This window comes from Arthrobacter sp. Hor0625, assembly GCF_052567525.1.
The window spans coordinates 1,080,479-1,304,549 of sequence record NZ_CP199586.1 but is presented as its reverse complement, the minus strand read 5'-3'; the positions used below and the strand labels follow the sequence as shown (position 1 = coordinate 1,304,549).

General features: G+C 69.1%; 212 protein-coding genes, 4 tRNA genes and 1 pseudogene (2 of these 217 cut by a window edge). 121 read left to right on the top strand and 96 right to left on the bottom strand.

Translation table 11 applies throughout. From position 1 onward, the window contains the following. Positions 1–39: the 5' end (the start) of a 50S ribosomal protein L34 gene (gene rpmH / locus ACTWLI_RS05935; RefSeq protein ID WP_003800212.1), read on the bottom strand. Its footprint begins 99 nt before the window's first position; 39 of the gene's 138 nt are visible here — the first part of the coding sequence; the start codon lies at positions 37–39; the stop codon falls past the left edge of the window. Between the two features lie 466 nt (positions 40–505). Between rpmH and dnaA the strand changes: the two genes are divergently transcribed. From dnaA to ACTWLI_RS05875, 12 genes are all read left to right on the top strand, one after another. After that, positions 506–1,927: a chromosomal replication initiator protein DnaA gene (dnaA, locus tag ACTWLI_RS05930; protein WP_056736768.1), complete on the top strand. Its 1,422-nt coding sequence runs from the start codon at positions 506–508 to the stop codon at positions 1,925–1,927. Positions 1,928–2,512: 585 nt separating this feature from the next. After that, on the top strand, positions 2,513–3,637 hold the full coding sequence (gene dnaN, locus ACTWLI_RS05925; RefSeq protein WP_445155729.1) for a DNA polymerase III subunit beta: 1,125 nt from the start codon (positions 2,513–2,515) through the stop codon (positions 3,635–3,637). Positions 3,638–3,666: 29 nt separating this feature from the next. Beyond that, positions 3,667–4,551, top strand: a complete 885-nt coding sequence (gnd, locus tag ACTWLI_RS05920) for a phosphogluconate dehydrogenase (NAD(+)-dependent, decarboxylating) (protein ID WP_445155728.1) — start codon at positions 3,667–3,669, stop codon at positions 4,549–4,551. A 22-nt stretch (positions 4,552–4,573) separates the two neighbouring features. Next, positions 4,574–5,764, top strand: coding sequence for a DNA replication/repair protein RecF (gene recF, locus ACTWLI_RS05915; protein WP_445155727.1), 1,191 nt, complete (start codon positions 4,574–4,576; stop codon positions 5,762–5,764). Continuing rightward, positions 5,761–6,318, top strand: a complete 558-nt coding sequence (locus ACTWLI_RS05910; protein ID WP_445155726.1) for a DUF721 domain-containing protein — start codon at positions 5,761–5,763, stop codon at positions 6,316–6,318. Before recF ends, ACTWLI_RS05910 begins: the two co-directional genes overlap by 4 nt. Before the next feature lie 396 nt (positions 6,319–6,714). Next, positions 6,715–8,787 carry a DNA topoisomerase (ATP-hydrolyzing) subunit B gene (gene gyrB / locus ACTWLI_RS05905; protein WP_445155725.1) on the top strand — a complete coding sequence of 691 codons (2,073 nt, stop codon included), beginning with the start codon at positions 6,715–6,717 and terminating at the stop codon, positions 8,785–8,787. A gap of 55 nt (positions 8,788–8,842) precedes the next feature. After that, on the top strand, positions 8,843–11,548 hold the full coding sequence (gyrA, locus tag ACTWLI_RS05900; protein WP_445155724.1) for a DNA gyrase subunit A: 2,706 nt from the start codon (positions 8,843–8,845) through the stop codon (positions 11,546–11,548). After that, entirely contained in the window at positions 11,545–12,171 is a 627-nt protein-coding gene (locus ACTWLI_RS05895) for a DUF3566 domain-containing protein (RefSeq protein ID WP_445155723.1), read from the top strand. The genes gyrA and ACTWLI_RS05895 overlap by 4 nt, the downstream gene beginning before the upstream one ends. A 98-nt stretch (positions 12,172–12,269) precedes the next feature. Further along, positions 12,270–12,343 (top strand) — tRNA-Ile (locus tag ACTWLI_RS05890). Positions 12,344–12,396: 53 nt separating this feature from the next. Continuing rightward, positions 12,397–12,519: a DLW-39 family protein gene (locus tag ACTWLI_RS05885; protein ID WP_414826639.1), complete on the top strand. Its 123-nt coding sequence runs from the start codon at positions 12,397–12,399 to the stop codon at positions 12,517–12,519. A 28-nt stretch (positions 12,520–12,547) separates the two neighbouring features. After that, a tRNA-Ala gene (locus ACTWLI_RS05880) sits at positions 12,548–12,623 on the top strand. A gap of 157 nt (positions 12,624–12,780) precedes the next feature. Beyond that, positions 12,781–13,695, top strand: a complete 915-nt coding sequence (locus ACTWLI_RS05875) for a DMT family transporter (RefSeq protein ID WP_445155722.1) — start codon at positions 12,781–12,783, stop codon at positions 13,693–13,695. A 73-nt stretch (positions 13,696–13,768) separates the two neighbouring features. On the opposite strand, the gene ACTWLI_RS05870 is transcribed toward ACTWLI_RS05875, so the two are convergent. Both ACTWLI_RS05870 and ACTWLI_RS05865 read right to left on the bottom strand, forming a co-directional pair. Then, positions 13,769–14,644 (bottom strand): glycosyltransferase, encoded by an 876-nt coding sequence (locus ACTWLI_RS05870; RefSeq protein ID WP_445155721.1) that lies wholly within the window; start codon positions 14,642–14,644, stop codon positions 13,769–13,771. A 148-nt stretch (positions 14,645–14,792) separates the two neighbouring features. Continuing rightward, positions 14,793–15,737: a hypothetical protein gene (locus ACTWLI_RS05865; protein ID WP_445155720.1), complete on the bottom strand. Its 945-nt coding sequence runs from the start codon at positions 15,735–15,737 to the stop codon at positions 14,793–14,795. Positions 15,738–15,891: 154 nt separating this feature from the next. Between ACTWLI_RS05865 and ACTWLI_RS05860 the strand changes: the two genes are divergently transcribed. Both ACTWLI_RS05860 and ACTWLI_RS05855 read left to right on the top strand, forming a co-directional pair. Next, entirely contained in the window at positions 15,892–16,437 is a 546-nt protein-coding gene (locus tag ACTWLI_RS05860; protein WP_056736748.1) for a peptidylprolyl isomerase, read from the top strand. A gap of 7 nt (positions 16,438–16,444) precedes the next feature. After that, complete coding sequence (locus ACTWLI_RS05855; protein ID WP_445155719.1) at positions 16,445–17,338, top strand: rhomboid family intramembrane serine protease; 894 nt, start codon at positions 16,445–16,447, stop codon at positions 17,336–17,338. 1,130 nt (positions 17,339–18,468) lie between these two features. Here ACTWLI_RS05855 and ACTWLI_RS05850 read toward each other — a convergent pair. Further along, a complete protein-coding gene (locus ACTWLI_RS05850) occupies positions 18,469–19,074 on the bottom strand; it encodes a DNA-3-methyladenine glycosylase I (protein ID WP_445155718.1) in 606 nt (201 codons plus the stop codon). Positions 19,075–19,220: 146 nt separating this feature from the next. Then, positions 19,221–19,475 carry a cell division protein CrgA gene (locus tag ACTWLI_RS05845; RefSeq protein WP_445155717.1) on the bottom strand — a complete coding sequence of 85 codons (255 nt, stop codon included), beginning with the start codon at positions 19,473–19,475 and terminating at the stop codon, positions 19,221–19,223. Between the two features lie 229 nt (positions 19,476–19,704). Between ACTWLI_RS05845 and ACTWLI_RS05840 the strand changes: the two genes are divergently transcribed. Beyond that, a complete protein-coding gene (locus ACTWLI_RS05840) occupies positions 19,705–20,346 on the top strand; it encodes an aminodeoxychorismate/anthranilate synthase component II (RefSeq protein ID WP_445155716.1) in 642 nt (213 codons plus the stop codon). 13 nt (positions 20,347–20,359) lie between these two features. On the opposite strand, the gene pknB is transcribed toward ACTWLI_RS05840, so the two are convergent. From pknB to ACTWLI_RS05805, 7 genes are read right to left on the bottom strand one after another with little or no spacing between them, the layout of a single operon-like run. Continuing rightward, on the bottom strand, positions 20,360–22,342 hold the full coding sequence (gene pknB / locus ACTWLI_RS05835; RefSeq protein WP_445155715.1) for a Stk1 family PASTA domain-containing Ser/Thr kinase: 1,983 nt from the start codon (positions 22,340–22,342) through the stop codon (positions 20,360–20,362). Between the two features lie 6 nt (positions 22,343–22,348). Next, positions 22,349–24,163: a protein kinase domain-containing protein gene (locus ACTWLI_RS05830; protein ID WP_445155714.1), complete on the bottom strand. Its 1,815-nt coding sequence runs from the start codon at positions 24,161–24,163 to the stop codon at positions 22,349–22,351. Next, the gene (locus ACTWLI_RS05825) at positions 24,160–25,617 is read right to left on the bottom strand and encodes a peptidoglycan D,D-transpeptidase FtsI family protein (protein ID WP_445155713.1); all 1,458 of its coding nucleotides are present in this window, start codon (positions 25,615–25,617) and stop codon (positions 24,160–24,162) included. The genes ACTWLI_RS05830 and ACTWLI_RS05825 overlap by 4 nt, the downstream gene beginning before the upstream one ends. Continuing rightward, the gene (locus tag ACTWLI_RS05820; protein WP_445155712.1) at positions 25,614–27,068 is read right to left on the bottom strand and encodes an FtsW/RodA/SpoVE family cell cycle protein; all 1,455 of its coding nucleotides are present in this window, start codon (positions 27,066–27,068) and stop codon (positions 25,614–25,616) included. Before ACTWLI_RS05820 ends, ACTWLI_RS05825 begins: the two co-directional genes overlap by 4 nt. Then, entirely contained in the window at positions 27,065–28,726 is a 1,662-nt protein-coding gene (locus tag ACTWLI_RS05815; RefSeq protein WP_445155711.1) for a protein phosphatase 2C domain-containing protein, read from the bottom strand. Before ACTWLI_RS05815 ends, ACTWLI_RS05820 begins: the two co-directional genes overlap by 4 nt. 2 nt (positions 28,727–28,728) lie before the next feature. Next, positions 28,729–29,211 (bottom strand): FHA domain-containing protein FhaB/FipA, encoded by a 483-nt coding sequence (locus tag ACTWLI_RS05810; protein ID WP_445155710.1) that lies wholly within the window; start codon positions 29,209–29,211, stop codon positions 28,729–28,731. Further along, entirely contained in the window at positions 29,208–29,951 is a 744-nt protein-coding gene (locus ACTWLI_RS05805; protein ID WP_445155709.1) for an FhaA domain-containing protein, read from the bottom strand. The genes ACTWLI_RS05810 and ACTWLI_RS05805 overlap by 4 nt, the downstream gene beginning before the upstream one ends. A 384-nt stretch (positions 29,952–30,335) precedes the next feature. Here ACTWLI_RS05805 and ACTWLI_RS05800 point away from each other — a divergent pair. Further along, a tRNA-Leu gene (locus ACTWLI_RS05800) sits at positions 30,336–30,418 on the top strand. 112 nt (positions 30,419–30,530) lie between these two features. Here ACTWLI_RS05800 and ACTWLI_RS05795 read toward each other — a convergent pair. Beyond that, positions 30,531–31,220 carry a TetR/AcrR family transcriptional regulator gene (locus tag ACTWLI_RS05795; protein ID WP_445155708.1) on the bottom strand — a complete coding sequence of 230 codons (690 nt, stop codon included), beginning with the start codon at positions 31,218–31,220 and terminating at the stop codon, positions 30,531–30,533. Between the two features lie 156 nt (positions 31,221–31,376). On the opposite strand from ACTWLI_RS05795, the gene ACTWLI_RS05790 reads away from it, so the two are divergent. The 4 genes from ACTWLI_RS05790 (at position 31,377) to ACTWLI_RS05775 (ending at position 35,864) form a co-directional block, all read left to right on the top strand. Beyond that, positions 31,377–32,768 (top strand): flavin monoamine oxidase family protein, encoded by a 1,392-nt coding sequence (locus tag ACTWLI_RS05790; protein ID WP_445155707.1) that lies wholly within the window; start codon positions 31,377–31,379, stop codon positions 32,766–32,768. 59 nt (positions 32,769–32,827) lie between these two features. Continuing rightward, positions 32,828–33,742: a universal stress protein gene (locus tag ACTWLI_RS05785; RefSeq protein ID WP_445155706.1), complete on the top strand. Its 915-nt coding sequence runs from the start codon at positions 32,828–32,830 to the stop codon at positions 33,740–33,742. Next, entirely contained in the window at positions 33,739–35,265 is a 1,527-nt protein-coding gene (locus ACTWLI_RS05780) for an APC family permease (protein WP_445155705.1), read from the top strand. The genes ACTWLI_RS05785 and ACTWLI_RS05780 overlap by 4 nt, the downstream gene beginning before the upstream one ends. Before the next feature lie 116 nt (positions 35,266–35,381). Then, entirely contained in the window at positions 35,382–35,864 is a 483-nt protein-coding gene (locus ACTWLI_RS05775; RefSeq protein WP_445155704.1) for a pyridoxamine 5'-phosphate oxidase family protein, read from the top strand. A 31-nt stretch (positions 35,865–35,895) separates the two neighbouring features. On the opposite strand, the gene ACTWLI_RS05770 is transcribed toward ACTWLI_RS05775, so the two are convergent. Then, entirely contained in the window at positions 35,896–36,534 is a 639-nt protein-coding gene (locus ACTWLI_RS05770; protein ID WP_445155703.1) for an NADPH-dependent F420 reductase, read from the bottom strand. Beyond that, positions 36,531–37,154 carry a hypothetical protein gene (locus ACTWLI_RS05765; RefSeq protein ID WP_445155702.1) on the bottom strand — a complete coding sequence of 208 codons (624 nt, stop codon included), beginning with the start codon at positions 37,152–37,154 and terminating at the stop codon, positions 36,531–36,533. Before ACTWLI_RS05765 ends, ACTWLI_RS05770 begins: the two co-directional genes overlap by 4 nt. A 123-nt stretch (positions 37,155–37,277) precedes the next feature. Here ACTWLI_RS05765 and ACTWLI_RS05760 point away from each other — a divergent pair, with 123 nt between their 5' ends. Next, positions 37,278–37,655 carry a VOC family protein gene (locus ACTWLI_RS05760; RefSeq protein ID WP_445155701.1) on the top strand — a complete coding sequence of 126 codons (378 nt, stop codon included), beginning with the start codon at positions 37,278–37,280 and terminating at the stop codon, positions 37,653–37,655. 24 nt (positions 37,656–37,679) lie between these two features. Here the strand turns inward: ACTWLI_RS05760 and ACTWLI_RS05755 are convergent, their stop codons facing one another. Then, positions 37,680–38,084, bottom strand: coding sequence for a DUF5997 family protein (locus ACTWLI_RS05755; protein WP_445155700.1), 405 nt, complete (start codon positions 38,082–38,084; stop codon positions 37,680–37,682). Between the two features lie 89 nt (positions 38,085–38,173). Here ACTWLI_RS05755 and ACTWLI_RS05750 point away from each other — a divergent pair, with 89 nt between their 5' ends. Next, positions 38,174–38,911, top strand: a complete 738-nt coding sequence (locus ACTWLI_RS05750) for a LysR family substrate-binding domain-containing protein (RefSeq protein ID WP_445155699.1) — start codon at positions 38,174–38,176, stop codon at positions 38,909–38,911. Positions 38,912–38,956: 45 nt separating this feature from the next. Here ACTWLI_RS05750 and ACTWLI_RS05745 read toward each other — a convergent pair whose 3' ends face one another. Both ACTWLI_RS05745 and ACTWLI_RS05740 read right to left on the bottom strand, forming a co-directional pair. Next, complete coding sequence (locus ACTWLI_RS05745) at positions 38,957–39,292, bottom strand: hypothetical protein (protein WP_445155698.1); 336 nt, start codon at positions 39,290–39,292, stop codon at positions 38,957–38,959. Positions 39,293–39,331: 39 nt separating this feature from the next. Continuing rightward, a complete protein-coding gene (locus tag ACTWLI_RS05740; RefSeq protein ID WP_445155697.1) occupies positions 39,332–40,015 on the bottom strand; it encodes a GntR family transcriptional regulator in 684 nt (227 codons plus the stop codon). Positions 40,016–40,122: 107 nt separating this feature from the next. On the opposite strand from ACTWLI_RS05740, the gene ACTWLI_RS05735 reads away from it, so the two are divergent. From ACTWLI_RS05735 to ACTWLI_RS05715, 5 genes are all read left to right on the top strand, one after another. Next, positions 40,123–40,896, top strand: a complete 774-nt coding sequence (locus ACTWLI_RS05735; RefSeq protein ID WP_445155696.1) for a LamB/YcsF family protein — start codon at positions 40,123–40,125, stop codon at positions 40,894–40,896. 54 nt (positions 40,897–40,950) lie between these two features. Then, positions 40,951–42,300 (top strand): MFS transporter, encoded by a 1,350-nt coding sequence (locus ACTWLI_RS05730; protein WP_445155695.1) that lies wholly within the window; start codon positions 40,951–40,953, stop codon positions 42,298–42,300. Between the two features lie 42 nt (positions 42,301–42,342). Further along, the gene (locus ACTWLI_RS05725; protein ID WP_445155694.1) at positions 42,343–44,001 is read left to right on the top strand and encodes a 5-oxoprolinase/urea amidolyase family protein; all 1,659 of its coding nucleotides are present in this window, start codon (positions 42,343–42,345) and stop codon (positions 43,999–44,001) included. Then, positions 44,001–45,785, top strand: coding sequence for an ATP-binding protein (locus ACTWLI_RS05720; protein WP_445155693.1), 1,785 nt, complete (start codon positions 44,001–44,003; stop codon positions 45,783–45,785). Before ACTWLI_RS05725 ends, ACTWLI_RS05720 begins: the two co-directional genes overlap by 1 nt. 90 nt (positions 45,786–45,875) lie before the next feature. Continuing rightward, positions 45,876–46,172: a putative quinol monooxygenase gene (locus ACTWLI_RS05715; RefSeq protein ID WP_445155692.1), complete on the top strand. Its 297-nt coding sequence runs from the start codon at positions 45,876–45,878 to the stop codon at positions 46,170–46,172. A 61-nt stretch (positions 46,173–46,233) separates the two neighbouring features. Here ACTWLI_RS05715 and ACTWLI_RS05710 read toward each other — a convergent pair whose 3' ends face one another. The 7 genes from ACTWLI_RS05710 to ACTWLI_RS05680 all read right to left on the bottom strand — a co-directional run bounded on the left by ACTWLI_RS05710 (position 46,234) and on the right by ACTWLI_RS05680 (position 52,979). Continuing rightward, entirely contained in the window at positions 46,234–47,505 is a 1,272-nt protein-coding gene (locus ACTWLI_RS05710; RefSeq protein WP_445155691.1) for a Dyp-type peroxidase, read from the bottom strand. Beyond that, positions 47,502–48,125: a copper chaperone PCu(A)C gene (locus tag ACTWLI_RS05705; RefSeq protein ID WP_445155690.1), complete on the bottom strand. Its 624-nt coding sequence runs from the start codon at positions 48,123–48,125 to the stop codon at positions 47,502–47,504. The genes ACTWLI_RS05710 and ACTWLI_RS05705 overlap by 4 nt, the downstream gene beginning before the upstream one ends. Positions 48,126–48,450: 325 nt before the next feature. Further along, entirely contained in the window at positions 48,451–49,059 is a 609-nt protein-coding gene (locus ACTWLI_RS05700) for a hypothetical protein (protein ID WP_445155689.1), read from the bottom strand. 102 nt (positions 49,060–49,161) lie between these two features. Further along, positions 49,162–49,695 (bottom strand): hypothetical protein, encoded by a 534-nt coding sequence (locus tag ACTWLI_RS05695; protein ID WP_445155688.1) that lies wholly within the window; start codon positions 49,693–49,695, stop codon positions 49,162–49,164. Then, a complete protein-coding gene (locus ACTWLI_RS05690; RefSeq protein ID WP_445155687.1) occupies positions 49,695–51,074 on the bottom strand; it encodes an MFS transporter in 1,380 nt (459 codons plus the stop codon). The genes ACTWLI_RS05695 and ACTWLI_RS05690 overlap by 1 nt, the downstream gene beginning before the upstream one ends. A gap of 329 nt (positions 51,075–51,403) precedes the next feature. Next, positions 51,404–52,414 carry a bile acid:sodium symporter family protein gene (locus ACTWLI_RS05685; protein ID WP_445155686.1) on the bottom strand — a complete coding sequence of 337 codons (1,011 nt, stop codon included), beginning with the start codon at positions 52,412–52,414 and terminating at the stop codon, positions 51,404–51,406. A gap of 136 nt (positions 52,415–52,550) precedes the next feature. Beyond that, positions 52,551–52,979 (bottom strand): MerR family transcriptional regulator, encoded by a 429-nt coding sequence (locus tag ACTWLI_RS05680; RefSeq protein WP_445155685.1) that lies wholly within the window; start codon positions 52,977–52,979, stop codon positions 52,551–52,553. Between the two features lie 139 nt (positions 52,980–53,118). On the opposite strand from ACTWLI_RS05680, the gene ACTWLI_RS05675 reads away from it, so the two are divergent. Next, complete coding sequence (locus ACTWLI_RS05675) at positions 53,119–54,642, top strand: SulP family inorganic anion transporter (protein ID WP_445155684.1); 1,524 nt, start codon at positions 53,119–53,121, stop codon at positions 54,640–54,642. Positions 54,643–54,663: 21 nt separating this feature from the next. On the opposite strand, the gene ACTWLI_RS05670 is transcribed toward ACTWLI_RS05675, so the two are convergent. Then, positions 54,664–54,957, bottom strand: coding sequence for a DUF4287 domain-containing protein (locus tag ACTWLI_RS05670; RefSeq protein WP_445155683.1), 294 nt, complete (start codon positions 54,955–54,957; stop codon positions 54,664–54,666). 120 nt (positions 54,958–55,077) lie between these two features. Between ACTWLI_RS05670 and ACTWLI_RS05665 the strand changes: the two genes are divergently transcribed. Next, positions 55,078–55,518 carry a protein-tyrosine phosphatase family protein gene (locus ACTWLI_RS05665; RefSeq protein WP_445155682.1) on the top strand — a complete coding sequence of 147 codons (441 nt, stop codon included), beginning with the start codon at positions 55,078–55,080 and terminating at the stop codon, positions 55,516–55,518. Positions 55,519–55,525: 7 nt separating this feature from the next. Here the strand turns inward: ACTWLI_RS05665 and ACTWLI_RS05660 are convergent, their stop codons facing one another. Further along, entirely contained in the window at positions 55,526–56,632 is a 1,107-nt protein-coding gene (locus ACTWLI_RS05660) for a GTP pyrophosphokinase (RefSeq protein ID WP_445155681.1), read from the bottom strand. A 229-nt stretch (positions 56,633–56,861) separates the two neighbouring features. Here ACTWLI_RS05660 and ACTWLI_RS05655 point away from each other — a divergent pair, with 229 nt between their 5' ends. Both ACTWLI_RS05655 and nhaA read left to right on the top strand, forming a co-directional pair. Next, positions 56,862–57,656 carry an alpha/beta hydrolase gene (locus ACTWLI_RS05655; protein ID WP_445155680.1) on the top strand — a complete coding sequence of 265 codons (795 nt, stop codon included), beginning with the start codon at positions 56,862–56,864 and terminating at the stop codon, positions 57,654–57,656. 90 nt (positions 57,657–57,746) lie between these two features. Further along, positions 57,747–59,108: a Na+/H+ antiporter NhaA gene (nhaA, locus tag ACTWLI_RS05650; protein WP_445155679.1), complete on the top strand. Its 1,362-nt coding sequence runs from the start codon at positions 57,747–57,749 to the stop codon at positions 59,106–59,108. Between the two features lie 41 nt (positions 59,109–59,149). Here nhaA and ACTWLI_RS05645 read toward each other — a convergent pair whose 3' ends face one another. Both ACTWLI_RS05645 and trxA read right to left on the bottom strand, forming a co-directional pair. Then, positions 59,150–60,343 (bottom strand): MFS transporter, encoded by a 1,194-nt coding sequence (locus tag ACTWLI_RS05645; protein ID WP_445156130.1) that lies wholly within the window; start codon positions 60,341–60,343, stop codon positions 59,150–59,152. 104 nt (positions 60,344–60,447) lie between these two features. Further along, complete coding sequence (gene trxA, locus ACTWLI_RS05640; protein WP_445155678.1) at positions 60,448–60,813, bottom strand: thioredoxin; 366 nt, start codon at positions 60,811–60,813, stop codon at positions 60,448–60,450. Between the two features lie 179 nt (positions 60,814–60,992). On the opposite strand from trxA, the gene ACTWLI_RS05635 reads away from it, so the two are divergent. The 6 genes from ACTWLI_RS05635 to ACTWLI_RS05610 all read left to right on the top strand — a co-directional run bounded on the left by ACTWLI_RS05635 (position 60,993) and on the right by ACTWLI_RS05610 (position 66,000). Next, positions 60,993–62,360, top strand: coding sequence for an MBL fold metallo-hydrolase (locus ACTWLI_RS05635; protein WP_445156129.1), 1,368 nt, complete (start codon positions 60,993–60,995; stop codon positions 62,358–62,360). A 60-nt stretch (positions 62,361–62,420) separates the two neighbouring features. Then, the gene (locus tag ACTWLI_RS05630) at positions 62,421–63,416 is read left to right on the top strand and encodes a carbohydrate kinase family protein (protein WP_445155677.1); all 996 of its coding nucleotides are present in this window, start codon (positions 62,421–62,423) and stop codon (positions 63,414–63,416) included. A gap of 10 nt (positions 63,417–63,426) precedes the next feature. Then, positions 63,427–63,921 carry a YbhB/YbcL family Raf kinase inhibitor-like protein gene (locus ACTWLI_RS05625; RefSeq protein ID WP_445155676.1) on the top strand — a complete coding sequence of 165 codons (495 nt, stop codon included), beginning with the start codon at positions 63,427–63,429 and terminating at the stop codon, positions 63,919–63,921. A gap of 55 nt (positions 63,922–63,976) precedes the next feature. Then, a complete protein-coding gene (locus ACTWLI_RS05620; RefSeq protein WP_445155675.1) occupies positions 63,977–64,795 on the top strand; it encodes an HAD family hydrolase in 819 nt (272 codons plus the stop codon). Positions 64,796–64,936: 141 nt separating this feature from the next. Continuing rightward, entirely contained in the window at positions 64,937–65,182 is a 246-nt protein-coding gene (locus ACTWLI_RS05615) for a hypothetical protein (RefSeq protein WP_445155674.1), read from the top strand. Positions 65,183–65,199: 17 nt separating this feature from the next. After that, a complete protein-coding gene (locus ACTWLI_RS05610; protein ID WP_445155673.1) occupies positions 65,200–66,000 on the top strand; it encodes a glycerophosphodiester phosphodiesterase in 801 nt (266 codons plus the stop codon). 50 nt (positions 66,001–66,050) lie between these two features. Here ACTWLI_RS05610 and ACTWLI_RS05605 read toward each other — a convergent pair whose 3' ends face one another. The 3 genes from ACTWLI_RS05605 to ACTWLI_RS05595 all read right to left on the bottom strand — a co-directional run bounded on the left by ACTWLI_RS05605 (position 66,051) and on the right by ACTWLI_RS05595 (position 68,271). Further along, positions 66,051–66,518, bottom strand: coding sequence for a hypothetical protein (locus ACTWLI_RS05605; RefSeq protein WP_445155672.1), 468 nt, complete (start codon positions 66,516–66,518; stop codon positions 66,051–66,053). A 111-nt stretch (positions 66,519–66,629) separates the two neighbouring features. Next, complete coding sequence (locus ACTWLI_RS05600) at positions 66,630–67,523, bottom strand: NAD(P)H-hydrate dehydratase (RefSeq protein ID WP_445155671.1); 894 nt, start codon at positions 67,521–67,523, stop codon at positions 66,630–66,632. Further along, the gene (locus ACTWLI_RS05595; RefSeq protein WP_445155670.1) at positions 67,507–68,271 is read right to left on the bottom strand and encodes a histidine phosphatase family protein; all 765 of its coding nucleotides are present in this window, start codon (positions 68,269–68,271) and stop codon (positions 67,507–67,509) included. The genes ACTWLI_RS05600 and ACTWLI_RS05595 overlap by 17 nt, the downstream gene beginning before the upstream one ends. Before the next feature lie 204 nt (positions 68,272–68,475). On the opposite strand from ACTWLI_RS05595, the gene ACTWLI_RS05590 reads away from it, so the two are divergent. Beyond that, on the top strand, positions 68,476–69,600 hold the full coding sequence (locus ACTWLI_RS05590; protein WP_445155669.1) for a glycerate kinase: 1,125 nt from the start codon (positions 68,476–68,478) through the stop codon (positions 69,598–69,600). A gap of 148 nt (positions 69,601–69,748) precedes the next feature. Beyond that, positions 69,749–71,287 carry an MFS transporter gene (locus ACTWLI_RS05585; protein WP_445155668.1) on the top strand — a complete coding sequence of 513 codons (1,539 nt, stop codon included), beginning with the start codon at positions 69,749–69,751 and terminating at the stop codon, positions 71,285–71,287. On the opposite strand, the gene ACTWLI_RS05580 is transcribed toward ACTWLI_RS05585, so the two are convergent. Together ACTWLI_RS05580 and ACTWLI_RS05575 are read right to left on the bottom strand one after the other, a co-directional pair. Next, complete coding sequence (locus ACTWLI_RS05580) at positions 71,284–71,946, bottom strand: DUF6766 family protein (RefSeq protein ID WP_445155667.1); 663 nt, start codon at positions 71,944–71,946, stop codon at positions 71,284–71,286. The two genes, ACTWLI_RS05585 and ACTWLI_RS05580, sit on opposite strands and share 4 nt — an antisense overlap. Before the next feature lie 45 nt (positions 71,947–71,991). Next, positions 71,992–72,480, bottom strand: a complete 489-nt coding sequence (locus ACTWLI_RS05575) for a DUF6328 family protein (protein WP_445155666.1) — start codon at positions 72,478–72,480, stop codon at positions 71,992–71,994. A gap of 100 nt (positions 72,481–72,580) precedes the next feature. Here ACTWLI_RS05575 and ACTWLI_RS05570 point away from each other — a divergent pair, with 100 nt between their 5' ends. Further along, the gene (locus tag ACTWLI_RS05570; RefSeq protein ID WP_445155665.1) at positions 72,581–73,477 is read left to right on the top strand and encodes an SDR family oxidoreductase; all 897 of its coding nucleotides are present in this window, start codon (positions 72,581–72,583) and stop codon (positions 73,475–73,477) included. A gap of 70 nt (positions 73,478–73,547) precedes the next feature. Beyond that, a complete protein-coding gene (locus tag ACTWLI_RS05565) occupies positions 73,548–74,081 on the top strand; it encodes a hypothetical protein (protein WP_445155664.1) in 534 nt (177 codons plus the stop codon). A 118-nt stretch (positions 74,082–74,199) separates the two neighbouring features. Here the strand turns inward: ACTWLI_RS05565 and ACTWLI_RS05560 are convergent, their stop codons facing one another. The 5 genes from ACTWLI_RS05560 to ACTWLI_RS05540 form a co-directional block, all read right to left on the bottom strand. Next, on the bottom strand, positions 74,200–75,555 hold the full coding sequence (locus tag ACTWLI_RS05560) for a uracil-xanthine permease family protein (RefSeq protein ID WP_445155663.1): 1,356 nt from the start codon (positions 75,553–75,555) through the stop codon (positions 74,200–74,202). A gap of 105 nt (positions 75,556–75,660) precedes the next feature. After that, complete coding sequence (arfB, locus tag ACTWLI_RS05555) at positions 75,661–76,083, bottom strand: alternative ribosome rescue aminoacyl-tRNA hydrolase ArfB (RefSeq protein WP_445155662.1); 423 nt, start codon at positions 76,081–76,083, stop codon at positions 75,661–75,663. Between the two features lie 89 nt (positions 76,084–76,172). Next, positions 76,173–76,376, bottom strand: coding sequence for a hypothetical protein (locus tag ACTWLI_RS05550; protein WP_445155661.1), 204 nt, complete (start codon positions 76,374–76,376; stop codon positions 76,173–76,175). Positions 76,377–76,468: 92 nt separating this feature from the next. Next, complete coding sequence (locus ACTWLI_RS05545; protein WP_445155660.1) at positions 76,469–77,728, bottom strand: NAD(P)/FAD-dependent oxidoreductase; 1,260 nt, start codon at positions 77,726–77,728, stop codon at positions 76,469–76,471. Positions 77,729–77,776: 48 nt separating this feature from the next. Further along, positions 77,777–78,679, bottom strand: coding sequence for a LysR family transcriptional regulator (locus tag ACTWLI_RS05540; RefSeq protein ID WP_445155659.1), 903 nt, complete (start codon positions 78,677–78,679; stop codon positions 77,777–77,779). Between the two features lie 153 nt (positions 78,680–78,832). Between ACTWLI_RS05540 and ACTWLI_RS05535 the strand changes: the two genes are divergently transcribed. The 7 genes from ACTWLI_RS05535 (at position 78,833) to ACTWLI_RS05505 (ending at position 85,852) form a co-directional block, all read left to right on the top strand. After that, positions 78,833–80,458 carry an amidohydrolase gene (locus ACTWLI_RS05535; protein ID WP_445155658.1) on the top strand — a complete coding sequence of 542 codons (1,626 nt, stop codon included), beginning with the start codon at positions 78,833–78,835 and terminating at the stop codon, positions 80,456–80,458. 45 nt (positions 80,459–80,503) lie between these two features. Beyond that, on the top strand, positions 80,504–81,481 hold the full coding sequence (locus ACTWLI_RS05530) for an ABC transporter substrate-binding protein (protein ID WP_445155657.1): 978 nt from the start codon (positions 80,504–80,506) through the stop codon (positions 81,479–81,481). Positions 81,482–81,490: 9 nt separating this feature from the next. Then, positions 81,491–82,480: an amino acid ABC transporter permease gene (locus tag ACTWLI_RS05525; protein ID WP_445155656.1), complete on the top strand. Its 990-nt coding sequence runs from the start codon at positions 81,491–81,493 to the stop codon at positions 82,478–82,480. Continuing rightward, positions 82,477–83,253 carry an amino acid ABC transporter ATP-binding protein gene (locus tag ACTWLI_RS05520; RefSeq protein ID WP_445155655.1) on the top strand — a complete coding sequence of 259 codons (777 nt, stop codon included), beginning with the start codon at positions 82,477–82,479 and terminating at the stop codon, positions 83,251–83,253. Before ACTWLI_RS05525 ends, ACTWLI_RS05520 begins: the two co-directional genes overlap by 4 nt. 142 nt (positions 83,254–83,395) lie before the next feature. After that, positions 83,396–84,001, top strand: coding sequence for a malonic semialdehyde reductase (locus tag ACTWLI_RS05515; protein WP_445155654.1), 606 nt, complete (start codon positions 83,396–83,398; stop codon positions 83,999–84,001). A gap of 61 nt (positions 84,002–84,062) precedes the next feature. Beyond that, positions 84,063–84,581 (top strand): 2'-5' RNA ligase family protein, encoded by a 519-nt coding sequence (locus tag ACTWLI_RS05510; protein WP_445155653.1) that lies wholly within the window; start codon positions 84,063–84,065, stop codon positions 84,579–84,581. Positions 84,582–84,685: 104 nt separating this feature from the next. Continuing rightward, positions 84,686–85,852, top strand: a complete 1,167-nt coding sequence (locus ACTWLI_RS05505) for a GGDEF domain-containing protein (protein ID WP_445155652.1) — start codon at positions 84,686–84,688, stop codon at positions 85,850–85,852. 45 nt (positions 85,853–85,897) lie between these two features. Here the strand turns inward: ACTWLI_RS05505 and pgm are convergent, their stop codons facing one another. Then, entirely contained in the window at positions 85,898–87,571 is a 1,674-nt protein-coding gene (gene pgm / locus ACTWLI_RS05500; RefSeq protein ID WP_445155651.1) for a phosphoglucomutase (alpha-D-glucose-1,6-bisphosphate-dependent), read from the bottom strand. Positions 87,572–87,703: 132 nt separating this feature from the next. Between pgm and ACTWLI_RS05495 the strand changes: the two genes are divergently transcribed. After that, positions 87,704–88,237 (top strand): DUF4190 domain-containing protein, encoded by a 534-nt coding sequence (locus ACTWLI_RS05495; protein ID WP_445155650.1) that lies wholly within the window; start codon positions 87,704–87,706, stop codon positions 88,235–88,237. Here ACTWLI_RS05495 and ACTWLI_RS05490 read toward each other — a convergent pair. The 4 genes from ACTWLI_RS05490 to ACTWLI_RS05475 all read right to left on the bottom strand — a co-directional run bounded on the left by ACTWLI_RS05490 (position 88,227) and on the right by ACTWLI_RS05475 (position 93,462). After that, a complete protein-coding gene (locus tag ACTWLI_RS05490) occupies positions 88,227–89,114 on the bottom strand; it encodes a phosphotransferase (protein ID WP_445155649.1) in 888 nt (295 codons plus the stop codon). The genes ACTWLI_RS05495 and ACTWLI_RS05490 overlap by 11 nt on opposite strands. A 5-nt stretch (positions 89,115–89,119) precedes the next feature. Next, complete coding sequence (locus tag ACTWLI_RS05485) at positions 89,120–90,589, bottom strand: peptide MFS transporter (protein ID WP_445155648.1); 1,470 nt, start codon at positions 90,587–90,589, stop codon at positions 89,120–89,122. A gap of 168 nt (positions 90,590–90,757) precedes the next feature. Further along, positions 90,758–91,870, bottom strand: coding sequence for an alcohol dehydrogenase catalytic domain-containing protein (locus tag ACTWLI_RS05480; protein WP_445155647.1), 1,113 nt, complete (start codon positions 91,868–91,870; stop codon positions 90,758–90,760). 86 nt (positions 91,871–91,956) lie between these two features. Beyond that, a complete protein-coding gene (locus ACTWLI_RS05475) occupies positions 91,957–93,462 on the bottom strand; it encodes an amidase (RefSeq protein WP_445155646.1) in 1,506 nt (501 codons plus the stop codon). A gap of 167 nt (positions 93,463–93,629) precedes the next feature. Here ACTWLI_RS05475 and ACTWLI_RS05470 point away from each other — a divergent pair, with 167 nt between their 5' ends. From ACTWLI_RS05470 to ACTWLI_RS05460, 3 genes are all read left to right on the top strand, one after another. Then, positions 93,630–93,956: a rhodanese-like domain-containing protein gene (locus ACTWLI_RS05470; RefSeq protein WP_445155645.1), complete on the top strand. Its 327-nt coding sequence runs from the start codon at positions 93,630–93,632 to the stop codon at positions 93,954–93,956. Positions 93,957–93,971: 15 nt separating this feature from the next. Continuing rightward, on the top strand, positions 93,972–94,952 hold the full coding sequence (pheA, locus tag ACTWLI_RS05465) for a prephenate dehydratase (RefSeq protein WP_445155644.1): 981 nt from the start codon (positions 93,972–93,974) through the stop codon (positions 94,950–94,952). Between the two features lie 94 nt (positions 94,953–95,046). Beyond that, positions 95,047–95,262 (top strand): hypothetical protein, encoded by a 216-nt coding sequence (locus ACTWLI_RS05460; RefSeq protein ID WP_445155643.1) that lies wholly within the window; start codon positions 95,047–95,049, stop codon positions 95,260–95,262. On the opposite strand, the gene ACTWLI_RS05455 is transcribed toward ACTWLI_RS05460, so the two are convergent. Continuing rightward, positions 95,259–96,356 carry a diacylglycerol/lipid kinase family protein gene (locus tag ACTWLI_RS05455; RefSeq protein ID WP_445155642.1) on the bottom strand — a complete coding sequence of 366 codons (1,098 nt, stop codon included), beginning with the start codon at positions 96,354–96,356 and terminating at the stop codon, positions 95,259–95,261. The genes ACTWLI_RS05460 and ACTWLI_RS05455 overlap by 4 nt on opposite strands. 78 nt (positions 96,357–96,434) lie before the next feature. Here ACTWLI_RS05455 and serS point away from each other — a divergent pair, with 78 nt between their 5' ends. Continuing rightward, positions 96,435–97,715, top strand: a complete 1,281-nt coding sequence (serS, locus tag ACTWLI_RS05450) for a serine--tRNA ligase (protein WP_445155641.1) — start codon at positions 96,435–96,437, stop codon at positions 97,713–97,715. A 92-nt stretch (positions 97,716–97,807) separates the two neighbouring features. After that, the gene (locus ACTWLI_RS05445) at positions 97,808–98,656 is read left to right on the top strand and encodes an HAD family hydrolase (RefSeq protein ID WP_445155640.1); all 849 of its coding nucleotides are present in this window, start codon (positions 97,808–97,810) and stop codon (positions 98,654–98,656) included. Here ACTWLI_RS05445 and ACTWLI_RS05440 read toward each other — a convergent pair. Further along, positions 98,653–99,252, bottom strand: coding sequence for a hypothetical protein (locus tag ACTWLI_RS05440; protein WP_445156128.1), 600 nt, complete (start codon positions 99,250–99,252; stop codon positions 98,653–98,655). The genes ACTWLI_RS05445 and ACTWLI_RS05440 overlap by 4 nt on opposite strands. A 182-nt stretch (positions 99,253–99,434) precedes the next feature. On the opposite strand from ACTWLI_RS05440, the gene ACTWLI_RS05435 reads away from it, so the two are divergent. Beyond that, positions 99,435–101,894 carry a phosphoketolase family protein gene (locus ACTWLI_RS05435; protein WP_445155639.1) on the top strand — a complete coding sequence of 820 codons (2,460 nt, stop codon included), beginning with the start codon at positions 99,435–99,437 and terminating at the stop codon, positions 101,892–101,894. A gap of 132 nt (positions 101,895–102,026) precedes the next feature. On the opposite strand, the pseudogene ACTWLI_RS05430 reads toward ACTWLI_RS05435, so the two are convergent. The 3 genes and pseudogenes from ACTWLI_RS05430 to ACTWLI_RS05420 all read right to left on the bottom strand — a co-directional run. Next, positions 102,027–102,638: pseudogene (locus ACTWLI_RS05430) on the bottom strand (DUF429 domain-containing protein); the annotation flags it as partial. 2 nt (positions 102,639–102,640) lie between these two features. After that, on the bottom strand, positions 102,641–103,966 hold the full coding sequence (locus ACTWLI_RS05425) for a carboxylesterase family protein (RefSeq protein ID WP_445155638.1): 1,326 nt from the start codon (positions 103,964–103,966) through the stop codon (positions 102,641–102,643). A 114-nt stretch (positions 103,967–104,080) separates the two neighbouring features. Continuing rightward, complete coding sequence (locus tag ACTWLI_RS05420) at positions 104,081–104,572, bottom strand: inorganic diphosphatase (RefSeq protein ID WP_056736593.1); 492 nt, start codon at positions 104,570–104,572, stop codon at positions 104,081–104,083. A 151-nt stretch (positions 104,573–104,723) separates the two neighbouring features. On the opposite strand from ACTWLI_RS05420, the gene dacB reads away from it, so the two are divergent. From dacB to ACTWLI_RS05345, 15 genes are all read left to right on the top strand, one after another. After that, complete coding sequence (gene dacB, locus ACTWLI_RS05415; protein WP_445155637.1) at positions 104,724–106,289, top strand: D-alanyl-D-alanine carboxypeptidase/D-alanyl-D-alanine endopeptidase; 1,566 nt, start codon at positions 104,724–104,726, stop codon at positions 106,287–106,289. Between the two features lie 90 nt (positions 106,290–106,379). Further along, positions 106,380–107,510 carry a zinc-dependent metalloprotease gene (locus ACTWLI_RS05410; protein ID WP_445155636.1) on the top strand — a complete coding sequence of 377 codons (1,131 nt, stop codon included), beginning with the start codon at positions 106,380–106,382 and terminating at the stop codon, positions 107,508–107,510. Positions 107,511–107,606: 96 nt separating this feature from the next. Next, positions 107,607–108,644, top strand: coding sequence for a tRNA lysidine(34) synthetase TilS (gene tilS / locus ACTWLI_RS05405; protein ID WP_445156127.1), 1,038 nt, complete (start codon positions 107,607–107,609; stop codon positions 108,642–108,644). A gap of 29 nt (positions 108,645–108,673) precedes the next feature. Next, positions 108,674–109,225, top strand: a complete 552-nt coding sequence (hpt, locus tag ACTWLI_RS05400; protein WP_445155635.1) for a hypoxanthine phosphoribosyltransferase — start codon at positions 108,674–108,676, stop codon at positions 109,223–109,225. 263 nt (positions 109,226–109,488) lie between these two features. Then, positions 109,489–111,552 (top strand): ATP-dependent zinc metalloprotease FtsH, encoded by a 2,064-nt coding sequence (gene ftsH / locus ACTWLI_RS05395; RefSeq protein ID WP_445155634.1) that lies wholly within the window; start codon positions 109,489–109,491, stop codon positions 111,550–111,552. 9 nt (positions 111,553–111,561) lie between these two features. Further along, complete coding sequence (gene folE, locus ACTWLI_RS05390) at positions 111,562–112,215, top strand: GTP cyclohydrolase I FolE (RefSeq protein WP_445155633.1); 654 nt, start codon at positions 111,562–111,564, stop codon at positions 112,213–112,215. Positions 112,216–112,227: 12 nt separating this feature from the next. Beyond that, positions 112,228–113,169 (top strand): dihydropteroate synthase, encoded by a 942-nt coding sequence (folP, locus tag ACTWLI_RS05385; RefSeq protein WP_445155632.1) that lies wholly within the window; start codon positions 112,228–112,230, stop codon positions 113,167–113,169. Positions 113,170–113,179: 10 nt separating this feature from the next. Further along, a complete protein-coding gene (folB, locus tag ACTWLI_RS05380; protein WP_056736576.1) occupies positions 113,180–113,539 on the top strand; it encodes a dihydroneopterin aldolase in 360 nt (119 codons plus the stop codon). Further along, a complete protein-coding gene (gene folK / locus ACTWLI_RS05375) occupies positions 113,536–114,081 on the top strand; it encodes a 2-amino-4-hydroxy-6-hydroxymethyldihydropteridine diphosphokinase (protein WP_445155631.1) in 546 nt (181 codons plus the stop codon). Before folB ends, folK begins: the two co-directional genes overlap by 4 nt. Further along, entirely contained in the window at positions 114,078–114,602 is a 525-nt protein-coding gene (locus ACTWLI_RS05370; protein ID WP_445155630.1) for a DUF3180 domain-containing protein, read from the top strand. Before folK ends, ACTWLI_RS05370 begins: the two co-directional genes overlap by 4 nt. Beyond that, on the top strand, positions 114,583–115,095 hold the full coding sequence (locus ACTWLI_RS05365; RefSeq protein WP_445155629.1) for a PH domain-containing protein: 513 nt from the start codon (positions 114,583–114,585) through the stop codon (positions 115,093–115,095). The genes ACTWLI_RS05370 and ACTWLI_RS05365 overlap by 20 nt, the downstream gene beginning before the upstream one ends. A 24-nt stretch (positions 115,096–115,119) precedes the next feature. After that, a complete protein-coding gene (locus ACTWLI_RS05360) occupies positions 115,120–116,736 on the top strand; it encodes a PH domain-containing protein (RefSeq protein WP_445155628.1) in 1,617 nt (538 codons plus the stop codon). After that, on the top strand, positions 116,729–117,649 hold the full coding sequence (locus ACTWLI_RS05355) for a Rossmann-like and DUF2520 domain-containing protein (RefSeq protein ID WP_445155627.1): 921 nt from the start codon (positions 116,729–116,731) through the stop codon (positions 117,647–117,649). The genes ACTWLI_RS05360 and ACTWLI_RS05355 overlap by 8 nt, the downstream gene beginning before the upstream one ends. 1 nt (position 117,650) lies before the next feature. Continuing rightward, a complete protein-coding gene (gene panC / locus ACTWLI_RS05350; protein WP_445155626.1) occupies positions 117,651–118,538 on the top strand; it encodes a pantoate--beta-alanine ligase in 888 nt (295 codons plus the stop codon). A 214-nt stretch (positions 118,539–118,752) separates the two neighbouring features. Next, on the top strand, positions 118,753–120,240 hold the full coding sequence (locus ACTWLI_RS05345) for an MDR family MFS transporter (RefSeq protein WP_445155625.1): 1,488 nt from the start codon (positions 118,753–118,755) through the stop codon (positions 120,238–120,240). A gap of 68 nt (positions 120,241–120,308) precedes the next feature. Here ACTWLI_RS05345 and ACTWLI_RS05340 read toward each other — a convergent pair whose 3' ends face one another. The 3 genes from ACTWLI_RS05340 to ACTWLI_RS05330 all read right to left on the bottom strand — a co-directional run bounded on the left by ACTWLI_RS05340 (position 120,309) and on the right by ACTWLI_RS05330 (position 122,853). Beyond that, entirely contained in the window at positions 120,309–121,142 is an 834-nt protein-coding gene (locus ACTWLI_RS05340) for an alpha/beta fold hydrolase (RefSeq protein ID WP_445155624.1), read from the bottom strand. Positions 121,143–121,209: 67 nt separating this feature from the next. Further along, entirely contained in the window at positions 121,210–121,836 is a 627-nt protein-coding gene (locus ACTWLI_RS05335) for a thymidine kinase (RefSeq protein ID WP_445155623.1), read from the bottom strand. 45 nt (positions 121,837–121,881) lie between these two features. Then, on the bottom strand, positions 121,882–122,853 hold the full coding sequence (locus tag ACTWLI_RS05330) for an alpha/beta fold hydrolase (protein ID WP_445155622.1): 972 nt from the start codon (positions 122,851–122,853) through the stop codon (positions 121,882–121,884). A gap of 77 nt (positions 122,854–122,930) precedes the next feature. Between ACTWLI_RS05330 and lysS the strand changes: the two genes are divergently transcribed. The 4 genes from lysS to ACTWLI_RS05310 all read left to right on the top strand — a co-directional run bounded on the left by lysS (position 122,931) and on the right by ACTWLI_RS05310 (position 127,921). Further along, on the top strand, positions 122,931–124,460 hold the full coding sequence (gene lysS, locus ACTWLI_RS05325; protein WP_445155621.1) for a lysine--tRNA ligase: 1,530 nt from the start codon (positions 122,931–122,933) through the stop codon (positions 124,458–124,460). A 2-nt stretch (positions 124,461–124,462) separates the two neighbouring features. Beyond that, complete coding sequence (locus tag ACTWLI_RS05320; protein ID WP_445155620.1) at positions 124,463–124,651, top strand: hypothetical protein; 189 nt, start codon at positions 124,463–124,465, stop codon at positions 124,649–124,651. Between the two features lie 134 nt (positions 124,652–124,785). Continuing rightward, positions 124,786–125,112: a histone-like nucleoid-structuring protein Lsr2 gene (locus ACTWLI_RS05315; protein ID WP_445155619.1), complete on the top strand. Its 327-nt coding sequence runs from the start codon at positions 124,786–124,788 to the stop codon at positions 125,110–125,112. A 316-nt stretch (positions 125,113–125,428) separates the two neighbouring features. Then, on the top strand, positions 125,429–127,921 hold the full coding sequence (locus ACTWLI_RS05310) for an ATP-dependent Clp protease ATP-binding subunit (RefSeq protein WP_445155618.1): 2,493 nt from the start codon (positions 125,429–125,431) through the stop codon (positions 127,919–127,921). Between the two features lie 90 nt (positions 127,922–128,011). On the opposite strand, the gene ACTWLI_RS05305 is transcribed toward ACTWLI_RS05310, so the two are convergent. Then, entirely contained in the window at positions 128,012–128,455 is a 444-nt protein-coding gene (locus ACTWLI_RS05305; protein ID WP_445155617.1) for a Rieske (2Fe-2S) protein, read from the bottom strand. Between the two features lie 124 nt (positions 128,456–128,579). Here ACTWLI_RS05305 and ACTWLI_RS05300 point away from each other — a divergent pair, with 124 nt between their 5' ends. The 5 genes from ACTWLI_RS05300 (at position 128,580) to dhaM (ending at position 134,053) form a co-directional block, all read left to right on the top strand. Beyond that, on the top strand, positions 128,580–130,715 hold the full coding sequence (locus tag ACTWLI_RS05300) for a S9 family peptidase (protein WP_445155616.1): 2,136 nt from the start codon (positions 128,580–128,582) through the stop codon (positions 130,713–130,715). Positions 130,716–130,827: 112 nt separating this feature from the next. After that, positions 130,828–131,337: an amino-acid N-acetyltransferase gene (locus ACTWLI_RS05295; RefSeq protein WP_445155615.1), complete on the top strand. Its 510-nt coding sequence runs from the start codon at positions 130,828–130,830 to the stop codon at positions 131,335–131,337. Between the two features lie 414 nt (positions 131,338–131,751). After that, on the top strand, positions 131,752–132,753 hold the full coding sequence (dhaK, locus tag ACTWLI_RS05290; protein WP_445155614.1) for a dihydroxyacetone kinase subunit DhaK: 1,002 nt from the start codon (positions 131,752–131,754) through the stop codon (positions 132,751–132,753). A gap of 2 nt (positions 132,754–132,755) precedes the next feature. Beyond that, on the top strand, positions 132,756–133,382 hold the full coding sequence (gene dhaL, locus ACTWLI_RS05285; RefSeq protein WP_445155613.1) for a dihydroxyacetone kinase subunit DhaL: 627 nt from the start codon (positions 132,756–132,758) through the stop codon (positions 133,380–133,382). Then, positions 133,379–134,053: a dihydroxyacetone kinase phosphoryl donor subunit DhaM gene (gene dhaM / locus ACTWLI_RS05280; protein WP_445155612.1), complete on the top strand. Its 675-nt coding sequence runs from the start codon at positions 133,379–133,381 to the stop codon at positions 134,051–134,053. Before dhaL ends, dhaM begins: the two co-directional genes overlap by 4 nt. An 8-nt stretch (positions 134,054–134,061) precedes the next feature. Here dhaM and ACTWLI_RS05275 read toward each other — a convergent pair whose 3' ends face one another. Beyond that, the gene (locus ACTWLI_RS05275; protein ID WP_445155611.1) at positions 134,062–134,892 is read right to left on the bottom strand and encodes an A/G-specific adenine glycosylase; all 831 of its coding nucleotides are present in this window, start codon (positions 134,890–134,892) and stop codon (positions 134,062–134,064) included. Between the two features lie 288 nt (positions 134,893–135,180). On the opposite strand from ACTWLI_RS05275, the gene ACTWLI_RS05270 reads away from it, so the two are divergent. After that, positions 135,181–135,882 carry a hypothetical protein gene (locus tag ACTWLI_RS05270; protein WP_445155610.1) on the top strand — a complete coding sequence of 234 codons (702 nt, stop codon included), beginning with the start codon at positions 135,181–135,183 and terminating at the stop codon, positions 135,880–135,882. A gap of 29 nt (positions 135,883–135,911) precedes the next feature. Here the strand turns inward: ACTWLI_RS05270 and disA are convergent, their stop codons facing one another. Beyond that, positions 135,912–136,988, bottom strand: a complete 1,077-nt coding sequence (gene disA / locus ACTWLI_RS05265; protein WP_445155609.1) for a DNA integrity scanning diadenylate cyclase DisA — start codon at positions 136,986–136,988, stop codon at positions 135,912–135,914. Positions 136,989–137,321: 333 nt separating this feature from the next. On the opposite strand from disA, the gene ACTWLI_RS05260 reads away from it, so the two are divergent. Continuing rightward, positions 137,322–138,935 carry a peptide chain release factor 3 gene (locus ACTWLI_RS05260; protein ID WP_445155608.1) on the top strand — a complete coding sequence of 538 codons (1,614 nt, stop codon included), beginning with the start codon at positions 137,322–137,324 and terminating at the stop codon, positions 138,933–138,935. Between the two features lie 167 nt (positions 138,936–139,102). Further along, positions 139,103–140,473, top strand: coding sequence for a protein kinase domain-containing protein (locus tag ACTWLI_RS05255; protein WP_445155607.1), 1,371 nt, complete (start codon positions 139,103–139,105; stop codon positions 140,471–140,473). On the opposite strand, the gene ACTWLI_RS05250 is transcribed toward ACTWLI_RS05255, so the two are convergent. After that, entirely contained in the window at positions 140,470–141,672 is a 1,203-nt protein-coding gene (locus ACTWLI_RS05250; RefSeq protein ID WP_445155606.1) for a PucR family transcriptional regulator, read from the bottom strand. The two genes, ACTWLI_RS05255 and ACTWLI_RS05250, sit on opposite strands and share 4 nt — an antisense overlap. 96 nt (positions 141,673–141,768) lie before the next feature. Between ACTWLI_RS05250 and ACTWLI_RS05245 the strand changes: the two genes are divergently transcribed. From ACTWLI_RS05245 to ACTWLI_RS05235, 3 genes are all read left to right on the top strand, one after another. Then, complete coding sequence (locus ACTWLI_RS05245) at positions 141,769–142,842, top strand: ferredoxin reductase (protein WP_445155605.1); 1,074 nt, start codon at positions 141,769–141,771, stop codon at positions 142,840–142,842. 13 nt (positions 142,843–142,855) lie between these two features. Then, a complete protein-coding gene (locus tag ACTWLI_RS05240; protein ID WP_445155604.1) occupies positions 142,856–144,010 on the top strand; it encodes a fatty acid desaturase family protein in 1,155 nt (384 codons plus the stop codon). A gap of 171 nt (positions 144,011–144,181) precedes the next feature. Continuing rightward, positions 144,182–144,895 carry an EAL domain-containing protein gene (locus tag ACTWLI_RS05235; RefSeq protein ID WP_445155603.1) on the top strand — a complete coding sequence of 238 codons (714 nt, stop codon included), beginning with the start codon at positions 144,182–144,184 and terminating at the stop codon, positions 144,893–144,895. 40 nt (positions 144,896–144,935) lie between these two features. On the opposite strand, the gene ACTWLI_RS05230 is transcribed toward ACTWLI_RS05235, so the two are convergent. The 6 genes from ACTWLI_RS05230 to ACTWLI_RS05205 form a co-directional block, all read right to left on the bottom strand. Further along, positions 144,936–145,568 (bottom strand): class I SAM-dependent methyltransferase, encoded by a 633-nt coding sequence (locus ACTWLI_RS05230; protein WP_445155602.1) that lies wholly within the window; start codon positions 145,566–145,568, stop codon positions 144,936–144,938. A 26-nt stretch (positions 145,569–145,594) separates the two neighbouring features. Then, positions 145,595–147,685 (bottom strand): heavy metal translocating P-type ATPase, encoded by a 2,091-nt coding sequence (locus ACTWLI_RS05225; RefSeq protein ID WP_445155601.1) that lies wholly within the window; start codon positions 147,683–147,685, stop codon positions 145,595–145,597. 81 nt (positions 147,686–147,766) lie between these two features. Beyond that, entirely contained in the window at positions 147,767–149,254 is a 1,488-nt protein-coding gene (locus ACTWLI_RS05220; RefSeq protein ID WP_445155600.1) for a multicopper oxidase family protein, read from the bottom strand. After that, positions 149,254–149,559 carry an SHOCT domain-containing protein gene (locus ACTWLI_RS05215; RefSeq protein WP_445155599.1) on the bottom strand — a complete coding sequence of 102 codons (306 nt, stop codon included), beginning with the start codon at positions 149,557–149,559 and terminating at the stop codon, positions 149,254–149,256. The genes ACTWLI_RS05220 and ACTWLI_RS05215 overlap by 1 nt, the downstream gene beginning before the upstream one ends. A 90-nt stretch (positions 149,560–149,649) precedes the next feature. Next, entirely contained in the window at positions 149,650–151,023 is a 1,374-nt protein-coding gene (gene radA / locus ACTWLI_RS05210; RefSeq protein ID WP_445155598.1) for a DNA repair protein RadA, read from the bottom strand. A 53-nt stretch (positions 151,024–151,076) separates the two neighbouring features. Then, positions 151,077–152,204 carry an FUSC family protein gene (locus ACTWLI_RS05205; protein WP_445155597.1) on the bottom strand — a complete coding sequence of 376 codons (1,128 nt, stop codon included), beginning with the start codon at positions 152,202–152,204 and terminating at the stop codon, positions 151,077–151,079. Between the two features lie 259 nt (positions 152,205–152,463). Between ACTWLI_RS05205 and pstS the strand changes: the two genes are divergently transcribed. From pstS to pstB, 4 genes are all read left to right on the top strand, one after another. Then, positions 152,464–153,582, top strand: coding sequence for a phosphate ABC transporter substrate-binding protein PstS (gene pstS / locus ACTWLI_RS05200; protein ID WP_445155596.1), 1,119 nt, complete (start codon positions 152,464–152,466; stop codon positions 153,580–153,582). A gap of 145 nt (positions 153,583–153,727) precedes the next feature. Beyond that, the gene (pstC, locus tag ACTWLI_RS05195) at positions 153,728–154,660 is read left to right on the top strand and encodes a phosphate ABC transporter permease subunit PstC (RefSeq protein WP_445155595.1); all 933 of its coding nucleotides are present in this window, start codon (positions 153,728–153,730) and stop codon (positions 154,658–154,660) included. After that, positions 154,661–155,770, top strand: coding sequence for a phosphate ABC transporter permease PstA (gene pstA / locus ACTWLI_RS05190; protein WP_445155594.1), 1,110 nt, complete (start codon positions 154,661–154,663; stop codon positions 155,768–155,770). Between the two features lie 43 nt (positions 155,771–155,813). Next, complete coding sequence (gene pstB, locus ACTWLI_RS05185) at positions 155,814–156,593, top strand: phosphate ABC transporter ATP-binding protein PstB (protein WP_445155593.1); 780 nt, start codon at positions 155,814–155,816, stop codon at positions 156,591–156,593. Positions 156,594–156,613: 20 nt separating this feature from the next. On the opposite strand, the gene ACTWLI_RS05180 is transcribed toward pstB, so the two are convergent. The 3 genes from ACTWLI_RS05180 to ACTWLI_RS05170 form a co-directional block, all read right to left on the bottom strand. After that, positions 156,614–157,630 carry an anion permease gene (locus ACTWLI_RS05180; RefSeq protein ID WP_445155592.1) on the bottom strand — a complete coding sequence of 339 codons (1,017 nt, stop codon included), beginning with the start codon at positions 157,628–157,630 and terminating at the stop codon, positions 156,614–156,616. A 1-nt stretch (position 157,631) separates the two neighbouring features. Then, positions 157,632–158,249: a DUF47 domain-containing protein gene (locus ACTWLI_RS05175; RefSeq protein WP_445155591.1), complete on the bottom strand. Its 618-nt coding sequence runs from the start codon at positions 158,247–158,249 to the stop codon at positions 157,632–157,634. Between the two features lie 304 nt (positions 158,250–158,553). Continuing rightward, positions 158,554–159,210 carry a hypothetical protein gene (locus tag ACTWLI_RS05170; RefSeq protein WP_445155590.1) on the bottom strand — a complete coding sequence of 219 codons (657 nt, stop codon included), beginning with the start codon at positions 159,208–159,210 and terminating at the stop codon, positions 158,554–158,556. A gap of 200 nt (positions 159,211–159,410) precedes the next feature. Between ACTWLI_RS05170 and ACTWLI_RS05165 the strand changes: the two genes are divergently transcribed. The 4 genes from ACTWLI_RS05165 (at position 159,411) to ACTWLI_RS05150 (ending at position 161,440) form a co-directional block, all read left to right on the top strand. Then, positions 159,411–159,483 (top strand) — tRNA-Lys (locus ACTWLI_RS05165). A gap of 148 nt (positions 159,484–159,631) precedes the next feature. Continuing rightward, positions 159,632–160,135 (top strand): MarR family winged helix-turn-helix transcriptional regulator, encoded by a 504-nt coding sequence (locus ACTWLI_RS05160; RefSeq protein ID WP_445155589.1) that lies wholly within the window; start codon positions 159,632–159,634, stop codon positions 160,133–160,135. 109 nt (positions 160,136–160,244) lie between these two features. Next, a complete protein-coding gene (locus ACTWLI_RS05155) occupies positions 160,245–160,538 on the top strand; it encodes a hypothetical protein (RefSeq protein ID WP_445155588.1) in 294 nt (97 codons plus the stop codon). Beyond that, positions 160,535–161,440 (top strand): serine/threonine-protein kinase, encoded by a 906-nt coding sequence (locus tag ACTWLI_RS05150; RefSeq protein ID WP_445155587.1) that lies wholly within the window; start codon positions 160,535–160,537, stop codon positions 161,438–161,440. The genes ACTWLI_RS05155 and ACTWLI_RS05150 overlap by 4 nt, the downstream gene beginning before the upstream one ends. 99 nt (positions 161,441–161,539) lie before the next feature. Here the strand turns inward: ACTWLI_RS05150 and ACTWLI_RS05145 are convergent, their stop codons facing one another. After that, on the bottom strand, positions 161,540–164,548 hold the full coding sequence (locus ACTWLI_RS05145) for an alpha-amylase family glycosyl hydrolase (RefSeq protein WP_445156126.1): 3,009 nt from the start codon (positions 164,546–164,548) through the stop codon (positions 161,540–161,542). 212 nt (positions 164,549–164,760) lie between these two features. Between ACTWLI_RS05145 and ACTWLI_RS05140 the strand changes: the two genes are divergently transcribed. Beyond that, positions 164,761–165,669, top strand: a complete 909-nt coding sequence (locus ACTWLI_RS05140; RefSeq protein ID WP_445155586.1) for a putative protein N(5)-glutamine methyltransferase — start codon at positions 164,761–164,763, stop codon at positions 165,667–165,669. A gap of 17 nt (positions 165,670–165,686) precedes the next feature. Here the strand turns inward: ACTWLI_RS05140 and ACTWLI_RS05135 are convergent, their stop codons facing one another. The 4 genes from ACTWLI_RS05135 to ACTWLI_RS05120 form a co-directional block, all read right to left on the bottom strand. Continuing rightward, the gene (locus ACTWLI_RS05135) at positions 165,687–166,088 is read right to left on the bottom strand and encodes a YtxH domain-containing protein (protein ID WP_445155585.1); all 402 of its coding nucleotides are present in this window, start codon (positions 166,086–166,088) and stop codon (positions 165,687–165,689) included. A gap of 103 nt (positions 166,089–166,191) precedes the next feature. Further along, complete coding sequence (locus ACTWLI_RS05130) at positions 166,192–166,455, bottom strand: GlsB/YeaQ/YmgE family stress response membrane protein (RefSeq protein WP_445155584.1); 264 nt, start codon at positions 166,453–166,455, stop codon at positions 166,192–166,194. A gap of 171 nt (positions 166,456–166,626) precedes the next feature. Beyond that, positions 166,627–166,836 carry a dodecin gene (locus tag ACTWLI_RS05125; RefSeq protein ID WP_011690139.1) on the bottom strand — a complete coding sequence of 70 codons (210 nt, stop codon included), beginning with the start codon at positions 166,834–166,836 and terminating at the stop codon, positions 166,627–166,629. Between the two features lie 78 nt (positions 166,837–166,914). Then, positions 166,915–167,736 (bottom strand): SGNH/GDSL hydrolase family protein, encoded by an 822-nt coding sequence (locus ACTWLI_RS05120; RefSeq protein WP_445156125.1) that lies wholly within the window; start codon positions 167,734–167,736, stop codon positions 166,915–166,917. Positions 167,737–167,914: 178 nt separating this feature from the next. On the opposite strand from ACTWLI_RS05120, the gene ACTWLI_RS05115 reads away from it, so the two are divergent. The 5 genes from ACTWLI_RS05115 (at position 167,915) to ACTWLI_RS05095 (ending at position 171,690) form a co-directional block, all read left to right on the top strand. Then, positions 167,915–168,172: a metal-sensitive transcriptional regulator gene (locus tag ACTWLI_RS05115; RefSeq protein ID WP_056736480.1), complete on the top strand. Its 258-nt coding sequence runs from the start codon at positions 167,915–167,917 to the stop codon at positions 168,170–168,172. A gap of 150 nt (positions 168,173–168,322) precedes the next feature. Beyond that, positions 168,323–169,654 carry an acyltransferase family protein gene (locus ACTWLI_RS05110; RefSeq protein WP_445155583.1) on the top strand — a complete coding sequence of 444 codons (1,332 nt, stop codon included), beginning with the start codon at positions 168,323–168,325 and terminating at the stop codon, positions 169,652–169,654. Next, the gene (locus ACTWLI_RS05105) at positions 169,651–169,995 is read left to right on the top strand and encodes a GNAT family N-acetyltransferase (RefSeq protein WP_445155582.1); all 345 of its coding nucleotides are present in this window, start codon (positions 169,651–169,653) and stop codon (positions 169,993–169,995) included. Before ACTWLI_RS05110 ends, ACTWLI_RS05105 begins: the two co-directional genes overlap by 4 nt. Positions 169,996–170,078: 83 nt before the next feature. Beyond that, positions 170,079–170,855 carry a hypothetical protein gene (locus tag ACTWLI_RS05100; protein WP_445155581.1) on the top strand — a complete coding sequence of 259 codons (777 nt, stop codon included), beginning with the start codon at positions 170,079–170,081 and terminating at the stop codon, positions 170,853–170,855. Positions 170,856–170,886: 31 nt separating this feature from the next. After that, positions 170,887–171,690, top strand: a complete 804-nt coding sequence (locus tag ACTWLI_RS05095) for an SDR family NAD(P)-dependent oxidoreductase (RefSeq protein ID WP_445155580.1) — start codon at positions 170,887–170,889, stop codon at positions 171,688–171,690. On the opposite strand, the gene ACTWLI_RS05090 is transcribed toward ACTWLI_RS05095, so the two are convergent. From ACTWLI_RS05090 to ACTWLI_RS05080, 3 genes are all read right to left on the bottom strand, one after another. Further along, positions 171,687–172,748 carry an FUSC family protein gene (locus ACTWLI_RS05090; protein WP_445155579.1) on the bottom strand — a complete coding sequence of 354 codons (1,062 nt, stop codon included), beginning with the start codon at positions 172,746–172,748 and terminating at the stop codon, positions 171,687–171,689. The genes ACTWLI_RS05095 and ACTWLI_RS05090 overlap by 4 nt on opposite strands. 182 nt (positions 172,749–172,930) lie before the next feature. Beyond that, entirely contained in the window at positions 172,931–174,520 is a 1,590-nt protein-coding gene (locus tag ACTWLI_RS05085; RefSeq protein WP_445155578.1) for an MFS transporter, read from the bottom strand. 199 nt (positions 174,521–174,719) lie between these two features. Beyond that, complete coding sequence (locus ACTWLI_RS05080; protein ID WP_445155577.1) at positions 174,720–175,319, bottom strand: GNAT family N-acetyltransferase; 600 nt, start codon at positions 175,317–175,319, stop codon at positions 174,720–174,722. Positions 175,320–175,413: 94 nt separating this feature from the next. Between ACTWLI_RS05080 and ACTWLI_RS05075 the strand changes: the two genes are divergently transcribed. Further along, positions 175,414–175,671 carry a hypothetical protein gene (locus tag ACTWLI_RS05075; protein WP_445155576.1) on the top strand — a complete coding sequence of 86 codons (258 nt, stop codon included), beginning with the start codon at positions 175,414–175,416 and terminating at the stop codon, positions 175,669–175,671. Positions 175,672–175,710: 39 nt separating this feature from the next. On the opposite strand, the gene ACTWLI_RS05070 is transcribed toward ACTWLI_RS05075, so the two are convergent. Then, the gene (locus ACTWLI_RS05070; protein WP_445155575.1) at positions 175,711–178,248 is read right to left on the bottom strand and encodes an ATP-dependent DNA ligase; all 2,538 of its coding nucleotides are present in this window, start codon (positions 178,246–178,248) and stop codon (positions 175,711–175,713) included. 40 nt (positions 178,249–178,288) lie between these two features. Between ACTWLI_RS05070 and ku the strand changes: the two genes are divergently transcribed. After that, entirely contained in the window at positions 178,289–179,434 is a 1,146-nt protein-coding gene (ku, locus tag ACTWLI_RS05065; protein WP_445155574.1) for a non-homologous end joining protein Ku, read from the top strand. A 36-nt stretch (positions 179,435–179,470) separates the two neighbouring features. On the opposite strand, the gene ACTWLI_RS05060 is transcribed toward ku, so the two are convergent. Further along, entirely contained in the window at positions 179,471–179,758 is a 288-nt protein-coding gene (locus ACTWLI_RS05060; protein WP_445155573.1) for a DUF7218 family protein, read from the bottom strand. Positions 179,759–179,941: 183 nt separating this feature from the next. Here ACTWLI_RS05060 and ACTWLI_RS05055 point away from each other — a divergent pair, with 183 nt between their 5' ends. Then, the gene (locus tag ACTWLI_RS05055) at positions 179,942–180,586 is read left to right on the top strand and encodes a DNA alkylation repair protein (protein ID WP_445156124.1); all 645 of its coding nucleotides are present in this window, start codon (positions 179,942–179,944) and stop codon (positions 180,584–180,586) included. A 73-nt stretch (positions 180,587–180,659) separates the two neighbouring features. Beyond that, a complete protein-coding gene (locus ACTWLI_RS05050; protein ID WP_445155572.1) occupies positions 180,660–181,058 on the top strand; it encodes a VOC family protein in 399 nt (132 codons plus the stop codon). A gap of 119 nt (positions 181,059–181,177) precedes the next feature. Here the strand turns inward: ACTWLI_RS05050 and ACTWLI_RS05045 are convergent, their stop codons facing one another. From ACTWLI_RS05045 to ACTWLI_RS05025, 5 genes are all read right to left on the bottom strand, one after another. Next, entirely contained in the window at positions 181,178–181,456 is a 279-nt protein-coding gene (locus ACTWLI_RS05045; protein ID WP_056736454.1) for an HPr family phosphocarrier protein, read from the bottom strand. 58 nt (positions 181,457–181,514) lie between these two features. Continuing rightward, complete coding sequence (locus ACTWLI_RS05040) at positions 181,515–183,578, bottom strand: PTS fructose transporter subunit IIABC (RefSeq protein WP_445155571.1); 2,064 nt, start codon at positions 183,576–183,578, stop codon at positions 181,515–181,517. Between the two features lie 2 nt (positions 183,579–183,580). Continuing rightward, positions 183,581–184,567 (bottom strand): 1-phosphofructokinase family hexose kinase, encoded by a 987-nt coding sequence (locus ACTWLI_RS05035; protein ID WP_445155570.1) that lies wholly within the window; start codon positions 184,565–184,567, stop codon positions 183,581–183,583. Beyond that, positions 184,564–185,361 (bottom strand): DeoR/GlpR family DNA-binding transcription regulator, encoded by a 798-nt coding sequence (locus ACTWLI_RS05030; protein WP_445155569.1) that lies wholly within the window; start codon positions 185,359–185,361, stop codon positions 184,564–184,566. The genes ACTWLI_RS05035 and ACTWLI_RS05030 overlap by 4 nt, the downstream gene beginning before the upstream one ends. 338 nt (positions 185,362–185,699) lie before the next feature. Continuing rightward, the gene (locus ACTWLI_RS05025) at positions 185,700–185,963 is read right to left on the bottom strand and encodes a DUF6458 family protein (protein ID WP_056736445.1); all 264 of its coding nucleotides are present in this window, start codon (positions 185,961–185,963) and stop codon (positions 185,700–185,702) included. Positions 185,964–186,419: 456 nt separating this feature from the next. Here ACTWLI_RS05025 and ACTWLI_RS05020 point away from each other — a divergent pair, with 456 nt between their 5' ends. The 5 genes from ACTWLI_RS05020 (at position 186,420) to ACTWLI_RS05000 (ending at position 191,825) form a co-directional block, all read left to right on the top strand. Continuing rightward, on the top strand, positions 186,420–187,037 hold the full coding sequence (locus ACTWLI_RS05020) for an alpha/beta hydrolase (protein ID WP_445155568.1): 618 nt from the start codon (positions 186,420–186,422) through the stop codon (positions 187,035–187,037). A 163-nt stretch (positions 187,038–187,200) separates the two neighbouring features. Further along, positions 187,201–188,211 carry a LacI family DNA-binding transcriptional regulator gene (locus ACTWLI_RS05015; protein ID WP_445155567.1) on the top strand — a complete coding sequence of 337 codons (1,011 nt, stop codon included), beginning with the start codon at positions 187,201–187,203 and terminating at the stop codon, positions 188,209–188,211. A 98-nt stretch (positions 188,212–188,309) separates the two neighbouring features. After that, a complete protein-coding gene (locus tag ACTWLI_RS05010) occupies positions 188,310–189,056 on the top strand; it encodes an HAD family hydrolase (protein ID WP_445155566.1) in 747 nt (248 codons plus the stop codon). 45 nt (positions 189,057–189,101) lie between these two features. Then, positions 189,102–191,435 carry a glycoside hydrolase family 65 protein gene (locus tag ACTWLI_RS05005; protein ID WP_445155565.1) on the top strand — a complete coding sequence of 778 codons (2,334 nt, stop codon included), beginning with the start codon at positions 189,102–189,104 and terminating at the stop codon, positions 191,433–191,435. A gap of 69 nt (positions 191,436–191,504) precedes the next feature. After that, positions 191,505–191,825 carry a putative quinol monooxygenase gene (locus tag ACTWLI_RS05000; protein WP_445155564.1) on the top strand — a complete coding sequence of 107 codons (321 nt, stop codon included), beginning with the start codon at positions 191,505–191,507 and terminating at the stop codon, positions 191,823–191,825. A 10-nt stretch (positions 191,826–191,835) separates the two neighbouring features. Here the strand turns inward: ACTWLI_RS05000 and ACTWLI_RS04995 are convergent, their stop codons facing one another. Beyond that, positions 191,836–192,585: an HAD family hydrolase gene (locus ACTWLI_RS04995; protein WP_445155563.1), complete on the bottom strand. Its 750-nt coding sequence runs from the start codon at positions 192,583–192,585 to the stop codon at positions 191,836–191,838. A gap of 68 nt (positions 192,586–192,653) precedes the next feature. Between ACTWLI_RS04995 and ACTWLI_RS04990 the strand changes: the two genes are divergently transcribed. After that, entirely contained in the window at positions 192,654–193,349 is a 696-nt protein-coding gene (locus tag ACTWLI_RS04990) for a FadR/GntR family transcriptional regulator (protein ID WP_445155562.1), read from the top strand. On the opposite strand, the gene ACTWLI_RS04985 is transcribed toward ACTWLI_RS04990, so the two are convergent. Genes ACTWLI_RS04985 through ACTWLI_RS04970 form a run of 4 tightly spaced genes read right to left on the bottom strand, consistent with a single transcriptional unit; the run spans position 193,346 to position 196,291 of the window. Further along, positions 193,346–194,005 (bottom strand): transaldolase family protein, encoded by a 660-nt coding sequence (locus ACTWLI_RS04985; protein ID WP_445155561.1) that lies wholly within the window; start codon positions 194,003–194,005, stop codon positions 193,346–193,348. The genes ACTWLI_RS04990 and ACTWLI_RS04985 overlap by 4 nt on opposite strands. An 8-nt stretch (positions 194,006–194,013) precedes the next feature. Beyond that, positions 194,014–194,433, bottom strand: coding sequence for a D-ribose pyranase (rbsD, locus tag ACTWLI_RS04980; protein ID WP_056736428.1), 420 nt, complete (start codon positions 194,431–194,433; stop codon positions 194,014–194,016). A gap of 9 nt (positions 194,434–194,442) precedes the next feature. Continuing rightward, positions 194,443–195,396, bottom strand: a complete 954-nt coding sequence (locus tag ACTWLI_RS04975; protein ID WP_445155560.1) for a ribokinase — start codon at positions 195,394–195,396, stop codon at positions 194,443–194,445. A 25-nt stretch (positions 195,397–195,421) separates the two neighbouring features. Next, entirely contained in the window at positions 195,422–196,291 is an 870-nt protein-coding gene (locus ACTWLI_RS04970) for a sugar phosphate isomerase/epimerase family protein (RefSeq protein ID WP_445155559.1), read from the bottom strand. A 186-nt stretch (positions 196,292–196,477) separates the two neighbouring features. Between ACTWLI_RS04970 and ACTWLI_RS04965 the strand changes: the two genes are divergently transcribed. The 3 genes from ACTWLI_RS04965 (at position 196,478) to ACTWLI_RS04955 (ending at position 200,154) form a co-directional block, all read left to right on the top strand. After that, positions 196,478–198,004 (top strand): sugar ABC transporter ATP-binding protein, encoded by a 1,527-nt coding sequence (locus tag ACTWLI_RS04965; RefSeq protein WP_445155558.1) that lies wholly within the window; start codon positions 196,478–196,480, stop codon positions 198,002–198,004. Beyond that, positions 198,001–199,017, top strand: a complete 1,017-nt coding sequence (locus ACTWLI_RS04960; protein WP_445155557.1) for an ABC transporter permease — start codon at positions 198,001–198,003, stop codon at positions 199,015–199,017. Before ACTWLI_RS04965 ends, ACTWLI_RS04960 begins: the two co-directional genes overlap by 4 nt. A gap of 153 nt (positions 199,018–199,170) precedes the next feature. Then, the gene (locus ACTWLI_RS04955) at positions 199,171–200,154 is read left to right on the top strand and encodes an ABC transporter substrate-binding protein (protein WP_445155556.1); all 984 of its coding nucleotides are present in this window, start codon (positions 199,171–199,173) and stop codon (positions 200,152–200,154) included. Between the two features lie 124 nt (positions 200,155–200,278). On the opposite strand, the gene ACTWLI_RS04950 is transcribed toward ACTWLI_RS04955, so the two are convergent. From ACTWLI_RS04950 to ACTWLI_RS04900, 11 genes are all read right to left on the bottom strand, one after another. Next, positions 200,279–201,235: a phosphotriesterase family protein gene (locus ACTWLI_RS04950; protein ID WP_445155555.1), complete on the bottom strand. Its 957-nt coding sequence runs from the start codon at positions 201,233–201,235 to the stop codon at positions 200,279–200,281. Next, positions 201,232–202,146 (bottom strand): shikimate dehydrogenase family protein, encoded by a 915-nt coding sequence (locus ACTWLI_RS04945; RefSeq protein ID WP_445155554.1) that lies wholly within the window; start codon positions 202,144–202,146, stop codon positions 201,232–201,234. The genes ACTWLI_RS04950 and ACTWLI_RS04945 overlap by 4 nt, the downstream gene beginning before the upstream one ends. Further along, positions 202,143–202,778 (bottom strand): bifunctional 4-hydroxy-2-oxoglutarate aldolase/2-dehydro-3-deoxy-phosphogluconate aldolase, encoded by a 636-nt coding sequence (locus ACTWLI_RS04940; protein ID WP_445155553.1) that lies wholly within the window; start codon positions 202,776–202,778, stop codon positions 202,143–202,145. Before ACTWLI_RS04940 ends, ACTWLI_RS04945 begins: the two co-directional genes overlap by 4 nt. Continuing rightward, on the bottom strand, positions 202,778–203,746 hold the full coding sequence (locus ACTWLI_RS04935) for an NAD(P)-dependent oxidoreductase (RefSeq protein ID WP_445155552.1): 969 nt from the start codon (positions 203,744–203,746) through the stop codon (positions 202,778–202,780). Before ACTWLI_RS04935 ends, ACTWLI_RS04940 begins: the two co-directional genes overlap by 1 nt. Continuing rightward, positions 203,746–205,248 carry a xylulokinase gene (xylB, locus tag ACTWLI_RS04930; protein ID WP_445155551.1) on the bottom strand — a complete coding sequence of 501 codons (1,503 nt, stop codon included), beginning with the start codon at positions 205,246–205,248 and terminating at the stop codon, positions 203,746–203,748. The genes ACTWLI_RS04935 and xylB overlap by 1 nt, the downstream gene beginning before the upstream one ends. Before the next feature lie 18 nt (positions 205,249–205,266). After that, positions 205,267–205,851 (bottom strand): glucose-6-phosphate isomerase family protein, encoded by a 585-nt coding sequence (locus tag ACTWLI_RS04925; protein ID WP_445155550.1) that lies wholly within the window; start codon positions 205,849–205,851, stop codon positions 205,267–205,269. Between the two features lie 124 nt (positions 205,852–205,975). After that, positions 205,976–206,803, bottom strand: coding sequence for a GntR family transcriptional regulator (locus tag ACTWLI_RS04920; RefSeq protein ID WP_445155549.1), 828 nt, complete (start codon positions 206,801–206,803; stop codon positions 205,976–205,978). Positions 206,804–206,892: 89 nt separating this feature from the next. Beyond that, a complete protein-coding gene (locus ACTWLI_RS04915; protein WP_445155548.1) occupies positions 206,893–207,741 on the bottom strand; it encodes an amidohydrolase family protein in 849 nt (282 codons plus the stop codon). Next, on the bottom strand, positions 207,738–208,694 hold the full coding sequence (locus tag ACTWLI_RS04910) for an aldo/keto reductase (protein WP_445155547.1): 957 nt from the start codon (positions 208,692–208,694) through the stop codon (positions 207,738–207,740). The genes ACTWLI_RS04915 and ACTWLI_RS04910 overlap by 4 nt, the downstream gene beginning before the upstream one ends. Next, positions 208,691–209,020, bottom strand: a complete 330-nt coding sequence (locus ACTWLI_RS04905; RefSeq protein WP_056736400.1) for an L-rhamnose mutarotase — start codon at positions 209,018–209,020, stop codon at positions 208,691–208,693. Before ACTWLI_RS04905 ends, ACTWLI_RS04910 begins: the two co-directional genes overlap by 4 nt. 4 nt (positions 209,021–209,024) lie before the next feature. Beyond that, positions 209,025–210,344 (bottom strand): enolase C-terminal domain-like protein, encoded by a 1,320-nt coding sequence (locus ACTWLI_RS04900; RefSeq protein WP_445155546.1) that lies wholly within the window; start codon positions 210,342–210,344, stop codon positions 209,025–209,027. Positions 210,345–210,532: 188 nt separating this feature from the next. Between ACTWLI_RS04900 and ACTWLI_RS04895 the strand changes: the two genes are divergently transcribed. The 9 genes from ACTWLI_RS04895 to narH all read left to right on the top strand — a co-directional run. After that, positions 210,533–211,393 (top strand): fumarylacetoacetate hydrolase family protein, encoded by an 861-nt coding sequence (locus tag ACTWLI_RS04895; protein WP_445155545.1) that lies wholly within the window; start codon positions 210,533–210,535, stop codon positions 211,391–211,393. A 34-nt stretch (positions 211,394–211,427) separates the two neighbouring features. After that, the gene (locus ACTWLI_RS04890) at positions 211,428–212,183 is read left to right on the top strand and encodes an SDR family NAD(P)-dependent oxidoreductase (RefSeq protein ID WP_445155544.1); all 756 of its coding nucleotides are present in this window, start codon (positions 211,428–211,430) and stop codon (positions 212,181–212,183) included. After that, entirely contained in the window at positions 212,180–213,712 is a 1,533-nt protein-coding gene (locus ACTWLI_RS04885; RefSeq protein WP_445155543.1) for an FGGY-family carbohydrate kinase, read from the top strand. The genes ACTWLI_RS04890 and ACTWLI_RS04885 overlap by 4 nt, the downstream gene beginning before the upstream one ends. Further along, the gene (locus ACTWLI_RS04880; protein ID WP_445155542.1) at positions 213,709–215,343 is read left to right on the top strand and encodes a fucose isomerase; all 1,635 of its coding nucleotides are present in this window, start codon (positions 213,709–213,711) and stop codon (positions 215,341–215,343) included. Before ACTWLI_RS04885 ends, ACTWLI_RS04880 begins: the two co-directional genes overlap by 4 nt. A 172-nt stretch (positions 215,344–215,515) precedes the next feature. Further along, complete coding sequence (locus ACTWLI_RS04875) at positions 215,516–216,889, top strand: NAD-dependent succinate-semialdehyde dehydrogenase (RefSeq protein WP_445155541.1); 1,374 nt, start codon at positions 215,516–215,518, stop codon at positions 216,887–216,889. Between the two features lie 126 nt (positions 216,890–217,015). After that, positions 217,016–217,822 (top strand): hypothetical protein, encoded by an 807-nt coding sequence (locus ACTWLI_RS04870; RefSeq protein ID WP_445156123.1) that lies wholly within the window; start codon positions 217,016–217,018, stop codon positions 217,820–217,822. A gap of 10 nt (positions 217,823–217,832) precedes the next feature. Then, positions 217,833–218,582 carry a LamB/YcsF family protein gene (locus ACTWLI_RS04865; RefSeq protein ID WP_445155540.1) on the top strand — a complete coding sequence of 250 codons (750 nt, stop codon included), beginning with the start codon at positions 217,833–217,835 and terminating at the stop codon, positions 218,580–218,582. A 211-nt stretch (positions 218,583–218,793) separates the two neighbouring features. Next, positions 218,794–222,504, top strand: a complete 3,711-nt coding sequence (locus tag ACTWLI_RS04860) for a nitrate reductase subunit alpha (RefSeq protein ID WP_445155539.1) — start codon at positions 218,794–218,796, stop codon at positions 222,502–222,504. Next, positions 222,504–224,071: the 5' portion of a nitrate reductase subunit beta gene (gene narH, locus ACTWLI_RS04855; protein WP_445155538.1), read on the top strand. 127 nt of this gene lie beyond the right edge of the window; the window shows 1,568 of its 1,695 coding nt (coding positions 1–1,568); its start codon is at positions 222,504–222,506; its stop codon lies off the right edge, out of view. The genes ACTWLI_RS04860 and narH overlap by 1 nt, the downstream gene beginning before the upstream one ends.

Genomic DNA, 224,071 nt, shown 5'->3' with positions numbered 1-224,071 from the left:
TCGACGGCGGTTATTCGGCTGAAAAGTCCGCTTGCTCACGTTAGTTACTCCAGTGGATCAAAGGTGCGTCCACCCGATCAAAAAGGGGAAGAACTGGCCGACGCTAAGTTTTGTATGTGCCGCCACCCTCAACTCGCAAGACGCAGGCGTCGGGGAGGGATTCAAATGAGGCGAAAAGCGGACACAAAGGACTTCACAACGTTAGGGGAAAAACGGTCCCGGAGTCAAACCGGAAGCCCCTCCGGTCCCTGTCCCCAGCTGTGGTTAACCGCCGCCGGAGCCTGTGGATGAAGTGGGTCACGCCTGCCGATTGGGAACCACAACCGTGTAATTATCCACAGGGCTGATCCCAGCTATCTTCTATGCATTTCATCCCCTAGAGTGTCCCAGTAGCCGATTATCCACGGACTGTGCACAACCCTGTGGATTACGCCGGGGCCGGGAGTCCGGTCCGGGGCCTGCGGCTGCACGTAACGCAGGCAAGCAATGTTTGAGGAACTGATTGATGACGGTAGACGAAGCCAACCACGCCAACACCGTCGGAAGTTCCTGGCGCCGGGTTGTCAGCCTTCTCGAGAACGACCACCGGGTTTCACCGCGGCAGCGCGGCTTTGTGATCCTCGCCCAGGCGCAGGGGCTCATCGGTTCGACCCTGCTGGTGGCCGTTCCCAACGAGCTCACCCGCGAGGTGCTGCAGACGCAGGTCAAGGAAGCCCTCGATGACGCCCTCCGGGATGTCTTCTCCGACGAGATCCGCTGCGCAATTGACGTCGACACCGACCTGGTGCCGCTCCATGTGGAACCGGAACCGGCCGTCGAACTCAGCCTGGCCCCCGACGCCGCCGTGGAACTCAAGCCGCAGCCCATGCTCCCCAGCACCTCCCACGAATTTGGCCGGCTCAACCCGAAGTACGTTTTCGACACCTTCGTGATCGGCTCCTCCAACCGCTTTGCGCACGCGGCCGCCGTCGCCGTCGCCGAAGCCCCCGCGAAGGCCTACAACCCGCTGTTCATCTACGGCGACTCCGGGCTGGGCAAGACGCACCTGCTCCATGCGATCGGCCACTACGCGCGACGGCTCTACAGCGGAATCCGCGTCCGGTACGTCAACTCCGAGGAATTCACCAACGACTTCATCAACTCCATCCGGGATGACGAAGGCACGAGTTTCAAGACGACCTACCGCAACGTCGACGTGCTGCTGATCGACGACATCCAGTTCCTTGCCGGCAAGGACCGGACCCTGGAGGAGTTCTTCCACACTTTCAACGCCCTGCACAACAACAACAAGCAGGTCGTCATCACCTCAGACCAGCCGCCCAAACTGCTGGCCGGCTTCGAGGACCGCATGAAATCCCGCTTCGAATGGGGCCTGCTGACGGACATCCAGCCGCCGGAACTGGAAACGCGCATCGCGATCCTGCGCAAGAAGGCGCTCAGTGAAGGCCTCTCCGCCCCGGACGATGCCCTGGAATACATCGCCTCCAAGATCTCGAGCAACATCCGCGAACTTGAAGGCGCCCTGATCCGCGTCACCGCGTTCGCGAGCCTCAACCGCCAGCCGGTGGATGTTGCCCTGGCGGAGATGGTCCTCAAAGACCTGATTACCGACGACGGCGCCCAGGAAATCACCTCGGCGCAGATCCTCACCCAGACGGCCGACTACTTCAAGCTCAGCATGGAGGAGCTCTGCAGCAAGTCCCGCACCCGGACCCTGGTCACGGCGCGACAGATCGCGATGTACCTCTGCCGTGAGCTGACGGACATGTCGCTGCCCAAGATCGGACAGGAACTCGGCGGACGTGACCACACCACGGTCATCCACGCCGACCGGAAGATCCGCGAGCTGATGGCCGAGCGCCGCGTGATCTACAACCAGGTGACCGAACTGACCAACCGGATCAAGCAGCAGCAGCGTAATTCCTGAACCGCGCGCCGCGCACTCATACCTTATTAACAGGGGCCTGTGGACAAGCCTGTGGATAGTTAAGGGGACAACCGCGGTTAATGGGCTTAAAACCCTTAAGCCGCCTGTGGATCGGCAAAACGGCCGAAAATCTTGTCCCCATCCACACCCTGTTTAAAACCAGGGCCGCCCACAGTCCATGAACAGGGCTTAACCGCGGAACCACGCCGCCAGACCGAGTTATCCACAGTTTCCACAGCAGTTATTAACACTACTAATCCCAAGAAAATGAAAATCCCTCAAACAACAGTTTCCTGACGACCCACCCGCCGGCCCGCCGAACATGTCCCGGCAGCAGCCGGGAAGCCCCGGCTGAACCACAAGCGTGTAAGCCGGGGATGGGAGAACCTTGGTCTTGGGGCTAAGCTGTCTGCAGTGTGTCGGTCCCGGCCACTCGTTCTCGGTCGGTTCCCGAAAGGTTCCGTCCGGTCCAGCGCACCGGGACGCGGGCACAACCCTTCTGGCGGATCCGGACCCATCCGGGCCCGCCCGTCGGTTCTGGGATTTTTAGCTCATGTCAGCAGCAATGAAAGGCGGCACCCTTCCGTGAAGTTCAGAGTCGAGCGGGACGTCCTGGCCGAAGCCGTGACTTGGACCGCCCGGTCGTTGTCTCCGCGGCCGCCTGTCCCCGTGCTTTCCGGCCTGCTGCTCAAGGCAGAGGCCGGCACGGTCAGCCTTTCCAGCTTTGATTACGAGACTTCCGCGCGGCTGGAAATCCCGGCCGATATCACCACCGAGGGCACCATCCTGGTCTCCGGCCGCCTGCTCGCGGACATCTGCCGCAGCCTGCCCTCCGCGCCGGTCGACATCGAAACCGACGGCAACAAAGTCACCCTGAGCTGCCGTCGAAGCAGCTTCCACCTGGCCACGATGCCGGAAGCGGAGTACCCGCCGCTGCCCGCCCTGCCCCCGATCAGCGGCACGGTCCCGGGCGATTCCTTCGCCCAGGCGGTCTCCCAGGTGATCATCGCCGCCAGCAAGGACGACACCCTGCCCATCCTTACCGGGGTGCGGATGGAAATCGAAGACGACCTCATCACGTTGCTGGCCACGGACCGCTACCGCCTGGCGATGCGCGAAGTGCCGTGGAAGCCTGCCACTCCCGGCATTTCCACCAGCGCCCTGGTCAAAGCCAAGACCCTGAACGAGGTGGCCAAGACCCTCGGCGGCAGCGGTGAGATCCACCTTGCCCTCGCCGATGACGACAGCCGCCTGATCGGCTTCGAAAGCGGCGGCCGCACCACGACGTCGCTGCTCGTCGACGGCGACTACCCGAAGATCCGTTCGCTGTTCCCCGACTCCACGCCGATCCACGCCACGGTCCAGACCCAGGAACTGGTCGAGGCCGTCCGCCGAGTTTCCCTTGTGGCCGAGCGCAACACCCCCGTACGGCTGGCCTTCACCGAGGGGCAGCTGCACCTCGACGCCGGAACGGGTGAGGACGCCCAGGCATCCGAAGAACTCGAGGCCCAGCTGACCGGTGAGGAGATCACCGTAGCCTTCAACCCGCACTACCTGATCGAGGGCCTGAGTGTCATCGAAACCAAGTTCGTGCGGTTCTCCTTCACCACGGCTCCGAAGCCGGCGATGGTCACCGCCCAGCAGGACGCCGACGGCGAGGACCAGGACGACTACCGTTACCTGGTCATGCCCGTCCGCCTGCCCAACTAGCCCCACCCGGCGCAGAAAAGAGTTCTTCCGTGCACATCGGACTAATCGGCCTTGGCAAAATGGGTTTCAACATGCGCGAACGCCTGCGCAAGGGCGGGATTGAAGTCACCGGCTTCGACCGCAACCCGGACATCACCGACGTCTCCAGTGTCGAGGAGCTGGTCGCCGCCCTCCCGGCTCCGCGGCTGGTGTGGGTCATGGTTCCGTCGGGCGAGATCACCGATGCGGTCATCGCCGAACTCGGCACCAAGCTCGACGCGGGCGACCTGGTGATCGACGGCGGGAATTCCCGGTTCACCGAAGACCAGAAGCACGCGGCCGCGCTGGCCGAAAAGGGCATCCGCTTCGCCGACTGCGGTGTTTCCGGCGGGGTCTGGGGCCTGCAGAACGGCTACGGGCTGATGGCCGGCGGCGACGTTGCCGACATTGAGCGCGCCCTTCCGGTCTTCGACGCGCTGCGTCCCGAAGGCGACCGGGCGGACAGCTTCGTCCACGTCGGCGGCGTGGGGGCCGGCCACTACGCCAAGATGGTCCACAACGGCATCGAGTACGGCCTGATGCAGGCGTACGCGGAAGGCTACGAACTCCTCGCAGCGAAGGACATCGTGACCGACCTGCCGGGCACGTTCCGCGCCTGGCAAAAGGGAACGGTGGTCCGGTCCTGGCTGCTGGACCTGATGGTCAAGGCCCTCGAAGAAGATCCGGGCCTGGAATCCATCGACGACTACGTCGAAGATTCCGGCGAAGGCCGCTGGACCGTGGAGGAAGCAATCGCCAATGCGGTGCCCGCCCCGGCCATCACCGCGGCACTGTTCGCCCGCTTTGCTTCCCGGGAGGACAGCTCGCCGGCCATGAAGATGGTCTCCGCCCTGCGCCACCAGTTCGGCGGACACGCCACCCGTCCCGCCAAGTGAGCCTTGGGATCCTGAACCCGGCGTGTACCTAGAACAACTTTCGCTGACGGATTTCCGCAGTTACGCCCAGGTGGACCTGAGCCTGGAACCCGGCGTGACGGTGCTGGTCGGTTCCAACGGGATCGGTAAGACCAACCTGATGGAAGCAATCGGCTATCTGGCCACGCTCAGCTCCCACCGGGTCAGCAGCGACGGGCCGCTGCTGCGCTTCGGCACCGATCGGGCGATGATCCGGGCGAGGCTGGTCCGGGGCGAACAGGCCACCGTACTCGAGCTGGAACTCAATGCCGGCCGCGCCAACCGGGCGCGGATCAACCGCAGCAACCCGGTCCGGGCCAGGGATATCCTGGGCATCTGCCAGACGGTGCTCTTCGCCCCGGAAGACCTGGCCCTGGTCAAGGGCGACCCGTCCAACCGGCGCCGGTTCCTCGACGAACTGCTGGTCAGCCTGGTTCCCCGGCACGCAGCCACGCGCGCCGACTATGACCGGGTACTCAAACAGCGCAATGCCCTGCTCAAATCCGGCCGCGCCGGCAAATTCACCGCCGGGCACGAGGCAACGCTCGATGTTTGGGACCAGCACATGGCACGGGCGGGAGCGGAACTGCTGCACGCCCGGCTCGAGCTGGTGGAACGGCTGCAGCCCCACCTGCAGCACGCGTACGCGCAGCTCACGGACGGGTCCAAGACTGCCGGCGCCATCTACCGCTCCACGCTGCAGGGCGTGCTCGACGACGACGGTGAAAGTTCGGGCGGTCCCGCGGCGGGAGCCGAGGACCTGAGGCAGCTGAGCGTCGAGGAGCTGGCCGACCGGTACGTACAGGCGTTCGCGGCGTCGCGGCGCAAGGAACTGGAACGCGGGATTTCCCTGGTGGGCCCGCACCGCGACGAACTGCAGCTGATCCTGGGCCAGGCACCCGCCAAGGGCTACGCCTCCCACGGGGAAACCTGGTCCATGTGCCTGTCGCTGCGGCTCGCCTCGTACTACGTGATGCTGGACGATGCACGCACCGGCGGGTCCGCACCGATCCTGATCCTGGACGATGTCTTTGCCGAACTCGATGTCCAGCGGCGGCGTAAACTGGCGGCAATAGTCTCCGGCGCGGAACAGGTCCTGGTGACCGCCGCCGTCGAGGATGACATTCCGGCGGAACTTGCCGGACGGCGGATGAAAGTCATTCCGGGAGGAATCGATGATCCGGACAAACGATGAATAAGGACACCGACGGCGCCCTCCAGCCCGGCCGCGACCCCGACGACATCGACGCCGCCCAGGCCGCCCTGAACCGGATGCGCGACGCGGCGGCGGCCCGTGGAGAAATCCGCCGCAAGGCCCCGCCCCGCCCGGGCACCGGCCAGAAGCCGTCCCGTGCCGCGGGAGGCCGCGGGTTCAGCCAGTTCCACACCAACGGCCGGGACCCGCTGGGGCTCGGCAAAGTCGTCGGACGCCTGGTGGCAGAACGCGGCTGGAGTTCGCCGGTGGCGGTGGGCTCCGTGATGGCGCAGTGGCCTGCCCTGGTGGGGCCGGAGATCTCTGCGCACTGCACCCCGGAGAGTTTCACCGACACCACCCTGCACGTACGCTGCGACTCAACCGCCTGGGCCACACAGCTCCGGCTGCTCAGCCACAGCCTGCTGGAAAAGTTCCGCGTCGAACTCGGCGACGGCGTGGTCACGAGCATCCAGGTCCTCGGCCCGGCCGCGCCGAGCTGGCGCAAGGGCGCCCGCACGGTGCACGGCCGCGGGCCCCGTGACACCTACGGGTAGGCGCCGCCGGTCCGGGTGTGAAGCACTTCTTCCAAAACTCTTGAAAAAACCGCAAGCGCCGTGTAGGGCGCCTGGGCGCCCCGCGGGCATATAGACCCCCGGCGGCGGCACTGCTGGAGCCGTGAAGGGCGGCCCAGCGGCCTCCCAGCGGCATATTGGTTCCCGTTTAGCCCCGCAGAATGCGAGATTCCGCACTGTAACACGGTAGAATCAGAGTCGATAACTGGGCGCCGGTGAAACGTCGACTGAGTCCGTTTCCGACGCGGTTTTTCTGTGCGGAGATCGGTTCCTCGATGCTGCCGGCGCCGTCAGTGACGTGCCTGTTGGCGGTAGCCGTTCCTTTCCGGACGCGGCCACGGCCGGCCTTCAACGAACGTAGAGGAGTCGAAAGCGCCTGTGGCTAACGACAATACAGAATTCCCGGCGGACCCAGCGGCGGAGGGCGCCCCGGCCGAAGCTGTGACACCCCGCGAGTACGGCGCCAGCGACATCACCGTCCTTGAGGGCCTGGAGGCTGTCCGGAAGCGCCCGGGCATGTACATCGGATCCACCGGTCCCCGCGGCCTGCACCACCTGGTCTACGAGGTCGTGGACAACTCGGTCGACGAGGCACTGGCCGGCTACTGCACCCACATCGAGATCGTCCTGCAGGCCGATGGCGGGGTGAAGGTCGTCGACAACGGCCGCGGCATCCCGGTCGACCTGCACCCCACAGAGCAGAAGCCTACGGTGGAAGTGGTCATGACCATCCTGCACGCCGGCGGCAAGTTCGGCGGCGGCGGCTACGCCGTGTCCGGCGGCCTGCACGGCGTCGGCATTTCCGTCGTCAACGCGCTCTCGAGCCGCGTCGACACCGAGGTGCGGCGCCAGGGCCACGTGTGGCGGATGTCCTTCGCCGACGGCGGCAAGCCGCAGGGCAGCCTGGTCAAGGGTGAGGAAACCACCGAGACCGGCACCACCCAGACGTTCTACCCGGACGCCAGCATCTTTGAAACCACGGAATTCGATTTCGAGACCCTCCGGGCCCGCTTCCAGCAGATGGCGTTCCTGAACAAGGGCCTGCGGATCACCCTGACGGATGAGCGGCAGACCGCCGTTGAGCCGTCCGGCGAGGAAGACCTCGACCTGGACGCCGTCGAGACCGAGGGCGAGGTCCCCGCGGAATTCCACACCGTCGTCTACCAGTACGACAACGGCCTGCTGGACTACGTGAAGCACCTGAACTCGGGCAAGAAGGTCGACGTCGTCCACGAGGACGTCATCTCCTTCGAAACCGAGGACACCGAGCGGCACATCGCCCTGGAAATGGCGATGCAGTGGACCAACGCCTACTCCGAGAGCGTCCACACCTACGCCAACACCATCAACACCCACGAAGGCGGAACGCACGAAGAAGGTTTCCGTGCCGCGATGACCTCGCTGATCAACCGTTACGCGCGGGAGAAAAGCATCATCAAGGAAAAGGACGACAACCTCACGGGCGACGACATTCGCGAAGGCCTGACCGCGGTCATCTCGGTCAAGCTCTCCGAGCCCCAGTTCGAGGGCCAGACCAAGACCAAGCTCGGCAACTCCGAGGTCCGCGGCTTCGTCCAGCGCGTCGTCACGGACGGCCTGGGCGACTGGCTGGAGCGCAACCCCGGCCCGGCACGCGATGTGATCCGCAAGGCCATCTCCGCCGCGCAGGCCCGCATGGCCGCCCGCAAGGCCCGCGACAATGCCCGACGGAAGAGCCCGCTGGAATCCTTCGGCATGCCCGGCAAACTCTCCGACTGCTCCTCCAAGGACCCGCAGAAGTGCGAGGTCTACATCGTGGAGGGCGACTCCGCCGGCGGTTCGGCCAAGCGCGGCCGCAACCCCGAGACGCAGGCCATCCTGCCGCTGCGCGGCAAGATCCTCAACGTCGAGCGGGCCAGGCTCGACAAGGCCCTGGGCAACGCCGAGGTCCAGTCGATGATTACGGCGTTTGGCACCGGCATCGGCGAGGACTTCGACCTGGCCAAGCTGCGGTACCACAAGATCGTCCTGATGGCCGACGCCGACGTCGACGGCCAGCACATCACCACGCTGCTGATGACCCTGCTGTTCCGGTACATGCGCCCGCTGATCGAAAACGGCTACGTCTATCTGGCCCAGCCGCCGCTGTACCGGATCAAGTGGTCCAATGCGCCGCACGACTACGTCTACAGCGACCGGGAACGTGACGCGAAGCTGGTCTCCGGCCAGGCTGCGGGCCGCCGTATCCCCAAGGACAACGGCATCCAGCGCTACAAGGGCCTCGGCGAGATGGACTACACGGAACTCTGGGACACCACCATGGACCCCGAGCACCGCACCCTCCTGCAGGTGACCATGGACGACGCCCTGGCTGCGGATCAGACCTTCTCCGTCCTGATGGGCGAGGACGTCGAATCGCGACGGAACTTCATCCAGCAGAACGCCAAGGACGTCCGGTTCCTCGATATCTAGCGCACCCCGCTTATATCCCTGAGCCGATATATACCTGAAACGGAAAATACTGACTATGAGTGACGAAACACCCGAGGTTCCCGCCGACGGCGCGGACTCCGTGCTCGAAGGCACCGTCCTGGACGCCGAGGTGCTGGGCGACCGCGTCGAGCAGGTCGACCTGCAGACCGAGATGCAGCGCTCCTACCTCGACTACGCGATGGCCGTCATTGTGGGCCGCGCTTTGCCGGATGTCCGTGACGGCCTGAAGCCCGTCCACCGCCGCGTGCTCTACGCCATGTTCGACGGCGGCTACCGCCCGGACCGTTCCTTCAACAAGTGCGCCCGCGTTGTCGGCGAGGTCATGGGCCAGTACCATCCGCACGGCGACACCGCGATCTACGATGCCCTGGTCCGCCTGATCCAGGACTGGACCATGCGCTACCCGCTGGCCCTGGGCCAGGGCAACTTCGGCTCCCCGGGCAACGACGGCGCCGCCGCCCCGCGGTACACCGAAACGAAGATGGCGCCGCTGGCGATGGAAATGGTCCGGGATATCGACGAGGAGACCGTCGACTTCCAGGACAACTACGACGGCAAGAACCAGGAACCCACGATCCTGCCGGCCCGTTTCCCGAACCTTTTGGTCAATGGGTCCTCCGGCATCGCCGTCGGCATGGCCACCAACATTCCGCCGCACAACCTCCGCGAGGTTGCCGACGGCGTGCAGTGGTACCTGGCCAACCCGACCGCTAGCCGCGAGGAGTTGCTCGAGGAACTGATCCAGCGGATCAAGGGACCCGACTTCCCGACCGGCGCCACGATCCTGGGCCACAAGGGCATCGAGGATGCCTACCGGACCGGGCGCGGCTCCATCACGATGCGCGCCGTCGTCAACGTCGAGGAACTCCAGGGCCGCACCTGCCTGGTGGTCACCGAGCTGCCGTACCAGGCCAACCCGGACAACCTGGCGATCAAGATTGCCGAGCTGGTCAAGGACGGCAAGATTTCCGGCATCGCCGACCTTCGCGACGAGACCTCGGGCCGCACCGGCCAGCGCCTGGTGATCGTGCTCAAGCGCGACGCCGTCGCCAAGGTGGTGCTGAACAACCTCTACAAGCACACCCAGCTGCAGGACAACTTCGCGGCCAACATGCTCGCGATCGTCGACGGGGTGCCGCGCACCCTGAGCCTCGATGCGTTTATCCGCCACTGGGTCACGCACCAGATGGACGTCATCGCCCGGCGCACCAGGTACCGCCTGCGGAAGGCGGAGGAGGAAGCGCACATCCTGCGCGCCCTGCTCAAGGCGCTGGATGCCCTCGACGAGGTCATCGCCCTGATCCGCGCCTCCACCACCACCGAAGCCGCGCGCGACGGGCTGATGGAACTGCTGGAGATCGACGAACTGCAGGCCCGGGCCATCCTGGACATGCAGCTGCGCCGGCTCGCGGCCCTGGAACGCCAGAAGATCCAGGACCGGCACGCCGAACTCGAGGCCCTGATCGCGGAGTACAACGCCATCCTGGCCTCGGAAGAGCGGCAGCGCGAGATCATCAGCACCGAGCTCGCGGAGATCGTGGCCAAGCACGGCGACGACCGCAAGACCAAAGTCCTGATGGGCTTCGACGGCGACATGTCGATCGAGGACCTGATCCCCGAAGAGGAAATGGTCGTCACGATCACCCGCGGCGGCTACGTCAAGCGCACCCGCAGCGACAACTACCGCTCGCAGCAGCGCGGCGGCAAGGGCATCCGGGGCGCGCAGCTGCGCGGCGACGACGTCGTCGAGCACTTCTTCGTGACCACCACGCACCACTGGCTGCTGTTCTTCACGAACCTGGGCCGGGTCTACCGGGCGAAGGCCTACGAGCTGGTGGAAGCGGCCCGTGACGCGAAGGGCCAGCATGTGGCCAACCTGCTGGCCTTCCAGCCGGACGAGCACATTGCCCAGGTGCTGGACCTGCGCGACTACCAGCACGCCCCGTACCTGGTGCTCGCCACCAAACGCGGCCTGGTCAAGAAGACGCGGCTGGAGGATTACGACACCAACCGCTCCGCCGGCGTGATCGCGATCAACCTGCGCGACGGCGACGAACTGGTCTCCGCGCAGCTGGTCTCCGAGACGGATGACCTCATGCTGGTGTCCCGGAAGGGCCAGTCAATCCGCTTCACCGCCACCGACGAGGCGCTGCGCCCGATGGGCCGGGCCACATCCGGTGTCACCGGAATGAAGTTCCGCGAGGATGACGAACTGCTGGCGGCCGACGTCGTGCGCGACGGGTCCTTCGTATTCATCGTCACCGAGGGCGGCTTCGCGAAGCGGACGGCGGTGGAGGAATACCGCCTCCAGGGCCGCGGCGGGCTCGGCATCAAGGTCGGCAAGTACCAGGAAGAACGCGGACACCTCGTCGGCGCCCTGATCGTCCAGGAAGAGGATGAGGTCCTGGTGGTCATGGAGGGCGGCAAGGTGGTCCGCTCCTCGGTCGCCGGTGTGCCGGCCAAGGGACGCGACACCATGGGCGTCATTTTCGCCAAGCCGGACAAGAACGACCGCATCATCGCCGTCGCCCGCAACAGCGAACGCGGCCTCGAGACGGAGGAAACCGCCCCCGAGGACGGCGCCGAAAGTCCGGCCGCGGGGCAGGATGACGTAACGTTGGCTGAAGCAACTGGACCGATCGAAGGGTCCGCAGAGGCAGAATCAGTACCGGCCCCGGAGTCAGATGAGTCATCAGGCCATGCCGAACTGGACGAAGACAACACCGGAGGTAACGCGTGAGTAATTCCGACTCATATCCCAAGTCCAGCAGCGGCGCCGGCGGCATGCGGCAGCCGGCTGCAGCCCCCCGGGTCGCCGCCCCGTCACGGCCGCAGCAGCGCCCGGGCGCGGCCGGCTCGGGCCAGCGCCCCGCGGGAGCGCCGCAGCGCCCTGCCGCCCCGGGCCAGCGCCCCGCTGTTCCGGGCCAGCGGCCCGACGCCGCGGGCCAGCGCCCCGGCCAGGGAGCTCCGGGCCTGGTCAAGCCGGCTCCGAAGGCCAAGGTCCGCCGCGCCCGCCTGCTGATCAGCAAGGTCGACCCGTGGTCCGTACTCAAGATGGCGTTCCTGCTCTCGGTGGCCCTCGGCATCGTCGCGGTGGTCGCCGCGATCGTGCTCTGGACCGTCCTGGACCTGACCGGCATCTTCGACCAGGTCGACGGCCTCCTCGGTACCCTCGCCGGGTCGGAAAGCGGCGGCTTCGAGCTGAAGAAGGTCGCCTCGCTCGGCCAGGTGGCCTCCTTCGCAGTCATCATCGCCGTGATCAACGTGGTGCTGCTGACGGCCCTGTCGATGCTCTCTGCGGTGCTGTACAACATCGCCGCGACGCTCGTCGGCGGCATCGGCGTCACCCTGACGGACGACTAAAACCCGTGAATTTCCGGGACGAACTGTTCCGGAATGCCTCGATTTGAGATCGGGCCGGGATGTGCTGTAAAGTCATATCTCGGCCCGATGAGGCATCGGGGCGTATAGCTCAGGCGGTTAGAGCGCTTCGCTGATAACGAAGAGGTCCCAGGTTCAAGTCCTGGTACGCCCACGGAACCTGTACAGGTTCCTGGAAAGGTCCGTTGCAAAGCGGACCGGGATGAGGTGCATGTGAAGAAGTTGCTGGTTGTAGCAGCCACGATCGCAAGCGTTCTTGTCTACAGGAAAGTGCAGGAGTCCGAAGCCCGGAAGACAGTCTGGAGCGAAGCGACCGACACGGTCGACTAGCTCCCGGAAGATACCGGGTAGTTCCTATGGGGGCATGGCGCAATTGGTAGCGCACCTGCTTTGCAAGCAGGGGGTTCGGGGTTCGAGTCCCCGTGCCTCCACCATAGAAAAGGTCCCGGCCAGCGGAAACGCTGGCCGGGACCTTTTGCGTTCCGGGCTGTGCGCCCACCTGCCGATGCCTTGTCCTCCCGGGGAACCCCGTTTCCGTCACCGTCCGGAACGGAGCACGGCCCGGCCTCGCCGGACCACTACTGTGGGAGCGTGAACTTCTTCCTTGCCGCCTTGGGCGTGCTGGGCGTGGCCTCTTCCGGCCCGCTGATCGCGGCTACCCTGGGCGCTACGTCGGTCAGTGCCCTCGCAATCGCCTTCTGGCGCAATGCGATCGGCTCCGCGGTGATGGCCGGGCCTGTGCTCGTCCGGCAGCCCCGGCAGTTCGGCCGGGTCACGGGCAGTGAATTCCGCTGGTCCCTAGCCGCTGCCGTATCGCTGGCCCTCCATTTCGCCTGCTTCATCACCTCGCTGCAGCTGACCTCGGTGGCGGCGGCAACTGCGCTGGTCTGTCTCCAGTCCGGCTGGATCGCCGTCTTCCAGCTCTTCCGCGGCGTGCGCCACCGGTGGGAGGTCCTCGCCGGGTTTGGACTGGCGTTCGGCGGCGTCGTGGCCATCACCGGCTTCGACATGGGCACCTCGCCGCAGGCCCTCATCGGCGACCTGCTCGCCGTGGCCGGCGGCATCCTTGCGGGCGCCTACACGCTGGCCGGCGGCCGCGCCCGGCGGACGATGGGTACGGGCGTATACACGACCCTCTGCTACGGCATGTGTGCCGCGGTGGTGGCGGTCCTGGCCCTGGCGTCCGGCCAACCGCTGGCGGGCTTCGATGCTGCCGGCTGGCTGGGGATCCTGGCTATCACCGTCTGCGCGCAGCTGGTGGGCCATACGGCCTTCAACCACCTGCTGGCGACGTGGAGCCCGCTGCTTGTGTCGATGATCATCCTGCTGGAGATCCCCGGCGCGGCGCTGCTCGCGGCCGGCTGCCTGGGCGAAACGCTGCCCGGCGGCACCTACGCCGGCCTCGGCATGATCCTAGTGGGGCTCGCCGTCGTGGTCGCGGGCCAGCGGCGCTCCCTCAGGGTGCGCCGCGCAGCGGACCGGATCGCGGAACTCGGCACCGATTAGGCGGCACGTCGGCGGTAGCGCCCGGCGGCGGAAGCCCTGCGGTAACGCCCGGCCACCGTGGCGGCCGGAAGCGCTACTGCCCGCCGCGCCGGACCGGCTGGGCGGTGTTGACCGTGTGGATGGCGCGCAGCAGCTTGGCCGGGAAGTACACCGAGAAAAACACGACCATGGGGGCCTTCAACGCCATTTTCTTGACGTTGTGCGCCTTGTAGGTCCGGTCGAACCGGGTGACGTAGTAGCGGTAGTCCCGCGGGGAGTCCTCGAGCCGCCGGGCAGACATTCCGGAGACCATCTGCGGCCAGTACTGGATCCTCAAGTCGTGGTCGGCGAGGTGAAGGGAGAGATCGATGTCCTCGTGCATCTCGTCCTTCTCGTCCCGGCAGGTTTCCAACCGGATAACGTCCCAGGCCGAGCGGCGCAGCGCCATGTTGGATCCGAAGAGAAAGTGATACTGGTGCTTGGCCAGTTTGAGCATGAGCTGGCGCATCTTGTCGTCGGCCTTGAGGCCGAAGCGCCTCATGGGCATGTCGTAATACACCACCGGGCCGGTGGCTGCCGCAACGGACGGGTCGGCGAAGGCCTTCTGGACCTGCTCCACCCAGTCAGGCTCCAGCACCGAGTCGGCATCGATCCGGCCGAGCACCTCGCCGGTCGCGTGGTCCAGTCCGAAATTCCGGGTGGGGATGAGGCCCTGGTCCTTGTCCTGGCTGAGCAGGATGATCGGGCTCTCCGGGTACTCCTGCTGCATCTGCCGGACGATCGTGGCGGTGCGGTCCTTGGACATGTTGTCCACCACGATGATCTCGTGGGCCGGGACTGACTGGTAGACCGCGGCAATCAGGCACTGCCGGATGACGCTTTCCTCGTTGTACGCCGGGATGACGATAGAGACCGCCGGAGGCTGCACGGCGGCGTCACTGGCGTCCACGGAGGATTTTTCGGCTGACATCCCCCCAAATTTAGCACCCGGACCCGACGCCGCGGCCGTGTGCGGGCTACGGATACGGGAAAACAAAAGAGGGACACCGCCACGGCGGTATCCCTCTTCTGCGTCAATCCCTCAGTTCCCCCGCGCGGCGAGCCGGCGGAGGAAGGGACTACTTGGTCTTGTCGTCGTTGTTCAGGCTGGCGGCGATGTTGCGCACCGCAGTCTTGGCATCGGTAGCGACCTTGGCGGAGGCATCCTCCGTCGTGGCCTTCTCTGCGGCCTCGTGCGAAGCTTCCGCTGCCTTGTCGGCGGCGGCCACGGTGGCCGAACCCGCGGAGTCGGCAGCATCGCTGATGTTCTGCTTCGCCTCCTCCTTGACCTCGGTTACGGTGGTGGCGGGAACCGGAGCCGGCGTGGCCGGCGTAACCGGAGCGGGCGTCTTCCACGGGTCCTCGATCGGCTTGGAGGCCTTCCAGGCGGCGACGCCGGCGGCAACAGCAGCCGCGATGACGCCGAAAATCAGGAAGCCGCGGTGCTTGGGCTTATCTTTCTTGGCCAGTTCCGCCGGGGCCATCAGGCCGGCGCCGGCGGCAGCGGCCTTCAGCTGCTTGCCCGCAGACTGTGCCTGCTCCTGGACCGAGTGCACGACGCCGGAGTCGGCCAGCCGCTGCGCCACGGCGTCCACATGGGCCGGCGCGCCCTCAAGCGTGCGGTGCACGGCGTCGGAGGCGTGGCCGATCTGGTCCGAAAGCCGGGGCAGGTACTCCACGACCACCCGGTCGCGGGCGTTGGCGATCACCGGGGTGGCCTTGTCGAGGGCTTCGTGCAGCCGCGGCGTGGCACCTTCGACGGCGTCGTGGATTTTCGGCGCGAGCTGCGCGAGCCCGTCCTGGATGCGGGGGGTGACGGTGGCGACGCCGCCGGCCAGGTTGTGGGCCGCTGACTTCAGGCCCTCCTGGATCTTCGGAGAGGCGGTGTCCAGACCCTGCTGCAGGCGCGGAACGGCCCAGTCGACGGCGGCCTCAACCCGGGGTGCTGCCCAGTCCTTGGCGTTCTCCACTGCGCTGCTGACCGAGTGCTCCAGCTCGCGGGCAATACGATCCGTTTTCTTCACAACTACCTCCCGATTAATGTGACGGTTCTGCTGTTAGCCTACGTGTCCGGGACCCGACGGGCTATTCTCCCGCCGCTTTTCGGCCGGATTTCACCCAGCGCGGAACTGGCTGCGCGGCCCTGTAGCCAAACCCCTGCCGTGGAAGAATAGGGCCATGACTGCCATCGCAACCGCAAAAGCAACCATCCACACGAGCCTGGGCGACATCGTCGTCAACCTCTTCGGCAACCACGCGCCCAAGACCGTCAAGAACTTCGTCGGCCTGGCCACCGGAGAGCAGGCCTGGACCCACCCGGAAAGCGGCGAGGACAAGACCGGCACTCCGCTGTACAACGGCACCATCTTCCACCGCATCATCAAGGACTTCATGATCCAGGCCGGCGACCCGCTGGGCCGCGGCACCGGCGGCCCGGGCTACAAGTTCGACGACGAAATCCACCCTGAGCTGACCTTCAACGAGCCCTACAAGCTCGCCATGGCCAACGCCGGCATCCAGATGGGCCGGGGCACCAACGGCTCGCAGTTCTTCATCACCACGATCCCGACCGGCTGGCTGCAGGGCAAGCACAGCATCTTCGGTGAGGTGGCCGACGAGGAATCCAAGAAGGTCGTCGACGCCATCGAAGGCGTGCGCACGGGCATGGGCGACCGCCCCGTCGAGGACGTAGTCATCAACAGCATCGACATCGAACAGCTCTAGTCCAGCCATGAGCTATGGAATTCCGGCGGCAGAGCCGTCCGCGCAGATCCCGGTGTGCCCCCGGCACCCGGACCGCCCGGCCTATGTCCGGTGCCAGCGCTGCGGGCGCCCCGCGTGCCCCGACTGCCAGCGGGCGGCCGCCGTCGGATTCCAGTGCGTTGACTGCGTCAACGAAACCAAAAGGACGACGCCGGCCGTGAAGTCCGTGTACGGCGGCGCCGCCGCCGTGGGCCGGCCCTTGGTCACCTTTGGCATCATCGCCGCCTGCGCGCTCGTGTACGTGCTGCAGTGGCTCGTCCCCAACGACTGGATCTACCAGAACTTCGCCTTCGCCACTGTCTATGCCGATCCCAGTTTCGGGGCGTTCGAGCCCTGGCGGATGCTGACATCCGCCTTCCTGCACTCCCAGGGCTTCATCCTGCACATTGTGCTGAACATGTACATGTTGTGGATGTTTGGCCAGGCGCTGGAACCCCTGCTGGGGCGTGCGCGCTTCCTCGCCGTGTACCTGCTCTCCGCCATAGGCGGATCGGTCGGCTACCTGCTGCTGACCCCGGCCTACACCCCGGGCCAGGCCCTGGCCGGCGTCGTGGGTGCTTCGGGCGCGATCTTCGGGCTCTTCGGCGCCATGCTGGTGGTCCAACGCCACCGCGGCGGCGACACGCGCCAACTCTGGGTCCTCATCGCGATCAACGGTGTCATCGGATTTGTCGTCCCCCAGATCGCCTGGCAGGCCCACCTCGGCGGCCTGATCACCGGTGCGCTCTGCGCCGCTGCCATTGCCTACGCTCCGCGGGGCCGCCGCCAGGGAGCGCTCCAGGTGGCCGGTCTAACCGCGGTGCTATTCCTGCTGGTCGCGGCGACCGCACTCCACGCCTCGGCCACCGCGCTCCCGGCCTAGCGGCCCCCGCGCTTCCGTGGCCCGGCCTGTTGGCCTGTCCAGCGCTTCCGCACACTCTCCCGTCCGCTTTCCGCCTGCCGGACGGTCCACGCTCCCTGCTCGTGTGCCGGATTCTCGCGCCCCGGCCCGATATCCCATTCCAGGCCACGGCCCGGCGCCGAGCCGCCGCAGGCCCCTTGCCCGAGCCCCCGTGCCGTTTTCCCCGCCCGCCTGCCGCCCAAGGGGGGTCTCTCACCCTTGCGGTGATCCCCCTACCAAGCCAGCGTCAGAAGTTGTCCACAACCGTTATCCACACTGTTGGTAACTTACAACCCTGTAGTTCAGTCGGCCGCGGCGGTTCTGAAGGCCATGACAAGCGGGACGGCGCCTTCGGCCAAAACATTCCTCCACAGCTGTGGATAACTCTGTGGGCATGGCCTGTGGTTAAGTGGACAACCCCGCCGGGGTTGTCAGTCCCGGCCGGGCGCCGGACCGCGGTGAGGAAGAGGGGAGAGAATCTTGCCCCGCTGTCCCGCTCCGCATCGTCGCGCGGGCCCCAGGCATGGCCTGCCTGGGAGCACATGTAGGAAGGGCTCCACGCACCGCCTCAAGGGCCGCCACCGTTCGTACGTCGTATTTATTGGCGGTTATTCACAGGCTTGTTCACAGTGTTAATAACTTGACGGTCTTAGTTTCCCACCGAAAACTCGCGCCATGGCGCTCCTGTCCGCAGCCCCGCGCCCGCTCGCGGCCCGGATTATCCCCACCTGTGGATAACGTGTGGGTAGCTTCATGTTGTTAAGTGGATAACCTCGGGATCCGGACGCCGGAGCCCGAAAAGAGCCCCCGGAAATGGCCGGGCCGGCCGGAAATGGCCACCCGGCGGGGGTCGGTTACGGGAGGCTGGGGACCGGTCCGCAGCCTCCGGGGTTTATCCACAGGTATTCCACATTGTTAATAACTACACGGCTGTAGTTATTAACAGCCTCGGGGGTTGAGGCACACTGTCTGACGGAGTTGTGGGGCCAAACTCGGGGCGGCCTCACCGGCGGGACGCGGTGGCCGGTCAACAGGCTGTGGATAACGCGGCACCGGATTGTGCACAGCTGTGGACGCGCCAGCGCGCGGATGGTTAGGCAGGTTGGGCGGGGTTAGCGGGCCCAGACGCCGGAGCTGCCCCGGCGGTGGCTGCCGACCAGATGTGTGTCTACCATCCCGATCGCTTCCATGAGCGCAAACATGGTGGTGGGTCCTACGAACACAAAGCCCCGTTTGCGCAACGCCTTGGAAAGCGCCACCGACTCGGGCGAGGTCGTCGGGATCTGCGCCAGCGTCGTGGGTTCGGGTGTGGCGGCGGGGCGGAATCCCCAGACGAAGTCGACCAGGCCGCCGTCGTTCCTCAACTCCAAGGTCGCCCGGGCGTTGGTAACGGTCGCGCGGATCTTCAGCCGATTGCGCACAATGCCGGCGTCCTGCAGCAGGCGCTCGACGTCGTCCTCGGTAAAAGCGGCCACGGTTTCCGGGTGAAAATCCGCAAAGGCGGCCCGGAACGCCGGCCGCTTGCGCAGGATTGTCGCCCAGGACAGGCCGGCCTGGAACGCCTCGAGGCTGATGCGCTCATAGAGTCCCTGCTCGTCCCGGACGGGCAGGCCCCACTCGGTGTCGTAGTAGTTCCGCAGCAGCGGGTCGGTGGCTGCCCAGGCCGGCCGTGCGAGCCCGTCTTCACCGATGATGCAGCCACTGGGTTCGGGATTCATGGGATTCCTTTGCGGAAGGCGCCGTGCGTCCCGCCGTGCGGGGGCGGCGGGGCCACGGGGGCCGGGATGATTAAAGCCGCAGGCCGGCACACGGGGTGTGCCGGCCTGCGAGGGGTCTTCAGTCCTGTGTCGGGACGACGGCAGGGTCAGGAACGCCAGCGCGTGGTCATCAGGAAGCCCACGATCGCGATGCCGAAGCCGGCGACGATGTTCCAGGACTCCCAAGCCTGGACGGGGAGGGTGCCTTCGCTAATGTAAAACGTAATGATCCACAGCAGTCCGAGGATCATCAGGCCGAACATAACCGGCTTGAACCAGACAGGGTTGGGCTTGTAGGTCTGCGTGGCGGAGGCCTGCGGCGCCACGCGCGCAGTCCTCTTCCGCGGCTTCGACTCGGGCACGGGTCCTCCTTGGCGGGATGAGAGGGCGTCGCCGGGCTTGATATCCTGCAAGGAGGAACAGCCGGCGGCCACGCGCTCTTGGTCAAGTTTGAAATCCTAATTGCAGCCAATTCTAGCTGGAGTCCGGGCAGCTGTGGTTTGGGCGCGTCCGGACGCCGGGGCAGGTTCCTTCCCGGACGGCGCAGCGCGGGCCGTTCACTGATTCGACGATTGGTTCAGCAAGGCACCCATGAGTACAACCAAGATCCTCGTCGTAGACAACTACGACAGCTTCGTCTACACCCTGGTCGGCTACCTGCAGGAGCTCGGGGCGGAAACCACTGTGGTCCGCAACGATGACGTGACCCTGGCCGAGGCGGTCGAAATGGCGGAGGCGCGCGACGGCGTGCTCATCTCGCCCGGCCCCGGGGCCCCGGCCGACGCCGGCGTCTGCATCGAACTGATTAAGTGGTGCGGCAGCCACGGCAAGCCCATGCTCGGTGTCTGTCTGGGGCACCAGGCGCTGGCCGAAGCCTTTGGCGGCCGTGTAACCCATGCCCCGGAACTCATGCACGGCAAAACCTCGCTCGTGGAACACCACGGGGGCAGCGTATTCACCGGTCTGCCCTCGCCCTTCACGGCCACGCGCTACCACTCCCTCGCAGCGGTCCGCGACAGCATCCCCGCGGAACTTGAGGTGACGGCGGAGACCGCCACCGGCGTCGTGATGGGATTGCAGCACCGCACCGCGCCGCTGTGCGGAGTCCAGTTCCACCCGGAGTCGGTCCTGACCGAGGGTGGCTACCTGATGCTGGGCAACTGGCTCGAGTCGCTGGGCATGGCCGGAGCTGCCGCACGGGCCGCCGCGCTAAGTCCGCTCATCCGGCACTGACGACGGCGGGGCGCTAGGCTCCCGGGCCCAGCAGCTGGCCGAGGCCCTCGGTCGTGTTGTTGTCGTTTCCAGAGTCGGAAGGCGTCGGCGTGGGCGTGGGCGTGGGCTCCGGAGCCGGGGCCTTCGCCACCGTGATGGTCACGGTCTTGCCCTGTTCAACGGCCGCATTCGCGGCATCACTTTGGGCCGTCACCCTGCCCGGCCGGACCTGCGAGTTTTCGACTTCCTTGATGGCCGCGCCCAGGCCGGCCTTCTTCAGGGCTGCCTGCGCCTCGGCCCGGGTCAGCCCGATGAGTTGCGGCACGGCTGCCTTGCCGGTGGAGACAATGATTTCGACAGTGCTGTCCACCGCGACGGACTGGCCCGGAGCGGGGTTGGTGGTGATCACAATCCCGGCCGGCACGCTGGGGCTGTTGTTCAGCGTCGTTTTGGGCGCTCCGCTCAGCCCGGTCCGACGCAGTTCGTCCCTCGCGTCAGCTTCTGTCCGGCCCGGCAGATCGGTGGGGATGGTGACGACGCTCGGCCCTTCGGAGATGGTGAGGGTGATATCCGCGTTCGGCTCCAGGGCGGTGCCCGCCACAGGTTCGGTCCCGACGGCGATGCCCTTCGGTATCGACTCGTGCTGGACGCGCTGCAGCTGAGGCTTGAGTCCAACGTTGTAGAGCTTCTGCAGCGCCTCGGATTCGGTCAGCGCCGTCACGGCGGGAACATCCACCTTGGCAACGGGCGCCGGCCGCTGGTTGACCATGTTGTAGAGCCACAGACCGCCGCCGGCCAGGACGAGCAGGGTGAAGATCACCAGCGTGGCGATCCACATCCGCCGTCGGGACTTCTGCCGGGGACTGGGCTCGCGTTCGGCCGGGAGGCTCAGGCCGAGGCTGCCCGTGTCCGGCGGCGCGGCCGCCGTCGCTCCGTCCCCGGCCCGGGCGGTGTCCCCGGCGTCGGCTGGGACGGCCGGGAGACGGCCGGACGGGGCGTCGTCGAGGAACTTGGCGCCGGTCAGGGCGAAGGCCGCTGTCGGGGGCAGCTGACCGGTGCCCTCGACCGTATTGTTCGGGTCTGTCGGGGCTTCGCCGGGCGGCAGGGCAGCGACGGCGACGCCGCTGCGGGCCGCGCGCAGGGCACGGCGGAATGCCGCAGCGTCCTGGAACCGGTCCGCCCGGTTCTTTTGCAGGGCCTTGGCCAGCACGCTGTCGAGGGCTGGGGAAACATCTGGGTTCAGACTGCTCGCGGGGTCCGGGATCTCCCGCACATGCTGGTACGCGACGGAGACCGGGCTGTCGCCGACGAAGGGCGGGCGTCCGGTCAGCATCTCGTACAGCAAGCAACCGGCGGAATACAGGTCGCTGCGCGCGTCGACGGTTTCGCCCCGGGCCTGCTCGGGCGAGAGGTACTGCGCCGTTCCCACGACGGCCTGGGTCTGTGTCATGGTCGCCGACGCATCGGCCATGGCGCGGGCGATCCCGAAGTCCATCACCTTGACGGCGTTGGCGCCCGGACACATCACGTTCGCTGGCTTGATGTCGCGGTGCACGATCCCGGCGCGGTGGCTGTAGTCCAGCGCCGACAGCACGCCCAGGGTGAAGTCGATCGCCTGGTCGATGGTGACCTCGTTGGCCTTGATCAGGTCGCGGATGGTCTTGCCGGAGACGTACTCCATGACGATGTACGGCACCCGGACACTGTCGTCGTGACCGCCCGGGACGGCGTGGTCCCCTGTGTCAAAGACCGCCACGATCGACGGGTGGTTCAGCGCCGCGACAGCCTGGGCCTCGCGCTTGAAGCGGGATTGGAACTGGGGGTCACGGGCCAGATCCGGCCGGAGCAGCTTAATCGCCACGGTCCGGCCAAGCCTGGTGTCCACCCCCCGGTAGACGTCGGCCATGCCGCCGCGGCCGATCAGCTCACCCAGCTCGTAGCGTCCGCTGAGGACGCGCCGGGCCGACGCCGGGCTGCTGTCCTCCCGGTGCGCTGGAGTGCGGGGTGAAGTCGACATGGAAGGCTACTTTGTGGAGGTGGCGCTCGGGGAGGGCGAGGCGGCGTCCGACGCCGGCGGGGCGGCGAGGTGGTAGGTCACGACCGAACCCGCGGGAACCTCATCGCCGGAGGCCGGCTCGGAGCTGACGAACGTGCCCTCCTCTTGGGTTCCGTCGCCCTCCACCGGCTCGCCCTTCTGCCAGCGCAGTCCGGCGTTTTCAATCGCACGCTGGACCTGCTTTTCACTCGCGCCCGGTTCCAGCGACGGGACCGCCACCTTCTCCGGACCCTTGGAGTAGCTCACCGTGATGGTCTCGCCGGGCTGGACCGGGCCCGAAGGATCGATGTCCAGCACCGTGCCCGGCGCGGCGGGGTCGGCGACCCCGTTGCCCTTGACCTGCAGACCGAGTCCGATCAGTTCGGCCCTGACCTCTTCATAGGGACGTCCCTTGTAGGCATCCGGGATCAGGTTGATCGCCGGGGGCGTCGATTCGGTGGGCGTGGCTGAGCTGCTGGTCGGGCTGGGGGACTTCGAGGTCGGCGCCGCGCTCGTCGTGCTCGCCTTGGCGCTGGAACTCGTGACGGCGGGCGAGGACGGGAACAGGACCCCGGCCTGGGACAGGACGATCCCCACCAGGGCGAACAGAACCAGCAGGATCAGGGCAATCAGCGGCCAGGTCCACGGGCTGCGGCCACGGCGGCGAGGCTCCTCAGCAGGCTCGTAGCCGTCGTAGTCCTCTTCCTCCTGGTCCCAGGTCCGCTCCGCGGCCAGGGCATCGGCGCGGTTGAGCGCGTTGCGGGCGCCGTGGCCGCTGGCGGCGGCGGCACCCGCCGCGAGACCGGCGGCAGCGCCGGCGCCGGCTGCCCCGAGCACCGGCAGCGCCGACGTCGACTTGTCTTCCGCCGCGGACGCACCGATCACGCCGGTCGCCGCCGTGGGCACGTTTACCGGCGCGGTGATCGGCCCGGTGGCGGCTTCGAACAGCAGCATGCCCGGGACGGCGGCGTGGGCCGCCGCGATGTCACCGTTGCGGATGGCATCGGCCGCTTCGGCGAGCTTGATCGCGTCGGCCGGGCGGTTTTTCGGATCCTTGGCCAGCATTGACATCAGCAGCGCACGCACCGGACGGGGCAGGGTGTCCGGCAGTGGCGGCGGCGCGTCGTTGACCTGGGCCAGGGCGATCGCGATCTGGGATTCTCCGGAGAACGGGCGGTGGCCGGTAAGGCACTCGTACCCGATGACGCCGAGCGAATAGATGTCGGAGGCGCCGGTGGCGGTCTGGCCGGTGGCCTGTTCCGGGGCCAGGTACTGGGCGGTGCCCATCACCTGGCCGGTCTGGGTCAGCGGCACCTGGTCGGCCAGCCGGGCGATCCCGAAGTCGGTGACCTTGACCCGGCCGTCCGGGGTGATCAGCAGGTTGCCCGGCTTGATGTCGCGGTGCACCAGGCCCTGGGCGTGCGCGACGGACAGGGCCCGCGCCGTCTGCGAGATCATCGACAGGGTGCGGTCCGGGGAGAGGACCTGTTCGTGCTCGATGATGCTGCTCAGCGGCTGGCCCGGGACGAGTTCCATCACGAGGTAGGCCGAGCCCTCTTCCTCGCCGTAGTCAAAGACGTTCGCGATGCCGACGTGGTTCAGCAGGGCGGTGTGCCGCGCCTCGGCACGGAAACGCTGCAGGAAGCCGGGATCGCCGGTGTACTCCTCCTTGAGGACCTTGATCGCAACGATCCGGCCCAGGATGAGGTCCTTGGCCTTCCACACTTCCCCCATGCCGCCGATGGCAATGCGTGTGGTCAGCTGGAACCTGCCGCCGAGGGTGATTCCCGATGTAGGCCTCACTTATTCAACACCGCCTCAAAAATCTTCTTCGCGTTCGGACTGGTTAGGTTTGCGCCGGTGGTGATGTCCACGCCTTGCATGACGATGGTGACGGCCACTTGCGGGTCGTTCGCCGGGGCAAACCCGGTAAACCATGAATTGTTCAAGCCGGTGCCGAGCTCGGCCGTGCCGGTCTTGCCTGCGACCTCAAAACCGGGCACCGCGGCGCCCCGGGCGATGCCGTCGCTGACCACGCTGGCCATCCATTCGGAGATCTGGCGCGCGATTTCGGGACTGGTCGAGGTCCGCAGGACCTCCGGCTTGGGTTCGTTGATGATCCGCAGGTCCGGCGACCGCACGGCCTTGACCAGGCTGGGCTTCATCTGCACCCCGCCGTTGGCGATCGCGGCGGTCATCGTGTTGATCTGCAGCGGCGTCGCGCGGACGTCGCGCTGGCCGATGGCGGACTGGGCCAGTCCGGCGTCGTCCAGCGGTTCACTCGGGAAGAAGCTCTTGGCGCTTTCGAGCTTGAGCTGGTCGCCGAAGTCCTGTCCGAAACCGAACTTGGAGGCCTGCTCCTCAATGGCCTTCTGGCCCAGGTCGATCGCGATGCGGGCGAACGGCGTGTTGCAGGACTGCTGCAGGGCGAACGCGAACGTCGCGGTGTTCCGGGTGTAGCAGTTTCCGCCGGCGTAGTTCGGCAGCTTGTACTGGATGCCCGGGAACGGCATTTCCGCCGGGTTCGGCAGCACGCTGTCCTTGTTGTACTTGCCGGAGTTCAGCGCGGCGGCGGTATCGATCAGCTTGAACACCGAACCGGGAGCCAGCAGCGCCCCGGTGGGGCCGCTCACGGACTGGTTGAGGTTGATCCCGGGGATCTTGTTCAACGCCGTGATGTTTGCCGCTTCGGCGTCCGCGTCCTGCGTGGCGATCAGGTTCGGATCGTAGGAAGGCTTGGACACCATCGCCAGGATCGCGCCGGTCCTGGGGTTGGTGACCACGATCGAGCCGCGCTGGCCCTCCGGGATCAGGTCATAGGCCAGCTTCTGGATTTTCGGATCCAGCGTCAGCTCCACCGAGGCGCCCTTGGGCTGGTTGCCGAGGAACAGCTGCCCGACCCGGTCGAGGAAGAGCTGGTCAGAGCTGCCGGCGAGCTGCTCGTTCATTGCCAGTTCCATGCCGGTCAGGCCGTAGTTCTTGGAGAAATACCCGGTAATCCCGGCGTACAGCTCCGGCTGCGGGTAGCTGCGCTGGAACTGGCAGGTCTCCGACCCCGCCACCGACTGCGCGATGGGGGTGCCGCCGACAATGATTGCGCCGCGGTCGTTGCAGTAGTTCTGCAGCAGGGTGCGCTTGTTCCATGCGTTGGTCTTGAGCTCGTCGGCGCCAACCACCTGCACGTAGCTGAGCGCCCCGAAGATGAGGGCGAACATGGCGATCGCGGCGATCCAGGAGTTGCGAATGGCCTGATTCACAGGTGTTTCACCGCCTCGGTGGGAGCGTCTGGACTGGTACGGGGTGACGACGGCGCCGCTGCCGGCCTGGGCGGCACAGCCGCCGCCCCCGTCTCGGCGTCGGGCGCTTGTCCCGGCGGGAGCGGGGTGGTGTCCACCGGCCCGCGCGCGGTGTGCGAGATCATCAGCAGCAGGCCGACGATGATCCAGTTGGCGAGCAGCGAGGAACCGCCGGCTGCCAGAAACGGCGTGGTCAGGCCGGTCAGCGGGATCAGGCGGGTGACGCCGCCGATGACGACGAAGCACTGCAGCGCGACGGCAAAAGACAATCCCGTGGCGAGCAGCTTGCCGAAGGCGTCCCGGGTGCCGAGCGCCGCCCGGAATCCGCGGGTGAAAAGCAACAGGTACATCAGCACGATCGCGAAGACGCCGATCAGCCCGAGTTCCTCACCGAAGGAAGCGATGATCATGTCGCTGTTGGCGAAGGGAACCAGGTTCGGGCGGCCCTGGCCCAGCCCGGTGCCGACCAGGCCGCCGTTGGCCATGCCGAAGAGGCCTTCGACGATCTGCCGGCTGCCGCCGAACTCGCGGTCGTAAACCTCGGGGGTGAAGGCGTTGAGCCAGCCGTCGATGCGGAGCGCGACGTGCGAGAAGACCTTGGATGCCACGAACCCGCCGGCTGCCATCAGGACCACGCCGATGATGACCCAGCTGATCCGGCTGGTGGCGACATAGATCATGACGAGGAACAGGCCGAAGAAGAGGATCGAGGTGCCCAGGTCGCGCTGGAAGATCAGCACCCCGATGCTGACCAGCCAGGCCGTGATCATCGGGCCCATGTCCTTGAACCGGGGGAACTGCACCGGCCCGATCTTCCGGCCCGCGAGCAGGATCAGGTCCCGGTTGGAGGACAGATACCCGGCGAAGAAGATCGCCAGGGTGATCTTGGCGATTTCACCCGGCTGGAAGGTCATGGACCCGAGCTTGATCCAGACGCTGGCGCCCAGGACCTCGCCGGCGGAGATACCCGGCACCAGCGGCAGGATCAGCAACACCGCACTCACGGCGAGTGAGATATAGGTGAAGCGCCGCAGGAGACGGTGGTCCTTGAGGAAGAAAATCACCGCGATCGCGACGGCCATGGCCACGAGGGTCCAGCGGAGCTGGTTGTTGCCGGTGTCCTCACCGACGCGGTCCAGACGGTGGATCATCGCCAGACCGAGCCCGTTCAGGGCCACGACCAAGGGAAGTATTACCGGATCGGCATATTTCGCCCGGAGTCGCAGCACCACGTGGAATGCCAGCGCCGCCGCCGCGAGGAGCCCGGACTGGAACCAGAAATCGGTGTCGAAGGCCTTCTGGCGGTCCACCCCGACGAGGGCGTTCGCGCCGATCCCGACCACGAGGGCCAGGATCAGCAGGATCAGCTCGGCGTTGCGGCGCGGCTTGGGCGTGGGATCGATCGGTGTCATTTGTCCCCCTCGCAGTAGGTCGGAGTCGGGGACGGGGTGGGGCTGGGCGACTTCGTGCCGGCGGCGCCCGCCGACGCGGAGCTGCGCGGGGACGCCGAGGCGCTGGGAGTGGCCGTGGGCGAGGGGGGCAGGCATTCGTCGGCGGGGGCCGTCGTGCCGGTGCGCTCAAGGTTCTTCACGATCCGCTGGGCATCGTAGAGATCCCGAGCCGGGACCGTCTGGCGGACCCGCTGCTGCGAGAATTCGGGCAGGTCGGACATGCGGATATCTGTCACCGTTTCGAGGGTGGAAAGCGGGATGGGGCCAAGCCGCTGGGAGACGCCGTTGAAGATCGCGACGCGCTGGTCGTATTCGCCGACGTAGTAGCGCGTCTGCGTCCATGCGTACCCGAGCCACAGGCCGATCCCCAGGACGGCAACAATCGCCGCGGCGATGGACGCGGTCAGCCAGCGCCGGCGACGGACGGGCGGCTTGAATTCCTCGGGTTCGTCCTTGTCCTGATCGGCCTTGTGGGTCAGGACCGTAGCGGCCCGGCGGGCCACGGTGCGGCCGGCGATGGACGGGATGGAGCCCGAGGCCGCCGCGGACGCTGCGGCTCCGACCAGTTCGTGCGGGCGCGTGGAGAGTTCCTCACGCAGCACCTCGGCGGACAGGTGCTCGCCAAGGTGCGGGTCGGTGGACGGCTGCGGCTCTTTGTGGCCCTCGCCGGAACCCTCCGGCGGCTTTCCCGGGACGCCGGCGGCGTCGGGGGCCTTGGCGGCGAACACGCTGCCGCTGCCGGGCGCGGACGGGGCCGCAGACACGGCGGGCGGCTGCGGGGCCGGCTCCGCCACGGGTGTGGGGATGACCTCGACGGCGGCGGTGCTGACGTCGTCGGGGGTTTGCTCCGCGATGTCGACCATCACGACGGTCACGTTGTCCGGAGCGCCGGCCTCCAGGGTGAGCTCGACGAGGGTGTCGGCGCATTCGCGCAGGCTCTTCGTTTCGCGCACCGTGCGTTCCACGACATGCCCGGCCACGTAGTTCAGGCCGTCGGAGCAGAGCAGCCAGCGTTCACCCGGCTGGACCTCCAGTACGTCGAGGTCCAGTTCGGGGCTGGCGTCGACGTCGCCCAGGACGCGCATGAGGACGTTCTTGTGCGGGTGGGTTTCCGCCTCCTCCGGGCGCAGCCGGCCTTCGTCAATCAGGCGCTGGACGAAGGTGTGGTCGACGCTGACCTGCTCGAACTCGCCGTTGCGCAGCCGGTAGGCGCGGGAATCACCGATGTGGGCGAAATGAAGCCGTCCCCCCGCGAGCAGCAGGGCCGTGACCGTGGTGCCCATGCCGGCCAGCTTGGGGTTTATGTGGACCAGCTCGGAGAGCAGCGAGTTGGCGGTTTGGATCTCGTCGGCCAGCACGGTGTCCGCTTCGCCGGTCTCGGCGTCGTAGTCGTCCCGGTCCAGGTGGATCATGTCCAGGACGGTGGCAGCTGATGCCACGTCACCGCCGGCGTGCCCGCCCATGCCGTCCGCGACCACGGCAAGGTGGCGGCCGACGTAGGCGGAGTCATCGTTTTTCGCCCGGACGCGTCCGACGTCGGAACGCGCGGCGTAGCGCATGATGAGCGGCCGCTTGGGGGCAGTTGCTGCCTCTTCTGCGGGGGGTTCGGGGGCAGCCATGGCTACGGCCTCAATTCAATGACCGTCTTGCCGATTCTCACGGGGACACCCAGCTCCACCGGGAGGGCCCGGGTCAGCTGCTGGTCTGCCAGATACGTGCCGTTGGTGGACCCGAGGTCCTCGATGAACCAGCGGCTGCCTTGCGGAAAGAGGCGCGCATGCCGGCCGGAGGCATAGTCGTCCTCCAGGACCAGGGTGGCTTCCTGCGCGCGGCCGAGCAGGATGGGGCTCGCTGCCAGCGGCAGGGTGGTGCCCTTCAGCGGGCCCTCGGTCACGACGAGCTGCCGCGCCTGCTGCTTGACGGGGGCCGGGGCGGGCTCGGCCAGGGCCGGGTTCCGGCGCAACTGCCGCGCCGTGGGCGCCCCGGCGGCTGCCTTGCGACCGATCATGAGGTCCCGGCGCATGGCCGAGACAATGCTGAAGATCAGCACCCAGAGGAGAATCAGGAAACCAAAGCGCAGGGCGGTGATGGTCAGTTCGCTCACGGGCGGCCGCCCGGGTTCGCGGGCATCAGGCGGAAAGTGATTTTGGTCCGTCCCATCGTGATCGTTGCGCCGTCGGTGAGTTCGGAGCTGCCCACGACCTTGTGGCCGTTGACGTAACTGCCGTTCGTGGAGCCCAGGTCGATCGCCTGCGCGGTGCCTTGGCCGCTGCGGATTTCCAGGTGCCGGCGCGACACCCCGGTGTCGTCGATCAGGATGTCCGCCTCGGAGGAGCGGCCCAGCACGACAGAGGGCGCGTTCAGCGAGTAGCGCTGGCCGTCGATGTCCAGCACGGGCTGGAGGCGGCCCGGTTGCCGGGTCGGGGCGGCGGGCATGGCCGGCTGTCCGGCGGCCTGCGGTGCTGCGCCCGCGGCTTTTTCAGTCCGTGACGCGATCTCGAAGTCTCCGGCGCGCCGGTCCTCATCGCGCCGGAAGCTGATCCGGACCGGGCCCTGCAGCGTGTAGCCCTGGCTGCGGACGTGGTTGATCACGACGTCGCACAGCTCCTCTGCCAGCGGCGTGCCCCATTCCTGGGCGCGCTGGAAATCGTCTCCGCTGAGCAGGACGTCGAAAACATTCGGAGCTAGGGTGCGGCCGGCGGCGATGGTGAGGGCCTTGTTATCGACCTCGCGGCGGAGGTGGCTGGCGATCTCGACCGGCTCAACCTGCGCGCGGGAACCGGTGGAGAAGACTCCGCGGACGGCCTTTTCGATGCCGCGCTCGACTTTGTCCAGCAAGCCCATGGTCCTTCTCCTTTCCTGGCAACTGCGGGGCAGTGTTTGTTCCGGAACTCGGTTTCCAACAATCGCAGGTGTCCCCGGGAATCGGGCACTCCTAGATCAGATACTACTGGGCGAGGCTGGGAATGGCCTTAATGAGGCCCGCCGCAGCAGCCGGGAAATTTGTCCCGCCGCGGCGCTGACATGCGCCGATGCCCGTCCCGCCGCTTGGCCCGCCGCCCTCCCGCCGGGGGCTTCGCAGGGGGCGGGGAGCAGCCCGCCGGACCCGGTTCGGGACCTTCCCGGAGGCCGATTAGTGTTTTCCGCCGATTGTCCGTTATGCTTGATCTCGCTGCTTTTACGAGGTTGGAAACGGATTCCGGTTCCCTCCGATGTGGAAGAAGTTGCGCGCGAGTGGCGGAACGGCAGACGCGCTGGCTTCAGGTGCCAGTGTCCGAAAGGGCGTGGGGGTTCAAATCCCCCCTCGCGCACGCAAATGAAAGAACCCCGGTCTTCGGACCGGGGTTCTTTTTTTGTTTACCGCCGGTCCGCCCCCTGCTTGGGCGCGCCCGAAGGCCATCCGGGACCCGTCCGGGCCGCGGGTCAGCTCCGCAGGGCGCCGAAGCCCGCCACCAGCGCCTCCAGCCCGAGGCTAAAGGCCACGTCCGCTTGGTTGGTGTAGCCCTGGTCGCCCAGGCTGGCGACGGCGGCGGAGAAGTTCGGCGTCGCGGCCCCGAGGCTGCCGGAATCAAAGATGTCCGCCGGTGCCGTGACGTCATAGGCCGAGCCGAAGATAAAGGACTCCAGGGCGACGATGGCGGGGATGATGCTCTCCTGCGGGAAACCGGCACGGCGGAACCCCGCGCTGACCGCTTCATACATGGCCAGGGTCTTGGGGGCATCGGCCACCGGCAACACGGCGATCACCGGGATCAGGGGAGTGTGCCGGGCAAAGACGTCGCGGTAGCTCCACGCCCAGTCCCGCACGGCCTGATCCCAGGGCTGGGTCTCAAACGCCGACACGTCCACGAACGACGTCAGGTGGTCCTGGACCAGGACCAGGACGTCGCGCTTGGACGAGACGTGGTTGTAGAGGGCAGAGGGCGCGACGTTCAGGGTCCGCGCCAGGGCCGCCATGGTGAAGCCGTCGTATCCGCTCTTACGGACCAGCCGCAGCGCCGCAGCGGTGATGCCCTCCTGGTCAAGCACCGCGGAGGCGGGCCGGCCCACGCGGCGGCGCGGCTTGGCGTCCGGGCGGTGCGGATCCGCGGTGGCGCTGGGCGTTGCCGGCATTTGGGGCCTTTCTCCTGGACTGTCCTCTGGATTATTCCATCGGAAACGATTTTGCGCGGGGTCTTCCCTCTTTCCCCGGGGAGGACTATAGTCGTCACAAATGAATGGCATTCATTTAGTGGGCCGCATCACTTCAGCGGCCGCAGAGAGGACATCATGCTGGAACTTGACCGCGACGTCGCCATTGTCGGAGCCGGGCCCGCAGGCCTGACCGCAGCCCGCGAACTGCGGAAGGCGGGACTGACCGTCGCCGTCCTGGAGGCACGCGACCGGGTGGGCGGCCGGACGTGGACCGACACCGTCGACGGGGCGATGCTGGAGATCGGCGGACAGTGGGTTTCGCCGGACCAGACCGCGCTGCTGGGCCTCCTGGACGAACTCGGGCTGCAGACCTACGACCGCTACCGCGACGGCCAGTCGGTCTACATCGGCGCCGACGGCAAGCGGACCCTCTACACCGGCGACACCTTCCCGGTGAGCGAGGGCACCGCCGCGGAGATGGACAAGCTGACCGCCCTGCTGGATTCCCTGGCCGAGGAAATCGGTGCCGAAGAACCCTGGGCACACCCCAAGGCCCGCGAACTGGATACGATCTCCTTCCACCACTGGCTGCGCGCGAACTCCCCGGACGAGGAGGCCTGCAACAACATCGGCCTGTTCATCGCCGGCGGCATGCTCACCAAGCCCGCACACGCGTTCTCGGCCCTGCAGGCGGTCCTGATGGCCGCCTCCGCCGGTTCCTTCACCAACCTCACCGACGAGGACTTCATCCTGGACAAGCGCGTCGTCGGCGGCATGCAGCAGGTCTCGCTGCTGCAGGCAGCGGAACTGGGCGACGACGTCGTCCTCTCCAGCCCCGTGCGCACGATCCTTTGGGAGGAAGGCCGCGAAGGTGGCTCCCAACGGGCCACCGTGGTTTCCGACCGCGCCACCGTTAACGCCCGCTTCGTCATCATGGCGGTGCCGCCGAACCTTTATTCGCGCGTCTCCTACGACCCGCCGCTGCCGCGCCGCCAGCACCAGATGCACCAGCACCAGTCGCTCGGCCTGGTCATCAAGGTGCACGCCGTCTACAGCACCCCGTTCTGGCGGGAGGACGGTCTGTCCGGCACCTGCTTCGGGGCCGATGCGCTGGTCCAGGAGGTGTACGACAACACCAACCACGGCGATGCCCGGGGCACCCTGGTGGGCTTCGTCTCCGACGAGAAGGCCGATGCCATGTTCGAGCTCAGCGCCGACGAACGCCGCCGCGCCATCCTCGAATCGATCGCCGGCTTCCTGGGCGAGAAGGCCCTCACCCCTGAGGTCTACTACGAGTCCGACTGGGGCTCGGAGGAATGGACCCGCGGCGCCTACGCGGCCAGCTACGACCTGGGCGGCCTGCACCGCTACGGCAAGGACCAGCACGCCCCGGTGGGCCCGATCTACTGGGCCTCCTCCGACCTTGCGGCCGAGGGATACCAGCACGTGGACGGCGCGGTGCGGATGGGACGCCAGGTTGCGGCCCGGATCGTGGCCGCCGCCGACCGGACGCCGGCTGCACGCTAGCCGCGCGGCATCAACTTTCATCCACAACCCCTAACCCAAAAACCAGAGAGGTCGGCCAGATGCGTTACGTAGTGGGGTACTCAGCGAATGCCAGGGGCCGCGACGCCGTCAACCTGGCCGTCTCACTGGCCCGCGGCCGCGGCGCGGCCCTGGACCTGGTGGTGGCGATCCCGGAACCCGGGCCGTTCAACGCCGCGCACGCCCCGGCCGCCGGCTACGACAGCTACCTGCACCAGCAGGCCGCCGAGTGGCTGGACGAGGCCCTGGCCCTGGTGCCGGCCGACGTTCCGGCGAAGGCGCACATCCGCAGCGGCGAATCCGACGCGCAGACCCTGATCGATGCCTGCGATGAGTTCGGCGCGGACATGCTCATCATCGGCGCCACCAGCAACGGTCTGTTCAAGCGCTTCACCGTCGGATCGGTGGCAGGCGCCCTGCTCCATGCCGCCACCGTCCCGGTGGCGCTGGCCCCGCACGGGTACCACCGCCGGGAGGCGCTGACCCGCGTCAGCTGCGGCCTGGGCGACCGGCCCGGTGCCGAGGAACTGCTGGAGTTCGCCGTCTCCATGGCGGTGAACCGTCAGGTGCCGCTCCGGGTCGTTTCACTGCTGACCCTGGACGACGGCGGTGCGGCCGACGCCGTGGAAACCGCCCGCGAGTACGCCGGAAAACACCTGGCTGCGGCGCTCCCCGCGGACGCTTCCGGCGCCGCGCCAGCGGCGAAGGCCGACGTCGTGGTCGCCCAGGGCCGCAGCGTGGAGGAGGCGGTCGACCGGCTGGACTGGGAAGACGGCGAGATCCTGCTGATCGGATCCAGCCGCCTGGCCCGGAGCCGCTCCATCTTCCTGGGCAGCACCGCCAACCGCATCCTGCGCGCCCTGCCGGTGCCGATGATCGTGGTCCCCAGCGACTACGAACTGAAGCACCTGACCCATTCAACGTCGAATGACACCTCCCGAGAGGCACAAGCATGAGCACCGAACACGCGACCGCCAAGGCCGCAGCACACATCCAGGGCCACGGCCTGAGCGAGAAGGGGCTGAAGGCCGGATCCGTGGGGCTGATCGGCGCCGTCGTCATCGGCGTCTCCTGCATCGCCCCGGCCTACACCCTGACCGCCGCCCTGGGTCCGACCGTTTCCGAGGTCGGCGTCCACCTGCCGGCCATCTTCCTGGTCGGTTTTATCCCGATGCTGCTCGTGGCCTTCGGCTACCGGGAGCTGAACAACGCCATGCCCGATGCGGGCACCTCGTTCACCTGGGCCTCGCGGGCATTCGGTCCGTGGCTCGGCTGGATGGGTGGCTGGGGGCTCATCGCGGCGACCATCATCGTGCTGTCCAACCTCGCCGCCGTCGCCGTCGACTTCTTCTATCTGATGCTGGCGCAGCTCTTCGGCAACCCCGAACTGGCCGACCTGACCACCAACTTGCCGCTGAACATCGCCACGACGCTGGTCTTCATCGCCCTGGCCTGCTGGGTCTCCTACCGGGGCATGGAAACCACCAAGACCGTCCAGTACGTCCTGGTCGCCTTCCAGCTGCTGGTGCTGGGCTGGTTCGCCGTCGCGGCCTTCAGCCACGTGGCGAACGGCACCGCCTTCGATGCCACCGCCATCGCCCCGGACTGGTTCAACCCGTTCGCCGTCGAGTCCTTCTCCGCCTTCGCCGCCGGCGTCTCGCTGTCGATCTTCATCTACTGGGGCTGGGACGTCACCCTGACGATGAATGAGGAGACCCGCAACCCGGAGAAGACCCCGGGCCGCGCCGCCACGGTCACCGTCCTGGTCATCGTGATCATCTACATGACCGTAGCCCTCGCCACCCTGGCCTTCGCCGGCATCGGCACCGAAGGCCTCGGCGCCGGAAACCCGGAGAACCAGGGCAGCATCTTCGCCGTCCTCGCCGGACCCGTCATGGGCCCGTTCGCCATCCTCATGTCGCTGGCCATCCTGAGCAGCTCGGCCGCGTCGCTGCAGTCCACCTTCGTCTCCCCGGCCCGCACCCTGCTCTCGATGGGCCACTACAAGGCGCTGCCGGAGAAGTTCGGCCGGATCAGCCCCAGCTACAAGTCCCCGAGCTACGCCACGATTGCCGCGGCCGTCGCCGCCGCCGCGTTCTACGTCATCACCCGGACCCTGTCCGAGAACGCGCTGTGGGACACCATCACGGCACTGGGCATGATGATCTGCTTCTACTACGGCATCACCGCCCTGGCCTGCGTCTGGTTCTTCCGGGCCGAGGCCTTCAGCGGGGCGCGTGCGTTCTTCTTCAAGTTCCTCGCACCCCTGCTGGGCGGCGTCATCCTGCTGGTGATGTTCGTCAAGACCGCCTACGACTCGATGGATCCGGAATACGGTTCGGGCTCGTCGGTCGGCGGGCTAGGCCTGGTCTTCATCCTGGGCATCGGCGTCATCCTGCTCGGCGCGGTGCTCATGCTCATCATGGCCAAGCTGCGCCCCGAGTTCTTCAAGGGCCAGGTCCTGACCCGCGGCCAGTAGCACCGCACCCCCCGGGGTCCTCCCGCCGCCAGCCAGGCGCTTGAAAAGTAAGTACGCTTATTATTAGGCTGGCGGCAGGAGGACCTTCCTCCGTTAATCAAGGATGAGGTGGGCATATGTCGGACGCACAGGACATCAGCAAGGTCACAGACATCATCAACGACTCGCGGATCGGGATGTTCACAACCATCAATGAAGAGGGCGCCCTGGTCAGCCGGCCGCTGGCGGTCCAGGACGTCCAGGACGACGGCGACATGTGGTTCTTCACGTCGCAGGACACGTCCCAGGTCGCGCACATCACCGCCAAGCCGGCGGTCAATGTCTCCTTCGGGAAGGGCACCGAATGGGTGTCCGTGGCGGGGACGGCCCGGGTTGTCACTGACCGACAGGCCATCCACGACCGGTGGAACCAGGCCGTCGAGGCATGGTTCCCGGACGGTCCGGACACCCCCGGCGTCGTCCTGCTCCACGTTGAATCGGACTCCGCCGAATACTGGACCAGCCCGGGCGGCACCGCGGCAACGGTCCTGCAGTGGGTGAAATCAAAGGTCACCAACAGCCGGATGAGCGTCGGCGAAAGCGGCACGGTCGAACTCTAGGCTGCCACGAGGCCCGGGGATCCGGCGGCGTTCAGTCCAGGATCTTCAGGGCCGTGGTCCAGTCGAAGGACTCGTAGGCCGGGTTCAGCTGCAATCCGATCACCAGCAGCTGCATCCCCTCCAGCTCGCGGGCATGGCGCAAAGCCCCGACTTGGAGGGGCCGCAGACCCGCAGCCGCGGCGAAGGCGGCCACCTCGTTGCTTGCCGCTTCCGAGTCCGAGGCGATGAACACGTCCAGGGCCATGCCATGGGCGGACCCGGCCGCCAACGGCCCGGCGAAGGTGGTGTTGAACGCCTTGACCACCCGGGCCCCGGGCAGCAACCTGGCCACCTCCTCGGCCGCGGACGTGCCCGGTGCGACCACCAGCGAGTCGCCGGTCTCCATGTTGACCGGGTTGCTGATCTCCACGACTGTCTTCCCGCTCAGGGTGTCCCCGTAATGCATGGCGACTTCCTTAGCCGGCTCGAAATACAGCGCCAGCACCACAAGGTCGCCCTCGGGCACGTCCCCAAGCCCTCCGGAGGTCGTACCGCCGGCCAGCTCCGCAGCGAGACCGGCTGCGTTGTCGGGGCTTCGGTCCAGGACCTGCACGGAACGGCCCGCAGCGATGGCCCGCAGGCCGATTGCGCGGGCCATGTTGCCCGCCCCAATGATGGTGATGTCAGTCATCGGATCCCCCCGGCAGCGGCGTCCATGACGCCCGCTGCCCGTTCGGCCTCTGCCAGGGACACTTCCAGCCGCTCCACCGCCGCGGCGTAGCCGCCGGCCTGTCCCCGGCGCGCGGGCCCGCCGCCAGGATCCCCGGCCGCCCTCATAGCCCTGATCATCGCGGCGGTCTCCGGCCGGCCGGGGTCACTCATGGCCGGGTAGTCGATGCAGAGGGCGGGATCGAGCTCATAGCGCTGCCAGCGCTCCAGCACCGCGCGGTGCTTGGGCGCTGCGGCGGCATCACGGGCCGCCGCTTCCCGGCGGGAGCGCCGCTGCTCCGCCCGGCGCAGCAGGGCCGGCGTCCAGCGGTAGCCCGCGGCGCCCGCCGAGACGGCGACGGCGGCGAGGACGGGGCCGGTCCAGGGCGCTGCCAGCGAGGGCAGCAGCACGGCGGGGCCGACGACGGCGATCCCCGCGAAACCGTCCCAGAACGCGGCGTCGGGCAAGCCGCCGTCGGGCAGGCCATTGTCGGACAGCTGGTGTTTACGGACACGGTAGACGGTCCCGGCCGCGGCGGCGGCGACCAGGAGGGCCAGCACCAGGAACTGCCACGGCCCGAACGGGCCGGATTCAGTTGGCATTTCGAACCTCCCGCGGAACCCGTCACGGGCGGGCAAGGCTCCGCTGATTCCATTGGAATCCATGGGCGGCACCGCGTCAATGGCCGGTTCCCGGGCGCGGTCCCCTCGCGTAGCCTAGGGCGCATGCGACTAAAAATGTGCAGCATCCACGTCAAGGACCCCGCCGCGGCCCACGAGTTCTACACCGGGATCCTGGGGTTCGACACCCTCATGGCAATGCCCGAACACAACCTCTTCATCATCAAGGATCCCGGCGGGGGCGAATCCGCGGGGCTGCTCCTGGAGCCCAGCGACAACCCGATCGGCGCCACCTACATGAACGCGGTCCACGACGCCGGGCTGCCCGCGATCGTGTTCGGCGTCCCGGACGTCCGGGCCGAGTATGAGCGGCTGACGGCCAAGGGCGTCATCTTCCAGGCCGAACCGGCCGACGGCCCCTGGGGCACCACCGCGGTGCTCGACGATGGCTGCGGGAACTACGTCCAGCTGCACCAGGACTGAACACCGCGCCTGGCGGCCGGGGAACTACTCGGCCTGGGCGCGGGCCTTCTTGGCGGTCTTCTTCGCCGTTTCTTCCTTGACGCGCTGGGCTTCGGCCCGGACCGCGGCGTGGGTGGCGCGCTCGGCGACCAGCCACGCCGGGGGAGCCTGCAGCAGCGCGGTGATTTCCGCCGTCGTCAGCGCTTCCTCGACGCCGCCACGGGCCAAGCCGCTGATGGAGACATTGAGCTTCTGTGCCACCACCGGGCGCGGGTGCGGGCCGGTGCGGCGCAGCTCGGCCAGCCACTCCGGCGGGTTGGCCTGGAGCTCGGCGAACTCGGACCGGGTGATGACCGAATCCTGGAACTCCTGCGGTGTCGCGGGCAGGTAGATACCAAGCTTCTTGGCAACGGTGGCCGGCTTCATGGACTGGGAGTTTGCAGAGGTCATGGTTAAAGGGTATCCGGCGCGCCACCGGCAGGGGACCACCGGGCCCGCGCGGCAGGGCCCTCCCGGCATCCGGGCGGTACTGTGAACGTGTGTCCGCAGAAGAAGAGAACGCACAGCCGTACGACGAGTCCGCCCCCGCCCCCCGGGAGCTGCGCTTCGCGTACGTCGCCGGCGTGACCCCGGGCAAGTGGATCCGCCGGTGGGAAGAGCGGATGCCCGGGATCCCGCTCCACGCCTTCCTTTCCGACGACGGCGCGCAGCTCGCGGTGCTGCGCGACGGGTCCGCGGACCTGAGCTTCGTCCGGCTCCCGGTGGAGCGCGAGGGCCTGAGCGTCATCCCGCTCTACGAGGAGCAGCCCGTGGTGGTGGCGCCCAAGGGCCACGAAATTTCCGTCTTCGAAGAGGTGGACCTGGCCGACCTGGCTAAGGAAACCTTCCTGGACGTGGCTTCCCTGGGCGGTGCCGAACCGGCGCTGCAGGTGGTCGCCTCCGGAGCCGGGCTGGTGGTGCTGCCGATGTCGGTCGCCCGGCACTTCAACGTCAAGGACACCGTGGCCCGGCGGCTCACCGGTGCTCCGCCCACCGGCATCGCCCTGGCCTGGCCGACGGACGCCACGGATGAGGTGATTGAGGAGTTCATCGGCATTGTCCGGGGCCGCACCGCGTCGAGTTCCCGGCAGCCGTCCGCGCAGCAGGAGAAGCCCAAGCGCGAACCCAAACCGGACCGGCGCGGCCCGGCGGTCAAGAAACCCAAGGTGGCGCAGCGGTATGCGCCTAACCCGGACAAGGGCCGCGGCAAGGGATCGCGGAAAAAGGGAAAGCGCTAACCCCGCCGGGCCGCCGGGAGCCGGAGGCGCGGCGCTGTTGGCGGTTTAGCCGGCGCAGGCGTCCCGAAGGGCCTTGACGGAGTCGGCCGGGACCTGGTCGCCGGAGTCCGCGATCTGCTTCAGCGGTGTGGTGATCTCCGCGGGCACGCCCGCAGTCTGCGCCCCAGCGACCAGCCCGCCCAGGGCCCTCTTGTCCTGCACACTGACCAGCCCGTCCTCGACCAGGGAACAAGCCTGCTTCTTGATCTCGCTGCCGGCCGCGGAGGCGACCTGGGATGCGCCGTCGCTGACGGCGTTTTCGGCTGCCTGCTGCACCTGACCGCAGCCGGAGAGTGCGATCGCCAGGGCGGCAAGGGACACGGCTGCGAAGGTGCGTTTCATCATTCCAGCCTAGCAAGCCGCCCGTCCGGCCCGAGCGGCTTACTTCCCGTGGACCGCGGCCTGCTTCTCTTCGGAGCGGTCGAGGTAGGCCAGTAGTAAATCCGCCGCCCGCTCCGTTTCCCCGGCCTCGAGCGCGGAGCATATCTGGTCGTTGTCGCCGAGGTAGCCCCGGTAGAAATGGGCGTCCACCGTGGCCCGGTGGAAGAACAACCGCATCTCGGCGAGGACCTGGGCCATGATCGTGTCCAGCCGGCGACTGCCGGCCAACGCCACGATGGCGCGGTGGAAATGCTGGTTGGCGGTGCCGAGGGCCTCCTCGTCGTCGGCGGCGGCAGCGGCTTTGCCCTCTTCGACGGCGGCGCGGACCGCCGCGATCCGTTCGGCGCTGCCGCCGCCGCGCAGCGCTGCGACCTCAATGGCGCGCCGCACCGTGTAGACGTCATGGATGTCGCCCGGGGCCAGGCTGGCCACGAAGACGCCCCGGTTGGGTTGCCGCACCACCAGGCGTTCGGCGGCCAGCTCGGCGAACGCCTCCCGGACGGTGTTGCGGGACACGCCCAGATCCTCGGCGATGGTTGATTCGGTCAGCCGGGTCCCCGGCAGGAGCTCGCCCTCGGCCAGCATCCGGCGGAGTTCGGCCGCGACGCGGTCCGCCACCGAGGGCACCGCGATGCGGAGCCGGGCGGCGGCGGCCGCCCGGGGGCGGGCGTCGGAAGTCGTCATGAAGCCGAATCTACACGATCGCCCCTCAAGAGGATTGCCGGATTGTTGAACAATCCGGCAATGTGGTGCATCCTTGAAGAAGCCAAGCTTTGAGACGAGGATCACACATGGCACACTCCGGACCTTCCACCATCGACCTGAACAGCGACGTCGGCGAATCCTATGGACGCTGGAACCTGGGCGACGATTCGGCCATGTTCCGTTCCGTCTCCAGCGCCAACGTCGCCTGCGGATTCCACGCCGGGGACCCCAGCGTGATCCGGCGGACCTGCCGCGAAGCCGTCGCGGCGGGTGTCCGGATCGGCGCGCACGTCGGCTACCGCGACCTCGCCGGCTTCGGCCGCCGGTTCCTCGATATCGACCCGATCGAACTGGCGGACGACGTCGTCTACCAGATCGGAGCGCTGCAGGCGCTGGCCGCGGCGGAGGGCGGCACCGTCACGTACGTGAAGCCGCACGGCGGTCTCTACAACGCGATAGTCGCGCACACCGCCCAGGCGAAGGCCGTCGTCGACGCCGTCAAGTCCGTCGATCCGGGCCTGCCCATCCTGGGCCTGCCCGGCTCCGAGGTGCTGCGCCTGGCCGAAGCGGCCGGACTGCGCGCGGTCAGCGAGGCGTTCGCGGACCGGGCCTACAACCCGGACGGCACCCTCGTTTCCCGCACCCTCCCCGGCGCCGTGCTGCACGACCACGCGGAGGTCACCGAACACGTCCTCCGGATGGCTGCCGACTCCGCCGTCCGCACCATCGACGGTTCCATCCTGAAAATCCGGGCGGAAAGCATCTGCGTCCACGGCGACTCCCCGGGGGCAGTAGCCATGGCCGCCGCCGTCCGCGAGGCGCTGAACGCCGCCGGCATCGGCACCGCCGCCTTCGTCTAGGCGACCCCGCACATCCTCACCCCCTCCCGGCAGCACCCCACCCGAAGGAACATCATGACCACTCCGCAGCAGGCCGCTCCGGCCCCCGGCACGAGGACCGGCAAAAGGAAACTGCCACCAGGCGCCCTCAAGGCCTACATCGCCAGCCTCACCGGCACCTCGCTGGAGTACTACGACTTCGCGATCTACTCGGTGGCGTCGGCCCTGATCTTCCCCAAGATCTTCTTCCCCAGCGGCGACGAACTGGTCGGACTGCTGCTGTCCTTCTCCACCTTCGCCGTCGGCTACCTCGCCCGTCCCATCGGCGGCGTCATCTTCGGCCGGCTCGGTGACAAGATCGGCCGCAAGCACGTCCTGGTGGTCACGCTGATGCTGATCGGCGTCGCCACCGTGCTGATCGGTGTGCTGCCGGACTACTCGGCCATCGGCGTCGCCGCCCCGGCCATCCTGGTGCTGCTGCGCCTGGCCCAGGGCATTGGCGTCGGCGGCGAATGGGGCGGAGCAGTCCTGCTCTCGAGCGAATTCGGCGATGCCCGCAAGCGCGGATTCTGGTCCTCGGCCGCGCAGATCGGCCCGCCGGCCGGAAACCTGATGGCCAACGGCGTCCTGGCCCTGCTGGCGGCGACCCTCAGCAATGAGGCGTTCCTGTCCTGGGGCTGGCGGGTCGCCTTCCTGGCCTCGGCCCTGCTGGTGGTCTTCGGCCTCCTGATCCGGCTCAAGCTCGAGGAGACCCCGGTCTTCAAGGCCATCCAGGCCCACGGCGAGGCGCCCAAGGCCCCCATCAAGGAAGTTTTCGGCACGGAACCGCGCGCCCTGGTCGCCGCGGCCCTCTCCCGCATCTGCCCCGACGTGCTCTACTCGCTCTTCACCGTGTTCGTGGCGCTCTACGCCACCAAGACGCTGGGCATGACCACCGGCAACGTCCTCGGCGCCATCCTGATCGGTTCGGCCTTCCAGCTGGCCCTGATCCCGGCCGCCGGCGCGCTGACGGACCGGTTCAACCGCCGGCTCGTCTACGGCATCGCGGCCGTCGCCACGGCCGCCTATATCCCGCTTTTCTTCCTGATGATCCAGGGCAAATCGGTGCTCATGCTGACCATCGGCGTCGTGATCGGCCTGGCGCTGCACGCGTTCATGTACGGCCCGCAGGCCGCCTTCATCACCGAACAGTTCCCGGCGCGGCTGCGCTACGCCGGTAGCTCGCTGGCCTACACCCTGGCCGGGGTTATCGGCGGGGCCATCGCCCCGCTGGTCTTCACCGCACTCTTCGCCGCCACCGGCAACTGGTTCCTGATCGCCGGCTACCTGGCGCTGGCCGCAGCGGTCACGGTCGTGGGCCTGCTGATCGGCCGGAACCCGCAGACCGCCGAGGAAGAGCGGCTGCTGCAGGAAGCCCGCGCCTAAGCGGCGCGAATCCGGGAGATGACGGCAACGATGGAGGCGGCAATGGAAGCGGTGGCACAGCAGCGCGCGGCCGGCCACAAGGTGTGGTCGGTGCGCGCGGTGGGGACCCGGGCGGTGCTCGCGGAACTCGCCGGCATGGAAGACGTGCTGGCACTGCAGGCGCGGCTGCTGGAGCAGCCGCTGCCGGGCCAGCTGGACGTGCTGGCAGCCGCCCAGACGGTGCTGGTCACGGCCGACTCGCCCGCCTCGGCACGCCGGATCGGCGCGCAGCTGCTGGAACTGGAGCTGAACACCGCGGAACAGCGGAACGGCAGTGTGGTGGAGATCGACACCGTGTACGACGGCGAAGACCTCGCCGAAGCGGCCGAACTGACCGGCCTCGGGATCGCGGGCGTGATCGCCGCCCACACCGGCCAGCTGTGGACCGTGGCCTTCGCGGGTTTCGCTCCGGGCTTCGGCTACCTGGTCGGCGAGAACGACCTCCTCAACGTTCCGCGCCGCAGTTCGCCCCGCACCGCCGTGCCCGAGGGATCCGTGGCACTGGCCGGAACCTATTCGGCGGTCTACCCGCGCCGGTCACCGGGCGGCTGGCAGCTGATCGGCCGCACCGCCGCCCGCATGTGGGACCTGGACCGCGAGCACCCCGCGCTGGCCGCACCGGGACGCCGGATCCGGTTCCGTGCAGTCCGGGAGACCGTGTCCGTGTCGCCGGAACCACCGGCCAAGACCTCCCCGCCGGAGGTAGCTTCCGGGCTGCGGATCGTCGCCCCCGGACTGCAGAGCCTGATCCAGGACCTTGGCCGGCACGGTCATTCCGGCCTGGGTGTCTCTATCGCGGGGGCCCTGGACCGGGCCTCGCTGCGCCGCGCCAACCGCCTGGTCGGCAATGCGCCGTCGGCCGCTGCGATCGAAACCGTCGCCGGTGGACTCACGGTCCAGGCCGTCGGGGACCAGGTCCTGGCCGTCGCCGGAGCACCCGCCGATCTGGTCATCACCGGCCCTGCCGGCACCGAGGTCGAACCGCTGTCACGTTCTGTCGCCATGGCGGCGCCCTTCGCCCTGCTTGACGGCGAAACGCTGCGCATCGGCGCGCCCAGGAGCGGCTTCCGCAGCTACCTCGCGGTCCGCGGCGGGGCCGACGCCGCCCCGGTGCTGGGCAGCCGGTCCACCGACACCATGTCAGGGATCGGCCCCGCACCGCTGGCCGCCGGGCAACTGCTGGCCGCCGGCGGCGAGGCCGAGTCCGGCGTCGTCGGAAACCCGGAACTGCAGCCGGACTTTCCCGGCCCCGGGGTCACCGTCCTCGACGTCGTGCCCGGCCCGCGCGCGGACTGGTTCGACCAGGCCGCCCTCGACGCCTTCATCGGCCAGGAGTGGCGGGTGCTCCCGCAGTCCAACCGCGTGGGCATGCGGCTGGACGGCACGCCGCTCAAGCGCTCCCGCGAGGGCGAACTGGCCAGCGAGGGGACCGTCGCCGGTGCCCTCCAGGTCCCGCCGGAAGGCCTGCCGGTCCTCTTCCTCGCCGACCACCCCATCACGGGCGGCTACCCGGTGATCGCCGTCGTCATCGACTCGCAGCTGGACCGGGCCGCGCAGGTGCCGATCGGCGGGGCCATCCGGTTCCGCTGGGCGGAGCCCGGCCCCAACCCCGGCCCTGCCACCCCCGGGCACACCGCCCCCAACCACGAAGTGAGCAACTGATGCGCAAGGTCCTGATTGCCAACCGCGGCGAGATCGCCGTCCGGATCGCCCGGGCCTGCGACGACGCCGGACTGGCCTCTGTCGCGGTGTACGCCGACATCGACGCCGACGCCATGCACGTCGCCACCGCGGACGAGGCCTTCGCCCTGGGCGGGAACGCGCCGGCGGACACGTACCTGAATATCCCCAAGCTGCTGGCCGCGGCCGCCGCCTACGGCGCCGACGCCATCCACCCGGGCTACGGTTTTCTCTCTGAAAACGCCGACTTTGCCCAGGCCGTCCTGGACGCCGGGCTGACCTGGATCGGCCCCGCTCCGGACGCCATCCGGCTGCTCGGCAACAAAATCACCGCACGGGAGACTGCGGTCCGCGCCGGCGCACCCCTGGTCGCCGGCAGCGACGGCCCGGTCGGTTCCGCGGCGGAAGCCCGCGCCTTCGCGGAACAGCACGGCCTGCCCGTGGCCATCAAGGCGGCGTTCGGCGGCGGAGGCCGCGGCCTGAAGGTGGTCCGGGTGCTAGATGAAATCGAGGAGGCGTTCGATTCCGCCGTCCGCGAGGCCGTGGCCGCCTTCGGCCGGGGCGAGTGCTTCGTGGAGCGCTATTTGGACCGGCCACGCCACGTCGAGGCCCAGATCCTGGCGGATATCCACGGGAACGTCATCGTCGTCGGAACCCGCGACTGCTCGCTGCAGCGGCGGCACCAGAAACTCGTCGAGGAAGCCCCCGCACCGTTCCTCACGGACGACCAGACGCGGCAGATCTACGACGCCGCCAAGGCCGTCTGCCGCGAGGCCGGCTACTCCGGGGCCGGCACGGTGGAGTTTCTCGTCGCCGCCGACGGCACCGTGGCATTCCTCGAGGTCAACACGCGCCTTCAGGTCGAGCACCCCATCACCGAGGAAACCACCGGGATCGATCTGGTGCAGGAGCAGTTCCGGATCGCCGCGGGGGAGCCGCTGCGCCTCACCCAGGACCCGGCGCCGCACGGCCACTCCTTCGAATTCCGGCTCAATGCCGAGGATGTGGGCCGCGGGTTCCTGCCCTCGCCGGGCACCATCGCGGAGTTCTCCGGCCCCACCGGTCCGGGGATCCGGCTTGATTCCGGAGTCCGCTCCGGGTCGTTCGTCCCCCCGCAGTTCGACTCGCTGCTGGCCAAACTCATCGTCACCGGCGCGGACCGGCAGCAGGCCCTGCGCCGCGCCCGGCGCGCCCTCGCCGAGCTGAACATCACGGGGGTGGCCACGGTGCTGCCGTTCCACCGTGCCGTGCTGGAATCCCCGGATTTCACCGCGGAAGACCGGCTGGGCGTCCACACCCGCTGGATCGAGACCGACTTCGCGGACCGGATCCCCGCGGACCCCGGCTACAGCACCACGGCGCCCGACGGAGAACGCCGCACCCTGACGGTCGACGTCGACGGCAGGCGCCTCGCTGTCGGTTTGCCGGCGGCACTGCTGGACGGGTGGATGCGGTCCGGGGCACCCGTAGCCGGCTTCCCGGTGGCCGCCGGAGAGTCACGGGATGGCTCGGCGGGCGCCGGTTCCGAGGGCAACACCGGCGCTGCCGCCGAGCCGGGAGAACTGCGGGCAGGCATGGCCGGAACGGTCGTGAAGTGGCTGGTGGAGCCCGGAGCCGAAGTGTCAGCCGGCGACGCCGTCGTCGTGCTGGAAGCCATGAAAATGGAAACCCAGGTTGCCGCCCACCGGGACGGGACCCTGACGGATATCCGCGCCGACTCGGGCGTCGTCGTTGCGGCCGGGGCAGTGCTGGCGCAGATCGGGTAGCTGCGGCGGGGCGGGCCGGCCCTACCGCGGCCGCCGGCCGAGGAACATAATCGGGCCTATCTACCCCGCACAGCTCTGGAGGCGATCGACGTGTCGGTTTACACCTTGGGAATTTGGCTGGTCCACCCCGGCCGGGAGAACGATTTCGTGCAGGCGTGGCGGGACCTGGCCCGGAAGACCCAGGAGGATTACCCGAACGCGAAGGCCGTGCTGATGCATGACCACGATGTCCGGAACCGCTTCATCAGCACCGGCCCCTGGGAATCCCTCGAGCAAGTGGAGCAGTGGCGGGCCTCGGCGACGTTCAAGAACGGTCTCGAGGCCATGCAGCCGATGCTGGAACACTTCGAAGCCCGGACCCTCGACGAGGCCGCCAGCATCGGCTGAGGCCGCCGGTGCTGGGCTTCCCGCGGACAGCACGGGAGGGACCGGCACCGGCGGCTGGTTCCTAGGCGAACAATTGCTCCCCGATGAACCCGCCCTCCCGGCAACCGGGCGGGACGGCGAACACGGCCGAGCCGACCGGCGTCGTCCAGAGGTTGAGCATGTCCGCCTCGGCGAGCCGCTGCTGGATCGGCGTGAACTGCCGGGCGACGTCGGCCTGGAAGGACACGAAGATCAGACCCGAGTCCGAGACCCCGCCGGCTCCCGGCACGGCATCGTAGTTGTACGCCCGGCGGAAGATTCGCTGCGAAGGGTCATCAGGGCGCGCCCGGCGCAGGTGCGAGACGTCCGGGATGACGGGAAACCCGTGCGGGGACAGCGCCGCAAAGTCGGGCTCGTCGTGCTCGTGCGACCCGGTCAGCGGTGCGCCGTTGGACAGCCGGCGGCCCACGGACTCTTCCCGTCCGACGCGGTCCACCTCGTCCCACTTGTCCAGGTTCATCGCGATCCGGCGGACCACCACGGACGTTCCGTTGTCCACCCACGCAGGGTGGCCGCCGCGTCCCCAGACCACGCGCTCGACGTCGGTGCTCCCCGGCACGGGGTTGGAGGTCCCGTCCAGCTGGCCGAAGAGGTTCCGCATGGTGGTTCCGGGCTTTTCGCTGCCGTAGGACCGCCGGAAACCTGCCTGCACCCAGCGGACGGTGGCGAAGCTGCGGCTGTCCTTGAGCAGCATGCGCTGGGCGTGGGCCACGGTGACCTGGTCATCGGCGCAGATCTGGAGCAGCAGGTCGCCGTCGCTGAACCCGGGCGTCAGCCGGTCGATCTTGAACGCCGGCAACGGTTTCAGCCAGTCCGGAGCCCGGGCAGGATCGACCGCGGCCACCAGGCCCGGCCCGAAGCCGAACGTGATGGTCAACCGCGCGGGTACCTGGGCAAGCTCACCCTCGGTGTCGGCCAGGGCCGGGCGGCCGGCACACAGGTTCGCGGCGTCGTCGCTGAGCAGCCGCAGCAGCGCCTTCACCCGCTCCCGGGACGTGCCCGGCCGCAGGTCAAGCGCAACAAAAACCGCGTGCGCCTGGGCCGGAGTGTCGATGCCCGCCTGCCGCTCGCCATGGAAGGCCACCAGGCCGCCGCCATGGACGGCCTCCGTCGAGCCGGCCGCGGGCGCCGTCGTCTGGCCGGCCGCCGCAAGCTGCGTCCCCGCGGCAGCCAGCGCACCGAGGCCGGCCGCGGCGCCGCCGAACAGCAGGCCGCGCCGCGGCAGGTGGCGCGGTGCCTTCCCCGCCGCGCCGGGCTGCGGCGGTTCCACGGAGCGGGGTGTCCGGCCCGTCATTTGTTCGCCGAGGGGGACGGGCTGGCGGTGCTTCCGGACGAGGGCTGGTGGCCTATCATGCCTGAGTCGCCCTCCACGTAGTTCTCGTTGGCGCCCCGGAAGTCCTTGGCCAACGCGGTGAAGGTGAAGGTTCCGCCGCCCGCCAGCTCCAGCGTGAAGGTGATCTCGTCGCCCGCCTTGACCGGTCCGGTCAGGCCCATGAGCATGACGTGATTAGCGCCCGGCTCCAGTTTCAGTTCGCCGCCGGCCGGAATCACGAAGCCGCCCTCCTTGGCCCGCATCTGCATCCCGCCGCTGGCTCCGGCGACGGTCTCGTGCAGCTCCGCCATGCGTGCCGCGGGGGTTGAAGCGCCGGTCACCGTGATGTCGGCGCCGGTGGTGTTCCGGATGACGCCGAACGCGCCGGTCATCCCGGAGGCCGCAGCCTTGACCCACGGCTGGCTGACGGCCAGGCCGTCAACGGCGCCGGCCTGACTGGCCCCCGCCTGGCCGGCCGCAGCCTGGCTGGCAGCACCGGTTGCGGACTGACCCGGCGCAGGCGCCGAGGCCGCGCATCCGCTGAGCGCCAGCGCCGCGGCGGCGAGGAGGGTGAGGGCGGGGTAGGTGATGTTCGTGTTCATGTGTGGTGTTCCTCAAGAGTGTGCGGCGGCTTCTGGGGTCGCCGGATAAGGTCGTTTCGCCCGGCTGCGGTCGCAGCGGGGCGCAGGGGTGCCGGGACCGGGCTCGGCCGGGGACGGCCGGGTTGCGCGGTGCGCCGGGTGCTGCCCGTCCGCGGGGAGGAAGTGCATGGCGCACCGTGGCTGCGCGGACTGAGGGCACGAAAAGCGCAGGGCGAAGACCGGCCCCGAACCGGGGCGCGGACGAGCAGGGATGCGGGCGCACTTGCCGGCCGGGGGAGGGCCGGAGGCAGTGCGTGCGGCACGGGCCGCTGAGGGGTTCCTGCGCCTAGGCTGCGCTGGCGCCGGCGGGTGGTCCGCGGTGGCGCATCACCAGGAGGGGCACGCCGAGGTTCGGCAGCGGTTGCACGGGCCGCCCGGCGGGCGGTTCGACGGCGGAAGGCGCCGGCGGCAACGGCTGGAACAGGGGGAGGAAGGCAGTCACCCGCAGGCGGAGCGCGTCCACCAGCCGGACGGCAGTGACCTCGCCGCGCCGCAGGACTGCAATGGTCAAGGCAGCGGCGAGGGCGTGGCCGGCCCACATCAGCGGCGCCGCGTGGTCCATGGCCTGGCCGGCCGTCGCGGCGGCAGGCTCCAGTACGGCGAGGTGCCCCTGGTGGCCGACGGCGGATTGCGCGGCGGGGTGCGGGGCGCCGGCCCCGCTGAACAGCCAGTGGAAAAGACCCTGGCTGAGGATGACCCCCGCTGACAGCCGCCAGAGCGACAGGCCGCGGCCGCTGAGGGTAGTGAACGCCAGGCCGGACAGCGCCAGGATGAGCACGAGCAGGGGAGCTTCCGGGAGGGTCCCGCCGGCCAGGACATGCGACGTGGCGGCGATGGCGGTAGCGGCGAGGGCGCCGCTCCAGCCACGTGCCAGGCGCAGTCCAGGTGCCGTCATGTTCTCCTCCAGAGTCCTCTCGTATTCTACCGGCTGTCGAAGACCCCGTTGCCGCCGGCCACACTGGGACCGGGCGGCCGGCTTTGGGCCGGCCCGGGGGTGTCAGTCCTGCCGTCGCGGCCTGGCGGGGAAGAGCGGGCGGCAGTCCGTGCACGCCTCGGCGGTGTCCGGTGCAGGGCCGGCCAGCGTCGCCCTGCGTTCCGACTCCAGCCGGGCGGACAGGGCCCATCCCATGACGGCGAGGGCGAGCAGGCCGACGGCGGCCTGGGCCAGCGGAGGCGCTTCCCGTGGCGACACCGCCCAGACCACGCCCAGCAGGCCCAGGATCGGCCAGCGGAGGTCGCACAGCGTGGCTGCCGCGCCGATCGGAGCCCCCACGTAGCTGCCGGCCAGGGCGCCTGCCAGGGCGGACGCGGCCGCAACCACCGCCCAGCCGACCCAGTCGGTGCCTTCGGCCGCCAGGCCGGTGGCTGCCAGCAGGAAGCCTGCGGCCCCGAAGGCGGCAAGGACGGCGACGGCCACCCGCCGGCGGGTCCAGCGGGACGGAACCTGCAGCAGCTGGCGCAGCCGCCCGCCGTCGTTCGGTGCCGCCGGGGCTCCGCTGCGGCTGGAACCGGGAAGCTTGTCCGGACTCATCACAGCCCCCTGGCGGTGGCGGTGCGACGCGGCTGCAGGACGGTCCAGGCCACGACGACGGCGACCAGGGCCAGCGAGATGAACCCGAGGCCCGAGTAGCCGGCGGCAGCCAGCACCGGGCCCGCCAGGGCGCCTGCGCTGGCACCGGCGGCGTTCATGCCCAGGTCGGAAACGCCCTGCAGGGCCGGCCGGTCCTGCAGTTGCGCCGACTCGGCGACCAGGGCGGATCCGGCGACCACGGAGGCTGACCATCCCAGCCCCAGCAGGACCAGGCTTACGGTGACGCCGCTGCGGGAGTCCGCCGCCACCCCGGCCAGGATCAGGGCAGCCACCAGCATGCCCTGGCCCAGCAGGATGGTGCGCAGCCGTCCGAGCCGGTCAGCCATCCAGCCGAACACGGGCGACAGGGCGTACATGCCAGCGATGTGCAGGCTGATCGTCAGGCCCACCACCGTCAGGCTGGCCCCGTGCTCGCGCAGGTGCACCGGGGTCATGGACATGAGCGCCACCATGGTGGCGTGGCTCAGGGCGACGACGGCGACGGCGTAGCGCGCGCGGGCGTTGCCCCGCAGTACCAGCAGCCCGCCCCGCGGCCGGGGCGCCGCGGGATCGGCCCTGCGGGATGCCATGGCGGTCAGCAGCGGATCCGGGCGGAGGCCCGAGGCGTACACCGCCGCGGCTGCCAACTGCGCGGTGACGGAGAAAGCGAACGCGCCCGTCAGCGGAGGCAGGCCCAGGGCTGCGCCCACGGCCTCGCCGGGGTCGAAAAGGTTGGGACCCAGGACCGCGCCCACGGTGGTGGACCACACGACAATCGACAGGTCCCGGCCGCGGGAGTCGGGGCGGGACAGGTCGGTCGCCGCGAACCGGGACTGCAGGTTCACGGCGGATCCCGCGCCTAGGAGCATGAGCCCCAGCAGCAGCAAGGCAAACACGCCGACGGCGGCGGACGTGATGGCGATGACGGCGCCGGTGCCGGCCACCAGGGCGCCGGTGGAGAGCGAGATCCGGCGGCCACGGGCCTGGGCCAGGCGGGCCAGGGGCACCGCCGCCAGCGCGGCGCCGAGGGTGCTCATGGTGGCTGCCATTCCCGACCAGGCGTTGGACCCGGAAAGCTGTGCGGCCAGCAGGGAACCCAGGGAAAGCGTTGCTCCCATGCCGATTCCGCCGAGGATCTGGCCGCCGACAAGGACCGGAATCACCCGGCGCTGCAGGCGGGCGGCCTCCGGGGCCGGCGGCGGAGTCGGGGCCGGCGGCGTGCCGGGTGCGTCCGGGACGCGCGGTGCAGCGCCGGCCGGTGGTTCCTCGATCTGCATGGGGTGTCCTTCGATGCTTCCGGGGTGGATCCCCTCCCCGGGGATGACTTCAATATACCCCATGGGGTATTATTGGGAACCAAGGGTGCTGCGACCGCGGCGCCACCAAGAATGGAGTTCCTATGTGCGCTGCAGTTCGTTGTAATCGTTGCGGAAAAATCACCTGGGCCGGCTGCGGCGAGCATGTCGACTCGGTTCTGGCCGACGTCCCCCAGGAGCAGCGCTGCACCTGCAACGACTAGCCTAGGCAACCCCGACGCCGGTGCCCAGCCCGGCGTCGGGAATGGTCCTTAAAAGCGATTGCTCCGTATTTGCCGTTTGGAAACCTCACAACGGCAAGTACGGAGCAATCGCTGTATCCGGGCGGGGAAGCGGCCCCCGCGGCCGGCGGTTCAGGCGTCGCGAAGCGGGCGGCGGGCCAGCAAGGCGGCCACGATCGCGCCGGAGATGTTGTGCCAGAGCGAGAACACGGCCGACGGCAGGGCCGCCAGCGGGTTGAAGTGCGCCGTGGCCAGCGTCGCCGCGAGGCCAGAGTTCTGCATACCCACCTCAAAGGCCAGGGCCCGGCGGGCCTTGTCGTCCAGGCGCCCGAGCTTGCCGGCCAGGTAGCCCAGGCCCAGGCCGAAGCCGTTGTGCAGCACCACGGCGAGGAAGACGATGCCGCCGGCGTCCACGATCTTGTTCGCGCTTCCCGCGACCACAATCGCGACGATGAGCGAGATCACCACGGCCGAGGCCCAGGGCAGGGCCGGCAGCACCTTGGCGACGAGCTTTTTTAGGAACAATCGCGCCAGCAGGCCGGCGACCACCGGCAGCAGCACGGTCTTGACGATGTCCAGCACCATGCCGGCGGCATCGATCTGCAGGTAGGACCCGGCCAGGAACAGCACCAGCAGCGGGGTAACGATCGGGGCGATCAGCGTGGAGACGGAGGCGACGGCTACGGACAGGGCCACATCGCCCTTGGCCAGGAACGCCATCACGTTCGACGCGGTGCCGGAGGGGGCGCAGCCGACGAGGATCAGGCCGACGGCGAGTTCCGGCTGTAGATGCAGCGCCTGCGCGATCAGCCACCCTGCCCCGGGCATGATGACGTAGTGCGCCACGATGCCCAGCACCACGGCCCACGGACGCTTCGCCACGGAGGCAAAATCCGGCGGGGTCAGCGTCAGGCCCATGCAGAACATGATGATGCCGAGCAGGTACGGGACGCTCGGCGCGAGGGGTTTGAAGGCGCCCGGCAGGAGGAATCCGGCGACGCCGGCGACGACCACCAGGAGCGGGAAGACGGTGACCGCGATGCGGGCGATCTTGGCCTCGGCAGCGAGGGCCGGATTGACCGGGGCCTCCGCGTCGGTGCGGGACTCCGGAGCGGATTCGGGTGATTTGGTTGCCTCAAGCATCCAAGCATGGTGCCACCAGGGTCCGCCATGCGGCCACTTTATGACCACTGGGCGGACGACTATGTCAGATTTAAAGCTGCGTCGCTGGGGTTGTGAAGCCGGGTGCGGGCCGGGCCCAGGGTCTTTCGAGGGGGCGTCAGGCGGTTCGCTGGCCGAGCATTGCGATGAACTCGTCGGCCTGGGCCAGGTTGCGGGCCATCTTGGCGCGCTGGTGCTCGGCCCGTGCCAGGAACTCGGCCAGCCGGGCTTCGTGGGCGGGCCCGGCAGCGGCCGCCGGGCTAGCACCCTCCGCGCCGATCAGGCCGAGGATCTCAGCCATCTCGTCGAGTGAAAACCCCAGCGGCTTCATCTGCTTGATTACCATCAGGCGCTCGGCGTCCGCCTCGGAATAGACCCGGAAGCCGCCCTCGGTGCGAGCGGTCGCCGGCAGCAACCCGACGTCGTCGTAGTGCCGGATGGTGCGCAGCGACAATCCGGTGCGCTCGGCCAGTTCGCCGATGTGCATGGTGCTGGTGGCTTTCGCCGTCATGAAGGTCTCCGTCCGCTCGGAGTTAAACTCTACCATCACGTTAGGGTAGGGTTTTAGGTATGGGGTGAGAGTTTCGGACTCATTCCCCCTCCTTCTGGCGCGGCGCTGCGCTCCTCGATCATTTGCAAAACGAAGCCGCTGTCGCGCGCCTTCTTGACCACGAACGGAGCCAGCAATGGCCGTCAGAACCGCCGGGGACACCCCGGTCCTTACCCCCGAACAGCTCCAGTCCGTGCCGGGGACACTCAAGTCGCCGCGTCGGCTGAAGACCGAGATCCTCGGCGGGCTCGTCGTCGCCCTGGCCCTGATTCCGGAAGCGATCGCCTTCTCCATCATCGCCGGCGTTGATCCCCGGATCGGCCTTTTCGCCTCCTTCACCATGGCCGTCACCATCTCCATCGTCGGCGGCCGGCCCGCGATGATCTCCGCCGCAACCGGCGCCGTCGCCCTCGTCATCGCCCCGCTGGTGAAGTCCCACGGGCTGGACTACCTGGTCGCCGCCGTGATCCTCGCCGGCATCTTCCAGGTCATTTTGGGACTGTCCGGCGTGGCGAAGCTGATGCGGTTCATTCCCCGCTCGGTGATGGTGGGCTTCGTCAACGCCCTTGCCATCCTGATTTTCATGTCCCAGGTCCCCGAGCTGCTCGGCGTCCCGTGGCTGGTCTACCCCCTCACCGCACTGGGGCTGGCCATTGTCTTCGGGCTGCCGAAGCTGACCCGGGCAGTCCCCGCCCCGCTGGTGGCCATCGCGGTCCTCACGCTGATCACCGTCTTCGCCGCCGTCGCCGTCCCCACCGTGGGCGACAAGGGTGACCTCCCCGACTCGCTGCCGACATTCTTCATCCCCAACGTGCCGCTGACCCTCGAAACCCTGCAGGTCATCTTCCCCTACGCCCTCGCCATGGCGTTCGTGGGGTTGCTCGAATCCCTGATGACGGCCAAGCTGGTCGACGACATCACCGACACCCGCTCGCCCAAGAGCCGCGAAGCGTGGGGCCAGGGCGCAGCCAACATCGTCACCGGCTTCTTCGGCGGCATGGGCGGCTGCGCGATGATCGGCCAGACCATGATCAACGTCAAGGCCTCCGGCGCCCGGACCCGGATCTCCACCTTCCTGGCCGGTGTCTTCCTGCTCATCCTGGTGGTGGCCCTCGGTGACGTTGTCGCCCTGATCCCCATGGCCGCGCTGGTGGCCGTGATGATCTTCGTCTCGGTCGCAACCTTCGACTGGCACAGCATCCGGCCGCGGACGCTGAAAATGATGCCCAAGAGCGAAACCGCTGTCATGGTGGCCACCGTCATTGGCACCGTCACCACCCACAACCTGGCCGTCGGCGTCGGGGTCGGGGTCATTGTCGCCATGGTGCTCTTTGCGCGCCGCGTCGCGCACTTCGTCACGGTCAAGCGCACCGTCACCACCGTCGACGGCCATGAAACGGCCACGTACGCCGTCGACGGGGAACTGTTCTTCGCCTCCTCCAACGACCTCTACACCCAGTTCGACTACGCGCTGGACCCCGAGCACGTGGTCATCGACATGCATGGCAGCCACCTCTGGGACGCCTCGACCATCGCCGCCCTGGACGCCATCACCGAGAAGTACCGGCACCACGGCAAGGACGTGAAGGTTGTCGGCCTGAACGACGCCAGTGTCCTGATGCGCGACCGCCTGGGCGGGAAGCTCGGCGCCGGCCACTAGTGTCCGGCGGACCGCGGTGCGCTAGGAAGCGGGGTTGGTGGCCTTGCCGTCCAGCCACAGCCGGTCCGACGCGTCCGAGTGCGCGCCGGTCGCCCCCACGTGCTTGCTGCTGATCGCCGGGCCGTGCCGGATCACGTGGACCAGGGCCATGCCGTGGCCGCGGCCCAGCCCGTAGTCGGCCTTCAGCCAGTCCAGGACCTCCCCGGCCTTCGCGGACGCGCCGTCGAATCCCTTCTCCCGGGCGAGGTCGAGGAGCTGGCGCGGGGTGAGGCCGGTCTTGTCCTCGATCGTGTCGAGGTATGCCTGGAACGACATCCGTGTGTCCTTTCGAGGGGCAGGAGTTCAACGGTGCTGGATTTCCGGCCACTCTAGGCACGCCCGCCCGGTTCCGGCCAGACCCTTCCGGCCCCTAAAAAGCGGACTAGGCTCGATCCCATGGCGCAGACGTGGCAGCCGGGGGCGCCCGGGGTGCTCAGCCTTCCATCCGGACGCCTCATCCGCGGCCGGGGCCTGCTGGCGCCCTTCCCGGTCGGGCCGAAGCCGGAGTTCGGGCTGTACCTGCTGGGCAGCCCGCCCCGGCAGACGGTGTGGGAGTCCCGTTGGGTGCGGTGGCGGGACCTGCACCTTCCCGCCGACGACGCCGACGCCCTGGACGCCTTCCGTGAGGCCTGGCGCCGGGCGGCAACCGAACGCGTGGAGGTTGCCTGCTGGGCCGGCCGGGGGAGGACCGGCACCGCTTTGGCCTGCATTGCGGTGCTCGACGGCGTCCCGCCCGCCGACGCCGTCGCCTTCGTCCGGCGCAACTACCGCCGCAGCGCCGTCGAAACCCCGTGGCAGCGGCGCTATGTCACCCGGTTCCGCGGGCCGGAGTCCTGAGGCGTCCCTAGCCCTGGGTCAGCCGGTAACGCTCGATCTGCTTGAGCCGGCGCAGCAGGCTGTCCCGCCGCGGATGCGGCACGGCGTCGGCCGGTTCCGCGGTGAGGTCGATGTGGGCAGTGCCGTACTCCCAGAGCAACAGGTCATCCAGCAATCGGTCCGGCCCGGGGGAGTACCGGTGGTCGAGGGCCTTGCGGACCTCGGTGATCCGGTTGGCGCTGAGCAGCCCCGCAAGCTGCACGGTCTGGTTCAATCCATGGGCCGCCATCAGCTCCGCGGCCCAGCCCCAGTCGTCGTCGACTTTGCGGTCCACGTGCGGCAGCAGGGTCCGCCAGACGTCCCGGATCCGGTTCGGCGTCAGCTGCGCCGCGCCCTCGCCGTCCATGTCCCAGTAGCCGCGGACTTCCTCGTAGCGCTCGTGCAGGTCGGCGAAGGCGCTCTCCACGGTTTCCAGCATGGCCGCCGTCGCGGTGAACTGCCGGTCGAACTGCGGGGTCCAGGCGCGCGGATCTTCGGCCTTGAACCGGATGTCGTGCTCGATCTCGCTCCAGGCATGCGCAAAAACCGTGCGGATCTGGCACTCGAAGAAGTAGCTGCCGTTGGGTTGGATTTCCGGGTTGAAGACCTGCTGGTACTCCTTGACCGCCTCGTTCTGGATGGTCCGCAGGATCAGGTGCCGGCTGGAGTAGCCGTAGGTGCCGGACTCGATCGAGCCGATGTCCTTCTCGCGGTCGCCACGGCAGTCGAAGAGCTGGCGCTGGCGCTTGATCAGGTTGGCGACGACGGCATTTTCGGCCGGAAGCTTGGTGATCACGCGGATGCCGACCATGTCATTGAGCGTGCGGAAAGGGTCCGGGAACTTCAGGACCGGCGGCCCGCCCGGCTCCAGCGGCTCCTCCGTGCGGGAGATCTTCTCGCGGAACGACTCCACCGTCTTGGTCCTGCCGGTGACGAACAACGGCGTCACCTCGGTGCCCTTGAGCATGGCCCGCAGCGTCAGCAACACCTCGCGGGTCACCAGCTTCAGGGCAGGGCGGACCCGCTCGTAGAGTTCCACATTCTCCTGTACGGAGGTGCGCAGTGCGGGGTCCAAGCGGTCCCAGTTGCTAGCCATGCGCCCTAGCTTACGGCGAAGCCCCGACAGGATGGCCGTCCGCACATTCCCTGCGCCGTCCGCGGTGGACGGCCGAAACGGGCTTCCCCGCAACCTTCCCGGCGCCGGGCGGGGCCCACGGTAGGCTCTGCACATGGCTGATGTGCGGCGTCGGGCTTTGCCTGCGACCGCAGCGGCGGCGACTCCGGGGGCGGTCGCCGTGTGCTCACCTGGCCCCAAGGAGGACGCAGTGAAGCGGCAGAAGTACCAGTATGGCGACGATCCCAGCCAGTGGGGGGAACTGTTCCTCCCGGATACGGCCACGCCCCGGGGTGTGGTGGTGGTGATCCACGGCGGCTACTGGCGGTCGCAGTACGGTGCCGAACTCGGCGAGCCGCTGGCCAAGGACCTCGCCGCACACGGGATGGCCGCCTGGAACCTGGAATACCGGCGGGCCGGCAACGGCGGCGGCTGGCCGCACACCTTTGCGGATGTGCTCGCAGGGATCGACAAGCTGCAGGACCTCTCCGAAGAACACGGCTTTGGCCTGGACCGTGTCGTCGCCCTCGGCCACTCGGCCGGCGGCCACCTCGCGGTCTGGGCCGCCGGGCGCAGCCGGCTGGACAAGATCGGCGCCGCCGACGCCGACCGCCAGCTTCAGCGCAACGACGGCGACGGCGCGGTGCAGCTCACCGGGGTCGTCAGCCAGTCCGGCGTCCTGGACCTCGCCGCCGCGGAGCGGCTCAACCTGAGCAACGGGGCGGTCAGCAACTTCATGGGCGGCTCCTCGGAAAGATACCCCAAACGGCATAAGTACGCCGACCCCATCACTGCGGCCCCGCTCCGGGTCCCGGTGTACGCCGTGCACGCCTGTGACGACGACACCGTGCCGCTCAGCCTCTCGGAGGCGTACGCCGCCGCCGCCAAGGCCGGCGGCGCGCCGGTCCAGCTCCTGAAGGTCCCGGGTGACCACTTCGCCCTGATCGATCCGAAGGCCCCCGCCTACCGCAAATGCCGGGAGCTAGTGCAGCAGCTGCTGGGCTGAGCCCGGCGCCGCAGGCCGGTAGACTGGCACCAGGTGCGCCGGGAAGTCTGGTCGGCATAGTTCAGTCGACCCAATTTTGAGGACTCCCGCATGAGCCACACCCCTCCGCCCGTACCCCGGCCCGGGAAACCGCGCCTGACCATCTTCGGCCGCGGCAGCTACGCCGAATCCCTGCGCATCGGCGAGATCCTCCGCAAGGAAACGGTCGGCGGGGCCCTGCTCGTGGCTGCCGCAGCGGCCGCGATCCTCTGGGCCAACTCGCCGGCGTCGGAGAGCTACTTTGCGCTGCGTGACTTCAAGGTCGGCTACGAGCCCTGGCACCTGAAGCTGAGCCTGGGCGCCTGGGCGGCGGACGGCCTGCTGGCGATCTTTTTCTTCCTGGTGGGCCTCGAGCTCAAGCGCGAGTTCATCGCCGGTGACCTGCGTGAGCTGAGCAAGTCGGTCGTGCCCGTTGCCGCGGCCGCCGGCGGCGTGCTCGTCCCGGCGGTGATCTACGTCGTAGTCAATTTCGGCAGCCCGGAGACCCTGCGCGGCTGGGCGATCCCCACCGCCACCGACATCGCGTTCGCCGTGGCGGTGCTGGCGATCATCGGTTCCCACCTGCCCAGCGCGCTGCGGATCTTCCTGCTCACCCTCGCCGTGGTCGATGACCTGATCGCGATCACCATCATTGCGCTGTTCTACTCCAGCGATATCCAGCCGGCACCCCTGCTGCTGGCCCTGGTTCCGCTGGCGCTCTACACCTACCTGGCCCACCGCTACCGGCGCTTCTTCGGGTTGAAGGCCCCGGCGGCCTGGTTCATCCTGCTGCCGCTCGGCCTGGCCACCTGGGCCCTGGTCCACGCGTCCGGCATCCACGCGACGGTGGCCGGGGTGCTGCTGGGCCTCGCCATCCCGGTGCTGCGCTCCCAGGCCAGCGGCGGCCCGGAGGCCGGCCCCGGCCTTTCGGAAATCTTCGAACACCGGTTCCGGCCGATCTCGGCCGGGGTGGCCGTTCCCGTCTTCGCCTTCTTCTCCGCCGGAGTGGCCGTGGGCGGCTGGGACGGGCTGGGCGCGGCCCTGACGGACCCGGTCGCCGTAGGCATCATCCTGGCGCTCGTGGTGGGCAAACCGGTTGGCATCCTGGGCACCACCTGGCTGCTCACCAGGCTGACGAAGGCCCGGCTCGACGCGTCGTTCAAATGGATCGACGTCTTTGGTGTCTCCATCCTGGCCGGCATCGGCTTCACCGTCTCGCTGCTCGTGGCGGAACTCAGTTTCGGCCACGGCAGCATCCAGGACGACCACGCCAAGGTGGGCATCCTCTCGGCCTCGCTGCTGGCGGCGCTGCTGGCGACGGCGGTGCTCAAGACCCGCAACCGGCAGTACCGCCTTGCCGAGGAAGAGGAGAAACGCGACTCGGACCACGACGGGATCCCGGACGTCTACCAGGAGGGCCGCGCGGAGCGCTAAGCGGCCTACGGCCGCCACGGCCGTGGCGCCGCTAGCCGCGGCTAGCGGAGGTGGTCGCCGCCGCGCATCCGCACCGCCACGACCAGCCCGGACGCCGCGGTCAGGGCGGCGACGACGGCGATCGCCGCGGGAATGCCGTAGGCGTCCGCGAGCAGCCCGGACAGCAGCGCGCCCGCGGCGAAACCGCCGTCGCGCCAGAGCCGGTAGATCCCGACCGACCGGGCCCGCCACTGCGGGTGGGCGACGTCGCCGATGGCTGCCAGCAGCGTGGGGTAGACCATCGCCGTGCCGATCCCGAGCAGGACGACGGCGGCCAGCCAGACACCGAAACCGTTGCCCGCCGCCACGACGGCCAGCCCGACGGCCTGGACGACCATGCCGCCCGCGATCAGCCACTTGCGTCCCAGCCGGTCCGAGGCGGCGCCGGTTACCAGCTGCACCGCACCCCAGACCGCCGGATACACCGCGGCGAGAATCCCGATCCGTTCAATGGACAGTCCGGCCGCGGCGAACAGGACGGGAAACAGGCCCCAGGCCAGCCCGTCATTGAGGTTGTTGACCAGCCCGGCCTGGCTCACCGCGGAGAGGGAGCGGTCCCGAAAACTGGTGAGGGTGAAGACTTCGCGGGTGCTCAGCGCCGCACCGGCGCCGGCGTGCGCGTCGACGTGGTTCGCGGCCTCCGTCTTGGCGTGCCGGTGGGTCTCCTTCACGGCGAGCACGGACAGGCCCAGGCCGAGGGCAATGTACGCCGCGCCGAGCAGGAACGGCGCCGGGCGCAGCCCGTAGGAAGCGGCGAGGTAGCCGGTGAACAGGGCCGTGCCGGCGACGCCGAGGTAGCCGGCGGCCTCGTTGAACCCCATCGCCAGCCCGCGCCGCTCGGGGCCGACGAGGTCCATCTTCATGACCACCGTGGTGGACCAGGTCAGGCCCTGGCTGACGCCGAGGATCACGTTGGCGGCGACAATCCAGGACCAGGTGGGCCCGAGGATCAGCATCGCCGGGACCGGCAGGGCGACCAGCCAGCCGGCGACCAGCACCGGCTTGCGGCCGTACCGGTCCGAGAGCGTCCCGGCAAAGTAGTTCGTGGCGGCCTTCGCCACGCCGAAGGCCAGGATGTAGGTCAGGGCGCCCGTGTACTGGTCGAGGTGGAACACCTCCCCGGCCAGCAGCGGCAGGACGGTACGCTCCTGGCCGAGCGTTCCGCCGACGAGGGCGTTGACCGCAACCAGCAGCAGGAACTGGGGAAAGTTGTGGCGCAGCCCCAGCACGGCAACGCCCCGCCCGCCGGAGCGGCGGGCGGGGCGGGAGTCGTGATCAGGGCCGGCGGCGAGGGCCGGGCTCACGACGCCGGGGCTGCGGCGATCTTGGCGCGGACTTCTTCCATGTCCAGGCCCTTGACCGCGGTCAGGAGCTGGTCGAGGCCGGAGGCGTTCATGGCGCCGGGCTGGGAGAAGACGAGGATGCCCTCGCGGAAGGCCATCAGGGTGGGGATGGAGGTAATCCGCGCGGCGGCCGAGAGACCGGGTTCGGCTTCGGTGTCCACCTTCGCGAAGACGACGTCGGGGTGTGACTCCGAGGCCTTGCTGAAGGTCGGGGCGAACTGGCGGCACGGGCCGCACCACGCCGCCCAGAAATCAACGAGCACAATGTCGTTGCCGGCGATGGTTTCTTCGAAGCTCTTTTCGGAAATGTCGATGGTTGCCATGCCTTCATCATATACCCCCGGGGGTATTGCCACAACGCGCACGGAGAGGTCCGTTGCCGTGGTTTCCTTGCGGTCATACCCTGGGGGGTTTCATGATGGACACGCTGACCCCGTTCATCACGGCCGGACTTACCCGCACCCGGCGGCCCCGCGCGGCGCCGGACCTGGAAGGAGCAACCATGGATGTCATCGTCATCGATACCCCGCAGCTGGGGGACCGCAGCTACCTGGTCCACGACGGCGCCGTCGCCCTCGTGATCGACCCGCAGCGCGACACTGACCGGGTGGAAAAGGCGGCGCGGGAGGCGGAAGTCACCATCACCCACGTGGCCGAGACGCACATCCACAACGACTACCTGACCGGGGGCCTGGAACTGGCCAAGACCCACGGGGCCAGCTACCTCGTCAACGCCGCTGACCCGGTGAAGTTCGAACGGACACCGATTTCCGACGGCGAAACGGTCCGGATCGGCGGGTTCTCCGTCCGGGCCGTGGCGACCCCCGGCCACACCCACACCCACCTGTCCTTCATTGCGGAGGACGGTGAGAAGCAGGCGGTGTTCTCCGGCGGCAGCCTGCTGTACGGCTCCGTGGGGCGCACCGACCTCGTGGCCGCCTCCGACACGGAGGGCCTGACCCGGGACCAGTACGCGTCGGTGCGCCGCCTGGTCGAGGAAGCCCAGAAGGACGCCGCGCTGTTCCCGACCCACGGCTTCGGCTCCTTCTGCTCGTCCGGACCCGCGACCGGCGCGGACCAATCCACCATCGGGGAGCAGCTCACCGACAACCACGCCCTCACGGACCCCGATGAGGACCACTTCGTCCAGGAGCTGATCGCCAACCTCACGGCCTACCCCTCGTACTACGCGCACATGGGCCCGGCCAATACCCAGGGGCCCGGCGCCCCGGACCTGTCCGTCCCGGAGTCCCTCGATCCCGCCGAGTTGAATCGGCGCCTTCACGACGGCGAATGGGTTGTCGACGTGCGCAACCGGGTGGCGTTCTCGACCAGCCACCTCAAGGGCAGCGTCAGCTTTGAGTACGGCGACGGCTCCAGCTTCACGACCTTCCTCGGCTGGGTCCTGCCCTGGGATGAAAAGCTGACCCTGGTCGGTTCCCGGGAGGACGTTGAAAACGCGATCCGCGACCTCTCCCGCATCGGCATCGACTCTCCGGACGCCGCCGTCGGTACCGAGCCGCACGCGCTCGCGCCGGACGCAGAACTCGCCTCGTACCCGCGCGTGGGCTGGGAAAAACTGGTCTCGGGCCGCGCCGACGGCGACACCGTGCTGGACGTGCGCCGGAAGGACGAATTCGCGCAGTCGCGCGTGGCCGGGGCGGTGAACATACCGCTGCACGAGTTGCTGAAGCGGATGGACGAGGTCCCCGCTGGGAAGCTGTGGGTCCACTGCGCTTCCGGCTACCGCGCGGGCGTGGCCTCCAGCCTCCTGCAGCGCGCCGGCCGTGACGTCGTCCAGATCGACGCCGCCTTCGACGACGCCGAGGGCGCCGGCGTGCCGATGGACCAGGCCGCCCCCCGCACCTAGGGTGCCGCCGCCCGGCGCAACACAGGCGCGGCCGGGCCGGTTCTCTGGCAGAGTATGACCATGCTCACAGTCATTGGCGAGGCCCTGGTTGATGTGGTCCAACGCTCCACCGGCATCCAGGCCCACGTCGGCGGCAGCCCCCTGAACGTGGCGGTCGGCCTGGCCCGGCTTGGCCACCCGGTGCAGTTCATCGGCCGCTACGGCAAGGACGCCTACGGGGAGTCGGTCGCGGCACACCTGAAATCAAGTTCCGTGCTGCTGCCCATGGGCCCGGACGAGCTGCCGACCTCGGTGGCCACCGCCCTGATCGACGACGGCGGCGCCGCGAGCTACACCTTCGACCTGGCCTGGGAACTGCCCGGCCTGACCGACCGGCTGCCGTTCATGCTGCAGGGAAGCACCCTGCTGCATACCGGATCAATCGCCACGATGCTCGCCCCCGGCGCCGCGGGGGTGCTCGCCGCCGTCGAGCATGCCCATCCCGCCAGCACCGTCAGCTTCGACCCGAACTGCCGCCCCACCATCATCACCGACGCGGACTACGCCCGGCACCAGGCCGAAAAATTCGTCCTTCTGGCGGACGTCGTCAAGGCATCCGACGAGGATCTGGCGTGGCTCTACCCCGGCGTGGATCCACTGGACTCCGCCCGGCGCTGGCTCTCGCTCGGCGGGTCGGAGGGGCCGGCCATGGTGGTGGTCACCCGCGGCGCGGACGGGCCGTGGGCCGTCAACGCCGACGGCGAGGCCCAGGTCCCGGCGCCCGCGGTGAAGGTCGCGGACACCGTGGGGGCGGGGGATTCCTTCATGGCCGCGCTGCTGTCCGGGATCGTGGACCGGGGGCTCACCGGGGCGCAGAACCGCAAGGCGCTCCGTGAACTCTCAGCCGAAAGCCTCCGCGGACTTCTCGCCCACGCCGCCGCGGCCGCCGCGGTCACGGTCTCGCGTGCCGGCGCCAACCCACCCACCCGGGCCGAGCTCAACCGGATGGAACGCGACTCCGCGGACCGGGCGTCCGCGGACCGGGACCGTGAAAGTGCGGGCCCGGCCAGCAACTGAAAGGGAAGCCATGGCAAGCCTCAGCGTACGCAGCGATACCTTCGAAGACGGCCAGATCCTGCCGGCGGCCCAGCGCGGGGCCGCCACTGGCCCCGGCGGCAAGGACGAGTCCCCGCCGCTGGCCTGGAGCGGGGCCCCGGCCGGCACCCGCAGCTACGCCGTCACGGCCTTCGATCCGGACGCCCCGGGCCACGGCTTCTGGCATTGGGCGGTGCTGGACCTGCCCGCAACCGCCACGTCGCTCCCGGCCGGGGCCGGAGCCAGGCACGGCGGCGGTCTGCCGCTGGGAGCGTTCCAGCTGCGGAACGACGGCGGCTCCGCCGGCTACCTGGGCGCCGCGCCGCCGAAGGGCCACGGACCGCACCGCTACGTGTTCACCGTCTATGCCCTGAACGTGGAGAACTCCGGCCTCGACGCGGGCGCCTCACCAGCCAAGCTGGAGGCCAAGCTCGGCCCGCACATCCTGGCCCGGGCAAGCCTGACCGGCATCTACGAACGGCACTGACCCGGGCCCGTACCGGCGTCGTACCGGCCCGCGCGGCCCCACGTAGACTGGCAGTATGCGGCTGGTAGCGAGTGATATTGACGGAACGATCCTGGGCCACGACGGCCAGATCAGCGACCGGACCGTGCGCGCCTTCCACGCCTGCCGGGAGGCCGGGGTGGAGCTCGTCTTCGTCACCGGCCGGCCGCCGCGCTGGCTGCACCCGCTGCAGGACCGGCTTGGTCACACCGGAACCGTCATCTGCTCCAACGGTGCGGTGGTCTGGGACCTCGAAGCCGACAGGATGGTCTCTGCGCGCGCCCTGGAGCTCGACGCCGTCTTCGAAGCCCGCCGGATCATCCAGCGGCTTCGCCCGTCCGCGCTGTTCGCCGCGGAAACGCTGACCGGCTTCCACCTGGAGCCCGGCTTCCTCGGCACCGGCTCCAGCGGGCTGCTGGCCGAGTTCACCCCGGCCCCCTTGCAGGACACCCTGCGCCCGGACGACGCCGTGGTGAAGTTCCTTGCGGTGGTCAGGGAGGGAACCGCGGATGAGTTCCTCGCCGAGGTCTCGCCCGCCGTCGCCCACCTCGCCGCGGCGACCCACTCCGCCCCGAACCTGGCCCTGCTGGAACTGTCCCTGCCCGGGGTCAACAAGGCCGTGACCCTGGCCGACTACGCGGCCTCGCTGGGCGTCCAGGCGGAGGACGTGGTGGCCTTCGGCGACATGCCCAACGACATCGAGATGCTGCGATGGGCCGGCCACGGGTACGCCATGGCCAGCGGGCACCCTGAGGCCATCCGCGCCGCCGGCCGGCAGGCACCGCACTTCGACGACGACGGCGTCGCCCAGGTCCTGGAGGCCAAACTCGCCGAACTCGGCGTCCGGCTCCCGTAACGTCCCCCTCCGCACCCGTCCCGCCAGCGCGGCCGGGACAGGGGCGGTCACGGGATTCCCAGCCGGCGGCCAACTTGCGTTCACTTTCGGCCCCTACGGTGGCAGAACCGAACGGATCTTCTGACTGATGGTGGGGCAATCATGGCCAGGTACGGCAACCGACACATTGACGACCAGCCGCTGCGGCGGGTGGACCCGGACGCGCACTGGAAGAGCCTGAGCCAGGGCGACAGGGTACGCGTCCGGCTCGCGCCCGGGTACGAAACCGGCGGCTTCGTGGACGATCTCACCACGGACCGCACCACGGTGTGGGTGGACCTCGACGGCGGCGGACGGACCCTGCTGCACTGCAGCGACGGGGTGGAGATCCTGCCGCAGCACCCCTGAGCCGGTACGCTTCAGGAGTGACGGTCCCGCACCCTTTCCTGGCGCACGGCGCAACCCCGGGCGTACCGGTGGCGATGGCCCACCGCGGCTTCTCGACGGAGGGCGCCGAGAATTCGATGGCGGCGTTCCGCGCCGCCGTCGACCTGGGCTACCGCTACCTGGAAGCCGACGTGCACACCACCGCCGACGGCGTCCTGCTGGTCTTCCATGACGAGACGCTGGACCGGGTCACGGACGGCAGCGGCCGCATCGCGGAGCTGCCGGCCGAAACGGTGGCGCGAGCCCGGATCGCCGGCACCGAACCGATTCCCCTGCTGGCCGAGCTGGTCGCGGAGTTCCCGGACGTCCGGCTCAACCTGGACGTCAAAGACTGGAATTCGGTCGAGACCCTGGCCGCGGCGATCGAGGAGCACCGCCTGCACGACCGGGTCCTGGTCGCCAGCTTCTCCGACCGGCGGCGGCGCGCGGTGCTGCGGCGCCTGAGCCGGCCCGCCGCGAGTTCGGCGGGCATGGCCTCCAATGCCCTGTTCGTCCTGCTGGGACCGCTGCTGCCGGCGGCACTGCTGCGCCGCGTGACCGGCCGGGCGCTCCGCGACGTCCACGCCCTGCAGGTCCCGGTCCGCTACGGCGCCGTCCCGGTCGTGACGGCCGGGTTCGTCCGCCGCGCCCACCGCCACGGCCTGCACGTCCACGTCTGGACGATCAACGAGGCTGCCGAAATGCACCGGCTGCTGGACCTCGGCGTTGACGGGATCGTGACCGACCGGGCCGATCTGCTCAAGGCCGTTCTGCAGGAGCGCGGCCAGTGGCCTGCCTAGGCATATCAAGCACCTAGGAAGGCCGCCGGCCCCGGGGCGCTGCGCTGGTCCTAGCCGCGGCCCATGCTCACCGTCGGGTCGCCGTCCCCCTCGGACGGGTCGGCCCGGAAGTGGCCAGGCTCGGTCGCCGGCAGGCCGCCGGGGCCCGGCACGCTGCCCGGCGAGGGGTCGGGGGAGCCGTCCGGCACGGGGCCGGGATCGCCCAGCGGGGGTGCGTTGTCCGGGTCTTCGGCCGGGTTGTCGAGCGGGCCGCCCGGAGGCTGGGTGGGATCCGCGGGGCCGCCGGGCGGGGTGTCTGTCGGATCGGCCGCGGCCGATCCGGCGCTCTGCCCGGTGCGCTGTTCGTTCTTCTCGGCCTCCAAGGCGTTCGAGCCCTCGCTGATCGAGGAATGAACCTGGATTTCGTCGTGGGGATTACCGGGATCGGGCGTGTGCCCGTCGTCGGACTTTTCAGCCATTCCGGCGACGTCCTCCAGCGCGTCCTCAGCGCCCTTCTTGATGCTGTCTGAGATGCCCATCGCTTGCTCCTCACTCCTGCAACTGCTGTAGCCGGACGGACCGGCCCTGCCACTCCAGAATTATCAGCATGCTTAGGATTAGTCCAGAGCCGTTGCCTGCGGCCGGACCGCTCAGCTGGACAGTTCGACCATCAGGGCCGGCAGCTCGTCGCACAGTTCCCGGGCGAGGTAGCCCAGGCCGCCGAGCCTGCTGGCGAGCCGGTCCCCGGCGGCGGCGTGCAAGTGCGAGCCCCAGCAGGCTGCCTGCGTGTCCGTGGTGCCGCGGGCCCGCAGTCCGGCGATCGCACCGGCAAGCACATCGCCGCTCCCTGAGGTGCCCAGCCCGCTGTGACCGGTGGTGATCTGCCACGCTTTTCCGCCGGGCTCCGCGATCACGCCCTGGCAGCTCACTACCGCGCGGTACTTGTCGGCGATCTTCGGCACGTCCCGGGCCAGGTCCTCGAGGTCGCGGCCCAGCAGGATCCCGCCCTCGGCGACGTTCGGCGTCAGGATCAGCCGGTCCGCCCAGGGTTCCAGCTCGCCGGCCAGGTCCGGGAGGCAGCCCAGGGCATACGCGTCCAGGATGATGGCCGGGCCGGCCTTCGGGGTCGACCGCCCCGGCAGCAGCAGTCCGCGCAGCAGGGCCAGGGTTTCCTCCGCGTCGTCCAGTCCTGGGCCGACCAGGACGGCATCCATGCCGTCCGCCTCGTCCGCCAGCAGCGCCGCCGCAGAGCCCTTGACCGAGCCGCGGGGGGTCTCCGGCAGCCCCACTACGCCGGATTCCGGGAACGCCACCGCCAGCTGCACCGCCGTCGACTCGGCGACCGCCAGGGTGAGCCGTCCGGCGCCGGCGCGGAGGGCGGCGACGCCGGCCAGCAGGGCCGCTCCCGGCGTCTTGCGGGCGCCGCCCACCACCAGTACCGAGCCCCGGTCGTCCTTGCCGGATCCTCCGCCGGGCAGGGGCCAGTCGCGCAGCAGGGTGGGCGTCACCGGGACGGGAGCAGTGGGCTTAGCGCGGGTGGACATTGGCATCCCCTGAATGTTCGGTGACGGCGACGCCTTGTTCCGCCAAATGGTCGGCCATGTTGAAACTCTCCAGCTCCCACGCCCCCGCGCCGCCGGGCCGCACGAAGCGGCTCACCGAGGCGTTGAGGACGCCGGTTGTGGCGGCAATATCCAGCACCTCCGCCTCCGTCAGGCCCTGCAGGATGTACCGGAACAGCACGATCAGCGCGTCGTGGCAGACCACCAGGACCTCTTCGCCCGGGTGCTCCCGGTCAAGGTCGGCGAGCAGGGACCGCAGCCGCAGCACGACGTCGGCCCACGACTCCCCGCCCGGCGGCCGGTAGTAGAACTTCCCCAGCCAGCTTCTGCGCCTGGCCTCCTCGGGCAGCCGCGCCTCCACCCCGGCGGACGTCAGCATGTCCAGGATCCCGAGTTCTCGGTCCCGGAGCCGCTCATCCAGCCGGATCTGCTCGCGCCATCCGCCCGTCTGGACGGCAAGTTCGGCGGTCTGGCGGGCCCGGGCGTAGGGGGAGGACCAGACGGCGCTGCGGCCGGCTTCCGGCACACCGGCCAGCAGCCGACCCAGCGCCAGGGCCTGTTCGCGGCCGGTCTCCGACAGGCCGACGTCGGCGTCCCGTGCCGGGACATTGATGACGTGCGCCCCCGTCTCGCGGGCGAGGGTGGCGGCAATGTTGCCTTCGCTTTCGCCGTGCCGGACCAGGACGAGTCCCGTGATGCCCGGCAGGCTGCCGTGTCCGATATTGCTCACCCTCCACCTCCTGCACGATGGACCCGCAGGGCGGGTCGAAACTGCGGTGGCCGCCCGCAGCCTCCCCGGGCGGCCCGAAAGGGCCCACGTTACTCCCGCGCCCCGGCCTTGTCGCGGCGGGCGCCCGCGGCGGGCACCCGTGCGGGAGCCGCTGTCCGGGAAACCGGAGCGGGAAAAGTCCGTGTCGGCTGGCAGGATGGATCCATGCGAATCCTGATCGCCCCGGACAAGTTCAAGGGCTCCCTGACCGCGGCCGAGGCCGCCGCTGCCATCGCCGAGGGCGCCCTGCGCGTCTACCCCGACGCCGAGGCCGTCCAGTTCCCCGTGGCCGACGGCGGGGAGGGCACGCTGGAGGCCGCCGTCGCGGCAGGCTACGAGGAGCGGCTGAACGCCGTGGTCGGTCCTGTGCTGGCCCCGGTGGGCGCCGCCTGGGCAATCCGGAAGGACAGCGCCGGCGGCGCGACCGCCGTGATCGAGACGGCGCAGGCCTCCGGTCTGGCGCATATGGAACCAACCCCCGCGAACGCCCTGCGCGCCCATAGCTACGGCTGCGGGCAGCTAATCGCCGCCGCGCTCGAGGCCGGCGCCACGGAAATCGTGCTGGGCGTGGGCGGTTCGGCCATGACCGACGGCGGCAGCGGCGCCCTGCGCGCGCTCGGCCTCAAGCCCCTCGACGCAGCCGGCAACGTCGTGCCCCTGGGCGGCGGTTCGCTCGCCGAGGTAGCCGCAGTGGACGTGAGCGGGCTGGATCCGCGGCTGGCGGCCGTGAAGTTCCGGATCGCCGTCGACGTGCAGAACCCGCTCTACGGACCCGACGGCGCCGCCCACGTCTTTGGGCCGCAGAAGGGCGCGGACGCGGAAGCGGCGGAGGTACTCGACGCCGGGCTGCGCAACTGGGCCTCCGTGCTGCGGCAGGCGACCGGCCGGGACGTCAACGTGCCCGGGGCAGGGGCGGCCGGCGGCTTCCCGGCGTCGTTCCTGGCGTTCAGCGACGCGGCGCTGGAGGGCGGCTTCGACCTCGTCGCCGGCCTGACCGGGCTGCGCGAGAAACTTGCCGGCGCCGACCTGGTGATCACCGGGGAGGGCTCGCTGGACTCGCAGTCGCTGACCGGCAAGGCGCCGGTGGCCCTCGCCGACGCGGCCCGCGCCCTCGGCATCCCGGTCATCATGGTCGCTGGCCGGATCCTTGTCACCCCGGAAGACCTTGCCAGGCACGGCGTGGTTGCGGCCGCCCAGCTGCTGGATGTCGCGCCGAGCCCGGCCGAGGCGGTAGCGAAGGCCGCCAAGTACCTTGCCTGGGCCACCAGCCAGGTGCTTGAGGGGGCCTGATCCGGACCCGGGCTGGACCACGCAGGGCCGGGCCCGCGCGAAATATACTCTGGCCCGGCGGCAGGGGGCGCCGATAAACTTGCTCCATTGGGGCCGTGACTCCTTCCAGGGCCGCGGGCAATTCACTGGCCCTGCCAAGGAGAGCAAGATGTCCGTCAAGCGCAACAGTCCCCGCCGGCCCAAGCTCCAGGAGCGCCGCCTGGAGGTCGAACACATCAACGTCGTCGACCGGCGCGTCATGCGCAAGGCCCTCGGCGGCACCATCGTCGGCAACACCATGGAATGGTACGACGTCGGCGTGTTCGGCTACCTGATCACCACCATGGGCCCGGTCTTCCTGCCCGAAGCGGATAAAACCGTGCAGAACCTGTTCCTGCTCGGCACCTTCGGCGCCACCTTTATCGCCCGGCCGCTGGGCGGGGTGTTCTTCGGCTGGCTCGGCGACAAGCTGGGCAGGCAGCGGGTCCTGGCCATGACGCTGATCATCATGGCGGCCTCCACCTTCGTGGTCGGCCTGTTGCCCGGGTACGCCGTGCTGGGGATCTGGGCGGCCGTCCTGCTGGTCGCCACCAAGCTGGTCCAGGGCTTCTCAACCGGCGGCGAATACGCCGGCGCCACCACCTTCGTGAGCGAGCACGCGCCCGACGCCCGGCGCGGCTATTTCGCCAGTTTCCTCGACCTGGGCAGCTACATGGGCTTCGCGATCGGCGCGGCGCTGGTCACGCTGCTGCAGGTGACGCTGGGCAGCGAAGCCATGGAGGCCTGGGGCTGGCGCATCCCGTTCCTGATCGCAGGGCCACTGGGCCTGATCGCCATCTACTTCCGGATGAAGATCGAGGAGTCCCCGGCTTTCCAGGCCAGCCTTGAGGCCCAGGAAACGGCCGGCCCCGCGGGTGAGGCGGCGGAGGCGAAGGGCCCGGTGGCCATCTTCGCCTCGCACTGGCGCGGGATCCTGCTCGCCATGATCCTGGTGGCGGCGGCGAACACCGTCGGGTATGCCCTGACCTCGTACATGCCCACCTACCTGACCTCCAACAAGGGCTATGACGAGTTGCACGGCACCCTGCTCACCATTCCGATCCTGGTCCTGATGTCCGCCGCGATCCCGCTGACCGGCAAACTCTCGGACCGGATCGGGCGGCGGCCGGTGCTGTGGATCGGATCGCTGGGAACCGTCGTCCTGGCCGCCCCGGCCTTCCTGCTGATCGGTATCGGCGCCATCTGGTCCACCCTGCTCGGCCTGGCGCTGATCGCGTTTCCGCTGACCTTCTACGTGGCGAACCTGGCCTCAACGCTGCCGGCTCTCTTCCCCACGGCGAGCCGGTATGGGGCCATGGGCATTGCGTACAACTTCGCGGTGGCCATCTTCGGCGGCACGGCACCGTTCATCATTGCTTCCCTGATCGCCGCCTCCGGCAACGAGATGATGCCGGCCTACTACCTGATGGCCACCTCGGCGATCGGCGCCGTCGCGGTCTACTTCATCAAGGAAACCGCCGGACGGCCGCTGATGGGGTCGATGCCCAGCGTCGACACGCTTGAGGAGGCCCACGAACTGGTGGCGGGCCAGGAAACCAATGAAAACCTGGACCTCAACGAGATGCCCTTCGACCACACCTACGAGCCGGCCGAAGGCCAGGAACCCTCCGGCGGGGACGCCGGGCGGACGGCCGGCGCCCCGGACTAGGCGCCGGTTTCGTAGTGCGGTTCTGCCACCGGCTTGGACTCCGGCGAGCCCCTCTCGCGCAGGTAGACCGAGGCTCCGACCAGCACGGCCACGGCCAGGAATTCGCTCTGCCAGTTCTGGAATGATTCGAACCAGAACCGGCTCGTGGCGAGGTAGCCCAGGACAGTGACCGGCGGCTGCCCGTGGGCCTGCTGCTCCTCGCTGTACTCCTCGCTGCCGCCGACGGCGTGCAGCACGACGGAGGACAGGAACAGCAGCAGGAACAGGATCGACAGCGAGTGTTCATAGAGCTTGAGCACCCAGCCGCCGCGGCGCACCGGCCACGGCGTCGAGGCCTTGATCGTGGCAGTCCTCGGATCCTCGTCCTGCGGGGCCTTCTTGCCCATCGGCTTGGATTCGGAGGAGCCCTTCTGGAACAGGAACACCGTCAGGATGACGTACATGCCCATCTGCAGGAACTCGGACTCCCAGTTCTCAAACGTCGCCTCCAGGAAGGCGCCGGTCCCGAGGTACTCCAGGATGCCGACGGCCGACTGGCCGTGGGCAAGCTGATCCTCGCTGTAGTCGGCGGCGCCGCTGATGACCATGCCGCCGAAGAAAACGACAAAGAGGCCGATGTTCGCCAGCAGCAGCCCGTGTTCCTTGGCCCATGTGCGCATCTTTTGCTCCTGACTCGGGATGTTCGGTGTGGCGGTGGCCCGAGGTTAGTCCCGGGCTGCCTTGTGGCGCAGCCGGTTCGGAATCAGCACGAGCAGGACCAACAGTACGGCGAGCAGGCCCGCGCCGACGGTAACGCCGGCGGAACGCCCGGCGGTGACGTCGAAAACCAGGGTGGAGGTTCCCACGCTCAAGAGGGCGACGCCGGCCAGCGCCACTTTGGCGATCCGGTCGGCGCTGGCGACCAGGGTGTCCTTCAGGCCTTTCCGGAAGAGCCTGCGGTGTGCGCTGACCGGGAGCAGGATGAGGGCGGTGGTGAGGGCTGCGAGCACCACATTTCCGAGGTACAGCGCAATCTGAAAGTCGTCCAGCGTTTCGAACCGGGACTGGAACGGGAGGGTGAGGAGGAAGCCCGCCAGGATCTGGACGCCGGTCTGGAGCACCCGGAGCTCCTGCAGCAGTTCCGCCCAGTTGCGGTCCATTTTCTCGTCATAGCTCTCGTCGCGGCCGCCGCGGGCGTTCACAGCATCAGACATCGGTGCTCCTCACTATCCAAAACTTGGTACTAAGCTTACTGACGATTTTCGGGTACGGTGGAGAAACAGACGAACTGACACATGCGGGGTAGGTGGACTCATGAGCGATTCTAAGCAGCAGGACCAGCCGCGGGACCCACGCGGCACGTACCACGCCGGACCGTTTCCCGAACAGGTCCAGCAGCAACCAGGGCTGACGGCGCCAATGGAGCCGCAGCCCGACCACGGCGAGGAAAGCTACCAGGGCAGCGGCGCCCTCGAGGGCAAAGCGGCCTTGATTACCGGCGGCGACTCCGGCATCGGCAAGGCGGTCGCCATCGCCTTCGCCCGGGAGGGGGCCGACGTCGCGATTTCCTACCTGCCGGAGGAAGAGGACGACGCCCGGGACACTGCCGAATGGATCCGCAAAGCTGGCCGCAGGGCGCTCCTGCTGCCGGGCGACGGGCGCACCGAGGAGTTCGCGGCCAAGATCGTCACTGACGCGCTCGCGGAGTTCGGCCGGCTCGACGTCCTGGTCTTGAATGCCGCGTACCAGAAGAACCGGGACAGCTTTGAATCCCTGCCGACGGAAGAATTCGACCGTGTCTTCAAAACCAACCTCTACTCCTTGATCTGGACGGCGCGCGCCGCGGTTCCGCACCTGAAACCGGGGGCGTCCATCATCACGACGGCGTCCATCCAGGCGTTCAACCCGTCGCCGGAACTCATCGATTACGCCATGACCAAGGCAGCGCAGGTCGCCTTCACCAAGGCGCTGGCCCAGGAACTTGGCCCCCAGGGCATCCGGGTCAACGCCGTGGCGCCCGGCCCGATCTGGACGCCGTTGATACCGGCCACCGAATGGCCGGACAAGCTGCCCAGTTTCGGCCAGGACACCCCGCTACAGCGCGCCGGTCAGCCCGCCGAACTGGCTCCGGCCTATGTCCTGCTGGCATCGGATCACGGCTCCTACATCTCCGGCGCCGTGCTGCCCGTGACCGGCGGCAAGGGACTTTGATCCCGCTGCAGCCCTCAGATCCCACCATCCGGACTCGACCGGCCACGTGCCAGAAAGCAGGAGGAACGATATGACTCAGGAAAACCAGCAGGGCACTCCCGTGGAGGAAGAAGCGGGCGGCTACGGAACCCCCACCGCGGAACAGGAACTCCCCGGCGGGGACGCCAAGACGTTCGCCCAGCCCCGTGATGAAGAGGCGTTCGACGCGGCAGGACTCAACCAGGACAGCCCCGACGGCGAGACGTACCCGGCGGGCGCGCCCGACCTTAGCCAGTTTGGCGCTGAAGACCAGGACAGTGCAGGAGAACCCGGAGCGGGACGCTTCGGAGGAACGGAGGAGCAGATGAACGCGGAAAACGAGAGCACCGAGGTCGGCTTCGAGCAGGGCAACGAAGCTGCAGCCGAAAGCGGCGGCGCCGTGCCGTCGTCGGAAGCGGAAATGGACGCAGCCAATACTGAAGAGCCGGAACCGGGCCGGCCGTTCTCCTCGGAATCGGGCCAGGACGCCGCCGGTATCCCGGACGGCAGCGGAACGGACCTGCCGGAGGAACAGTCTCCCAAGGATCGCGACAGCGAGGACAAAGAGTCCTTCGACGCCGGATAGGCGCCACGAAAAGAGGGCCGGCGTCCTGCCACCATTCGGTGGCAGGACGCCGGCCTTCGTTGTGCCCGGGTCAGCTATCCCGACGCCGCGTGCTCCCTGCCGGCGCCGCGGCGGACGGTCAGCGGCGCTTCTTGGGTGCGCGCTTCGCTGCGGCGTTGACGGCGGCCTTGACCGCGGCGACGGGAGCCGCGTCCTCGGATTCCGGTTCGGCCACGGTGCCGCGGACGCGCGCGATGGCCTTCATGCCGTGGTAGATCACCAGTGCGGCGGCGGAACCGAGCGCGATGCCGGTGAACTTCAGGTCGCCGATGGTCCAGGTGTAGTCCGCAATGCCGACGATCAGGGCCACGGCGGCTGTGGTGAGGTTGATCGGGTTGGAGAAGTTGACCTTGTTCTGGACCCAGATTTTGACGCCAAGCACGCCGATCATGCCGTAGAGCATGGTGGCGGCACCGCCGAGGACGCCGGCGGGGACGGTGGCGATCAGTTCACCGAACTTGGGGGAGAAGCTCAGCAGCACCGCGAAGCTGCCGGCCACCCAGTACGCGGCGGTGGAGTAGACCTTTGTGGCCGCCATGACGCCGATGTTTTCGGCGTAGGTGGTGGTGCCCGAACCGCCGCCGAGGCCGGCGAGGACTGTCGCGGCGCCGTCGGCCATCAGCGCCCGGCCGGAAACGCCGTCGAGGTTCTGGCCCGTCATCGCAGAAACCGACTTCACGTGGCCGATGTTCTCGGCGACCAGCACCAGCACCACGGGGACGAAGAGGCCGACGACGCCGAGGTGGAATTCAGGGGTCTGGAAGTGGGGGAGCCCCACCCAGGCGGCGGCATCCATCTTGTCGAACTTCACCTCGCCGCGGAGCATGGCGACGAGGTACCCGACCATGACACCGACCAGGATGCTCAGGCGGCCCAGGATGCCGCGGAAGAAGACGCTGACGACGATGATCACGGCGAGGGTGATCAGGGCCGTGATGGGGGCGGCGTCGAAGTTGTTCTTCGCCGCCGGGGCGAGGTTCAGGCCGATCAGGCCGACGATGGCGCCGGTGACGATCGGCGGCATCAGGCGGTTGATCCAGCCGGCGCCGAACTTCTGCACGATGGCGCCAATCACGGCCAGGGCGGCACCGGCCAGCACGACGCCGCCGAGCGCACCCGGAATGCCGAACTGCTGTTGTGAGGCCATGATCGGGGCGATGAAGGCGAAGGAGGAGCCGAGGTAGCTGGGAACCCGGCCCTGCGTGATGACCAGGAACAGCAGCGTGCCGATGCCGGAGAAGAACAGCGTGGTGGCCGGCGGCATGCCGGTGATGATCGGTACCAGGAAGGTGGCGCCGAACATGGCGACGACGTGCTGCATGCCGACGCCGATGGTCAGCGGCCACGCGAGGCGCTCATCCGGCCGGACGACCTCGCCGGGGCGGATGGATTTGCCGTTTCCGTGGATCTTCCATTTGGTGCCGAGCATGCTCATTGCAGTGAGCCTTTCAAAGATGTGTGGCGGGACCGGGAAGGAATCTTCCGGGTGCCACTTTACCGCCCCGGGGGCCGCGGCCCGCTGGCGGACCGGCCGATCGCCCTACTCGGCGGTCGGACGCCGCCGCTGCTGTTTCGTCACGGCACGCTGTTGCTTGGCAGCGAGCCGGCGCCGGACTGACCCCCGCGACGGACGGGTGGCGCGCCGGCTGGCAGCCTCGGGGGCCAGACCGGCCGCGACCAGGTGCGCCAGTTTGGCCAGGGCGATCTCCCGGTTGCGCAGCTGGGACCGCCGCTCGGCGGCGCTGACCGTGACGACCCCGGCCACGAGCTGCCGTTCGAGCCGGCTGAGGAGCGTGAGCCGCTGGCTTTCCGAGAGTATGGCCGAATTGACTACGTCCCAGGAGAGTTCGGCGCGGCTGTCCGAGGTGTTGACGTGCTGGCCGCCGGGCCCGGATGAGCGGGAGAACCTCCAGCGGAGTTCGACGGCGGGAATCGTCAGCGCGGGTGACACCTCCAGGTCCATCCTCCTAGAGTGCCACGCCCTCGGCCCCCGTGCTGAACCGGCAGTGCCCTGCAACAGGACGGCCTCAGCGCACCGCTCCAGCTATGCCGCTAGCGATCGTTGCGGGTCTGGAACTCTCCGTCGATTTCGTAGTGCCGGACCTCGGTTTCGCGGTTCGATTCGCCGTCGGAGATCACTTCGTAGTCGAGCTGGCGTTGCACCTGGCTGTCCAGAACCTGCAGTTCCTGGTCTGCCATGCCGGTGAGGTCTTCCGGAAAGTTTTCGTCCGGGGTGAGATATAGCTTGTCGGTCATCGTGCCTCCTACCTCCACGCCGGACCGAATTCCGGCTCGACGCCCAATTTTACAACCGCGCGCGGACCTGCCCAAGGTGCACGTCAAAGCAACTACTGACCGGCCGCGCGCCGCTCGGTCCCGCCCACCACCACCTGGGCCGGGCTGTGGAGGACGTAACCGTTCAGCCACGAAAACAAGGCGCGCACCTTCTGCTGGGTTCCGGACAGGAGCGCCAGGTGGACCGCGAGCCAGGAGATGAACGCCAGCGGCCCCTGAAGTTGGAGGCGCCTGCGTCCGATTTCCGCGACGGCGGCTCCCCGGCCGATCATCGCCATGTACCCCTTGTCCACGTACTTGAACGGCTGCCGGGTACCGCCGGTGAGGTCCGCGTCGATGTTGCGCGCGGCCCACTTTCCGGCCTGCTGGGCGACGGAACCGAGCTGCGGCAACTTGGCGCCGGTCGCGTCCGTAATGTTGGCGGCGTCGCCGAGGACGTAAACCCCGTCCGCGTCCGGAGCCGTCAGGTCGGGGCGCACATCGATGCGCCCGCCCTTGCCCTGGCTGAGTCCGGAACCGGCAAGCAGGTCCCCGCCCTTGAGGCCGCCCGCCCAAACGACCATGCGGCTGGGGATGTCGGTGCCGTCCGCCAGTGTCACGCCGTCCGCCCGCACATCGGTAACGCCGACGCCCATGTGGAGCTGCACGCCGATCGTCAGCAGCCGCCGCCTGGTGTACTCCTGGGACTTCGACGAAAACATGTTCAGCACATTCGGAACCATGTCCACCAGGTGTACCCGGCACCGCGCGGCGAGCTCGGGCGAGAAGTATTTGGTCACCACGAACTTGATGTTTTCGGCCATCGCCCCGGCGGTTTCCACCCCCGTCGGGCCCCCGCCGACCACCACTACCTCCACCGGCACGTCGGGCTCCCGGTCGGCCTGGTCGAGCAGCCGCGTCAGGCTGGTGCCGAGCATGGTCGCGTCGGTGATCGAATACAGCGGCAGGGCGTGTTCCTCCGCGCCCGGCGTGTTGAAAAAGTTCGGCACGGCGCCCACGGCGAGCACCAGGATCTGCGCCCGGAACGTGTCGCCGTCGGCGGTGGTGACGGCGTGGTTCACAACGTCGACGGCGGCCACCTCCGCGGTCATGACCCGCACGCTTTTGAGCCGCCGGAAGACGGAACGGATCGGCCGGGTGACGGCGGAGACGCCGATCTGGGAGGTGGCGACCTGGTAAAGGAGCGGCTGGAACTGGTGGTAGTTGTTCGAGTCGATAAGCAGGACCCGCACGCCCTTTCGGCCCAGTTCCTTGGCTGCCGACAGGCCGGCGAAGCCGGCGCCGACCACAATGACCTGATAGGTATCCTCCATCTGAGCAAGCTACTCCTCCTCGGCTGGGGGCAACAGGGCCCGGCGCCCCTACACCGCGGGCAGCAGGGCCTTGCAGGCCAGGATCAGGCGCTCAGTGAGGTTGGCGGGCCCGTCCTCAGCCGACAGCAGTAGCAGCTTGCGGGAAAGTTGCAGCTCGGAAACCTGCACGACCGTAATACCTTCTGGCCGGGCGGTCAGGGCCAGCTGCGGGACCAGGGCGGCGCCGTGGCCCGCTGCAACGAGCCGCAGCGTGGCATTGAAATCGTCGCTGGAGGCCGCGATCCGGGGGTGCAGTCCGGCATTGGCCAACACGGCGTCCGCCACGTTGGCGTCACTGGAGCCGCGCAGGTGGACAATCCACGGCAGCCTGCCCAGGGACTCGACATCCATCGGCTGGTTTTCCCGGTATCCGGCGGACGCCGGAACGACCACGCGGAACGGGTCCTCACCAAGCCAGTGCCGGGAGACGCCCTGGGGTAAGACCAATCCGGTCTCGCCGACCTGGTACACCAGCGCCGTATCCAGTTCGCCGCCGGCACGCAGCCCCGGCACCACGGCACTCGGCTCGCCGATGGAAATCTTCAGCCGGGCGCCGAGTTCCTGCCACGACTCGGTTTCCAGGACGGGGGCAAGGATGAAGGTGGCGGCCGAGGGGAAGGCCCCGATGCGAAGTTCCCGCACCGCGTCTTCACTGGCCGCGGCCCCTGCCGCCAGCAATCCCTCGGCGTCGCGCAGCAGCTTGAGCGCGTGCTGGCCCATGGCGTGCGCCGCCTGCGTGGGCTGGGCGCTTCGGGCACCCCGGACGAACAAGCGCATGCCCGTGTCCTTCTCCAGGGCGGACATTTGCTGGGAAACCGCGGACGCCGTGTAGCCCAGCCTGTTGCCCGCCGCCGTGAAGGAGCCAAGCCGAAGTACTTCCACCAGAGTGTGGAGGTGAGTCAGGTTGAGCATTAGAAATCCTTGGAGTGAGTGCGTAGAAACATCAAGGTGTCGGAGGTCACCTTCGGGATTCTTTCCTCTAGGGTAAAGCCCACGGGCATTTTCCACCGCGGCCACGGTGGCAGACGGAAATCCCGGTGTCTTCCGAATGGCAAAGGATTAGAAATGCTTGAGCAAGTTCTCTACGTCAACGCAACGTTCCACACCCAGTGCGCGGACCGTCCGCGGGCGACGGCGCTGCTGACCAGGGGAGAGCGCATCCTCGCCGTCGGGGCCGTGGACGAGCTGCGGGCGCACGCCACCGGAGTCACGGCCACGGTCGACCTCGGCGGCGCGACGGTGATTCCCGGCCTGACGGACGCCCACATCCACACCGCCAACTACGCCCGCGAGATCGCCGCCCTGGACCTGCGCGGCACGGCCAGCCTGGCGGAGGCGTTGGACAGGATCCGCGACTACGCCGCCACCCTGCCCGCGACGGCGTGGGTCTTCGGCGGCCGCTGGGACTTCAACGCCTGGGACGTTCCCGTCCAGCCGGACCGGCAGGCCCTGGATTCCGCGACCGGAGGACGGCCTGCTGCGCTTCCAAGCATCGACGGCCACACCGTCTGGGCAAACTCCGCAGCACTGGCAGCAGTTGGCATCGACGAGCGGACACCTGACCCGGTTGGCGGAGAAATTATCCGCGACGCGGCCGGCTACCCCACCGGCATTCTGCGCGAAGCCGCCAACGCCGTCCTCGGCGCAATCATGAACAGCCCGGAAGCCGGTGACCTCACCGCCCAGCTGGCGGAAGCGCAGCGCCGGCTGCTCGCTGTGGGACTGACCGGCGTGCACGATTTCGACGGCGAGGACTGCCTGGAGGCCTACCGCGCGCTCCGCTCGGAAGGCAACCTCCAGCTCCGGGTCCACAAGGCGATCCCGCGCGTGGCCCTGGACATGGCCATCGACGAAGGACGGGCCACCGGTGACGGCGATGCCTGGTTGCGGACCGGACCCGTCAAGCTTTTCTCCGACGGGGCCCTGGGCTCCCACAGTTGCCACATGAACCAACCCTTCCCCGGAGAGCCAAAGAATCACGGGATAGAGGTCATTCCTTACCTCGAGCTCCTGGCCCTCGTCCGCCGGGCCGCCGGCGCGGGCATCGCGGTTGCCACCCACGCGATCGGTGACCGCGCCAATCAACTCGTGCTGGACGCCTATCAGGATCTGGTCCGGAACCCACTTGATGCCGCGCCCGCCCTGGGCCGCGCCGCCGTCATACCCCGGCTGCGGCACCGCATCGAGCACACGCAGCACCTCCGGCCGGAAGACGTGCAGCGGGTGGCCCGGCTCGGCGTCGTGCCCTCCATGCAGCCCACCCACTGCACCTCGGACATCCCGCTGGCATCGACCCTGCTCGCGGGCCGGGATCTGGCGTCCTACGCCTGGCGTTCGCTGCTCGACGCCGGCGCCCTCCCCGCGTTCGGTTCCGACGCCCCGGTCGAACTGCCGAATCCGCTGCATGGGATCCACGCTGCGGTCACCCGGCAAAACCGGGACAACGAACCGGGCGGCGGCTGGCAGCCTGCGGAGCGGATCAGCGTAGCCGAGGCCATTGCCGGCTTCACCACCGGGGCCGCACACGCGTCCGGCGAGGAAAGCATCAAGGGCAGGCTGCGGCCCGGCATGCTCGCCGACTTCACGGCCCTGGGCGCCGACCCCTTCACCTGTCGGCCGGAGGAACTTCGTGGGCTTCCCGTCCGTGCCACCGCGGTCGGCGGCACCATCCGCTACCGCAACGACGACTGACCTTCCCGAACGATCACCGCATCACCAAACACAATGGGAGAACGCATGAACACCTCAAAACTCCGTATCCTCCGCTCCGGTGCGCTGGCCTCTGCCGCGGCGCTGACCCTGCTCGCGACCACGGCGTGCGGCGGACAGTCGCTCTCCTCGGCCAACAACAGCAGCGCCCCAGCGAAGGATTCATCCTTCACCGCCGCGCCGGCCCCGGAGGAGGACCAGGCCAAGTCCGTCATTGACGGCATCAAAGCCAACCCCGACCTGACCGCTGCCCTGCCCGAATCCGTGCGCAGCGAGGGCCTGAAGATGACCACCTCCGAGGGGTACCCGCCCATGGAGCTCTTCGCCAAAGACGGCAAGACCCTCATCGGCGTGGACCCCTCCCTCGGACGGGCCATTGCCAACAAGCTCGGGGTGAAGATCAGCATCAACAATGAAGACTTCAACTCCCAGATCCCCGGCGTCACCACCGGCCGCTACGACATGATCATGTCCTCAATGACGGACAACGAACAGCGCCGCCAGACGGTGACCTTCGTCGACTACGTCAAGGCCGGCAACGGCTGGGTGGTCAAGAAGGGCAACCCGGCCGGACTGGGCGATCCCATGACCGCGTGCGGCAAGACGGTCGCAGTCGTCGACAACGGATCCTCGCTGGCGCTCGCCGAGGGATTCGACAAGGACTGCAAGGCCGCCGGCAAGGAAGGGCTGAAGATCCTTAAGTTCGCCGGCGACCAGGATGCCATCCTCCAGGTCCGCAACAACCGCGCCGACGCAGGCATCAATGACTACCCCGTGGCGGCGTACCGCGCCCAGACGTCCGAAGGCACGCTTGAGGCCGTGGCCATCGAGGGCGACGAGAGCCCCTGGGGCATCGCGATGAAGCAGGACAATAAGGAACTGATCAACGCCACGCAGAAGGCCCTCCAGGAACTGATGGCTGACGGCAGTTACGCGAAAATCCTGAAAGCATGGAACGTGGAGAAGATGGCCATCGACACCGCCACCATCAACGACGGCAAATAAGGATCCCTGATGAACCAAGCGCCCCGACGACATAACAAGCCGATGCAACTGAGCGGACCTGACGGAACAGCAATCCCCGTCGTCCCGCTGCGCCACCGCGGACGGTGGATCGTCGGGGCGCTGGCGATCCTGGCCTTCGCCTGGCTGGGATTGAGCCTGGCCACCAATCCGAACATCCGCTGGAACAAAGTGGCGGAGTATCTCTTCTTCCCCAAGATCATTGACGGCCTCTGGGTGACGCTGATGATTTCCGTGCTGGCCACGTTGCTGGGCCTCGTCCTCGGCGTCGTCCTCGCCATCATGAAGCTGGCCCACAACCCGGTCCTGAACTGGCTGTCCACCCTGTATATCTGGTTCTTCCGCGGCACTCCGGTCCTGGTGCAGCTGATCTTCTGGTACAACCTCGCATTCCTCTTCCCCTCGCTGGTGATCCGGATTCCGTTCACCGACATCGGGTACATGTGGAACACCAACGACGTCATGACCGGCTTCAACGCCGCGCTGCTGGGCCTGGGGTTGAACCTGGCCGCCTACTTCGCCGAAACGGTGCGCGCCGGGATCCAGGCGGTGGACGCCGGACAGACGGAGGCCGCCTACGCGCTCGGCATGACTCCCGGTAAGCGGATGCGGAAAATCGTGCTGCCGCAGGCCCTGCGCATCATCATCCCGCCCACCGGCAACGAGTTCATCTCCATGCTGAAGACGACCTCCCTGGTCTACGTGGTGGCCGGCAACGACCTGATGACGAACGCCAGTCAGATCTACAAGCAGAACAACCTGATCATGGAACTGCTGATCGTCGCCTCCCTCTGGTACATGCTGATGACCGCGATCGCCACGTTCTTCCAGACCAAACTGGAAGCCCGGTTCGGGGCCGATGCGGTGCGGCTGGTGCGCAAACCCGGCTTCCTGCTCAGGCGAGTCACCGGAACGCCCAGCGCCGCCGCAAACCCCCGCCCCGCGGACGACGTCGCCGCGGCTGGAAAGGACCTCTCATGACCACCGAAACCCGCCAACTCCACGTTGCCTCGCACGGCGTCACGAAGTCCTTTGGCTCGCACCAGGTCCTCGCCGGCGTGGACTTCACCGTCGCCGCAGGCGAGGTCAGCTGCATCGTCGGACCCTCCGGGTCCGGCAAGTCCACCTTCCTGCGGTGCCTCAACGCGCTGGAGACCTACGACGACGGAACCCTCCTGGTGGAAGGGCAGCATGTCGGCTACGAATACCGCGACGGCCGCTACTACGAATGGAACACCCGCCAGTTCGCAGCATTCCGGTCCCGGATCGGAATGGTGTTCCAGCGGTTCAACCTCTTCGGCCATCTCAGCGCCGAGGAGAACGTTGCCTGCGCCCTGACCGAGGTGAAGGGGCTCTCCAAGTCCGCCGCGCGCGCCCGCGCCCTGGAGGAACTGGCGAAGGTGGGTCTGGCCGAACACGCCCACAAGCGCCCGCATCAGCTGTCCGGCGGTCAGCAGCAGCGCGTCGCCATCGCCCGCGCGCTCGCCATGGATCCGGAAATCATGCTCTTCGACGAGCCCACGTCCGCGCTGGACCCCGAGCTGGTCGACGAGGTCCTGGAGGCCATGAAGGCCCTGGCCCGGGCAGGCATGACCATGGTCGTCGTGACCCATGAGATGGGCTTCGCGCGCGAAGTGGCGAACACCGTCCACTTCTTCGATGCCGGTGTCATTGTCGAGTCGGGCACCCCCGCGGAAGTGCTGGGCAATCCGCAGCGCGAACGGACCAAGGCTTTCCTGGCGAAAGTCCTGTAGCCGGGCGGGCGACGGCCCCGTGCCCAACCCCACGTGGCCGACGTCACCCGCTCCGGGGGAAGCTGCCGCGCCGTCCGCCGGTTAAATCCGGTGACAGCAGCAGCGCCCCGGGTCAGGGGCGAGCCCAGCGAAAGGGACGCGAATGACGATCGCCCATGAAGAAGCAGTAATCGACTCCGCCGCGGTGGACGCCATCTTTGCGCAGGCGCGCACGGCCAATGCCTTCACCGGCGAGGTCACGGAGGAGCAGGCCCGCGCCATCTACGAGCTGACCAAGTTCGGCCCCACCGCCTTCAACTCGCAGCCGCTGCGCGTCACCTACGTCCGCTCTGACGAGGCCCGCGCCACCCTCGTGGACGCGCTGTCCGCCGGGAACCGGGCCAAGACAGCTTCCGCTCCGCTGGTCGCCATCCTCAGCACCGATACCGCCTGGCACGAGCGGTGGGATGCGTTCCTGCCCGGCTACAACGCGCCGAAGGCCATGTACGACGCCGCCCCGGACCTCGCCGCCGCCACCGGCAGCAACAACGCCCACCTTCAGGCCGGTTACTTCATCCTCGCCGTCCGGTCGCTGGGACTCGCCGCCGGCCCCATGACGGGTGCCGACTTCGCCAAGATCGACGCGGACTTCTTCCCGGCCGGCGACCAGAAGAGCTTCATGGTGGTCAACATCGGCCAGCCCGCCGAGAACGCCTGGGGCGCCCCCAAGCCGAAGTTCGCCTACGAAGACGTGGTCCGCACCGTCTAGCTGCCGGATGAGCGGCTCGTGTCCGGCGGCCGGTGTCGGCGGCCGGTGGCAGACTGGGCCTATGCGGAACCTGATCGTGGTCGCTTTCGTCGAGCCCGTCGCCGCGGGGATGGAATTCCCGCGGGAGGACTGGCCGCTGCACATCACGTTGGTGAAGTTCGACGTCGTCGACCCGCCACCAGGCGACCCCGGCCCGCCCGGCGACGGGGACCCTCTGGCCGCCCGCGTGGCCGGACTGATGGATGCTCCGATCGGCGCGGCACTGGGCAGCGCCGTGACGATCGGGGCCGAGGCCGGCTTTGGCCGCCGCGGCACCATCCCGGTCAGCCTGGTCGAACCAAGCCCTGCGTTGCAGACCCTGCACGAGGCGCTGGTCGAAGCGGCGAGGTCCCTGCCGGGTCGGATTTCCACCCCCGGCTACACCGGTTCCGGCTACCGTCCGCACGTTTCCCACCGGCCCGGCAAAACCCTCCGCGCCGGCGAGCGGCTGGCACTGGACCGCATCGCCTTGGTGGATATGGCGCCCGACGGCGGTCACGCGACGCGCCGGGTTCTCCGGCTCTGGGACGCCACATCATGAACGAACCTCTTCATTTACCCTCCGGGGTGCAATACTGGGGTCAAACTGAGGCTGACACCGCCGGAACCTGGGGGTCATGAGGTGCGTGCTGGGGGAACGACGGAATGATGCTTGACACTTCCACGCTGCGGGTTGCCCTCGCCGTGGTGACGCTGACGCTGCTGGGCCTCTTTTACTTCATCACGTACCGCCGCACCCGTTCGCCGTTCAGCGGCTGGTGGTGCGCGGCCCTCCTGCTCTTCCTGACCGGCTCCGCGTCTTACCTGCTGGACGGTACCGAGCACCAGGTCTGGGCCAATCCGCTGGGCAACACCCTGCTGGTCGGCGGGGCCGGCGCCATGTGGGCCGGGGCGCGCTCGCTGCGCCGCTCAAGCCCCAAGCTGCAGTACCTGCTGGCGGGCCCGGTTGTCACGGGCGTCGTCTCGATGCTCGATCACCCGGCAACCAACACCTGGTCCGGTGGGCCGGTCATGCTGGGGATGATGGCACTGATGCTCGGACTGTCATCCCGCGAACTCTTTGTGCTCGACGTCGACTATTCCCGGGTACACCGGCCCCTCGCCTACGGCTCAGGCCTGCTCACCATGTTTTACGTCGGCCGACTGGTGGCGTTCCTCCTCGACGGCCCCGACGGACCGGTGTTCGACGCCTACTTCGGCTCCGTGGTGACGACGCTGCTCACCGCCATGGTCCTGGTGCTCGCCTCTTTCACCATGGCCGAGCTCAGCAACGAACAGCTCACCCGGGACCTGCGGGCACGCGCCACGGTGGACGGGCTCACCGGGCTCCTCAACCGCACGGCGTTCCTGGACCTGGCCTCCAACGAATTACGGCGGCTGGGCGGTTCCCGAACCAAGGCCGCGCTGGTCCTGGCGGATTTGGACCACTTCAAAGCCGTCAACGACCGGTACGGACACGCGGCCGGAGACGAGGCGCTCCAGGCTTTCGCCGCCGCCTGCACGACGTCTGTCCGGTCCACCGACCTCGTCGGACGCTACGGCGGCGAGGAATTCATCATGCTCCTTCCCGGCGTCAGCCCCGAACGGGCCGGAGAGATGGCAGCGACCATCAGCCAACGGCTGCAGGCGTCCCAGCCGACGGTGGAAGCCCGGCTGCCCACCGTCAGCTACGGCATCGCCTCGACCGGTCCCGGCCGCGCTGACCTCACAGCCCTCATCGCCGAGGCGGACGCCGCGCTTTACCGGGCGAAGACGGAGGGCCGGGACCGGGCCGTGCTCGCCGGCAGCCTCAAGGAAGAACAAACCGCCTGAGGCCCGGTCCTGCCAGCGCTGGCAACCGGGCCCAGCGGCCTACCTCTAGGAAATGACGCCGTCTACCAGGGCCTTCGCCTCGGCCTGGACCTGCTTGAGGTGCTCCGCGCCCTTGAAGGACTCGGCGTAGATCTTGTAGACGTCCTCGGTGCCGGACGGGCGGGCCGCGAACCAGGCGTTCTCGGTGACCACCTTGAGTCCGCCGATCGCCGCACCGTTCCCCGGCGCCTCGGTGAGCTTGGCGGTGATCGTCTCGCCGGCCAGTTCGGTCGCGGTGACGTCCGACGGCGAGAGCTTGCCGAGTGCTGCCTTCTGCTCCCGCGTCGCGGCGGCGTCGATACGCGCGTAGGCGGGGTCCCCGAACTTGTCCGTCAGGCCTTTGTACAGCTGCGAGGGGGACTGGCCTGTCACGGCGGTGATCTCGGAGGCCAGCAGCGCCAGCAGGATGCCGTCCTTGTCCGTCGTCCAGACACTGCCGTCCATTTTGTTGAACGAGGCGCCGGCGGACTCCTCGCCGCCGAACGCGCCCTCGCCGGAGAGCAGGCCGGGAACGAACCACTTGAAGCCGACCGGAACCTCGACCAGCTTTCGGCCCAGGCTCCCGGCCACGCGGTCGATCATTGAGGACGAGACGAGGGTCTTGCCAATCACGGACTGGGGGTTCCACCCGCTGCGGTGCCGGTACAGGTAGTCGATGGCGACGGCGAGGTAGTGGTTCGGGTTCATCAGCCCGCCGTGTCCATCAACAACAGGTGTGACGATGCCGTGCCGGTCGGCGTCGGCGTCGTTGCCGGTGGCGATGTCGAACGGCGCGGAGCCGTCCGCGCCGGCGTTCATCCGGGTGATCAGGGACGCCATCGCCGACGGCGAGGAGCAGTCCATCCGGATCTTCTCATCCCAGTCCAGCGTCATGAACGCCCACTGCGGGTCCACGGTGGGGTTCACGACCGTGAGGTTGAGGTGGTGGCGTTCGGCGATTTCACCCCAGTAGTCCACTGAGGCGCCGCCCATCGGGTCCGCGCCGATGCGGACGCCGGCTTCGCGGATCGCGTTCAGATCCAGGACCGAGGGCAGGTCGTCGACATAGCTGGAGAGGAAGTCGAACTTTCCGGTGGTGCCGGCCGCCATCGCATCGGCGATCGGGACCCGCTTGACCCCGCGCAGCCCGTTTTCGAGCAGTTCGTTGGCCCGGTTGGCGATCCAGCCGGTGGCGTCGGTGTCGGCCGGGCCGCCGTGCGGCGGGTTGTACTTGAAGCCGCCGTCCCCTGGCGGGTTGTGGCTGGGGGTCACCACGATGCCGTCCGCCTGGGGTGCGCCCGCGGGGGAGTTGTTGTTGTGGGTCAGGATGGCGTGGCTCAGGGCCGGGGTGGGCGTGTAACCGTGGCGGGCGTCAATCAGGACGTTCACGCCGTTCGCGGCGAGGACCTCCAGCGCCGAATTCTGGGCCGGCTCGCTCAAGGCGTGGGTGTCCTTGGCCAGGTAGAGCGGACCGGTGATGCCCTGGCCCGCCCGGTATTCCACGATGGCCTGCGTGATGGCCAGGATGTGGGGTTCGTTGAACGAAGCCTTGAGGCTCGATCCCCGGTGTCCGGACGTGCCGAACGCCACCCGCTGGCCCGGGTCGTTCAGGTCCGGGGCGACGTCGTAGTACGCGTCCAGGAGCGCAGTGAGGTCAACAAGGTCTTGGGGTTGGGCAACTGTGCCCGCGCGGCTAGCCATGGCTCCAGCATGCCAGACGGCACTGCCCGGCAACATGTTTTAGGCCGAATCCGGTGGCTGTGACGTGACGCGACCCCTCAGGGCCGGGGTGCGGCGGTAATCTGGTGGAACATACGCCAGAGGGGATATGCCATGACCGAAAAGCCCGGGGCCGGGGACGACGACGCGCGCCGCGGCCACCTGCCGTCGTCGAATCCGCCGTACGGGTCCGCCCACGGATCAGGCTACGGGACCGGATATTCAACCGACGGCTATGTGCCGCCGCTGCCGCCCTCCGCGCCTCACCTCGGGCAGCCGCCGTTCGGGCAGGCGTCCGGCGGGTACGGCTACGGACAGCCCGCCGGAGCCTACGCCGGGCCCCGGGCCCCCGGGCCGTACGCCGATGCCTACGGTCAGCCGAACTACTACGGAGTGCCGGCGGCGCCGAAGGGGCTGAGCATCGCGAGCCTGTGCTGCGGCATTGCGGCTTTCCTGGGCTTTGGTTTCTTCCTGCTTCCGCAGTTGGCCGCCGTGGTCCTGGGGCACCTTGCGCTGATCCGGGAACCGGGCGGGAAAGGCCTGGCCATTGCCGGGCTGGTCCTGGGCTACGCGGCGTTGGCGATCACCGCACTTGTTATTGTCGTGCTCGGGGTCGCGTTCGCGAACGCGGACTTCATCAGCCGCTAAGAGCCCGGACCAGCCGCCCGGCATTGGCGTCGAGCCAGTCGCGCCGGCGCAGGATGAGCCCACCGACGCCGTCGGCCCACATCCGCGCCCAGCCGCCGCCAAGCACCTCGGCGTTGTGCCGCATCCGCTCGTAGCTCGCGCCCGCAGCCTCGATGCCGAAGCCCGGGATCCGGCATCGTTCCTCCTCGTCCCAGCCGTAGGCGTCGGCGAAGATCCGCAGCCGCCGGCAGGGGTCCACGTCCTCCCACCCGGGCCACGCGTCGGCCGGGTCGCGCAGCGGCGCCCAGTGCATGGCGGCGTTGTAGGAATCACGGAGCGCCGTCGCAGGGCCCGCGAGGTCGAAATCGATCAGCCCGACGGCGGCATCGTCCCGGACCACGACGTTCTGCGGCGTTACGTCCAGATGGCAGACCAGCGTCCCGGCCTCCGGCGGGCGTGTCCGGCGGGCCTGGTCCTGCAGGCCATGGCCTGGCAGGGACGGCCGCTCCGGGAACGGATGAGCGCGCGGTTCGTAGCCCGCGGAGGCGGCGTGCAGCCGGCGGACCAGCCTGGCCACGGAGGCCAGCAGGTCCTCGGACTGCACCCACGGTTCGGGCACCGGCCCGGCGCACTGGCCCGCCATGAAGGTCAGCACGTCCCGGCCTTGCGCATCCCGTCCGAGGTACCGCGGTGAGCCGTCAAAGCCGGCGTCCTCGAGCCAGTCGAGATATTCCGCGACGGCGAGGCTCTGCGGCTGGTGCGGGCGCCGGGTGGTCCGGCCGACCCGCACGACGCCTTCAGTGACATCGCCCGCCGGCAGAAGTTCGACGTCGGACGCCTCGCCGGGGGCGGGGACGTAGACGCGGGCCTCAACCGGCGGGCGATGTCGGGTGCTCATTTAGCTCAGCGTACGCCGCCCATGAGCTTCTTGATGGCCGGCGAGGCCGCGGCCAGGCCGACGGCCAGGAGCATTGCCGTGCCGCCGACGCCGATGAAGTACGGCAGTTCGTCGTCGGGGTTGTAAAGGCCCGAGAGAATGCCGGCCAGCGTGGTGCCCAGCGACACCGAGAGGAAGAACAGCGCAACCATCTGGGTGTGGAACGCCTTGGGCGCGAGCTTGGTGGTCACGGACAGGCCGATGGGGGAGAGGAACAGTTCCGCGAGCGTGAACAGCAGCAGGATGCCCACCAGTGCCAGCAGCGGCGTCTTCCCCTCGCCGGCCAGCGGGATGAAGGCCAGGAACGCCAGCCCCATCACGAACAGTCCGATCGAGAACTTCAGCGCCGAGCCCGGCTGCCGGCGGCCCAGCCGCGTCCACAGGGCGGCCATGACACCGGCGAAGATGATGATGAAGACCGGGTTGATCGACTGTACCCAGGCGGCGGGCATTTCCCAGCCGAACAGGTTCCGGTCCAGCTTCTCCTCCGAGTACACCGCGATGAAGGTGAACTGCTGCTGGAAGAGGGCCCAGAACGCGGCGGAGGCGATGTACAGCGGGATGAACGCCGTGACCCGGCTGCGCTCGGTGGCGGTGACCTTCTTGCTGCTGAAGATCAGGACGAAGTACAGCACGGACGCGCCGATGGCGGCGTAGGCCATGGACATGGCGAGGTTCTCCGCGTTGACGGCGCCGGTGGCGAGCAGCACCGCGACGGCCGCGGCAATGGCGGCGAAGATCAGGCCGTAGCGGGTCCGGGACGCGGCGGGCAGCGGGTTGGGCACCCGCTGGGCGTCCGCGGGGAGCTTGTTGCGTCCCAGCGTGTAGACCACCAGGCCCACGGCCATGCCGACGGCGGCCGCGCCGAAGCCCCAGTGGAAGCCCTGGCTCTCCTGCAGCCAGCCGGTGACCAGCGGCCCGATCAGGGCGCCGGCGTTGATGCCCATGTAGAAGATGGAGAAGCCGGCGTCGCGGCGTTCGTCCTTTTCGCGGTACAGGGTGCCGACCAGGGCGGTGGCGTTGGCTTTCAGGCCGCCGGAGCCGACGCCCACCAGGACCAGGCCCGCGATCAGGCCGGGGACTCCCGGGACCAGGGCCAGGGCGATGTGCCCGGCCATGATCATGATGGCGGAGCCGAAGAGCACCCGCTCCGAACCGAAGAGCCGGTCCGCGAGCCAGGCGCCGAGGATGGTCGACAGGTAGACGCCGCCGCCGTACGCGCCGACCAGGCTGGCGGCCAGGGCCTTGTCGATTTCAAGGCCGCCTTCAGCGGCCGTGAAGTACATGTAGTAGAGGAGGATGCCCTGCATCCCGTAGAAGGAGAAGCGCTCCCACATCTCTACGGAGAAGAGGCTGGCCAGCATCTTTGGGTGGCCAAAGAACGAGGTATCGCCCGGCGTTGTAGCGGGGGGATCGGCTAAATGAGTTGTGCTCATTTACTTAATGCTGACACCGGGGCGCGCGATTGTCACATTCGCGACGCCCCGGGGCAAGTCAATTCGGAGGTGTTTCGCGCCCCGCTTCCTCCCCAGTTGCTCTATCACTTATGGCTGCCATACCGCCGGTTTAGCAGCCATAAGTGAGAGAGCAACGGGCGGGCGGAGCTAGTCGCCGTCGAACATGATGACCTGCCGGACCGCCTTGCCGTCCGCGAGCTGGTCCATGGCCTGATTGATGTCCGTCAGGGCGATCCGGGAGGAGATGAGTTCTTCGACCGGCAGCTTGCCCTCCCGCCAGAGCTGGGCGTACTTGGGGATGTCCCGGGACGGCACCGCCGAGCCGAGGTAGCTGCCGATGACCGTGCGTGCCTCCGCGGTGATGGTCAGCGGGGAGAGCTGCGCACGGGCGTCCGGTGAGGGCAGCCCGGCCGTGACGGTGGTGCCGCCGACGTCGGTCGCCGCGAATGCGGTCTCGAAGGCCCGGGCACTGCCGGCGCACTCCACCACGAACCGGGCTTTGACGCCCTCCTCGGCCACTTCCTGCGGGGTGTACGTCTCGTGCGCGCCCAGCCGGCGGGCGTGGTCCAGCTTTTCCGCGAGGGTGTCCACCGCCACGATCCGCGAGATCCCCTGGGCGACGGCGGTGATCAGCGCAGCCATGCCGACGCCGCCGAGTCCGACGATCATGATGCTGTCCTCGGGCCGGGGCCGGGCGGCGTTCAGCACCGCGCCCCCGCCGGTCAGCACCGCGCAGCCCAGGACGGCGGCGACCTCCGGCGGAATGTCGTCGTCGACCGCAACGGCCGAGGCCCGGTCCACGACGGCGTGGCTCGCGAAACCGGAGACGCCGAGGTGGTGGTAGACCTGTTCGCCGCCGCGGCTCAGATGCATTGAGCCGTGCAGCAGGGTGCCCTCGCCGTTGCTCTTGGACCCGGCGGTGCAGGGCAACCGGCCGTCTGCGGCGCAGTTGGCGCACTGCTCGCAGCGCGGCAGGAAGGACATGACCACCCGCTGGCCGGGCGCCAGGTCGGTGACCTCGGACCCGACCTCCACGACGCGTCCGGCGGCTTCGTGGCCGAGCAGCATGGGCACCGGCCGCACCCGGTTGCCATCGACGACGCTCAGGTCCGAGTGGCAGATGCCGGCGGCCTCGAGACGGACCAGGATCTCGGTGCGGCCGGGGCCGGAGAGCTCCAGTTCCGTGATGCTGATCGGTTTGGAATCCGCGAACGGCCGTGGCCGGCCGATTTCCTCAAGCACTGCGCCGGTGATCTTCATTGATCCCTCTCGTGTCGTTGACCGCATGTGGCATTAGTAAACCGCAGGCGCGCCCGGCCGCGGAAATTCCCCCGGCGGCTAGGCCGCTAGAAGCCAAGCTGCGCGGTCACCTGCAGCAGCAGCGCCTCCGACCCCAGCGGCCCGACAAGCTGGATCCCCATCGGCAGGCCGGTCCCGGGAGCCCCGCCGGTCCAGTGGACGGGGATGCTGATGGCCGGCAGTCCGCAGACGTTGATTGGCGAGGACCACGGGGCGAACACGCACTGCTTGCGGTAGTCCTCGTCGGCGTCGGTAGCCCGTTCAGCGGCGGGCCAGTAACCGTCGCCATGCGCGGCACCGGTGAACCAGCCCACCGGGCGCGGCGTCTGGGCCAGCGACGGGGTGAGGACCAGGTCCCATGCGCTGAACTGGGCAACCGTGTCGCGTTCGAACTGCCGGAGGAAAGCGAGGGCCTCCGCCAGCTTGGCCGGTCCGCGCTGCCGCGCCCGCTGCCGGAAGGTCCGGGTCAGCGGGGCCAGGAGCGCCTCGCGGTGCGGCAGGATGCGGGCACTGCCGACGCCGGCGGTCCAGGCGGTGGTGAAGGCGGCCGCGTAGCGGTTGTCGTAACGGATCCGCGCCTCCCCGGTCTCATGCCCGGCGGCCTCCAGCAGGCCGACGCCGGCGCGGAGGGCGTCGAGGGCCTCGGGCTCCGGCGTGAACGGGAAAGCTGCCTGCCAGGGGCTGTCCAGGCTGATTCCGATCCGCAGCCGCGGCGGCTCCTGCGCGGCCAGCCGGAGGTAGCTCTCCGGCCGGGGCATGGCAGGTCCGGCGGCCGTTTCCGTTGCCGGCCCGGCGGGTGGTCCGGAAACCGGTCCGGGCGCCGTTCCAGGCGGGACCAGCGCGTCGAGCATCAGCGCCGCGTCCGCCGCCGACCGGGCCAACGGCCCGGCGACAACCAGCCGCGCCTGGTCTCCGGCGCTTTCCCCGGCCGGGACGAGTCCGCGGCCCGGCTTCAGCCCCACCAGCCCGCAGGCGGCGGCCGGAATGCGGATGGAGCCCCCGCCGTCGGACCCCGGGGCGAAGGGCAAGAGCCCGGCGGCCACGGCGGCGGCGCTTCCGCCCGAGGAACCGCCGGAACTCCGGCTCAGTGCCCAGGGGTTCCGCGACGGCGGCGCAATCCGGTTCTCGCTGTAGGCCGTCAGCCCGAACTCGGGAACCTGCGTCTTGCCCAGGGAGACGACGCCGGCAGCCTTGAGGGTGGCGGCCAGCGGACCGTCGGCCGTTGCGGGGCGGTGTTCGACGGCGGCACTGCCGTGTGTGGTGATGACCCCGGCGACGTCGGTCAGGTCCTTGAACGCGACCGGCATGCCGTGCAGCGGCGGCAGGGGACCGCCGCGTCCCCGGCCGGACCCCGACAGGCTCGCGAAGCGGCTGTCCGCGGCGTCGGCGTCGGCCAGGGCTTGGTCGGCCGTGACGGTGATGAAGGCACCCAGGTGCGGATTCTGCCCGGCGATGCGGTCGAGGAAGTGCTCGGCGGCCTGCCGGGCGGAGAGCTCGCCGCTGCGCAGGGCATCCCGCAGGGCGACGGCGGACAGTTCGTGGATTTCAGCCATGCCCATCCTTCGAGCAGGGGGAGGGGCATGCCCCGTGGGCTGGCCGTGCGGCTGGCATGGGTCTCCTTTGCGCTCAGCAGAAGCGTAACCTGCCGCCCGGCGGGGCTGCGCTTCGCGGGGCTGGCGATACGCTGGTGGCAGACCTGGTTTCTGCGGAGAGGACGACCATGAGTGACATCGAGACCGTGACCGTTTCCGACATTCCCGAGGGGGCGCGCATCTTGGACGTGCGCGAGGACTACGAGTGGGCCGCCGGGCACGCCGAGCACGCCGTGCACATCCCCCTCGACCAGCTTCCGGCCCGGCTGGGGGAACTGGACCCGGATGAGGACCTCTACATCATCTGCCGCACCGGGGGACGGTCCTTCCGCGCCGCGCAGTGGCTGGTCGGCAACGGCTATTCCGCCCTCAATGTCGCCGGCGGCATGGACCAGTGGCTCGAGAACGGCCTGCCGCTCGTGTCCGACAACGGGCTCAAGCCCGTCATCCTGTAACCGAAGGAAACCCCGATGCCCGCGTCGCCCGTCACCTATACCTTCCTTGGCCCCGAAGGCACCTTCACCGAGGCCGCCCTGATGCAGGTGCCCGGCGCCCGGGACGCCACCCGGGTCCCCGCCTCGAACGTCAACACGGCCCTGGACAAGGTCCGTGACGGCTCGGCCGATGCCGCCATGGTCCCGATCGAGAACTCGGTGGAGGGCGGGGTGACAGCCACCCTCGATGCGATCGCGACCGGGCCGGAGTTGCGGATCCTGCGCGAGGCCCTGGTTGCCATCAGCTTCGTGCTGGTAGCCCGGCCCGGCGTCCGGATCGAGGACGTCCGCCGGATCTCCACCCACGGCCACGCGTGGGCCCAGTGCCGGCTTTGGGTGGACCAGAATATTCCGGATGCGGAATATATCCCGGGGTCCTCGACGGCTGCCGCGGCGCTCGGGCTGCTGGAGCCGGAACCGCACTACGACGCCGCCATCTGCGCGCCGATCGTCGCCACTGAACAGGACGGCCTGGCCGTGCTCGCCGAAAACATCGGTGACAACCCGGGAGCCGTGACCCGCTTCGTCCTCGTCGGGCGCCCCGGCGAGCTGCCGGAACCGACCGGCGCGGACAAGACGACGGTCGTGGTGCCGCTGCCGGAGGACCGCCCCGGCGCACTGATGGAAATCCTGGACCAGTTCGCCACCCGCGGCGTGAACCTGAGCCGGATCGAATCCCGGCCCACCGGGCAGTACCTCGGCCACTACTTCTTCAGCATCGACGCCGACGGGCACGTTGGGGACGCCCGGGTCGCCGACGCGCTCGCCGGACTGCACCGGATCAGCCCCGCTACCCGGTTCCTGGGTTCCTACGGCCGGGCCGACGGCCAGCGGACCTCGGTGGCCCCGCACACGTCCGACCAGGCATTCCGCGCCGCGCATGCCTGGGTCCAGGACATACTCTCCGGGGCATCCGTGGTCCAGGACTACAAGCCCGAGGCTTCGCCCACAGCGTAGGTAAACGCCACATCCTGCACTTCCGCCCCGGAGATTCGGGCGTATGCTTGCCTGATCCATATTGGGGTAGTCCTCTACCGGAGGGAGCAGGTCGATGTCAGACAGCACGGAGAATGACGGCCAGGGAATGATTGTGAATCCCAAGCCGACCGCCGAGAACCAGGACTGGGACGGCGACGACGCCGACCGCGCGGACCGGCTGCGCTTCGAGGAGGAGCAGGCAATGATCCGCGAGCAATCGGAAGCCCGTGCCGCCAAGGCCGCGGCGGACGCCAAGAAGGCAGAAGACGCCAAGAAGGAAGCCAGCTAGGCGCCGGTGGCCCCGCCGGCCCGCGCAGCGTCAACGCGTGCGGAGTCTTCCTTCACCCGGACCAGGAGGGACCGCGGGGCCACCCGGACGGTGACCGTCGTTGCTTCGCCCGACGGGTCGCCGTCGACCTGGGTCGGCATCGGTTCGGCGCACTTGATCACGATCTTGCCGGAACGGTAATACGTCATCACCGGCAGGTTCCGCTTGTGTTTGAGCACAATCTTCCAGTACATCGCCAGCCAGCCGATCGCGCTGCGCGGGCTCATCACCACCACGTCCAGCATGCCGTCGTCGATCATGGCCTGCGGGATGAAGTCGATGCCGCCGGGAATTAGGCCGCAGTTGGCGAACAGCACGCTGCGGATCTTCCGGGTCTGTTCCGGCTGGTCATCCAGGGCGATGGAGACCCGTTTACGCCGGCCGGGCAGGTGCCGGACGCCGGCCTCGGTGTAGGCCAGCCAGCCGACCGCTTTCTTGAGTCCGTCGTTGGTGTCGCTGACTACCTCGGCGTCCATGCCGATGCCGGCGATCACCAGGAAGGCATGCTCCGCGCTCTGGCCGGTGCGGGCGTTCTCCACCGTCATCCGGGCGGTGTCGATGAAGCGCTGGTGCCCGAACAGCGCGATCTCCACGCAGCCGTGCAGGTCCCCGATGTCGAGGTGGACGTTGCGGGCCAGCAGGTTCCCCGTGCCCAACGGAAGCAGCCCCATGGCCGTGTCCGTGTGCGCCAGGACGTCGGCCACCACCCGCACGGTACCGTCGCCGCCGCCCACCAGGACGACGTCGGCGCCGTACTCCACCGCCGCGCGGGCCTGGGAAAAGCCGGGGTCTTCAGCCGTCGTCTCGAAGAAGCGGGGCGCCTCCCAGCCGGCCGCGAGGCAGGCGCTCTCGACCAGGGCGCGCGCCTCGGCGGACCGGGATTTGATCGGGTTCAGCACCACCGCGACCCGCTGCTTGGCCAGTCCGGGGTTGTGCGTCTCTTCCCAGACGGCGCTGCGCATGTGGCGGGCCTTCAACCGGCGCACACCCCACCAGCTGGAGAGGGCAAAAACCAGGACTCCAGCGATGACGAGGTACAGCAGCCAGTCGCTCATATTGGTCCAACACTATCCCGCAGGCGGGACGCGGCAGGACTGCCGGAGGGCGGCCCCCGGATTCGATACCCTTATCAGGTGATCGACGTAAAAGACCTCAGCGAAAATCCGGACAAGTTCCGTGCCAGCCAGCGCGCCCGCGGCGCCGACGAATCCGTGGTGGACGCGATCATCGCCGCGGACGCGTCCCGGCGTGCGGCCCTGATCCGCTTCGAAAACCTGCGCGCGGAGCAGAACGCTTTCGGGAAGAAGGTCGCGCAGGCCAAGGGCGAGGAAAAGCAGGCCCTGCTCGCCGAGGTCAAGGTCCTTGCCGCGTCCGTGAAGGAGGCCTCCGCCGAGGCCGACGTCGCCCAGGCGGCCCAGGAGGAACTGCTGCGCGGCATCCCCAACCTGGTCGAAGAAGGCGTGCCGGCCGGCGGCGAGGACGACTACGTCGTGCTCAAGACGGTGGGGACGCCCCGCGAGTTCCCCGACTTCGAGCCCAGGGACCACCTGGAGATCGGCGAGCTGATCGGCGCGATCGACATGGAACGCGGCGCCAAGGTCTCCGGCTCGCGCTTCTACTTCCTGCGCGGCGTGGGCGCCCGGCTGGAGATGGCGCTGCTGCAGATGGCCATGGACCAGGCCATCGACGCCGGCTTCATCCCCATGATCACGCCGACGCTGGTCCGCCCGGAAACCATGCAGGGCACCGGTTTCGACGTCAAGCACGACGCCGAGATCTACCGCCTGGCCGAAGATGACCTGTACCTCGTCGGCACCTCCGAGGTGGCCCTCGCCGGCTACCACGCGGACGAGATCCTGGACCTGAGCGCCGGACCGGTCCGCTACGCCGGCCAGAGCTCCTGCTACCGCCGCGAGGCCGGCTCGCACGGCAAGGACACCCGCGGGATCATCCGCGTGCACCAGTTCAACAAGGTCGAGATGTTCATCTACACCACGGTCGAGGAGGCTGCCGCCGAGCACGCCCGCCTGCTGGCCTGGGAAGAGGAGATGCTGGCCAAGTGCGAGCTTCCCTACCGCGTCATCGACACCGCTGCGGGGGACCTTGGCACCTCGGCGGCGCGGAAGTTCGACTGCGAGGCCTGGGTCCCCACCCAGGGCGCCTACCGTGAGCTGACCTCCACCTCCAACTGCACCACCTTCCAGGCGCGCCGGCTCAACATCCGCGAACGCGTGGTGGGCGAGGACGGCGCCCCCAGGGGCACCCGCGCGGTTGCGACGCTCAACGGCACCCTGGCCACGACCCGCTGGATCGTGGCTCTCCTGGAGCACCACCAGAATGCCGACGGTTCGGTCAACGTCCCGGCGGCGCTGCAGAAGTACCTCGGCGGTATGACCGTCCTGCCCGTTCTCTAAGCACCCGCCGTCGGCAGCTGTTTACCGGAGCTTCACGCCGCCCTGTGGCGCGTGTCCTAGCAGCTGTCGGCGGTGTCTGCTCTACTTGTTGGATGACTACATTGACTGAAACCTCAGTCGCTGGCAACGATGACCAGCGAAGTGGAAACGAAAAAATGATGATCGCCCTGGACGTCGACGGTACCCTCGTCGACCACGACGGGCACATGTCCGTTCCCGTGCGGGAGGCTGCCCAGGCGGTCGTGGCGGCCGGGCACGAGGTGATGATCGCGACCGGCCGCTCGCTCAACGCGACGCTGCCCATCATCGAGCACATCGGCATCGAAAACGGCTACGCCGTGTGCTCCAACGGCGGCGTGACCCTGCGGGTGGACTCCGGCCTCGCCGACGGCTACCAGGTGCTGCACAAGGCGACGTTCGATCCGGGCCCCGCGCTGAGGGCCCTGCGCAAGCGCCTGCCCGCCGCGAAGTACGCACTGGAGGACGCGGACGGCAACTTCCTGTCCACCGAACGCTTCCAGGATGCCAGCTTCGGCGTCGAGGCGATCGGCGTCGACTTCCAGACCATGCTGGAGGCCACCGCCGTGCGCGTGGTCGTCTTCAGCTCGGACAACACCCCGGAGGAGTTCAACGCCGCCATCCGGCACGTCGGCCTCGCCGGCGTGACCTACTCGGTGGGCTGGACGGCCTGGCTGGACATCGCCGCCGCCGGCGTCACCAAGGCCAGCGCCCTCGAACAGCTGCGCGGGCGGCTCAGCATCGAGGCGCACCGCACGGTGGCGGTCGGCGACGGCCGCAACGATATCGAGATGCTCACCTGGGCCCGCCGCGGTGTCGCCATGGGACAGGCGCCGGCCGAGGTGATCGCCGCCGCCGACGAGGTCACCCACTCGGTGTTCGACGACGGCGCCGCGCACGTGCTGCGCAGCATCCTGCGTTAGCGGACCTCGAGGATCAGGGCCAGCAGCCGGGCCGCGGCCGGCCGGGCCGCGTGCTCTTCGTTCCACTGGGCCCGGGCGACAGCCTTGCTGACCGCCTGGGTGGTGATGCCGAGCTCCTCGGCCACGGCTTTCTGCTGGCCGCGGACCCCCGGGGTGAGCAGGTCCAGCACCCGCCACTCGGCGGCGCTGCGGTCGTGCACGATGTGGCCCAGCAGCCGCAGGACGGCCTCCGCTTCCGCGGCCAGGTCCGAGAACGGGCCCTCCACCGCCACCGGGATCCGCTCCTTGCTGTTGCGCAGCCGGTCCACGGCCCGCCGGGCATACACCAGGCCGTGGCCGGAAGCGTCCTTGATCTGATTGGGCAGCGGCTCGTTGACCGGGCCGACGCCGATCCCGACGTACCAGGCCCCGGTCCGCAACGCGATCAGGGCCGCGTCCACCGCCTGGCGCGGGCAGTCCACGATGCCCTGGACCTCATCTTCGACCGAGCGGTCGAAATCCAGGCGCGCAGGAATGTGCCGCAGGTCCTTGAGGAGCTGCGGCACACGGTCGCCGTCGCGCCGGCTGTCGGTTTGGTTGATGGTCAGCGTGAACATACTGGATGCCACACTACCGCCTTGTAAACGCAGGGCAAGTGCGGTCTCCGGGCGTGAAACTGCGGGAACGCGGGCGGCCTCCGGGGGCGCAGGCGCGCGGCGGGCTTGTCCCGGGACCCCGGCAGATGTTGCGATGGGGGTAGACGCTGCCGACGGCGGCACAGACCGGGCGGAGCACCTTCATGGCTGATGGGTTGGAACAGGGTACGGGCACGGCGGCGGGCACGGTGACGGCACCGCGGACTGCCGCGGAGCCTGCGGACGCGGCCGAGCTGGACCTGGTGGACCGGTGGTGGCGTGCCGCGAACTACCTGTCCGTGGGCCAGATCTACCTCCGCGGCAACCCGCTGCTGCGCGAACCGCTGCGGGCCGAGGACACCAAGTCCCGGCTGCTGGGCCACTGGGGCACGACGCCGGGATTGAACTTCATCTACTCCCACCTGAACCGGGTGATCCGCCGGGATTCGCAGGAGATGCTCTTCGTCGCCGGCCCGGGCCACGGCGGTCCCGCGGTGGTGGCCAACGCCTGGCTTGAGGGAACCTATTCGGAGATTTACAGCAACGTCGGTCCGGACGCCGACGGTCTCGCCGCGTTGTTCCGTCAGTTCTCCTACCCCGGCGGCATCCCCAGCCATGCCGCCCCGGAGACCCCGGGGTCCATCAACGAGGGCGGTGAACTCGGCTACTCGCTGGCGCACGCCTACGGCACCGTGTTCGACAACCCGCAGCTGGTCACCGCCGCCGTCATCGGCGACGGCGAAGCGGAGACCGGTCCCCTGGCGGCCAGCTGGCACTCGCATAACTTCCTGGATCCCGCCGCGGATGGTGCCGTGCTGCCGATCCTGCACCTGAACGGCTACAAGATCGCCAACCCCACGATTCTGGCGCGCATGCCCGAAGCCCAGCTGGAGCAGCTGCTGCGCGGCTACGGGCACACGCCGTACTTCGTGACCGTCGCGGACCCGGAGGACACCGCAACGGCCCACCGGGACTTCGCCGCCGTCCTTGACCAGTGCCTGGCGGACATCCGCGCCATCCAGGCAAACCACCGGGGAGCAACACCGGACGGGGACCCGCAGTCGGGCGGTGACGCGCCCGCCGCGGCGTGGCCGATGATCGTGCTCCGTTCGCCGAAGGGCTGGACCGGTCCGAAAACCGTCGACGGCCTGCAGGTCGAAGGCACCTGGCGCAGCCACCAGGTGCCCCTCGCTGAGGTGCGCACCAACTCCGAGCACCTGGCGCAGCTGGGCCGCTGGCTGGAGTCCTACCGCCCGGAGGAACTCTTCGACGACGGCGGCCGGCTCAGGTCCGACGTCGCCGCCAACGCCCCCGACGGGGACCTGCGGATGAGCGCCACCCCGCACGCCAACGGCGGCGTCCTGCTGCGCGACCTGCGGCTCCCGCGCTACGCCGACCACGCCGTCGCCGTCGCCGAACCGGGCCGGGAACGGGTCAGCGCCATGGTCACCCTCGGCGGCTGGCTGCGGGACGTGATAGCGCTCAACCCCGAAACCTTCCGTCTGTTCGGCCCGGACGAGACGGCGTCGAACCGGCTGCAGGACGTTTACGAGGTCACGGACAAGGTCTGGCAGTACCGGATCGAGGAGCTCGACGAGCACCTCGCCCGCGCCGGCCGCGTCATGGAAGTGCTCAGCGAACACCTCTGCCAGGGCTGGCTGGAGGGCTACCTGCTGACCGGCCGGCACGGGGTTTTCAGCTGCTACGAAGCCTTCATCCACATCGTCGATTCGATGTTCAACCAGCACGCCAAGTGGCTCAAGGTGCACCGCGAGCTGCCGTGGCGCCAGCCCGTGGCGTCGCTGAACTACGTGCTCTCCTCGCACGTCTGGCAGCAGGACCACAACGGCTTCTCGCACCAGGACCCGGGCTTCATCGACCACGCCGTGAACAAGAAGTCCGAGGTTATCCGGGTCTACCTGCCGCCGGACGCCAACACCCTGCTCTCGGTGATGGAGCACTGCCTGGGCTCCCGGGACTACGTCAACATCGTTGTCAGCGGCAAGCAGCCCTCGCCCACCTGGCTGGGGCCCGACGACGCGGCGCACCACTGCCGGCGGGGACTGGGGATCTGGGAATTCGCCGGCTCCGAGGTCCCGGGGGAGGAGCCCGACGTCGTCCTGGCGTGCGCGGGCGACGTGCCCACGGTGGAGACCGTGGCCGCGGCGGAACTGCTCAGGGAGGGCGCGCCCGGGCTGAAGATCCGGGTGGTGAACGTGGTGGACCTGATGCGGCTGCAGGACGCCGCCGAGCACCCGCATGGCCTGTCATCCCGTGACTTTGACGGCATCTTCACTGCCGACAGGCCGATCATTTTCGCCTACCACGGCTACCCGTCGCTGATCCACCGGCTGGCCTACCGCCGCACCAACCAGGAAGGCCTGCACGTGCGCGGCTACAAGGAGGAGGGCACCACCACGACGCCGTTCGACATGGCGATGCTCAACGGGATCGACCGGTTCCAGCTCGCCATCGACGCGATCGACCGGGTGCCGGGGCTGGCGGAGCGGCACTCGCTGCTGCGCCAGTCGCTGCAGGACCGCCGCATCCGGGCGCACAACCACACCCGGGAGTTCGGCGAGGACGCGAAGGAGATCAGCGGCTGGACCCTCGGAGCCGGCTAGCTGTGCGGCCAGCCCGCCGAGGGGCAGGTGGATCCAGCCCTCCGAGCGCGCGGCCCGGGCGTGGCCCGCGTCCGGGCGCAGGCTCCGGCCGAGGGCCACCGCGCGGGCGGTGAGCGAGGCGATGAGGGCGTCGAACAGGTCGTCGCTGCCGGCCAGCCGGTCCTCGTGGCCGGCCAGGTCCAGCCAGGGCGCCGCCTGCTGCAGCGCGCCGACGAGATCGCCCAGCCGCTGCGCCTCCGCCCCGCCGCGGCCCTTGTAGCCGCGGGCCAGCAGGCCCCAGGACTTCAGGGACGCCGCCGGGTAGACCTCCGCCAGCCGGCCGCTGCCGTCCCTGCCCTGCGGTCCGTGGACCTGGGCGATCTTGGCCTGGATGACGGCGCACCGCATCGCCGGGTGGGCCAGCCGGTCGGCCGAGACGCTCAGCGGTATCAGCCCGGTCCGGGCCGTCACGAACCGGTCAGTGTCCCGATAGGCGAGCAGCCTTCGGCCCTCGATGCCGTCGTAGTCCAGGACAGGGTGGCTGTCGCCGGCGCCGTGCCCGGCGATGAAGGGCAGGAACGCGTCCGGCCAGCCCACCGGGCAGTCGATCCCGGTCATCTCGCAGGTGCCGAAGAGGCGCAGGATCTCGTCGTCGTCGACGCCAAGGTCCAGGTGGGCGAGCCTCCCGGCGCCGTCACCCCACTCGACGACGGCGGCCGCGGTCTTCTTCGTGGCCGCGGCCAGGTCTACCCCGAGGGTCCGCATGCTTAGACCGCGCGGTAGCGGAGCGCGCCGGGGATCCCACCGTCGTCGTCGAGTCCCTCTCGGGACGCGAAACGGGCCCAGAGGGCGCGCAGCGCCTTGCCCGGGACATTGATGTCCTCCCAGCTGGCTCCCTCGAGCAGTCCCGCCCCGGCCCAGGTCCGTTCGTCACCGAAGAGCAGGGGCAGGTCCACGGTGTGCGCGGCGCCGTACCTGTTTCCCGGCGCGGCCCAGGAGAGCACGTAACTGTGGGCCCGGCCGCCGGCCTGCACGTGGCGCCGCGCGAACCGCCTGGCCGCCCGGCCGTACACCGCCTCGGTCACCGCCCGGCTGACGGCACTGACGACGGCGGGTCCGAGGACCGGGACCGCGGCCACACGGCTCAGGGCGCGGTTGCGGGGCAGGAACATCCGGGCCTCCTCCGAGGTGTGCCCGATCAGCACCTCGATCCCGGGGGCCGTGGCGTTCCAGGCGTCATCAATGCCGGACTCCGGCGGCAGGGGCGCATGCCCGTACTGGATGCCGAACGGCATGGCCGCGATCAGACCGAACTTCCGGGCCGCCTGGGAGACACGCTCCTCGGCGTCGACCACCTCCATCGCCGGGGTGTCTTCGGTGACGGCTTCCGCCGCGGCGCCCATGGCGCGGCTCATCTTCTCCCGGCCGCGGGTGATGCCCAGCGGCGCGCTCTGGATGATGGCCCGCTGGAAGAGGGAGGGCGCCTCCGGCGTCGCCATCAGGTGGGCGACGGCGTCGCCGCCGGCGGACTGCCCGAACGCGGTGACCCGTCCCGGGTCGCCGCCAAAGGCTCCGATGTTGCGCTGCACCCAGCGGAGCGCCTCGAGCTGGTCCAGCAGTCCGAGGTTGGCCGGCCGGCCGGAGGCCGTGGACAGGTAGCCGAAGAGGCCCAGCCGGTAGGTCACGGACACCACGATGACGCGGTTTTCGGTCACCAGGGCCGTGGGGTCGAAGATCGCCAAGTCGCCGGAACCGGAGGTGTAGGAGCCGCCGTGCAGCCACACCATGACCGGCACGCGTTCGTCCGTGCGCAGGCCCGTCGGCATCGTGATGGAGAGTCGCTGGCAGTCCTCACTGCCCGGCAGCTCCCCGTAGCGGGTGCCCAGGATGTCGTCGAGGAACGGAACCGGCGCCTGCGGGCAAGCCGGGGCGGGCGACGTGGCCGCGAGGGTCTCGGTCCGGTCGGGGGCGGGGGCCGGCGGGCGGAACCGCGCGGCGGTGGCGTACGGGATCCCGGTGGCCCGCAGGACGTCGCCGTCCCGCCATCCGGTGACCCGGCCGCAGGGCGGGCTAAAACTTGGTTCGGGATTCACGGATCAACGATTTCACATTTTCCTGACCCGCGGCTGGCAAAGCGCGAACGTACACTTGAGGCCCCGGAATCCGCGGATTCCAGGGCCTCAAGTGTACGTTCGCGCTGTGGGGGACTAGTGTCCGGCGCCGGGGACGAAGCGCTTGATCGAGGCTTCGAGCTCGGCTTCGGCGGCGGCGCGGTCGCCCCAGCCCTCGGCCTTGACCCACTTGCCGGGCTCCAGGTCCTTGTACCGGGTGAAGAAGTGCTCGATTTCCTTGATCAGGAACTCGTTGACGTCACTGATCTCGTTGATGTGGTCGAAACGGGCGTCGGCCGGCACGCAGAGGACCTTGGCGTCCCCGCCGCCGTCGTCGGTCATGTTGAACACGCCGATCGGGCGGGCCTCGACGATCACGCCGGGGTAGAGGTCGAAGTCCTGCAGGAGTACCAGGGCGTCCAGCGGGTCGCCGTCCTCGCCCAGGGTGTTCTCGAAGAAGCCGTAGTGCGTGGGGTACTGCATGGAGGTGAACAGGACGCGGTCCAGGCGGACGCGGCCGGTCTCGTGGTCGACTTCGTACTTGACGCGTGATCCCTTGGGGATCTCGATGGTCACGTCATGCTTCATGGAATGCTCCTCGACGGATTCAGGGGGTGCGCGGCACACGTGGCGTCCGGAAAAGTGGTGCCGGTGCCGCCGACTATTATTGAGGATATAGCGACAGGCCCTGGTTTCAGGAACTAGCGGGGACATTTCCGAACGAAGGACCAGCAGCAGCATGAAACGCAGGAAGGGCCCCGGGGGCACGGCCCAGGAGCCCGGAAGCTTCGGGCGGATCCTCGCGATGCTGCTCCCGGCCCTGCTGATTGCCGCGCTCGCCGTTCCCGCCGGCGCGGCCCTCAGCCCCGGATTCCTCGGCCCGCCGGCGCCCCCGGAACCCGTGGCCGCCGGCCCCTGGCAGCAGACACCGGCGACTCTCAGCTCCGCCGGCACCGCCGGAAAGTCGGCCGTCCTGCAGCCGCTCAGCGGGACGGCCCCAATGCCCGACGCCGCTGTCCTCGCCGCCAAACTCACGGCAACGCTCAAGGCCGACGGCGCCGGGTCCTTTAGCGGCGTGGTGCAGGACGCCGTCACGGGCAAGGTGCTCTTCGACCGGTCCGGCGACGAACTGCGCGCCCCCGCCTCCAACATCAAGCTGCTCACCGCCGCCGCCGCCCTCCGCACGATGGGCCCGGAAACGCGGTTCAGCACCAAGGCCGTGGCCGGGCCAACCCCGGGCAGCATCGTCCTGACCGGCGGGGGAGACGTGCTGCTGGGCGCGGGCGACTCCGCGCCGGACGCCGTCCTGGGCCACGCCGGCCTGGCCACCCTGGCGCGGTCCACCGTCCGGGCGCTGCAGCAGGCCGGTGTCACCAAGCGGGTCAGGGTGCTGCTGGACGATTCGCTGTTCAGCGGGCCGGCCCTCAACCCGGCCTGGAGCCCGGAAGACGTGGCGGCAGGGGAAGTGGCCCCGCTGTTCCCGCTGGCCCTGAACTCGGCGCGCTATGACCCGGATGTCACCGTCGGCCCGCGCCCACGGGATGCGGCCCTGACCGCCGCGCAGGCCTTCGTGGACCGGCTCTCCGCCGCCGGGGCCACCGTGGCGGCCGGCGTGGACCGCGCCCCCGCGCCGCAGACGCCGTCCCCGGCGCCTGCAAAGCCCGAAGCAACGGAGCCGCCCCGCACTGCGGAGCCCGGCACGGAGTCCGACGGAGCCCAGGGCTGGCAGCCGGGCGCGGTCCTGGCCGAGGTCCAGTCCGCCACCGTCGGCCAGCAGGTGGACCTGATGCTGCGCACCTCGGACAACTACCTCGCCGAGGTGCTGGGCCGGATGGTGGCGGCCGCGGAGGGGAAACCGGCCAGCAATGACGGCGCCGTCGCCGCCGTGCTGCAGCAGCTGGAGGAGCTGAAAATTCCCGCGGCCACGCTCCGGGCGGCCGACCTGGCCGGTCTGACGCTCGCCAACAAGGTCTCGGCGCGGCAGCTGTCCGCCGTCGTCCGCGCCATGACGAGCGGCCCGGACACCCGCCTCCGGTCCGCGCTGGCCGGGTTCCCGGTGGCCGGGCTGACCGGGACGCTGGATAGCCGTTACACGGACTCCACTACCGCCGGAGGCGCAGGCCTGGTCCGGGCCAAGACCGGCACCCTGAACACCGTGATCGCGCTTAGCGGTTACGTCGTCGACGCCGACGGCCGGCTGTTGGTCTTCTCCTTCATCGGCAACGGCCTCACCCCCGGCGCCGCCGGCAACAAGGTGGCCCTGGACCGGGCCGCCTCTATCCTCGCCGGCTGCGGCTGCCGCTAAGGCCGGCCGGCACCGGCGGCCCGCCGGCCGCCCCACAGGCCGCCCACGGATTAAGGCGCAATCCCGGCCCGCTGTGATCTGATGGGGGTTATGGAGTCCTCTTCGCGCGAGACGTCAGCAGAGTCGAAAGCCCGGGCCCAGGCCCTGATCAACTGGGAGCTCGCCGCGTCCACGGCCGCGCGGCTCACCCCGCCCGGTCCGGTGCTCAGCGCCGGGGAGATCGGCGCCGCCGTCGACAACCTGCGCCTGATGGCGGACATCTCCGTGCCGCACGTCCACGACATCACCCGGCTTGAGGCGGCGCGCGACCTGCGCGACTCCTCCGTTCTGGTGGTGGACCGGGCGTCATGGGCAAAGGCAAACACGCAGAGCTTCGCCGTGATGCTCCAGCCCGCGATTGAAAAGATGCTTGAGGGCCGGCGCGGGACGGTCGGCCCGGGCGCCGCAAGCGTCAGCGGTGCGATCACCGGCGGCCAGCTGGGCGCGATCCTGGCGTTTCTCTCCAGCAAGGTCCTCGGCCAGTACGACCCGTTCGCCGCGCTGGCCCCGAACTCCACCGCCCCCGCCGCCGGCCGGCTGCTGCTGGTGGCCCCCAACATCATCTCGGTCGAACGCGAGCTCAACGTCGCGCCCGAAGACTTCCGGCTCTGGGTGTGCCTGCACGAACAGACCCACCGCGTGCAGTTCGCCGCTGCCCCGTGGCTGCGCCACCACATGCTGGACCAGATCGAGGGCCTCAGCGGACACCTGCTCGGCAACGTCGATTCGATCATGGAACGCGCCGCGGCGGCCGCGAAATCCCTCAAGGACCGCTCAGCGCCCGGGTCCGCCCCGGGCCGGGGAGCCATCCTCGACCTGCTGCAGGACCCGGAGGAGAGGGCCGCGATCTCGCACCTCACCGCCGTCATGAGCCTGCTCGAGGGCCACGCCAATGTGGTCATGGATGCGGTGGATGCCAGCATCGTCCCCTCGGTCAAGACCATCCGGCAGCGGTTCAACGCCCGCGGCAAGGACCGCGGGGCGGTCGAGAAGTTCATCCGCAGCCTGCTGGGCCTCGACGCGAAGATGCGCCAGTACAGCGACGGCTCGAAATTCGTCCGCCAAGTGGTCGACGCCGCCGGGATGGACGGGTTCAACCGGGTCTGGGAAGAAGCCGGCCACCTGCCCACCGAGCCCGAGATCCACGACCCGAAGTTGTGGCTCGAGCGGATGGGCCTCTAGCCCGTGCCGGACACCACCGGCCCCGGCCTGCCGGCAGCGTCCGGAGCACGACGGCGGCCCGGCCGGCTGGCGCCCGTCGTCGGCAAGGCGCGGAAGCTGCTCCGGGACGCGCTCGCCGGCGCCGGCTACCCCGAACGGGTGCTCGTGGCCTGCAGCGGCGGCCCGGACTCGCTCGCGCTCGCAGCCGTTGCCGCCTACTTCGCCCGCCGCGGCCACGTCGACGGACACCCCGTCTCCATCGGCGCCGTCGTGGTGGACCACCGGCTGCAGCCCGGCTCCGCCGACGTGGCCGCGGCCACCGCCGAGGTGCTCCGCGGCCTGGGCCTCGACCCGGTCCAGGTCAGGACCGTCGACGTCGCGCCCACCGGGATGGGGCCTGAAGCCGCCGCCCGGGACGCCCGCCACGCAGCCCTCGACGCCGCCGCCGACGACACCGGGGCCGACGCCATCCTGCTCGGCCACACCCTGGACGACCAGGCAGAGCAGGTCCTGCTGGGCCTGGCCCGCGGCTCGGGCACCCGCTCGCTCGCGGGCATGCGGCCGGTCCGCGGCCGCCTCATGCGGCCGTTCCTGGAACTGCGCCGGGCCGAGACCCTCGACATCTGCGCCGCTGAAGGGCTGGACCCGTGGCACGACCCGAGCAACCAGGACCCCGCCTTCGCCCGGTCCCGGACCCGGGTGGAGGTGCTGCCCATGCTGGAAGACAAGCTCGGTCCCGGCGTCGCGGAGTCGCTCGCCAGGACCGCATCCATCCTGCAACTGGACGCCGACTACCTCGAGGATGTGGCCAACACCACGTACCTGCGCCTGCAGGAATGGTCCGGCGCGGAGCTCAGCCTGCCCGAGGCCGGGCTGCGCGAGCTGCCGGCGGCGATCAGGTTCCGCGTAATCGCGAAGGCCGCCGCCGCCGTCGGCGGGCAACAGCCCAGCTACAAGCGGCTGCTGGCCGCCGAGGCGCTGCTGCGCCGGCAGGGATCGGCGGGGCCGGTGGAGCTGCCCGGCGGCGTGAGCGTCTACCGGCTCTCGCTCGCCCAGCTGTCCGCGGCGGAGCGCTCCGGCCCAGGCGGCGTTCCCCGAGAGGGCGCCCGCTGTGGGAAGCTTGTATTCCGGCCTCAAAAGCCGCCCCAAGAATAGCCGCACCCGCATCTACACAGGAGCCATTCGTGGATTCAAACGACGTCCAGGCAGACCTCAAGCACGTTCTGTACTCGAAGGAGCAGATCCGGACCCGGATCACCGAGCTGGCTGCCCAGATCGACAAGGACTACGAGGGCCGCGAGCTGCTGATCGTCGGCGTGCTCAAGGGCGCGGTCATGGTCATGGCCGACCTGGCCCGGGCACTGCACAGCCACGTGTCGATGGACTGGATGGCCGTCTCCTCCTACGGCTCCGGCACGCAGTCCTCCGGCGTGGTTCGGATCCTCAAGGACCTTGACACCGACCTGCTGGGCAAGCACGTCCTCATCGTCGAGGACATCATCGACTCCGGCCTGACGCTGTCCTGGCTCAAGACCAACCTGGAGTCCCGCGGCCCCGCCTCCGTGGAAATCTGCACCGCTTTCCGCAAGCCCACCGCCGCCAAGGTCCAGATCGACGTCAAGTACGTCGGCTACGACATCCCGAACGAGTTCGTCGTCGGCTACGGCCTGGACTACGCCGAGAAGTACCGCAACCTGGACTTCGTGGGCACCCTGGCCCCGCACGTCTACGAATAAACCGGAGGCCGGCCGCCCCGGCGGCCCTCCCGCCGGCGTCGGAACCAGGCCGCCCGCACGCGGGACCGCGGCTCCCGGACGCCCGGGCCGCCTGCCTGTTCCGCGGCCGCCCGGCGCCCCGCTACGCCCACAGGGAACTTTTGCCCCTGACCGTGCGTGAGTCTGTGCGACGGTGTATAGCTATAACCTGACGCAGCACCACACGCGCGCAGAACGGTCGCCGTGCAGCACTACCAGGAGGGACGGGGCCAGCCCCCGATCAGATGAAAGCTAAGAGTTTCTTCAAGGGCCCGGGCATCTGGATTGTCGTTGTTATCGGCATGCTCCTGCTGGCCTTTGCCACGCTCGCCCCGGGCGGCTCGGTGCGGATCGACACTGATGCCGGCCTCGCGCAGCTGTCCTCCGGCAAGGTCGAACAGGCCAAGATTTTCGACGCCGAGAACCGCGTGGACCTGGTCCTGAAGGACGACTTCCAGATGGACGGCCAGAACAAGGGCAAAAACGTCCAGTTCTACTTCGTCAACGCCCGCGCTGAGGACGTCGTCAAGGCCGTGACCGCGGCGAAGCCGCCGAGCGGTTTCACCGACCAGCCTGTCGAGAGCAACTGGTTCTCCGGGCTGTTCTCCCTGCTGGTCCCCGTGCTGCTGCTGGGCGTCCTCTTCTGGTTCCTCCTCTCCCGCATGCAGGGCGGCGGTTCCAAGGTCATGCAGTTCGGCAAGTCCAAGGCCAAGATGGTCAACAAGGACATGCCGCAGGTGACCTTCAGCGACGTCGCCGGCGCCGACGAGGCCGTTGAGGAACTCCAGGAGATCAAGGAATTCCTCCAGGAACCCGCTAAATTCCAGGCCGTCGGGGCCAAGATCCCCAAGGGCGTGCTGCTCTACGGCCCTCCCGGCACCGGCAAGACGCTGCTGGCCCGCGCTGTCGCCGGTGAGGCCGGGGTACCGTTCTTCTCCATCTCCGGCTCCGACTTCGTGGAGATGTTCGTCGGTGTCGGCGCCTCCCGCGTCCGCGACCTCTTCGAGCAGGCCAAGGCGAACTCGCCGGCCATCATCTTCGTCGATGAGATCGACGCCGTCGGCCGCCACCGCGGCGCCGGCATCGGCGGCGGCAACGACGAGCGCGAGCAGACCCTCAACCAGCTGCTGGTCGAGATGGACGGCTTCGACGTCAAGACCAACGTCATCCTGATCGCAGCGACGAACCGCCCGGACGTGCTCGACCCGGCCCTGCTGCGCCCCGGCCGCTTCGACCGCCAGATCTCGGTCGAAGCCCCGGACCTGATCGGCCGCGACCAGATCCTCAAGGTCCACGCCAAGGGCAAGCCCATGGCTCCCGGCGTCGACCTGAAAGCCGTGGCGAAGAAGACCCCCGGCTACACCGGCGCGGACCTGGCCAACGTCCTGAACGAGGCCGCGCTGCTCACGGCCCGCTCCAACGCCAACCTGATCGATGACCGGGCGCTGGACGAGGCGATCGACCGTGTCATGGCCGGCCCGCAGAAGCGCAGCCGGGTCATGAAGGAACACGAGCGCAAGGTCACCGCCTACCACGAGGGCGGCCACGCCCTGGTCGCCGCGGCGCTGCGCAACTCCGCGCCGGTCACCAAGATCACCATCCTGCCGCGCGGGCGCGCCCTCGGCTACACCATGGTGGTCCCGGAGAACGACAAGTACTCCGTGACCCGCAACGAACTGCTGGACCAGATGGCCTACGCCATGGGCGGCCGGGTCGCCGAAGAACTCGTCTTCCACGACCCGTCCACCGGTGCCTCGAACGACATCGAGAAGGCCACCGGCATCGCCCGCAAGATGGTCACCGAGTTCGGCATGAGTGAGCGCGTGGGCGCCGTGCGGCTCGGCCAGGGCGGCGGCGAGCCGTTCCTGGGCCGCGACGCCGGCCACGAGCGTAACTACTCGGACCAGATCGCCTACGTCGTGGACGAGGAAGTGCGCCGCCTGATCGAGGGCGCCCACGACGAGGCGTACGCGATCCTCACCGAGAACCGCGACATCCTGGACCGCCTCGCGGTGGAACTGCTCGAACGCGAGACGCTGAACCAGAACGAGATCGCGCAGGTCTTCTCGGACATCCGCAAGCGCGACTTCCGCGAGATCTGGCTGTCGAAGGAAAGCCGCCCCATCCTGGGTGTCGGTCCGGTGGAATCCCGCCGCGAGAAGGCCGAACGCGAGGCCCAGGAGGAAGCCAAGGAAGCCCGGCTCGAGGAGCCGCTGGATACCCGCCCGCCGCACGCCCAGGGCGTGCCCGGACAGGAGTCCTTCCAGGAGGGCGTTACGGATATCGGGCCTGACGTCCATCCCGGCTAGGCTTCTGCTGTGACTTCCTTTTTCGACGACGACGACGTTCCCGCCACCGCCGGCGCCTTCTCCGCCGAGACGGCGGGGGTACCGGGCCAGCCCTCCAGCAAGGTGGACCGCCCCCGGATCCGGGCCGCGGTGCGCGAGATCCTGCTCGCCATCGGCGAAGACCCGGACCGCGGCGGCCTGCAGGACACCCCGAAACGGGTGGCCAACGCCTACGCGGAAATGTTCGCCGGGCTGCACCACGACGCCGCCGAGATCCTCGCAACGACCTTCGACCTGGACCACGAGGAACTCGTTCTGGTCAAGGACATCCCGTTCTACTCGACCTGCGAGCACCACCTCGTCCCTTTCCACGGGGTGGCCCACGTCGGCTACATCCCCTCCCATGACGGGAAGGTGACGGGGCTGAGCAAGCTGGCCCGGCTGGTCGACATGTACGCCCGCCGCCCGCAGGTCCAGGAACGGCTGACCACCCAGATCGTCGAGGCCCTGGTGACCCACCTCAAGCCGCGCGGCGCGATCGTCGTCGTCGAATGCGAACACCTCTGCATGTCGATGCGCGGCATCCGCAAGCCCGGCGCGAAGACCGTGACCAGCGCGGTCCGCGGGCAGCTGCATGACCCGGCCACCCGCGCCGAAGCCATGAGCCTCATCCTCGGAAGGTAAGAAAGACACACAATGGATTCCCTCGCCGCCGCCCCCGGAACCGGGCCCGCCACCTCGCCGCTGCCCGTGCTGCGCAAACCGCGCCCGGCGGCCGCCTTCAAGGACCTGCCCACGGACCGGACGCTGGTGATGGGGATCCTCAACGTCACCCCGGATTCGTTCAGCGACGGCGGCCGGCACGCCACCGCGGATTCCGCCGTCGCCGCCGGCCTGCGGATGTACTACGCCGGCGCCGACATCATCGACGTCGGCGGGGAATCCACCCGGCCCGGCGCCGCCGAGGTCAGTGTTGAGGAGGAACAGCAGCGGGTGCTGCCCGTGATCGAGGCGCTGGTCAAGGCCGGAGCCCTGGTGAGCATCGACACCACCCATGCGGCCACCGCCGAGGCAGCCCTGGCCGCCGGTGCCGCCATCATCAACGACGTCTCCGGCCTCACCATCGAACCGGCCATGGTGGAGCTGGTGGCGCGCAGCGAGGCGCCGTACATCCTCACCCACCGCCGCGGTGACGCCAACACCATGGACTCGCTCGCCGACTACACCGACGTCGCGGGCGAGGTCGCCGCCGAGCTCGCCGGGATCCGGGACAAGCTGTACGCCGCCGGGGCCACGCCGGAGCAGATCATCCTCGACCCCGGCCTGGGTTTTGCCAAGAACGAGGCGCAGAACTGGGAACTGCTGCAGAACATCGAGGTGCTGCAGGCCATGGGCCACCGCGTCCTGGTCGCAGCCTCCCGGAAGCGCTTCCTGGGCAGCCTCCTGACCGTCGCCGGCAAGGCGGCGGCCCCCGCCGAACGCGACGCCGCGACCGCTGCCGTGACCGCCATCAGCGCCCTCCGCGGCGCCTGGGCGGTCCGGGTGCACGACGTCTCCTCCAGCCTCGACGCCGTCAAGGTCGCCGCCCGCATCGCGCCGGTTCCCCGCCCCGCGGCGCCGGCCGCCGGCCACAGCTGAGGCCGCGGCTATGGACCGGATCACGCTAAGCGGCGTCACTGCCGTCGGACACCACGGGGTGTTCGACTTCGAACGCCGGGACGGCCAGCCGTTCGTCGTCGACGCGGTGCTGCACCTGGACTTCGGCCCGGCGGCCGCGTCCGATGACGTGCGGGACACCGCGCACTACGGCGAGGTCGCCGAGTGCATCCGCGGCTGGATCACCGGGACACCGCTGAACCTGATCGAGGCCCTGGCCGTGCGGATCGCCGAGGACCTGCTGCGGCGCTTCCCGCTCGCGGCGGTGGACGTTACCGTGCACAAACCGCAGGCCCCCATTGACGTCGACTTCGGCGACGTGTCCGTCAGCGTGCACCGGGAACGGCCATGAACCCCTCCGCGCCCTTCACCCGCGCCGTGATCGCGCTCGGCAGCAACCTCGGGGAACGCAACGACACGCTCTCCGCCGCCGTCGCCGACTTCGTTGACCCGCCGGAGGTCCGGCTGCTGGCCATCTCGCCGATCGTGCAGACCAAGGCCGTGGGAGGCCCGCCCGGCCAGCCGGACTTCCTGAACATGGTGATCGCCGTCGAAACGTCGCTGTCGCCGGCTGAACTGCTGCGGCACTGCCACACGGTGGAGCAGAAGCACCTGCGCGTCCGTGAGGTCCACTGGGGCCCGCGGACCCTCGACGTCGACATCATCACCTACGGCGACGTGGTCAGCGCCGACCCCGACCTGACGCTGCCGCACCCGCGCGCCGCGGAACGGGCATTCGTGCTGTACCCGTGGTCACTGATCGACCCTGCGGCGGAACTCAATGGCGAGCGGGTCGCCGAGCTTGCGGTCCGGGCCGCCGATTTCCCGGACCTCGCCCCGTTTGACGGCTTCGAGGACCTCAAGGGCGCCGCCGGAGCGGTGGAGGCGCCGTGAAGCTGATCAACCCGCTCCTGCTGCTGCTCATCGGCGCCGTGCTGGCCGGCCTCGGCTGGCTCGCCGCCCTGGTTGCCGGCCGTTACGGCCTGGACACCCCGGTGCTGCCGCTCACCGGCCTGATCACCATGGGCGTGATCGTGGTGCTGACGCTGATCCTCGGTATCCGGGTGCTGCGCTGGCGCAACGGCAAGAAAAAGAAGCTGCTCAACCCGATCCTGGCCGCCTGGACCCTGGTCCTGGCCCAGGCCTGCGCGTACACCGGGACGGTGCTGCTGGGCTGGCATGCCGGAATCTTCCTGGACCAGCTGCGGCTGTGGCCGGTGCGCAGCGGGCAGCCCCTCACGTGGGAGACGTTGTCCATGGCCGGCGGCGGACTCGCGATGATGGTGGTGGGCCTGGTGGTGGAGCGGTTCTGCCGGATTCCACCCGAGGACGGCGACGCCGACGGGACCCCCGGTATGCCGGGCAAACGCGGCAAGCCCACGGCCGAGGGCGAATATGCGTACCGAGGCGATTGATCCGCCCGGGGTCGCGTGGCTGCGGGTTTCCCCGCGCTATGTCACCGTCCGGATGGCGGGCTGGGCGCTGGCGAACTTCATCGCCGTCGCCGTCCTGTCGGTGCCGCTGCTGCTGGTGCTCAACGGGGTATGGCGCTGGCCGCCGCTGTGGGCCGCCGCGGCGCTGCCGGCAGCTGCCCTGCTGGCGGCGCTCTGGCGGCTGGTGCTCATCCCGCGCCAGGTACGCGCGATCGGCTACGCCGAACGCGAGGATGACCTGCTGATCCGGCGCGGGATCTTCTTCCAGCGCGTGCTCGTCGTGCCCTACGGCCGCATGCAGTACGTGGACATCGGTGCCGGCCCGGTGGAGCGGGGACTGGGCCTGTGCACGCTCAAACTCCACACCGCCTCGGCCGGCACCGGCGCCCAGATCCCCGGACTGCCCGCCGGCGAAGGGGCGCGGCTGCGCGAGCAGCTGTCCGCCCGCGGCGAGGCCCGGCTGGCCGGGCTGTGACGGCCGCGCAGTGACGGTGGCTTCGTGACGGCCGCGCAGGACGGCTGGCAGCGCGTGCACCCGGCGTCGCCGTTCATCCGGGGCTGGGTGGCGCTGGCGGCGATGTTCGTCTTCTTCGGCCGCGACGCCTTCGAACGGCTGCTCCAGGGCCGGCCCGTCGTCGACGACCGGTTCGCCGGGCGCGCGCCATGGCTGCTGCTCGGCGGCGGGGCCGTGCTGCTGCTGACCGTCGCCGGCTTTGTGCTGACCTGGTATTTCACCCGCTACCGGGTGGCCGACGGGTACGTGCGCGTCAACACCGGCTTCCTGTTCAAACAGCAGCGCCAGGCACGGCTGGACCGGGTCCAGGCAATCGACGTCGTGCAGCCGCTGCTGGCCCGGATCTTCGGCCTCGCGGAGCTCCGGTTCGAAGTCGCCGACGCCGGCCAGTCGGCCGTGCACCTGGCGTACCTGCCGGTGGACGAGGCGCGCAGGCTGCGCGCCGCCATCCTCGCCAGCGCCGCCGGCGGACCGCCCGCTGCGCCAGCCCCGCCGGCGTCCGGTTCCGACCAGCCCGGTTCCGACCAGTCCGGCCGCGGTGTGCCGGTGCCCGGCACGGCGGACCACGCCGCCGGGCAACCCGCGGCGGACGACGCCTCGCCCGGGCCGCACCGGGGCCTGGCGGAGGCGCCGGAGCGCGGGCTCCTGAGCGTGCCGCCGGCCCGGCTGGCCGGCTCGCTCGTGCTGAGCGAGCAAAGCGTGGTGATCATTCTCGGCGCCGCCGCCTCGGTGCTGCTGTCCGCCCTGACCGAGAACCGCGGCTTTTTCCTGTACCTGATCCCGGCCGGCCTGGGCATGGCCGCGGCGTACTGGAACTCCTTCACCAAGGGCTACAACTTCACCGCCGCCGCTTCCCGTGACGGCCTCCGGCTCCGTTACGGCCTGCTCGATACCCAGGCCCAGACCCTGCCGCCCGGCCGGATCCAGGCCCTGCGGATCAGCCAGCCGCCGCTGTGGCGGATCTTCGGCTGGTACCGGATGCAGGTCAACGTGGCCGGCTACGGGACCGGCGGCAACGCCGACGGCGCCGCCCGCACCACCCTGCTGCCCGTCGGGACCCTGGCGGACGTGTTCACTATGCTGGCCGCGGTCCTGCCCGATCCGGGCACCCCGGACCCCGTCCGCGTCTTCACCGCCGGGCTGACCGGGCTGGCACCCGGCTCCGGCGGGCCGTCCGGTCCGGGCGCAGCGTCCGACGGCGATTTCGTCACCACCCCGCGGCGGGCGCGGCTGCTCGCCCCGCTGGGCTGGCGCCGCAACGGCTTTACCGCCACGGACACCGCCCTGCTGATCCGCTCCGGCCGCTGGTGGCGCCACCTGGTCCTGGTCCCGCACCAGCGGACCCAGTCCCTCGCGCTGCAGCAGGGGCCGATCGCCCGCCGGTTCCGGGTGGCGGACCTGATCCTGCACACCACGGCCGGACCGGTCGCGCCGCGTCTGGTGCAGGCGGGGCTGGACGAAGGCAGGGCCCTGCTTGACGCACAAGCCGCCCGCGCCCGGTCCGCCCGGAAACGGCAGACAAGCGAACACTGGCTCGCCGCCGCTCCCCGGCAGCCCGCCACCCACCACCCCGAACCACAGGAAGGGCCGCAGTATGGCTAAGCCAGGACGCCTCGGCGTCGGAATCATCGGTGCCGGAAAGGTCGGAGCCGTCCTGGGCGCCGCCCTGCGCGCCGCCGAGCACGCCGTCGTCGGGGTTTCCGCCGTGTCCGACGCCAGCCGGGAACGCGCCGAAACCTTGCTGCCGGGCGTTCCGGTGCTGGAGGTGCAGGACATCGTGGAACGGACTGAACTGGTACTGCTGGCGGTTCCGGATGACGCCCTCGGCCCGCTGGTGGACGGCCTCGCGAAACTGGGCGCCTGGCAGCCCGGCCAGCTCGTGGCGCACACCTCGGGGCGCTTCGGCGTCGGCATCCTGCACCCGGTGCGCGCGGCCGGCGCGATCCCGCTGGCGCTGCATCCCGCCATGACCTTTACCGGGATGAGCCTGGACCTGACCCGGCTGCTGGACTGCAGCTTCGGCGTCACGGCCGACCCGGCCATGCTGCCGATCGCGCAGGCCCTGGTGGTGGAGATGGGCGCCGAACCGGTGCCGATCGCCGAGGGGGACCGCCCGCTCTACCACGCGGCCCTGGCCCACGGCTCCAACCATCTCGTGACCCTGGTGGCGCAGGCCTCGGAACTGCTGCGCACCGTGGGCGTCGAGGCACCGGACCGCATGCTGGGCCCGCTCCTGCGCGCCAGCCTGGAAAACGCGCTCGCCTCCGGTGAATCGGCGCTGACCGGCCCGGTTGCCCGCGGTGACGCCGGCACCGTTGCCGCGCATTCGGCGGCGCTGCGCGAACTCGACGGCGGCGCCGGCGGCGATATTCTGGAGGCCTACCTGGCCATGGCCCGGGCCACGGCCCGGCGGGCAGGACACCGCGGGCAACTGAAGCCGGGCCAGGTCGAGGACATCGGCCGGGCGCTGGGCAGCCCCGACACCGATGGGCCGCTGCCCGAGGAAGGACGCTGAGATGGCAATCCAGCTTGTGACCACGGCTGCCGAGCTGCGCGCCGAGAGCGGCCGGCTGCTGGCCGAGAAGCGCGGAACCTCCCAAGGCCTCGTACCCACCATGGGCGCCCTGCACGAGGGGCACGCCAGCCTGGCGCGCACCGCCGTCGCCCAGAACGACGTCGTGGTGGCCAGCATCTTCGTCAACCCGCTGCAGTTCGGCGAGGCCGTGGACCTGGAGCGCTACCCGCGGACCCTGGACGCGGACCTGGCGCTGCTCGAGGCCGAGGGCGTGGACCTGGCCTTCGCCCCCGCGGTGGAGGAGGTCTATCCCGGCGGGGAACCGATGGTGCGGATCACCTCGGGCGCACTGGCGGACAAGTGGGAGGGCGCGTCCCGGCCCGGCCACTTCGACGGCGCCCTGACCGTGGTGGCGAAGCTGCTGCATTACGGGCAGCCCGCCCTCGGCGAGGCCGCCTACCGGGCCTATTTCGGCCAGAAGGATGCCCAGCAGCTGACCCTGGTCCAGCGGATGGTCGCGGACCTGAACTTTCCGGTGGAGATCGTGCCGGTGCCGATCGTCCGGTCCGCGGACGGGCTGGCCCTCTCCAGCCGCAACCGCTTCCTCTCACCCGAGGAACGTGAGGCGGCCCTGGTGCTGTCCCGCGCCCTGCGGCTGGTCGAGGACCGCGCCAACGCCCATGAACCGTTGGACCTGGACTCGGCCCGGGCGCTCGTGGAGTCCCAGCCGCTCGTGGAACTGGACTACTTCGAGGTCGTCGACCCGCACACGCTGGAACCGCTTGCCGAAAACTGCCGCGAGACCCCGTTCCGCGGCGAAGGGCTGGCGCTTATCGCCGCCCGGGTGGGCCCGGTGCGGCTGATCGACAACGTGCCGCTGGACTCCTAGCCGGCACCCGCGCGAACGGACACTTGCGGCCCTGCGTGCCCGCGCGAACGGACACTTAAGGCCCTGCGTGCCCGCGCGAACGGACACTTAGGGCCCTGCCAGCCAGGTTTAATGCTGGGCTCTCCGGCGCAGGGAATTAGTCGCCTAACCGATTGGTTGCACCTTAGGCCGCGCCGCCGCGCCTAAAACCCCACCAACCCCGAGCGGAAAAGTCATGCCTCCAGATACCTCGCAAGCCGCGACCAGCGATCGCGTGCCCGCCACGCAGGCCACCCGTCCGTCCGCCGTCGGGACGGCCCCGGCGGCCGGTCCGGAGAAGCTCTCCCCGCAGTCGGTCACCGTCATCGCGACGCTGCTGGTGGCCACCTTTGTGGTGATCCTCAACGAGACGATCATGAACGTCGCCCTGCAGCGGCTGATGGCCGACCTACGGGTGGACGCCCCCACGGTGCAGTGGCTGTCGACCGGCTTCATGCTGACCATGGCGGTGGTGATCCCGACCACCGGGTTCATCCTGCAGCGGCTCTCCACCCGGGCGGTCTTCATGCTGGCGATGGGGCTGTTCTCCGCCGGGACGCTGTTGGCGGCCCTCGCCCCCGGCTTCGAGGTGCTGCTGCTGGCCAGGATTGTGCAGGCCGGCGGGACCGCGATCATGCTTCCGCTGCTGATGACCACCATCCTGACCCTCGTGCCGGTCTCGCGCCGCGGCGCGGTGATGGGCAACGTCTCCATCGCCATCTCCGTGGCGCCGGCCATGGGCCCGACCGTGTCCGGGCTGATCCTGCAGCACTTCTCCTGGCGGTTCATGTTCGTGTTCGTGCTGCCGATCGCGCTGCTCGCCTTCGCCATCGGCGCGAAATTCCTGCGGAACATCGGCGAGAACGAGAAGACCCGGCTCGATGCGCTCTCCGTCGTCCTCACCGTCCCGGCCTTCGGCGGCGTCGTCTACGGGCTGAGCCAGATCGGCGGCAAGGGCGGCGCGGCGGCGCCCGCGGTGGTGGCGCTGGGCATCGGCGTCGTGGCGCTGCTGGCGTTCGTGCTGCGCCAGCTGCGGCTGCAGAAACGGGAGGCGCCGCTACTGGACCTGCGCGCTTTCCGCTTCCGGATGTTCACAGTCTCCATCCTTCTGCTGGTGGTGGCCATGATCGCCCTGTTCGGCGCCGTGATCCTGCTGCCCCTGTACCTGCAGGAGATCCGCGGCCTGAAGTCGCTCGAGACGGGGCTGGTCCTGCTCCCCGGCGGCCTCGCGATGGGCCTGCTCGGCCCGGTGATCGGACGGCTCTTCGACCGGGTGGGCCCGCTGCCGCTGACCGTCACCGGCTCAACGCTGATGGTGCTGGCGCTCTGGCAGTTCTCCCGGCTGGACGCGGGGACTCCGGTCGGCTGGATCATTGGCCTGCACGTGGCGCTGAGCCTGGGCCTGGCCCTGCTGTTCACCCCGGCCTTCACCACCGGGTTGAACCCGCTGCCGCCGCACCTGTACTCGCACGGTTCGGCCATCATGAGCACCCTGCAGCAGGTCGCAGGCGCGGCCGGGACGGCCCTGCTGGTCTCGATCTTCGCCGCCGTCTCCGCGGCCGCCGGCCTCGTCGCCGGAATGCACGCGGCGTTCCTCACCGCGGCCGGGATAGCGCTGGCCGCCGTCGTCCTGTCCGTGCTGATGCGCAAGACCGACGGCGCGGCAGCCCCCGGCGGCCACTAAGCGGCTTCCCCTCGCGCGAACGGACACTTGGGGCCCTCCCCGGAGGGCCCCAAGTGTCCGTTCGCGCGTCAGCCGGCGAAGAACTCGCTGAGCTCGGTGATCAGCTTTTCCGGCGCCTTGTTCACGCCGTCGTGGCCCATGCCGGGCAGGATCGTGTAGCTGGAGCCGGAGAGCACGTCATGGATCTGGGCGCAGGCGACGCCGAAGTACGCCGGGCTCTTCTCGCCCACAATGATCAGCGTCTCCAGCGGCAGCTCCAGGAACGGTTCGGCCGGCATGTCGGCGGCGATGATCGCCTTGATCTCCCGCACGCCGGTCTTCATCAGCTCGCGCAGCTGCTTGCCCACAGGGGTGCCGGCGGTGAGCTTGTTCGCCAGCGTCAGCATGGACAACGGCATCCGGGACAGGGCGCTGCCGGTTTCCAGGCCGCGGACCAGGACGGCGAGGGCGCGGTCGTCGTCGCCCGCCGCGGTCAGGCGCTCATACTCGTCGGTCCAGTCGGCCGTGACACTGTGGTTCACGGATACCGCGGGGTCATAGACAGCCAGCCGTTCCACCGGCAGGGTGCGCGCCGCGTGCAGCGCCACCGCGCCGCCGAAGCTGTGCCCGAACACGTCGGTGCTGGCGGTATGTTTCATCACCGCGTCCAGGTCCCGGATGTCCACGTCCAGCGTGTAGTCCTCCGGCTGCGGCGACGAGGATCCGCGGCCGCGCCGGTTGAAGGTGTGCACCGGGCGCCCGAGCGACGCGCTGAGCTTCTGGGCGAAACGGGTGTAGTCCGCGGCGGTCACCATCGACGCCGGGACGACGACGACGCCGGAACCCGCCGCCGCCAGCTCCGCGCCCGTGCTGAAAAGCTCAAGGGTCCCGCCATCGGGGGTTCTGATATTCTCGCGGGTCATGCTTCGAGCCTAGCCGAGGCACCCGGTACTGCCCAGTAAACCGGCGGCGGCCCGCGCCGCGCAGAGGCTAGCCGCCCAGCCGCCCGCCGGAGATTTCCAGGTAGCAGGAGCCGCAGAGCGATTCGTACCAGGCGTCCTGCCCGTCGATGGCCACTTGGTCGCCGTCGAAGACCACCTCATCGCCGATCCGCCGGGTGTTGAAAATGGCCTTCCGGCCGCAACGGCAGATGGTCTTGAGCTCTTCGAGGGTGTGCGCGATTTCCAGCAGGCGGAGCGAGCCGGGAAAGGCCCGGGTACGGAAATCGGTGCGGATGCCGTAGGCCAGGACCGGGACGTTATCCAGCACGGCAATCCGGAACAGGTCATCGACCTGCTCGGGTTCAAGGAACTGGGCCTCGTCCACCAGCAGGCATGCCACCGGGGGAGTGTCCACGTGCTGCAGCAGCGCGTCCGGGTCGTCACCGTGCGCCTGGGCCTGGAACAGGTCCCGGGCGGAGGCGCCCGCCGGGATCAGGAAATCCACCGAGCGGGTCATGCCCAGCCGGGACACGACGTCGGCGTCACCCTTGGTGTCGATGTCCGGCTTGGCCAGCAACACCCTCTGTCCGCGCTCCTCGTAATTGAACGCGGCCTGCAGCAGGCCCGTCGACTTGCCGGAGTTCATCGCTCCGTAGCGGAAGTAGAGCTTGGCCAAGGGGGTCCTTTCGAGGGAGGTCGCCCCCGATTCTAGTGCCAGAAGTCAGCGGGCCGGCCGCAACCGCCGATGCGGGCCGGTGCGGGTTGGCCGGCGGGCGCCGTCCATCAGGAACCGAGCCGCAGCCAGGGCGAGCCGGCGGTTCGCGGGGCGCAGCGGCCCTTCGTGCAGCTGGCCGGGCACCACCCCAAACTCCATTGCGGGGACCGCCGCCGCCAGCTGCCGTCCCGTCTCGGCGAAGTAGCCCGGAGACCAGCCCCCGGTCAGCAGCAGCGCCGGCGTGGTGACGCCGGCAAAGTCGGCCAGTTCGGCGTCGGCGGCCAGCACGGCGCGCATCTCCGTCACCGCCGTCGGCAGCAGCTCGCGCATCTGTCCGCCCAGCGGGGTCCGGGCGGAGAGGATGCTGAGCATCCGCAGGGCGCCCAGCGGCAGCTTCGAGACCGGTCCCGCCGTTTCCAGCCCCTGCACCAGCAGGGCCCAGGCCTGGTCCAGTTCCCCCGCCGCCACCGACCGCTCCAGTTCCGGCCGCCACCGGCTGGTCAGGCTCCCGGCCAGGGACACGGCCGCGTCGTAGGTCACCAGCCGGCGGATCGGTACGCTGCGCGCGGCCTGCAGCGCGACGAAGCCGCCGTAACTGTGCGCGAACACGTCCGTGGAGCCGGTCTGCCGGAGCACCGAGGCCAGATCGGCCACCTCCGTCGCCGCCGAATAATCCGCCGGCTGCGGGGAGGACCCGGCGCGTCCCCGCCGGTTGTAGCAATGCACCGGGCGGCCCAGGAGGCGGCTCAGGTTCCGGGCGAACGGCCGGTACAGCGCATCGGTCACCAGGGTTCCGTGCACCAGCACGACGCCGGCCGCCGGTTCCTGGCCGGCCGTCGGGCGCGCCGCCGTCGGCCCCGGGACGCGGCCCCGGCCGGTGCGCAAACGGCCCGGAGCCGCCGGCTGCGCCGGTTCCCGGAAGCTGTGCAGCTCCAGGTGTCCGCCGCCGTCGTCGGTCCGAATCGTCCACGTCTCCATAGTTGGAAGTCTATTCCCGGCCCGTTCCCGCCCCCGGCGCACCGGCGGCGGCCGGATGCCCGGTAAACTTGGGGATTGTGACTTCCCAAAACACCCCCGCCCCGAACAACGACGAGCACTCCGACGCCAGCGAGCAGACGCTGGTCCGCATGGAGAAGCGTGCCAAGCTGATCGAGCGCGGCATCGAGGCGTACCCGGTGGGAGTCGAGCGCACCCACTCGCTGACGGAGATCCGCGAAAAATATGGGCACCTCGTGGCCGACGAGACCACCGGCGACGTCGTCGGGGTCACCGGCCGCATCGTGTTCATCCGTAACACCGGCAAGCTCTGCTTCGCCACCCTCCAGGAGGGCGGCCTCGACGGCAAGGCCGTCCGGCTGCAGGTCATGCTCAGCCTGGCCAACATCGGCGAGGAGGCGCTCGCGGACTGGAAGGCCCTCGTCGACCTCGGCGACCACGTCTTCATCAAGGGCGAGGTCATCTCCTCGCGCCGCGGCGAGCTGTCGGTCATGGCCGAATCCTGGACCATGGCATCCAAGGCGCTGCGTCCGCTGCCCGTGCTGCACGCGGAGCTGAACGAGGAAACCCGTGTCCGCCAGCGCTACGTTGACCTGATCGTCCGCGACGAGGCCCGAGAAATGGTCTACACCCGGGCCGCCATCACCCGTTCCATCCGCGAGACCCTGCACCGCCAGGGCTACGTCGAGGTGGAAACCCCGATGCTGCAGCTGGTGCACGGCGGCGCCACGGCCCGCCCGTTCGAGACGCACATGAACGCCTTCGACCAGAAGATGACGCTGCGCATCGCCACCGAGCTGTACCTCAAGCGCACCGTCGTCGGCGGGATCGATCGGGTCTACGACATGGGCCGAGTCTTCCGCAACGAAGGCGTCGACTCCACGCACAGCCCCGAATTCACCACGCTGGAGAGCTACGAGGCCTGGGCGGACCAGTTCGTCATGGCGGACCGGATCAAGGAGATCATCCTCGACGCCGCCGACGCCGCCGGGGTGGGCCGGGTGCTGCAGACCGAGGCCGGCGAGATCAACCTCGACGGCGACTGGGCCTGGATGGCCGTGTACCCGGGCCTGTCCGACTTCGTGGGCCAGGACATCACCCCGGAAACCCCGGTCGCGGAGCTGCTGGAGATCGCCGCGAAGCACGAGGTAAAGGTCGACGCCGGCTGGGACGCGGAGAAGCTCGTGGTGGAGCTGTTCGGCGAACTGGTCGAACCGACCCTGCTCAACCCGACTTTCGTCTACGACTACCCGCCCTCGGCTCAGCCACTGGCCCGCCACCACCGCGAGGACGACCGGCTGATCGAGGCATGGGACCTGATTATCGGCGGCATGGAGCGCGGCACCGCGTTCTCCGAGCTGATCGACCCTGTCATCCAGCGCGAACGCCTGACCGAGCAGTCACGCCGCTCGGCCGCCGGCGACGTCGAGGCCATGCAGCTGGACGAGGACTTCCTCCGCGCCCTCGAATACGGCGCACCGCCGATGGGCGGCATCGGACTCGGCATCGACCGGCTGGTCATGCTCTTCACCGGCGCCGGCATCCGCGAGACCATTTTGTTCCCGCTGCTCAAGCCCGAAGGTCACTGATCGTGGAATACGTTGCCGTCCTGCTCCCGTCCCTGGTGGTCGGGCTGATCTTCTGGTTTGCCATGAAGGCGATCTTTAACGCCGACAAATCCGAGCGCCAGGCCGAGGCCCGGGCGCAGGCTGAGGCGGCGGCCCGCGAAACGGGGCAGTCGCCCGCCCCGGGGAATGGGCATTCCCCCGAACAGCGCTAAAAGCCCCTATTCCCTGCCGAAGATTTTCTTTGGCGGGGTATTCCGCTTTGACGCGCGGCCATAAAAAGATGGATACTTTTTACAGATACATCCTGCTTTTCTAAAATACTCATCCTTTTGGAAAGAGAGTTTTTATGGCACAGAAAGTTAACATCATCCTCGTGGATGATCTGGATGGGGGATCCGCGGACGAAACCGTCCGGTTCGGCCTGGACGGCGTCAGTTATGAAATTGACCTCTCCACCGGCAACGCGTCAGAACTCCGCTCGGCCCTCGAGCGGTATGTGGCCCACGGGCGAAAGACATCAGCCGGACGGACGCCCCGCGCCAAGGCATCGGGTGGACGTAATCAAGACTCGGCACAAATCCGTCAATGGGCGCGGGACAACGGCTACGCGGTAAACAGCCGGGGCCGCATCCAGGCGGAAATTCAGGAAGCCTACCAAAAGGCCAATTCCTAGGTTCGACTCCGCTCCCGGCCCGTTCCGCGCCGGAGCAATTGCACCAGGCGAAGCCCCTGCCGTCCGGCAGGGGCTTTGTCGTTTGCCGGGGCCGTGCGTTCCTCCCCGGTTACTATCAGGAATCGCCCCCGCCGCGCCGTGGCTGCGGCGCGTTCCGGGGGTCCGGGAGGAAGTAACCGGGAGGGAACGTCCGCTCCCGCCGGGCACGCCGTCCCGGCGCCCGCAACCGGTCAGGTTTCCCCCGTGGCGAACAAGCCACAAATCTCGAACGCCGCCACGTAGCATCAAAGTACGTCGTAGCTAGGAGTGTGGCGAAATGTTTGAGCGATTTACGGACCGTGCCCGTCGCGTAGTTGTGCTTGCCCAAGAAGAGGCACGCATGCTGAACCACAATTACATCGGTACCGAACACATCCTCTTGGGCCTGATCCATGAGGGTGAAGGTGTTGCCGCCAAAGCCCTTGAGTCCCTGAGCATCTCGCTCGACGGAGTCCGCGAGCAGGTGCAGGAGATCATCGGCCAGGGCCAGCAGGCCCCGTCCGGCCACATCCCCTTCACGCCGCGTGCCAAGAAGGTGCTGGAGCTCTCGCTGCGCGAAGCCCTGCAGCTGGGCCACAACTACATCGGCACCGAGCACATCCTGCTCGGCCTCATCCGCGAGGGTGAAGGCGTGGCGGCGCAGGTGCTGGTCAAGCTCGGCGCGGACCTGAACCGCGTCCGCCAGCAGGTCATCCAGCTGCTCTCCGGCTACCAGGGCAAGGAAACAACCGGCGCCGGGGTCGGCGCCGGACAGGCCGAAGGCACCCCCGCCGGCTCTGTGGTCCTCGACCAGTTCGGCCGCAACCTGACCCAGGCCGCCCGGGAGAACAAGCTCGATCCCGTGATCGGCCGTGAGCAGGAAATGGAACGCGTTATGCAGGTCCTTTCCCGCCGCACCAAGAACAACCCGGTCCTGATTGGTGAGCCCGGCGTCGGTAAGACCGCCGTCGTCGAGGGCCTGGCCCAGGCGATCGTCCGCGGCGACGTGCCGGAGACCATCAAGGACAAGCAGCTCTACACCCTGGACCTCGGGTCCCTGGTGGCCGGCTCCCGCTACCGCGGTGACTTCGAAGAGCGCCTGAAAAAGGTGCTCAAGGAGATCCGCACCCGCGGCGACATCATCCTCTTCATCGACGAGATCCACACCCTGGTCGGTGCCGGTGCCGCCGAAGGAGCCATCGATGCGGCCTCGATCCTGAAGCCCATGCTGGCCCGCGGCGAGCTCCAGACCATCGGTGCCACCACGCTGGACGAGTACCGCAAGCACATCGAGAAGGACGCCGCGCTGGAGCGCCGCTTCCAGCCGATCCAGGTCAAGGAACCCTCCGTCGCCGACGCGATCGAGATCCTGAAGGGCCTGCGTGACCGCTACGAAGCGCACCACCGCGTCACCATCACCGACGGCGCCCTCGCCTCGGCGGCCAGCCTCTCCGAGCGCTACATCTCGGACCGCTTCCTGCCGGACAAGGCCATCGACCTGATCGACGAGGCCGGCGCCCGGCTGCGCATCCGCCGGATGACCGCCCCGCCGGAGCTCAAGGTCATGGACGAGAAGATCTCGGCCATGAAGCTGGAGAAGGAATCCGCGATCGACGCGCAGGACTTCGAAGGTGCCGCGTCGCTGCGCGACAAGGAGCAGAAGCTCATTGCCGAACGCGCCGAAAAGGAACGCCAATGGAAGACCGGCGGCATGGACGACATCTCCGAGGTGGATGAGGATCTCATCGCCGAGGTGCTGGCGAACTCCACCGGCATCCCGGTCTTCAAGCTGACCGAGGAAGAGTCCTCGCGCCTGCTGAAGATGGAAGACGAACTGCACAAGCGCGTCGTCGGCCAGGACGAGGCCATTAAGGCCCTGTCCCAGGCGATCCGCCGCACCCGTGCGGGCCTGAAGGATCCGAAGCGTCCCGGCGGCTCGTTCATCTTTGCCGGCCCCACCGGTGTCGGCAAGACCGAGCTGGCCAAGGCCCTCGCGGAGTTCCTGTTCGGCGAGGAAGACGCGCTGATCACGCTGGACATGTCCGAATACTCGGAGAAGCACACCGTCTCGCGGCTCTTCGGCGCCCCTCCGGGCTACGTGGGCTACGAGGAGGGTGGCCAGCTGACAGAGAAGGTCCGCCGTCGTCCGTTCTCCGTGGTGCTGTTCGACGAGGTGGAGAAGGCGCACGCCGACCTGTTCAACTCGCTGCTGCAGATCCTGGAAGACGGCCGCCTGACCGACTCCCAGGGCCGCGTGGTGGACTTCAAGAACACCGTGATCATCATGACCACCAACCTCGGCACCCGGGACATCTCCAAGAGCGTGGCCACCGGTTTCCAGTCCGGCACGGACACGCAGACCGGCTACAACCGGATGCGGGCCCGGGTCACGGAGGAGCTCAAGCAGCACTTCCGTCCCGAGTTCCTGAACCGTGTGGACGACGTCGTGGTGTTCCCGCAGCTGACCCAGGACGAGATCATCGAGATCGTGGACCTGTTCGTCACCCGGCTGGAGAAACGCCTCAAGGACAAGGACATGGGCATCGAGCTCACGCCCGCGGCCAAGGTGCTGCTGGCCACCCGGGGCTACGATCCCGCCATGGGTGCCCGGCCGCTGCGCCGGACCATCCAGCGCGAGATCGAGGACCAGCTCTCCGAGAAGATCCTCTTCGGCGAACTGCACTCCGGCGACATCGTGGTGGTGGACGTGCAGGGCGAAGGCGACGAGGCGAAGTTCACCTTCGCCGGCAACGCTAAGCCAAGCATCCCGGAGATCGCTCCGAGCCACTAGGCGCCCGGCGGCAACACTCCAAGCACAAGGCCCCGGCCCCTCCTTCACCGGAGGCGGCCCGGGCCTTTCGCTTTGTACCGGTCGGGCGGCTCAGGCGGTGACCGTGATCCACTCGCCGTCGATGGCGGCCTTCAGCTTTCCCAGCGGCGCCTGGGCCGGCCCGCTGATCACACTGCCGTCCGAGCCCTTGAACGAGGAGCCGTGGCAGGGGCAGTCAAAGTCCTCACCGGCCGGCGCCACCGGACAGCCCGCGTGGGTGCAGGCGGCGTCGTAGGCCAGCACGGTCTTCTCATCCGGCCGGAAGATCACCACTGCCCGGCCGTTGACCTTTCCGGTGGCGGTGCCGCGCACCGCCACCTCGCTGAGCTTGCCGACCTTCACCGGGGTGCCGGGCGGGACGGAGGGCCCGGCCGCCGAAGATGCGGAACTTCCCGAAGGCTCGGCGCTGCAGGCGGACAAGGCCAGGGCGCCGCCGCCAAGGGCGCCGGCGCCAAGCAGGAGGGAGCGTCTGGGCAGGGTCTGGTCTGGGTTCATGGGGCCATTGTGCCAACCGTCCCTGAAAATGCCCTGCGATTCCCCGGCAGCGATCTGAAAGCAGTGTTTCACTCTCAGTGAACGCGGCTGTGATCCGCCGCACAACGGGTGTTGAATCGGGGGCATGGCTTCCACCGACACACAGACCACGGGCGAACAGCCCGAAACCCCGTTCCACGACCTGGACCACTACCTCGCGATCCCGAGGGTGGGCGGCCTGGCCCTGAGCCCGGACGGCTCGAGACTGGTCACCACCGTGGGCATCCTCAACGACAAGGGCACCGAGTACCGCACCGCGCTGTGGGAACTGGACCCCGAAGGGAAGCGGCAGGCCCGGCGGATCACCCGCAGTGCCAAGGGCGAAGCGGGAGCGGTGTTCGCCGCGGACGGTAGCCTCTACTTCACGTCGGCGCGGCCGGACCCGGAGAGCCCCGAGGCTGACCCGGTCAACGCGCTGTGGGTGCTGCCGGCCGACGGCGGCGAGGCCCGCGTCGCGCTCTCCCGCGCCGGCGGCGTCAGCGGCCTGCTCGCCGCCAGGAACGCCGATGCGCTCTTCGTCTCGGCCTCCGTCCTGGCCGGCTCCACCGACGAGGACAACGACGGGGAGCGGCGCAAGGCCCGCAAGGAGAACAAGGTCGCCGCAATCCTGCACAGCGGCTACCCGGTGCGCTACTGGGACGCGGACCTCGGACCCGAGCAGCCGCGGCTGTTCGCCGTCGAGCCTGGGGCTGACCCGGAGCCCGGTAAGCCGGCCACGGTCGACGCCGCCGCGCCGGTGAAACTGCGCAACCTCACCCCCGACGCCGGCAACGGGCTCCGCGAGGCCGAGACCGTCGTCAGCCCGGACGGAAAGACGCTCTACAGCAGCTTCGCCAAGCCACTCGCCGGCGCCGACTCCCGCACCGTGCTCGTCGCGATCGACGTCGCCTCCGGCACCCGCCGGGTCCTGCTCGACAGCGAGGGTATGAACTACTACCCCGGCCCGGTCAGCCCCGACGGCCGCACCCTGGTGGTCCTGACCGAAAGTGAGACCACGCCGCAGCAGGCGCCGCAGGTGAAGCTGCACCTGCTCGACCTCTCCGCGGGTGAGGCTGCCGGCCGGCCCGACGGCGGGGCGGCGCTGACTCCGCTCGCGCACGACTGGGACCGCTGGCCGCACCCCGCCGCCTGGCTGCCGGACGGCTCGGCGCTGCTGGTGACGGCGGACGAGGACGGAGCCTCGCCGGTGTTCCGGATCAGTGTGCCGGCCGCAGGCGGGAACGCCGAGGTCGTGCGGATGACGGCCGACGCCGCCGCCTACACCGACGTTGTTGTAGCCCCGGACGGCGGCCGCGCCTACGCGCTGCGCAGCTCGTACGAATTCCCGCCCGAAGCCGTCAGCATCGACCTGGCCAGCGGCGAGACCACCCGGCTCCCGGCGCCCGCCGAGCGGCCCGCCTTCCGCGGCCGGCTCGAACGAGTGGAGACCACCTCAGCCGGCGGCGACCGGGTGCCGGGCTACCTGGCGCTGCCCGAAGATGCATCGGCGGCGAACCCCGCCCCGCTGCTGCTCTGGATCCACGGCGGCCCGCTGGGCTCCTGGAACGCCTGGACCTGGCGCTGGAACCCGTGGCTGCTCGTGGCCCGCGGCTACGCGGTGCTGCTCCCGGACCCGGCCCTGTCCACCGGCTACGGCCAGGACCACATCCAGCGCGGCTGGGGCGAATGGGGCAAGGCCCCGTTCCAGGACCTGATGGACCTGACCGACGCCGCCGAGCGCCGGCCCGACATCGACGAGACGCGGACGGCGGCCATGGGAGGGTCCTTCGGCGGCTACATGGCGAACTGGGTGGCCGGGCACACGGACCGGTTCAAGGCCATCGTCACCCATGCCAGCCTCTGGGCCCTGGACCAGTTCGGGCCGACCACGGACGCCGCGCAGTACTGGCTCAAGGAGATGACGGCGGAGATGGCGGCGGAGAACTCCCCGCACCTGCACGTGCAGAACATCCGGACGCCCATGCTGGTCATCCACGGCGACAAGGACTACCGCGTCCCGATCGGGGAAGGCCTGCGCCTCTGGTACGAGCTGCTCTCGAAGTCCCAGCTCGCCGCCGACGAAAACGGCGAGACGGAGCACCGTTTCCTCTACTTCCCGGACGAGAACCACTGGATCCTGCAGCCGCAGCACGCCAAGGTCTGGTACGGCGTCGTCGAGCACTTCCTGGCCAGGAACCTGCTGGACAAGGACCTCCCCGTCCCGGACGGGCTCGGCCTCTGACCCGTCCCACCGTCAACGCCGTCCGGTCCGGCAGCCGTCCGGTCCGGCAGCCGTTCGGTCCGGCCGCCCAGCCGGGCCGGACGGCGCGCGGGCCGGGCCGTAGGATGGGGCTGTGACTGAGACGATCCGCATCCGCCCTGCCCGCACCGGCGACATCGCCGCCATCAAGACTCTGGTGGCACCCCTGGCCGAGGAGCGGATCCTCATGGCGAAAGAGACCGTCGCCTACTACGAAAGCCTGCAGGAGTTCCGGATCGCCGAAGCGCCCGACGGCGGCGTGGTCGGCTGCGGGGCGCTGCACGTGATGTGGGAGGACTTGGCCGAGGTGCGCACCCTGGCCACCGCCGATACCTGGCGCGGCCGGGGGGTAGGCCACCTGCTCCTGGAGCAGCTGCTGGAGGACGCGCGCGAGCTCGGCGTCGCGCGCGTGTTCTGCCTGACCTTCGAGGTGGACTTCTTCAAAAAACACGGCTTCGAAGTGATGGCCGACCAGACGGCGGTGGACCCGGTGGTCTACTCCGAGCTCCTCCGCTCCCATGATGAGGGCGTCGCCGAATTCCTCGACCTGGCCCGCGTCAAGCCCAACACCCTCGGCAACACCCGGATGATCCGCGCGCTGTAGCCGCTCCGAACCGGCCCGGAACAGGCCCTTCCACCAAATCTACTTGCTGGATAAACTGATCCCGGCCCAATGGGGAGGGCCGCCACTTTCGGAGGCAGAAATTGCAGAATCGCGTGATTTTTCCAGATTTCTCCGCATTCCAGATGACGGTCGACGCCGCGCCGCTGCCGGCGGACATGCCGGCAGCCGACGGCGGGCCGGCAACGGGCTCCGGCAGGGGAGCAGCATCCGCTGCGCGCAGGCCGCAGCCCGACCTCGGTCCGGACGCCTGGCCGGGATTCCCGGCGGCGCCGGCAGGGCCGTGAGTCCGTTTCGGTTGACGGGAAAGAGGTCGCATCCGGGAGCCTACCGCTGGCCGGGCCCCGGTAGTAGGGTCTAAGCAAGCAGCCAGGACACCATCCAGGGAGCACAGCCATGAAGAAACTCATCAATGATCCCAAAGCCGTGGTCGACGAGTCAGTGGAGGGGTTCGGGCTTGCGCACGCGGACCTCGTGACCGTCTTTCCCGACCCGAAGTACATCGTGCGCAAAGACGCGCCGGTGTCCGGGAAGGTCGGCCTCGTCTCCGGCGGCGGCAGCGGCCACGAGCCGTTGCACGGCGGCTACGTCGGCATGGGCATGCTCGACGCCGCGGTCCCCGGCGCCGTGTTCACGTCGCCCACGCCCGACCAGATCCTGCCCGCCACGCTGGCAGTGAACTCCGGCGCCGGCGTCGTGCACATCGTGAAGAACTACACCGGCGACGTACTGAACTTCGAAACCGCCGCGGAACTGGCGCAGGCCGAGGGAGTGGAAGTCCGCACCGTGCTGGTCAACGACGACGTCGCCGTGCAGGACTCGCTGTACACGGCCGGGCGCCGCGGCGTCGGCGGCACGGTCCTGGTCGAGAAGATCGCGGGGGCAGCGGCGGAACGCGGCGACAGCCTCGACGCCGTCGCGGCAATCGGCGACCGGGTCAACCAGAACGTCCGCAGCATGGGCGTGGCCCTGACCGCATGCACCGTCCCGCACGCCGGGGTCCCCAGCTTCGAGCTCGAGGACAACGAGATCGAGATCGGCATCGGCATCCACGGCGAACCCGGCCGGCACAAGATTCCAATGGAGCCTGCCGACGGCATCGCTGACCGGCTGCTGGACCCCGTCGTCAGCGACCTGGGCCTGGCCGCCGGGGACAAGGTCCTCCTGTTCGTCAACGGCATGGGCGGCACACCGCAGAGCGAGCTGTACATCGTTTACCGCCGGGCCGCGCAACGGCTGGCCGAGCAGGGCATCACCGTCGAGCGCTCGCTGGTGGGCAACTACATCACCTCCCTCGAGATGCAGGGCTGCTCCATCACGGTGCTCCGCCTGGACGACGAAATGACCGGGCTTTGGGATGCGCCCGTCCACACGCCGGCCCTCCGCTGGGGCGCCTGAACGTGGGACTGGACGTCAACTGGGCGCTCCGGTGGCTGACCCTGTCCGCCGAGGCCATGGCCGAGCACAGGGTTGAACTCATCGAACTGGACCGGCCCATCGGCGACTCGGACCACGGCGAGAATATGGACCGCGGCTTCAAGGCCGTGATGGACAAGCTGGCCGAATCCCCGCCGGAAACGGCCGGCGCCGCGCTCAAGCTCACGGCTATGACCCTGATGTCGAAAGTCGGCGGCGCCGCCGGGCCGCTGTACGGCACGGCTTTCCTACGCGCCGCAGCATCCCTTGGCGACGCCACGGACATCGACGCGGCCGCCCTCGCCGCCGCGCTGGCCGCCGCCCGGGACGGCATCGTCGCCCGCGGCAAGGCCGAATCCGGTGACAAGACGATGGTGGATGCGTGGACTCCGGCCGTCGACGCCTCCGCCGCGGCCGCAGCTGAAGGGGACGTCCGCAAGGTGCTCGCCGCAGCGGCGGAAGCGGCCGAAGCCGGAGCCGTGTCCACCGACCCGATGCTGGCGCGCAAGGGCCGGGCCAGCTACCTGGGGGAGCGCAGCATCGGCCACCGCGACCCTGGTGCGGTCTCCAGCGCACTGATCCTGCGCGCCGCCGTCGGGGCCTCCGAATGACGGTAAGCCTGGTCGTCGTCTCACACAGCGCCAAAATCGCCGACGGCGCCGCAGAGCTCGCCGCGCAAATGGCGCCCGACGTGACAATCGTGCCCGCCGGCGGCACCGACGACGACCGGATCGGCACCAGCCTGGAGAAGGTCATGGCCGCGCTGGAACAAGCCGCGGGGGATAACGGAATTGTGGTGCTCACCGACCTCGGCTCCGCGGTCATGACCGCCGAGTCCGCGGTCGAGTTCGCCGCGGACCCGGATTCGATCCACCTCGCCGACGCGCCCCTGATCGAAGGGCTCGTCGCCGCCGCGGTCTCGGCCCAGGCCGGCGCCGATGCGGAAACGGTCAAGGACGCCGCCGAGGCGGTCTACCGCCCGCCGGTCCACCCGCACGAGGCCGGGCACGAACACCGGCAGCCGCCTGATGCGCAGGGCGACTTCGAAATGGTCAACCAGGCCGGCATGCACGCCCGGCCGGCGGCCAAGATCGCCGGCGGCCTGGCGGGAATGGACGCCGAGGTCACCATCAACGGCGTCGACGGCGCGTCCATGACCGAACTGATGATGCTCGGCGCCACAAAGGGGACCGTGCTGCGGGTTGAGGCCAGCGGGCCGGACGCGGCCAAAGCGGTGGACTATCTGGGGAGCCTGATCCAGTCCGGCTTCGGCGAGCCCTAGCGCCGGGATCAGGCAGGCAAGCGCAGCCCGCCGGCATGTTCTTCGACCAGACCGTCGACCAGCAGCCCGGACACCGCCCGGGCGAGCTGTTCCGGCGCGGGATCCAGCCGGTGCAGCGCCCCGAGCGGGACGGAGATCCCCTCCGGTCCGGGGCCGGGCTCGAGGCCCAGGTCCGCGGGGGCACGCTCCAGCAGCTCAACAGGCACCGGCGACTCCGCCAGGCGCAGGACCGCCAGTACCGCGCCGCGCACCTGCCGGTCCGTGCCATGCCAGGCCTGCCCCTTCGGGGTGTAGCTGGGCGGCGGTTCGCCGGCTTCCCGCCAGGCGCAGGCGTCCCGGACCGGGCAGTCGCCGCACTTGGGCGCCCGGGCCGTGCAAACCAGCGCGCCCAGCTCCATCACGGCGGCGTTCCAGCGCACGGAGCCGGCGTCGTCCTCCGGCAGCAGCTGCGCGGCCAGGCGCATCTCCGCGGCGGTCAGGGCCGGCGCCGGGAGCGCCGCACCGGTGACGAGCCGGGCATGGACCCGGCGGATATTGGTGTCAACCACCGTTTCGCGCCGGCCGAAGGCGAAGGCAGCCACCGCGGCCGCCGTGTAGCTGCCCACGCCGGGCAGCTCAATCAGCTCCGCGTAGTTGCCGGGGACTGCGCCGGCGTGCCGTTCGACGACGGCGACGGCGGCGGCGTGCAGCCGCAGCGCCCGCCGCGGATAGCCCAGCCGGCCCCAGGACCGGACCGCCTCGCCGGGGCTCTCGCTCGCCAGATCGGCCGGGGCGGGCCAGCGCCGGAGCCATTCATCCCACACGGGCAGCACCCGCACCACGGGGGTCTGCTGCAGCATGACCTCACTGACCAGCACGCCCCAGGCGGAGCAGTCGGACGAGCGCCACGGGAGGTCCCGGGCCGTTTCCTCGAACCAGGCGGACAGGGCAGCGTGCAGCCCGGCGGGCGAGGCAGGCCCCGCATCCGGAGCGGCCGGCGGGCGCGGCGCGGCAGGGACCGCAGGGACTGCGGGGGCGGGGGAAATGGCTGAAGCTCTGATCGGACCAGCTTAATAGAGATACGGGCCATAGTGCGGCCGGCGGCGTGGTGGGACAAGATCGCGGGCAGGATTCTCTAGCCTAGAAGAATGGTCAGGCAAGGCAACCCAGGAGCGCGCGGTGCGGGACCGAAGGCGTCCCCGGGAGCCCGGACCGGCAAGCGCCCGGCCCGCACGCCCGGCAAAGCCGTCTACCGCCGCCGCCGGATCTTCGCAGCCGCAATCCTGCTGCTGGTCGCGGCCCTCGCCGTCGCCGGATTCACGGCCCTGACCAGCGCATTCAGCGGCGGCCCCGCGGCTGCCCCGGCCACCGCGCCGGCCACCGCGCCGGCCACCCGGGAGGCCGCTCCTGCCACGACCGGCCCGGCGGCGTCCGCCACTGCGACCCCGACAGCCGGCACAGGCTGCGACCAGAAACTCCTGACCGTCACGGCCGCGACGGACAAACGGGTCTACGCCGCCGGCGAGAACCCGCTGCTGAGCCTGAAGGTCACCAACAACAACGAGGTGCCCTGCGAGGTCAACCTCGGAACCTCGCAGATGGAGTACCTGGTCACCAGCGGCTCCGACCGGATCTTCTCGTCGATGGACTGCCAGGCCGAAAGCACCGAACTGGTCAAGACGATCGCCCCCGGCCGGAGCGAGACCGCGAACTTCCCGTGGAACCGGAAGCGGTCCACCCAGGGGTGCAAGGTCGTCGACGCCGAGCCCGGCGGCGGCGGCGCCTACTACGTCTTCACCGCCCGACTGGGCAACAAGACCAGCCCCAAGGCCGTGTTCCAGCTCAGTTAAGACCCGCCGGGACGGTCAGAGGAAGACGGTCAGAGGAAACGGTCCAGCAGGCTGGCCTCGGCCATCCGGCTCAGGCCCTCGCGGACGGTCCGGGCGCGCTGGTCGCCGATGCCGTCGACGGTCATCAGGTCATCGATGGTCGCCGCCATCAGGAACTGCAGGCCGCCGAAGTGGTCCACCAGGCGGTCGGCCACGGCCTTCGGCACAGCCTTGAGGCCGGAGAGGAGGCGGTATCCGCGCGGCTGGACGACGGCGTCGAGGTTCGCCTCGCCGCCGGCGAAGCCCACGATCCCCGAAATCCGGCCCAGGTCGATCAGCTCGGTCGGGCCCAGGTTCACGAGCGCCTTCACGGCGTTGTCGATGTCCGCCGCGGAGGCATTGGGGCCCGAGTAGTCGCGGATGATCACGTCGCTGCCCGGGCCGCGGCCCACCGTCAGTTCGTCCAGCTGCAGGGACAGCAGCCGGCCGTCCTCGCCCAGCTCCAGCACGTACTGCGAGATTTCCTCGGAGATGCGCCGCACCATTTCCTGGCGCTGCAGCGTCACCGCGACGTCGCGGACCGTGACCATGGCCTCGATTTCCAGGGCCGAGAGTGAACTGGTGACCTGGTCCAGCCGGGAGCGGTAGCGCTCCAGCGTGGCAAGAGCCTGGTTGGCCCGGGCCAGGACCTTCTCCGAGCCCTCCAGGACATGGCGCAGGCCGTTGACGTAGAGCGCGATGATCTGCATCGACTGGCTCACGGAAATGACCGGGACCCCGGTCTGGATTGCCACGCGCTCGGCGGTCCGGTGCCGGGTTCCCGTTTCCTGGGTTTCGATGCTCGAATCGGGCACCAGCTGGACGCCGGCGCGCAGGATGTTGCTGGCGTCCTTGTCACAGACAATGGCGCCGTCCATTTTCGCCAGTTCGCGCAGGCGCGTGGGAGAGAACTCGATCCCGATTTCGAAGCCGCCCGAGCAGATGGATTCGATGGTCCGGTCCATGCCCAGCACGATCAGCGCGCCGGTGCGCCCGCGCAGGATGCGTTCCAGTCCGTCCCGCAGTGCCGTTCCCGGCGCCACCCGGGCCAGGGTCGCCTTGAGTGCATCCTCGGGACTCCGAGCCATAGGTTTTCCCCTTCACAGGTGCGGAACGCCATCCGCGAGTACGCCGGCTTTTGTCGATTTTCCATCGTCGGCCGGCAAGATCAAAAGTGCCCGGTTTCCCGTATCCACCATCATAGGGGTAACCCCGGCCGCATTCCGCACGGACAAGCCTCAAAGTGCCCCTTTTCCGGCCCGCCGGAACCGCCCGCCGGATGCCGGGCCACCCGGTTCGTCGGGCCCGCATTTTCGGGACCCAGCAGGGCCCGGCCGCGGCCTGCGATAAACTTGGAAGCCTGGGTGTGCCGCGGGCTCTCCGCGCCGAGACCCGTCCACAGCCGCAGCGAAAGTAGCACCGTGTCCCAAGAAGTCCACAGCCCCGCCCGAGTCCAGGAGATTCACAAGCAGGCGGCCCGGCGCCGGACCTTCGCAGTGATCTCCCACCCGGACGCCGGCAAGTCCACCCTGACCGAGGCGCTGGCCCTGCACGCGAAGGTGATCGGCACCGCCGGTGCGTCCAGCGGAAAGGCCAACCGCAAGGAAACCGTCTCCGACTGGATGCAGATGGAGAAGGACCGCGGCATCTCGATCAGCTCCGCGGCGCTGCAGTTCGCCTACCGGGACACCGTGATCAACCTGTTGGACACCCCGGGCCACGCGGACTTTTCCGAGGACACCTACCGGGTGTTGGCAGCCGTCGACTGTGCCGTCATGCTCGTCGACGCGGCCAAAGGCCTGGAAACCCAGACCATGAAACTGTTCGAGGTCTGCAAGCAGCGGAACCTCCCCATCATCACCGTGATCAACAAGTGGGACCGGCCCGGCCTGGACGCGCTGGCGCTGATGGACGAGATCACCGAGCGCACCGGCCTGCAGCCCATGCCGCTGACCTGGGCGGTCGGGATTTCCGGCGATTTCCGCGGCGTCTGGGACCTGCGCAACGACCGGTTCGCCCGCTTCCAGCGCAACAACGCCGGAGCCAACATCGCCCTCACGGAGTACTTCACCCCCGAGGAGGCCGCCGCCAGCCAGGGCGGGGACTGGTCCAATGCCGTGGACGAGGCCGGGCTCGTGATCGAATCCAACCTCGCCTTCGACGTCGAGGCCTTCCACGCCGGCAAGGCGACGCCGATCCTGTTCAGCTCCGCCGCACTGAACTTCGGTGTGAAGGAAATCCTCGACGCGCTGGTGGACTTCGCGCCGCCGGCAGCCCCGCGGCCCGACGTCGACGGCGCGCCGCGTCCGGTGGATGCCCCGTTCGCGGGCTTCGTCTTCAAGGTCCAGGCCGGCATGAACAAGGCCCACCGCGACCACGTCGCCTTCATCCGGGTCTGCTCCGGCGTCTTCGAACGCGGCATGGTCGTCACCCAGGGCCGGACCGGAAAGTCCTTCGCCACAAAGTACGCGCAGCAGGTTTTCGGCCGCGAACGCGAGGTGATTGACGAGGCGTTCCCCGGCGATGTCGTGGGCCTGGTCAACGCGTCCTCGCTGCGGGTGGGCGACAGCCTGTTCCTGGAGCAGCCGGTGCAGTTCCCCGCCATCCCGCTGTTCGCCCCCGAGCACTTCCAAGTGGCGCGGTCCAAGGATCCCAGCCGCTTCAAGCAGTTCCGCCGCGGCATCGAACAGCTTGAGCACGAGGGCGTGATCCAGGTACTGCGCTCCGACATCCGCGGCGACCAGGCACCCGTCCTGGCTGCCGTCGGCCCCATGCAGTTCGAGGTGGTCGAGGACCGGATGGCGCACGACTTCAGCGCCCCGATGCGGCTGGAGCGGCTGCCCTACTCGCTGGCGAGGATCACGACGGCGGACGCCATGCCGGCGCTCGCCAATGTGCCCGGCGCCGAGGTGCTGCTGCGCTCCGACGGCGAATACCTCGCGCTGTTCAATGACGTCTGGGCCCTGCGCCGGATCGAAAAGAACCTCCCGGACCTGACCCTGGTGCCGATCGGGACGCACAACCCGGCCAAATAGGTCCGCGCCGGATTCCTGAAAGTGCCGCGCACCGGTCTTCCTGGATCCGCATTCCGCGTTACCATAAGTAACCTTGCTAAGTTCGCGGGCGCCTGCCGATCCGGCCGGCCCTGGGCTGCTTTGTCCGATTCCATGTGCGGACCCTATAGAGGGAACAAGAAGACTAGTTGACGATAACTATGGAAACCGGCCTCCTGCTCAGCGGGCGGTACCGGATCGAGGAACTCATTGGCAGGGGAAGCCAATCAACTGTTTACCGGGCGCGCGACGAACTGCTGCAGCGCGACGTGGCTGTCAAACTCTTCCGCAATGACGCGGACGACTTGGAGAACACCCGCCGGCAGGGCCAGGAAGTGCGGATCCTCGCGGGTATGAGCCACCACGCCCTGGTGACGTTGTTCGACGCCGGTGCAGACCTGAGTAACCCGGACTCCCGGCTCACTTACCTCGTGATGGAACTCGTCCGGGGCCAGGACCTGCGCCGCCGGTGCCTGCAGGGGCCGCTCTCCGCCGCGCATATGGCTCACATCGGCTATGACCTGGCCGACGGGCTCTCCTACATTCACCACCACGGCATCGTGCACCGGGACATTAAGCCGGCGAACGTCCTTCTGGTCGACTACAGCAACGAGGACCGACGCCCCCGGGCCAAGCTGACGGACTTCGGCGTCGCGGCCATCCTGGGGCACAACCGCGCGGACGACGACGGCGGCACCTCGGGGACGCCGGCCTACCTGAGTCCCGAGCAGGCCAATGGTGAACCGGCCGGCCCGCCGAGCGATATCTATTCCCTCGGGCTCGTGCTCCTCGAGGGGTTGACCGGCAAGATGGCCTACCCGGGAGCGCCGATCCAGTCGGCCGTCGCCCGACTGTTGCACGATCCGCAAATCCCTGGGGAACTCGCCCCGATGTGGGTGGCGCTGCTGTCCTCCATGCTGGCCCGGGACCCGGCCGCCCGGCCGCCCGCCCGCGAGGTCTCCCTTGCCCTGCGCCAGGAAGTCATCAACGGCGCCGGCCGCCACCGGCAACACCCGGCTGCGGCGGCGAACGACGAAGACGGCCGGATGCGCGCCGTCGAGCGGTACCGGATCCTTGACACCCCCGAGGATGGCGCGTTCAACCGGATCGCGGCGCTCGCGGCCCGGATGTTCTCGGTGCCGGTCGCGATCGTCAGCATCGTGGACCACGACCGGATCTGGTTCAAGGCCCATCACGGCACCGACGTCACCCAGATCGGCAGGGATCCAGGGCTCTGCGCCTCAGCGATCCTGCAGGACGGGCCCTGGATCGTCGAGGATGCCACAAGGGACGCGCGGACCCTGTCCAACCCGCTTGTGGCGGGGGAGTTCGGCCTGCAGTTCTACGCCGGGGTTCCGCTGCGCACCCCGGACGGCTTCAACCTCGGCACCTTCTGCATCCTGGACCGGGAGCCGCGGGAGTTCACCCCGGAGGACACCCGGACGCTCGAGGACCTCGCCGCGATTGTCATGAATGACCTCGAGATGAGGCTGCAGAGCCGCGAAGCGATCGCCAGCTAGCGCCGGCCGGCGTGTAACGCGAGCTGCAGCTCAAACCGGGCCACCGGGTCCTCCAGTTCATCCCCAAAGAGCTCACGCAACTGGGCCGCCCGGTAGCCGACCGTCTGCGGATGGATGCCCAGCTCCGCGGCCACCGGCGCCCGCTGGCCCCAATGGCGCAGCCAGGACAGCAGGGTCTCCGCGAGTCGCTCACGCTGGGCCGGGCGGAGCCCCTCAAGCGGGGCCAGCCGGCGGTTGGCCAGCTCCGTCAGAGCGGACGGCTCCGCGCCCAGCACCACCGCCGCGAGATGCTCGTCGGCCCAGATGGGCGGGTCGTCCGGGCCGTCCCGATGCGGCAGGGCCGAGGCTGCCAGCACGGCCAGCCGGAGCGATTCAGGCACCTTCTCCCAACCCCCGGCCGGGCCCACGGACGCACCCCGGCCGCGCAGCGCGCGGTCCAGCTCCCTGCGCGCAGACTCGGACTTGGGGGCCGGAACCAGAGCCACGGCGTCGGTTTCCCGCTCGATGACCAGGGCCCCCGGCCCCAGCCGCAGCCTCAGCCCCGCGGCCCGGTCCAGCGGCAGCGTCACCACCGTCATCCGCCGCGGCAGGGACCAGTCCGCCATCGCCGCCGTCTGCCGCAGTGCAGCCTCGTCCGCCTGCCCCAGCAACAGCAGGTCCAGCAGCTCGGTCCGGCGCCGGTCCACGGCGCCGGCCCGCTCGGACTGCTCAAAGGCGTAAGCCTCTGCACTCACGGCCGAAAGTTCGTCGATGTACGCCAGGATCGATTCGCCGAGGTCCACCACCACGTTCTGCCCCAGATGGTTCTCCACGGAAACCCTGGACATCTCCCGGAACGTCACCCGGGCACCCATCCGGTAAGCGCTCAGCAGCGCGTCCATGCTCCGCCCCTGCCGGAACTCGCCGCTGCCCAGTCCGGCCACCAGCAGCCTGCTCTCCTCGGAGAGGGCCGGCAGGGCGGTGCCGGGCAGCTGCAGGAAACGGTCCAGGGCGGTGGCCACGCCGCGGCGCAGGCCGCGGCCGAACCGGCCCTCGATCGGCCTGGCGTATGCCGGGACCAGCTGCGGCACCGCCTCGATGATGGCCTCAACGATCCCGGGCATGCGCGGCCGGAGCACGTCGCTGACCTCCTTGGGCAGTGCCAGCCACGGCGGATCGTAGGCGGGATAGCCGGGGTGGCCGGCGGCGGAAGCATCCATGATGGGCTCCAAAATTGTTGTCCGGAGATAGTTTTCTTCCGTTGATCGTATGCCTTGGGTGAAGAATTATGACTCAATCTGACATAGGCTTGATAAATGATCCGGCTCCGTAAGCTGGCGCGTGCCGCATCTGTCCTGACCACCCCGCTGGCTCCAGAAGATATTCTGTCGCTATTCAACCCCGTCTTCTCCGCCCGCCAATTGCGCGGCGTAGTGACCCGGGTGGTCCCTGAAACGGTCGATTCCGCCACCATTTTCTTCCGCCCCGGCCGCGGCTGGCAAGCACACCAGGCAGGCCAATGGGCGCGCATCGGCGTCGAACTCAACGGCGTCCGGCACTGGCGTTCCTATTCGCTCAGCGCCCCAGCCGGGCAGGATCCGGCCATCACCGTGACTGACATGGGCGCCGTCTCCGGAGCCCTGGTCCGCACCACGAAACCCGGCGACGTCCTCTTCCTCGCTCCGCCCCAGGGCGACTTCGTCCTGCCGGAGCACCCCCGCCCGCTGCTCATGCTCACCGCGGGCAGCGGCATCACTCCGGTGATGTCGATGATCCGCACGCTCGTGCCGCGGCGCCCGGACGCCGACGTCGTCCTGATCCACACCGCACGCACCCCCGCGGACGCCATCTTCCGCGAGGAACTGGCCGAACTGGCGGACCAGTTCCGCAACTTCAAAGTCATCCACTGGTTCAGCGGTGACCGCGGCCGGCTGGACTTCGCAGCGCCGGGCGCGCTGGACGAGCTGTGCGCCGACTGGCGCAGCCGCGCCGCCTACGCCTGCGGTCCCGCAGGGTTCCTGGACGATGCCGAGGCGCTGTGGGCCACCGAGGCGCCGGCAGACAACGCTGCCGGAACGCCAGGGCTGACCATCGAACGCTTCAGCACCAGCCTCGCCGGCGGCGAGGGGCACGACGGCGGCCTGGTCACCTTCGAAGCCTCCGACCGCGAAGTCGAGGCCGACGGCGCCACGACCCTGCTCGACGTCGGCGAGGACGCCGGCGTGCTCATGCCCAGCGGCTGCCGCATGGGCATCTGCCACAGCTGTCTCACCCCGCTCCGGGCCGGGCAGGTCCGGGACCTGCGCACGGGCGAAGTCCATGGCGAGCCCGGCCAACTGATCCAAACGTGCGTTTCGGCAGCCGCCGGACCCGTTAACCTCGACCTCTGAGGAGAACCGCCCTATGACCACCCTTGCCGACAAGCCGCAAACCGCCGTAAAGAAGCGGCCGGGAGCCCTCGCCGAGACGGGCAGCCCGCTGCTGCGCCCGCCAGCCGCGGCGCACCTGTCCGACGAACAGGTCGCCGAACTCGGCCGCGAGCTCGACGCCATCAAGGACGAAGTCCTTGCCAAGCGCGGCGCCGACGATGCCGCCTACATCCGCCGGATGATCAAGATCCAGCGCGGACTGGAGATCTCCGGCCGCGCCGCACTGCTGGTGAGCCGGAACAAGGCGGCATGGGTTACGGGCACCTCCCTGCTGAGCCTGGCCAAGATCCTCGAAAACATGGAGCTGGGCCACAACATCCTGCACGGCCAGTGGGACTGGATGCGCGACCCGGACATCCACTCCACCACCTGGGAGTGGGACTTCGTCACCCCGGCGCGGTCCTGGCAGCACACCCACAACGACCTGCACCACCGCTGGACCAATGTCGTGGGCAAGGACAACGACATCGGGTACAACCTGCTGCGCATGGACCCGCAGCAGGAGTGGAAGCCGTTCAACCTCGGTAACCCGCTCTACAACGCGCTGCTGGCGCCGGTGTTTGAGTGGGGCATCGCGGTCTACGACCTCGAGCTCGTGGAATACCGGGAGGGCAAGAAGAGCAAGGAAGCGCTGGTCAAGGACCTCAAGGCGCTCGGCCGGAAGGCCCTGAAGCAGTTCACCAAGGACTACGCCGCGACCCCCGCCGTCGCCATGCTCACCGGCTCCGGCAAGCAGGCGCTCTACGGAACGCTGGCAGCCAACGCGATCCGCAACGTCTGGGCGCACGCGGTGATCTTCTGCGGACACTTCCCGGACGGCACCGACACCTTCACCGAGGAAATGGTCGACGGCGAAACCCGCGGCGACTGGTATGTGCGCCAGATGATCGGCTCGGCCAACATCTCCGGTTCCAAGTTCATGCACCTGATGACCGGCAACCTCTCCCACCAGATCGAGCACCACCTCTTCCCGGACCTGCCCTCCAACCGCTACGCGGAGGTGGCCCCCAAGGTCCAGGACATCTGCCGGCGCTACGGCCTGCCGTACACCACGGGACCGCTGCTGAAGCAGGTCGGCTCCACCTGGGGCAAGATCTTCAAGCTGGCCCTGCCGCCCAAGAAGGCCTAGGCCGCCGGCCCCTCCGGGCTTCTCCAGCCGCCTTCGGCGCGCGCCACGGCGTGCGCCGAAGGCGGCTTTCGCATGCTGCCGTGCCCTACAGTGGAGCTATTCACCGAGAGGACCCCTGCATTGGCATGTGACGGCTGCACTTCTGCGCCCAGGCTCGACTTCGATTTCAGCATGGCTTTCCAGCCGATCTATGACGCCGCCGCCGGCCGGGTCTGGGGCTACGAAGCCCTGGTCAGGGGCCTCGCGGGCGAGGGGGCCTACCAGGTCCTGTCGCAGGTCTCGCCGGAACAGAAGTACCGCTTCGACCAGGCCTGCCGGGTCAAGGCCATTGAGCTCGCCGCGCGCCTGTTCCCGGCCGGCGAGGAGCTGATGCTGTCGATCAACTTCATGCCGAACGCGGTGTACGAGCCCGCTGCCTGCCTGCGCGCGACGCTGCAGGCCGCCGCGCGGTGCAGCTTCCCGACGTCGTCGATCATGTTCGAGTTCACGGAAAACGAAGAGGTGCTGGACACGGCGCACCTGACGAACATCATCACCGAATACCGCAAGCACGGATTCACCACCGCGATCGACGACTTCGGCGCCGGCCACGCGGGACTGGGGCTGTTGGTCGATTTCCAGCCGGACCTGATGAAAATCGACATGCTGCTGATCCGGGACATCGACACCAGCCCGGCCCGGCAGGCCGTGGTTGCCGGCATAGTGGGCATCGCCGCGGAGCTCGGCATCACCCTGCTCGCCGAAGGCATCGAGACCGAGGCGGAGTTCCTGGCCCTGAGGGCGTCCGGCATCCGCCTGTTCCAGGGATACTGGTTTGGCAAGCCGGCGTTCGAGGAGCTTCCGCAGGTCCGCTCCGTGCCGGTCCTCGACGCGGCCGCGCTCTAGCCTGCCGGCCCGGGGCGGCAGGGCATCCCTCCGGGCCCGCTCAGCCCTTGACCGCCACCCCGAGCACATGGGAGATGCGAGGGTTGCCCGGCAGGACGGAAAAACCGAACCGCTCCAGCGCCCGGACGGCCAGGCCCGCCCGTTCGATGGCCGCGGCGGTGTCCCGGTTCGGGTGGCAGCCGCCCGCCAGCCGGCTCCACAGCGGCGTCACCAGGTCCTCCGCCGCGGCCAGCACGCGGTGTTCCGAGCGGACGTGTTCGTAAAACAGCAGCAGCCCGCCCGGTTTGAGCACCCGGACCGCCTCGGCCAGGACGGTGCCGGGGTCGGCCACGCTGCACAGCACCAGGCTGGAGACGACAGCGTCGATCGTGGCGTCCGCGGCCGGCAGTGATTCGGCGGTCCCGGCCCGGACCGTGACGGGCACCGCTGCCGTTCCCGCAGCGGTGCGCGCCAGGGCGCGCAACGTCGGATCGGGTTCGATAGCCAGCACCCCGGACACCGCCGGCGGGTAGAACGCGAACGTTGCCCCGTAACCGGCCCCGATTTCCAGCACGGACCCGTGCGCGGACTGCACCAGCCGCTGCCGGTGCGCAGCCGCCCCGCGGGCGTCCATCCGCGGGCCCACCCGGGCGTAGGAGCGTCCGAAGGAAGGGGCCGGGCCGCCGGTTTCCATGGTTGTCCTTTCCTTGCCGGCGGCTGTCAGCGGGCCTGGGCGGGGTTGAGCTGCAGGCGCCGCAGCAGCTGGGCGTTCAGTGCCACTACGACCGTTGACGCGGACATCAGCACGGCCCCGGCAGCGGGGGAGAGGACCACGCCGGCGAAGGCAAGGGCGCCGGCCGCGAGCGGAACGGCGACGAGGTTGTAGCCGGCGGCCCAGATGAGGTTCTGCCACATCTTGCGGTAGCTCGCCCGGGAGAGATCGACCATGGACAGGACCGCGCGGGGATCATTCCCGGCCAGGACCACCCCGGCGGATTCGACGGCGACGTCCGTGCCCCCGCCGATGGCGATGCCCACCTCGGCCCGTGCCAGGGCGGGCGAGTCGTTGACGCCGTCGCCGACCATGGCCACCTTCAGGCCCCGGCCCTGCAGCTCGGCCACCTTCTTGTCCTTGTCCGCGGGGAGGACTTCGGCGAAGACTTCGTCGATATTCAGGTCCGCCGCGACGGATTCTGCTACCTGCCGGGCGTCCCCGGTGATCATGGCCACCCGGATGCCCCGCTGCTGCAGGGCCGCGACGGCCTGGCGCGATTCCGGGCGCACCGCGTCTTCCAGGCTGAGCGCGCCCAGGACGCGGCTGCCCTCGAGCAGGTGCAGCACGGCCGCGCCGCGTCCCGCCCAGGCGGAGGTGGTATCGGCCAGCTCCGGCGGTTCCCCGGCGCCGAGCTCCTTCAGCAGCGCCGGGCCGCCGACGTGCAGCTGCCGGCCGGCTACGTCGGCCCGGACACCGCGCCCGGTCAGGGAGTGGAACCCGCTCGCGGCGGGTACCTGCAGGCCGCGCTCGCTGGCGGCGCGGACGATCGCCCGGGCCACCGGATGCTCGCTGTCCGACTCCACCGCCGCTGCCAGGGCCAGGACCTCGTCCTGGTCCGCGCCGCCCGCGGCGGCAACGGCGCGCACCTCGGGAGCGCCCTGGGTCAGGGTTCCGGTCTTGTCAAACAAGACGACGTCGACGGTCCGCATGCGCTCGAGCGCCATCCGGTTCTTGATCAGTACCCCGGCGCGCGCGGCCCGCTCGGTGGAAAGCGCGATCACCAGCGGGATGGCCAGGCCCAGCGCATGCGGGCAGGCGATGACAAGCACCGTGACCGTGCGTTCGACGGCGTCCGCGACGCTGCCGAGCAGGGCCCACGCCACGAAGGTCACGACCCCGGCGCCGGCGGCAAAGTAGAACAGGAACGCGGCGGCCCTGTCCGCCAGGGCCTGGGCCCGGGAGGACGAGGCCTGGGCCTCGGCGACGAGCCGCTGGATACCGGCGAGGGCGGTGTCGTCCCCGATGGCCGACACCTTGACCCGGACGCTGTTGTCCGTCGCAACGGTGCCGGCGACCACGGCGTCCCCGGGCGAGCGGAGGACCGTTTTGGACTCGCCGGTGATCATGGATTCGTCGAACTCCGCCTGGCCCTCGGTGACGGTGCCGTCCGCCGGCATCCGGCCCCCGGGGCGGACCAGGATCGCGTCGCCCGGGACGAGGTCGGCCACCTTCACCGTCTCCGTCCCGGACCCGGTGATCCGCTCGGCCTCGTCGGGCAGCAGCGCGGCCAGCGCATCCAGGGCCCCCTGCGCGGAGCCCAGTGCCCGCATCTCGATCCAGTGCCCCAGCAGCATGATCGCCACCAGGAGCGCCAGCTCCCACCAGAAGTCCAGGTCGAAGCCGCCCAGCCCCAGGCTGGTGGCCCAGGACGCCGTAAAGGCGACCGTGATGGCCATGGCGATCAGCAGCATCATGCCGGGTTTGCGGGCCTTGAACTCGCCCAGGCCGCCCTTGAGGAAGGGCTGGCCGCCGTACAGGAAGATGACGGTGCCCAGCACGGGCGGGATCCACCCCGAACCGGGGAAGGACGGAGGCTCATACCCCAGCAGGTGGCCGAACATCGGGCTGAACAGGACGACGGGAACCGCCAGCGCCAGCGTCAGCCAGAATCTGTTCTTGAACATCGCGACGCTGTGGCCGGCGTGCTGCCCGTGGCCGTGGACCACATGGTCCTCGTCCGGCCCGTGCGCGCCGCCGTGGTTATGGTGCCCGGGCTGTCCGCCCTGTAGGGTCTGGCTGCCGTGCCGGTGTTCCATGATGCACTCCCGAAAGATTCATCGGTTATCGAACGCCATCAAACATACCCCCGGGGGGTATAGCTGGCAAGGGGTGCCGGATCAGCGCACCTCGATCACGCCCATCATGCCCAGGTCCTCGTGGTCCAGGATATGGCAGTGGTAGACCGAACGGCCGGAGAAATCACGGAAGGCGATGCGCACCGTGCATTGCCCGTTGGCCGGCACGTTGACCACGTCCCGCAGGATGGTTCCCTCCAGCGGCCGGTCGTTCTCGGCGATCAGCTGCATCGGCCAGACGTGCAGATGGAACGGATGGTCCATGAAGCTGCGGTTGACCAGGACCCACTCCTCCACCGTTCCGGCGGTTACGACCGTGTCCGTCCGGAGCTCGTCAAACCGCAGGCCGTTGATGGTGAAGCCGGCCATGCCCCTCCCGGGGCCGGGACCGCCGCCCATTCCGCCGCCCATCGGCGTGCCGAGCACCAGCTGGCGGCGTGCAGCGACGACGGCGGAGCGGAGGTCGGGCGGCGCCGCGCCGGCAGCGGCTACGACGGGCGCGGGCGAGGCGCGGCCGCCCTCCACGTCCAGGGTGGCCAAGGCGGTGCCGGAGGGATCGGTCACGGATTCCGGCGCTCCCGCGCCGCGTCCGGCCATCATGGTCATGATGCCGCGGTCGTAGGGCAACGCCCGCAGCACGGAGCGCCCGAGGGCCGCCGTGACTAACAGCTCGGCCCGGTTGCCCGGGGCGAGCAGCACTTCCTGGACATCCGGGGGCCGGCCGTACCGTCCGGAGTCCATGCCCAGGAGCTGCAGTTTCTGGCCGTCCAGCCTCAGCCGCAGATACCGCGCCACGCAGCAGTTGACGATTCGCCAGCGTTCCCGTTCCCCGGGGCGGGCCGTCAGCCGCGGATTGGCCTGGCCGTTGACCAGCAGCAGGTTGCCCTCGCGCCCTGCCATCCGGTCCGTTGCCGAGGTTCCCGCCACGTTCCCGGCGCCGTCCAGCGTGGTGTCGGAGACCAGCAGCACCCGGTCGGTGCCTGCCTGCGCGGGGTCGCGGTCCCGGACGACAATCGCGCCGAACAGGCCCGCAAAGACCTGGTCGGCGACCCTGCCGTGGTGGTGCGGGTGGTACCAGTACAGGCCGGGCGGGTGATCCGGCGGGAGCCGGTACTCGTAATCAATGCTCCGGCCCGGATTCACTGTCAGGAAGACGTTGTCGCCGTTGCCCACGGGGGAGACGTGGAGCCCGTGCAGATGCAAGTTGCTGGGTTCGGCGAGCTTGTTGGCCAGCCTCAGCTTCAGCACGTCGCCGGGACGGAGCGCGAGCGTTGGCCCCGGGATGCCGCCGTTATAGCCCAGCGCTCCGGCCAGGCGCCCGCCCAAGGCAAACCGGCCCGGCGCGGCCTCCAGGCTGGCCTCGAGCCTGCCGCCCGAGCTGCCCAGGGTTTCGGGCTGCCGCAGGGGTTCTCCCGTGACCGGCGCCTGGTCCGTGCGGAGCGACCACCACAGTCCGGCCCCGCCGGCGGCCGTTCCGGCCAGGCCGAGACCGCCCAGCAGCAGGGCGTTGCGGCGGCTGAGCGGCGGCATTAGGTGCCCTCGCCGAGTTCCTTCACGTACTCGCGGTACTGCTCGGCGGTCAGCTCGCCCCTGGCGAACCGTTCGTCGAGGATGCGCCGGGCCTGGCTCCGGCCGCCGGGTGCTCCGGCGCCCTGCCCGGTTGTTCCCGGCCCGGCGTAATGCCCGGCGTACGGGCCGGGGCGCCCCGGCCCCGGCTGCGGACCGCGGCCGCCGAACACCCGCACGGCGAGCAGGACCAGCACCGCGATTCCGATCAGCAGCAGCATGCCCCACAGCCACACCCACCACAGGTTTTGTCCGTAACCCCACATCATGGCCCGTCCCTCCGCCTTTGGACGCTTCCGCTTCCATAGTGTGCCCGCGGAGGGCGGCCGCGCTAGGGTCCTATGTCGGTCCCGGCCCGGTCAGCCCACCAGCAGCGACAAGGCCTCGGTCAGATGGCCGACCTCCCGGACCGAAAAGCCGGCCGGAACCGGTCCCGGGCCGTTCGGGCTCGCGGGCACCACCGCGTGCGTGAACCCCAGCCGGTGTGCCTCCTGGATGCGCTGGTTGATGCCCGGAACCGGCCGGACCTCGCCGGCCAGTCCCACCTCGCCGAAAGCGATCAGGCGCTGGGGGAGCGGCTTCCGGGCTTTGGCCGAGGCCACCGCCAGGGCCACGGCAAGATCCGTGGCCGGTTCGCTGAGCTTGACCCCGCCCACCGTCGCCACGTACGAGTCGTCCTTTTGGAGCAGGACGCCGGCGCGCTGTTGCAGCACGGCCAGCAGCATCGAGACCCGGGAGCCGTCCAGGCCGCTGGTGGCCCGGCGTGGCTGTGCGCTCGTATTGTCCGCGAGCAGGGACTGCACCTCGGCCAGCAGCGGCCGGCGGCCCTCCAGCGTGACCGTGATGCAGGTGCCGGACACGGGGTCCTTGGTCCGCGAGACAAACAGGCCGCTGGGGTCGGCCAGGCCCTCGATGCCGTCCTCGTTCAGGTCGAAGCAGCCGACGTCGTCGGTCGGGCCGTAGCGGTTCTTGACGGCGCGCAACAGCCGCAGCCGGGAGTGCCGCTCGCCCTCGAACTGGCAGACCACGTCCACCAGATGTTCCAGTAGCCGGGGGCCTGCGATCGAGCCGTCCTTCGTCACGTGCCCCACCAGCAGGGTGGTCATGTTGCGGCGCTTGGCCGCGGCGATCAGGGACGCGGCGACTTCGCGGACCTGGGATACCCCGCCGGCGCTGCCTTCGACGTCGGCGCTGCTGAGCGTCTGGACCGAGTCCACCACCAGCAGCCTGGGTTCGAGCTTCTCCACCTGGCCCAGGGCCTGGCCGAGGTCCGTCTCCGCGGACAGGTACAGCGATTCGGCGACGGCGTCGATCCGGTCCGCGCGCAGCTTCACCTGCGCCGCCGATTCCTCCCCGGTGACGTAGAGGACGTCCTGCGCGGTGCGGGCGAACTTGGCCGCGACGTCCAGCAACAGCGTGGACTTGCCCACGCCGGGCTCCCCGGCGAGCAGGATCACCGCGCCGGGCACCAGACCCCCGCCGAGCACCCGGTCCAGTTCGTCGACGCCGGTGGGCAGGAAAGCCGCCGTTGTCGCGTCGACGTCGGCGATCCGCCGCGCCGGTTCCAGGACGGCGGCAGCCGCCGTTGTCCGGGCCACGGCCGCGCCGGTTTCCTCCACGGTGCCCCAGGCCTGGCACTCGCCGCACCTGCCAACCCATTTGGCCGTCGTCCAGCCGCACTCCGCACACTTATAGCCCGGTGCCTTGGCGGCCCGGGACGTCTTTGTAGCCATTGCTCCACCCTAGCCGGGGGCCACGACATTCCGGCCCGGCCGGGCCACCTTGGCTACAGGGCGGGAAGGACGTCCCGTGCCTCGTCCGGATCCATGCCGGCGGCCTCCAGCAGGTCCACCATGAGGGGCCGGAAGAGCATCACCACGGTTTCACCCTCGAGCCGCTGGACGTCCAGCAGGCGCGGGTGCAGCCTTCCGGCGGTTTCACTCAGCGCTGCCCTGGCTGTGCGCAGGTGTGCGCGCCGGACGCCGTCGTGCACCTCGGCCAGTCCCAGCCCCAGCTCATCCACCGCCGCGGCGGTCTCCTCCAGCACCTCGGCGATGTTCTCCGTGGCCTCGTCGGAAAGCGCGGCGTGGTTGATGGCGCTGGTGAGCCGGCGGGCGAAGACGCGGCTGTTGCGCAGTGCCAGGTCGATGAAGTCGACCGACTGCGCCAGTCTGTCCAGTTCGTCCCGGTACCGCCGGTAGGCCGGCGCCAGGGCGGCCACCTCGCCGGAGGACCGCAGGGTCTGGCGCATCGCGTCGACCAGGGGCTGGCAGTTCCGGGCGCGGACCAGCGCGTGCCAGGCCTGGGTGGAATCGCTTCCGGCCAGGGCCGAGGAGCAGCCGCGCAGCACTTCGGCCAGTTCGTGCAGGAGTTTCTTGACGTCGTTGCGGGGCTCGCGCCTCGGGTCCTTAGGAATCAGGAAGGTCACGGCGAGGGCGAACACCCCGCCGACGACGGCGTCGATGCTGCGGGTGAATGGCCCCCCGGCGGGCGCCGGCAGCAGCACCACCAGCAGCGATTGCAGGCCAAGTTGGGTGGTGAAAATAGTCCCGCTGTCCAGGAACCGGGCCAGTAGAATCGAGAAGAGAAGCACGACGGCGGCCTGCCAGATGCCCGCGCCCAGCCAGTGCAGGAGCAGGTCGCCCACCACAATGCCGATGGTGCAGCCCAGGCCCACCTCCACGACCCGGCGCAGCCGCGGTTCCCGGGAAAAGCCCAGGGCGATCAGGGAGGAGGTGGCGGCGAACAAGGGACCCGTGTGGCCGAGCACGTACTCGGCGAAGGCATAGGCGCCGACGGCGCAGGCGGTCATCTGCAGGGCCGGCAGCAGGGACTTGCGGCTCCGGACCAGCCCGGTGCGCGCCCGGCCGCGCAGGAACCGTGCGCTTGCGGTAAATCCAGGAGCGGAGGCCATGCCCTCCAGTCTATTTGCTGGCGCCAGCCCCCGGGGCCGGCGCCCCGGCCCTAGGCTCCGCCAGGAAAGAACGCAATGGCGACCCGTCAGATGTTAGCCAATCGCCCGGCGTCGTTAACCTGCCGTTCACCTTGGACCCCAATTCCCTTCACCTGAGGCCCCTAACTTCGATGAAGGTACAAAACGTATCCACCGTCTTTCCTGCCTGGACGTCTCCGGTCCGGCACGCATCTGAATAACCCTGGAAGGGGTACATCTAGTGAAGGCATCACGCTTCGGCCGTAACGCGGCCATCGCTGTTCTCGCAGCCGGCGCTCTCGCGCTTACCGCTTGCGGTTCGGATAATGCAACCAACACCGCCGCAGGCACCCAGTCCGCCGGCGGCCCGAAGGTCACCGGTACGCTGACCGGCATCGGGTCCTCCGCGCAGGGTGCGGCCATGGATGTGTGGAAGACCAACTTCGCCTCCGCCAACCAGGGCGCCAACATCCAGTACTCCCCGGACGGCTCCGGCGCCGGACGCAAGGCCATCCTGGACGGTTCGGCCCAGTTCGCCGGCTCGGATGCGTACCTGAAGGACGAAGAGGCCGCCAAGGCCAAGGACCAGTGCGGGCCCGACGGCGCCATCGAGGTTCCGGTCTACATCTCGCCGATCGCCATCGCCTTCAACGTCCCCGGCGTGACCGACCTGAAGCTGGACGCCGCCACCGCGGCCAAGATCTTCCGCGGCGAAATCGCCAAGTGGAACGACCCGGCCATCACGGCGCTGAACCCGGACGCCAAGCTGCCTGACCTCAAGGTCACCCCGGTCAACCGCTCCGACGATTCCGGCACCACCAAGAACTTCACCGAGTACCTCTCCGCCGCGGCTCCGGCCGTCTGGAAGGACAAGGCCGACGGCATCTGGCCGTCCTCGCTCAAGGGCGAGAACGCCAAGGGCACCTCCGGCGTCGTCAAGACGGTCACCGATACCGCCGGCGCGGTCACCTACGCCGACGACTCCGCGGTCAGCGGCAAGCTGGGCACCGCCCAGATCAAGGTCGGCTCCGACTTCGTCAAGATCTCCCCGGAAGCGGCCGCCAAGGCCGTGGACCTGGGCAAGCCGGTCGAGGGCCGCGGCGCCAACGACCTGGCCATCAAGCTGGACCGCACCACCACGGAAGCCGGCGCCTACCCGCTGGTCCTCGTTTCCTACCACATCCTCTGCAGCACCTACGACAAGCAGGAGACCGTTGACCTGGTCAAGGGCTTCGAGAAGTACGTGCTGTCCGAGGAAGGCCAGAAGGCTGCTGCCGAGTCCGCCAAGTCGGCTCCGCTGTCCTCGACCCTATCGGAGAAAGCCGCCAAGGCCATCGAGACCATCAAGGTCAAGTCCTAAGCTCTGACCTTTCCGCTAAGTTCCCCGCCCCGCCGCTTGGGGGGACGGGGAACTTAGCGGTGTTTTCCGCAGTTTCCATAGTTTCCGATCGCTGCGGGCCGGTAACGTTCACTACATCCGCACTATCACCACCGAAGGGCCAGGAATGACCTCCACCTCCCTGACCAAATCCCAGGGCGCAGGCCGCGCCGGGGACAAAGTCTTCTCAGGTGCCACCCTGGCAGCAGGTTGCCTGATCCTGGCCGTGCTGTTCGGCGTCGCGCTCTTCCTTGTCGTCCAGTCGGTGCCGGCGTTCACCGCCCCGGCCGAGGACATCCAGGGCGGCCAGGGCTTCCTCGCCTACATCTGGCCGATCGTGGTGGGCACCCTGATCGCCGCGGTGATCGCGCTGGTCATCGCCACCCCCGTCGCGATCGGCGTCGCGCTCTTCATCTCCCACTACGCCCCGCGCGGCCTCGCGTCCGGCCTCGGCTACGTGGTGGACCTGCTGGCCGCCATCCCCTCGGTGGTCTACGGCGCCTGGGGCGCGGCGTTCCTGGCCAAGGAAATCGCCCCCGCCTACGACTGGCTCGCCAAGAACATGGGCTGGCTGCCCATCTTCCAGGGACCGGCGTCGGCCACCGGCAAGACCATCCTGACGGCAGGCATTGTCCTTGCGGTCATGGTGCTGCCGATCATCACCTCGCTCTCGCGCGAAATCTTCCTGCAGACCCCCAAGCTGCACGAGGAGGCCGCCCTCGCCCTGGGCGCCACGCGCTGGGAAATGATCCGTATGGCAGTGCTGCCGTTCGGCCGCCCCGGCATCGTCAGCGCCGTGATGCTGGGCCTCGGCCGCGCCCTCGGTGAGACCATGGCCGTGGCCCTGGTGCTCTCTTCCGGAGCCCTCACCGCCAGCCTGATCCAGTCCGGCAACCAGACCATTGCCGCCGAAATCGCGCTGAACTTCCCCGAGGCCAGCGGGCTGAAGGTCAGCACGCTCATCGCCGCCGGCCTGGTGCTCTTTGTCATCACCCTCGGCGTGAACATGATTGCCCGGTGGATCATCACCCGGCACAAAGAATTCTCGGGAGCCAACTAAATGACCTCCACCCTCACACCGGTCCGGAAGCGCTCGGCGCTGACCAAGGGCCAGCTGCCCAAGGCCGCGCCCTACATCGTGCTGGCGCTCGCACTCGTCCTCGGCGCCGCCATCCTGGCGCTGGTCGGCTTCAACGCCTTCGGCTGGGGCATCGTCTCCGCCGTGCTCTTCGCCGCCGGCCTGGTCGGCTGGAGCGCCGCCGTCGAGGGCGCCCGGAAGGCCAAGGACAAGCTGGCCACCTGCCTGGTCGTCGGCGCCTTCCTGGTCGCCCTGCTGCCGCTGATCTCGGTGATCTGGACCGTGCTGGTCAAGGGCCTGCCCGGCCTGATGGACCCCGGCTTCCTGAGCACCTCGATGAACGGCGTCACCGGGGCGTTCGACAACAAGAGTGTCGAGGAGGGCGCCCCCGTCGTCGGCGGCATCTACCACGCCCTGGTGGGCACCGTGCAGATCACCCTGCTCGCCACCGTCATCTCGGTCCCGGTGGGCCTGCTGACCTCGATCTACCTCGTCGAATACGGCGAGGGCCGGGCACTGGCCCGTGCCATCACCTTCTTCGTGGACGTCATGACCGGCATCCCCTCGATTGTGGCCGGCCTGTTCGCCGCGGCGTTCTTCTTCGCCGTCGTCGGCCCCGGCACCAAAACCGGGGCCGTGGCCGCCGTCGCCCTGTCCGTGCTGATGATCCCGGTCGTGGTCCGGTCCAGCGAGGAAATGCTCAAGATCGTCCCGAACGAACTCCGCGAAGCCGCCTACGCCCTCGGCGTCCGCAAATGGCGGACCATCCTGCGCGTGGTCATTCCGACGGCGATCTCCGGCATCGCCTCGGGTGTCACCCTGGCCATCGCCCGGGTGATTGGCGAGACCGCCCCCATCCTGGTCACAGCCGGATTCGCGACATCCATCAACAACAACGTCTTCGGCGGCTGGATGGCGTCACTGCCGACCTTCATCTACACCCAGATCCTGAACCCGACGTCACCGTCCAACCCGGGCCCCTCCGACCAGCGTGCCTGGGGTGCGGCCCTGGTGCTGATCATCCTCGTGATGCTGCTTAACCTGGCTGCCCGCCTGGTGGCCCGCATCTTCGCCCCGAAGGCCGGCCGCTAGGCCGCCGGCACCCGGCCCCTATCTCCCCAAGTGAAGGAACAGCATGTCTAAGCGCATCGACGTCAAAGACCTGAACGTCTACTACGGCAAATTCCTGGCCGTCGAGGACGTCAACATCAACATTGACGCCAAGTCCGTGACCGCCTTCATCGGCCCCTCCGGCTGTGGCAAGTCCACCTTCCTGCGCACCCTGAACCGGATGCACGAAGTCATCCCCGGCGCCCGGGTGGAGGGCGAGGTGCTGCTGGACGGCGACAACCTCTACGGCGCCGGAGTGGACCCGGTGACGGTGCGCTCGCAGATCGGCATGGTCTTCCAGCGGCCCAACCCGTTCCCCACCATGTCCATCCGGGACAACGTGCTGGCCGGCGTGAAGCTGAACAACAAGAAAATCTCCAAGGGCGAGGCGGATTCCCTGGTGGAGCGTTCGCTGCGCGGTGCCAACCTCTGGAACGAGGTCAAGGACCGCCTGGCCAAGCCCGGCTCGGGCCTCTCCGGCGGCCAGCAGCAGCGCCTCTGCATCGCCCGCGCCATCGCGGTGGAACCGCAGGTGATCCTGATGGACGAGCCCTGCTCCGCGTTGGACCCGATCTCCACGCTCGCCATTGAGGACCTCATCAACGAGCTCAAGGACGAATACACCGTCGTGATCGTCACCCACAACATGCAGCAGGCCGCCCGCGTCTCCGACAAGACGGCGTTCTTCAACATTGCCGGCACCGGCAAGCCGGGCAAGCTGATCGAGTACGGCGACACCCACACCATCTTCAGCAACCCGACCGTGAAGGCCACCGAGGACTACGTCTCCGGCCGCTTCGGATAGGCCCGCCTGCCGACGGGTTGCTAGAGGCCGGCCAGCGGTGACAGGGCGAGTTCGAGCACGAACGCGGCTGCCGCGGTGGCCAGCGGGGCCAGGACCCAGAAGACCAGGATCCGCAGCACCAGCCGCCGGTCCGTCCCGGCATAGCGCTGGTTCGCGCCGGCGCCCAGCACGGCGGAAGTCACCGTGTGGGTGGTGGACACCGGCCAGTGCAGCCCGATCGCGCCCACCAGCAGGATGGCGCTGCTGAAGAGCTGCGCAACGGATCCGCGCAGCGGATCGGTCCGGATCATCCGGTAGCCGATCGTGTAGGAGATCCGCCAGCCGCCGGCCAGGGTGCCCGCGGTGAGCATTCCGGCCGTCAGCAGCGCCACCCAGGCCGGGATCGACCCGCCGTCGGGGATGCCGGCGGCCAGCATCGCCAGAAGCAGCACCGCGCCGGTGCGCTGGCCGTCCTGCAGGCCGTGACCGAACGCGACGGCGCCCGCGGCGATGGCCTGGGCGCGCCGGGACCTGCTGTTCACCACGCTTGGCGGGGTGTAGCGCGCGGCCCAGGTGGCGGGCCAGACCAGCAGGTAGGCGCCGGCGAAGGCGATCACCGGCGACAGCAGCAGGGGCAGGACCACCTGGGACAGCAGGGACTGGTCCACGCCGAGGACCGAGTGCCCGCCGACGGCAACGCTGGCGACGCCGGCTCCGGCGAGGCCGCCGACCAGCGCGTGCGTCGAGGACGAGGGGATGCCCCGCCACCACGTGTAGATGCCCCACAGTACAGCGCTCAGCAGACCTGCGGTCAGGATGCTCAGGCCGTTGCCGCCGGCCGGCAGCACCACCCACGCCCTGCTGACCTCCAAGGCCATCGCCGCGCTCAGGCCGGCGCCGACAAAGTTGAACAGCCCGGCCAGCAGCACCGCCACGGTGGGCGTCAGCGCCCGCGTCCGGACGGCAAGGGCTACCGACGACGACGCGTCCCGGAAGCCGTTGAGGAAGGCAAATGCCCCGGCGGAAACCACCACCATGGCAAAGAAAACGACCGACACCTCAGGATTCCTTGACGATGATGCTGCCCACCTGGGTCGCGATCCGCCGCATGTCCTTGGTGACCTCGACCAGCTGGTCCGCGACGTCCCGGTTGCGGGCGTACTGGGCCGACTTCATGTCCTTGAGCATGTCCGCCACCCACACGCGGTGGGTGCGCTCGGCGCGCTTGGCGAGGCGGAGCACCTCGATCCAGTAGTCCTCGAGGTCATCGAGATTGTCCAGCTGCCGCATGGCACCGACGGTGAGCTCCGCCTGCCGGCTGATGATTTCGAGCTGGTCCGCCGCGCGCCGGGGCAGCCGCTCCAGCTTGTAGAGGAAGACCAGGTCCGCGGCCGCGTCGAGCTTTTCCATCGCCTCGTTCAGGTAGCGCGAGAGCGCGTACATGTCTTCCCGGGGCAGCGGGTTCAGGAAGCTGGTCCGCATATGGGTCAGCAGTGCGAAGTGCAGCTCCGCCGCCTTCGCTTCGTGGTCGTGCATGTCTTCCACGAGGCGCTGGTGCTCGCTGGCGGGGGCACCGAGGATCTCCGAGAGCGTCCCGGTGGCCACCGCGATCTGGCGGGCCATCTGGGACAGCAGGTTCAGCCCGGCGGGCTCCTGGGGGAAAAGGCGCAGCTTCACGTGGGGTTACCGGTTTCCGGACGAGGCTTACACGGATGGTCTCTGCCGGCCCTGGTACGTGACGATGACCCGCGCATGGGCATAACTTTACCGCCCGGGCCGGCGGCGCCGGGACCGTCCACCGCCCGCCCGCGCCTGGTCATGGCTTCCGCACGCGGGCATGAAAATGGTGCCGAACCGGATACGCCTCTCGGCGGTAGGCCGCTCTAGGCGGCTAATTGTTGAAGCCCGGGGGTTTCGCGGTTCGGCACCGCCTTTAGTTTTCTACGTCGGCAGAACCAAGTCAACATTGACAGATCGGGCCTCAGTCGAGTTCGCCCAGCCGCCAGGCGTTGGCGGCATGTTCGAGGTCCTCCGCGGTTTTGACTAAGAGGTGTGAATTCCGGGTGAGCTTGCTGGCGTGGTTCGCGTTGCTGTGTTCCGCCCCGTCCGCGAGGGTCGCCTGGCCCAGTGCCACCACCCGGCAGAACGCCGCAGAGCGCTCCAGTGCGACGTCGAATTCGCCGTCAAACGCGCCGGAAAGGATGGCATCTGCCATGGATTTCATTTCGTCGGCGCCCGGCGGCTCGGCCGCACCGGCGACGACGTGGGAGACCTGCGCGGTGTCCTTGCCGGCCCGGAAGTAGACCGAAATCCGCTCCGGGTCCCGGATCGTGGCGGCGCGCAGGGCGTACAGGCGCCACAGCGCGCCGGGAAGCGACCGGGCCGGGCTCTCGGCCCACATTTCGGCGATCGCGTCCAGCCCCTGCTCGTCGGCGAGCTTGACCAGCCGCCGCGTCACCTTCGGGTCGTCACTGTCCCGTCCGCGGCGGACCAGGGCCTGCGCCGCAAGATGCGCGGCCTCGGAGACGCGGGCGGGGTCCGCTCCGCCGGCGAACGGCTCGAAATCGATCGGCGCGAACGGCTTCGGCTTGTGGTGACGGTGCGGTCCGGGGCTGCTGGCTCCTGATTGCTCGCTCATGGCACCACGCTACTCCTGTGCATTCCGGGAATCGAGCGAGGCCCCGGGCCGGGTGCGGCCGCCGGGAACCCGGCCCGACGACGCCGCTTGGAACCGGTGAAAAGCGCGCCCGGGTCTGGGGTACAGTGTTAACGTCCAGAAATGGACTGGGCCGACGTGCCGTTGATCGGTGGAGTTTTCGCCGCCGCGGCTGTCGGCTGGGGCCTTTAGCTCAGTTGGTAGAGCATCGGACTTTTAATCCGTGGGTCGTGGGTTCGATCCCCACAGGGCCCACTCTTTTAGCGAAGAGTGGAAAAACCCCGGCATCCTGGCGACAGGAAGCCGGGGATTTTTTGCATCCGGCGGAGGGCCGTTGCAGGGCCGCTGTCCAGGCCGGGACACGGCAAGCCTGCCTAGTAATTAGCTCGGCTAGGATTACCGCATGGACACGGACACCCCGGCCGGCTCCGGATACTGGTACGCACCCGACGAACGCGTCGATCCTCCCACGGCTGTGCTGCAGGCGCTGCGCGGCTACCGCGCGGCCGAGGTCGAGTCCCGGCGGTCCACCCGGGACTCCATGGGCATGGGGGAGACGGACCTCCTGGCGCTGCGGTACCTGCTCCGGGCGGAAGCGGCCGGGGAACGCATGGGCCCCAAGGATCTCAGCCGCCTGCTCGGCATCACGACCGCGTCAACCACCTCCCTCATCGACCGCCTTGTCGCGAGCGGGCACGTCCGGCGCGAACCCCATCCGACCGACCGGCGGGCCCTGGTGATTGTCCCCACCGCCGAGACGGATGCCGAGGTGCGCGCCACGCTCGGCCAGATGCACCGCAAAATGCTGGCCGTGGCCGAGACCTTCAGCCCGGAAGAGAGCCGCGTCATCGTCGCCTTCCTCCGCGGCATGACCCAGGCACTCCGGGAGTACAGCGAGGGGCACTAGAACCGCGGCTTCTGCTTCGGCAAACTTTCTGACCAGATAACTAGCTAGTTCGACTAGTGATATGTATGCTTACTACCTGTGTCAGTTATTCGTTTGCTTTGGAGGAGTCGTGACTGAGTTGTTGACGATCACCGGGACCCCGGGGGCCGGAGCCGCCCCGCTGGGTGTGCCCTACTCCCCGGCAGCAGAGGCCGCAGTCCCACCCCTTAATCCGGCCAGCAAGGCACCCAGCCATTGCGGCACCCCGATGACGTGGGCTGCCCCGGCGCTGGACGCCATGTCCGCCCATACCTTCGGCGCCGGCGACGGGCCCCTGGAGCTGCCTCCCGTGTGGCGCTGCTCCTGCGGCTTCCAGCTCGACGGCGTCGTCCATACGTCCAACGCCCTGGCTTCGCTTTCATGAGCGCAGCCCCGGTATTTGAAGCCCCCGCCGCAGGCCCCGGCCCGGCCGCCGGGCTCGACGCCCGGATCCTGCCCCTGCCGGAGGCCCCCGAGGGGCGCTTCCTGGTCCATGAACTCCTGGGCCGCGGCGCGACCGCCACCGTTTTCCGCGGCACGGACCTCGCCACGGACCGGACCGTCGCCATCAAGGTCGCCGAAGGCCCCGGCGAGAAGCACGCCCGCCGGATCCATGCCGAAGCGGAAGTCCTGGCAGGCCTGGACCACCCGGCAATCGTCAGCTTCGTCGCGGCCGGGACAGTCCCGGACGGGGATCCGTGGGCGGGCCGGCCGTTCCTGGTCGAGGAGTTTGCCTTCGGCGGCAGCCTGTCCGAGCGGATCCGGGGCGGTTCCTCCGCCGCGGAGGAGGTGGCCGGCTGGGCCGCCGCCGCGCTGTCCGGGCTCGAGCATGTGCACGCCCGCGGGCTGGTCCACCGGGACATCAAGCCCGCCAACATCCTGCTCAGCGCGCTCCGGAGGTGTTCGGTACGTATCGCCGACTTCGGGATCGCCACGCCGGCAGGCACTGCACCGGAGCCGGGCGAATCCTCCGGGACCGTGCACTACATGAGCCCGGAACAGGCCGCCGACCAGCCGCTCCGCGCCGCCACCGATATTTACGCGCTGGGCCTGGTACTGCTGGAATGCCTCACCGGGGTCAAGGCGTATCCCGGGACGCCGGTCGAATCGCTCGTGGCCCGCACCCTGCGCGGCCCGGAGATCCCCCCGGAGCTGGGGGCCGGCTGGGTCTCCCTGCTCACCGCGATGACGGCCATGGATCCCGCCGCCCGGCCCTCGGCGGCTGCGGCCCACAAACTCGCAGCCAAACTGGCCCGCCCGCTGCCGCCGCTCCGGCTGGTCGGCTGAGACACCGCCCGACCCAGAGACGCCGAAGGCCGGCCTGCACCCAGCATTGTTGCCAGGGGTGCGTGCCGGCCATCGGCGTCCGCAGGGGAGGCCCGGGGACTACCCCGCGCTGATCAGATGGGTGACATGGTCATAGCGGAACGTGACTGGTCCGCCGTCGTGCACGTAGGCCAGGTTCGCTCCGCCGGCAGCGCCGCCCGCACCGTAGTTCTCCGACCAGGAACGGTTGAGCGCGGCCTTGAAGGAGTAGCTGCCGGCAGGCAGATCCGGGACCGTCAGCTTCCAGACCCGGTCCGCCGGGTCCAGGGTGAGCTGGGCCTGCGGGCAGTCCGGCATCCAGTCGCCGGCACAGCCCAGCTCCGAGTCGAGGTCCCCGGCAACCGCCACGGCCGCCGGCTGCTGGGAGGCGTAGACGGCACTCATGACGTGCGTGCTGTGGTCGTAGCGGAAGGTCACGGCACCGCCGGGGTGGTTCAGGACGATGTTGCTGCCGTTGGCCCCGCCTCCCGCGCCGTAGTTCTCATCCCAAGAGCCGTTGATGGCGGCCTTGAACTCGTAGCTGCCGGCGGGCAGGTTCGGGACGGTCAGGCGCCAGATCTTGTCCGCCGGGTCGAGCTTCAGGAAGGCTGCCGGGCAGTCCGGCTGCCAGTCCCCGGGGCAACCCATTTCCGAGTTGAGGTTGCCCGCAATGGTGACCGAATCGGGCTGGGGCAGATCCCCCGCGACCACGGTGCGGATGCCGCTGACGACGTCGGCCGTGCCCGGTTCGCTCAGGACTGCACGGTACCGCAGCTGCGTGCCGTCCGGCACTGACTGCGCGGACAGGTCGTCCACCGCGGTGTAGGCGGGAGAGGAGCTGTCCTCGCCGAACTTCGTCCAGGTCCCGCCGTCGATGCTGCGTTCGAACCGGACCACGTAGTCGGCCTTGTCCGGAGTGGCGACGGCGCTGATCTCGACCTTGCCGCGGACGCTGCTGCCCTCCTTCGGGTTCACGATGCTGAGCGCCGGGGACGGGACGGTCCCGCTGCGCGACTGGCTCACGGCGGTGTGCGCCCCGTTGTCCAGCACCACGGCGCGGTACTCCACGGGGGTGCCGGCGCTCAGCGCGGAGACGTCATGGAAGACCTGGTACGGCGCCGTGTCGTCGGTGCCGATCGAAGCCCATGCCCCGCCTGCCGTGCGGGCCTGGAACGTGACCTCGTAGAAGGAGCTGCCGTCGACGTCGGCCGCCACGCGGATGCGGCTGTTGTCAGCGGCCGCCGCCGCCGGTGCCTGCAGGCTGACGGCGGGTGCCGCCTTGGAGTGCGGGATGCGGCCGGCGGACTCATAGACGACGGCGGACAGCGGCGGAACCGTGACCGTCAGCTTCCCGTCCGCCGCGGTTTTGGCCTCGGCGGGCGCGTTGCCGTAAATCCGGTTGAAGGTGCGCTTCGCCACGTAGGTGGGGACCGCTGCCGACTGGGTCTGCTTGCTGTTGTTGATGGAGACCACGTACTCGCGCTGGTCCTTGGCGTCGGTCCGGGAGAAGGCGTAGATGCCCGGGCCGTCGGAGGCGTAGCGGTTCTGGTGGGCGCCGTTGCGCAGCGCCGGGTGCTCGGTGGTCAAGGCCGCGAGTCCGCTGATGTCGCGGTACAGCGGGTGGGCGGTGTTGAAGTTGTCGGCCGCGTGCGTGGCGTCGGTGCCCAGCAGGTCGTCGTCAAGGTAGTCCGGGACCTTGCTGGCGAACATCGTCTGGCGGGCGTCCTGGTCCCCGCCGGGGCCGGTGAAGCCCTGCTCGTCGCCGTAGTAGACCACCGGGTTGCCGCGGGAGAAGTACATCAGCTCGTGGGCGAGCCGGTCCCGGGCGACCCGCTCGGCGTCGTCCGCGCCCGGGTTGTCCGCGCTGATGAAGCTGCCGATCCGGCCCATGTCGTGGTTGCCCAGGAAGGTCGGAAGCTCGTAGACGTTGGAGTCGGCGTCGGTGTACCAGTCGTCCCCGGCGAAGAAGGTCTCAAGCTCCTTGGCGCCCTGGCCGCGCGAAGCGAAGTTCCGCGCCGCCTCCTGGAACGGGAAGTCGAGCACGGCCTGCATCTTGTTGCGGGTGGTGAACTGGGAGGTGAAGCTCTTGGAGGTGTCGAAGACCTCGCCGAACATGAAGAACTCGTCCTTACCGTGCGCCTTGGCGTACGAGAGCACCCGGGGGCCGAACTGCTGCCAGAACTCGTCGTTGACGTGCTTCATGGTGTCGATCCGGAAGCCGTCGACGCCGAAGTCGCCGATCCACTTCCCGTAGATGTCGACCATGCCGTTGACCACCTTGGGGTGCTCGGTGAACAGGTCGTCGAGGCCGAAGAAGTCGCCGTAGGAGGAGTTTTCGCCCTCAAAGGTGGTGTCGCCACGGTTGTGGTAGAGCGTCGGGTCGTTGAGCCACGCCGGGACCTTGAGGTTCTCCTCGCCGGGGGCGAGCTTCGGTGTGTACGGGAACGAGGTGGCCGCATCCAGCTTCGGGAAGGTGCCGGTGCCGGCGTAGTCCCGGTCATCGAACGGCTCCCCGGCGGCGGTCAGGTACGGGGCGGCATCCTTGGACTTGTAGGCGGTACGGTCGCCCTCTTGGTAGCCGATCACGTCCGCGGTGTGGTTGGTGATGATGTCGAAATAGACCTTCATCCCCCGGGAGTGCGCCTCATCGATCAGGGTCTTCAGCTCCGCGTTGGTACCCAGGTGCGGATCGATCTGGGTGAAGTCGGTAACCCAGTAGCCGTGGTACCCGGCGGACTGGTCCTCCGGCTGGACGGCCTTGTTCTTGAAGCTCGGGGTCAGCCAGATCGAGGTGGTGCCGAGGCCCTGGATGTAGTCGATCTTCTCCCGCAGGCCCTTGAGGTCGCCGCCGTTGTAGAAACCCTTCCTCGTCGGGTCGAAGCCGGAGACCATGGGGTCGGAGCCCAGGCCGCCGTCGTCGTTGGTCGCGCTGCCGTTGTTGAAGCGGTCCGCCATCACGAAGTAGAACCGTTCGTCGGTCACCGGCCCGCGCAGCGAATGCGGCGCCGACGGGGCGCCGGGCCCGCGGGGGTCCGGGGCGGCCTGGGCGGGGAGGACGCCGACGGCGGTGGCGGCCAGCGCTGCCACCAGGGTGATGCCGGCGCGGGTGGTGCTGGGGCGTCCTGCGCCGCCCCTCCGACGGGGCGGCCTGGGCAGGCCGGAGCTGCGGGTGAACACGATGGAGACCTTCCGGGTGAGCGACGTTGCCTCGACGAAGGGGGATGCGGTCGGGAGGCTACTGAGAGCCAAGTCACAACTGTAAGCGCTTGCACACGGTTTATCCAGCAAAATCATGGTTTGTCGTGGCAGCGGTCCGGGTGGCCTTGGATAGCATTGCCTCGGACCGGGGCCCGGTGCCCGCAGCGGCGGGCCGGGCCGCGGTGGAAGGGGTGCGTGAACGGATGCAGGACCCGCAGCCAGGTGTGGCCGAGCGGCTGCGTGCCGCAGGCTGTGTCTTCGCCGAAGAGGAGGCTGCCCTGCTCACGGCGGAAGCAGCCACGACAGGGGGCCTGGAAGAGTTGGTGCGGCAGCGCATCTCCGGGCTGCCGCTGGAGCAGGTGCTGGGCTGGGCGGAGTTCTGCGGTCTCCGCATCCTCGTTGACCGCCGCGTCTTTGTGCCCCGCCGCCGCACGGAGTATCTCGTCCGGCGTGCAGCGAGGCTGTTGCGCTCCCGCGCGGACGAACGCCCGGTCGTCGTTGACCTCTGCTGCGGAACGGGGGCGGTGGGGGCCGCGCTGGCGGCGATCGCCGGCCCGCTGGAACTGCATGCGGCCGACGTCGACCCCGCCGCTGCGGCCTGCGCGCGCCGCAACCTAGCGCCGCTGGGGGCTGCGGTCCATGAGGGCGATCTCTACGCGCCGTTGCCGGTCCGGTTGCGGGGCAGGGTGGATCTGATGGTGGTCAATGCCCCCTACGTGCCGACGGGGCAGATCGGGACCATGCCGCCGGAGGCGCGCCTGCATGAGCCGCTGGCCTCACTCGACGGCGGACCCGACGGGTTGGCGCTCCAGCGGCGGGTGGCCGCCGGGGTGCGGGACTGGCTGGCGCCGGGCGGGGCCCTGTTAATGGAGACGAGCCGCCGGCAGGCGCCGGAAACAGCGGCGATTCTGGCTGCGCACGGGCTCGGCACCCGCGTCTTCACGTCCCGCAAGCGCGATGCGGCCGCCGTGCTCGGCGTCAGCGCCGCCGGAGCGGACAGGGCCGGCGGCTGAGCGCCGGCCCTGTCCGGTCAGCGCTTGTCCGGATCGACGTCGGTGGAGGCGGCGTGGGCGCCGCCGGTGGTCCCCAGGTTGGCGGTGCCGGGGTGGGTGCTGTGGGCCGGAATGGCCGAACCGCTCCCGGCGGACGGGGTCTCGGGGGAGGAGGGGCTGTCGCCGTGGCCGGCGTCGCGCTGTACGGCGGAACTGATGACGGTTCCCGCGCGTCGGGCGGCCTCGGTGAGCTGGCTGGAGACCTCGGGTGCTTTTTCCTTCACGGCCTCGGATGCCGCCGATACCTTGTCCTGGACCGGTTTGCTCTGCCAAAAACTGGCGGCCTGTGACTTGAGTTTTTCGTAGGCGGCGCGCCCGGAACGGGATCCGAGGACGTAGCCTGCCGCGAGGCCGGTGCCGAAAAGAAGTTTGGACTTCATGGAGTGCTCCTGATCTCTTGGAGAATCGTGGTCGAACGGTGCCTGGTACCAAAAAACCGGTCCCAGGAACGAATCCCGGGACCGGTTTTCCGGTCACGCCGTATTAGCGGTGCGAGCGCTTGGTGATCATGCCGTAAATCAGCAGAACGATGATCGAACCGCCGATCGCGAGCAGCCACGTGGTAAGCGAGAAGAATTCCTGCAGTCCGGTGCCGAAAATTGCGCCACCGATGAGGCCACCGAGGATGGCACCCACAACGCCGAGTACCAGCGTGATGAGCCAGCCACCACCCTGACGGCCCGGCAGGATAGCCTTAGCAATTGCTCCGGCGATGAGACCCAGAATCAGAAATGCGAAAAAACCCATTTTATTGGCCCTTCTCTTTCATTGAGGAGACACCCGGGTTGCCGGGTGCGCTTCATCCTTCTGCCTAAATACTAATCATGCTTACTATCAAAATGCCACTCGGGGCGGGCAGAAGTTTGAAAAATCCCCGTATTTGCCGGGATGCGGCGGAGCCTTTGGCCGCGGAGTTCCTTAGCGCTCGAGCCGGAAACCGAGCTTGATGGTCACTTGCCAGTCGGCTACCTGGCCGTTTTCCAGGTGCCCGCGGATTTCCTTGACTTCGAACCAGTCCAGGTTCCGCAGCGTCTTGGCGGCCTCGGCAATGCCGTTGCGGACGGCTGCGTCCACGCCCTCGTTCGAAGTTCCGACAATTTCCGAAATGCTGTAGGTGTGATTAGACAACTTCGCTCCTCATGATCGTCAGTCTCCGGCCGGCGGCCGGGGCCGTCCCTGCAGAGTAGCCGAACCGGAGCGGGGGAACTAGGGGTACGCTGCCTGGCCGGGCACGCCGAAGACCGGTCCCGGTACGGGGCGCTTGGGACCCGGCGGGACCGTTCCGCCCCCCGGCCGGAACCGCCGGACCACCCACGGGAGCAGGTAGTGCGCGGCCCACGCCAGGTCGCTGGCCCGGGTCTCGCGCCAGTTCACCGCGGGCAGCGGCTTGGGGTGCAACGGGACCAGGCCGTGCGGCACCTGCAGGGAATCGAGCACCATGGCCGCGATCGTGTGGTGCCCCAGCGGGGAGAAATGCAACCGGTCCGGGTCCCACATCCGTGAGTCGCTCAGTTGCCGCAGGGTCCACAAGTCGGCGATAACCCCGTGGTGCCGGGAAGCGATGGTCCGGATGTTTTCGTTGAAGACGGCCACTTTGCCGCGGATATGGCCGAATACGGGGGTCTCGCCCCAGTCCGGACCGGTGAACAGGACGACGGTGGCGCCGGTGGCGGAGAGCGCGGCGACGGCCTCATCCAGGGCCGCGGCCAGCCGGTCCGGGTCGCGCCGGTGGAAGACGAGGTCGTTGCCGCCTGCGGACAGCGTGACGAGGTCCGGTTTAAAGGCGATGGCCGGGCCGAGCTGACGGTCCACAATCTGTTGCAGGACCAGGCCGTTGACGGCAAGGTTGGCGTAGGAGAAGTCGGCGCGGGCGGTGCCGAATTCCTCGGCGATCCGGTCCGCCCATCCCCGCATCCCGCCGGGACTGAGGGGTTCGGGGTCGCCAAGACCGGCGGTGAATGAGTCCCCGAGGGCGACGTAGCGCTTCCAAGGGCCCGTGCCGGCGCTTGTGGCGCCTTTGCGGGCCATCGCCGGGTTGACGAAGCTGGCCGCATTCACACCTCAGAAATACGCCGCGGCACACGGGCGACGCTAGGTCCTTTATGCCCTACGCGCCCGGTTTCGCAGAACCGCGGACGCCGTCGTGCGCCGATACCAAGGGGGGTATATCATAGAGGGGAATCCATCTACTTCCGGGAGGACACCCATGGAACTCGATCCCTCGGACATGAAGTCCGTCATCAACCGCCTTCGCCGCGCCCAGGGCCAGCTTGCCGCCGTGACCCGCATGATCGAAGAGGGCCGGGACTGCAAGAGCGTGGTGACGCAGCTTGCCGCCGTCTCCAGCGCGCTGGATAAGGCCGGATTCTCCATCATCGCCACCGGCCTCCAGCAGTGCATGCAGCAGGAAGACCCAAGCCTGGACCGGGCCGAACTGGAAAAGCTCTTCCTCTCCCTCGCCTAGCCGCCCGCCGTACCGGAACCGTCCGGACACCGGCCCGCGCGGCTGCAGGAGGCCGGGACCCTCGGGTCCCGGCCTCTTGCGTTCCCCGCGCCGGCGCCGACAATAGAGGGACGGCGGCCTGCTGGCCCTGCCGCCGCGGTAAGGAGCGCCATGCACCAGTCCCGGGAGGGAGCGGCGGCAGCCGAGTCGGCGCGTGACCCCGCCATCGACCTGGCGAGGCTGTTCTGCCTGGTGCTCGTCGTCGTCGGGCACACCATGATGGTGAGCCCGGTGCTCCATCCGGACGGGACCGTCACCTCGGAGAACACGCTCGGCAACCAGCGCTGGTTCGAGCCGGTGGTCTGGGTGCTGCAGGTCATGCCGCTGTTCTTCGTCGCCGGCGGAGTGACCGGCCTGCACTCCTGGCGCCGACTGCGGTCCCGGGGCGGCAGCGCCCTTGAATTCGCGCAGGGCAGGCTGCTGCGGCTGGTCCGCCCGTCGGCGGTACTGCTGGCCGTCATGTTTACCGGGCTCTGGGCGGCACGGCTTTCCGGCGTAGACCCCCAGGTGGTCCAGCTGCTGGCCAGCGGCGCCGGGATGCCGCTCTGGTTCCTGGCCGCCTACCTGGCGGCGCAGTTGAACCTGCCGTGGCTCGCCGCGCTGCATGACCGGGCCCCCTGGCTGACGCTTGCGGGACTGGTGTGCCTTGTGGTGGCCGTCGATTGCCTCCGCGGCGCCCTCCCCGCACTGGCCTACGCCAACATGGTGTTCCTGTGGTGTGCCGTCCAGCAGCTCGGTTTCCTGCTGGCCGACGGCGAGTCCATGGTGCGCGGCCCCGCCGGGTTGCTCGCCGTCGTGGCGGCCGGCAACCTCGTGCTCGGCGCGGTGGTGGTGCTGCGCCTCTACTCCGGCAACATGCTGGTCAACCTCAACCCGCCCAACCTGACGCTCTTCCTGCTGGCCGTCTCACAGGCGGCCGCGCTGCAACTCGCCCGGCCCTTGCTGGTCCGGGTCGCCGCGCTCGGTCCGGTCCGCAGGATGCTGTTCTTCGCGGGGCGGCGCTCCATGACGGTGTACCTGTGGCACCTGCCGCTGCTGGCCGCCATGTCCGGCCTGTGGCTGCTGACCGATCTGCCCCAGCCTGCCGGCGGAACCGCCGCGTGGTGGTGGGGCAGGCCGCTCGTGCTGCTCGGCGTGCTGGTCCTGCTGGCGCCGGTGCTGGCGCTGTTCGGAAGGCTTGAGGAGCGTCCGACGGTGTCGGGAACCCCGCGGCCGCGGCCCGCCGCGGCGGTGGTGACAGCCGCCGTCGTCGTCTTCCTCCCGGTCGGCGACGCGGCGCTTAACGGGCTCACGCCGGGCCTGCTTGGCGGCGGAGCGGCGTGCTTCGCGCTCGCGGTGTTGCTGCTGGGCCGGGTTCCGGCGCGGGACGCTGGCCGGGGCGGCGCCGCGGGATCCGGATCGCCGTTGCCACACCCGCCGATACGTGCCAATCTCGAACCATGACGGAGGAATCGGCAGCCACGGAAGACACGTTTAGCCCGGACGTCACCACCGTCCGTAACGACGCCCTGCACCGCTACGAGCTGCGGGTCGGCGGGACGCTCGCAGTCCAGGCCCGCTACATCGACAGGCCGGGCCACGTGGATTTCATCCACACCGAAACCGCCGAGCAGTTCGCGGGGCAGGGGCTGGCCGGGGTCCTCGCCCATTTCGCCCTCGATGACGTGGTGGCCGCCGGGAAGCGGATCATTCCGCACTGCCCCTACATCTACCGCTACCTCCGGAAACACGATGCTTACAACCAGTGCGTCGACTGGCCTGAACAGGCGCCGGCCGGCGCCTAGCCGCTTGTGGGCCGGGCTACAACCTCGTATGGTTTAGCTTGAGTTATGCAGTTGGCTCAAGGACGTGTCATTTGGAGAACCCCGTGAACCACAAACTGCGTGTGCTTGTCCGTGTTGATATCGATCCCGGACACGTCATCCTCGAAGTTTCAGGATGCCTGACCCAGGCAAATTACCCCGCCCTGCTGCATATCATGCGCCGTGCCAGCCGCCTTGCCGCGGGTTCGGACGTCTGCATCGACCTGCATGGTGCCTCCCACCTTGACCCCGAGATCCTGCTCTACCTCCGGCAACTCGCCGGTAGCAAGGAGCAGGCGGCGGTCCCGCCGGCGTCCGACATGCCCCTGCGCACCGAAGGCTTCCAGCTGGTCCTCCGGGAACCCGCGGAACTACCCATCTGCCTGCTCCACGTCGGATCCGACGCCGAGGTCCTGGCAGGCCTGGACGGCGAGGTCCCCGGCGCACTGAAGGGCCGGCTGCTGCCGGACGACGATGCCCCGCTCAGCAGTGCCCCGGAGTGCCAGGCGCCTGCCGCCGGCCAGGACCTGATTGATGGGCTGGAACTGTCCGCCTACTACGAAGGGACCCTCGACCCGGTAGCCACCGTCCAGGCGCTGTCGGACTCGGCGCTGGGACAGCTGGCGGACGCCCTGTACCGCCACCTCGACACCCCCCAGCCGTCCTTCGGTGCGCACACCTGGTACGAGTTCGCCGCCGAGGAATTGCAGCAGCGCTACCGCGCCATGGACTCCGACGCCGCCCGGGGCCTCCCCGGTGCCGCGCCGGCAACCGGGACCCTTGCGGCCGCCCACGAGGGGCCGGCGGACGGCGAACTGGCTCCCGGGCCTGCCCTCGCCTGACGCCCTGGACCTGCGCCGCTAGGCTGTGGCTATGAACGCAGCCGCACCGCAGCCCCCGTCCCCGGCCGGAACCGCCCTGGTCACCGGCGCCACCGCCGGCCTCGGGGCCGAGTTCGCCCGGCAGCTCGCCGGGCAGGGCCACGACGTGGTTCTGGTGGCCCGCGACGAGGCCCGGCTGCGGGCCTGCGCGGCGGAGCTGGAAAACCGCTACGGCATCCACGCGGAACCCCTCGCTGCGGACCTGGCTGACGACGCCGGCGTCGCCGTCGTCGTCGAGCGGCTTAAGGACCCGGCGCGCCCGGTCGAGGTGCTGGTCAACAACGCGGGCATCGGGCTGCTGCACGAGTTCGCGGACAATCCCGTGGCCGAGGAGAAACGGCACCTGAAGCTGCATGTGGAGACGGCGCTGGAACTGACCCACGCGGCGCTGCAGGGCATGCTGGCCCGGGAATCGGGCCGGATCATCAACGTTGCGTCCGTGGCGGCCTTCCTGCCCCGCGGTACGTATTCCGCCGCCAAGGCCTGGCTGCTGAGCTTCAGCCGCTGGGCCAACCTCGCCTATGCCGCCCGCGGGGTGAAGGTCACGGCCGTCTGTCCCGGCTTCACCCACACCGAGTTTCACGACCGCATGGGCATGGACAAGACAGTGGCGCCCCGCTGGATGTGGCTGCAATCCGGGCAGGTGGTCCGCGAGGGCCTGGCCGACAACGCCAAAGGCAAGGCCGTGTCCATTCCGAGCCGGCGGTACAAGCTGCTCACGGCGGCGACGCGGGTGCTGCCCGCCCGGCTCGTCGCCGGGCCACCCCGGCGGCCGAAGCAGGCTGCTGCCGGCTAAGCCGCGGGCCGTCCCGGTCCGCGCTGCCGGACCAGGACGACGACGGCGATGCCGACGCACGCGCCGACCAGGGTTTCGACGGCGCGTTCGGCCACCAGCACGTGCGGATCGGCGGGGAAGGCGAGCTGCGTCATCAACAGGATGACCGGGGTGAAGGACACCATGGCGAGCCCGTAGTGGCGGGCCATGAACAGCTCGGTGGTGAACTGCAGGACAATCACCAGCACGGCCAGGACCGCGGTCTCGTGCCCGGGGAAGACCCGAAGCGGAGACCAGGCCCAGGGGAGCAGCACCGCTGCCACCACGCCGAGGCCCAGCAGGGTGCCGACAATCCGGTGCAGTCCGCGGTAGACGCTGCTGGGCAGGTCGGCGCCGGCCAGCGGCACAGCGGCCGCGGCCATCGCCCAGTGCGGATGCCCGGAACCGCTGACGACGCCGATGCTTCCGGCTGTCGCCACTGCCGCCAGGTAACGCGCCGCGTGCACGCCGGCCGCCCGGCGGCGCAGTCCCCGCAGCGGCGGCATCCCGCGGTTCGCGCCAGGTTCCCAGGCCCGGCCCCGGATCCAGCCGCCGAAGCCGACCGCGATCGAGAACGCTGCGGACGCCGCGCCAACCAGCAGCGGCACGGGCCAGGGCGTGGGAGTCGGGATCGAGGCGCAGGCGCCGAGGGCCAGGATGCCGAAGAATGGTCCGTTGGGTTTGAGCCCGACCCGGTCCGCATACAGGGAACCCGCGGCGGCCAGGACCGATTCGACGGCCACAAGCGACCAGGAGTGGAGGCCGGTCACGGACAGCATGACGCCGACGCCCAGGCCGCCGACCAAAACCAGCGCCGCCTGGAGCTGGTGGCGAAGCCGGAGCTGGTGCGGTTCGGAGCGGCCATACATGCCGGTGAGGGCGCCGAACACGGCGTAAATGATGAGTTCGGGATGCCCGGCGGCGAGCAGGCACAGGGACGGCACCGCAACGCTGACGGCGACGCGCAGCGCGGAGACCCGGTCCCGGTCCGCCGGGCCGAGGCGGTGCAGCACACGCAAATGCGGGAGCAGCGACTGCATGTGGTCCTCCTGGGTTAGCGGCGGGAAGGGGAGGGACGGCCTGCGGCACGCCAGAGGCCTGCCCCGAGTGCTTCCCCCAATGGAAAGCGCGCGGGACAGGCCTCTACGGGCGGGGCGCTGGCTACTGCGCCCGGCAGGCGGCGTCGTCCGGTGGACGGCCCCCGGCTGCCGGGACCGGCGGGCTAGGCCGGGGTCGGGACCCTGCCGGCCTCGCCGTCGTTCGTACCGGCGGCGGCCAACGGCATGTCCATGTGCTCGAGGTCGATCAGCGGGTTCTCATCCTGCGTCGCGACCAGCTCGCGGGCCTCGTCCTCGGTGTCCACGCTCGGCATGGAGCCGGGCAGCGGCATCTTGGCGGATTCCTTGAGGAAGTAGATGGCGACCGCGCCGATGGCGGAGGTGGCCATCAGGTAGTAGGCCGGCATCATGTCGTTGCCGGTGGCCGAGATCAGCGCCGCGACGATGAACGGGGTGGTGCCGCCGAAGATGGCGACGGAGAAGTTGTACGCGATACCCATGGCGCCGTAGCGGCTGGCCGTCGGGAACTGGGCCGGCAGCGCCGACGCGAGGTTGGCCACGTAGAACGTCACCGGGAAGGCGATCATGCCCAGGCCCAGCAGCGTGGACCAGATCTCACCGACGCCGATGAACAGGAATGCCGGGGTGGCCAGGACGACGGTGCTCACGGCACCGATCCAGAGCACCGGGCGGCGCCCGATCCGGTCGGACAGCTTGCCGGTCAGCGGGATGCAGAGGCTCATGATGACCAGCACGGGGATGGTCAGCAGGGTGCCGTGCAGCTCGTCGTAGCCCTTGGACTCGGTCAGGTAGGTCGGCATGTAGGACGTCAGGGCGTAGCCTGCCGTGTTGGCCGCAGCCACCAGGATCATGGCGACGATGATCGAGCGCCAGTAAGCCTTCACGATGCCCACCGGCCCCTTGGAGGCGGCCGGGTCGGCGGCGCTGGCGTCCTTGGCAAGGTTCTGCTGGGCGTCCAGGGTGGCCTGGAACTGGGGGGATTCCTCGATCTTGCTCCGGAAGTACACGGCGATCAGGCCCAGCGGACCGGCCACCAGGAACGGGATACGCCAGCCCCAGGCTTCCATGGTGTCCTGGCCGAGGGTCAGCTGCAGCACGGAGACGAGGGCTGCGCCGGCCGCGAAGCCGAGGTAGCTGCCCATGTCCAGGAAGCTCGCGAAGAAACCGCGCTGCTTGTCCGGCGCGTATTCGCTGACGAAGGTCGTGGCGCCGGCGTACTCGCCGCCGGTGGAGAAGCCCTGGATGACCTTGAACAGAACCAGCAGGACGGCTGCCCAGATGCCGATCTGGGCGTAGCCGGGCAGCAGGCCGACGGCGAAGGTGCTGGCGGCCATGATCATCAGGGTCGCGGCCAGGACCTTCTGCCGGCCAATCTTGTCGCCGAGCCAGCCGAACACGACGCCGCCGAGGGGGCGGGCGATGAAGGTGGCGGCAAAGGTGCCGAGCAGGAAGAGGGTCTGGACCGTCTTGTCCGCCTCGGGCAGGAAGACCGGGCCCATGGTGGTGATCAGGTAGCCGAACACGCCGACGTCGTACCACTCCATGGTGTTACCCACGATCGTGCCGTTCAGTGCCCTCTTGAGCATCGGCCGGTCGACGACGTTGATGTCGGACTCGCGGAGTCGACGGCGGCGAAGCTTAGGCTTCTTGGCGCCCTTGGGGGCGCCCTGGTTGGTTCCGCTGGCGTTCAAAACACCTGCTGAAGAGTCGGTCGTGCTTCTGTCATTGGGCATTTGGTCCACTCCTGGGGAGGTCATTTGCTTGCGACTTCTAGCTGCCCCGCTCCGGGCAGGCCTTCAATTTTACGCGACTTCCGTGGCTTTTCCGATTTCGGTGCCGTATGATCAGCCGATTTCGGCCTCCGAAGGGCGCGGATCGGGCCGCGGGCACAGGCGATTTATCCGCGTGGTTCTTGGAAAGTAGGCAGTTTACTTATCTTTTTGGCAACTTTTTTCGCCGTCGGCCCGTTTGGGGCGTTTGCGCCCCCGTTTCAGCGCCGGTTTCGGGCCGGTTTTGGCCCTGCCGGAAGCTGGCGGCGGCCGGCCGGACGAGGCGGATTTCGGGCAGTTCCTCCCACTCGGCCGGCAGCAGCTTCCGGACCCCGTCGGGCGCGAACCCGTGCCGGGCGTAGAAGGCCCTGGCCCGCGGGTTGTCTTCGAGTACCCAGAGGTAGGCGGGCGAGCCGGCCAGGGCTGCCTCGAGCAGCGCGGCGCCGAGCCCGCTGCCGTACGTGCGGCGCAGCGTGTACAGCGAGAACAGCTCCCGTTCCTGCGGCCGGTCCGCATCCCTCCCGGGTCCGGCGTCGGCGAATCCTACGATCTCCCCGACCTCGTCCACGGCGATGATCCGGGGGTCTGTCGCTTCCCGGAGATACGGGCGGCGCCGCTCCGTCCGCTCGCCGATGCTGGCGAGCCGGGCGGCGAAGAACGACGGCGAGAGGAGCCCGGCGTAGCACTCCTCATGGACCGCGGTGTGCATACGGACCAGGGCGTCGGCGTCGTCGGCGGTGGCCTGCCGGAGGGTGTAGTCCATGCCCCCACCCTAGAGACATCTCACCGGCTCCGACCTACCATTGGGGGACGCTTCATTTCATCGCAGATTCGGTTCATCGCAGAAAGGAAGAGTCATGGCCGATCATCATTCCAAGGACGACATCGCCCCGGAAGTCGCCAGCCACCTCGCGGAGTCCATGGACGAGGTCCCCGGCCCCGAGGGCAAGCGCCCTCCGCCTCCTTCGCCCGCCGACGGCCATGAGTGGCCCGACGGCAGCGGGAAACACCGCCATCCGAAGGACCGTGATGTGGTCCGCGGGCAGCGGGTTCAGCAGGTAGCCGACGCGGCGATGCACCGGCAAAGCCGCCCCCAGATCCCGCACCACGACTAGAAACGGGGCTCCCGGCGACCGGCCGCCGGGAGCGCCGCGTTATTCGACGTCGACGTCGGCCGGCGCCTTGTCCAGGCGCCAGCCGCGCCAGACCGGGTGGCGGAGCTTGCCGGTGCCGGTCCACTCGCCGAACGTCACCTCGCCCACCAGCCGGGCCGACACCCACCGTGCGTCGGCGGCGTCCTCGGCCGGGACGTCGGCGAACGGGGAGGTCTTACGCGGCAGCGCGTCCAGCCGCCGCCTCAGTTCCTGGAGTTCGCGGCTGCTGAAACCGCTGCCCACCCGGCCGACGTAGCGCAGCTTGGACCCGTCCGGGATGCCCAGCAACAGGGAACCGACCGAATCCCGCCGTCCGCCGTTGCCGGGCCGCCAGCCGCCGACCACGACTTCCTGGGTCTTCTCGAACTTCAGCTTGAGCCACGACCGGCTCCGCTGCCCGACGTAGCGGCCGTCGCTGCGCTTGGCCATGACCCCTTCCAGGCCCAGTTCCTCCGCGCTTTCCAGCAGGTGGCCGACGTCGGCGTCGATCACCTCGGAGAGCTCCAGCGGGCAGGGGCCGGCAGGTAGCCCGGCGAAGAATTCCTCCAGGCGCGTCCGCCGTTCACTGAGCGGTCGGCGGCGAAGGTCCTCGCCCCCCTCGGTGAGCAGGTCGAAGAGCATCAGGCGTACCGGAGTGGCCGCCTGAGCCTTGGCGACGTCGGCGGGCTTGCTCAGTTTCATGCGTCCCTGCAGCAGGCCGAAGTCGGGGCGCCCGGAGGGCCCGGTGGCGATGATCTCGCCGTCGGCGGCGAAGTCGTGCGGCGGCCAGCAGGCCCGGTCCGTGAGTTCGGGATAGCTGGCGGACATATCGTTGCCGTTTCGGCTGATCAGCCGGATCCGCTTTTCGTCACCGAGGACCAGGGCGCGGACCCCGTCCCATTTCAGTTCGAACTGCCAGTCCTTGTCCGCCAGGTCTGCCCTGGTGCCGGCGCTGGCCAGCATCGGGGACAGGTCGGCCGGGCCGGAAGATCCCGCGCCGGAAGATCCCGGGCCGGAAGATCCCGGGCCGGAAGATCCCGCGCGCGGGGGCGGCCCGGTCCGCGCGGGGGAGGACGCCGCGGGCTCCGCCGGCGCCTGGCCGGCGGGCGGGTCCATGAGGTGGATCAACCACTGGTCATCGGCGCGGCCGGTGTGGATCAAGGCGAACCGGCGGGTGCCGCCCAGTCCGCCGTCCTCGCCGCCGGTGAGGGTGGCAATGACTTCCTTGCCGGCGATCCACTTCTCGCACTCGTAGTGCCCGCGGTCCCAGATGCTGACGGTTCCCGCGCCGTACTGCCCCTTGGGAATCGTGCCCTCGAAGTCGGCATAGTCCATCGGGTGGTCTTCGGTCTGGACGGCGAGGTGGTTCTTGGTTTTGCTGGTGGGAACCCCCTTGGGCAGGGCCCAGGACACGAGCACGCCGTCGCGTTCGAGCCGGAAGTCGTAGTGCAGCCGGCTGGCGTGGTGTTCCTGGATCACGAAACTTTCCTTCAGCGTGCCGCCGTCGTTCCGGCTTTGGTGCTGCTCCGCCGTAAAGGGTTCCGGGGTGGCCGCCTGGTCCCGCATGGTGCGGTACTTCTCCAGCCTCGGGTCATCGTGGCCGCCGTCCCCGGGTCCGCCGGAGGACCGGAGGGCGCCGGCATCCCGGCCGGCCGCCGCCGCGCCGTCGGCGCCGCCGGAGATCACCGCGAACGGATCCTTGCCGGCCTTCACCCGCTTCATTACCTCCCGGTAATCGAGCTGCTGCAGGGAGGCGGAGCCGAGTTCGCGCCAGGTGCGCGGTGCCGCGACGGTGGGCCGGAGCCTGCCGCGCAGCGAGTAGGGCACGATGGTGGTTTTTGCCGCGTTGTTCTGGCTCCAGTCGACCAGCACCTTGCCCGCGCGCAGGGATTTTTTCATGTCGCTGACCGCGAGCTCCGGGTGGTCGGCCTCCAGTGCCCGGGCCAGTTCGTGGGCGAACTCCGAGACCTGGTCCGAGCTCTGCGTCCCGTCCAGCGCGGCGTAGAGGTGGATGCCCTTGCTGCCACTGGTGACCGGCACGGGTTCCAGGCCGACGTCCTGAAGGATGCCGCGGGCCAGCTTGGCGACCTCGACGCATTCGGCCAGGCCGGCGCCCTCGCCGGGATCGAGGTCGAGCACCAGGCGGTCAGGCGGCAGCGCGTCGCCGTGCGGGTCCACACGCCACTGCGGCACATGGATCTCCAGCGCGGCGATCTGGGCCAGCCAGGTGAGGGTGGCGGCGTCGTTGACCAGCGGGTATTGGATGGTGCGCTGTTTGTGCGTGATGGCGGCGCGGGGCACCCAGCCCGGCGTCGAGTGGTCCAGGTTCTTCTGGAAGAACATCTCACCCGGCGCCCCCGCCGTCCCGACGCCGTGGACCCAGCGCTTGCGGGTGGCCGGCCGGTTGGCTGCGGCCGCGATCAGCACGGGCGCCACCGCGGCGTAGTAGGCCAGCACGTCGGCCTTGGTGGTCCCGGTCTCCGGGTACATGACCTTGTCCAGGTTGGTCAGCACCAGTTCCCGGCCGTCCACGCGGACGCGTTCCTTGCTGTCAGCCAAAAGACTTCACCTCCGTTCGGCTCTGGTGTTCACTTGAGCCATGAGAGCCATCTGGAAAGGCGCGATCGCATTCGGCCTGGTCAACGTCCCGGTCAAGGTCTACAGCGCGACCGAGGATCACGACATCAGCCTGCATCAGGTCCATAACGCCGACGGCGGCAGGATCCGCTACCAGCGCCGGTGTGAGGTGTGCAGCAAGATCATCGACTATGAGGACATCGACAAGGCCTTCGAGGAGGACGGCCGCACGGTGGTGCTTAGCCGGGAGGAACTGAAGTCGATTCCTGCGGAGAACAGCCACGAGATCGAAGTCGTGCAGTTCGTGCCCGCCGAACAGTTGGACCCGATGATGTTCGAGAAGAGCTACTACCTCGAACCCGATGCCAAGTCCCCGAAGGCCTATGTGCTGCTGCGCCGGGCGCTGGAAGACACCGACCGGGTGGCGGTCGTGCAGTTCGCGCTGCGTGAGAAGAGCCGGCTGGGGGCGCTGCGGGTCCGCGGCGACGTCCTGGTGCTGCAGGGGCTGCTGTGGGCTGACGAGGTGCGCGAGGCAGCCTTCCCGGCGCTCGAGACCAGCGTGCGGATCTCGGCCCAGGAACGGGAGATGTCCGCGGCCCTGGTGGATTCGATGGCGGCCGACTTCGAACCGGACCAGTTCACCGATGACTATCAGGTCCAGCTGCGGCAGCTGATTGACGCCAAGATCGAACAGGGCGAGGCGCTGGACACGGAGGAGACGTTCGGCGCTCCGGCGGCCGAGGCCGGAAGCGGCGAGGTGATCGACCTGATGGATGCCCTCAAGCGCAGCATCGAGCGCAAGCGCGGGGCGGCCGGCGGCGGGGACGGGGACGGCGAAACCGGCAAGGCGGCCCCGGCGAAGTCCGCCACCACCCGGGCAAAGGCGGCCCCGAAAGCCGCGGCCGGGTCCGGAACCAAGGTGTCCTCCGCCGGCAACGGGAAGACCGCCGCCAAGAACACCGCCAGGAAGACCACGACGGCCAAGAACGCCGGGTCCAAGGAAGCCTCCAAGCCAGCGGCCAAAACCACGGGCGCCAAGACGGCGGCTAAAACCACGGGCGCCAAGACGGCGGCTAAGACCACGGGCGCCAAGACGGCGGCTAAGACCACGGGCGCCAAGACTGCGGCGGCCGGTGGTGGCAGGGCGGCGGCGCGCAAGGGCGCCTGAGGTCGCGGCCCCGGCCCGGGCCACCGGTGGCATCGGCTACGAGTTCCGGAGCGCGGAGATCAGTTCGCTTTTCTTCTGCTTCGAATAGCCCGTGAGGCCGATCTCCTTGGCCCGTTCCTTGAGCTGGGGCACCGTCCAGTCTTCGTAGTCGCCGGACTTTCCGCCCTTGCGGCCAACCGCCGAACGGCCCTTGCTGGCCGCGGCGTTGGCAACGCGGGCGGCTTTCTGTTTAGAGGCGCCGTCCTCGAGCAGCGACTCGTACAGTTCCGGGTCCTTGATGCTGGGGTTGTCGGAACCCTGCGGCGAACCTTTTTTCGTGGGCATGGCTCCCGGTTCCCTTCGTTGGTTGCTGCCGGCCGGCCGGTTCGACGGCCACGGCTTCCAAGCTATCCACGCCCGGTGTCGAAGACAAGCACCCTCCGCGCTCGCCGGGGGCGTCGTAGACTGCCGGAAGCAGCAAACCTGAACCAGGGAGGACCGGGGGCCGTGACCGACGTGGGCGAACTGATGGCGGAGTTGGCCGCCCTTGAGGTGCCCGGGGTGCGCGAAGCGAACCGGAAGCGGGGAGATGACCACGGCGTGAACCTGGCCGCGCTGCGCGCCGTCGCCAGGCGCCTGAAAACCCAGCAGGACCTGGCCCGGGACCTGTGGTCGACAGGCGACACCGCTGCGCGGCTGCTCGCCCTCCTGATCAGCCGGCCAGCGGCGTTCGAGGCCAGCGAATTGGACGCCATGTTGCGGCAGGGGCGCGAGCCGAAGGTCCACGACTGGCTGGTGAACTACGTCGTCAAGAAGAGCCCGCACGCCGAACAACTGCGCCTGGCGTGGACCGCGGACCCCGACCCGGTCGTCGCCAGTGCAGGCTGGGCGCTTACCACCGAACGGGTCGCGAAAAAGCCCGTGGGACTCGACCTGCCAGCGCTGCTCTCGACCATCGAAGCGGAAATGTCGGACGCCCCGGACCGCCTGCAGTGGGCGATGAACCATACGCTCGCCCAGATCGGCATCGACCACCCGGAGCACCGGGACCGGGCCATAGCTATCGGGGAGCGGCTCGGCGTACTCAAGGACTATCCGACGCCGCCGAACTGCACCTCGCCCTACGCGCCGGCCTGGATCAAGGAAATTGTGTCCCGTCGGAGCGGGGCGTAACCGCCGGCCCTTACCCCTGCGCGGGCTCCACCGGGTTCTTGGCCGGCCAGGCCGGCGCCACTAGTCTGGGCGCATGGAGATGCGGCTCGAGGTTGTCCAGGTCCCGGTATCCGACGTGGACCGATCCAAGACTTTCTACACCCGGACAATGGGCTTCGTCCTGGACCACGACGTCGAACACATTCCCGGGATGCGCGTCGTCCAGCTGACGCCGCCGGGATCCGCCGCCTCGATCGTGATCGGCACCGGCATGACCGGGATGCGTCCCGGCAGCCTCGAGGGGCTGCAATTGGTCGTTCCGGACCTGGCGGCGCTGCGCCGGGACCTGCTGGGCCGCGGGGCCGACATCAGCGAGATCCAGGACCTCGGCGGCGTGCTGTTCGCCCACTTCAGCGACCCGGACGGGAACCGCTGGGTGCTGCAGGGCCAGACGCCAACGGCCGTCCGGGACGCCCACACGGTCTCCGCCTGAGCCCGGGCCGGGCAGCCCCCGGCACCGCGCGCCGAAGTCGGGCATCGCGGCACCCGCACAACGACGGCGGCCCGGCACCCCCTGTGGGGGCGCCGGGCCGTCGTGCGCGCGCGAAGCCGCTATTCGGCGTCGTGGTCCGTCTCGAGGATCTGGACCAGGCGCTCGAGCGCAGCGTCGGCGCCGTCGCCCTCGGCGCGCAGCACCACAACCTCGCCGTGCGAAGCGCCAAGGCTCATCAGCGACAGGATGCTGGCAGCGTCCATGGCCTCGTCTTCAGGTTCGCCGAGCCGGGCGATGGTGATCTCCAGATCGAACTCGCCAGCTGCCTCGGCGAAGATGGCTGCCGGGCGGGCATGCAGCCCTACACGGCTGGCAATGGTGGCGTTGCGTTCGGTCATTTTTGCTCCTTGGGTTCTGCGTGGGTTTTCAGCTTGGGAAGGTCTGTTGCGGACCGGCTCAGACGGTGGCGGGAACCGGTTCCACCGTATCAACGCTCTTCTTGACTGCCCAGCGCTTGAGGGCGATCACGGAAAGTGCGGTGACGACGGTGCCGACGGCGATGGAGACGACGAACATCAGGAAGTTGTCGATCGCGAAGAAGACGAAGATCCCGCCGTGCGGGGCCTTGGAACCGACGCCGGCGGCCATCGACATGGCGCCTGTGACGGCGCCGCCCACCATGCTGGCGGGGATGACGCGCAGCGGGTCGGCAGCGGCGAACGGAATGGCGCCTTCGGAGATGAACGAAGCCCCGAGCAGCCAGGCCGCCTTGCCGTTTTCCTGCTCGGCGAGGCTGAAGAGCTTCTTGTTCAGCACGGTGGAGGCGAGGGCCATGGCCAGCGGAGGCACCATGCCGGACGCCATCACCGCGGCCATGATCTGCCACGGCGCCTGGTTGTCGAGCGAGGCGGCGCCGAGGCCGGCGACCGCGAAGGAGTAGGCCACCTTGTTGACCGGTCCGCCGAGGTCGAAGCACATCATCAGGCCCAGGATCACGCCGAGCGCGATGGCGCCCGCGCCGGTCAGGCCGGACAGCCAGGTGTTCAGGCCGTTGGTGATGGCGACGATCGGGCCGCCCAGGATCAGGAACATCAGCCCGGAGGCGACGATGGAGGCCAGCAGCGGGATGATCACGACGGGCATCAGGCCGCGCAGCCAGCGGGCCACCTGCAGGCGGCCGATCACGAGGGCGATGTAGCCGGCGAGCAGGCCGCCGACGATGCCGCCGAGGAACCCGGCGCCCATGAATCCGGCGACCGCGCCGGCGACGAAGCCCGGGGCGATGCCGGGGCGGTCGGCGATGGCGTAGGCGATGTAGCCGGCCAGGGCCGGGACCAGGAAGCCCAGCGAGAGCGCGCCGATCTTGAACAGCACGGCCCCGAGGTAGGCGCCCAGCGGCCCCCAGGCGTTGTCCGGGTACTCGGTGGGGAGGTTGAAGAGGCTGTTCTTCACGACGATGTCGTCGGCGAAATTCGTGATCAGGTAGCCGCCCATGAGGAAGCCCAGGGCGATCAGCAGGCCGCCGCCGGCGACGAACGGGATCATGTAGCTGACGCCGGTGAGCAGGGCCTTCTTCAGCTTCTGGCCGATGTGCTCGCCCTTTTCCTCGGCCTCCTGCTGGGCCTGTTCCTCGGCGCCGAAGTGCGGCACGCGCCGGGCGTTGGGATTGTCCGCCGCGGCCAGGGCTTCCTGGACCATCTTGTCCGGCTCGTCGATGCCGCGCTTGACCGGTGCGTTGATGACGGGCTTGCCGGCGAAGCGCTCCTTGCCGCGGACGTCGACGTCGACGGCGAAGATTACGGCGTCGGCGGCGGCGATCACGGCCGGATCCAGGGCCTTGGCCCCGGAGGAGCCCTGGGTTTCGACCTGCAGGTCCACGCCCACGTCCTTGGCGGCAGCGACGAGGGAGTCCGCGGCCATGTAGGTGTGGGCGATGCCGGTGGGGCAGGCCGTGACGGCGACGAGCCGCTTGGCGCGCGGTGCCTCGGCGGCCGGGGCGGCGCCGGCGGAGGCCGCCGGGGCGGTTCCCGCCGTCGGTGCGGCGGGGGCGGCGGCGTGGCTGGCCGGCTTGTCCGCGAGGGCGCCTTCGACCAGTTCCACAACCTCTGCCTGCGTGCCGGCGGAACGCAGCGCACCGGTGAAGTCCTTTTTGATCAGGGACCGGGCCAGCTTGGACAGCAGCTTGAGGTGGTCCTGGTCCGCGCCCTCCGGGGCGGCGATGAAGAAGATCAGGTCCGCCGGGCCGTCCTTGGCGCCGAAGTCCACGGGCTGGGACAGCCGCGCCATCGCCAGCGTTGCTTCGGTCACCGCCGTCGAGCGGCAGTGCGGGATCGCGATGCCGCCGGGCACTCCGGTGGCGGTCTTGGATTCCCGGGCGAAGGCGTCGGTGAAGAGCCCTTCGACTTCGGTGGCGCGCCCGTTGGCGGCAACCCGGCCCGCGAGGTGCCGGATCACGTCCTCGGGCGTATTGCCCAGATTCTGGTCGAGCTCGACCAGTTCGGTGGTAATGAGCTGGGTCACTGTCAATCCTTCTTCAGGGCCGTGATGGTTACGGCTGCGGGGGTTGTTTGGTGCACTGCCGGGACGGTGGAGCCGGGCAGGGAGGCAGCGGCGGCCCCATGGGCCACCGCCTGGCGCAGACAATCGACCGGGGCGGCGCCCTGGCTTGAAGCGAGCAGGTAGCCGGCGAGCGAGGAATCCCCGGCGCCGACCGTGCTGACGGCTTTGACCGGCGGGTGCGTGGCCAGCCACGCGCCGTCGGCCGTGACGAGGACCGCGCCCTTGGAGCCGAGGGTGGCGAGCACGGCGCCCACCCCGGAACGGACGACGGCGGCCGCGGCTGCCGCGGCGGCCTCCGGATCTCCCTCGAGTTCCTCGGCGGACTTGTCCGTGGCGAAGCCGGCTGTGGCAGCCAGTTCCGCCAGTTCCTCGGCGTTGGGCTTGATCAGGTCCGGCTTCCCCAGCTCGTCGCCGGAGATCGCGGCGGCGAGCGGTTCACCGGAGGAGTCGACGGCGATGAGAGGTGCCTCTGCGCCGTCGTGCGCCGAACGCAGCCGCCGGGTGACGGTGGCATAGAAGTCGGCCGGGACGCCGGGGGGCAGGGAACCGGCCAGCACGACCCAGCCGGCGCCGCGGGCGGAGTCCAGCAGCAGGCCGATCAGGGCCTCCTGCTGCTCGCCGCTCAGCGCGGGACCGGGTTCGTTGATCTTGGTGGTGATGCCGCCCGGTTCGGTGAGCGCCACGTTGCTGCGCAGCGGTTCGCCGATCGGCAGCGCCGCGAACGGCACCTCGCTCTCCCGCAGCCCGGCGAGCACCGGGTCCGCTTCGGCGCCGGGGAGTACCGCGACGGTTCTGAGGCCGGAGGCCACGAGGGCGCGGGAGACGTTGACGCCCTTGCCGCCGGATTCCTGCCGGACGGAAACGGCGCGCTGGACCTCGCCGCGGAGCAGGGGGCCGGGCAGTGCCACGGTGCGGTCCAGGCTGGGGTTGGCGGTGAGGGTGACGATCATGCCACCACCACCTCCACACCGGCGTCCGCGAGGGCCTCGGCGAGGGCCGGGCCGGGTTGCTTGTCAGTGATCACGGTGTCCAGATCTTTCAGGGAGGCGAACTGGACCAGCGTTTCCGCGTCCAGCTTGGCGGAGTCGGCCAGCACCACGATGCGGCGGGCCGACTGGACGAAGGCTGCCTTGACGGCGGCCTCTTCCGGGTCAGGGGTGCTGAGGCCGAAAGCGGCGGAGATGCCGTTCGTGCCGATGAAGGCGATGTCCGGCCGGATCCGCCGGGCGGCTTCCACGGTGGACTGGCCGACGGCGGCCTGGGTGATGCCGCGGACCTTGCCGCCGAGCAGGTGCAGGGCGATGGCGGGTTCGCCGGAGAGCCTGGCCGCAATGGGCAGCGCGTGCGTGATGACGACGAGTTCCGCGTCGGTGCCTGCAGCCGGTCCGGCCGGCCGCGCGGCGAGCAGTTCCGCGAGGGCCTCGGTGGTGGACCCGGCGTCGATCAGGATGCTGCCGGAGCGGCCCTGCGGGATGAGGGTGAGTGCGGCCTCGGCGATCCTGACCTTCTCGGACTTCCGCTGCACGGTGCGCTCAAGGATGCTCTCCTCGGTCGTGCTGACCCGCTCGGGGGAGACGGCGCCGCCGTGGACCCGGCGGACGGTGCCGGCGAGTTCGAGGGCGGCGAGGTCGCGGCGGACCGTTTCCGTCGTGATGCTGAACCGCTCGGCGAGGTCGGTGACGCTGGCCCGTCCGCTGGCGGCGACCAGTTCGACGATCAGTTGTTGGCGTTCCTCGGCGAACACGTGGCCTCCATCGCGACGGTTGTTTCGGTGTTGCTGCAGTGGTGTTGCGGCTTCCAGCAGTTCCGGTGACCCCCATCACATGAAGTGGAATTGGTTGACTTTATCTTTGTTCGTGTGGCTTTGTCAATGGAAAACCACACGAACACAGAAGTTGGTCTGGGGCTGTGTCCGGCCGGGCGGTTGGTAAGCCTTGCCGGCGACCCGGGTGCGCCGCCTTGGACGGGCCGGCCGGGTGGTGGCTCCCGGCAGCGGGTGCCCTTAAAAGCGGGACGCCGGGCCTGACCTTGCTGGTCGGGCCCGGCGTCGCGGGTGGTGGTGCGGCGGTGATCCGCCCGTGCTTAGATGCCGGCGTCGCGGCTTTCGTTGCGGGTGATGGTTTCGCCGGTATTGGGGTCGACGACGGAGCGCGTCTCGCTCACGCGGCGGGTGCGGCCGCGACCGGGGGAGGCCAGGATCAGGGAAGCGATGAGCCCGATGACGCCGACCACCATGAGGATGTAGCCGATCATGGTCTGGTCCACGTTGGGGATCAGGCCCGGTGCGATGGCCCAGGCCAGGATGGCGCCGATGGCGATAAGGAAGATGGAGGAACCGATTCTCATGACTTGCTCCTTGGTGTCCGGTGGGACCGATAGGTATTGCTAAGCATGCTGTCCAGCGTCACGCTACAGCCCGGTAGGTGTCCTTTCAACGATCTGGCTGCCCGCCCCGCCGGTAATTGTCGCCGCAGATGGACACGCAGGGGAGGGGCCGAGGCCTTTTTCGCGGCGGTTCCGGACGAGGGCGGTCTTCCCGGATGAGGGCGCCCCGGGCCCGGGGCGCGGCCGTCCGGATGCCCAGCTGCAGTCCACCCGGGGTGCGGTGGTCCGGTACGGCAGCGAAAATCGTCAACCGGGGAGCCGCCCGGCGTCGGGCCCCACCCGAGGCGACTACCGGCGTCGTTCTCCGGCCGGACCGGCGTCGTGCTCCGGCCCGCCCTGCGGGGCGTGGCGGAGTCGCGCGTCGCCCCCGCCCCGTCCCAGGCGCCGCCGCCGCCGATGGCTGGCTAGGCTGGGCCCATGAACACAGTCGTTTGGTCCAGGCCGGAGCATGAGCGCGCCGGCACGCCGCTGCTGGTGATGCTGCACGGCTATGGCACGGATGAGACCCGGATGGCGGACCTCTTCGCACGCCTCCCGCCAGAGTTCACCTGCGCCGCCCCGCGCGGCCCCAAGGTGATCGGCGACGACTACGGCTGGTTCCTGCTGGACTATTTCCTCACCCACGATTTCGCCGACGTCGTCACCGCCGCGAACTCGGTCTTCGGCTGGATCGACGCCGTGAAGGCCGAGCACAGCAGCGTCAGCCTGCTCGGCTACTCGCAGGGCATGGCCATGGCGAGCACCCTCCTGCGGCTGCGACCCGAAGCGTTCCGGGCCGTCGTCGGGCTGTCCGGGTTTGTCCTGGATAACGAGCTGCTGGCCATGAGTGAGTCCTTCAGCGAGCGGCCGCCGTTCTTCTGGGGCCGGGACAAGGAGGACCCGGTGATCAATGAGGCTGCCACCGCGCACACCGAGGAATGGCTGCACCGGCACACCCAGCTCACCGCCCGCAGCTACCCCGGCATGGGCCATGCCATCTCCCCGGCCGAGCTCGTGGACGTGGGCGCTTTCCTGCGCCACTACGTGCTGCGCTGAATCCGCCCGGCCCGCAGGGGCAAAAGTCCATTCGCTGGACATCAGCAGCCACTTGCGTGCCGAATTTATAAGCGTTTACACTCGACGTTGGCCAACTTGATCGGCCCACTACTGCAGGGGGAAGAAAGGTCCAGGCCCGTGTCGCATGGCTAAGGCTCCACGCGTGACCATCCAGGACGTCGCAGCCCTCTCCGGGCTCTCCATTTGCACCGTTTCCCGGGCGTTACGGCACCTCCCCAACGTTTCCGCAAAGGCCCAGGCCAAAGTCAGCGACGCCGCCGCCAAGCTCGGCTACAAAGCCTCCTCCGCCGCCGCGCGGCTGGCCGGCGGAACCACCGGGGCCGTGGCCATCATCGTCCCCACCGCGACAGCGTGGTTCTTCGCCCAGGCCGTCGAGGCCGCCGAGGAAATCTTCGCCGACAGCGGCTTCGACACCGTCCTGATCAGCCTGCGGAACCGGCCCGGGGTGCAGCGCAAACTCTTCGCCGACCTTGCTGGACTGGCCCAGCGCGTTGACGGGGTGCTGCTGCTGAACGTCGCGCTCGACGGCGCGGAAACGGCCGCCCTCGAAGCGTCGGGCCTCGCCGTCGCGAGCGTCGGCATGCACGCCGTCCCCTGGGACAACGTCGGCATCGACGACGAGGAGGCGGCCCGGCAGGCCACCGGACACCTGCTCGGGCTGGGCCACTGGGACCTGGCGATGCTGGCCGGAACGGAGCCGGCCGGACGCACCGTGGTCACCGCGGACGCCCGGCGCCGCGGCTTCGAACGGGCCCTGGCCGACCACGACCTGACCGTCGACCCGGACCTGGTGGTCAACGCAGGGTCCAGCATCGAGGGTGGCCGCCGGGCCATGACGGAGCTGGTCGAAAACCGCCGGATGCCCTCGGCGGTCTTCGCCGGATGCGACGAGACGGCCTTCGGGGCGCTGATGGCCCTGCGGGACCTCGGTTTGTCAGCGCCCGGGAACGTCTCCATCATTGGAATAGACGACCACCAAATGAGCTGGTTCCTCGGGCTGACCACGATTGCCCAGCCCGTCGCAGACCAGGGCGCCTTCGCCGCCACCCTGCTGGCCGAGCGGCTGCACCGCCCGGGCTCTGCCCATCCACCCGCCGCCCACCTGCTGGAGACCAAGCTGGTGGAGCGCAGGAGTACCGGCCGCCGGCGCTGATGCCGGTTCCATCCCGCACCGCCCGGCTGCCGCCGCGCCGCCCGCGGGATCCCCACCTGAACGACGTCCCCCGTGCCCCGTTTGAAAGGACTTTCCCCATGACCGAGACTTCCACCGGCACCCCGGCTCCGGCCGACCTGCTCGCCGGCGCCTCCGCCATCCTCTTCGACCTCGACGGCGTGCTGACGCCCACCGCGGTGGTGCACGAGCGCGCCTGGCAGGAGCTCTTCGACGGTTTCCTCCAAAGCGTCCCGGAGGCCGCGGCATACCGCGAAAGCGACTACTTCGACCACATCGACGGCAAGCCCCGGTTCGACGGCGTCCGCGACTTCCTCGCCTCGCGGAACATCGTGCTGCCCGAGGGGCCGGCGGACGACGACCCGTCGCACGACACCGTGCACGGCCTGGGCAACCGCAAGAACAAGGTCTTCAACGACATCGTCGCCGCCGGCGGGGTCGAGCCGTTCGAGGGCTCGGTCCGCTTCATCGAAGCCGCACTGCAGCGCGGACTCAAACTCGCCGTCGTCTCTTCCTCCCGCAACGCCGTTCCGGTGCTCAAGGCCGCCGGACTGTCGGACTACTTCCCGGTGGTGGTGGACGGCGTCGTCGCCCTCTCCGAGGGACTGCCGGGCAAACCCAGCCCGGCCACCTACGAGTACGCCGCGCGGCTGCTGGGGTTGCCCAGCGAGCAGTGCGTCGTCGTCGAGGACGCCGTCTCCGGTGTCCAGGCCGGAAGCGCGGGGAACTTCCACTCGGTCATCGGCGTCGACCGCGGCGCCGGCCGGGAAACCCTGCTCGACGCCGGGGCCACGATCGTGGTCAACGACCTCGCCGAGCTGCTCTAGCCACCGCCACCGCCCTCCCACCCCACCGCCTGAAGGAACGCAACCATGGCCCTCATCACCTCGGACCGCGCCAGGTTTCCCAACGACCCCTGGAAGCTCGTGGAAACCGTCCATCTGCCCGGCAACGCCGGAACGCTGGAGACGCTCTTCAGCGTCGGCAACGGCCACCTCGGCATCCGGGGCGCCCACTGGGCGGCCGCCGACGCCGAGCTTCCGGGCAGTTTCATCAATGGCTTCCACGAGACGTGGGACATCAAGCACGCGGAGAACGCCTACGGCTTCGCCCGCACCGGCCAGCGCATCCTCTACATCCCGGATGCCAACAACTTCGTAGTGATCATCGACGGCGAGATGCTCACGCTGGAGGAGTCCACCGTCCTGGACTACCGGCGGAGCGTCGATTTCGCCACCGGCATCTACGAATGCCGGATCGTCTGGCAGTGCCGTTCCGGTGCGACCGTGACCACCACTGAGCGCCGCGCCGTGGGCTACCAGGCCCGGGGAACACTCGGCATTTCGCTGGAAGTCTCCGCGGACCGGGACATCTCGGCGGACGTGACCTCGGCCGTGGTGAACCGGCAGGACCAGCCGGTGGAGGACCACTCGTCCCATGACCCGCGCCGCGCCGGCCGCCACGCCGGCCGCGTGCTGCTGCCGGTCCGGCTCGACGGCGGCGACGGCTCGCTCCGTCTTTCCTGGGCGGCCGCGGAATCCCGGCAGCTGCTGGGCATGGCCGTGGACCACTGGACCTCCGCCGGGGTGCAGCCGTTCGACACCCAGGTGGACCAGGACGACAGCAGCGTCCGCTATGTCCTTGCCGTGGGCGCTGACACGCCGTTCCTGCTGGAGAAGAGCGTCAGCTACTCCGTGGCCCGCAGCGCGGACGAGGACCCGGTCGACACCGCCGAACGCGGGCTGCTGCCGGTGGGCGAGGTCTTCGCCCAGAGCGAGGCGCACTACCGGGACTACTGGACCACCAGCGACATCGTGGTGGGCGGCCAGCCCGAACTGCAGCAGGCCATCCGCTGGAACCTGTTCCAGCTGGCCCAGGCCACCGCCTGCGCGGACGTGGCCGGCATCCCGGCCAAGGGCGTCTCCGGTTCCGGCTACGACGGGCACTACTTCTGGGACCAGGAGGTGTACCTGCTGCCGTACCTGACGTACACCAGCCCGGGCAACGCCCGCCAGGTGCTCGAATTCCGGCATGAACTGCTGCCCGAGGCCAGGGTGCGCGCCAAGGAGCTCAGTGTCGAGGGGGCGCTGTTCCCGTGGCGGACCATCAACGGCCTCGAAGCCAGCGCCTACTACGCCGCCGGCACCGCGCAGTTCCACATCGCGGCCGCCGTCGCCTTCGCCACGAACCGCTACGCCTGGGCCAGCGGCGACACGGCGTTCAAGGAGACCCTTGGCGCCGACCTGCTGATCGAGACGGCGCGGATGTGGGCTTCGCTGGGCTTCTTCGGCAAGGACGGGCTGTTCCACATCCACGGCGTCACCGGGCCCGACGAGTACACCGCCGTCGTCAATGACAACCTCTACACCAACGTAATGGCCCGCTTTAACCTGCGGGCGGCCGCGGCCCTGGACCACCCGGGCATCGACGACGCCGAGCGGGAGCTCTGGGAGCAGGCCGCCAACCGGATGCACCTGCCCTTCGACGAGGACCTCCAGGTCCACTCGCAGGACAATGACTTCATGACCCTGGAGCCGTGGGACTGGAGCACGCCGCGGTCCAAATACCCGCTGCTGCTCAATTTCCACCCCCTGGTGATCTACCGGCACCAGGTGCTCAAGCAGGCCGACACGGTACTGGCGATGTTCCTGCAGTGGCAGGACTTCACCGCGGAGGAGAAGCGGCGGGCGTTCGACTTCTACGACCCGATCACCACCGGCGACTCCACCCTGTCCGCCTGCGTCCAGGGGATCATGGCGGCCGAGGTGGGCTACGGCAAAGCCGCGCTGGACCACTTCATCCACGCGCTCTACATCGACCTCGACGACACGCACGGCAACACGATCGACGGCGTCCACATCGCCTCCACCGGCGGGGTGTGGAGCTCGCTGGTCAGCGGCTTCGCCGGGCTGCGCGACCAGGGCGAGGTGCCGTACTTCGACCCGCGGCTGCCTACCGAGTGGGACTCGCTGTCCTTCCACCTGAAGCTCCGCGGCGGGCTGCTGCATGTGGAGCTGGACCACACCACGCTGAGGCTGACGGTCCGGGAAGGGGACCCGCTCGAGGTCGACGTCCGCGGCCAGCGCGCCACGGTCGGCGCCGAGACCCTGGCCCTGCCGCTGCACGCCGTGGTGAGCCCGGAGCCGACGGTGTTCCCCGACGGGCCGCCGACGGCGTCGATCCCGGTGGTGCGCGCCGTGAACTAGCGCTCCGCGGCGCTTCCGGTCCGGTCCCGGCGGCGGCTAGAGTCGGGTCCACCGACCGAAGGAGAGACCGTGCCTGTTGCCTTGTATGCCGAGTTCACCGCGAAGCCCGGGACGGAGGACCGGGTAGCCGACATGATGGCGGAACTGACCGAGCGGGTCCGCGCGGAGCCCGGGAACGTGGTCTTTGACCCGCATACCCGCAGGGACAACCCCAGGGCGTACTTCGTGTACGAGATATACCGGGACGAGGCGGCGTTCCAGGCCCACATCACGGCCGAGCACAGCCAGGCTTTCAACGCCGAGCTGGGCGGACTCATCGAGGAAGACGGCTCACAGCTCAGCTGGCTGGCCCCCGCGGCCGGGACGGCGCCACAGCAGGCCCCGGCCTAGGTGTAAGAGCCTAGGGAGCGGTGTCCCGGACGCCTTCCCGCCACCCGCCGCCGCCGTCCGGGCCGCCCGCCCGGGCCGCGGCCGCGGCGGCCTGAAGATCCCGGACGCTGCGCCCGGCCAGGGTGGGCCAGATAATCAGCCCGCCGGCAGCCGCCAGCGGCTCCAGGTGGGGAACTCCCAGCGTCGGCAACCCGGCAGCCCGGGCCGCCCTCGTTCCCGGCAGCGAATCCTCAATGGCCAGCACGTTCCGGCGCGACAGCCCGGGCCGGGGCCCGGCGAGCAGCGCGAACGCGGTCTCGTACGCCTCCGGATGCGGTTTTCCGTTGGTGACCATGTCCCCGGTGACGGTCTGCTCGAAGCTGCCGGCCGGAAAATGCCTCAGGATGTCGTCGACGATGTGTCGGTGCGACATGGTGACGAGGACGCACGGGATGCCGTGGGCCCGGAGGTCCGCCAGCAGCTCCGCCGCTCCGGGCCGCCACAACACACCCTCGCGGAGCCGGTCCCTTACGCCGGCCGTGACACGCTGCGCTATCTCCTCGACCGGGAGCCGCACCCCGGCGCGCTGCAGGACCCGGACCGAATCCGCCTGGGACCGGCCCATGATCGACTGGGCCTGGCTTTCGGTCCAGCTGCCACCGAAGCTCCCGACCAGGCCGGCCTGCACGGCTCGCCAATGGTGTTCGGTGTCCACCAAAGTGCCGTCCAGGTCCCACAGGACCGCCTCGAGCCGGGTCTGCCGGCGGTGGATGGTGGTCACGGTGCTCCTCCCTGCCGCGGTGCGCCCGCGGCCGCCGGGCCGTCCCGGCGGTGAACTATGCTGGGCCAATGGCCCTAACCGATGATGCGATCGCCAGGATCAAGGACATGATCCTTACCGGCGAATTGTCGCCTGGAGACAAGCTCCCCCCGGAAAACGAGCTGAGCGAGAAGCTCGGGCTCTCCCGCAGCTCGCTCCGGGAGGCCGTGAAGGCCCTTGAGACCATCCGTGTGCTCGACGTCAGGCGGGGCGACGGCACGTACGTCACGAGCCTGGAGCCGGCGCTGCTGAAGGAATCCGTAGCCTTCATGGTGGACCTGAGCCGTGACTCATCGGTCCTCGAACTGCTGGAGGTGCGGCGGATCCTGGAGGCCTCCGCGGCCTCGCTCGCGGCCCAGGCGATCTCGCCGGAGCAGCTGGCGCTGCTGCACAAGGAGATCGACGACGTCGACGTCGACTCCGCGGAAAACCTGGTCGAACACGACCTGAACTTCCACGCCCTCATCGCCGAGGCCTCGGGCAACTCCTATCTGGCCAGCCTGCTGTCCGGCCTGAACAGCCGCACGGTGCGGGCCCGGGTCTGGCGGGCCTTGACCCAGGAAGACGCTGTGGCCCGCACGCTGGCGGAGCACCGGGCGATCGCGGACGCCCTGGCGAACGGCGACGCGGAACTGGCCCGGGCCCTGACCATCATCCACGTCAGCGGCGTCGAACACTGGCTCAAGCAGTCCCTGCCGGGCAAGGAGAACCGCGCCGCCCGCTAAGCGGCGCCCTCCATCCGCGCGGATTCGGCTTCGAAGACCTCGACGGCGGCAGCGGTGAGCGGATCGGCGAAGAACTTCCGCCATGTCGCCGGCGCCAGGGTGAAGTGAGAGACCCCCAGCCCCGCCAAAGAAGCTATCTGGGCAGTCTCCCGGAGACTGGCGACAAGGAGCTTAAGCGGCGACCCGCCGGCGCTAATGAACTGCTGGATGGCCGCGATTTCCGCGGTCCCGTCGCGGCCGGCGTCGTTCATCCGGCCCAGGTACGGGGCCAGAAACTCGGCGCCTGCGGCCATCGCCGGCAGCGCCTGTTCCCGTGCGTAGACCGCCGTCACCAGGACCCGGGCCCCTCCCGAGGTGAGGGTCCGGCTGGCGGCGATGCCTGCCGCCGTGGCGGGGACCTTCACCACGACATTGCTGCCGAGGGACTGGATCCACGCGCCGCGGTCCTCCAGTTCGGCCTGGTTTGAGCCCCACGACTGGACGAAGACCGTACCGGCGCCGGCCGCGGACGCCCATTCGACCAGCTCCGGGATGCTGCGGTTCAGCACCCCGGCGCCTGCGAGGATGCTCGGGTTGGTGGTCAGGCCCGCGAAAAGCCCGCTGCGCAGCAACGGCTCGGCTTGTGCCCGGTCCGCCGTGTCCAGATAGAAATGCACGAAAGCTCCTAGGTCTCGTCCGGGCCGTAGGCGACGCCGGCATGAAGGATGATGTTGGCGTAGGGAGTGAACTCGCCGGACCGAACGGCGGCACGGGCGGAGGCCGTGCGGGCCTTGAACTCGGTGTGCGGGACGAAGTCCGGAACCACCCCCGCCGCATTCAGCCGCTCGAGGATGCGGCTGAGCATCGCGGGGCTGGCCTCGCGGATCTCCTCAGCCAGGGTGGCGCCTTCAATCACCACTTCGGCGAGGACCGCGTCCAGGACCGCCAGGAACGGCGGCTCGGACGGGAAGTAGGCAAGGTCGACGCGTTCGACCGCCGGCGGGATCGGCAGGCCGGCGTCGGTCACCACGAGCGTGTCCGTGTGGCCGGTTTCGGACACCACCCGCGAGAGCTGGGGGTTGAGGATTCCATGGGTTTTTCTCATGCTGCGCTCCTAGCGGCTTGGGACGTGGGCGGAAAGGAAAAGGTCGACGTCGTCGGTGGCGGGCAGGCTGGGGGAGGCGCCTTTCTTGGTGACGGCCAGGGCTCCCGCTGCCATCGCGCGCCGGATGGCCTCGTCAATGGACAAGCCTGCGGCGAGCGAGGCGCCCAAATAACCGGAAAAGGCGTCGCCGGCGGCGGTGGTGTCGACGGCGGTCACGGGGTAGGAATCGAAGACCGTCTGCCGGTCGGCCGTGACGAGGACCGCCCCGGCTGAGGCGAGGGTGATGATGGCACCGCCGGTACCCTGCGCCAGGAACCATTCCCCGGCGCGGACCGCGCTCGCCGCGTCCGTGACCGGAATGCCGGTAATCAGGCTCGCTTCGGTCTCGTTGGGCGTGACAAAATCCACGCTGGCCCAGGTCTCCCGGTCGAGGGCGGCAGCCGGCGCGGGGTCGAGGATGACCGTCAACCCGGCGGTCCGGGCCGCTCGGACCGCGTGCGCGGCGGCCTCGCGGGGGATTTCCAGCTGGGTGAGCAGGACCGACGCCCGCGGCGCGAGGCGGGAGACCGCGTCGGAAATCTGGTCCGGAGTCAGGTGGTCATTGGCGAGCGGCACCATCACAATGTCGTTTTCCCCGGAATCGTCCACCCGGATGTGGGCTATCCCGGTGGGGGCCTCGACCACCCGCAGTTCGCTGGTGTCCACTCCGTGCGCCTCCAGCCCGTCGGTGACCAGAGGCCTGAACAGGTCATTGCCGACGCACCCCACCATGAAGGACGGAGCGCCCGCCAGCCCGCTGGCCACGGCCTGGTTGGCTCCCTTGCCTCCGAGCAGCAGGGTGAACTCCTCCCCGAGGATCGTTTCGCCTCTCTGGGGCAGTCGTTTTGAAAAAGTTGTGACGTCGGCGGTGATACTTCCGACGATAATGACGCCGTCGCGCCCGTTTTCGCTGGTGGTAGTCATATGTTAGCCCCTATAGATCGGATGTTTAGTGCTTGGCGATGGAGGAAACCGCCGCCAGCTGGCCGCGGATGAATGCGTTGGCGTGGGCGCCCAGGTCCGCCGAGTCCTCCCAGAGGTTGCGCCATACGCCCAGGGTGTTGCTCAGGTTGTCATCTACGACGGCGGAGGAGAACGACTCGAAGACCACCGGCCCGTCGTAGCCGACCAGCGCCAGGCCGCGGAAGAAGGCGCCGAAATCCACGCTTCCGGAGCCGAGATAGCCGCGGTGGCTTTCGCCGATGTGGACGTAGCCCAGCCTGGCTCCCGCCGCGAGCACCGGGCTCAACAGGTCCGGTTCCTCGATATTCATGTGGTAGGTGTCGAGGTGCAGGAACACGTTGTCATGGTCGATCTCGTCCATGAAGGCAAGGGCCTGCCTGCCGGTGTTCAGCAGGTTGCTCTCGTACCTGTTCACCACCTCCAGGCCCAGCCTGATACCGAGCTTCCCGGCGCGGTCCGCCAGCCGGTGCAGGGCGGCGGCGCTGTTCTGGCGGCCGGCCGCGGTGGGTGGCCGGTCGTACTTCTGCATGGCGCTGTAGAGCACGCCGCACAGGTAGTCGGCCTCCAGGTCGTGGACGAGTTCGAGGCACTTGTTGAGGGTCGCCTCGCCCCTGGCCACCACGGAGGTGTCCTCGCTGCTGAGGTCGGTCCCGGCGGTCAGGCCGAGGGATGCGGTTGCGGCCAGGCCGTGGTCCCGCAGGGCCCGGGACGCCTGTCCTGGATCGAAGGACCAGGGATCCATGAGCGGGATTTCGAGCAAATCGAACCCTGCCTCGCTCGTCGCGCGGGCCGACGCGGCGAAGGAAACCGGGTCCAGCGAGCCGTTCCAGACCAGGCTGTGGCAGCCAATCATCATATGTTTCTCCCGTAACGATTTCTAAACATCCGACCAAAGGGTGTGTTTTAGGTCATATTTGACCTTACTCTAGTTATGGGCCAAGGATAGATACATCAAGATACAAGTTGGCTCCGGGCAGTGCCGCCGCCCAACGAGTACCGGCCGCGAGGCATCAGCGTTATCTCCGAAGAAGTAGGTGAGACAGTGGGTGAACCACTACTGAAGGTCGAAGGGATCAGCAAGAGCTTTCCCGGCGTCCAGGCCCTGAGCGACGTCCACTTTGACGTCCACAAGGGCGAGGTTATCGCGCTGGTGGGCGAAAACGGGGCGGGAAAGTCCAGCCTGATGAAGATCCTGTCCGGCATCTACGAGAAGGATGCGGGCACGATCTACCTTGAAGGCGTGCCGGTGCAGATCGACGGTCCGCGGCATGCCCAGGAGCTGGGCATCATCATCGTCCATCAGGAGATGAACCTGATGCCGCACCTTACGGTCGCCCAGAACATCTACATCGGCCGGGAGCCGCGGCGCCTGGGCGGACTCCTGCTCGACGAAAAAAAGCTGAACCGGCAAACCGCCGAACTGCTTGACCGGCTTGGGATCAAGGAGTTCGCGCCGACGGACCTGATCGAAAACCTGACGGTCGCGAAACAGCAGATGGTGGAGATTGCCAAGGCACTGTCCTTTGACGCCAAGGTCGTCATCATGGATGAGCCGACGTCGGCGCTGACGACCTCCGAAACGGAGACCCTGTTCCGCCTGATCAACGACCTGCGCGACCGCGGCGTCGGGGTGATCTACATTTCGCACCGCATGGAGGAACTGCGCCGGATCACCGACCGCATCACCATCCTCCGCGACGGGAAGTACATCGCCACGATGGACACCGCCACGGCAAGCCAGCACGAGGTGATCAAGCTGATGGTCGGTCGGGAGATCGACGAAAATGCCCGGCCGGAGAATGTGCGCCGGGACAACGTCGACGATGTGGTCCTGCGGGTGCAGAACCTGAGCACGCGCAAACTGCTCAAGGACGTCAGCTTCGAATTGCGGCGCGGGGAGATCCTCGGCTTCTCCGGCCTGATGGGCGCGGGGCGGACGGAGCTTGCGCGGGCCATCATCGGCGCGGACCGGATGTCCGCGGGCCAGATCTTCGTCAACGGCAAGGAGGTCAGGATCGGGCAGCCGGCGGACGCCGTCAAGCACGGGATCGGCTACCTCTCCGAGGACCGCAAGGCCCTGGGGCTGCTGCTGGACCGGGATGTGAACACGAACATCCTGCTGTCCTCGCTGGCCAACTACACCAACCCGGTCGGCTTCATGAAGTCGGCGCCGGGCAAGGGAACCTCACAGAAATACATTGACTCGCTGCGTATCAAGACCCCGTCGATGTACGCGACGACGAAAAACCTGTCGGGCGGCAACCAGCAAAAAGTCGTCATCGCCAAGTGGCTGGCCCGCGACTGCGACATTCTCATCTTCGACGAGCCGACCCGCGGCATCGACATCGGAGCCAAGGAAGAAATTTACCGCTTGCTCAACGACCTGGTGGCGCGGGGCAAGTCGATCATCATGATCTCCTCGGAACTTCCGGAGGTCCTCCGGTTGTCCCACCGGATCATGGTGATGGCCGGAGGCCGTATCACCGGGGAAATCGACAGCGACGGTGCTGATCAAGCAACAATCATGGACTACGCCACACGGGTGGAGCAGCAGGGAGCGGAAAAATGAGCGAAGTAAAGTCTGAACCGCGCACGCAGGCGCCGGCGGGTGCCGCGACGCGCGAGGCGCCCGGGGGGTCGTTTTTGCGCCAGCGGCTGCAGCAGTCGTTGGCCTTCGGGACGTTGATCGTCCTGCTGGTGTTCTTCTCCCTCGCCAGCAGTAACTTCTTCACCTGGACGAACATCTCCGGCATCCTGCTCTCCACCGCCGTGATCGGCATCCTGGCCTTCGGCACCACGCTGGTCATCATCACGTCCGGAATCGACCTGTCCATCGGCACCGGCATGACCCTGTGTGCGGTGGTAACGGGCCTGCTGCTGGTGAACTTCCAGTTGCCGTTGTACATCGGTGTGCTGGGAGGCATCGCCACCGGGGCGCTGATGGGGTTGATCAATGGACTGAATGTCTCCGTCCTGAAGCTACCGCCGTTCATCGCCACCCTGGCCATGATGCTGATCGCGCAGGGGCTGGCCCTTGTCCTCTCCGGCGTGCGTCCCATCTACTTCAGCAAGGTCAAGGGCTTCAAGGACATTGCCCTGGGCCAGCTCATCCCCGGGCTGCCCAACGCCGTGCTGATTCTGCTCCTGACCGGCGTCGCGGCGTACCTGGTGCTCGGCAAGACCCTGCTGGGCCGCTACATCTTCGCGATCGGCAGCAACGAGGAAGCCACCAAGATTTCCGGCGTCAACACCGGCAAGTGGAAGATCCTCGTCTACACGGTCGCAGGCATCTTCACCGGCGTCGCGGGCGTTGTGATCGCCGCCCGGCTCGACTCCGCGCAGCCGCAGCTGGGATCCGGCTACGAGCTGCAGGCGATTGCCGCCGTCATCATCGGCGGCACGTCCCTGCTGGGCGGCCGGGGATCGGTCCTGGGCACCCTGATCGGCGCCCTCATCATGAGCGTGCTGATCAACGGCCTGCGCATCATGTCGGTGCAGACCGAATGGCAGACCGTCGTGGTCGGCATCGTGATCCTGGTCGCCGTCTTCACCGACTCGCTGCGCCGCCGCCGGGAGGCGTAGGCAGCCCGCCTGCCCGGCGCCCCGCGGCGCCGGGCAGGCGGGAAAAGATTGCTCAAAAAATAACTTGTATCTACCTGTACTTAACGCAGTAAAGCAACAACAATGATCTAGGGCCCGCAATGTTGCCGGCCCGCTCACTGGATGGAGATTTACATGAAACTCGGTAAAAAGGCCCTCGCGGCGGGTGCTCTCGCTGCAGCTCTTTCCTTGACCGCCTGTGGCGGCTCCGGCTCGGCAGCCCCCAGCGGCGGCAGCGACGGCGGGACCCCGTACGTGGCCATGATTTCCAAGGGCTTCCAGCACCAGTTCTGGCAGGCCGTGAAGAAGGGCGCCGAGGACAAGGCCAAGGAGCTCGGGGTCAAGATCACCTTCGAAGGCCCGGCCGCAGAAACCGAGATCGACTCGCAGCTGCAGATGCTCCAGGCCGCCATCGACAAGAAGCCGACGGCCATCGCCTACGCCGCCCTGGACCCGGAGGCCTGCGTACCGGCCATTGAGCAGGCCAAGGCCGCCAACATCCCCGTGGTCCAGTTCGACGCCGGCTGCAAGAGCGACTACCCGGTCAACCTTTCCAAGACGAACAGCATGGACGCCGGCGCCATGGCGGCCGACCACATGGCCGAGCTGATCGGCAAGAGCGGGGAAATCGCCGTCGTCGGCCACAGCCAGATCAACAGCACCGGCGTGGAGCGCCGCGACGGATTCCTCAACGAGATCAAGGCCAAGTACCCGGACATCAAGGTCGTTGATGTCCAGTACGGCGACGGCGACCACCTGAAGTCCGCCGACATTGCCAAGGCCATGATCCAGGCGCACCCGAACCTCAAGGGCCTCTACGGCACCAATGAAGGCTCGGCTGTCGGCATCGTCAACGCCGTCACCGAGCTTGGCCTGAAGCCCGGCAAGCTCACCGTCATCGGCTTCGACTCCGGCAAGGCCCAGCTCGACGCGATCCGCAGCGGCCTGATGGCCGGCGCCATCACGCAGGACCCGATCGGCATGGGCGCGGCCACCGTCCAGGCGGCGATCGACGCCTCCAAGGGCAAGTCCCTGGAAAAGGTCACCGACACTCCGTTCTACTGGTACGACAAGAACAACATGGACGACGCCAAGATCGCCGCGGTGCTCTACCAGTAAAGGCGCCACTGCCAGCACGTAAAGGAGGCCCCGGACCGCAGTTCAGCGGTCCGGGGCCTCTCCGCGTCCGGGGCGTTTCCGCGTCCGGGGGTGGATGTGCCGGCCCAGGGAGTATGGCGGGCTCCTATCCGGGTTGCGCGCTCCCGGTCCACTGCAGCACGGCCGCGGCGTTCCCGCGCAGGATGCGGTCGACGGCGGCGGTGCCGACGCGGGCCTCGAGGCGCGGTAGGAAGCGTTCGGCCAGGTACGCCAGGCCGGGCATGCCGCCGTAGGAGATGTACCGGGTGCGGCGTGCGACGTCTCCGCCGAGGAGCAGCCGGTGGCCGCCGCCACCGGCCAGGACCTGCTCGATGAGATCGATGATTTCGGCGTCAGAGCGGCCCTTGGGCCGGGCCATGCCGTCGTAGCCGAGGTAGGCGCCCCGGGAGGCCAGCTCCAGGTGCAGTCCGGCGTCGGGGTTGCGGTCGGCATGGGCCAGGATCACCCGGGACTCCCGGACGCCCGCGGCGGACAGCAGGTCCAGGACCTCGTGGGCTGCCGTGCAGAATTCCAGGTGCACCATCACCGCAGCCCCCGTCGCCGAGTGGGCGACCGCCGCTGCGGCGAGCACCCGGCGTTCGAAGGCGGTGATGGACCAATAGCCCACTCCGGCCTTCAGCAGCCCCGCGCGTACCGGCGCCTCAGCGCAGGCCGCAGGCGATTCTTCGGGCACACCGCAGCCGGTCGTGAGCTCGGCGGTAAAGCGCCGGACGAGGCGCTCCTCCGGTTCGCTGCGGAGCCAGTGCCCCTCCGGGTAGTGCGCTTCGCGGTGGGCGCCGGTGGTGGCAACGATGTGCAGCCCGGCGGCGGCCGCTATGCGCGCCGTCGCCGCCGGGTTCCGGCCAAGGCCGAGCGGGGTCGCCTCCACCATCGCGGTGGTGCCGGCGCCCCGCAGCAAGGCGGCCTCACGGCCGGACAGCAGCTCGTCGTCCAGCTCGTCCCCGGGCAGCAGGGGAGAGGACTGGAACAGGTGCTCGTGGTAGTTGGTTGGGCCCAGCCGGTCCGGCGCAATGTCGCCAAGGACCGTGCGGACGAAGCTCATCTGGCCCCTGCCGCGGCGTCGGCGAGCCGGTCCAGCACTTCGCCGGTGAGCTCGACGTCGAACACCTCCGCGATGACCTGGCTCCAGCCGTGGATGAAGTAGCGCCAGCCGTCCACGACGGTCAGCTGGCGCCGTTCCTCCTGCGCGCGGGCCTGGGCGAGGAACTCCAGGGAGCCGCGGTAGTTGAACTCCCAGACGATTGCCTCCCGCGGAAAGTCGACGCCGTCGGGGACGGGGGAACCGGGCCGGTCCTTGCCGAGGCCGCTGGCGTTGACCACCAGGCTCCCGGCGGGAGCCTCGGCCAGCACCCGGGCCGTATCCTCCGGGCGTTCGACCAGGCGGTACTCAAAGAGCGAGGCGGGCAGCTGGCCCCGGGCATGGACATCGGCGAGGTGCTGGAGCCGGACAGGACTGGTGTCCGTGCAGATGATTTTCTCCGGAGCATCGGCGTGGCCGGCCAGGTACCAGGTCAGGGCGGTGCCGGCACCGCCCGCACCCAGGCAGATGACGTGCGCGCCGGTCTCCTTGAAGTGGCCCGGCGGCAGGAATTCCTCGAGGGCCAGGCCCGCCGTGATGGGGTCCTTCGCGTGGCCGATCAACCGGCCGTCCCGCTTGGAGATGCTGGAAATTTCCCCGCAGAGCGTGCCGAACTCGTCGATCTCGTCGAAGAGGTCGTGCGCGGCCTGGTACAGGTCCATCTTGTGCGTCGTGACCAGGGCGCCGCGGTGGCTGGCGTCGTCGCGGATCCGGGTGACCAGTTCCCGGTATTGGTCGCGGCCGGCCCCGAGGGGCAGGTCGTGCCCGGTGAGGCGGTCGGTGGGCAGGTGGAGGATGCGGGCCCACTCGGGGAAGATCTTCATGATCGACGATCCCGAGGTGGTCACCCCGACAAATCCCATGTAGCTGCTCATGCAAAAGTCCTTTCGAGTGCGGCGCTGAAGCTGCGGGCGTTCTCACGCACGAGGTCGTAGCGACCGGCCGCCAGATCGGCGGTGGAGCAGAGGTCGCCGCCGGCGCCGACGGCGACTGCGCCCGCCGCGAACCAGTCGGCGATGTTGCCGGGGGTGACCCCGCCGGTCGGCATGAGGGGCACGTCGGGCAGGGGGCCGCGAAGGGCCCGGAAGTACGACGGGCCGCCGAGGGAGGCCGGGAAGATCTTCACCACGTCGGCACCGAGGCCTACGGCCGTGAGGACCTCCGTCGGCGTCAAAGCTCCGGCCATGACGAGCGAGCCGGTGGCCTTCATGGCCGCGACGGTCTCCGCGACCGTGCCCGGGCTGACCAGGAACTCCGCACCGGCGTCGACCGCGTCCTCCGCCTGGCGGCGGGTGAGGACCGTGCCGGCCCCGAGGTAGACGGCGTCGCCGTACTCGGCGCGCAGCGCACGGATCACAGCGGGGGCGTCCGGGGTGGAGTAGGTGATCTCCAGCCCGTTCACGCCGCCCTCGAGCAGTGCCGCGGCGCCGCGCAGGGCGCTTTCAGTGTCAGGGGCACGCACGACGGCGAGGACCCGGGTTTGCCTGAGTTTGGAAAGATCGGCCATTAGTTCACTTTCAGGGGAGTCGGGCTGACGGGGTTGGGCGGCGTCCGCCCTTCCAGGACGGCGAGCAGGTTGTCGACGGCGATGGAGCCCATGCCGTCGACGGCCTGGACGGTCTGCGCGCCGAAGTGCGGGGTGATGACCACCCGGGCCGCGAGCTGCGGGTCCAGGACGGGGGAGTCCTGCCCGCTGGTGTCCCCGCGCAGGGTGTCCGCCGCGAAGGCCGCGAGGTCTCCCGTCTGCAGGGCAGCGGCCACGGCGGCCTCATCCACCAGTTCCGGACGCGCGGTGTTGACCAGGACGACGGGTTTCGCCGTCGCGGCGAGCCAGGCGGTATCGATAAGTTGCTGGCCGCCCGGGGCGTGCAGCGAGATCACGTCGCACGTGGCCGCCATCCCCGCCAAATCCAGCGGTTCGGCGCCGAGGGCGCGCACTTGTTCCGGGCTCAGGAACGGGTCGGAGGCGTACACGGCGGAACCAAACCCGCCCAGCAGGCGGGCGACAATCTGCCCGATCCGGCCGAAGCCGACCAGTCCCACTGCGAGCGAAGCCAGCTCCCGGCCCCGGATGACCGACCAGTCGCGGGCCCGTACGCGGCGGTCGCCTTCCGTGACCGTCCGCAGGGCGGCCAGCATGAGGGCCAACGCATGTTCGGCGACGGCGTTTGAATTGGCGCCCGGGGTGTTGGTGACCACGACGCCGCGCTCGGCCGCCGCGCGGACGTCCACGGACTCGAAGCCGACGCCGTAGCGGGCGAGGACCTTCAGCCGCGGGGCCGCGTCCAGGTGGCGGGCGGTGACTTCGCCGGTTCCGGCGATCCAGCCTTCCGCCACGGCAAGGTCGGCGCCGATGGCGGCCAGGGAGTGGTCGGCGGGGCCCCGGCGGATCGTATAGCCGCCGCGCTCCAGCCGGGACACCAGGTCCTGCTCGCCGGAGGAAAAGGACCGCGAGGTGACGAGGACGACCGGCATCAGTGGTTCCCCCGTCGGCCGGGGAACCACGGTTCCAGCCGCCCGTAGGCGTCCAGGAAGGTCTGGTGCGCTGAGCGGTAACGCTCATGGGCTTCACGGTCCGGCTGGAACTCTGCAGTCACCCGGGACAAGTCCCGTGCGGTGCCGAAGTCATCGACGAGCCCGAGCCCCACGCTGGCAGTGACCGCCGCGCCGAGGCTGTTGGCCTCTTCGACGATGCTCCTGCGCCGGACCGGCAGGCCCCAGACATCCGCCATGATCTGCAGCCAGGTGTCACTGGCCGCGCCGCCGCCGATCGCGTCGATCCGGCTGATCGCCGCCCCGGACTCGTTGAAGGCGTTGATGCAGGTCCCCAGGTTGAAGGCCACCCCTTCGAGGACCGAGCGGATCATGTTCGCGCGTCCGTGATGCATCTCCAGGCCGACGAAGGCGCCGGCGGCCTGCGGATTCCAGTAGGGTGAGCGCTCGCCGAGCAGGTGCGGGAGGAAGAACAGCCCGGACTCGCTGGCGGCTGCCGTTGATGCCTCGGCGATGAGCCGGTCGAAGCGGCCCTTCTCGCCGGGGTCGGAGAACAGCCCGGCGGCCCATTGCAACGAGGCCCCGCCGGCCTGCATGGTCGCGGTGGGGACATATTTCCCGTCGATGACGTGGTCGAACGTCATGGTCCGCCGGAGCGGGTCGATCAGCGGGGCCGCAGTGACGATCTGCACCCAGGAGGAGGAACCGAGGTAGACGTAGGCCTGGTCGTCTTCGGAGACGACGCCGGCGCCCACGGCCGCAACGGGGCCGTCACCGCCGCCCATCACCACCGAGGTCCCCGTGCCCAGCCCCGTGGCAGCCGCCGCGGCGGGGGTGAGGGGGCCGACGACGTCGGTCGATTTGAGGATTTCCGGAAACAGCCCCGGGTCGATCCGGGCCGCGGACAGCATCCGCTCCGACCACGTGCCGCTGGCCTGGTCGTAGGCGTTCGTCGCCGAGGCATCCGAGTGGTCGGTCGCCAGCCGGCCGGTCAGCCGGTGCACGACGTAGTCCTTGGCCAGGCAGATGTGGCGGACGCGGCTGAAGACCTCGGGTTCGTTGTCCCGGACCCACATGACCTTGCTCAGGGAATACGTGGGGTTGATGCGGTGGCCCAGCATGGCGTAGGCCTCCTGCTCGCCAAAGGCTGCCGCGAGTTCGTCGGACTGGGCGACGCTGCGGTGGTCGGCCCAGATCAGGGCCGGCCGGACCGGAGCGTAATCGCCGTCAAGGAGGACGGCGCCCATCATCTGCCCGCCCACGACCAGGCCCCGCACCGCTGCGGGGTCCGCCCCGGATTCGGCCAGGAGCTTTCGGGTCGCCTGGACCACCGCGTTCCACCAGACGTCGGGATCCTGCTCGGCGCGGCCGCCGGGGGCAAAATGCGGTTCGTAACCGATAGTGACAGCCTTCAGCAAGGTGCCGTCGGCCTCGTGCAAGGAGGCCTTGTTTCCCGTCGTGCCGAGATCGTGGGCGATGATCATGGGACCGGTCCTTCCGTCCTAGGCCTGCGCCGCGAAGAAGGGCGCGAATTCGTGGCCCGAGTCCGAGGAGTAGACGCGCTGGCCCATGCCGTTCTCCAGGACCCAGCCGTAGTCGTGGCCCGCACCTCCGGGATACACCGCAAGGAACTTGTAGGGTTCGGAGCCCACGTTGACGCTGCGGTGCGCCCAGCCCGGCGGGATGTAGCCGATGACCCCGGGGGCCATATCCACCCAGGAGGTGTTCTCGCCGTCGAACATCAGCAGGCCGCCCTGCCCCGAGATGCCCAGGTAGATCTCGCCCTGGTGGTTCGGGTGCTGGTGGCCCTTGGTCATCCAGAATTCACCGGCGGTGGTGCCGGGCTCGATCGTGGTGATCGACTGCGGCAGCTCCCGGTCAACTTCGGGGACGGGGGTGGAGACAACGGAGTACACGACCGGATTGCCGTTGGCGACGGCTTCTTCCCAAGCCTCCTTGTCCGCGAACAGCCCCTCAAGATCGGACATCCGCCGCTCAAGTACGGGCCCCTCGGGCGTCAGGGTTCCCGCCTGGGCATCGAAATGGATGGTCATGGGCGGAACCGGCGGGGTGATGAAGTCGCTCACGGCAGATGTCTCCTGGTAATCAACTGGGAATGTTGCCCTCCCGGGCAACCTGTAATTACAGGTTACATGCCGGGAGGGTCCAAGGGAATCGTTTGCGAATCGGGGACCGGGCAGCTCCGGGGTGCTACCCCGTGGTGACGCGGTGGAAGCCGGCGGTGCCCGAGGCGTCCGATGTGGCGTCAATGACGACCTCGAAGCGGCTCTGGTCGCCGCGGTGGTGCGCCACGAAGAACTCCAGCGGGTGGTCCGCGGCGTCGTAGACGATACTCCTGAGCTGCATGAGCGGGGCACCCTTGACGATCCGGAGCGCCTCGGCCTGGCTCTTGGTTGCCACCGTCGCCTCGACGGAGCGGATGCCGTGGTGGGCCCGGATGCCGTTGCTGGCCAGCAGGGCGTAGAGGGACTGGTTGCGGAAGTCCGCGCCGAGCACGATGTCAGCCATATCGCCGGGGAGGTAGGTGGTGGTCAGGGACCAGGGGGAGTCCTCCACATAGCGGAGCCGCTCCAGCACTACGACCTGTTCACCCGGCGGGACCCGCAGCGCTTCGGCCACCGCCTCGTCGGCCGGGACCAGCTCCTGGCGGCGTACGTCGCTGTAGACGCTTCCACCGCGGGCCTCCACGTCCGCGTAGAGGCCGCGCAGGGTATGGACCAGGCTCTCCGAGACCTTGCGTGGCGCGACGAACGTCCCCTTGCCCTTGACCCGTTCGATGACGCCGTCGTGCTCCAGCTGGCCGAGCGCCTGCCGGACGACCGTCCGGGAAACGCCGTACAGCTCGCACATGCCGTGCTCGCCGGGGAGGCGGTGGCCCGGAGGCAGTTTGCGGGTCGCGATCTCCAGGATCAGCTGGTCGCAGAGCTGTTTGTACATGGGCAGCGACGCGTCCTTGACCATCTTGGCAGGAGAGGCCTCGCTCGCCGCCACGGCGGCTGCGGCTGGGGGGTTTGTCATCAAAGTGCGCCATTCTGTGCGTCGGGCATCCACACGCCTGACGGTCATTTTAGACCGGGGCGGCCGGGGTCCGGGCGGGAACGTTCAGGCTACCCTGCGTCCGGGGTATATACCCGGCGAGCCGTGGCGCCCAGCACCGCGTCCTGTTCGGCCGGACTGAGCGTCCCGATCAGTTCCTGGAGCGCAAGCCAGGTCGGCTGGTAGCCCCCGCCCGGAACAGAGACCGGCCAGTCGCCGCCGTACATGAGGCGTCCGGGACCGAACAGCTCCAGGGCGTCGTTGAACACCGGTTCCAGGGCGGCGGGTGTATATTCCGTCCCCGGAATACGAAGGCCGGAAAGCTTGGCAACGGTGTTGGGGCGGGCTGCGCAGGCCCTCAGCTCACTCCGCCAGCGGCCCATGGCCTTCGGCTGCCCGAGCGGCGGCTTGCCCAGATGGTCGATGACCACGGTGAGCCCGGGCAGCGCCCCGGCGAGGTCCGCCGCCGCGCCCAAATGGCGGGGGAAAGCGTCCGGGACGTCGAAGGGCAGGCCGGTGTCGGCGAGCAGGCGGAGCGATTCGCGCACCGGGCCCAAGGCGAGGAAGTCATCCCGCGGATCGTCGTGGACGAGGTGCCGGACGCCGCAGAATTTCTCCGCCTGCAGCCACCGCTCCAGTTGCGCGCCCGCGCGGGCAGGCTGGTCGAGTTGGATCCAGCCGACGACGCCGAGTACCCAGGGTTCCGCGGCGGCGGTTTCCAGCAGGAACTCCGTGTCTTCGACCGTGTCATCGGCCTGGACCAGGACGGCTTCCGCGACGCCGGCCGCGTCGAGTTCCGCCCGGGCTGCGGCGGCGGTGAAATCCCGCTTGAGGGCCGGGGCCGAATCGAGCCAGCGGTAGCGGCTGCGTCCCAGGCTCCACAGGTGCAGGTGCGAGTCCACGATGCCGAAACCAGTCATCGGGCGACCAGCCCCTCCGCTTCGAACTTCTCCCAGAGTTCCGGGGGCAGGGTCCGGTTCATGGCGGCGATGTTAGCGTCGATCTGCCGGGCTCCCCGGGCCCCGATGACGACGTTGCGGACGGCTGGATGACGAAGCGGAAACTGGATTGCCGCTTCCGGCAGCTCCACGCCGAAAGCCGTGCACGCGGCGGCGAGCTGCCGGGCCCGGGACAGCAGTTCCGGAGGCGCCGGGAGGTAGTTGTAGTGGGCGGTCGCCGGGACCCGCTGCCGGGCCAGGATGCCGGAGTTGAAAACGCCGGCGGCCACTACCCCCACGCCGCGCTCCAGGCACCGGGGCAGCAGTCCTGCCACCGCATGCTGCTCGAGCAGGGTGTAGCGCCCGGCGAGCATCACCAGATCAAGGTCGGCGCGCTCGACGAGCATGTCCAGCGCGCCGGCAGAGTTTGAGCCCACCCCGATGGCCCGGACCAGGCCCTCGGATTTCAGCCGCTCCAGCGCGGGCAGGGCATTTTTCAGGGCGGCGTCCATGTCGTAGGCGTCAGGGTCGTGCAGGAAGAGGATGTCGACGCTGGGGATGCCAAGCCGTTCCAGGGAGTCCTCGAGGCTCTGCCGGATGCCGCGTTCGGTGAAGTCCCACCGCCGGATGCTCCGGGCGGGCACGTCGAAGCCCTCGGTGTCCCGGTCGCCGGGCCGGTACCCGGGGTTGGGTTCCAGTATGCGGCCGACCTTGGTGGAGATGACGTAGTCCTCCCGCGGCCGGGTCCGGAGAAAGGCGCCGAGGCGGCGCTCAGAGAGGCCCAGCCCGTAGTGCGGGGCGGTGTCGAAGTAGCGGATCCCGCCCTGCCACGCGGCTTCCAGGGTCCGCAGGGCTGCCGCGTCGCCCAGGTGCGAATAGAGATTCCCGAGCGCGGCGGCTCCGTATCCCAGCCGGCCGAGCGACAGCTGCGTCATTGCTGTGCGAGCTCCCACACCAGGGGGATGCCGCGGTCCTCGCCCGAGTAGTCGTCCTCGACCTCCAGGAGCTCGGCCATCTCGGCCTGCCAGGGAATGTTGGCCGGATGGTCGGCGAGGAATTTGCGCATTTTCGCGTAGTCGTCGACTTCCACCACGTGGAACAGCTCGCGTCCGCTGCGCCAGATGCGCCAGCTGTGGACCCCGATGCCGCGCATGGCGGCCGCGAGGTCCGCGGGAATCCGTGTGTGGATCCGGTCATAGTCGGCCTCGCGGCCGGCCTTGAGCCGGGTATGCAGCGCGATGCGTTCCGGTGCTGTGCCCATTGGTTCAGCCTGCCACAGCATGGGCCGGCCGTGCCCACGCCGGGCCGGAGGGGAAAGCGAACTCCGCGAGCGAGGCCGCGATCATCTCGCTGCCGCCGCCCGGGGCCGCAGGCGGCCAGTAGCGGCCACCACGGACCTCGACGGGGACGACGAAATGCTCGTGCAGGTGGTCGACGAATTCGATCATCCGGCCCTCCAGCTGGCCGGATACGGCCACGTAGTCGAACATCGAGAGGTGCTGGACTGCCTCGCACAACCCGACGCCGCCGGCGTGCGGACAGACGCGGACACCGAACTTGGCGGCAAGCAGCAGGATGGCGATGTTTTCGTTTACTCCGGCCACCCGTGCGGCATCGAGCTGCAGCACCTCCAGGGAACCGGCCTGCAGCATCTGCTTGAAGACGACCCGGTTTTGGACGTGCTCACCGGTCGCGACCGGAATGGGCGCGATGGCGCGGGCGATAGCGGCATGGGCCAGGATGTCATCGGGGCTCGTCGGCTCCTCGACCCAGGCAAGCTCGGCGTCGCCCAGCCCCCGGATCCAGTCGATCGCCTCGGCGGTGTCCCAGCGCTGGTTGGCGTCGACTGCGATCTTTACTCCCGGGCCGCAGGCCTCGCGGGCCACGCGCAGGCGACGGACGTCATCGCCGAGGTCGGCGCCCACCTTCAGCTTCACCAGGGGGAAGCCGTCCGCAACGGCCTCGCGGCACAGCCGGGCCAGTTTGGCGTCGTCGTAGCCGAGCCACCCGGGCGTGGTGGTGTAGGCCGGGTAGCCTTCCCGGAGCAGCCGCGATTCCCGCTCCTGGCGTCCGGGCTCGGCGCGCCGGAGGATGTCCAGCGCCTCATCGGGGGTGAGCGCGTCGCTGAGGTAGCGGAAATCCACCAGGCCTACGAGTTCCTCCGGCGAAAGCCGGCCGAGCAGTTGCCACAGCGGCAGTCCGGCCCGCTTCGCCTTCAGGTCCCACAGGGCGTTGATCGCGGCGCCGATGGCCATATGCATGACGCCCTTCTCGGGGCCGAGCCAGCGCAGCTGGGAATCGTGCACCATGGAGCGCCAAGCGGCCCCCATGTCGTCAAGGAGATCTTCGGTGGTCCGTCCCTGCAGGTATGGGACGAGGGCCGAGAGTGCGCTGGCCACAACTTCCGTGCCGCGTCCGATCGTAAACACGAAGCCGTGGCCGGCATGGCCGTCCGGGGCATCTGTCTCCACGACGAGGTACGCCGCCGAGTAATCCGGGTCCGGGTTCATCGCGTCGGAACCGTCCAGGGAAGTGGACGTCGGGAAGCGGACGTCACTGACCGTCACGGCGGTAATGGTGCTCAAGGGTAACTCCTCCTGCTGCGGGACGCCGGGATAACTCAGCGCCCGGCGGGCGGTGCATTCGACAGTAAACATCCGATGTATGGCTTGTCAACGAAGACTGCGCCGGTATTGTGGTGTGGGACACCTTTCCGCGTGGTGGCTTTGCCCGCGGGATAGCAGTGGGCAAAGTTGCCCGATTTGGAGGAAATGTGAAGTTGGTTCGCCTGGGCGCCGTTGGCGCGGAACGCCCCGCCGTCGTCGATGCCGGCACGGACGGCGTCGAAAAGACATATGATCTCTCACCGTTGACGCCGGACATTTCCGGGGAATTCCTGGCCGGTGGGGGGATCGACGCCGTACGCGAGGCGCTCCGGCGCGGGCAGCTGGAACCGGTCGAGACCGACGGGCTCCGGGTCGGCGCCCCAATCGCCAGGCCGTCGGCCGTCATATGCGTCGGGATGAACTACGCCGCCCACGCCGCCGAGTCGGGCTCGCTGCCGCCCGAGGTCCCCATCATCTTCCTCAAGACACCCAACACCGTGGCGGGGCCGGATGACACCGCCTACATTCCCCGCAATTCCACCAAGACCGACTGGGAAGTCGAATTGGGTGTGGTCATCGGGCGGCGCGCCAGCTACCTGGACTCGCCGGCGGACTCCGCCGCGCACATCGCGGGTTACCTGGTCGCCAACGACCTCTCCGAACGTTCCTTCCAGATCGAAGAATCCGGAGGCCAGTGGTCCAAGGGCAAATGCTCCCCCGGGTTCTCCCCGCTGGGGCCCTGGCTCGTGCCGGCCGACGAAGTGGACCCGGGCCGGCTGCGGCTCCGCAGCTGGGTCAACGGGGAGCCCCGCCAGGACTCCAGCACCGCGGACATGGTGTTCCCGGTCGACTTCCTGGTCCACCACCTCAGCCAGTACCTGACTCTGGAACCCGGGGACGTCGTTCTCACCGGCACCCCGCAGGGCGTGGCCCTGTCAGGGAAGTTCCCGTACCTCAAGGCCGGCGACGTCGTCGAGGTCGAAATCGAGGGCCTCGGCCGGCAGCGGCAGGTCTTCGCGCAGTCCTGACCCCGCTCCCCGCCCGACTTTGAAAGGAACACAGATGACAACCCAGATGGATGGGCTGGTGGCCATCGTCACCGGCGGCGCCTCCGGAATCGGCGCCGCCACGGCCGCGCAACTCGCCGCGGCCGGAGCGTCGGTCGCAGTCCTGGACCTCAACCCCGAGGCCGGCCCCGGAGGGCACTTCGCGGTGCGCTGCGACGTGGCCGACACGGCGTCGGTGGAGGAAGCGGTCCGGGCCGTCGCCGAGCACTTCGGCCGGATCGACGTCGTCGTCAACAACGCGGGCATCGGAGCCCAGGGCACGGTCGCGGACAACGACGACGACGAATGGCACCGGGTCTTCGATATCAACGTTGTCGGCATGGTCCGGGTCAGCCGGGCCGCGCTGCCGCACCTGCGCCGCTCACCGGCCGCGGCGATCGTTAACACCTGTTCGATCGCGGCTACCGCCGGGCTGCCGCAGCGGGCGCTGTATGGCGCCAGCAAGGGGGCGGTGTTGTCGCTGACGCTGGCCATGGCTGCCGACCACATCCGGGAGGGGATCCGGGTCAACTGTGTAAACCCGGGCACCGCGGACACCCCGTGGATCGGCCGGCTGATGGACCAGAGCGAGGACCCCCAGGCGGAACGGGCGGCCCTCAACGCCCGGCAGCCGCACGGCCGCCTGGTCAGCGCGGACGAGGTGGCTGCTGCCATCACCTACCTCGCCTCGCCGGCCGCCGGGTCCACGACCGGGACCTCGCTGGCGGTCGACGGCGGCATGCAGGGCCTGCGGCTGAGGCCCGCGCCGTGACGGGCCGGCAGGGCGGAACCCCGGCGGTGCTCGGCGTCGACATCGGCACGAGCAGCAGCAAGGGCGTCATCGTGGATCTGGCCGGACGGGTACTGCGCTCGGCGTCCCGCAGCCACGACGTCAGCAGGCCACAGCCCGGCTGGGCCGAGATGGACGGCGGCCTCTGGTGGGAGGAATTCATCGCCATCAGCAGGGAACTGCTGGACGGCGCGGATGAGGACATCGTCGCCGTCGGCGTGAGCGGAATGGGCCCGTGCGTGCTGGTCACCGACGCCGGCGGCACGCCGCTGCGGCCGGCCATCCTGTACGGCATCGATTCCCGGGCGACCGAGCAGATCGAGGCGCTGACCGCGGACCTGGGCGGCGCCGAGGCCATCATGGCCCGCTGCGGCTCCACCCTCTCCACGCAGGCGGTCGGACCCAAACTGGCCTGGCTGGACCGGCACGAACCGGAGACGTTCGCCCGGAGCCGCAGGCTCTTCATGCCGGCGTCCTGGCTGGCGTACCGGCTGACCGGCGAGTACGTCCTGGACCACCACTCCGCCAGCCAGTGCACACCGCTTTACGACACCGGGGCGCTGGCCTGGTACCCGCCGTTCGCCGACCGGATCGCGCCGGAGCTGGAACTTCCGCCGCTGCTCTGGCCGGGCGACGCCGCCGGGCACGTCAGCCCGGAGGCCGCCACCGCGACCGGCCTTCCCGCCGGGATTCCGGTGATCGCCGGGACCATCGACGCGTGGAGCGAGGCGGTGAGCGTCGACGGCCAGAACAACGGGGACCTGATGCTGATGTACGGCACGACGATGTTCCTGGTGAACACCGTGCCGGACCGCGTCACCTCCCCCCAGCTGTGGGGAACCGTCGGGGCCTTCGAAGGAACCCGCAATCTCGCGGGCGGAATGGCGACCTCCGGCGCCGTCACGTCCTGGCTCAAGGAACTCTTCGGCTCCCTGGACTTCCCGGAACTGCTGGAGCTCGCCGCCGCCTCCGGACCGGGCGCCCGGGGGCTGCTCATGCTGCCCTACTTCGCCGGCGAACGGACCCCGGTGGCGGACCCGCAGGCGCGCGGCATTATCGCCGGGCTGACCCTCTCCCACACCCGGGGCGACCTGTACCGGGCCGCGCTGGAGGCCACCGCCCTGGGCGTGCGGCACAACATCGAATCAATGGAGCGGGCCGGCGGCGACATCCGCCGGATCGTGGCCGTGGGGGGCGGCACCCAGGGCGAGCTGTGGACGCAGATCGTCTCCGACGTCACCGGCCGGCCGCAGCTGATTCCCAGCCAGACGATCGGCGCCAGCTACGGGGCGGCCTACCTCGCCGCCGGCACCGTGGCCGACGTGCGGATCGGCGACTGGAATCCGCCGGCCCGCACCATCCAGCCCAACCCGGCCGTCGCCGCCGACTACGAAGAACTCTACGGGCTCTACCTGCGGCTCTACCCGGCCACCCAGGACATCGCCCATGCCCTCGCCGGGCGCGAAGAACGGCTGAGCGCCCAAAACCCCGAAAAGGAACCTGCACTATGAACAGCTACACCTTCCCGGCCGTCACCGAGGCACCCGCGGCCGCGGAAAACACGGTTTACACCCTCAGCAGCGGCGATCTGCGGCTCGATGCCAACGTCAAGTGCTGGCCGACGCAGCAGCAGCTCGAGGAGCACTTCGCCACGGCCGTGGAGTCGCTCGGCTACCAGGTCGTCCGGGCCCACGGTGTCAATCCGGAGACGGGCCACGGCTTCATCGACAGCCAGCGCATGGGCATGGAGGTGTTCAAGAACATCCCGCCCACGGCTCCGGTGGTGGTCGTCGAGGCGGTCTGGCAGTACAGCCACCACGTCCTCGCCGGGCTGCGCACGCACCGCGGCCCGATCCTCGTGGTCGCCAACTGGGCGGGTGACTTCCCCGGCCTGGTCGGCCTGCTCAACCTCACCGGCAGCCTGACCAAGGCCAAGGTCGACTACTCGGCACTCTGGAGCGAGGACTTCACCGACGAATGGGCGGTCGGCAAGTTGAAGTCATGGCTGACCTCCGGCACCATCAGCCACGACACAAGCCACGTCCGCGACCTGCCGGCGCTCGCGGAGTCCGAGGAAGTCCGGCTGGGCCGTGCCCTGGCCCGGCAGTTGAAGACCGAGAAAGCGATCATCGGCGTCTTCGACGAAGGCTGCATGGGCATGTACAACGCCATCATCGATGACGAGATGCTCAACCCGCTGGGGATCTATAAGGAACGGCTGTCGCAGAGCGCCCTCGTAGCGGAAATGCAGAAGGTCACCGACGCCGAGGCGGACGCGGTCAAGGCGTGGCTCGACGACGCCGGCCTGGTCTTCCACTTCGGCACCGACCCGGCCACGGAGCTGACCCCGGAGCAGGTCCACAGCCAGCTCAAAATGTACATCGCGGCGCTGCGCATCTCCGACGACTACGGGGTCGACGCCGTCGGCATCCAGTACCAGCAGGGACTCAAGGACACCGTCCCGGCATCGGACCTGGCAGAAGGCCTGCTGAACAACGTGCAGCGCCCGCCGGTCTACTCCCGTGACGGCGGCCGCGAACTGTTCGCCGGCAAGGCGCTGCCGCACTTCAACGAGGTCGACGAAGGGGTGGCTGTCGACGCCCTCATCACCAACCGGATCTGGACCGCCATGGGCCTCGACCCCGCCACGACGCTGCACGACGTGCGCTGGGGCGCCGACTACGACGGCGAATTCGTCTGGGTCTTCGAAATTTCCGGCTCCGTGCCGGCGTCCCACAACGGCGGCTACGACAAGTCCTACAGCATGCGCCAGCCCCCGATGTTCTTCCCGCTCGGCGGCGGGACCCTCAGCGGTGTCTCCAAGCCGGGGGAGATCGTCTGGTCCCGGGTCTTCATCATGGACGACCGGCTGCATGTGGACCTCGGCCGCGGCCACGTCGTCGAGCTTCCGGAGGAGGAGACCCGGCGGCGGCTGGAGGCCACCGACCCGCAATGGCCGATCATGCACGCCGTGCTCGACGGCGTTAGCCGGGACCAGCTCATGGCTCGCCACAAGGCCAACCATGCCCAGGTGGTCTACGCCCCCGACGCCGAGACGGCGGACAAGGCGCTGGAGGCCAAGGCTGCTTTCTTCGCCGAGCTGGGAGTCCAGGTCCACCTCTGCGGCGACGTAAAGCTCTAGGTCCCGATGGAATAGTCCGGGGGACAGGCCGGTTGGCGCCTACGGGACCGGTGCTGCCGGAAGGGCAGTCCGGACCCGCGCAAGGGGCGGGAACCGCCGTCGGCGCCAAACCGGCGCCGCGGCGTTCCGCGCCCGGACCGGCGACGCAGCCAGAAACGGAGATGGTGGATACATGACTGCCTACAAGACAGTGAACCCCGCAACCGGAGAAACGTTGAAGGAATTCCCGCTCGCAACCGCGGGCCAGGTGGAAGAAGCGCTCGCGGCCTCGGAACAGGCGTTCCGGGACTGGCGCACGGCCCCGGTCGAAGCCCGGGCGAAGGTGATGGCCCGGGTCGCCGAACTGTACCGGGAACGCCAGGATGAACTCGCGCGCCTGATCGCCACGGAGATGGGCAAGCCCGTGGTCGAGGCCCGCGGCGAGGTCAAGCTCGTCGCATCGATTTACGACTACTACGCCGCCGAGGGCCCGGAATTCCTCAAGGACGAGCCGCTGCAGGTCAAGGGCGGCGGTGACGCTCTGGTGCGCTCCACCCCGATCGGCCCCCTGCTGGGCATCATGCCGTGGAACTACCCCTACTACCAGGTGGCCCGGTTCGCCGCACCCAACCTGGTCCTGGGCAACACGATCCTGCTTAAGCACGCGGGTAGCTGCCCGCAGTCGGCCCTTGCGATCGAAGAAATCTTCCACGACGCCGGCCTGCCGAAGGGCGCCTATACCAACCTGTTCCTGGACAACGACCAGGTCGCCGAGATCATCGCGGACTCCCGCGTCCAGGGCGTCTCCCTGACCGGCAGCGAGCGGGCCGGCGCGGCCGTGGCCGAGGTCGCCGGGCGCAACCTCAAGAAGTACGTCTTGGAACTCGGCGGCAGCGACCCCTTCATCGTGCTCGACTCCGATGACCTGGATGCCACCGTCAAGGCCGCCGTGGGCGGCCGCATGGGCAACGCCGGCCAGGCCTGCACCGCGTCCAAGCGGTTCATCGTCCTCGAAGACCTCTACGAGCCCTTCGTGGAGAAGTTCACCGAGCGGATGGCCCGGATCACGCCGGGCGACCCGCTGCAGGAAGACACCCGGTTCGGTCCGCTGTCCTCCCAGAGCGCCGCGGACGGGCTGGTCGAGCAGATCCAGGACGCCGTGGACAAGGGAGCCACCCTGCGCACCGGCGGACACAAGGTGGACGGACCCGGCGCCTACGTGGAGCCCACCGTGCTCACGGACGTCACCCCGGAGATGCGTGCGTTCTCCGAGGAGCTGTTCGGACCCGCCGCCGTCATCTACAAGGTGGCCAGCGTCGAGGAAGCAATCGAACTCGCCAACGGCTCGCCGTACGGCCTGGGCGGATCGGTCTTCAGCGCCGACCCCGCGAAGGCCCAGGACGTCGCCGACCAGCTGGACACCGGCATGGTGTTCATCAACTCGGTTGCCCAGACCCAGGCGGACATGCCCTTCGGCGGCGTCAAGCGCTCGGGCGTCGGCCGCGAGCTTGGCCGGTTCGGCATGGAGGAGTTCGTGAACAAGAAACTGATCCGCACCCCGCGCTAAGCCGCGCGCCACGGGAGAGCCGGGCGGTGACCGGAGGCAGATGCCTCCGGCCGCCGCCCGGCCGCACGTGGCCTACTGTTAAGCCTGGATGACATTCAGCACCCTTATGGTTCAGGAGAGGCGATGATGGCCCAGCGCAGCAACCCGGCAATGAAGATTGCCCAGAAGACCGCCCACAGCGCGATGTTCGACGCCGACGGCAAGCCCAAGCCCGGCGTCCACAACGTCCTCCTGCGCGCCGTGGAAATCCAGCGGCCGCTGGTCCTGGCCAACCTCCGCCGGCTGCAGCGCAAACACCCCCGGGCCACCGCAGCCCAGCTCGCCGCCATCCTGGAACGCGACTACCTGGTCGCCGTGACCGGGGGAGGTGCGCTGGTTGGCGGCTCCGCCGTCATTCCCGGCGTGGGAACCGTGGCCGCCCTGGGGCTCTCCGCCGCCGCGACCGTAGGCTTCCTGGAGGCCACCGCCCTGTACGCCACCTCGCTGGCGGAACTCCACGGCGTCCGCATGGTCGACCCCGAGAAGGCCAGCACGCTGGTGATGGCCATCATGCTCGGCGAAGAGGGCACCGCGCTGCTTAGCTCCCTCAGCGGCCAGGCGGCGGGCCAAAGCAAGGGCCCCACCCAGGCCTGGGGCACGCTCTTCGCGCGCAGGGCCCCGCTCATCGGGTTCGGTTCGGTCCGCGAACGGATCCAGCGGGCCTTCCTGCGGAACCTGCTCAAGCGCCAGGGCACCGCGCTGCTCGGCCGGGCGCTGCCCTTCGGCGTCGGGGCCGTGGTGGGCGGGGTCGGCAACCGGATGATGGGCCGCGCCGTCGTCGCCAACGCCAAGGAAGCCTTCGGCGCCCTGCCGGAAACCATCCCCGGCGAGCTGCAGCCCGGCGCCGCCGCCCCGAAGATCGATGCCCCCGGCGACGCCCGGAACCAGGGCTGAAGGGGTACCGGTGGACCTCAACGCTGACCTCGGCGAGTCCTTCGGCTCATGGACCATGGGCGACGACGCCGCAATGTTTCCGCTGGTCACCAGCGCCAGCGTGGCCTGCGGCCTGCACGCCGGGGACCCCGTCACCATGCTGGACACCTGCCGCGCGGCCTATGAACTCGATGTTAGAGTCGGCGCGCACCTGGGCTACCCGGACCTCGCCGGCTTCGGCCTCCGGGCGATGGACCTGAGCTTCGACGACCTGTTCGGGGCCGTGCTCTACCAGCTGGGGGCGCTCGACGGCGTGGCCCATGCGGTGGGCGCCTCGGTGGACTACGTCAAGGTGCACGGCGGCCTCTACGACCGCACGATCCACGACGCCGAACAGGCCTCCGCCGTCGTCGCCGCCGTCCAGGCCTACGACCCGGGACTGCCCCTGCTGGGGCTGGAAGGATCCGCGCTCGTTGAGCTCGCCCGTGAAGCCGGCAACCCGGTCTTCCACGAGGCCTTCGCCGACCGCGCCTATCTCCCGGACGGCACCCTCGTGCCGCACCTGGAAGAGGAAGCCGTAATCGAGGACCCCGACGAGATCGTCGAACGGGCCCTGCGCCTGGCCCTGAAGGGCGAGGTCACGGCGGTCGACGGCAGCGTTGTCCGGCTGACGCCGCACTCGCTGTGCCTGCACGGCGACACCCCCGGATCGGTGGCGGTGGCGGCCGCCGTCCGCTCCGCGCTGGAGCGGGCCGGCGTCGAACTCGCCCCCTTCGCCTAGAGCGCGAACGGACAGTTATCGCCCACCCCGAAGCGCGAACGGACACTTGAGGCCCCCAGGAGCGCGAGCGGACAATTGAGGCCCCGCTGGAAGGGCGCGAAGTGTCCGTTCGCGCGGGGGTGCGCTCCGCGCTGGGTCTGGAGTGACGACTGTGACGCCAGTGCCTTAGGGCCCTATTCGAGGGCGCAAGGCGGGACCTAGCTTTGGGGGCATGACTGCCGAAGGCGCCGCGGGGTTGGACGGACCCGCCTCGGATGCAATGTTGAAGCTGGGCCGGTTCTTCACGAAATGGGACCAGACCGACGACGGCAGGGCGGTGTTCCGGGACGGCGGCCGCAAGGGCGACATCTTCTACCGGGACCGCTGGAGCCACGACAAGGTGGTCCGCTCCACGCACGGGGTGAACTGCACGGGATCCTGCTCCTGGAAGGTGTACGTCAAAGACGGCATCATCACTTGGGAATCCCAGCAGACGGACTACCCCTCGGTGGGCCCGGACAGCCCCGAATATGAGCCCCGGGGCTGCCCGCGCGGCGCGGCGTTCTCCTGGTACACCTACTCGCCCACCCGGGTCCGGTTCCCGTACGCGCGCGGTGTGCTGGTGGAGATGTACCGAGAGGCCAAGACCCGGCTGGGAGACCCGGTGCTGGCCTTCGCCGAGATCGCGGCGGATCCGGAAAGGCGCCGCCGCTACCAGCAGGCCCGCGGCAAGGGCGGCCTGGTCCGGGTCTCCTGGCAGGAAGCGGTCGAAATCGCGGCCGCCGCGCACGTCAACACGATCAAGACCTACGGGCCGGACCGGTGCGCCGGGTTCTCCCCGATCCCGGCGATGTCCATGGTCTCGCACGCCGTCGGCACCCGCTTCATCCAGCTGATCGGCGGGGTGATGACCTCGTTCTACGACTGGTACGCGGACCTTCCCGTGGCCAGCCCCCAGGTCTTCGGCGACCAGACCGACGTCCCGGAATCCGGCGACTGGTGGGACGCCCGCTACCTGATGATGTGGGGCTCCAACGTGCCGGTGACCCGAACCCCGGACGCGCACTGGATGGCCGAGGTGCGCTACCGCGGCACCAAGGTGGTCACGGTCAGCCCGGACTATGCGGACAACACCAAGTTCGCCGACGAATGGCTCCCCGCCCAGGCCGGCACCGACGCCGCCCTGGCGATGGCGATGGGCCACGTCATGCTCAAGGAGTTCTTCGTCGAGCGCGAGGTCCCGTTCTTCGCCGACTACGTCCGGCAGTACACCGACCTGCCGTTCCTGGTCACCCTGGAACGGCGCGACGACGGGACCCTCACCCCGGCGAAGTTCCTCACCGCCCAGGACCTCCCCGCCGAGGCCGGCGCCGACGACGCCGCGTTCCGAACCGTCGTCTTCGACAAGGCCGCGGGCCGGCCGACGGTCCCCAACGGCTCCCTCGGGTTCCGCTACTCCGGCAGCGGCGAGGGAAAGTGGAACCTGGACCTCGAGGGAATCGACCCGGCACTGTCGCTGCGCGAGGTCTCCGGCGACAGCGCCGAGATCCTGCTGCCGTGCTTTGAGGACGCCGACGGCGCCGGCAGCGTGCTGCGCCGCGGCGTTCCCGTCATCGAACTCGAGGGCCGGCTGGTCACCACCGTCTTCGACCTGATGCTCGCCCAGTACGGCGTCGGCCGCGAAGGCCTGCCGGGGGACTGGGCGGCCGGGTACGAGGACGCTGCAACGCCCTACACCCCCGCCTGGCAGGAGGGCATCACCTCCGTCCCGGCGCAGGCCTGCATCCGGGTGGCCCGCGAATTCGCCCGCAACGCCGAAGAGTCCAAGGGCCGGTCCATGATCATCATGGGCGCCGGGATCTGCCAGTGGTTCCACGGGGACGCCACCTACCGGGCGGTGCTGGCCCTGGTGATGCTGACCGGCTGCATGGGCCGCAACGGCGGCGGCTGGGCGCACTACGTCGGCCAGGAAAAGACCCGGCCCATGACCGGCTGGGTCTCTCTGGCCAACGCCCTGGACTGGGGCCGGCCGCCGCGGACCATGATCGGCACCGGGTACTGGTATATGCACACCGACCAGTGGCGGCAGGACGGCTACTCCGCGGACGCGCTGAAGTCGCCGCTGTCCACCGGCTCCCTGGACGGCATGCACACGGCGGACGCGATGGCCCAGTCCGCGCGGCTGGGCTGGATGCCGTTCTACCCGCAGTTCGACCGGAACCCGCTGGACCTCGCGGATGAGGCGGAGGCCGCCGTCGCCGCCGGCACCGCGAAGGACACCCCCGGCTACATCGCCGACGCGTTGAAGAACCGCACCCTCAACCCGGCCATCGAGGACGTCGACGCCCCTGAAAACTGGCCGCGGACGCTCGTGCTGTGGCGCTCCAACCTGTTCGGCTCCTCCGCCAAGGGCAACGAGTACTTCCTCCGCAACCTGCTCGGCACCCACAACAACGTCCTGGGCAAAGACCACGCCGAGGGCCTCAAACCCCGGGACGTGAAATGGCATGAACAGGCGCCGGAGGGAAAGCTGGACCTGCTGGTCTCCGCCGACTTCCGGATGACCTCCACCACCCTGCTCTCCGACGTCGTCTTCCCCGCCGCCACCTGGTACGAGAAGCACGACCTGTCCTCCACCGACATGCACCCGTTCGTGCACGCCTTCACCCCGGCGATCGACCCGCCGTGGGAGACCAAGACCGATTTCGACACCTTCCACCTGCTGGCCCGGGAGTTCTCCCGGCTCGCGAAGACCCACCTGGGCGTCCGACGGGACCTGGTCAGCGTCCCGCTGCAGCACGACACCCCCGGCCAGCTCGCACAACCCGGCGGGGTGGTCCGCGACTGGCGGGAGAACGGCATTCCCGCCGTCCCGGGGCAGAACATGCCGGTCTTATCGGTGGTGGAGCGCGACTACACGGCCATCGCGGACAAGCTCGCCGCCGTCGGGCCGCTGGCGGGCAAACTCGGCTTCACGGTCAAGAACGTCACCTACAACCTCGCCGGCCCGCTCAAGCGGCTCGGTCAGACCAACGGCGTCATGCTCGGCGGCGCCGCCGACGGGCGCCCCGCGATCGACACCGACGCCAAACTGGCCGAGGCCATCCTCGCCTTCTCCGGCACCACCAACGGCGCGCTCTCCGTCCAGGGCTTCAAGGACCTGGAGGTCCGCACCGGCCGCAAGCTGGCGGACCTGTCCGAGGGGTCGGAGGAAAAGTTCATCACCTTCGCCCAGACCCAGGCCGGCCCGGTCCCGGTGATCACCTCGCCGGAGTGGTCCGGCTCGGAGACCGGCGGCCGCCGGTACGCGCCGTTCACGATCAACATCGAGCGGCTCAAGCCCTTCCACACCCTGACCGGCCGGATGCACTTCTTCCTGGACCACGACTGGATCCGGGACATCGGCGAGGCGCTGCCGGTCTACCGGCCGCCGCTGGACATGCACCGGCTCTACGGCGAACCCAAACTCGGCCGGGACGGCGCCCTGGAGGTGGTGGTCCGCTACCTGACCCCGCACTCCAAATGGTCCATCCACTCCGAATACCAGGACAACCTGCTGATGCTCTCGCTCTCCCGCGGCGGCCCGACGGTCTGGATGAGCCCCGCCGACGCCGAGTCCATCAAGGTCCGGGACAACGACTGGGTGGAGTGCACGAACATCAACGGCGTCCTTGTAGCCCGCGCGATCGTCAGCCACCGGATGCCCGCCGGCGTCGTCTACGTCCACCACGCCCAGGAACGCACCATCGACGTCCCCAAATCCGAGGCCACCGGCCGGCGCGGCGGCATCCACAACTCCGTCACCCGGCTGCTGGTCAAACCCTCGCACCTGATCGGCGGGTACGCGCAGCTGGCCTACGCGTTTAACTACCTCGGCCCCACCGGAAACCAACGCGACATGGTGGCCACGGTCCGCCGTCGTTCCCAGGAGGTGCAGTACTGATGCGCGTGATGGCACAAATGGGAATGGTGATGAACCTGGACAAGTGCATCGGCTGCCACACCTGTTCGGTGACCTGCAAGCAGGCCTGGACCAACCGGGCGGGCACCGAATACGTCTGGTTCAACAACGTCGAAACCCGTCCCGGGCAGGGCTACCCGCGCCGCTACGAGGACCAGGAGCGCTGGCACGGCGGCTGGGTGCTGAACAAGCGCGGCAAACTGGTCCTCAAGGCCGGCGGCCGGGTCAAGAAGCTGCTGGGCATCTTCGCCAGCCCGGTCCAGCCCGAGCTCAAGGACTACTACGAGCCGTGGACCTACGACTACAAGACCCTGGTGGACGCGCCGCTGGGCAAGGACTTCCCGGTGGCCCGGCCCAAGTCCCTGATCACCGGCGAGGACACCAAGATCACCTGGTCCGCGAACTGGGACGATGACCTCGGCGGTTCCGCCGAGCACGGGCACCTGGACCCGATCGTGGAGAAGGTCCGGCGCGAGTCCGAGGACAAGATCAAGTTCGCCTACGAGCAGACCTTCATGTTCTACCTGCCGCGGATCTGCGAGCACTGCCTGAACCCCTCCTGCATGGCGTCCTGCCCGTCCGGGGCGATCTACAAACGGGTCGAGGACGGGATCGTGCTGGTGGACCAGGACCGGTGCCGCGGCTGGCGACAGTGCGTCACCGGCTGCCCCTACAAGAAGATCTACTTCAACCACAAGACCGGCAAGGCTGAAAAGTGCACCTTCTGCTACCCCCGCGTGGAGGTGGGGCTGCCGACGGTCTGCTCGGAGACCTGCGTGGGCCGGCTGCGGTACCTGGGATTGTTCCTGTACGACGCCGACGCGGTCACCGCCGCGGCCGCGGTCACCGACCCGCAGGAACTGTACGACGCCCAGATGGACGTGCTGCTGGACCCCAACGACCCCGCCGTGCAGGCCGAGGCGCGGGCCCAGGGCATCCCGGAGGACTGGATCGACGCGGCCCGGCGCTCGCCGGTCTACGCCCTGGCCAAGGTCTACAAGGTGGCGCTGCCGCTGCACCCCGAATACCGGACCATGCCGATGGTCTGGTACGTCCCTCCGCTCTCCCCGGTGGTGGACCTGCTGCGCGACCAGGGGCACGACGGCGAGGACGCCGGCAACCTCTTCGGCGCCATCGACGCGCTACGCATCCCGGTGGAATACCTCGCCGAACTCTTCACCGCCGGGGACACAGACCGGGTCACCGCGGTGCTGCGGAAACTCGCCGCGATGCGCTCGTTCATGCGCGGGATCAGCCTGGGCAACGACCCCGACGATTCCATCCCCGCGTCCGTGGGGATGGACAGCCAGACGATGTACGAGATGTACCGGCTGATGGCGATCGCGAAGTACGAGGAGCGCTACGTCATCCCCAAGGCCCACGTGGAACAGGCCCACGACCTGGAGGAAATGGGCTGCTCCCTGGACTTCGACGGCGGCCCCGGCATGCAGGACACCTCACCGTTCGGCGAGGCCAGCGGCAGGCCGGTGCCGGTGGCGGTGGAGACCTTCAACGCGCTCCGGGACCGGCAGACCTCCGGCGGCCTCGA

What these genes read in the sequence shown, in the direction of transcription:
- ACTWLI_RS05660 (WP_445155681.1), bottom strand. Translation starts at nt 56,632, where the DNA reads ATGGCTAGCAACTGGGACCGCTTGGACCCCGCACTGCGCACCTCCGTA.
- ACTWLI_RS05605 (WP_445155672.1), bottom strand. Translation starts at nt 66,518, where the DNA reads ATGGGCATCTCAGACAGCATCAAGAAGGGCGCTGAGGACGCGCTGGAG.
- ACTWLI_RS04875 (WP_445155541.1), top strand. Translation starts at nt 215,516, where the DNA reads ATGACTGCCTACAAGACAGTGAACCCCGCAACCGGAGAAACGTTGAAG.
- rbsD (WP_056736428.1), bottom strand. Translation starts at nt 194,433, where the DNA reads ATGAGAAAAACCCATGGAATCCTCAACCCCCAGCTCTCGCGGGTGGTG.
- ACTWLI_RS05275 (WP_445155611.1), bottom strand. Translation starts at nt 134,892, where the DNA reads ATGCTGCAGCAGACCCCCGTGGTGCGGGTGCTGCCCGTGTGGGATGAA.
- ACTWLI_RS05855 (WP_445155719.1), top strand. Translation starts at nt 16,445, where the DNA reads ATGAGCTATGGAATTCCGGCGGCAGAGCCGTCCGCGCAGATCCCGGTG.
- ACTWLI_RS05315 (WP_445155619.1), top strand. Translation starts at nt 124,786, where the DNA reads ATGGCACAGAAAGTTAACATCATCCTCGTGGATGATCTGGATGGGGGA.
- ACTWLI_RS05505 (WP_445155652.1), top strand. Translation starts at nt 84,686, where the DNA reads ATGATGCTTGACACTTCCACGCTGCGGGTTGCCCTCGCCGTGGTGACG.
- ACTWLI_RS05245 (WP_445155605.1), top strand. Translation starts at nt 141,769, where the DNA reads ATGATCCGGCTCCGTAAGCTGGCGCGTGCCGCATCTGTCCTGACCACC.
- ACTWLI_RS04970 (WP_445155559.1), bottom strand. Translation starts at nt 196,291, where the DNA reads ATGATGATTGGCTGCCACAGCCTGGTCTGGAACGGCTCGCTGGACCCG.
- ACTWLI_RS05790 (WP_445155707.1), top strand. Translation starts at nt 31,377, where the DNA reads ATGCTGGAACTTGACCGCGACGTCGCCATTGTCGGAGCCGGGCCCGCA.
- ACTWLI_RS05330 (WP_445155622.1), bottom strand. Translation starts at nt 122,853, where the DNA reads ATGGAGACGTGGACGATTCGGACCGACGACGGCGGCGGACACCTGGAG.
- ACTWLI_RS05355 (WP_445155627.1), top strand. Translation starts at nt 116,729, where the DNA reads ATGGCTAAGCCAGGACGCCTCGGCGTCGGAATCATCGGTGCCGGAAAG.
- radA (WP_445155598.1), bottom strand. Translation starts at nt 151,023, where the DNA reads ATGGCTACAAAGACGTCCCGGGCCGCCAAGGCACCGGGCTATAAGTGT.
- ACTWLI_RS05730 (WP_445155695.1), top strand. Translation starts at nt 40,951, where the DNA reads ATGACCACTCCGCAGCAGGCCGCTCCGGCCCCCGGCACGAGGACCGGC.
- ACTWLI_RS05215 (WP_445155599.1), bottom strand. Translation starts at nt 149,559, where the DNA reads ATGATGTGGGGTTACGGACAAAACCTGTGGTGGGTGTGGCTGTGGGGC.
- ACTWLI_RS05270 (WP_445155610.1), top strand. Translation starts at nt 135,181, where the DNA reads ATGGTCAGGCAAGGCAACCCAGGAGCGCGCGGTGCGGGACCGAAGGCG.
- ACTWLI_RS05250 (WP_445155606.1), bottom strand. Translation starts at nt 141,672, where the DNA reads ATGGATGCTTCCGCCGCCGGCCACCCCGGCTATCCCGCCTACGATCCG.
- ACTWLI_RS05170 (WP_445155590.1), bottom strand. Translation starts at nt 159,210, where the DNA reads ATGAGCGAGCAATCAGGAGCCAGCAGCCCCGGACCGCACCGTCACCAC.
- ACTWLI_RS05520 (WP_445155655.1), top strand. Translation starts at nt 82,477, where the DNA reads ATGACCACCGAAACCCGCCAACTCCACGTTGCCTCGCACGGCGTCACG.
- ACTWLI_RS05130 (WP_445155584.1), bottom strand. Translation starts at nt 166,455, where the DNA reads ATGGGTTTTTTCGCATTTCTGATTCTGGGTCTCATCGCCGGAGCAATT.
- ACTWLI_RS04910 (WP_445155547.1), bottom strand. Translation starts at nt 208,694, where the DNA reads ATGACGCAGCTGTCGCTCGGCCGGCTGGGATACGGAGCCGCCGCGCTC.
- ACTWLI_RS05090 (WP_445155579.1), bottom strand. Translation starts at nt 172,748, where the DNA reads ATGCAGTCGCTGCTCCCGCATTTGCGTGTGCTGCACCGCCTCGGCCCG.
- ACTWLI_RS05570 (WP_445155665.1), top strand. Translation starts at nt 72,581, where the DNA reads ATGAGCGATTCTAAGCAGCAGGACCAGCCGCGGGACCCACGCGGCACG.
- ACTWLI_RS05530 (WP_445155657.1), top strand. Translation starts at nt 80,504, where the DNA reads ATGAACACCTCAAAACTCCGTATCCTCCGCTCCGGTGCGCTGGCCTCT.
- ftsH (WP_445155634.1), top strand. Translation starts at nt 109,489, where the DNA reads ATGAAAGCTAAGAGTTTCTTCAAGGGCCCGGGCATCTGGATTGTCGTT.
- ACTWLI_RS05685 (WP_445155686.1), bottom strand. Translation starts at nt 52,414, where the DNA reads ATGCTTGAGGCAACCAAATCACCCGAATCCGCTCCGGAGTCCCGCACC.
- ACTWLI_RS04905 (WP_056736400.1), bottom strand. Translation starts at nt 209,020, where the DNA reads ATGGGCACAGCACCGGAACGCATCGCGCTGCATACCCGGCTCAAGGCC.
- panC (WP_445155626.1), top strand. Translation starts at nt 117,651, where the DNA reads ATGGCAATCCAGCTTGTGACCACGGCTGCCGAGCTGCGCGCCGAGAGC.
- ACTWLI_RS05045 (WP_056736454.1), bottom strand. Translation starts at nt 181,456, where the DNA reads ATGACCGAACGCAACGCCACCATTGCCAGCCGTGTAGGGCTGCATGCC.
- ACTWLI_RS05590 (WP_445155669.1), top strand. Translation starts at nt 68,476, where the DNA reads ATGCGAATCCTGATCGCCCCGGACAAGTTCAAGGGCTCCCTGACCGCG.
- ACTWLI_RS05805 (WP_445155709.1), bottom strand. Translation starts at nt 29,951, where the DNA reads ATGGGCTTGCTGGACAAAGTCGAGCGCGGCATCGAAAAGGCCGTCCGC.
- ACTWLI_RS05120 (WP_445156125.1), bottom strand. Translation starts at nt 167,736, where the DNA reads ATGGCCCGCAAAGGCGCCACAAGCGCCGGCACGGGCCCTTGGAAGCGC.
- ACTWLI_RS04880 (WP_445155542.1), top strand. Translation starts at nt 213,709, where the DNA reads ATGAACAGCTACACCTTCCCGGCCGTCACCGAGGCACCCGCGGCCGCG.
- ACTWLI_RS05785 (WP_445155706.1), top strand. Translation starts at nt 32,828, where the DNA reads ATGCGTTACGTAGTGGGGTACTCAGCGAATGCCAGGGGCCGCGACGCC.
- ACTWLI_RS05850 (WP_445155718.1), bottom strand. Translation starts at nt 19,074, where the DNA reads ATGAATCCCGAACCCAGTGGCTGCATCATCGGTGAAGACGGGCTCGCA.
- ACTWLI_RS05745 (WP_445155698.1), bottom strand. Translation starts at nt 39,292, where the DNA reads ATGAAACGCACCTTCGCAGCCGTGTCCCTTGCCGCCCTGGCGATCGCA.
- pknB (WP_445155715.1), bottom strand. Translation starts at nt 22,342, where the DNA reads ATGTCGACTTCACCCCGCACTCCAGCGCACCGGGAGGACAGCAGCCCG.
- ACTWLI_RS05735 (WP_445155696.1), top strand. Translation starts at nt 40,123, where the DNA reads ATGGCACACTCCGGACCTTCCACCATCGACCTGAACAGCGACGTCGGC.
- ACTWLI_RS05435 (WP_445155639.1), top strand. Translation starts at nt 99,435, where the DNA reads ATGGCTGATGGGTTGGAACAGGGTACGGGCACGGCGGCGGGCACGGTG.
- ACTWLI_RS05740 (WP_445155697.1), bottom strand. Translation starts at nt 40,015, where the DNA reads ATGACGACTTCCGACGCCCGCCCCCGGGCGGCCGCCGCCGCCCGGCTC.
- ACTWLI_RS05305 (WP_445155617.1), bottom strand. Translation starts at nt 128,455, where the DNA reads ATGAACCCAGACCAGACCCTGCCCAGACGCTCCCTCCTGCTTGGCGCC.
- ACTWLI_RS05680 (WP_445155685.1), bottom strand. Translation starts at nt 52,979, where the DNA reads ATGGTAGAGTTTAACTCCGAGCGGACGGAGACCTTCATGACGGCGAAA.
- ACTWLI_RS04975 (WP_445155560.1), bottom strand. Translation starts at nt 195,396, where the DNA reads ATGACTACCACCAGCGAAAACGGGCGCGACGGCGTCATTATCGTCGGA.
- ACTWLI_RS04950 (WP_445155555.1), bottom strand. Translation starts at nt 201,235, where the DNA reads ATGAGCTTCGTCCGCACGGTCCTTGGCGACATTGCGCCGGACCGGCTG.
- ACTWLI_RS05205 (WP_445155597.1), bottom strand. Translation starts at nt 152,204, where the DNA reads ATGGCCTCCGCTCCTGGATTTACCGCAAGCGCACGGTTCCTGCGCGGC.
- ACTWLI_RS05490 (WP_445155649.1), bottom strand. Translation starts at nt 89,114, where the DNA reads ATGAGCACCCGACATCGCCCGCCGGTTGAGGCCCGCGTCTACGTCCCC.
- ACTWLI_RS05020 (WP_445155568.1), top strand. Translation starts at nt 186,420, where the DNA reads ATGAACACAGTCGTTTGGTCCAGGCCGGAGCATGAGCGCGCCGGCACG.
- ACTWLI_RS05770 (WP_445155703.1), bottom strand. Translation starts at nt 36,534, where the DNA reads ATGACTGACATCACCATCATTGGGGCGGGCAACATGGCCCGCGCAATC.
- ACTWLI_RS05445 (WP_445155640.1), top strand. Translation starts at nt 97,808, where the DNA reads ATGACTACATTGACTGAAACCTCAGTCGCTGGCAACGATGACCAGCGA.
- ACTWLI_RS05025 (WP_056736445.1), bottom strand. Translation starts at nt 185,963, where the DNA reads ATGAGAATCGGTTCCTCCATCTTCCTTATCGCCATCGGCGCCATCCTG.
- pstB (WP_445155593.1), top strand. Translation starts at nt 155,814, where the DNA reads ATGTCTAAGCGCATCGACGTCAAAGACCTGAACGTCTACTACGGCAAA.
- dacB (WP_445155637.1), top strand. Translation starts at nt 104,724, where the DNA reads ATGAAACGCAGGAAGGGCCCCGGGGGCACGGCCCAGGAGCCCGGAAGC.
- ACTWLI_RS05495 (WP_445155650.1), top strand. Translation starts at nt 87,704, where the DNA reads ATGACCGAAAAGCCCGGGGCCGGGGACGACGACGCGCGCCGCGGCCAC.
- ACTWLI_RS05345 (WP_445155625.1), top strand. Translation starts at nt 118,753, where the DNA reads ATGCCTCCAGATACCTCGCAAGCCGCGACCAGCGATCGCGTGCCCGCC.
- ACTWLI_RS05095 (WP_445155580.1), top strand. Translation starts at nt 170,887, where the DNA reads ATGAACGCAGCCGCACCGCAGCCCCCGTCCCCGGCCGGAACCGCCCTG.
- ACTWLI_RS05220 (WP_445155600.1), bottom strand. Translation starts at nt 149,254, where the DNA reads ATGCCGCCGCTCAGCCGCCGCAACGCCCTGCTGCTGGGCGGTCTCGGC.
- ACTWLI_RS05775 (WP_445155704.1), top strand. Translation starts at nt 35,382, where the DNA reads ATGTCGGACGCACAGGACATCAGCAAGGTCACAGACATCATCAACGAC.
- ACTWLI_RS05340 (WP_445155624.1), bottom strand. Translation starts at nt 121,142, where the DNA reads ATGACCCGCGAGAATATCAGAACCCCCGATGGCGGGACCCTTGAGCTT.
- ACTWLI_RS05840 (WP_445155716.1), top strand. Translation starts at nt 19,705, where the DNA reads ATGAGTACAACCAAGATCCTCGTCGTAGACAACTACGACAGCTTCGTC.
- ACTWLI_RS05620 (WP_445155675.1), top strand. Translation starts at nt 63,977, where the DNA reads ATGCGGCTGGTAGCGAGTGATATTGACGGAACGATCCTGGGCCACGAC.
- ACTWLI_RS05225 (WP_445155601.1), bottom strand. Translation starts at nt 147,685, where the DNA reads ATGGAACACCGGCACGGCAGCCAGACCCTACAGGGCGGACAGCCCGGG.
- ACTWLI_RS05150 (WP_445155587.1), top strand. Translation starts at nt 160,535, where the DNA reads ATGAGCGCAGCCCCGGTATTTGAAGCCCCCGCCGCAGGCCCCGGCCCG.
- ACTWLI_RS05075 (WP_445155576.1), top strand. Translation starts at nt 175,414, where the DNA reads ATGGCCGATCATCATTCCAAGGACGACATCGCCCCGGAAGTCGCCAGC.
- ACTWLI_RS05705 (WP_445155690.1), bottom strand. Translation starts at nt 48,125, where the DNA reads ATGAACACGAACATCACCTACCCCGCCCTCACCCTCCTCGCCGCCGCG.
- ACTWLI_RS05440 (WP_445156128.1), bottom strand. Translation starts at nt 99,252, where the DNA reads ATGTTCACGCTGACCATCAACCAAACCGACAGCCGGCGCGACGGCGAC.
- ACTWLI_RS05310 (WP_445155618.1), top strand. Translation starts at nt 125,429, where the DNA reads ATGTTTGAGCGATTTACGGACCGTGCCCGTCGCGTAGTTGTGCTTGCC.
- ACTWLI_RS05535 (WP_445155658.1), top strand. Translation starts at nt 78,833, where the DNA reads ATGCTTGAGCAAGTTCTCTACGTCAACGCAACGTTCCACACCCAGTGC.
- ACTWLI_RS05230 (WP_445155602.1), bottom strand. Translation starts at nt 145,568, where the DNA reads ATGGAAACCGGCGGCCCGGCCCCTTCCTTCGGACGCTCCTACGCCCGG.
- ACTWLI_RS05085 (WP_445155578.1), bottom strand. Translation starts at nt 174,520, where the DNA reads ATGCCCAATGACAGAAGCACGACCGACTCTTCAGCAGGTGTTTTGAAC.
- ACTWLI_RS04945 (WP_445155554.1), bottom strand. Translation starts at nt 202,146, where the DNA reads ATGAGCAGCTACATGGGATTTGTCGGGGTGACCACCTCGGGATCGTCG.
- pheA (WP_445155644.1), top strand. Translation starts at nt 93,972, where the DNA reads ATGCCCGCGTCGCCCGTCACCTATACCTTCCTTGGCCCCGAAGGCACC.
- ACTWLI_RS05420 (WP_056736593.1), bottom strand. Translation starts at nt 104,572, where the DNA reads ATGAAGCATGACGTGACCATCGAGATCCCCAAGGGATCACGCGTCAAG.
- folK (WP_445155631.1), top strand. Translation starts at nt 113,536, where the DNA reads ATGAACCCCTCCGCGCCCTTCACCCGCGCCGTGATCGCGCTCGGCAGC.
- ACTWLI_RS05050 (WP_445155572.1), top strand. Translation starts at nt 180,660, where the DNA reads ATGGAGATGCGGCTCGAGGTTGTCCAGGTCCCGGTATCCGACGTGGAC.
- dnaA (WP_056736768.1), top strand. Translation starts at nt 506, where the DNA reads ATGACGGTAGACGAAGCCAACCACGCCAACACCGTCGGAAGTTCCTGG.
- dhaM (WP_445155612.1), top strand. Translation starts at nt 133,379, where the DNA reads ATGACGGTAAGCCTGGTCGTCGTCTCACACAGCGCCAAAATCGCCGAC.
- ACTWLI_RS05240 (WP_445155604.1), top strand. Translation starts at nt 142,856, where the DNA reads ATGACCACCCTTGCCGACAAGCCGCAAACCGCCGTAAAGAAGCGGCCG.
- ACTWLI_RS05565 (WP_445155664.1), top strand. Translation starts at nt 73,548, where the DNA reads ATGACTCAGGAAAACCAGCAGGGCACTCCCGTGGAGGAAGAAGCGGGC.
- ACTWLI_RS05675 (WP_445155684.1), top strand. Translation starts at nt 53,119, where the DNA reads ATGGCCGTCAGAACCGCCGGGGACACCCCGGTCCTTACCCCCGAACAG.
- ACTWLI_RS04935 (WP_445155552.1), bottom strand. Translation starts at nt 203,746, where the DNA reads ATGCCGGTCGTCCTCGTCACCTCGCGGTCCTTTTCCTCCGGCGAGCAG.
- ACTWLI_RS04920 (WP_445155549.1), bottom strand. Translation starts at nt 206,803, where the DNA reads ATGACAAACCCCCCAGCCGCAGCCGCCGTGGCGGCGAGCGAGGCCTCT.
- ACTWLI_RS05525 (WP_445155656.1), top strand. Translation starts at nt 81,491, where the DNA reads ATGAACCAAGCGCCCCGACGACATAACAAGCCGATGCAACTGAGCGGA.
- ACTWLI_RS05630 (WP_445155677.1), top strand. Translation starts at nt 62,421, where the DNA reads ATGCTCACAGTCATTGGCGAGGCCCTGGTTGATGTGGTCCAACGCTCC.
- ACTWLI_RS05035 (WP_445155570.1), bottom strand. Translation starts at nt 184,567, where the DNA reads ATGATCGTCACCCTCACCGCCAACCCCAGCCTGGACCGCACCGTGGCA.
- ACTWLI_RS05780 (WP_445155705.1), top strand. Translation starts at nt 33,739, where the DNA reads ATGAGCACCGAACACGCGACCGCCAAGGCCGCAGCACACATCCAGGGC.
- ACTWLI_RS04915 (WP_445155548.1), bottom strand. Translation starts at nt 207,741, where the DNA reads ATGACTGGTTTCGGCATCGTGGACTCGCACCTGCACCTGTGGAGCCTG.
- nhaA (WP_445155679.1), top strand. Translation starts at nt 57,747, where the DNA reads ATGAGCCACACCCCTCCGCCCGTACCCCGGCCCGGGAAACCGCGCCTG.
- ACTWLI_RS05560 (WP_445155663.1), bottom strand. Translation starts at nt 75,555, where the DNA reads ATGAGCATGCTCGGCACCAAATGGAAGATCCACGGAAACGGCAAATCC.
- ACTWLI_RS05815 (WP_445155711.1), bottom strand. Translation starts at nt 28,726, where the DNA reads ATGGCTGCCCCCGAACCCCCCGCAGAAGAGGCAGCAACTGCCCCCAAG.
- ACTWLI_RS05475 (WP_445155646.1), bottom strand. Translation starts at nt 93,462, where the DNA reads ATGGCTGAAATCCACGAACTGTCCGCCGTCGCCCTGCGGGATGCCCTG.
- ACTWLI_RS05670 (WP_445155683.1), bottom strand. Translation starts at nt 54,957, where the DNA reads ATGTCGTTCCAGGCATACCTCGACACGATCGAGGACAAGACCGGCCTC.
- ACTWLI_RS04860 (WP_445155539.1), top strand. Translation starts at nt 218,794, where the DNA reads ATGACTGCCGAAGGCGCCGCGGGGTTGGACGGACCCGCCTCGGATGCA.
- ACTWLI_RS05820 (WP_445155712.1), bottom strand. Translation starts at nt 27,068, where the DNA reads ATGACACCGATCGATCCCACGCCCAAGCCGCGCCGCAACGCCGAGCTG.
- pstA (WP_445155594.1), top strand. Translation starts at nt 154,661, where the DNA reads ATGACCTCCACCCTCACACCGGTCCGGAAGCGCTCGGCGCTGACCAAG.
- xylB (WP_445155551.1), bottom strand. Translation starts at nt 205,248, where the DNA reads ATGATCATCGCCCACGATCTCGGCACGACGGGAAACAAGGCCTCCTTG.
- ACTWLI_RS05545 (WP_445155660.1), bottom strand. Translation starts at nt 77,728, where the DNA reads ATGGAGGATACCTATCAGGTCATTGTGGTCGGCGCCGGCTTCGCCGGC.
- ACTWLI_RS04990 (WP_445155562.1), top strand. Translation starts at nt 192,654, where the DNA reads ATGGCCCTAACCGATGATGCGATCGCCAGGATCAAGGACATGATCCTT.
- ACTWLI_RS05005 (WP_445155565.1), top strand. Translation starts at nt 189,102, where the DNA reads ATGGCCCTCATCACCTCGGACCGCGCCAGGTTTCCCAACGACCCCTGG.
- ACTWLI_RS05635 (WP_445156129.1), top strand. Translation starts at nt 60,993, where the DNA reads ATGGATGTCATCGTCATCGATACCCCGCAGCTGGGGGACCGCAGCTAC.
- ACTWLI_RS05695 (WP_445155688.1), bottom strand. Translation starts at nt 49,695, where the DNA reads ATGAGTCCGGACAAGCTTCCCGGTTCCAGCCGCAGCGGAGCCCCGGCG.
- ACTWLI_RS05470 (WP_445155645.1), top strand. Translation starts at nt 93,630, where the DNA reads ATGAGTGACATCGAGACCGTGACCGTTTCCGACATTCCCGAGGGGGCG.
- ACTWLI_RS05460 (WP_445155643.1), top strand. Translation starts at nt 95,047, where the DNA reads ATGTCAGACAGCACGGAGAATGACGGCCAGGGAATGATTGTGAATCCC.
- ACTWLI_RS05160 (WP_445155589.1), top strand. Translation starts at nt 159,632, where the DNA reads ATGGACACGGACACCCCGGCCGGCTCCGGATACTGGTACGCACCCGAC.
- ACTWLI_RS05110 (WP_445155583.1), top strand. Translation starts at nt 168,323, where the DNA reads ATGCACCAGTCCCGGGAGGGAGCGGCGGCAGCCGAGTCGGCGCGTGAC.
- ACTWLI_RS05010 (WP_445155566.1), top strand. Translation starts at nt 188,310, where the DNA reads ATGACCGAGACTTCCACCGGCACCCCGGCTCCGGCCGACCTGCTCGCC.
- trxA (WP_445155678.1), bottom strand. Translation starts at nt 60,813, where the DNA reads ATGGCAACCATCGACATTTCCGAAAAGAGCTTCGAAGAAACCATCGCC.
- ACTWLI_RS05480 (WP_445155647.1), bottom strand. Translation starts at nt 91,870, where the DNA reads ATGAAGATCACCGGCGCAGTGCTTGAGGAAATCGGCCGGCCACGGCCG.
- ACTWLI_RS05725 (WP_445155694.1), top strand. Translation starts at nt 42,343, where the DNA reads ATGGAAGCGGTGGCACAGCAGCGCGCGGCCGGCCACAAGGTGTGGTCG.
- ACTWLI_RS05365 (WP_445155629.1), top strand. Translation starts at nt 114,583, where the DNA reads ATGCGTACCGAGGCGATTGATCCGCCCGGGGTCGCGTGGCTGCGGGTT.
- ACTWLI_RS05550 (WP_445155661.1), bottom strand. Translation starts at nt 76,376, where the DNA reads ATGACCGACAAGCTATATCTCACCCCGGACGAAAACTTTCCGGAAGAC.
- gyrA (WP_445155724.1), top strand. Translation starts at nt 8,843, where the DNA reads ATGAGTGACGAAACACCCGAGGTTCCCGCCGACGGCGCGGACTCCGTG.
- ACTWLI_RS05710 (WP_445155691.1), bottom strand. Translation starts at nt 47,505, where the DNA reads ATGACGGGCCGGACACCCCGCTCCGTGGAACCGCCGCAGCCCGGCGCG.
- ACTWLI_RS05515 (WP_445155654.1), top strand. Translation starts at nt 83,396, where the DNA reads ATGACGATCGCCCATGAAGAAGCAGTAATCGACTCCGCCGCGGTGGAC.
- pgm (WP_445155651.1), bottom strand. Translation starts at nt 87,571, where the DNA reads ATGGCTAGCCGCGCGGGCACAGTTGCCCAACCCCAAGACCTTGTTGAC.
- ACTWLI_RS05755 (WP_445155700.1), bottom strand. Translation starts at nt 38,084, where the DNA reads ATGACCTCTGCAAACTCCCAGTCCATGAAGCCGGCCACCGTTGCCAAG.
- ACTWLI_RS05115 (WP_056736480.1), top strand. Translation starts at nt 167,915, where the DNA reads ATGGAACTCGATCCCTCGGACATGAAGTCCGTCATCAACCGCCTTCGC.
- ACTWLI_RS05860 (WP_056736748.1), top strand. Translation starts at nt 15,892, where the DNA reads ATGACTGCCATCGCAACCGCAAAAGCAACCATCCACACGAGCCTGGGC.
- ACTWLI_RS04940 (WP_445155553.1), bottom strand. Translation starts at nt 202,778, where the DNA reads ATGGCCGATCTTTCCAAACTCAGGCAAACCCGGGTCCTCGCCGTCGTG.
- folB (WP_056736576.1), top strand. Translation starts at nt 113,180, where the DNA reads ATGGACCGGATCACGCTAAGCGGCGTCACTGCCGTCGGACACCACGGG.
- ku (WP_445155574.1), top strand. Translation starts at nt 178,289, where the DNA reads ATGAGAGCCATCTGGAAAGGCGCGATCGCATTCGGCCTGGTCAACGTC.
- folP (WP_445155632.1), top strand. Translation starts at nt 112,228, where the DNA reads ATGGATTCCCTCGCCGCCGCCCCCGGAACCGGGCCCGCCACCTCGCCG.
- ACTWLI_RS04890 (WP_445155544.1), top strand. Translation starts at nt 211,428, where the DNA reads ATGACAACCCAGATGGATGGGCTGGTGGCCATCGTCACCGGCGGCGCC.
- dhaK (WP_445155614.1), top strand. Translation starts at nt 131,752, where the DNA reads ATGAAGAAACTCATCAATGATCCCAAAGCCGTGGTCGACGAGTCAGTG.
- ACTWLI_RS05720 (WP_445155693.1), top strand. Translation starts at nt 44,001, where the DNA reads ATGCGCAAGGTCCTGATTGCCAACCGCGGCGAGATCGCCGTCCGGATC.
- ACTWLI_RS05060 (WP_445155573.1), bottom strand. Translation starts at nt 179,758, where the DNA reads ATGCCCACGAAAAAAGGTTCGCCGCAGGGTTCCGACAACCCCAGCATC.
- ACTWLI_RS05080 (WP_445155577.1), bottom strand. Translation starts at nt 175,319, where the DNA reads ATGGACTACACCCTCCGGCAGGCCACCGCCGACGACGCCGACGCCCTG.
- ACTWLI_RS05235 (WP_445155603.1), top strand. Translation starts at nt 144,182, where the DNA reads ATGGCTTTCCAGCCGATCTATGACGCCGCCGCCGGCCGGGTCTGGGGC.
- ACTWLI_RS04960 (WP_445155557.1), top strand. Translation starts at nt 198,001, where the DNA reads ATGAGCGAAGTAAAGTCTGAACCGCGCACGCAGGCGCCGGCGGGTGCC.
- ACTWLI_RS05765 (WP_445155702.1), bottom strand. Translation starts at nt 37,154, where the DNA reads ATGCCAACTGAATCCGGCCCGTTCGGGCCGTGGCAGTTCCTGGTGCTG.
- ACTWLI_RS05135 (WP_445155585.1), bottom strand. Translation starts at nt 166,088, where the DNA reads ATGAAGTCCAAACTTCTTTTCGGCACCGGCCTCGCGGCAGGCTACGTC.
- ACTWLI_RS05580 (WP_445155667.1), bottom strand. Translation starts at nt 71,946, where the DNA reads ATGCGCACATGGGCCAAGGAACACGGGCTGCTGCTGGCGAACATCGGC.
- pstC (WP_445155595.1), top strand. Translation starts at nt 153,728, where the DNA reads ATGACCTCCACCTCCCTGACCAAATCCCAGGGCGCAGGCCGCGCCGGG.
- ACTWLI_RS05690 (WP_445155687.1), bottom strand. Translation starts at nt 51,074, where the DNA reads ATGGGGTATATTGAAGTCATCCCCGGGGAGGGGATCCACCCCGGAAGC.
- ACTWLI_RS05105 (WP_445155582.1), top strand. Translation starts at nt 169,651, where the DNA reads ATGACGGAGGAATCGGCAGCCACGGAAGACACGTTTAGCCCGGACGTC.
- ACTWLI_RS05585 (WP_445155668.1), top strand. Translation starts at nt 69,749, where the DNA reads ATGTCCGTCAAGCGCAACAGTCCCCGCCGGCCCAAGCTCCAGGAGCGC.
- ACTWLI_RS05665 (WP_445155682.1), top strand. Translation starts at nt 55,078, where the DNA reads ATGGCGCAGACGTGGCAGCCGGGGGCGCCCGGGGTGCTCAGCCTTCCA.
- arfB (WP_445155662.1), bottom strand. Translation starts at nt 76,083, where the DNA reads ATGGACCTGGAGGTGTCACCCGCGCTGACGATTCCCGCCGTCGAACTC.
- ACTWLI_RS05700 (WP_445155689.1), bottom strand. Translation starts at nt 49,059, where the DNA reads ATGACGGCACCTGGACTGCGCCTGGCACGTGGCTGGAGCGGCGCCCTC.
- ACTWLI_RS05540 (WP_445155659.1), bottom strand. Translation starts at nt 78,679, where the DNA reads ATGCTCAACCTGACTCACCTCCACACTCTGGTGGAAGTACTTCGGCTT.
- ACTWLI_RS05410 (WP_445155636.1), top strand. Translation starts at nt 106,380, where the DNA reads ATGGAGTCCTCTTCGCGCGAGACGTCAGCAGAGTCGAAAGCCCGGGCC.
- ACTWLI_RS05870 (WP_445155721.1), bottom strand. Translation starts at nt 14,644, where the DNA reads ATGTCAGCCGAAAAATCCTCCGTGGACGCCAGTGACGCCGCCGTGCAG.
- ACTWLI_RS05795 (WP_445155708.1), bottom strand. Translation starts at nt 31,220, where the DNA reads ATGCCGGCAACGCCCAGCGCCACCGCGGATCCGCACCGCCCGGACGCC.
- ACTWLI_RS05055 (WP_445156124.1), top strand. Translation starts at nt 179,942, where the DNA reads ATGGCGGAGTTGGCCGCCCTTGAGGTGCCCGGGGTGCGCGAAGCGAAC.
- ACTWLI_RS05600 (WP_445155671.1), bottom strand. Translation starts at nt 67,523, where the DNA reads ATGTCCACCCGCGCTAAGCCCACTGCTCCCGTCCCGGTGACGCCCACC.
- ACTWLI_RS05760 (WP_445155701.1), top strand. Translation starts at nt 37,278, where the DNA reads ATGCGACTAAAAATGTGCAGCATCCACGTCAAGGACCCCGCCGCGGCC.
- ACTWLI_RS05910 (WP_445155726.1), top strand. Translation starts at nt 5,761, where the DNA reads ATGAATAAGGACACCGACGGCGCCCTCCAGCCCGGCCGCGACCCCGAC.
- ACTWLI_RS05575 (WP_445155666.1), bottom strand. Translation starts at nt 72,480, where the DNA reads ATGTCTGATGCTGTGAACGCCCGCGGCGGCCGCGACGAGAGCTATGAC.
- ACTWLI_RS05615 (WP_445155674.1), top strand. Translation starts at nt 64,937, where the DNA reads ATGGCCAGGTACGGCAACCGACACATTGACGACCAGCCGCTGCGGCGG.
- ACTWLI_RS05485 (WP_445155648.1), bottom strand. Translation starts at nt 90,589, where the DNA reads ATGAGCACAACTCATTTAGCCGATCCCCCCGCTACAACGCCGGGCGAT.
- ACTWLI_RS04955 (WP_445155556.1), top strand. Translation starts at nt 199,171, where the DNA reads ATGAAACTCGGTAAAAAGGCCCTCGCGGCGGGTGCTCTCGCTGCAGCT.
- ACTWLI_RS05510 (WP_445155653.1), top strand. Translation starts at nt 84,063, where the DNA reads ATGCGGAACCTGATCGTGGTCGCTTTCGTCGAGCCCGTCGCCGCGGGG.
- ACTWLI_RS05455 (WP_445155642.1), bottom strand. Translation starts at nt 96,356, where the DNA reads ATGAGCGACTGGCTGCTGTACCTCGTCATCGCTGGAGTCCTGGTTTTT.
- disA (WP_445155609.1), bottom strand. Translation starts at nt 136,988, where the DNA reads ATGGCTCGGAGTCCCGAGGATGCACTCAAGGCGACCCTGGCCCGGGTG.
- ACTWLI_RS05300 (WP_445155616.1), top strand. Translation starts at nt 128,580, where the DNA reads ATGGCTTCCACCGACACACAGACCACGGGCGAACAGCCCGAAACCCCG.
- ACTWLI_RS04870 (WP_445156123.1), top strand. Translation starts at nt 217,016, where the DNA reads ATGGCCCAGCGCAGCAACCCGGCAATGAAGATTGCCCAGAAGACCGCC.
- ACTWLI_RS05625 (WP_445155676.1), top strand. Translation starts at nt 63,427, where the DNA reads ATGGCAAGCCTCAGCGTACGCAGCGATACCTTCGAAGACGGCCAGATC.